This window comes from Exiguobacterium sp. UBA1053 (assembly GCF_002316465.1).
Lineage (GTDB): Bacteria > Bacillota > Bacilli > Exiguobacteriales > Exiguobacteriaceae > Exiguobacterium_A > Exiguobacterium_A abrahamii.
The window spans coordinates 54,966-241,673 of the sequence record NZ_DCDO01000018.1 but is presented as its reverse complement, the minus strand read 5'-3'; the positions used below and the strand labels follow the sequence as shown (position 1 = coordinate 241,673).

The following is a 186,708-nucleotide window of genomic DNA, read 5'->3' as shown; positions in this document are numbered from 1 at the left end:
AGTCCGGTACTGACGATCAGAACACCGACAAGTAGCAGGATGAAACGCTCTTTGTTGCGCCACCAGGAATTCCAGATGAACTTAAGCATCGGCAAACCCCTCCTGGAGTAAGATGTACTGTCTTATGATGGACCTTGCATTAACCATTAATTGAGGTGACGTGTAGCTATGGATGTGTACCGATTCAGTCATGGATGAATCCTCCTTTGAAAGAACGTTTTTTATTCCATATGTAAGTTAAAAAATCCAATCATTACCTAATTATAATTGAAGATTAAGAAAGTGAGCTAAAAAAACAGAAAAATCAGAAAAATTGGTTGGTCATTCAACTAAATATTATGAAACTTGAAGGAATGTAAAAGCGTTAATGAATTGACACACGTCATACATTAAAACGAGAGAAAGGAGAGGATGGTCGTGAGCGAATCTATTGTTTATTTTGTAATTCTTATCCCTCTACTAGTGTTTGCTATCGTTCTATCGAAAGGAAAAGGTGCATCATTGCTTGCAGGATATAATACGTTGTCTGAAAGTAAGAAACAAGACTATGACGAAGTCGCCCTATGTCAATTTATGGGTAAAATCATGTACGGCGTTTGTTTTAGCATCCTGTTGATTGCTGGGAGCGAGCTGTTTGGATATCACTCTTTGTTTAGTTTAGGCGTCATGCTACTATTCTTTCTTATTGTATTCGCAGTCGTCTATTCGAACACGAATGACCGATTCAAGAAAAAGAGATTATTCTGTTCACGTCAGCAAGATCTCCATCATTTAAACCATAATGAGAAATCCTTTAAGACGATTAACATCAAATGACTTTCGTCGTTCATATGAAGATATCAATCCTCATCAATCGTGTATGAAAAAATGTGTATGGGTAATTCCGTCGTCTCGATCGTCTCGACCAATGTCCATCCTAATTTTTTATAATATGCTGAAGCGTTTTCTGTTTTTAAATAGATTGTTGTGATCTGTCGTGATTTGGCGTAGACGATTAATTGATTGATGAGTTGCTGCGCGATCCCTTGATTCCGATAGACTTTTTCAACGAATAAAGAAGCGAGCCAAGGCGTATAGGCTGGTCGTTCGTTCAAGTCATTTTCAAAGAGGGAAACGGTTCCGATACACGTGGCATCATCTAAGGCAACGAACGTTACAGGATACGGTACACTTGGCTTTTTGTCTAAAAAGGCTTTTATTTGTTCATAGGGTACCGACCCTTTTTTCTTTTGAACGAATTCGGTATGAATCATTGTGGCAACCACTTCTAATTGTTCAGGATGATTCGATAATGTATCAATGATCATCTTCTCATCCTCCTTTCTACAATTGTTGTATCGATCATTAAATTAATGCGTCCTGTAATAGTTATTCAAAACAATACATCTGTCCTCATCAGAATAAAGGAGCTTTGGAATGAACTTCGAACAATACTTGCAACAACATTTTGGGAAGGTGAACTTATTTGATCGTTCCTTTGTTGAGAAGGATTTAGTATTCCACGTAGACTTAGTGAAGGACCTGTATCAGTTAAAGAAAAATTCAGATGAAATCAACGAGGAATACTTCAAACAGGCATACCAAAAATCAAACGACTTGTTTGAGGATCTATTCCGAGAAGAGGAGCCTCTTTATTTCGTCGTACATGTGAGAAGGGAGCGCGGTAAGTATCAAAAGTCAGCGACGAAAGTATTCCGTCACTTAAAAAGAAGAGAAGATCAATACAACATAAAGTTCGTAGAGAAAATGATGGATGAAGAAGAGCAGGTATCCGAATATGCCGTGTTATTACCGAACAAAAACACATTAGATTATAAGCGTTTAATCAAAGCGATCTGCCATCAGGATTTCCCGGCGCTGCAACCAAGATTTCGTCAAACATATACAGACTATCCGGAAGTCTTTTTCGTGAACGTGGATCGAAAGATCGTCATGAATATCTATGATGATCGCGGTTGTTTTCTCCTGTTCGGTGATTCAGCAACGTATAACGTGTTCAAGAAGAAATATCGTCATGATCTCAGTTAATCTTTAACCGTGTTTTCATCGGTTAGCGAAACGTTCAAGCTAGTGCCAAGAAGCCGATTACTGAAAAAATAAAAAGAACCAATAGAGAAGTGAGTAATGTTAACGCAAGGATTTTCCCCGTATTTCTTAGACTAATGATGGCGCACACTAGCGCAAGCAATAGTCCAGCTAACATATAGTTCGTACCCCAAAAACCATTGAACGGCAAGAGCTTAACAGTAAGGAAAGTGAAAACCACAATACCGATTGAGATCCATCCTAGGTGCTTTCGCATAAACTGCCTCCTCTTAAAATGAATACATATAGTCATAATTTGGTTCTTTTTTAGCATATCATTACAAATGTTTACAGCGAAAGAGTTTTGTAATCGTCGCTTAAAGATATCCTGAATGAACGCGTGTCATACACCAGCTCGTCACGAAACATACCAACAAGCAGAAAACAATTGAACAGTCATCGACCAACAAACAATCCCTCACTCTAATTAGAATGAGGGATTGTTTCGTTTCGTCATTAAAACGTCAACTCAATCATATTACCTTCCGGGTCCGCGATCGTACTTTCATAATACCCGTCACCCGTCGTCCGGGGACCGTCAAGATGTTGTACACCGGCATCCTGTAACCGAGCTGTCCAGTCATCGACTGCTTGTTTACTGCCGAGCGAAAAGGCGAAGTGGGCATACCCGAGCGCATTCATTGTCCGTTCCGTGATATCCGTCCGTTGCATCAACTCAAGACGCGCACCACTCGAGAACGTCAGGAAATACGACGTGAACCCTTTCGTCGGATTATGATACCGCTCGCCTGCCGTAGCATCAAAATGTGTTTCGTAGAATTGACGCATCCCGTCAAGGTCTGCCACCCAGAGGGCGATATGTTCAATCTTCATCTCCATTCCTCCTTTTTTCAAGACGCTTTTGCCAATCGCTGTCTGAATAACATCCGGTTCAAGCCTTCCGTAGCGACCAGCATCAAGAAGATGAGACTGATCGTGAACCAATGGAACAACGATAAGGAGTAGGACGTCGCCAGCCATCCGAACAATGGCGGCATGAAGGTACTACCGGTATAAGCAAATGCCATTTGTACCCCCATCAGCCGTTGCGCCGCAGCCTCCCCGAAGCGAACCGGTGTCTCATGGAGCATTGCCGGGTAAATCGGTGCGAGACCAAGACCGACAAGTACGAAACCAAGCGGCATCCAGGCAGCGGGTGCGAGGATGAAACAGGCTGCTCCGACGAATGCCGTCCATTGACCGACACGAATCAAACGACGATTCGACCAGCGTAGCGATAGAAAACCACTGATGAATCGACCCGCGGTGATGCTTCCGTAGTAGACGGAAATCCACGTCGCTGCTGATGTTACGGAAAAGGACCGGACTTGGACAAGATAACTACTGCCCCACAGCCCGACGACCGCCTCAACCCCGCAATAAAAGCAAAACGCTGCGAGAGCGGCAATCAATCCGCGTGGTTTTCCGGACGACGTACTCACGGTCTGAACCTGTTCAGACACCTGTTTCGGAGCCCGCTTCCAAAGCGGTAAGCTGACGATTAAGACAATCATCAAGACGAGTTGCAATGCGCCGACGACGAGGTAACCAACACGCCAGCCGGAATCGAGCAATACACCAGCCATGATGAGCGGACCAGCCGTCGCACCGATGCCCCAGAAGCAATGGAGCCAGTTCATATGATGTGCTTGATAATGGGTGGCGACGAAATGATTTAACGCCGCGTCGACGACTCCAGCACCGAGTCCAAGCGGGATCGCAAGGACGAAGAGCCAAATCAAGGACGGAGCAACGAAAAAACCGATCAATGCCAGTGCCGTCAAACCGGCAGAAGCTGCCGTGATCGGACCCGTAGAATAACGTTCGATCAAGCGACCGCTAAACAGACTCGAAACGATCGTTCCGGCAGCGATCGTCATGAAGAGCCAACCTGCCATGTCGAGCGGTGCGTCGAGATCGAGCCGCATCACAGGCCACGCCGTACCGAGTAACGCATCCGGAAGACCAAGACTGATGAAAGCGAGATAAATCAAAGGTAATAGTAGACGGGTCATCGGGCGAGTCCTCCTAACGGAATTTGTTCAATGAATGACTGGATGCTCAGTTGCATCAGACCATCTAAATAATCAGTTTCCCAGTCACCTTGCCGCAACCGAGGTAATTTGTCGAGCGGAAAGCGCTTGGCACATCGTTCCGTCAACCGTGCTAATCCGTCATCCGAGACATCTGACGCTGTAAACAAGATGACATCTGGGTTCAAGGTGACGCTAAACGAGAGGATGATTCGACATAATGCCTCATACCAATCGTCAGAGTGTGGTGCAGTCGTTGCGAGGACTTGACCGACATTTCGTTTCTCGTCAAACGGGATGAACGAGATCTCTCCAGCGAAGTGATGCGCTCCGCGGACGACATGACCGGAAACGGCGATGCCAGCGCCCGGTCCGTTCGTCCCGAGATACACATAGACAGTCGTCTCGTTATCAGAAGCTTGGGCACGGACCGCCGTGTTCATATCATTTTCGACGATGACGGGTCGCTTGAACAGTTCCGTCAGTTCTTGTTGCAAAGGGCGACCGTCAAGCGTCGGATAATCTGGGGCGAACAGGATCGTTCCGGTGGTATCAACGGCACCGGCAACACCAATCGCAAGCGTTTGAATAGATGGATGATCGTTAAGTAATGTTGTCAGCGTTTTCAATAAAACAGATCCATGATCCGACGAATCGAAGTTCAGGAGATCCGTTGCGATCAGATGTCCACTGACGTCGTGGATGCGATACTGCAGATACGTGCGTTCGAGATAAAGAGCAAGTCCATGAAAGTGATCCGCGCGATAGCGATACCGTTTTGCCGGACGCCCTCCGCGAACCAATTCAAGTGGTGTCTCTTCAATTTCCCGAGCATCGATCATCAAATCGATCTGTTTGCTCGCAGTCGGAAAACTGACATCCAAGACGTGGCGAATCGCAGGAATTGTATCGAACTGCTCGACTAAAAAAGCGTGACGTGTACGTGAAATGAGTTCAGTCAAAAAAAGACCTCCAATCTAAATCACTTATTAAAATTTTTTAATAAGTATCAATTTGAGTATAGCAGATTCAGGGATGAAAACAAGTTTAAAAAAGAGGTGTAGGATATGAATATTTAGAGAAATCACGTTTCATTCTATCGTTGTCTGGATATAGTAAAAGAAGTTAAAAAATTTTAGTCATATATCTTTAGTCCATACTATTCCGATTTGAAATATCTTGGATAGCCTGTAACAGGAGGTAGATGACGAGAGGAGCTTATAATCATGACTACCCAACTATCAACCGACCTAGGATCCCAAGATATTTTAGCCTCCCTGCGAGATAATGTTGCGATGATTCGATTCGACCGGCAACGTCGTGTCGTCGACGTTAATGGTTTATTCGCAAAGACGATGAAGTATAAACGAGAAGAAATGATCGGGATGCAGCATCATCTCTTCTGCACGACGGAGTTTGCAATGAGTGATGGTTACCAAGCATTTTGGCAGAAGCTGTTTAGTGGCTTCAGTACGGCAGATAAAATTGAACGCATCGATGCGCATGGTCAATCGATTTGGCTAGAAGCAACCTATATGCCGATTTACGATGGAACGGAAGTGACCGGTGTCTTGAAGATTGCCTCCGATATTACGGATCGGCAGCAGACGATTCAACAATTCGCGACTTCGTTTGATGCGATCGCTAGTGATTTGAATACGCGGTCGACGCATGGCGAGCAGGAAAGCGAAGCGTTACGGCGAACAATCGAACAGATGGCTGAGACGACCCGTGATAACCATCAGACGATTGAACGATTGCAACGTCAGGCGCAGGACATCTCTCAAGTGACGGAGACGATCAAAACCATTGCGTCACAGACGAATCTCTTGTCACTCAATGCATCAATCGAGGCAGCGCGAGCCGGAGAACACGGCAAAGGATTCAATGTCGTCGCGACGGAAGTCCGAAATCTCTCAAAGCTCGTCGAACAAGCCGTCGTCGATGTCCGGCAAACGACGCAGCGAATGAATGATGAACTGCAGCGGATTGCCCGTGCGATGACGCAAGCAACGTCGGATGCGCAAGCAAGCGTCAAGGTCGTCGCGGAAACGGTCGATCGTTTCCATGACGTGCAGAGTGCGGCATCGTCGTTAACGGAGACAGCGCGAGACTTTACAAAAGCCATTTAAGTGAGAGACGGCATTCCGATAACCGGAGTGCCGTTTTGTATAAAAAGTACCCCTATACTTTGGAATAATATGTTAATATACTACAAAACGAAAAGGGAGCGAACTTCTGATGAATATCCGTACTGCCCGTCCTGACGATTTTCAGGCCTTGATTCCATTGTTTCAGCAAATCCACGATCAACACGTCGCCTTACGACCTGATCATTACCGTCCGCACGAGATGCCGGTTCCGGAAGACTTATTTCTGTCGCAACTCGAGAATCCGGATTATGCATTACTCGTTGCGGAACAAGATGGGCTTGCCGGTGTGATCGTCCTAAAGGAAGACATCGTCGAAGGAAGCGGCTTCGTCTTCGATACGCATTACTTACGCGTCATCAGTCTCGTCGTTGCGGATACGCATCAAAAACAAGGCGTCGGGAGACGATTGATGCAAGCCGCTTACGCGCACGCGGAAACGATTGGCTGTGACAAAATCGAACTCGGCGTCGATGACGCCAATCAGGAAGCGATCGCCTTTTACGAGGCACTCGGAATGGCTGTCCGCTCGAGACGAATGGAATGGAACGTGACGTCAAGCAGGGAAACGTCGATGTGATGTCAAACAACAGGTACTAGAAAGGAGAGAGGTCATGTTCAGATTACAAGTATCCGATCACGTATCGCTTCAATTGTTTGAACGGCACCATGCGGAAGGATTATTCGCCCTCGTCGATGCCAATCGTGCCCATCTTCGCGAATGGCTCGGTTGGGTCGATGGTGCAACAGATGCCAATACATATCAGGAGATCGTCATCCCAGCATGGCTGCAACAGTTCGCCGATGGCAACGGCTTTACATGCGGCATTTATCTTCAGGACGAGCTCATCGGAACGATCAGTTTACATGAAATTAATCGGAATCTCGGGCAAACGTCGATCGGCTATTATCTAGGAGAAAAGGGCCTTCGAAAAGGCGTCATGACGGACGTTGTCCGGTTCGTCACGAACTATTGTTTCGAGACGCTCGGCTTGAACCGTGTCGTCATCGAGTGTGCGACTGGAAACGTCCGGAGCAGACGAATTCCGGAACGACTCGGCTTCACGGAAGAAGGCGTCTTACGGGATGCTGAAAAATTGTACGGGACGTATCACGACCTGCAGGTCTATGCGATGTTACGACGGGACTGGACGAAATCGCAGGAGGTGGCCGCATGCGTATCGAGCAAATGAGTCAAGCGACGTATGACGCTTACTTACCGGTCGCAATCGAGGAGTATGCGGCAGAGAAGTGTCGTGCTGGTACGTGGTCAGAAAACGAATCGCTCGAGAAGGCGACAGAAGAATTCGCAACATTGTTGCCAGAAGGGCTGAAGACGAAGGATCACTACTTATTTACGTTTCGTGACGAGACAGGTAACGATCTTGGAATGGTCTGGGTTCATGTGACAGAAGAATCACGCGGACGTTGCGCTTTCATCTACGACGTCAAGATTACGTCCGATAAACAGAACCAGGGCTACGGCAAGGAAGCGCTTCGCTTACTGGAAGCGATGTTGAAGCGGATGAACGTCAAGAAGGTTTCCTTACACGTCTTCGCGCATAACGAACGTGCGATTCATGTCTATGAATCGCTTGGATATGAAAAAACGGATTATTATATGTCGAAACGTCTCGATGACAGCCATTAAAAAGCTTCCTCTTGCGCAAGCAGGAGGAAGCTTTTTCGTTTAACGCCACGTCTGTAAGGTATTCGCGAACTGGATGTTCGTCTCCAGTTCTCCTGTGATCTCGCTTGCTGTGAAGTCATTGCCAGCGAGCCAGTCGGCAAAGTCGAACGTGACCGGCTCCTGATCACCACCGAGCGCGAACCAGACCTTCAATTCTTCCGGGAAGTAGGCAGACGTATGAATCGTTCCCGCCCACTGTGCATATAAATCAGCGAAGACGCCTTTATCGGTATCGTTGAGTAGTCGAAAAGCGGACTCCGCATCTTGAATCATATGTTGATGCGTCTTTAACTCCATCATCCGACGTTTCGAGTCATCCAGGTGATAGCGGTTTTCATGCTGTAGCAAATCAAAGTGATTCGTGCACATGTTTGTCTCGCGCACTTGCACATCCCGCGCCGTCGCCTCGATGACGAACGAACGCGCGGATTTATCATGGACGACGTACGTGAACGATCCGCGATGTGGAATCTCCTTGACGAGTGAGATCGCATCGTCGACCGACGTACACATCTCGAGGATGATCCGCCCAATCATGAAACTGACGAACCCGTCTCCCGGGCGGCGACGGTTGATGAAGTTATAGCCCATCGCAAGCCCATGTTCATTCATCCCGTCCATCCGCCCGGTCACCCGTGAAGCGGGACCGATAATTGCTGATCCGCCATCGTTCGGTTGAAAGACGGAAAATCGACCATCGTATGTCATCGGATGATAGTCGTAATTGCGGACGAGGAAATTATCACCGGTCATGATCGAACAACCACTTTTCGGTCCTTCGACCCGGTAATGCCCGAAATGTAGTAACGTATCCGGCAGCGATAGTTCAAGTTCGTCTTGAAGTCCGAGTAGCTCGTCCCAAATATGCGGGGCGTAGCGGAGGAACATCTCCTTCGTCTCGACCGGATCGACTTGAAAGCGCGGAACACGGATCTTCCAGTTGTCCTCCCGGTTATGGAGCAACTGGTTTCGTTTGACGTAACGTCCTTGTTCGCGACCGAATTCATAATGACTGCCGCGGAATTGTGTGATCTCATTGGCTACACGTTGCATACGATTCATCCTTTCTTCAACTGCTGTATGCTGATTATATCGAACGCGAGCGAGAAAGTCGTATGGCAAGTCTTTACTGAAGCACATCTAAAGTATGGGAATATTGAAAAAATAGTCAACTTTTTCATTCTTGAACCGATAACAAAAACGGGAGGGGATGGAATGAAACACATGTCAGTCAGACGGAAGATACAAGCTTTGATCGCAACAGCCGTCGTTGCGATGCTTTTGATTGCGGGAGCAGGACTTTATTTCTTAAATCAGATGTCGAATGCTTCCCGAGCGATGTATCAGGAAAACTTATTACCGATCCAGGAAGTGGCTCAAATCCGGATTGATACACGCGCGCTCGATTCGTTTTTAGTCGAGATGATGTTAACGAAGGACGAGACGCGGGTCACGGAACTGCAAGCTGACATCGATACGCGTCAGGAACAGATTCGCGCATCAGTCACGAAAATCGAAAAAACAGGGCAATTCGATGCTAAAGAGAAGAAACAGCTCGAAGAATTAAAGGATAATGTCCTCGCCTATGATAATTCGATGACGATCGTCCAGGATGCGGCGACGCGCAACGAAACCGAAGAAGCCTATACGGCATACACGCAAGGTCTGGAACAAGTCCGGGATAACGTCGCAAATTCTGCGAAGTCGTTGATGGCTTCGATGACAAAACAAGCGAAGACGTTAGACGCTCAGAATCAAGCAGAAAAACAAACGGCCTTTTACTTAATGCTCGGCACCTTTTTACTCGCGGTTCTCTTGTTTGCAGGACTTGCAATGTACATTACACGTCTCATCACGCGTCCGATTCGTCAATTGCAGGGATGGATGGATCAATCGGGGAACGGGGACTTGACCGTCCGTGGAACATACGACTCAAAAGACGAGCTTGGACAGTTGACGACGTCTTTCAATGAAATGATTGCGTCACAGCAACAAGTCGTGCTTGAACTAACCGGTACGGCTGACCGTGTCGCTGTTGCGTCGGACGAACTCAGCGTCAACGCGGAATCGACGACGAAAGCAACAGAAATGGTCGCTGTGACGATGGAAGAGATGGCAAGCGGTGCTAGTCAACAATTGCATCAAGTATCGGATGCCTCACGGACGATCGAAGAATTGACGACATCGGTCCGTTACGTCGCCGGTAATGCCCAACAAATGACGGAACGCACTGCGGATGCGATGGAAAAAGTCGCTCTCGGTGGTCAAGTCGTCGGAACACTCAGTACCCAAATGGGACGGATTCAAGAAGATGTCTCTCGACTGAGCCACGTCATTGACGGTCTTGGTAACCGATCGCAGGAAATCGGACAAATCACGGATTCGATTAAAGGTGTCGCGGCACAGACGAACTTGCTCGCGTTAAACGCAGCAATCGAAGCAGCACGCGCTGGCGAACAAGGACGCGGATTCGCCGTCGTCGCAGCGGAAGTCAAGACGCTCGCGGAGCAGTCGGCGGTCTCGGCAAAACAAATCGAGTCGTTGATTCGGGTCATTCAACAAGAGACGGAAGCATCGGTCGCCTCGATGGAGAAAGTCTCAACCGAGATGACGAGTGGAATTGCAGTCGTCGATCAAGCCGGTGCCTCATTCTCAGAAATCGAGACAGCAATCACCGACGTGACAGGGCACGTCGAAGAAGTGTCCGGTGCCGTACAGGAAATGGCGGCAGCGAGTGAGCAGATCGCATCCGTCATGCGAACGATTCAAGCAGTGACGGAAGGGACTGCTGCCGGAACACAAAACATCTCCGCTTCGACGGAGGAGCAGATGGCGTCGATGGAAGAAATCTCATCCGCGTCGCAGTCACTCGCGACGATGGCGGATGATTTAAAACAAGTCACAGGCAGATTCACCGTGTAAGATATTGAACGACGACCATGAGGTAATTCATCATGGTCGTTTTTTTATTTGGGGTAATGAATGGAAAACAAGCAGGGGAGTAAGCGTGTGGCGTCGTATGTACAGGTTAAGCAAGAATGACACAAAGCAGCAGATAGATGTTATGAAAGTGATTGAAGAAATTGTTTGACAGCACGACGGGACGTCAGATGGATGACTTGTTTATCGGACGTCGCTGTAAGCGTTGAAAGAATACTCGGTCGCTTATCGATCGGGAAACGCCAAATCCATTTCAGAAAATCGAACGATAGTTTCTCGGGACAGCCTGCCGCCATATCCGGTCGACCGGTCTTGCGATAGCGCCATGTCCTTTTCAATGCCCGGTACAGACAGAGTGTCCGTGGTAGGTCAAGGAAGATGATCGTATCGGCGGCATCAATTCGTAAATCGAGCGTTCCAGCGTAATTACCGTCGATGATCCACGTGTCGCGCGTTATAAGTGTTTGTTGAATCTGGCGTTGTTCCTCACGCGAAACTGCTTCCCAGTTCGGACGCCATAATAAGCTGTCGAGGTGATCAACGGGATAGTTTAGTTTTTTTGCCCATCTCGCGGGCAAGCGTCGATTTACCGGATCCGCCGGAACCAATCAAGATGATTTTTCGCATACAACACCTCCTATTTTTTGTCATAGGAATTGATCATAACATGGTTTTCTAGTCGAGGATAGAACGAAAGGAGTGAATGAGATGGTACCGAATTTCATAATCGAAGGGATGACGATCGTTTTTACACTACTCGTAATCGGTTGCGGCGTGATATTCCTGCCGCAGCGATGGAAGCGGTATGGCTTGATTTTACTTGGGTTGGTGGCAATCGGGTGCAGTTCCTTTTGGTACATCCGACCGACGCTCGTCAATCAACAGATTGCTGAGGATGAGAAATTGCTTAAGATAGAACTAGCACGTCGATTCCCGGATGAAGTCTACACTACAAAAACACAAAAATTTTCGTATGAGTCTTCGGCGAATCCGGCTTCAATCGAAGTCGAATTTGCAAATGAACCTGACGTAACTTATTTTCTAGATATGGATGGGAACCGGATTAGGCTTTCAAGTTTTATCTTTAAAAACGGGGGATTTCCACAGGATTTACAGCATGAATTCAAATAAAGACCGGATGCTCAAAACATCCGGTCTTTTGATTAAGTGGATTTCAATTTTTGCGTTGCGGACATCGTCTTGACAGCGAAGAAGGCAATCAGACCGAATCCGACCTTGTTGATCAAGTCAGCGAAGTTATAGATCAATTCGCGGACGAGTTGCACTTCGATACCGGGTGCAAACAAGGTGACCGCGTAACCGACCGGATAGATCGCCCATCCGATTAAGATGAACAAGCGCATCTGCAGCAAGGCGTTACGAATCGGGGCAGGCTTATCTTCAGCGGCTTTCGTGACGTTCGTGAACAAGAGATAAATGATATAAAACCATGCGATACAACAGACGACGTATGCCCAAAGACCGAGTTGCGTGAAGCCACCCGCTAGATTGATGGACGACTCTCCGATGTAACCACCGATGATCATGATGATGTCCGCGATGACGAGTTTCGTCAGAAGCGAACGCCCTTTCCCACCTTTTAAACCGAGTAACAGCGGAAACTTGATCAGCAAGAGAGGCGTCGTCACGAGCCAATCGATGTAGCGGATTTCAGTCGGAAAACCATCGATCTCAGACAACAAACCCGATTCCCCTACAGCTTGCTTCATGAAATAGTAATGAATCGCAGCGACGAACGTGACGAGAGCAGCGACTGTTGCGGTCGAGCGGTATTCCGGGGCAAGGGAATTTCGTTCGACGAGAAAATAGAGCGTACCGGCGGCCATTCCGACGAATCCGACCCAGAACATGTACTGGGTCGCAAGGACGAGAAGGTTAACGTCTTCCATGTTGTTTCGACTCCTTTTCGTAAGTGGATACGACCTTTCATACTTTTATTTTACTGACGATACAAACTTCAGACACCACGTCGAAACGCTCTTGATGTGCGGTATATCAACGGTTTGACAACATTTTGACACACTTGAGGAGGAGTGACGGATGTCGATTAAACGAACGGATCATATCAGCCTGAACGTCTTGAATCTAGAAGAAGCGATTTACTTTTTTTCACTTTGTGGTCTCGAAGTACGCGGACGTTGGGAGATGAAAGGAGAGTTACTCGATCGTTTATTGAATCTAGAGGGAGCGGAGACGGAGTGTGCTGCACTCGGATTACCAAGTGAACCGATATGGCTCGAACTCGTTCGGTTCAAACACCCGCGCGACACGGCTTCCGTAATCCAATCCGTCCATGCGATTGGATTGCGTCATCTCTGTTTTGAAGTAACAGAACTCGCTGCGCTCGTCGAACGTTTAGCGGACAATGGATATCAGTCGATTGGCGACGTCGCGAATTACGAAAATGAGTATCGCCTATGTTACGTAAGAGGACCAGAAGGCGTGATCATTGAGTTGGCAGAAAAAATCGGACCTGTCTAAGACTGGTCCGATGTATATTTTTAAGAACAACAGGAAGTCGATGATTGTGGCAGGGAAACTTTGCACACACCCGTCTCCGGTAATGATAACTTGACCTGCTTGGCACGTGCCTCGTCTCCGACAAGAAAAGCAACGACTGATCGAACTTGTTCATAACCGGTCGCAAGCAGGAAGGTCGGAGCACGACCGTAACTTTTTGCACCGACCAGATAAAGTCCGAGATCTGGATGACGTAACTCCGCTTCTCCATGTGGACGGACAGTTCCGCAACTATGAAGGTTCGGATCAATCAGAGGAGCAAGTATTCGACTACTCTCGGTGACAGGGTCGATGTCAAGCCGTACTTCCTCGAGGAACGAAAAGTCGGGTCGACTTCCTGCGTTGACGATCAACTGATCGATGTGATGAAGGGACCGACCATCTTGAGCAGTGATGTCAAACGACTTCCCTTTCGATTCAATGGATCGGATCTTGAAGCTGGAGTGAACCCTAATCTGATCTCGTTCAACGAGCTGACGGATACGAGAACCGAGTGCTCCGCGACCTTCCAATGCATCCTTGTCTTCTCCGCCGTAGGCTTGAACTGGGTCCGATTTGCGAAGGATCCAATGAATCTCCGTTTCAGGATGTTGTGCTTTAATGGAAACGAGTTCAAGGAGCGAGTTCAAAGCCGAGTGCCCGCTACCGATGACAGCAACGGATTGATTCGCGAAAACAACAGTATCACGTTTCGCATCTACGATCGAATACCGGACAGGTAAGTTCTGCTCGATTTCGACTCGATGTCCGGAACTGATTGCAGGGTTTGGTCGCCCGAGGACGCCAGACGCATCGATGACCGCGCGAGCGAGAATATGTTTACGACCATTCGGCGTGTCTATGACTAATTCGAACGGCGTTGCTTCACGTGAGGCATTTGTCATCTTGTCTAGACCTGCCCGTGAGATCGAGAGAATCTCATGTTGGAAATATAGAGAGGGAGCAATTTCCGGTAATGCAGCAAGTGGGGCAAGGTATTGTTTGATCAATTCAGTTCCGGTCGGCACAGCATCGTTTGCTGGTGCGACCCAGTCCGTCAGCTCGAGCAAGTGACGTGCTGCGTCACTAATATTGTATTGCCACGTCGAAAACATCCGGACGTGTTCCCATTGTTTGATATGGTGGGCAATCGAAGGACCTTTCTCAAATAGTAAAAACGATTGACATTCCACTACAAGTTGAGCTGCAGCTGCAAGACCGATCGGACCGGCACCGATGATGACGATGGGGTGGGAAGAAGCGTATGACATGAATAAATCCTCCTTTTTATTTGTAGGTTGCAAGTATTAAAGACATGGTTTACAGCAGACGTCACTCTCGTCCATCTTCGAGTTCAGCAATTCGATTGCCTGGAGGACATGTGCTTTTTCGAAGGAAGTCATTGATGAGAAGATGGAATCAAGATACGTGTTCATCTCTTCGTCAATGGCTTGAGCAACACGTAATCCTTTCTCGGACAGGCGAAGTAGGTGAATTCGCCGATCGTTGATCGCGGGACGCTTTACGAGTAGATCCCGCTTAATCAATGTTTGCACTTGTCGGCTGAACGTAGTGATATCAAGAGCGAGTTGGTCCGCAATTTCTTGCATTGCGGAGTCAGGGTGTTTGGCAACCTGATACAGCAGATGGCTTTGAACGAGAGAAATTTCTTCTTCTAGGACGGCGCAACAATTCTTATTCAATAATCCGAAGCGCCGGGTGAACGTTTGAAATAGTTCACGCGTTTCATTCATGTATAGCTCTCCCTCCGTTATTTTGCTTATGAATCAGTTATACGATATAAACTTGCAAATTGCAAATAATAAATATATGATTTTCTCATATTCAATTGTAAATCAGGGAGGGGGAATTCGATGCTTGTTCGTTCGATGGAAGAGAAAGATCGTAGCACTGTGATAGCTATCTATCGTCAAGGAGTAGAAGAAGGAAACGCGACGTTCGAAACGATGATTCATGAGCAAGAGTGGTGGACAACACTGATGCAATCTGAACGATTCGTTCTAGAGCAAGCTGGAAAAGTGATTGGTTGGGCTAAACTGGGACGTGTTTCTGAACGTCATGTCTATCGTGGCGTACGAGAAATCAGTATATACCTAGAGCGTTCCGCTCGAGGACTCGGCGGTGGACGATTCTTACTAGAGGCATTAATCACCTATGCGGACGCCAACGGGATTTGGACGCTTCAATCACACATGTTTCCAGAAAACATCGCAAGCAGACGGCTGCATGAGCGACTTGGGTTCGAACTAGTCGGTCGACGACGTGCCATCGCACAGCATCATGGTGTCTGGCGAGACACGTTGTTATTGGAGCGACGAAATGACCTCCGGTAATGTAGTGATGTTTCCGCGTTTGATTGTTCATTTCAAATTTTCTAGCATGACCTGCCTTCGTTGAAGCGAGGGTTTTTTAGTTTATCCGTTGATGTAAGAAGGAAAGTACTAAAGACGAATGATGTTACTTAAAATGACGGAGGAGGATGGATGGATGTTGCACGCCTTATTTTTAAACTGCACCTTAAAAGCATCACGTGAACCATCGAATACGGAGGCGCTGATCCGTGACGTGATTGCATATTGGAAACAAGAGGACGTCACTTCAGAAATTGTCCGCATCGTCGATCACCAAGTGGCGTTCGGCGTCACGGAAGACGAAGGCAACGGGGATGAATGGCCCGTGATTTTCGAAAAGGTGAAACGAGCGGACATCGTCGTCATCGGGACACCGCTCTGGCTGGGAGAAAAAAGTAGTGTTGCGACGCAAGTCATTGAACGATTATACGGAGGGAGCGGCTTGACGAACGATCTCGGACAAGCGATCTACTACAACAAGGTCGGTGGCGTCATCGTCACGGGGAATGAAGATGGAGCTAAACATGCGTCCGCTTCCATCTTGTACGGTCTGTCGCATATCGGCTTTACGATTCCGCCGAACGTCGATGCTTACTGGGTCGGTGAAGCGGGACCAGGACCATCGTATATCGAAGCAGGACGGAACAACGATTTTACGAAGCGACACGCACAGTTTTTAGCTGCCAACCTATACCATTTTGCGAAGATGTTAAAGGAACATCCGATTCCAGCAGAAGGGAATGTGATGGAATGAAAAAACAACGTTTAACAGGGTACGGTGTCGCGACATTGTTCGCGATGAGTTTAATGCTTGCGGGTTGCGGAAACGACGAAGCGTCGACGGATAAGGTCGAAGAAGGATCAACGAATTCGAACACGACTGACGACACGATGCAGGACAAGGATACGGTAACGAAAAATGCCGACACCGATTATGGCTTCAACAGTCTGTCGATTGAAGCGGACGTTGATGGGGATAATGATTCCATTGATATTAGCTATGATCGGGATAATGACGGAACGGAAGCGGAATATCGCTATAAAGGAGAGCAAAAGCAAGGAGACGACGCGATGGCGGAACTCGACGCGAAGTTCAAGAACTTAAAGATTGATGCGGGTACATCTGAAAATGAGGTCATCAGTGAGGTCGAGCGTGTGTTTGCGATTCAAGATGCTTCCCGCTTAGAGGTTGAAATCGAATTCTCGGACGGAACTGAAAAAGAATATAAAAAATAAACAATAGGTCTGCGCCCGTAACGGGTGTAGACCTGTTGTCTTAGTGTAGCGTCACATGAGCGAGGACACCGTAATGATCGCTCGGTATAAGCTGATGCGGCAGTCGATGATTTCCGATCAGCTGGACGTTCTGTAAGGTCAACTGTGAAAGCGAACGCTGACAGAGTAACCAATCATATCGAACGGGGCTTGTGATGCCGTCGTTCTTCCTTGCGTACGGATTCGTCACAGAATCAAGCGTTGCGGCGGCAATTTGTCCTGTACGAGCGGCAAAACTACCGGCGAGATCGACCCATTCCTTAAGCGCGGCGTGATGCAGAGCGGAGTGTGGACCATCATTAAAGTCACCGCCTAAGAACTCGATCGTCGTGTCATCCGTTTGCGAGGCAATCCATTCGTTGACGAATCGAAGTTGATCGAGTCGAATGTCTGAAGCACGCCAGTTGAAATGAATGTTCGTCACGGCAAAACGCACACCGTCAATCGAAAACGGGATCCGAATCGCACAGTGGTGGTTGATGTTTGCTGTCGCAGCGGCACTCGAATCGGTTCGTTCAAACGGCAATTTCGTCAGAATGGCAAGTCCTTCGTCCGGTGAATCCATGTAAGGATCCATCATCCAATACGGATAACCGGTCGCCTCTGCGAGGTGCTCAGCGATCGAGACGAATGGTTCATCCGGATGAAACGTCGACATGACTTCTTGCAGAAGGAGAACGTCCGGTTGGTGTTGCTTGATCTCCGCGCATAACGCCTCGAACCGTTTTTGTCGTTTGTGCGGGTGATGCCAGATGTTATATGTCGCAATCGATAATGAAAGACTCATAGCTGTAAGCCCATCAACACCGTATCGTAAAAGCAACCGTCCGATAATAACCGGTCATGACGCAGTCGTCCTTCTTTTTGAAATCCATGTCGCTGATAGAGGCGAATGGCGCCGAGGTTCGTCTCGACGACTTCGAGCTGAATTTTTTGCAGGGATTGCGCTTTTGTCCAAGCAATCATTCGTTCCAGCAGTTGGGTACCGATTCCTTGCCCCCAGTCGAATTGAAGTACACCGAGTCCAAATGATGCCTTGTGCGCGAAACGTTTTAAATGAAAACCACGACACCGGGCGTAGGCGATGAGTCGTCCCTCGCGCTCGACGACGAGGATACGATCTGGAACCGAGGAATCGCGTAACTGATCTGCGAAATCCGTCGCCGTCATCACGTCCTCACCAGGCATTCGGTCGAAGTATTCCGTTTCCGCATCGAGTGTTTGGCGGAGTTCAGAGAGGGCTTCAGCGTCACTAAGTCGAGTCGGTCGAATCTGGTACCGTTGTGTATCGAACGAGTGGTGCATCGTCTGCATATGTAATCCTCCGTTCTAGATGGAATATGCTATCATTATGGCAGTAATGGTATCATTTGTAAATTTAAGGAGAGAAGAAATGAAAATTCAAACTGGAATGAAGGAAGATAGGACATTCATCCGCGAGCAATTGATTGCCTACAATCGGCAATATGTTCCTAAAGCCTTATATGAACAATCGGAAGAACTTTGTTTTACAGCATATAATGAGAAGGGCGAATGCATCGGAGGAATTACCGCGTCTTACGGTTGGCAACACATTCATGTCCAGTTCCTTTGGGTGAGCGATACAGCACGACAGGCAGGTGTCGGAACCCGCCTGCTGCAAGCAATCGAAGGATATGCGAAGGAAGCAAGGTGTACGAAAATTCTTTTGGACACGTTTGATTTTCAAGCACCAGACTTTTACCGCAAGCATGGTTATGAAGAGTATGGACGACTGACCGATCATCCATCGATTGGACAAACTCAATACTTCTTCGTCAAGCGGCTTTAACGACGGACATGGACAATCCATGCCGTCATATACGTGAGTGTTCCAACCGAGAGAATGAGAGCGATCGCATAGAACGGAAACGCTGGAAACAGTTGTAGTAACGGCTGTTCAAACAAGAAAGCAATCATCAGGACAGGAAGGCTGATCATAAAAGCGACGTACGCTGCGCGGGTCGCTTTACCGGTGATTTGTGCCTCACGTTCATCGGAGTCGGAAAATTCTGCTGTCGCAAACGAATGCGAACGGTCTTCTCGTAAGAAATAGCTGACGATCGAAAGAATAATCGCAATCACTAGCACTGGAAGGACACTCATTAGATTCAATTTCAGCGACAATCCCGTACCGGATACAGGATCATCTTGAAATAACTGCAGATTCGCATGAATGGCACTAATGAGATAAGCAGCTAAAAAGTAGAGACAACAATTAAGTAAAGATTGAGTGACGACACGTTTCATCAGGATTCCTCCTCTAATTGAAATAGTTCCTCGATCGGGCAATCAAAGACGCGGGCAATCTGCATCGCGAGTAAGAGCGACGGCGTATAGCTCCCTTTTTCAAGCGAGATGACGGTTTGTCGGGTCACACCGATTCGTTCCGCGAACTGCTCTTGTGTCCACTTGTGCTGTTGACGATAGAGGCGGACATGGTTCGTCAGTTTCATCTGACGACCTCCTTTCCAGTTGTTTACATTGTAAAGTCAGTTTTACATTTTGTAAAGTAGACTTTACGTCATGTATTTAAAAAATGGAGCTGACTCAAAAGTCAACTCCTCAGACTGAAGACAAATCGTAATTTTTCTTTTAACGAAAAGGATTGCGCTTTTTTTGTTCATCTCGAATCGTTTTACTAGGGCAAGCATCGCGTCGCTTCGCTTCGCTGCAGGTTCGCTCTTGCTTGTTTTTCCCTAGGAAGCGATATGGAGTGAACAAAACGCTTCTCTGATCCTTCTTCCGGATATAAAAAAATGACGCATTACACGCCACTCCTACAGGAAAAAGCGCGATTTTGCGCTGTCAGAGACAAACAAGACCCGTTTTCCTGCTCGAACGGAGCGGGAAAACTGGCTTGTGTCTCGCCTGAGGAAAGGGCGTGAAAAGACGCGTCATTTTTTGGGATCAGTCATCTGAAGCCCACGTGAACATTAAAATACGTAAGGTGTCAAAATGACAGCCATGAGACAGGCGAACGTCGTCCATCCCTGATGATAACGTAAGGATAAGAAAAGCGTAATCAGCCCAGAGATCGTCATACCGGATAAAATCCATCCTAGCCAAAACTCCGTGCTATTCGAAGCAATCGGGATGCTTAATAAGTAAGCTGTCGCGTGTGGAAAGAAACCGATGGTATCTAACAGGATACCGCCAAAGACACCCATTAGCAGCAAGCCGATCGACAGACGAAATAGTGCGTTGCGTTTAATCATATGCATACTCCTATTCTGTTTGGTTGACGCAAGAAATCCTACTGTTGCGCCTATTCAATATGTTTCTACAAAAAGCGATGAATTCCTTTCTGTTATCTATCCCTGAACTTTATCAAAAATCCTCGCTTCTGCACATCGATCGGAATATTCAGATAATTATCGGGTATTCTTTTGAAAACGCCATCGCCGATTCAGTGGAGAGGAGAAGAGAAGATGATGCCTGAACTGATACCGGATGACCGGGAGCTCGAACGAAGGATTCGGATCGTCCATCTGTTGCGAAAACTGGGGAAGACGGACGAAGCGATTGCCCGATCCTTGTATGTTTCAATTGAATGGGTTCAATCAATTTATGAGGAAGACGACTGGCAGCAAATGCAATCATCCTAAGGCAAGGACGTCTAGTCCTTGTTTTTTCGCGTGTTCCGGTATACTAAAACAAGTATCTCAAATCGAGAGGATGAAATGAAATGAACGTTGCCATCATAGGAGCAGGAATCAGTGGTTTGTATCTCGCGACGCGTATGCAGGAACTTGGACACGCCGTGACGATCTATGAAGCACGTGACCGAATCGGCGGTAGAATCGAGACGATTGATTTCAACCTAGCCGGGCAAGCATATGCGTTTGATCTTGGACCGACTTGGTTTTGGCCGGACAGTGAACCACTGATGGTCGATTTGATCCATCGATTCGATTTACCGACACTGGAACAATATGCGACGGGAGCGCTTCGACTCGAACGGGCTGACGGCATCGAGTCACATCTGGTTGCGAATCAACCGACGGCGCTTCGCCTTCGTGACGGAATCCGCTCCGTTGCTACGGCACTTGCTGCACGACTCACACCGGGAACGATTCGACTCAAGTCTCCGATCAGCCAGATTGATGTCATGAACCGGATTCTCGTCAGTTCAGGAAGGAAAAGTCGACCGTGCGACGAGATCGTCCTCGCACTACCACCACGTCTAGCGGCAAGACTATCGTATGTGCCAGCTTTACCTGAAGCAGTCTTGGATGAACTCGAAGCATTACCGACTTGGATGAACTCGAAGCATTACCGACTTGGATGGCACAGCAAGCTAAATGTCTGATTCTTTACGAGAAACCGTTTTGGCGTGATTCAGGCTGGTCCGGTCAGGCAATCAGCTGGACTGGGATGGTGCAAGAGATTCATGACGCTTCCCCACTAGACGGACCGGGAGCGTTGTTCGGTTTTTTACGGACACAAGCACGTGAACGACAGTTATTGACCGAGGCGGAAATCAAGGAAACCGTACTCGCGCAGCTGGTTCGTCTGTTCGGTGAACAAGCGCGTCAGTCGATTGGTTGGGCATATAAAGACTGGTCGACGGATAGTTGGACAGCAACACGAGCCGATGCAGCACCGCTCGTGGATTTCCCGGCATATCATGCCATCAATCTCGGAGTGGAGCATGCAGCGATTTCATTGATTGGGACAGAGACCAATCCGAGTCATGGTGGACACTTAGAAGGCGCATTACGATCCGTTGAACGTTATTTAAAAAAGAGAGGAGCAGAAAAATGATCGAGACGCTACATTATGATGTGTTTACATCGACGCCAGGAAGCGGTAATCCAGCTGGGGTCGTCTTAGACGCCGATCAATTAACTGAGCCGGGAATGCAACGAATCGCTCGGATGAATGGCTTTACCGAGACGACGTTCGTCCTGGCTTCCGAGCAAGCGGACTATCGCATGCGCTACTTTGCACCGGAACGAGAAATGGATTTATGCGGCCATGGTACGATCGCTGCATTAACGGCACTCAATTCAAAGATCCGTTTATCTACGATATGTCAGATTGAGACAAAGTCAGGCATCTTGCCTGTGATGCGTTTAGCGAACGGCATGTTTCGCTTGCAACAAGGACAACCACAATTACATCAGTTTGACGGTGACATAAAGCAAGTTCTAGCCGCGATTGGTCTCGAATTGAAACATCTCGATGACCAATGGCCAATCGTATACGGCAGTACTGGGAACTGGACACTGATCCTTCCCATTCGTCGAATTGAGGACTTCCACCGGATGATGCCGGATAACCAACGCTTTGCCACCGTGTTGACCGACTTCCCACAAGCCTCGATTCATCCGATTTGTCTCGATACGTATAACCGACAAGCGACGATGCACGGACGTCACTTCTCAGCAACGGGAGCAGGAAGCATCGAAGATCCGGTTACGGGAACGGCGAGTGGTGTGATGGGCGTCTACTACCGAAAATTCATCCAGCCACTTGAAACGGAAACTGCGATCATCGTCGAACAAGGACACGAGATGGGACGACCCGGTCAGGTCGGAATCCGTATTTCTGGCGAAGGTCTTGATCACAGCCAATGGAAAGTCGAGATGGACGGGCAAGCCGTCTTTGTCGGCGTCAAGAGAGCGGGAGAGGAAGAGACAGATGTTGAAACACTTCATTTGGGATTTTGATGGCACCTTGTTTGATACATATCCGGTGTTAGTCGATGTGTTCGTGGAATTGCTCGAGCGTGAGGGACGAACGGTTGAACGCGAGCAAGTAGCAGAGCTGATGGCGATCTCGGCAAAAACGACGTATGAGGCGTTTGGTGTGTCCGAAGCGTTCATTCTGAACTACAAGCAACAAAAGATGATCATCGAACAAGAACAGTCTGAACCGTTTCTCGGAATCCGTGAACTGCTAGAGGCGTTATCGACGAGAGGTGCGACGCATCATATCGTCACCCATCGTGGAACATCGATTCATGCGTTGCTTGCAAAACATGGGTTGACGCATCATTTTCAAGACGTATTGACGGCACCGGATGGATTCGCCCGAAAACCGGATCCGGAAGCTGTCACGTATTTAGTCAATCGGCACCAGATGGCACGAGACGAGACAATCATGATTGGAGACCGGGAACTCGACGTCTTAGCCGGACATCGTGCCGGTATCAAGACGTGTTTGATAAGCGAACATACGAGTCAGACCGTTGCGACCTATACTGTAACGTCGCCCGGTCGATTAAAGGAATTGTTACTGACATAAAAACAGCCCCGCTTCCAGTGATGGAAACGGTGCTGTTTTTTAAGAAGACAATCGATCTGCTTCGGTTGCTTCAGCGCGTGGTGCACGCCAGAAATACGTCAGGAAAATACCGACTGCGAGCATGGCTGTCGCAAAATAGAACGGATAGTTCAAATTGACGTCAAAGAGTATTCCACCAACGATCGGTCCGAGAATGTTGCCGATGCTCGTAAACATCGAGTTCATTCCGCCGACGAATCCCTGTTCATTTCCGGCAATCTTCGAAAGATAGGTCGTGACAGCGGGTCGCATCAAGTCGAAACCGACGAAGACGACCATCGTCACGAGAATGATCGAGAGATAGTTCGTCACGAACGTCATCAAGACGACGAGCAGTGTCGAACCGATCAAGCTGTACCGGATCAACCGAATCTCACCGAACCAGCGTGTCAAACGATCGAACAGTCCAACTTGGACGATGACGCCGACAATCGCACCGAGAGAAATCGCAAGCGCAATGTCCTTCGCCGTGAAGCCGAACTTCCGGTCGACGAACAAGGCGAATAACGACTCGAATGAGGCAAGACCGAACGATGAGATCAACAGAACAAGAAAAGCGATGAAATAGAGCGGACTGAAGACTTTCCGGAAACCCGTCTGTTGTTTGACCGTCGTTGTCTCGTAGTGACGTTCCGGTTCCTTAAGCGTAAAGACGGATAACACCATCGCTGTCAAACCGAACGCAGCAGCAAAGAAGAACGGCGTCCGCGAGCCGAGGTCAGCGAGGAACCCACCGATCCCCGGTCCGATGATGAAACCGGTCGAGATGGCAGCAGACATATATCCGAGCGCTTTCGGACGAGTCTCGTTCGTCGTGATATCAGCGATGAATGCCGTGACGGCTGGCATAATGAAAGCCGCACTGACACCACCGAGAATCCGTGACGCGAACAGGACTTCGACGCTTTGACCGAGACCGAATAAGAGCTCGGACATGCTGAAGATGAATAAACCGATGATGATCATCGGTTTACGTCCGTACTTGTCAACGGCACGTCCCGCGAGTGGTGAAAGAATCAGTTGCGCAAAGGCAAAGGCGGAAACCATGTAACCGACTGTCGCCCCGGAGATGTTCAACTCGTTCATGATCGTCGGTGTGACGGGAATGACGAGTCCGATACCTAAAAAGGCGATGAATAAGTTGAGCAGGAGTGTACTTAAAATCAATGTATTGTTTTGCATAGTTCACCTCAATAGAATTAAATCGTTTTTGACATACCGCGCCAGACGATCGGCCAGACAGCTTGCTGTCGAGCGTGAAACGCGTCGACACCGTTGTAGACGAGTTCCGTCAGCGTACCTTCCGCAACCGTCAGATAGGCGAGAGCGGCACTTTTGTAATCCGTCGAATAGAGAATCTGTTCCGTTCGGTCTCGTTCGCGTAGTAATCGCGTTAATAGATCGTGCAGTGAATCGAAAAACGGATTGAAGCGGTCCGTCATTTCTTGTTCGAGCTTCTCCGGTGGAAAATAGGCAGCCCGAAGGATGAATCGCATCAGGATATCGTCTTGCTGTTCCGAAATGAACCAATCGAAGAAGCCGTGCAGCGATTGCTCGAGCGGCTGCTGTCGCGTATTCGTGAAATACGTTGCGAAGCGGCGCTTTTGTTCTTGCAGGGCGTACGTCGTCGCTTGCAGGAACAGATCGTCCTTCCCTTTATAGTGCGCATAGATCGATGGCTTTTTTATGCCGACCTCTGTCGCAATTTCTTGCAGCGATGCCCCTTCATAGCCATGCGCGGCAAAATGATGGATGCTCGTCTGTAACAATTGTTGAGCTTTCAGATGAATCACCTTCCTAACGGTCGTTAGGTAACACTGTAACAGTAAATTTCAAATAGAGTCAATCAGATTGTCTTATCGCACAAAAAAACTGACTCCGCGATGGCGGAATCAGTTAGGAAGGAATCATTATTTATTCATGACACGACCGCGTGTTGCGACGCGTGAACCGACGATTCCTGCGAATGACGTGAAGATGAGTGTCAGAAGCAGTCCGACGAACGCCCAGATCGAAACTTTTGACGCCGTTTGTGTCGCTTGTTCCGTTTGCTCGCGGACATCTTGGACCGTTTTCTTGAGGTCAGCCGATGTCTCATCAAGCGTTTGTTTGGCGTTTTCGATTTGTTGCGTCGTTTCTTTTGTTGCCGTGTTGAGACCATCGACGATATTTTGTGTCGCTTCTTCCGCCTCAGCACCTGTCAAATCGGTGTTTTTTGCGACTGCGTCAGCGATTTTATCTTCATCGACTGATTTCTCGATTTTTTCAGCTCGTGCTGTCAACGAATCACCGAGATCCTGGACGATCGTATCGAAGTTTTCTGGTTTCGTGATTGCTTCCTTACCAGCAGCCGTGACGTCTTCTTGAACAGCGTCAAGTTCATTCTGCAAGTAACCTGGTTGCAATTCTTTGATGTCCGTATCTTTTAAGATTTCGTCGACGTTCCCTTCAAGTTCTTTCGTATCAACTTGTGACACGTTTTTCGTAATCGAATCGAATCCTTTCGTCGCAGCGTCTTGTGCTGTTGAAGCAACGGATCCGATACCGTTACCAGCCGCACCACCGACTGTCCCGAGTAGTGAGCCGACCGATTGTAACGTATTGACCGTCGTGAACGTCAAAAGAGCGAACAAGAGGATGACGCTCGTCGACCATGTCAAGAAACCGTGGACGAGACCGGCACGTGCCGACGTCACACCGGAGACGAATCCGGCAACGAACAGCGAGATGAGCAATGAAAGGATTGCCCAGATGATCAAGCCCGTTCCAACACCATCGAACGGGTTATTCGACGTGACGTCCGTGACGCCGAGTCCGATCGCTGAACCGATTAAACTAAATAAGATCAATAAAGATAGAAATGATACCACACCTGCAAAAATCGAGCTCCATGAGATGTTACGACCTGCTCCGTCCGCTTCCGCTCGGAAATGCGACGAAAAGCCTCTGTTTGTTTTTTCCATACTAAGCACTACCTCTCCCCAAATTGGTCTTTCAAGTTCGAGATGTTCATGAATGTAAAAGCTTCATCTCAAGTTTCTTACGCGCATAGCTCTTATATAACCGGTAACTAAATAAGAGAAACCTAGTATTACAGGTACATGATTAATGGTCGTCTGAACTTCAACGAAGTGATATTGGTTGCGTTTGAAGAAAAAGCATCGTACACTCTTATCAAGTGTCACGTTATACTGTACAGTTTAAAATCAAAAGGAGGTGATCCCCCGCTTCTAGGGGGATACAAGTTGGACATCGTCTTAACACTGAATTTGTTGTTGCTCGTCGTATTGATTGGTTTGACTGCGTTTTTCGTCGGTTCGGAATTTGCTGTAGTTAAAGTCCGGATGTCACGTCTCGACCAGATGGTGCAAGAAGGAAAAAAGGGAGCAGTACTTGCGAAGAAGGTCGCAGGAGATCTCGATTATTACTTGTCGGCCTGTCAGCTTGGTATTACGATCACTGCACTTGGTCTGGGTGCACTCGGAAAACCGACCGTCGAGAAATTGTTGACACCGGTCTTTGATGAACTCGGTGTCGCCGTTGCGCTCTCAACGCTTCTCTCATACAGTATCGCTTTCATCTTCGTCACGTTTCTCCACGTCGTCATCGGAGAACTCGCACCGAAGACGCTCGCGATCCAGTATGCGGAACGGATGACGTTATTACTGGCGCCGTCACTCTATGTATTCGGAAAAGTCATGTATCCATTCATCTGGATCATGAACGGTTCGGCCCGTGTCCTCTTGCGGATGTTCGGTGTGAAACCAGCCGGTCACGAACAAGCCCATTCCGAAGAAGAGTTGAAGATCATCATGGCTCAAAGTTTTCAAAGTGGTGAGATCAATCAATCGGAACTCGCCTTGATGCAAAACGTCTTTGCGTTTGATGAGCGTGTCACACGTGACATCATGGTGCCACGGATGAACATGATGGTCATTTCGGACGAGATGAGTTGGGAAAATCTATTACAGACGATGTCTGACAATCCGTATACACGTTACCCGGTCAGTGAAGGAACGGATAAGGACCGGATTAGTGGTTATATCAACGTCAAGGAAGTGCTCGCCCATCACGCGGTACAAGACGAACGAGAACTTGCATCGTTCCTTAAACCGTTGCCGGTCGTCTCGGAATTGACACCGCTGCAAGAAACGATCTTGAAGATGAAGCAGACACGGTCACACATCGCTCTCGTCATCGATGAGTATGGTGGGACATCTGGTTTGATCACGATGGAGGACATTTTGGAGGAAATCGTCGGTGATATCCGAGATGAATTCGATGAAGCGGAGCAAGCTGATATCGAACAGTTACCGGACGGATCGTACCGTTTGGCCGGAACCGTCCTATTAGTTGAGATCGAAGAACGATTTGGTCTTCGTTTCACTGAATCAGAGGCAGTCGACACGATTGGTGGGTATATCCAATCACGGACGGCCGCTTTTGAAGAGGGAACCCTCGTCACAGATGAGGCGTTTACGCTTGAGATTTTGCGTTCTGCTCAATACCAGATTCAGGATGTCAAGTTAACAGTGACGGCGCGTTAACAGAAAGATCCGTTTTGCTTAGTAGTTCAATCTACTGAGCTGGCGGGTCTTCTTTTATCAAACGAGGTCTTAGCGCGTTCATCAAAGAGAAGTATGATAATATTCCAGACCGACGAGCTCGCGAATCGATAAGATTTGGCGATAAAGCGAGAGTATATCTACTAGATGCTCAGGAAAGTGGTCTCTTTAATCAACAAACGTTCAAGGTTATACATAATTATTGTGATTTTCCATTCAATTGTTAGAAGTTCGAGACGATATAAGGAATGAAGTTCACAAATAAACGAGGGAGAGAAGCATATGAAATGGTTCGCGAAATCAGCATCACCTTCCTTTGAAGCGCTCATTGAAGTCGAACACACGCATGTCATATTGAATGTTCCAGCATCCTTACATGAACAATTACGTCTAATCGGTCTACACGCCATCGATTTACAAATTGCACGAGTCATCCGCGAAGATGTATCCAGTTGGATGCCGAGCATGGTCGATGCGTTCTACGAGGAGCTGGTCCGGGTTCCGTCTCTCCGTCAGTTGATTGAACAGCATTCGACACTCGAACGATTGAAAGGCACCCTCGCTCGGCACATCCTGCAAATGTTCGATGGTCAGGTGACAATGGACTACATCGAAGCTCGGCGCCGAATCGCTGAGCGGCATGTTCAAATCGGTTTGCATAATAAATGGTATATTGCCGCATTCCAAAAAGTCTGGAACGTTCTCAGTGAGAAGATTGACGACAGTGCTTGGCCGGAAGCAGAGCGCGTCCGAATCATGCGGGCAGCGGGCAAACTCTTCAATCTCGAACAACAAATCGTCATGACGATGTATGAGGATCAAATCGATGAAGAACGCCAAGCGATCGCGACAGCAAAACAACACGTCGGGGATGGCGTTCAAAAATCGACCGAGGAACTCGCTGCGATGAGTGAGGAGTCGTCAGCGAACTTCCAGGAGATTGAACGGCACGCCAAACACGTCTCAACGACGACAAACGCGATTTCGATCCAGTTGACGGAAGCGGTCAGTGAAGCAGAAGCGGGTGTCGTCCTCGTCGAAGAGGAGACACGTCGCTTTGAACATGTCGTTGCAGATTTATCACGGACGACCGAACAAGTCGCTGAACTGTCCCGTCTGTCGCAGGAAATCGAACGGATCGCTGGGATGGTGACGACGATTTCTGATCAGACGAACCTTCTCAGCTTGAACGCCTCGATCGAAGCGGCACGTGCCGGGGAGATGGGACGCGGGTTCACTGTCGTTGCGCAAGAAATTCGGAAGCTTGCCGAAGAGAGTAAACAGTCGGCAACAGAGACGTCGCGGATCGCCCAAGAGATTACACAAAAGATGCTCGTCGTCTCAGAGCGGATGGGAACGACGGAGACAGCGGTCGTCCGGACGACGACAGAGATGCAACAAGTCGTCCGTGCCTTCTCACGGATTTCGGAACAGACCGACAATGTCTCGCGGCAAATTCATGAACTATCGACCGATACGAAGGATGTCGCCGGCACGATCGAAGGCATGCGTAAGATTGCAGAAGCGATTGCTGAGACAGCGGATGACTTACAAGAAGTCGCAGCAACCTTATAAGTGATCCCTCCTTTCTACGGGAAAGGAGGATTTTTTTGTCGTTTTATGGAAAAAAGAAAGTGGAGGTGTGAAGGATTCATGATGAAAAGTCTTGGATTGATTTTTGTATGTATGATCGCTTTTGTAGGAAATTACGTGATAGCAGGTGATCTCGCTCCACGGGAGTTCTATGCCTTACTCGGTTTAATGGGTGTCGCTTTCTTGACCGGTGGGATTGAATGGTGGGAAATCCGGCGCGATTTACGTTATCGGGGAGTAGAAGAGGGGATATCCGTTCGCTTAGCAGACCGGGCGAGCCGAAAGACGAATACGGTCTTTCTCGCGCATGAACGATGGCTGACGTTCTCACGTCGTTACGCCACGTGGTGGCAGGCAATCCTTGCGCGCTTCGAAAAGTTCGAATCATTTTTCCTTGACGTGACGTTCGAAGGAGACGGGGAACAATTACAAATTAAAGAGACAAGGACGGAGTGGCTCCGCAATACGACACATTTTGTGATTCGTAAAGACGGACGCGATGTCGGAACAATCCGCACCGATGCGGCACTGCGTCAGCAACTGCAGCTGCAAGAAGTCTTACTCGTCTCGTATGCCGATCAGGAGTATCAGATTCGGTCCTCGACGCTTACGCGAAAAATCGGCGTCTATCAAAACGGGGATTGTATCGCGACGGGGTCACGACACGGGGCGCGACTCGTCTTTGACTGTGACACGAATGAACGTCTCCTAGCCGTCGCCAGTATGATCGTCTTTCGACTTGTTTATTCGAAGTGATTTTATTTCAAATACCTAATTGAAAAAGGAACTATTATGATTCAATTTCAAGGAAGTCCAGCATTACAGACTGAACGACTACGATTACGGAAGATCCAACTGGCTGACACGGAAGCTATGTTTCAGAACTGGTTATCGGACGATCGTGTCATGCGCCATTTGATCAAGGGACCACACGAGACGATGGCGCAAACGAAGGCACGCGTAATGGAAATCCTCGCTTCTTACGAAGAGGACACCTTTTGCTACTGGGGGATGGAAGAGAAGCGCAGTGGGACGTTGATCGGTGTCATCGATCTATTCGCTTTTGATGCGGCGACGGATCACTGTGAGGTCGGCTATTGCATCGGATTCGACTGGTGGAATAACGGATACGGTAGTGAGGCGTTAGCTGCCGTCCTTGCCTTCGGTTTTCAAGAGATGCAGATCCATAAGATTTCTGCCGCCCATAATATCGACAATCCAGCTTCCGGACGGATCATGCAGAAGGTCGGCATGATTCAAGAAGGAACGGTACGGGCGATGATCCGCAACGCGGCAGGGGAGTATAAGGATTGTGCGATCTATGGGTTGCTTCGTGAAACATATGACTTACATAACGAATGAGGTGTGATACGTTGCAAGAAGTGACATTGTATCGAAATTTTGACGAACTGGCAGATGATGTATTGGAATTAGCGAAAGAGATTCTACCTGATCAATTGTTGTATTTAACGACAATCGAAGAAGACCAACAAATGATTTTACGGCTCTCGAACAATCATCGACGAATCGAGATTCGGGCAGGACAAGTGTTCGAGATGGAACAGACACTATGTCGTCACATCAATTTTGAACAGAACGAGCCCATCTGGTATGAATCCGTCAGCGATGACGAGCGCTTAGAAGATATGCAGGACACATTAAAAGCGCTACAGATCGAGTCCTATCTCGGGATTCCAATCAGTTTAACGAATGGTCAAACCTTTGGTACGTTGTGCGCTGTCCATGATGAAGCAAGTCAATTCGAAGAGAAAAGCATTCAACTTCTCCAACGGATCGCGAAACTGTTTTCGTATTACCTTGAGCTCGAACAGTTTGCTTGGAAGGACACGCTAACACAATTGTATAACCGACGTTATTTGACGAGACAGTGGGAAACGGAACAGCAACATTCCGGTGCGCTGTTTTATCTTGATCTCGACGGATTCAAGCAAGTGAACGACGTGTATGGGCATGAGACCGGCGACAAAGTCTTGATCGACGTCGCGAAACGACTACAGGATAGTACACGTTCTTATAAAGACGCGTTTTCTGTCCGTATCGGAGGAGACGAGTTCTTGATTCGTTTCACCCATCAGAGGACGAAAAAGGAGTACGAACGAATTGCGCAGCAGCTCCTTCAGAAACTTGGAACATGGCAGACGCCATACGCTGTCTCGACCAGCATCGGGATCGTGCTATTTGATGATGAAACCATTAAGCTAAAAACGATCATTCAACATGCAGACCGTGCGTTATATGCCGCAAAAAAAGACGGTAAGAATACGTTTCGTTTTGCGGATGCTGTCTCACATCGCATCCAATAATCAACGAAAAAACGCGATGTTTCCTCACAAGTAGGAGCATCGCGTTTTCAATTAACCGGTCTTTCGAATCGATTCGAACAAGCGTCCCTTATAGACATCAGCGATCGTATTGAGGAACGTCTCGCTCAGTTTTTTCGGGAAGAACGGTTTTGCATAGACATACTGGTAGGCTTTCTTCAAATCATCCCATTGTGTACACGGTTCGGTTTGACGGAACCTTGCGACATCGATGATCCGTGTTCCATTTGCCGTTAACAAAATATTGCGTAGATGAATATCTGATGGATTAAGACCTACGGCGCGTGCCTCTGCTAGCGCTGCATCGACAGTCGTTAAGACGGATTCTGGAATATAGGTCCCGCTGACGAGGCATTCGAATAACGTTTGTCCCTCGATGTATTCGAGCACAAGGTAATCGGGTCCATATTCGAACATCCTCGCATACGTCGAAAACGTCGTCAGTTGTTCATAAATGCCGCCTTCTAACTCAGCGAGAGGACGAAATGACGGATAGAACTTCTTGATGACGCGGTCGGTGCCACGAACCCGGAATACATAGGCGCTACGACCGGTGCCGATCCAGTCGAGCTCTTTTGGGAGATGTTCGATCGTACAGACCGGTCCCGTTTCTTTCAACTGAATCAAATCGGCTAACTCAGCGTCTGTCTTCACTGTTGCCACTTCCTTTCGCTCTGCTTGATCGTATGTTCATTATACGCTCATCTGACGGGAAAAGTTTCAAAAATCATTCGTGTGTGAAAGTTTTGAACATTTTGTGATATGCTAAAAATGCTACACTGTTACATACTTCAAGGGGGTCTCTAATCATGTCAACGACACAACAATGGCGCGACCATTTTGATGGTCTTCGCGCATACGAAGAAGCCGTCGCATTACTATACTGGGATATGCGGACATACATGCCGGATCAAGGTGCAGCGAACCGTTCCGCTTCAATCGGATTCCTCTCAACAGAGAGCTTCCGTCGCCGGACAGGAAAAACGTACCAACAATTACTGGCAGCGATGGAGCAAGAGACGCTGACGGGCATCGAAGCGATCTCGTTCGCGAAAGCAAAAGAAGCATTCGATCGCGACTCGAAGATTCCAGAAGCCGAGTATCAAACGTTCATCACGTTGATCTCTGAGGCAGAGAGCGTCTGGGAAAAGGCGAAGGACGCGAATGATTGGTCGATGTTTGAACCATACCTCGAGAAAATCGTCGCGATGGAGCGCCAGTTTGTTGAGTATTGGGGTTATGACGCGCACCCGTATGACGCGCTCCTGCATGACTATGAACCTGGGATGACGGTCGCGACACTCGATCCATTGTTTGCGGAACTCCGTCAAGCGATCATCGGTTTGCTCGGTCAGCTCGAAGGAAAAGACTTCCCGACGCTTGACTGGTCAGCGGACCGCGAGACACAGATCGCCTTGAACCAAGAGTGGCTCCTCGATATCGGCTATGACTTCACGTCTGGTCGCTTGGATGAGACGGTCCATCCGTTCCAGACGACGATCAACCGGAAGGACGCACGCATCACGACGAAATACGATGAGAACGACTACCGGAACTCTGTCTTCGGCACGATGCATGAAGCCGGACACGCGACGTATGAGCAAGGCATCGAACCGGAACTCGATTCACTCGGTCTCGGTGACGGCGCTTCGATGGGGATTCACGAATCACAATCGCTGTTCTTTGAGAACTTCATCGGACGTAACCAAGGCTTCCTCGAAGCTCGCTATCACGGCTTGCAACAAGCGATCCCATCACTGGCTGACGTCCCGTTCGAACGGTTCTATGCCGCGGTCAATGAAGTCAAACCGTCACTGATTCGGATCGAAGCCGATGAATTGACGTATGCGCTTCATATCATCATCCGCTATGAGCTGGAAAAACGCTTGATGACGAAAGAGCTCGAAGTCAAGGATCTTCCGCAAGAATGGAACCGCCTCTATAAAGAGTATCTCGGTGTGGATGTGCCGAGTGACGCAAAAGGCGTCTTACAGGACGTCCATTGGTCAGGTGGCTCGTTCGGTTACTTCCCAAGTTACGCGCTCGGTCTCGTTTATGCGGCACAGCTGAACGAAGCGCTTCGTCGTGACGTCGATAACGTCGATGGTCTAATCGCGGCGGGAACACTCGCTCCAATTAAAGGCTGGCTGAAAGAGAACATCCACCGTCACGGGAAATCGAAGACACCTGCTGAACTGATCGAAGCAGCAACGGGTCAATCGATCTCTGTCGCACCACTCGTCAACTACTTGACGAAGAAATACACGCGTGTCGTCGAGGCACTCTGATGTTATGGTTTGCACACCGCGGCGTCAGTGACCGTTTTCCGGAGAACACGCTCGAAGCCATCGCTGCTGCGATTGAAGACGACGTCGATGGGGTCGAATTCGATGTCCATTTCTCAAAGGACGGTGTCGGTGTCATCATTCACGATGAGACCGTCAACCGGACGACGAACGGGAAGGGGCGCGTCATCGACATGACGGTTGCCGAACTGCAGGCGCTGGATGCTGGAGCACGATTCAAAGGGGAACCGATCAAGACGAAGATTCCGACGCTTGACGAAGTCCTCGCAATCCTTGCACCAGTGACCCTGCGGCTCAACATCGAGCTGAAGACGGATACGATCCGCTATGACGGGCTTGAAGCGTATGTCCTTGAACGCTGTGCAGCGCACGGCATCGCGACCGACCGATTGTTATTCAGTTCGTTCAACCATTATTCGGTTGCCTTGATCCGGAAGCTCGACCCAAGCGTCGAGACGGCGATTCTCTATCCGTATCCGATCTATCATCCGGAAGAACAAGCCCTCCGAATTGGTGCGACCGGGATCCATCCCGATTATCGACGGGTGACGGAAGCGGACGTCGCGTTCGCTCATGCGCAAGACGTCACGGTCCGGGTCTATACCCCGAAGACGGTCGAGGATGTCCGGCAGATGCAGCGGATCGGCGTCGACGCCGTCATCGTCAATGATCCAAAAGGGATGCGCGATACACTCGAAGGATGAGGAGGAGGAAGGGATGCGCAAGGAATACGTATTCGTCATCAGTTTGTCGCTCGTCGCTTTATTCGTCGGACTTCAGCTTGGCTTTGCCCGCTTGCCGGAACCAAAACCGAAGCAAGTGACAACGACACCGATGCGCCCTGCGGATTATCAGGCAGGACTTGCGTCAGCGAAACGGGAACTGAAGCAGATTCAGCGCTTCACCTTGAAAAGCACCCTTCCTGCAGATGGAACGACGGTGACCTGGATCTATGAGACCCCATCCGATGAACGAATTGCGGTCGATTGGTATTACGTCGAGAGTTATCCGGAAGAACAAGTCCAGATGACACGAAACGAGACATCCCGGATCATCTCGTACGAACGCTATTTAATCGTCATCCGACCGATTTACGGAACGGTCGTCGATAGTGAACTGGAACAGTTCGCTCTTCGCTTTACAGGTTACTTCACGACACAACAACAGGGGGAAAACGATGTCAGGTAAAATCATTCTCTTGATTGGTGGATCGGGCAGCGGAAAGTCCTCCCTGATCAAACGTCTGCGGACGGAATACGCGCACGTCCGGTTCATCCCGTCGGTGACGACCCGACCGAAACGACCGACGGAGATTGATGGAGCAAGCTATCATTTCGTCGACGTCAAGACGTTCCAACAATTGATCCAAGACGACGGCTTCATCGAATACGCCCACGTCCACCGGGCGTGGTACGGGACACCGCGTCAAGCGTATGTCGATGTCCTCGAACAGGATCAAATCGTCATCAAGGACATTGATCCGAAAGGGGCGGCGAACTTCAAGCGTTTGTTTGGCGACCAAGTGATCACGATTTTCGTCTCGGTCCCACCCGACTTGATGAAGGAACGACTGTTGATGCGCGGGGATACACCGGAGTTTGAAGCGCGACTCGTCGATTACGAGGAAGCGTGGAAAGACCGCGATCATTATGATTATATGATTGAAAACATCGATTTTGAGACAGCGTATGCCGATCTGCTTGAGATCATTGCTGGCTACATTCCACAGGCATGACGAAGAGGACGCAAGATGCGTCCTCTTTTTGGTTTCAGAAAGGAGTCTCCATGCTACCTACGCATCCCTTACTCACGAACGTTGAGAGCGAAAGACAGTTATCTGGACGATCGCGCCAAGCCGTCTGGTCCGTCAAGACAGCAACAGCGCACTACATCGTCAAGGTCGTGACGGACCCGTCTAGTCGTCAATTTGAACGAGAAGCCGCTTTAGCGATTCCAAAACAAGCAGAATTGTCTCATGCCTTACCGCTAGCGACCGGACGGACCGCAACGACTGCTTACGGTATCTATCCGTACCTCCCCGGACAAACCGTTCGAAGTGTGCTCGAGGAGTCACCGGAATTAGCGCCCCGACTCGGTCAGGAGACAGGGCAAGCGTTGAGACGCATTCATGACGTCACCGCACCGAGCGGAATAACGTCATGGAGCGAACGTTGTCAGGCGAAACACGATCGCTATCGCGCGGCGATTGATGGGTTGCTTGAGCCAACGTGGATCGAGCGTCTGGATCGATTCATTAGCGAGCGGATTCCGTTACTTCAGGCACGTCCGAATCGATTGCAACATGATGACGTTCATCTCGATAATCTCCTTGTCGAGGATGGGCATCTTTCCGCCTTCCTTGATTACGGGAACCATGATTATGGCGATCCGTGGCATGACTTCGTCAAATGTGGTCTGTTTCAGGTCGAGACGAGTCCGCTATTTGCCCGTCACATGATTGAAGGGTATTTCGAGAACGAAGTACCGTCCGACTTTTGGCGAATGTATAGTCTTTACATGGCAATGGTCGTCTTCTCGGCACTCGTCTGGGCGAAGCGGTTCGATGCAGACGGGTTGGAGGCGATGCAACGACGTGTCCAGCGAATCATTCAGGATCATGCTGGATTTCAGCGGGACATCCCGCTTTGGTATGAGACTTGAACAGCAAGGACAACAAAAACATGATGCGTTCGTCTCTCTTGACTGAGAAACGAACGCATCATGTTTGGTCTGAATCATATATTCGAAGCGATACTTACCACTCGAAGCCTTCTTCACTATACTTGCCGTTCGAATTGAAGAATCGTTCTTCTGTTTTACCGTTTACCGTACTCGTATAAATGACGTAGACGTCGAGATGATCATTTTGATCCGCCATCTTTTTAGCAGCTTTCTTAGCATCGGCTTCAGTCGTATAGGTCTCTGACTTGCTTGCCTTGCCGTGTTTTTCTTGTCCTTGTTCTTCGTAACCTTCTACTGTCCATACTTTTTTTGATGACATCCTTAACTTCCTTTCCTGCCAAAAGCGAGTCCGCTTGGCTGTTACATTATGCTGTGCAAAACGAGCACTCGTCAACCGTTGCCGTTCATTCTTTGACGATCTCGTCCAAATGATCGGCATAATAACGGATTGCTCGGTCAAATGTCTGGATCGAGGCGTCCGACGACGTCGTAGCAATACTCTTTAGCAACCGACCGACCGCCTGATCGGCTTGACCGAGATTGTACTCCGTCATCGCAAGGAAGGCTTGCAGGGCGTGGGCGTTCGGAAATTCAATTAACGCACGATGGAACACGTCTGACGCAACTTCGAACTGACCGATGACACGATATGTACTGCCGAGCCCGATATATGCCTGCAGGCGGTCCTCACCTGCAAGACCGAGCGCTAGTGCTTGTTCATAATAGGGAACAGCAGCATGTTCCTCACCGAGACTATCATGACACCACGCCATCTGATAGAGGACGGTCGGGTCGTTAGGTGCCGTCTCGACATACTGACGGACGACTGCCTTCGCTGCTTCATATTGCCCCGTCTGTCGTAACTGTTGCACCGATTCGAAATCAAACATCGCGTTTCCTCCTCATTTATAAACTAAAAAACAGACCCGGTCGTCCTGACCGGATCCGTTCGATTGAACAGCTTAGATTGTTTTTTCAAGCTTCGTTAAGAGCGTCCGGAACAGTTCGAGTTCCTGATCCGAGAAGTCCTCGAAGACGTCTGCGAGGTAATCCATCTTCATCGATTCGAGTTTTTCATAGAGCTCGATGCCTTTTGGAGTGGCGCGGAGTTCGACGACACGACGATCGAGTTCACTTCGCTCACGCGAGATCAACTCTTTTTTCGTCAATTCGTCTGCTAATGCCGTGATCATGCTCGCTGAGAATTGAAACTCCTGCGAGAGGGCAGAGGCGATTTGCGGACTGTTCGCACAAAGGGACTTCAAGATGAAGAACTCATTGCGTGTCAAGTACGTCGTGAACATGCTACGCACGTCCTTCTTGATCGCGCGGTAGTTCATCCGTAATCCTTTTTCTGTATCAACGATCAACTGATCGCGTTGTGCTACTTCTAGTGTAGTTGCCATGTATCGTTCACTCTTTCTATACCGTAGTTTCTTTCACTCGTGATTTAGTATAGTGAAAAATTTTAGTTTAATCAATATTTTTCTCTTGAATCATCTGTTTCGACGACGCGGGCGACTTGGGCGACGATCTCTTCGACGTTGCGCAGTTCCGGGTAGAAGCGGCGGAAGAAGTAATCGATTCGGTGTGTATCTTCGCCAGCAATCGTCAGCGCCATGCAGATATAGGCGATGCCGATTCCTTGACGAGGCAGGAACGGATTCGGCATGACCTTCGCACAGCGTAAGGCGAGTGGACTGTGCGTCGTCACGGCTTCAATCAATTCACCGTACGTCCGGATATCGACATAATGGAACATCCGGATCAGTTCGTTGATCAATTGTTGATCGGAATCGAGCATCATTTGCGATGTAACGAGTCGTTTATCGAGCTCGTTGATAACCGGGGAGTGATCGATAAAGTAGTTCAAGTTATCTGCCGTGATCCGGACTTGATGGGGGTCAGACAAGATTTGTTGAACGGTCTCGTCTTCAAATTGTTTCAACTGTTTCTTGATGTTGACGAACTCCTGATCGGCGATTTCGAGTAATCCTGCCACCCGACTGAAGCTGCGCCGGACTTCTGCTGGGACACTGTTCGGATTTTTATATCCAAGATCATGTTCGATCTCCGCCCACGCGTGTTGCAGGATCGAGCGAATCTGGATCTCAGCCGTGTAGTCCTTAAAACGTCCATACTCGCTCAGGGCAAGCCGCTGATCGCTGAGTGAAGCGACGAAGTGGACCGAGAGATAACCGAATTCCGTCGTATCGAGCAACGTCGACTTATCGACCGATTGATCGCGATCAATCGCGAACTCATTCTCGATGATGCGTGCCGCTTCCCGGACGTCGTCATGGAAATAAGTGACGATCCGAATCCCGGTCAAGTCATGGACGTCCTTGAGTGAACGGTATTTGTTCGGTTGCCGTAAGACTTTTTGATACAGACTCTCGGAGTCCTTCGTCCGGGCGACGATTGAGTGGTATTTGATGCCTGCCGCGTCCAGCAACTCGGACAAGAGCATCTTCAACTTGTCGGCGTAGGCATCGTATTCTTCCTTATCGTTGACATATTCGAGCATCATCGTATTTAAATCTTGTGATTGCACCGTTTCGCACCTTCCTCATCCTGTAGTCATCTAGCCATATTGTAGCACTCTGCTTCGTTAAACGCACAGCAAGACCCTGTTTGAAGCAGTACGATTCGTGGGAAAAAGACAAGTAGTACGTGTCCGGGAGGAGATTAATCATGGAAATAGTGGATGCCCGTGCTTTACCCGCCGATCATATGGATGTTTTGCATGTCACACCATCGTCGATCTATTTTCGACGTCGTCTCGATGACGCTCGTTACCACATCAGCAGGTATGATCTTGAAGATCAAGAACAGGTCGATCTAACGCCAGAAGCCTTGACGGATCACGGACCAACCCGACCGTTCGTGCGGCACGGAAGAGTCTATTGTTTAAATGAACATACGCAAGAACAGGGCGGGGAGACGGAAGTGCTCGTCATCGATCTCTTGTCCGGCAAACGGGAGCAGATTGCGTCGTTTTATGTCGAAGGGGATTTGACGCTCTACTGGGTGCTCAATGAGAACTATCTCGTATTCTTACAGACGACGGATACGACGTCCGCGTTTCTGTATGACGTCAAGGATGAATCGCGGCAGACGATTCGCGATCCACGGCTCTACGGGATGACGGAGAATTACCGGGAACTCTATTTCTTTCTCGTCACGCTCGAAGAGAAGGAGTACATCGTCTGTAACGCTCGGCTCGATGAGTTCTCGTTCTATGACGCCCTTGAAAGTGGTGTCATCTCACCAGAAGATCCGATCGACCACTCGGAAAGTCTGTTGATTGCCCCACTGCCGACCTTGATTGAGGAAATCGAACGCGGTGTTGAACACTTATCGTTTGCAACCTTGTTGAAGTTAGAAGGGGAAGGGGATACCGTCCAGTATCTCGGGGAACAGGAAGGGCATCTGATCTTTAGTGCCTATACCGATCGTCTAAACGAAGAAATCTTTTACCGGATCGACACGGAAGCGAGTGTCGAAGAAGTCGCCCGGATTCAGTGGAGTGACTATGAACCGCTCGACTTCACGTACGATGACGTTGAGTCGACGATCTTCATCGTCAATGACCGGTCTGAACACCATCATGAAGTGATCAACTTACGTAACGGTGCCCGATTCCTCGATAAGGAGCCGTTCGAACGCGTCCTACGCGGACGCTTCTATTTACACGAAGCGATCGGAGACGACGCGGAACCGATGGTCACGGTTTACGACGCAGAACATAATGAACGCTACCGGTTCGAGGATGCCTATTATGTCACCGTGTCCGGGGAACTCGTCATCTTATCGGTCCATCAACTATGAAAAAAGAGCGGTTGTTCTTTTCGTGAGAGCAACTGTTCATCATCAAAAATATAATTATTTCAACTACCGAAATTAGTATAAAAAACAAAAAACCAGCCGAGAGTAAACCTCTGGCTGGCTAGAAATGCTACACTTATTCTGCGTCAGTCGTACGTGTGTAGACGTCGACTTGGATGTTTCCAGCAGTTGCACGTGAGTAAGGGCAGACCGTATGCGCGACTTTCGCAAGTTCAGCCGCCGCTTCTTCCGAGATCCCGCGGACGAGAACATCGAGTTCGACGGAAAGCATGAATCCGTCAGCTGCTTCGTTTAATGTTACGTGTGCTGTAACTTCACTTCCGTCGTGTTTGATGCCTTGTTTACGAGCAACGAGATTCAATGCAGAGTCGAAGCAAGCAGAATATCCTGCAGCAAAGAGTTGTTCTGGGTTTGTGGCTTGTTTTTTCGATCCTGGTACCGGCATTGCGAGAGCGACGTCAAGGATTCCGTCCTCCGATACGACGCGTCCATCGCGACCTCCGACAGCTGTTGCAGATGATGTGAACATTGGTTTCATGTGTGTAACTCCCTTTCGTTGTTGGATTCAAATAAGTAGCTTACAATTAAATTGTATACAATTTAAATCGAAATGCAACTCGTTTGCTCACGATAGGAGGAATTTTTTATGAACCCATTAGCTTTAGATGAACAACTCTGTTTTCCGTTTTATGCGATATCGCGTGAGATCACGCGTCGTTATCGTCCGTTACTTGAACCACTTGGTCTGACGTATCCGCAATATCTCGTCATGCTCGTCGTCTGGGAGGAGGAGGGACAATCGCTGAAAGCCATCGGTGAACGGCTCCATCTTGATTCGGGAACGTTGACGCCGTTACTGAAGAAACTCGAAGCGGCAGATCTGTTGCGACGCGTCCGTAAGCCGGAAGACGAACGGCACATCCAGATTTTTTTGACAGATGCCGGTCGTGCGTTACGGAAACAAGCAGAGACCGTTCCGCTTGATCTCGTCCGGACACTCGACGTCGACGAAGAAGACTTACGCGTCGTTAAAGCGGCACTGAATCGTCTCGTCATGAAAATGAGCGACCCGGATTAACCGGATCGCTCATTGTCTTATTTACGGCGGAAGCCTTCTTCTTCAAGATAGTTTGCTGCTTCCTTATACGAGTTGAATGCACCGTCTAAAAGATCACCGGCATAAACGAGCCACGTGTCGATGTCTTCATTGAGCAACGTTAATTCGAACTGGTTATCATTGACCCATGTTTCTTCGAGTGTTTCGACCGATTGGACCGTCGAGAGTGCTTTGATTGCATCTTCTAATAAGAGAATTAAAGCAGGCTCTGAGAATTCACGGATGTTGACGAATCCTTTTTCGTCCGTTTCATAACCTGGTAGACCAGCCGCATAGACGAAGCCGTTCCCGTTCGGATGCAAATGATAGACGAGATTCTTCTTCTCATACTGACTGTCCGGGAATTGGAAATTGACGCGCTTTAGCGAGACATCTTTGCGGACAAGCTGTGGGAAGGTCTCGATAATTCGTAGTTTTTCTTCAAAAGTTAACATGGTTCCTCCTTGGTGTTACAGTTCTTCACTTTTATATATGCGATGAAATCAAACAAAATGTCAACCGCTGTCTGAAACCAAGCGACGTTTTTAACCGTAAATGGAAACGAAAGGAAGTGTTTTTGATGTCTACTGTACAATGGCATACGTTGCCAGAACGATCGATTCGAGCAGAACGGCTCGGATTGTTGCCGTTACATGGCTTGATCGCCGTCATTTTAATAGGAACGACGATTACCCAAGTCATGTGGCTCGACCTGACACCCTGGTGGATGGGCATCGTCGGTCTGCTTTGGCTGATCTATTTCATTCCCCGTATCGTCTACATACCCGTTCTTCGCGTGAAGTATATGCGTTATCGCATCGATGAGGAATTTCTCGTCGTCCGCAACGGGATCTTTTTCCGCCGCGAAGTCACCGTGCCGCTCGTCAAGGTGCAATTGATCGATAGCCAAACGGGACCGATCCTGCGTCGCTATGATTTGATCACACTGGATATTCGAACGGCATCCGGCTTTGTCACGTTGTCACGACTCGATCGTGCGCAAGGAGACGCGCTACGCACACAAGTCGAACGCTTCGCGAAACTCGAGGAGCGGGAGGAGGAATCGTTATGACCCGGCGTGTTCACCCGCTGTTCATCGTGATGTCGAGTATCTCGATCATCCGCTCGCTCCTGATTCCATTCGCCGCCTTGATTTTTAATGCAATCCGCAAAGGCGAGATCAACACCTATACGTGGATCGGGATCAGTGTCGGAATTGTGTTCGTTCTCTTATACGGGATCGCCTCCTGGTATTTCTATACGTTCACGATTGATGCCGAGACGATTCGGGTCCGCAAAGGAATTTTCCAAAAAAGTGAACGGACGACGCAACGTAAACGGATCGAGTCGATCGGCATTCAGCAAAACGTCATCGAACGACTGTTGCGTCTTGCGACGTTGACCGTCGAGACATCGTCTGAGAGCGGAACACCGGAAGTCGAACTAAAAGGGATCCGACTTGATTTTGCGAAAGAACTGAAATCGTCGATCAAAAACGAGGGACAGCCCGTCGTCGAAGAACAGCAGGCGGAAGTCGCCTATACGATCCCTGTCCGCGATTTGGCATTAGCCGGTGCCTTGTCAGGACGCGTCGGACTAGCGCTCGTCGGGATCGGGACCGCCTATCAATTCATCGATCAGTTCATTGAACGTTATGTCGATCGACTGTTCTCAGAACTCGCTCATTTATCGTTGTTCGTTTTGACGGGACTTGGCATACTCGTCTTACTCGTCATCTACATCGGCTCGATCATCGTCTATATCTTGAAGTACGGTTCGTACCGTGCCGTCTTGCAACACAACCGATTGTTGATTGGGTACGGGATGTTGAACCGGACCGAGGTCGCGTTTCATGCCGATAAGATTCAAGCCCTCGTCATTCAGGAAAGCTGGATTCAGCGGTTGATCGGTCGAGCGAGTCTGTCCTTACACATCATCTCGGCGACCGGAGAGAAGGAGCGACTATTGCTCCATCCATTCATCCGGACGAACGAGATTGATCCGTTTCTGGCGACGTATCTGCCGCGCTTTCGTCAGTTCAGTCCGCAGCATGAAGTCGCACCGATTGGCTTTCGCTACCGGGTTCGTTGGCCGTTACTCGGTTATGCGCTGTTGTTTACTGCACTAAGCAGTGTCGTCATCATCGTCCTTGATTCCTCATGGCGCTTCCTGATCTTGCTTCTGTTCATCTGGTTACCGTTCTATTACTTCGCTGTGCGCAGCGGTTACCGAAAGACCCGTTTCGGAACCGGCCACGATCTCTTGATGTTACGCAAACAATGGGTCCAAAAAGAGACCGTCTATACGCCACGACTGAAAATCGAGGAATTGACCTGGTCCGTTTCTCGCTGGCTCGAAGCAAAGGAGATTGCCCGGATTGAGATTCAACTGCGGGGCAATACTGCTTTTAACGCGCTTTATTTCGAACGAACGGATATCGATACCTTACAGCGCTGGTATAAACAATCGTTCCTTTCGACCCCGTTGGCAGGGGAAGTGAAAACCGACGACGAATAAGGAAAGACTCACTGTCGGAAAGGAAGCGAAGCACATGCGCAAATGGGGAATCGGCATCGTGTTGCTCGTCACGTGTCTGCTACTGTTCATCGTCTATGATGGATACCGGATGCAAGAAACATTGATCGGTCAGTCGGACGCTTCTCCGATTCTGAAGACGACGAGAACGGACGGACAGGTGACGAAAGACGAGACATGGTTCAAACAAACGAGCGAGACACAGCAATGGTCGAAGGACGGGCTCGTCCGCTTCGGTCGTTATCTACCGGTTGACGGTAGCAAACAGACAGTCCTCCTCGTCCCGGATGAGATGATGTTTTCACAGACCGGTGTTTATGCGCTTGCCCGCTATTACCATGAGGCGGATTTTAATGTCTTACTCATCGAACGGCGTGGGCAGGATCGAAGCGGTGGCGTCCGGAATTACGGTTGGCTCGATCGACTGGATGTCTTGGAATGGACGAAACGCTTGCTTGCTGAAAACGGAGACGATACACGGATCGTCTATCACGGACTCGGTGTCGGCGCAGCGACCGTCTTACTCGCTTCTGGCGAGACCGTACCGACACAAGTCCGGGCGATCGTTGCTGAAGGAGCTTACGCCCGACTCGACGACTGGTTCAGTCTACTCGCAGATGAACAAATCCTTTACCCGGCACTGCCGTCTCTGACGGTCGCGAGCATGTGGAACAAAGGTGAGCAAGATTTCTTTTATGGCGATGTCTCGGTGACGCGCCAAGCAACGAAGAGTCGGGTTCCGACGATGTTCATCCACGGACTGAAGGACGAACTCGTCCCAATCCGGATGATGTACGAACTGTATCAAGCAAAAACGGGATTAAAACAATTGTATCCGGTTCGCGATGCCGGTCATGACGAGACGTATACGATGGACCCGGACAACTACGAAAAACGATTACGCTTATTCCTGCAACCGTACTTGCGGGAGATGTAAAGAAGGGAAGACTGATGCATGCAGACGACACAATCATCCTACTACTGGGTCGGATCCGACGAACCAGTAGTCGACACGAAGCAGATTGACCAGATTGGTCGGGTGACGCTCGGTCGATTCGGAGGCTGCTCAAGAAGCGGTCAATATAAAAACGAAGACGGGGCTGCCATCTTGATCGGCGACGATTGGGAGATGACCGTCGTCTTAGACGCTCATAAGACAGCGGATAGTGCAGCACTTGTCTTAGAGCAGTTGGCACAACACGAGTCGCGTATTCGGACTGATCTTGATGCACCACTTACGGAAGCATTCCGACGAATCGAGACGACCGTGCTGGATCTATTTCAAGACCCGGACTTTTTAGCGGCGTGTGCGAAGTTGCAAGGAGAAACCGCTTGTTTGATCGCCGTCCGCAAAGGACGTTTCATCTGGTGGTTCTCCGTCGGTGACGTCGTCTTGTATCTGTTTCACCCGGATTTGATGAAGATGGGACAAGCCGCCTTGAATGAGCGACAGTTCTATGAATGGATTGGACGCGCGAACACCTTTGCGTTACCGGTCCCGAGTTACACACGAGGCGTCCGCGAGTTGCGGCAAGGGGACAACCGATTGTTCGTGACGACGGATGGTTTGCTCGAGTGCCCGGGAACCCCATATGCTGACGCGAGACAGTTAGAGAAATCTTTACGATCAGGTGGTGTCAAAGAACTTCTCTCGACAATCGAGGCACAGGGTGTTCGTGACAGCACGACGGTCGTCACGTGGACCGTCACGATTGACGAACGCGTCACCCAACCAAGTGATACATGAAATAACCCGCGCTCCTGCATGAGCGCGGGTTACTGTTATTCTGTTTCAGGCGTTTGTTCCTGTTGCTGATCGAGTTCGACCGGTTCTTGGTCAACGGGTGGCTTCGCTTCAGCCAACGGGAAGGCGATGCCCGCACTTGTCAGCAAGGTGATCAAGGCGGCGCTCGTCAATGTTTGACGCATGGTCCGACACGTCCTTTCTATCTAATTCCGACACTATATTTTAATAATTCTGAACATTCTTCATCGTTTCGTCAAGCAATCTTTTACTTCCACTACGTATTTTTCCCAAAAACCCAGTATACTTAAACATGAAAAAGGGGGAAATCGATTGAAATTAACGAAAGCCAACACACGTCTATTAGAAACCTTTTTACCACGCTTGAATCTGAATGTCGCAGAACCGGACCGGACGGAAATTGAAGACCGTCTGCGGGCAGATATCTACGAAGCCCAGCGGAAGCAGCGTCCATTCGAAGAGATTCACGGTCGATCGGTCGAAGCACGCCTCGATCAGATGATCGCTGAATTACCACAACGACATCGGATGGAGACGCAAAAACGCTGGACACGAAACTATGTCTCCTCAATTCTGATGTTCATCTTCATCGAAGGGATCGACGGATTGTTCCAATTCGCCCTGATCGATTACTTATTCTTCTCAATCATCGCTCTTTTCTTGATCGATGCGATGTCACAAGTCATCACGGCACCTAAGATCAAACAAGTCAAACCGCGGGTGTGGATTCAATTCGTCATCAGTTTCATTTTATTCTCAACCTATAAGGCACTGCTCGTGACGGTCTTCCCGGCACCGGACGTCTTGATTCAAGTCAGCGGAATGCCGTCTTATCTCATCGGCATCGCGGGACTCGTTGGTCTCTACATCTACTGGTCAAAGAATCCGTTACGAAAACGCGGCGCATAATTCGCGAGAGGGGATGGTTGCGTGGAGTTCACACATTGGAAACGACGGTTGCAAGATCATTTCGAACGAATGGGCTTTTCCTTACTGACGGAACGCCTAGCGATGCAAGACATGGTCAAACTCGAAGCGACACATGGTGCCTTTCTATTCTTCCCGGTGACGATTCATCTCTATGAACGGTCCGGCTGGAAGATGGTCGCGTTTGAGGCAGAGACGGGGGAGGATCCACAACTCGTCGAGCAACAGATTGCCTCGTTGTTCCAGCTCTTGATGGTGACGTTCCAAGAAGAAGAGCGCGAGTTCTTACTCGGATTTCATGCGAATACCGGTCGTTACCTGACGGACCGTAACGCTCCGGTCGGACAACTCGTCCGTCTGATTGAAGAGTGTTGGTATGACGGTGACGTTCTCCGGGTCGAAACGTTCGATTCGTTCCCGGGACTGTTCGTCGCACCACCTTTCGCCCATCAAAGTTATGCCTTCATGCCAGAAGAACGGACGTGGCGCCTATCCGTCGGGCGTACTGGACGTCCAGCGAACGATTATCGTTTCGATGGAACGATTTTGTCCCCACACCGCTTACCGGAATCGGAATTATTTACTGTGACACCAAAGTCGGTACCGTTAGAGGATGAAGAGGCGATCCGAAACTTACTGGAAACGGAACGACAGACGATCGCTAAGTTCCATGATCGTGCCATGGCGACGATTCGGGCGTACGACCCATCATTTGGTTTTGCTTGGCGCGGCACACAGACATTTTTCCATGGTGTCCCGGTCAATCCATTCTCACAGCGCTTGTGGCTCGAGAACGGCGTGACGCGATACCGGATTCTACAACAAGGATCGACGCGATTGCTTGCTTCCGGTGAGACCTGTGACGCTGTCATCGAGATGCTCGACGATGCCGTCAGTAGTGAAGAACCGGATGGTCAATCCGTCAGTCCGATTGGTCAACTGATCCTCGGGATTTGGCAACAGATCGAGTCGGACGAAACGACGTATATCACGAACGTCGACTGCCTTGGCATCTCGCGTACACAAGCCGATAACCGCATTCGTCACGCGCTAGCGCGGCAAGAGACGATTGATTGGGTGCACCGGGCACCGAACGAAAATGATATTTGTCGCTTTGCTGGTCTGACGTTGACCTTCCCGCATCGTCCGCCGGGTGTCGTCACGATTGAACGAACCGAAGCAGAATAATAAATGACCAGGCATGTCCGCGAGTAAGCAGACGTACCTGGTCATTTTTAGTATGTGGATCGTGCCACCCGATGGAATAGGACGGACAAACTGTAATAGATCATTGCTGTCAGAGCAGCGATTGTAAAAGAAAGTGGCAGATCAAATGTGTCCTTCGTCGTCAATACGATGAGAAGACTCGCGATCACGATACCGTACACTCCGTAACCGAGGACTGTCGGCATATACGCTAATGTCGTCGATGACCGGTTGATGATCATGCCGATAAGGAAGTCGAGTAAGAAGCCGGACAGCAAGATGATCGGCAAAGCAAAGATGACGTATGACACAAACGTCGAACCAAGCGAGTCGTACATCGTATTCGCTTCTCTCTCAGTAATCGGTGTATAGGATATGTATGCTAGAACAGTGCAAACGAGCGTGGTGGTCATAATGACGGCAAGTAATCGTCTCAACATCAAGGTTCCTCCTTTATTTTCCTTTTTGAGTATACCAATCCACACCAAAAAACACACCCTACTGGAGGATGTGTCAAATAATCTATATTCCGAGTGACGCGATCAACCGTCGCACGTCCTGATCCGCTTGTTTAGGTGTTAAAATCAACAGTTGATCGTCTACGAGGACACGTGTCTGACCACGCGGCGTCAGAATTTCATCTTCACGAATGATTGCAACGACGAGCACATCCTGGGGCATCTCGATATCCTGTAGTGTCTTTCCCGCAATATGACTATTTTGCGAAACGCGGACCTCGATGATCTCCGCTTGTGGATGGGTGACGGTCATGAATTTCAGGAACGGTTCGACCGTCGTGTCGTGCTGTGTCTCAAGCCCCATTCGCCGGACGATCCACGGCAAAGCCGTTCCTTGCAAAAGGGCAGACGTCATGACGGTGAAGAAGACGATATTGAAAAGAAGCGGCGCTTCCGCGAGACCACTCGAAAGCGGATAGGTCGCGAGAATGATCGGAACGGCGCCCCGTAATCCGGCTGCCGTGATGACACTCTGTTCTTTGATCGTATACCGAAACGGCAGCAACGACAAGACGACGGCAAGTGGACGAGCGAGCAGGATCAACGTCAAGACGATGACAGCCGAAACGAACAATGTCTGGGGATCGAGCAATTGTTTTGGGAAGACGAGCAATCCGAGCATAATGAACATGCCGATCTCTGCTAAATGCGACAAGCTACCACTGAATCGTTTGAGCGTCTCGCGGTAGATCATGTCATGATTATTGATCCAGATCCCGGTCAAATAGACGGCGAGAAAACCACTGGCGTGCAAAATCGTTGCAAGACCATAGGAGAAGAGAGCACCGCTAAACAGTAAGGTCGGATACAAGGCGGACGACGGTAACTGAATCCGGTTCAACAGTAGCGTGACGAGATATCCGATCGCAAGACCAACGAGTGTCCCGAGTCCCATCTCGTAGATGAAGGACAGAATACCCGCACCGATCGAGAACGATTCCGGCGCGATCGCAAACGATGTGAACAAAATCGTCAGGAAAACGGCCATTGGATCATTCGTTCCGGACTCCGCCTCAAGCGTATGTTTGACTTTGGCATCGACCGGTCGTCCACTGAGCAGGGAAAAGACAGCGGCCGCATCGGTCGAGCCGACGAGCGCGCCGATCAATAATGCGACCGGCCAAGAAAAATCAAGCAATAGATACGCGACGATGGCAATGATCCCGGTCGTTGCAAGGACACCGACGGTCGCAAGCGACAGGGCAGCGGGGAGAATTTTCCGGAAGTGTACCCATTTCGTATGCAAGCCACCGTCAAACAGAATCAGAACGAGCGCCATCGTCCCAAAAAGACGAGCTTGCTCGAAATCACCAAAGTTGATGATTCCTGTGACATCTGACCCTGCCACGATCCCGACGACGACGAACAGGATCAATGTCGGTACATTTAACCGGACGGCAAACTTCGTCGTGATGATCGCAATCAATAGTAACGTTCCTGCGACGAATAAGATCGTCCCTTCTTCCATCCGACCACCTCTTTCGTGATAACATGTTCTCCTTTTAGTATACGTTACTTTTTGAAAATTTCGAAAAATAACGTCAAAACGAGGTGTACAAACGAAAAGAAAAAGGAAAACTAGAAGCAGAACTATATGCGTTCAATACGGAACACAAGGAGGAAAAGGGATGAACATCTGTATCGTCACGGGTGCCAACTCCGGCATGGGGATGGTCACGATTCAAGAATTATTGGAGCGAGGAGATCGGGTCATCGCTACCGTCCGTTCGCAGAAAAAAGCGACGGCACTCGTGCAACTACTGCGGGAACATGGTGTATCGCATACGCACCTGGAAATCGAGATCGTTCAACTCGATCAACTGGACTCCGTCCGTCGCTTCGCGGATCGTCTGTTTGATTTAGTCGGTCGGATCGACCGCTTAATTTTAAACGCCGGTGTCATGGTACCGCCGTATCATGTCACGAAGGACGGCTTCGAATCACAATTCCAGGTCAACTACTTGAGTCATTTCTATTTGATCGAGCGCTTATTACCGTTACTTGAGAAAGGGAACGATCCGCGCGTCATCTCGATTTCGTCGCTCGCAGGTGAAGGCGGCTTGATTCGGACCGACGTCGAACTCGAAGCGATCGCTCACGTCAAAAAAGAACACTATAGCCCGATGCGTTCCTACCGCGAATCAAAGCTCCTGCAAATGATTCATATGCGTGAACTGGCTGAAAAGCACGGCGACCGGATCACGTTCGTCAGCGTCCACCCGGGGATCGTCAATACGGATCTGTTCTATCGCGGCAAGTACGGCAAAGTGATGAAGACGTTACTCAAACCGGTCGCGCAAGTCGGGTACTGGACCGGAAAACTCTATACGCCGGAATACGGCGCGAAGACGGCACTCTATCTCGCAACAACCGACGATCCGCTTGACAACGGCGGCTACTATGCGGATTCCGCTCCACGACTCAGCAATCCGATTGTCGAAGACGACGAGTACCGGGCACAAGCACGGAATCTGTCGCGCCGCTGGGTCGAACTCGCCTGAATGACAAAAAAAACGACCGGCTCGTGGGAAGCCGGTCGTTTACCGTTGTGACGACTGGGGGTCAGATCACTCCTAAAGGATACGTTACATTGAAATAAAATTGTGGAATATGAAAAAAATCACAAAATAATGGGGAACGATGAAATCTTGAAGCAAAAAGGTTTTCTTCTCGCTGTACATTCGTTAGGATAGAGAAGAATTTTTTTGTAACAGGAGGAATAACATGATACGACAAGCTACATCAAAAGACGTTCGAAACATCGCAACCCTACTTGAGCAAAAAGCGCTCTCCCTCAAAGCCAGTGGCAGTAGCCAGTGGTCTGCTTATCTGGAGCAAGACATCGAACAACTCGTCGCGCGAGATTTAGAAGCCGGCCGCCTGTATGTCTTTGAGGATCAGAACGAGCTGCTTGGTTCCGTTGCCCTGCTTCCTTCGCTCGAATGGGATCAATCCTTGTGGGATGATGTAGAAGGTCTGTATATCCATCGAATCGTCGTCAGCGACCGCGCAAAAGGACGTGGTGTCGGTCGAAAACTATTGGAACACGCGATTGCAGTGACAGAGGATGAAGGAGAAATCCTACGACTCGACTGTGTCGCTTCAAACGAGTTTCTCAACGCGTATTACACGTCTTTCGGATTCGTCCATCAAGGAACACGGGACGGCTTCTCGATTTATGAGTATGAACGCATTGAAGCGACGGCTTGAAGCGGTTCAATCAAGACAACGGTCGTTTCGTTTGGTATGGTAATAGAAAAAGAACGGTTCAAGGAGTGATCGGATGCGATTGAATATCGGCTTCATCGGCTTTGGCAAAAGTACGACCCGTTACCATTTACCGTACGTGATGATCGAGGACAACTATCACGTCACCTGGATTTACAATCGGAAGGAAAAACCGGAGCTGTTCGCATCCTATCAGGATCGACTGCCGGATGCCCGTTTTACGACGAATCTGTCCGAAATGCTCGCTGACCCGGCACTTGATGTCGTCGTCATCAATACACCACCGGCGACACATTTCGAATACGCGTTGCTCGCTCTGCAACATCAAAAGCACGTTCTCGTCGAAAAGCCATTTACGGTGACGGAAGAGGAGACGAAGCGTCTATTTGCAGAAGCACATGCGCAAGGCGTCAAGATTCTCGCCTATCAAAACCGACGTTACGACAGCGACTTCCAAGTCGTCGCGCAAATCATCCGGTCCGGGAAACTTGGTCGTCTCGTCGAGGTCGTCTCGCAATTTGATCTATTCCGCCCAGAAGCGGCGTCAGCTGATGCGCGTCACGAAAACGGTGCGCTTTACGGACTCGGCGTCCATACGCTCGATCAAATCATCGCTTTGTTCGGAAAACCGGACAAGGTCGCCTTTGACGTGCGCAGTGTTCGACTGCCGCATAATCCAGACGACGCGTTTGCGATTGATCTCTATTATCCGGAGCTCAAGGTCAGCGTCCGGACGAGTCATGTCGCACTTGCCCCGGCACCCCGGTGGATGTTACACGGCACGAACGGCACGTTCATCAAACAACACGTCGACCGGCAAGAGCTCGACCTGAAAGCGAACTACTTCCCGGGAGAAGAGGGGTTCGGTGAGGATTCAGAAGACGATTATGGGCGTTTGATCTATCACGACGAACACGGTCATCTGCAAGACGTCCGGATCCCGAGTCCTGTTGGTGATTACGGTAAAATGTATCGCGCCTTTTACCGCAGTATCGTCGAGGATGCACCGCTTCCGGTGAAAGAAGAGGATACCTTGTTTGTTGCCCACCTGCTCGAACAAGCTTTTGCGCAACCGTCCCCTTATATCTTGACGATCCAAAATTAAATTTTAATTTGATTTCAGGTTGATGACAACTCGACTGTGCCCATAGGCATAGTCGGGTTTTTTTGATATAAAGAACAGGTGCATTCCTTATTTTTCAGATTTTTCTAAAGAAATGTTGATTATTTTTTCAAAAAGTTGGGAATAAGGGAATGTCTCACCAAATCAAAACATAGGGGGTCTATCATGAAACGATTCTTATCCGCATTGCTCGTAGCGGTTGTCATCGTTGGCGTACTCAGCCCTTCGTTGATCGCTGAGGCCGCGACGAAGTTGACCGTGACGACGGATGTCTTACGCGTCCGCGAGAAACCGTCGACATCGAGTAAGATTCTCGGTAACGTCTACAAAGGGAACGTCTACACATCAAAGGGAACGTCCGGCAGCTGGTATAAAATCAGCTACAAATCCCGCACAGGCTACATACACAAGAACTACGTCAAATCGTCTTCGTCGAAATATACGTCGACAGGAACGAAGTATACGACGGTCGGCACACTCAACGTCCGGACGGGTGCTGGAACGAAGTATAAAGTCGTAGGACAGCTGAATAAAGGGGTTGCCGTTGCGACATACGGCACGTCAGGGAGCTGGACTCGGATTCTCTACAAGGGAAGCTACCGCTATATCTCGACGCAATACGTTTCGAAGTCAAAACCATCGACGACGACGAAAAAGTTAAATGTTCCGTACTACAACCAATATTCACTCGGGTATCCATCTGGCTGTGAGTTCGTCTCGTTGAAGATGGCACTCGAATATAAGAAAAAAGCGGTCTCTGCTGCGTCACTCTACAATCAAATGCCGAAAAGCATGAAGAACGCGACGTATAAGAACGGAAAGTATTACTGGGCAGATCCGGAAAAAATGTTCACGGGGAATCCAGCCGGAACGCTCGACTACTACAAGAACTGGGGCATCTATCCGAAAGGGATCCTACCACTCGCGAAAAAATACCGCAGTGGTGCCGTTGATATCTCGAAACAAGGCGTCTCGAAAATTGAGAGTGAGATTCGTAGCGGTAACCCGGTCATCGTCTGGGCAACGGTCGATTTCAAGAATCCATATGGCTACTTCTCTTGGATCAAACCGGACGGTAAAACATTCACAGGTTACCGGAACTATCACGTCATGCTCGTGACAGGTGTCTCAAGCGGTTCGTTCTACGTCTCGGACCCATACCGCGGCAAGTACAGTGTCAGTCGCTCGCAGTTCACATCCGTTTTCAATCAAACGGGACAATATGCGTTATCTGTTCGTTAAATCCTCATCCGGTCGCTCCCACGCGACCGGATTTTTGTCATTTTCAGGCATATCGATACGAAATCTACTGTAAAATGAAGGAGTTCACCTGCTAGGTGTGTAAAAGAATGACAATGTATCCATGAAAGGAAGTGAAGAGATGGAAGATCCACGGATCACGCGTCTCGAGCAGGAGGTCGCGGCGTTACGACAACGAGTAGCTGCCCTTGAAGGACAGCACACTTCGCCTGTCGCACCTGAACCGAGCGAACCAGAAGTGAGTACGGTCGCTCGCCCAGCCCCGCGCCCTGCTTATACGAAACGAAAACCGGTTGTTCCTCAACCAACATTTAAGGAAAAACGCTCCCGCGAAGAATGGGAACAGGTCATCGCGACCGTCTGGTTACCCCGGATTGGAGCGATATTCGCTGCACTCGGGGCCTTGTTCCTGTTCTCCTACGCCTCGGTTGCCGGTCTGATCAGTCCGCCTGTCCGCATCGGAAGTGGGGTATTTATCGGTCTACTCGTCATCGCCCTTGGAGAATACCAGTATGAGAAGAAACGACGCGAGCTCGGGGTCGGACTCGTCGCGACCGGTACGATCGTCGCGTTGGCGGCACTGTTCGCCGGGATGGCCTTATATCAATTCTATCCACCGTCTTTAGCCTTCTTACTTGAGCTCGTCGTCGTCTTCATCGCGTACGGTCTGATGCTCTGGATGCGATCGCAAGCCTTACTGGTCCTCGTATCCATCACCGGTTTTTTATTACCGTATCTACAATTATCGGACGACCCGAACTTACCGCTCTTCTTATTGTACGAAGTCGTCTTGTTCGCAGCGATCTTCTTTGCTGTTGACCGACTGAAGGCCAAAAAAGCGTTCGTCTTCGCTTGGGTGATCTTTACGATCGCACTCGCGTTCGGCCTACTCTCGTTAGAGCTCTACTGGCTTGATGAACAGGTACCACGACTTGATGAATGGTCTCTCTTACTTGCGACATTCTTCGGTTACGGTGCGACATCGTTCGTCGGACGACGGATCCAGTTTCAGCCAAACGTTCCAAGCTGGCTTGCCGGAATCGTCGTTTTACTGACGTTACTGATCCTCGACTGGTCGTTCGGAACGCTAGTAGTGATTCTGTTCGCTGGCGTTGCCTACGTGCTTGCAGATCGATTAAAGGATTCGGCTCAAAACGGCGTCGGTCACGTCGCCTTACTCGTCGCCGTCCTCTTGATTCCGGCAGATGCCCTCAGCTGGACGTATCAACTGCGCTACTTCTTGATTGCCGGGTTGATTGCTGCATTTTGGTTCGTTCCATGGGCGCGGATGCCGCATCAACGGTTGTTTAACGTCGGGTTGTATGTCGTCTTCATCTTTTCTGCTGTCGTCGACTACGAAACCTATCAACGGCTTGGTCTTTCGTATGCGTTGACGGTGCTCGCGATGGTCATTGCTTCGACATCATTCGTCTTGCTCCTCGTTCAGACACATCGTGATCCGGTTTGGAAGGGGTCGTGGCAACTCGTCCTCGCCCTTGCTGCGATCGGTGTCTTTACGACCTATACGTTGATCATCATGGAGTTACCGTTCTACCGCGGCCTTGAAGAAACGGCGCGTAGTACGACGTTGTCCGCTGCTTATATCGTCCTCGCACTCGTCCTTGTCGCGATCGGTCGGATGCGGACGTCGTCGACGTGGCGGTTGTCCGGGTTGTTGTTGCTGACCATCAGTGCCGTTAAGCTCTTACTGTTCGATTTGTCGTTCCTGAGCTTATTCCAAAAAGCGTTCGTCTTCATTGGTTTTGGGATCGTCACGTTCATCATTTCACGGACTTACTTCAAAAAACGCAAGGAACAAGCCTGACGAAGCGCTTGAATCGGTTGAAATGAACCGGTTCAAGCTTTTTTTTATTGCGTAAAACTTTTTATTGATAACGATTATCATTGTCGTCTATACTATTTAAGGAACTGACTTAATTAGTAACAGGGGGAACCATACATGAAACAAGCATTATTGATGACAGGGGCGCTTGCCGTCGTTTTAGCAGGCTGCAGTGAAGCGAAACAAGCGGAGACACCGGCACCAAAAAAGACGAATTTTGACCAGGTCGTCACGGATTACCGGACGTATGCGATCAACGAAATTGATACATTCGTTCGTGAGACGGAAAAGTTCACGGATGCCGTACAAGCGGGAAAGCTTGAAGAAGCGAAAGCGTTGTACGCGCCGACACGGATGTATTACGAACGCGCAGAACCAATCGCGGAAGTGTTCGGTGACCTCGATCCGAAGATCGATGCCCGAGCAGGCGACGTCAAAGCGTCGGAGTGGGGCGGTTACCACCGGATTGAGCAAGGGTTATTCGAAAAGGGAACGACAAAAGGTTATGAAGCGTACGCGAAACAATTGATGAAGGACGTTCATTTACTGCGGGCGAAGGTCGAGACGGTCGAGGTGACACCAGAATTACTCGTCACGGGGGCGACGGATTTGCTAAACGAAGTCTCGACCTCAAAAGTGACAGGCGAAGAAGACCGCTATTCACATACGGACTTATATGACTTCGCAGCAAACGTCGAAGGGGCTGAAAAGATCTACGAACTGTTGAACCCGGCGCTGAAAAAACAAGATGCGGCGTTATCAAAAGAGATCGCGGATCGCTTCAAGGATGTCCACGCTTTACTCGATGCGAAGAAACAGGGTGACGGCTATGTCCTCTATACGAGTCTCTCGAAACAAGACGTCAAACAGATGAGTGTCGCCATCAATGAACTCGCGGAACCTCTCTCGAAGATGGGCATCGTACTGGAGGGATAAGCATGAAACCAATACAAGAAGGTGTCACGCGGCGTGACGTCCTGAAGGTCGCAGGCTTGACGAGTCTCGGGGCCGCCCTGTATGCCAGTGGTCTTGAGAAGTTCCTCCCGCGGACATTGACTGTTGAAGCAAGTGATCAAGAGCCGTTCTACGGGACGTATCAAGCGGGAATTCTGACACCACCACAAAATCACGTCCAAGTCGTAGCGTTTGATATCAAGACGGAGCGACGCGATGAGTTGGTCGATTTATTAAAACGCTGGACGCGGTTATGTGCAAGACTTGCTGCCGGTTTACCATACGGCGATTCCGACTCCCGTTACGTCCCACCGGAAGATACGGGGGAAGCGGACGGATTATCTGCCGGTCACTTGACGTTTACGTTCGGGTGCGGTCCAAGTCTGTTTGATGGTCGCTTCGGCATCCGTCATAAACGACCGGATGCCCTTCAACCGTTGCCGGCGTTCGACCTCGATCGTCTGGACGAAAAATGGAGTGGAGGCGACCTCGTCGTCCAAGTCTGTGGTGATGATGCCCAAGTCGTCTTCCATGCGATCCGTAACCTCGTCCGTGTCGGGCGCGGGACGGTCGCGATGCGTTGGTCCCAAGCTGGTTTCCAGCGCAGTAAAGCAGCAGATGCCTCTGGTGGGACGCCGCGCAATCTTTTCGGCTTCAAGGACGGCACGGGGAATCCTGACGTCTCGAAGAAGCAAGTCCGGAAAGAATCGCTCTTTTGTCAGTGGCAAGACGGTACGCCGTGGTTGACGAACGGCTCGTTCCTTGTCGTCCGTCGCATCCAGATGCATCTCGAAGTCTGGGACCGGACGATCCTAAAAGAGCAAGAACGGACCTTCGGGCGCGAACGTGCTTCCGGAGCTCCGCTCGGCTCAACAGACGAATTCGCTTCCGTCACACCGGCGAAACGACAAGCTCGTGGCGAAGCTGCTTTACCGGTTGACTCGCATACCGCTGTCGCGCACGGGGATGGGAAGACAGCGATCTTACGCCGTTCCTACTCGTATCAGGACGGCATCGATGAGAAGACAGGTGCCCTCGATGCGGGTCTACTCTTTTTATCGTATCAACGTTCACCAAAACAATTCATCGAGATTCAGCGTCGCCTTGCCGCACAGGATCGATTGAATGAATACATCACGCACCGTGGAAGTGCCATCTTCGCCTGCTTCGGTGGAATCTCGAAAGGAGGCTACATCGGTGATGCGTTATTTGCGTAATCTCGTCCTTGTACTTGTACTCCTTATAGCCGGTCAACACGCGGTGCCTGTCCATGCTGCTTCGACGGATGATCTTTATGTCGCGATCGGACAAGCCCTGTCTGCCGTCGCAAGTGAAGATCGCGCGGCACTGAATCAAGCAATCGATGAACTAGTACAAGCTGCTCAAGACTTACCTGATCAACAAGCGGCAATCACGAAAGCCGTCAAACAGGTTGATACGAAACGGGAGGCAACGTTTCCGGAAGTCCGCGAGCAACTGACGGCACTCTCTGCTGCTGTCCGGAAGCAGGAAGAAGCAACGAAACCGAAGACGGACCCGATTGCGAAAGCAAAAGTGAAGCAATTGCTTTCGTTGACGAAAGAGATGCGGCAGGTCAAGGCAAGCGATCGTCCGGCAGCGGAGCAACGGTTGTTGACCGCATGGGCGACGCACGAGAGTCTTGTTCGCAACGACAGTGTCGGTCATTATGGCAACATCGAGATGGCACTTGCGTCGATCCGGATCGCGGCGGCGCGTGATTCCGTGGATACGAAGGAATGGAAAGCCGCACTTGATCAGTTCGATACGGCCGTTCAGTCTTTCCTCGACGGAGAGAAAGTCCAGGCGAAGAAAACGGGACTGCAGTCGCTGCTGACGCCACTCGAGGAGGCGCAAACCGCACTAGCTGCAAATGATTTACCGAAAGCGAAACAAGCACTCGAATCGTTTCTGAAGACCTGGCCACGTGCGGAAGGCGAGGTCCGGACACGTAATGAAGGTCTCTATTCCCAGCTTGAATCAGATGTACCACTGTTACTTGCCCGCCTGACGCCGGAAACGCGGGAAAAGACGGCACAAGAACTCCAGTCGTTTGAGAATGCTATCGCACAATTACAAACGAAGACGCATTATACGTTCGTCGATGCAATGCTCGTCATGCTGCGGGAAGGTCTCGAAGCGTTACTGATCGTCAGTGCGCTCGTTGCTTTCGCTCGCAAAAGTCGTTCAAAACAAGAAGGGAAGGTCTGGGCAGGTGCTGGTCTTGGTCTGATCGCAAGCGGTCTGTTAGCGCTCATCCTCCAGACAGTCTTTCAGGCCTCGTTCGCGGCGACGGGTCGGGAACAAATCGAAGGCTATACAGGAATCGTCGCGGTCGTTGTCATGTTGTTCGTCGGCTACTGGTTGCACTCGAAAAGCGCCGTCGCCAAACGAAAACACTTTTTATCGGCGCTTTCGACGACGTCCTTGTTCTTCGTCAGCTTCTTAACGATCTTCCGGGAAGGCGCCGAGACGTTGTTGTTCTACATCGGAATGGCACCAGCGATGACGAAAACTGCCTTGTTATCCGGAATCGGACTCGCGATCGTCATCATCGGTCTCGTCTCGTATGCGGTCATCCAGATTGGTGTTCGTTTACCAATCCATCGTCTGTTCCAAGTCGCGTCCTGGTTGATTTATGTGATGGCGTTCAAGATTCTTGGTACGAGTCTGCACGCGTTGCAACTGACGAACGTCTTACCGATTCGTCCGATCAATGGACTCGGAACCGCCGGCTGGATTGGTTTCTACCCAACGCTCGAGACTCTTATCCCGCAAGTCGTCCTGATGATTCTGATTGCCTTGTTTACGATCTGGCAAAAGCGGCGCACAGCAGCAATCCAGACTGCTGCTTGATCCATTTTTCAATTTCAGGTTTCAACTATTATGTTTCGGGTATAACTTCTTATCAGCAGCTTGCTGCATGAAAGAGAGGGATTTTTATGCTTGAAACACGCATCGTACGAAACATGACCGCTGTCGACGCAGAAGTGACGAGCCTCAAATCAAGTGGCTATTCGAATAAACAGATCTACATCTTTGCGAAAGACGAAGAACTCGCGGAACGGATCGCGAATGACACACAGACGTTACCGTACCGCGTAACGAAGAAGTCATTCTTCGAGACGTTATTATCAGCCGTCCGCAGTAACCGTAATGATCGGATTGCTCAATTGTCCGAGCTTGGCATGACGAAGGATGTCGCTGAGGATCTAGAAGATGAAGTCCGACACGGGCGGATCGTCATCGTCGGTTCGAAGTCCGATTTACTGAATCCAGCGTTCGCGGCGTCTTACGTGACGGATGAAGCAACCGATTATGGTGCTGGCGTACCAAAACTTGAAGACGAGGAAACGACGACGACGTTACCAGCCGATCAAAACGTCAAGTTAAAAGATGAATGATACATAAGCCTCCTGTTTCTCAGCGTAGAGACAGGAGGCTTTTGTTTAGCCTTCTCATGGAAGGGAATGGGAAAATTGAGAGGAGGAAAGACAATGCAATTCTTATATGTCGGTTATTACGATGCTGAGCGGATGGATGCTTTATCGAAGGAAGAGATCGATGCTTTGATGTCGCGTTGTGATGCGTTGATGAACACCTTCAATGAACAAGTCGATGTCCTATCAGACTGGCACCCGGGTCTTACGACACAAGCATTTTACTGGCAGGATGGGGTCGTACAGAAGAAAGTAGAGCCGGATCGAACGCATGGAGAGCAGATCGGCAGTTTGATTGTCTTTGAAGCACGTGATTTGGATCATGCGATGGAACTGGCTTCCCTTCATCCGACGACTCAAGTCGCAGAAGGGGAATCTTACGGTTGGCGCGCAGAAGTCCGACCGTTATCAGGTACTTCTTAATGTATGGGTTATGGACGACGTTTACGACTCAAGCCGGACAACGCGACCACGTCATCGCCCTGTTACTTGAAGCTGCGGCTTCTTTAGAGACTCATCCGAGTTGTCTACACTACATCATCAGTAGTTCTGACGAACCGGATGTGCTACATGTCCGTGAAATCTGGACGGATGCCGCTGCACACCTCGCGTCTTTAGAGTTACCGGTGACGCGGCGTTTGATTACGCAAGCGCGTCCGTTGCTCGAGCATGTTGAACGCGTGCTCGAAGACCACCCGCTCGGTGGCAAAGGACTCATGTAAACCAAAAACCCCTCCTCTAGTCGAGAAGGGGTTACATGCTGTTAGGTTGTCGTCCACTGGATATCGATGACGTCCGACGCTCGCACCATCCGGCGCATACCTGTCGATGTGACGAGTTCAATCGTTCCGCGGTCATGAAAAATCGCTTGGATCGAACCGGATACCGTATCGAGTTGTTTTAATCGGACGTGGACCGTCTGTCCGGTCCGGACTGCACGTTCCATGATGTGTTGTAAGGAGAGGCGATCACGAACGATCGTCTCTTCGCGTGATTGATACAGATGTTCAAGATGAAGGATATGCTGGCGTGAAGTCAGTTGTTTCCACTTGCGATTCGATCGTTTTTTAGATGCGAACATGGCTGACCACCTCCTGAATTGAGTCGTACGCTAGATAGTCGTGCGCTCTGATTCAGTTATTTCCCTTCACGAACAGTGCTTAAACACGTGCTCCTGACATTTTTTCACGAAACGCCCCGATTGCGGCAATCGCTTCTTGATCGTACTCGACCTCACCTGGTGCATTTCCTTCGGCAAGAATCGCTGTCTCAAGCGTCGCGCCAAGGAACGATGCGATATGCTCGAACTGCGTGACGAGCGCTTGTCCTTTGACGCGTGGATTGTCTCCTCCGACCGCGATCAAGTGGAATCGTTTCCCCGCCATCCGGCTTTTGAAGTCGAGCTCTTCGTCGCGCAGTGACTCGCTGAATCGATCGATGAATAATTTCATCTTCGTCGACATCGAGTACCAATAAATCGGAGTGATGAACAGGATGTCATCGTGTTCAAGCATTTCTTCGACAATCCGGCGATAGTCATCGCCAATCGGCAAAAAGCCTCCATGATGACGGCGGTCTTCAATCGGCTGAATCGAGACGTTCGCCAAATCGACAGCAACATGAGGGATTCCTTTCAATGCTTGTTCCCCGAGCCATTCACTGTTTCCTTTACGTGAGCTACCAAAAATCGTATACATATCGTGCATCTCCTTTTGAATTCGATTGTTCTATTCTATTCCAAACTGCACTGTCAATACACCGATATGCTCACAATTGGTTTTGAATAAGGGTTTTGCGGAAAAAGACAAGAAGACGAAAAACAAATAGGGGAGGAACGGTCGAATGGAGAGAAGCACGCTCATTGCGCTAGAAAAACACTTATATGCCATCCACCTCGAGATGGATGGACTGGCGCGACTCATTACGAAACAATTGATTCATTTGAGCCAAGTGGCTGCATCCGTCGAACATTTTCGACGGATAAGCTTTGATATCTATAAACATCGGACGTCACTCGAGCAGATCCCGTCACAAGTCTTGTATGAGACGGCACTAGACTACGAAGACTGGCTCGAGGAAGAGTTTGATGAGATTCCTGCTAGCTGGCAACTGGCGACGAAAGAAGAGGAGGCACTCGAGCAGCTCTGGTGGTTCGAATTCTCACGAATTCAAGCGGAGCTCGAAGAATGGCTTAGTCTCTATCTGATTCGCCGGATTCGAGAAGACGTTCGTTACATGCCGCCGGTGATCGAGAAAAATGCCTATGCTTTATCAGAGGATGCCCGCCATGTCTTTTGGCGCCTCTTACAACGCTCCGTCGCGAAGCCTTCATCAAAGATCAAGGCGAACCAACTGTCATGTCGGATGGGCATCGCTGAGATTGCCCGCTGTGCCCGACTTAATCAAGACCGGACGCGTCGTGCGATTGGTGAACTGACGCGTCGTGGTCTGATTGCGATCGAGGAGGATGATGAGAAGCTAAAAATGCGGCTCCGCCTTCAAGTCATCTGATTGAAGGCGATGAACCGTTCGATCATACGTTCATCTCGACGTGCGGATGGACCGATCCAAATCAGGTGACCAGGACTTTTCGATTCAATGAACTGCGCGTGAGGAATGCTCCGTCGTGCGTGTTCCGCATGCTCGAACGGAACAGCACGGTCTGACTTCGAATGGACGATCAAGACAGGACACGTGACGGCTTCAAGCCGTTCTCGTTCTATGTCTTGTGTGATATCAAACAAGACACCTCGCCCAGGACCATTTTGAAGACCAACCTCATATAATAACGACGCATCCGTCTCACTAATGTGGGTACGGATCGTTTCGCGTGGTAAAAGACTCGTCATCTCGACCATCCGAACCGCTGCTTCTTCAGGAAACTTACGAATCTTATCCTTCACATACGTCCAAAGCCCCCACTGGATGAACTGCAAAGGACGTTGTAAGACCGGTTGGATCAAAAGACGGTGATACGGCAGCGAGATCCGGTGCGTCATCGCACACGCTAAGACGAGGGCATGAACGCCTGGATCCATTCCAGCAAGTGCAATTGCCGTCGGTCCGCCGGCAGAGATGCCGTAAACGGTGTACTGTTCAATCTGGCGGGAAGCAAGCCACCCAGCGTAGAACGTTGCAAGCGCCTCTGGACTATCTGCGAGCTGAAGTGGCGTTCTTCCGTATCCCGGACGTGACGGTACGATAACACGATATCCTGCCGTAATTAACTTTTCGACATGGTAGACCTCCCGGTAATCCGACTGCGTACCATGAATCAAAAGAATGACGGGACCGCTCCCGCTATCTCGGTAATCAAAGCGCTGACCATTCCATTCTGCGATATAATGCATCCAAATTCTCCTATCTCTTAATTTTTACCATTTTATTGTTAATTTAATATTCATTTTCATGTATACTGTAAAGTATAACCAAACCATTGTGACTTAGGAAATGAGGATGCGTAGTGTCTAACGAAAAATTAACGAACCGTGACCGCTTACTTGCTGTACGAGAAATCTTCGAACGTCAGTCGGATGAAGACCATACGTTGACGCTTGAGGAATTGAGCATGGAACTCTCGAAACGAGGACTGATCGAGAAGCTATCCCGAAAATCGTTGAAGGATGATATTGCGGCACTTGCCAAATCAGGTTTTGACGTCGTGGCGGAAGAGACGAAGAATGGACTTGCCATTCCGTATCATCTCGTCAGTCGTCCCTTTGAGCATCATCAGCTCCGATTGCTCGTCGATGCCATCGCCAGTGCGAAGTTCATCTCGGAAAGTGAGACGACGTCGCTCGTTAAGACGATTCAGTCGTTGACGAGTGACAAGATGGCGGAGTCACTCCAACCGGTGCTACATACTGTCAAAAAACCAAAAGGAATGACGTCGCGCTCGATCGATACGATTCAGAAAGCAATTAGCGATGGGTTCGTCATCAGTTTCCAGTACCAAGGAAAGTTTAATGAACGGACGCGGAAGTTCGAGTTACGGAAGGATGGCGAGCATTACCTCGTTTCTCCGGCTCATCTGTTGATGGATAACGGAAATTACTATTTGATTGGACGCGATGAGCGGATCAAAGAGATCCGAACGTACCGGGTCGACCGAATCGTCGATTGTAAAGCGTTCGAACCGATGGAAGAACCGGTCCATGTCGAGCCGAGTTACTTAAGTAACATGTTCAACATGTACGGGGGAGAGAACGAGCAATTGACGCTTAAATTCCAGGAGAGTCTGATGCCAACCGTCGTCGACCGGTTCGGAACGGATATCCGCTGCCGTCGTCTCGATGACCTCTGGTTCGAGGTCAAAGTCGATGCGCTCTTTTCCGACGGTTTCATGATGTGGCTGATTCAGTTCGGCAACCAGGCGGAAATCATCGCGCCTGTCGAACGGCGGGAGACATTCAAGAACAAGGTGGCAGGTCTTGCGACGATGTACCAAGTCGAAACACCTGCTCTCTAAGGGCTAAAGCAAGGTTCACTTGACCGTGGATCTTGCTTTTTTTAATTGTCGAGAAAAAAACTTTTTGTCGTTTTTTGTCGGATATTCATATTTGAATATTTTAAGCGAATAGTTCCAGTTACTATTAAGGGTATCTGATACTTATGTAGGAGGAACGACATGCAACAGATGGAAAAAAGCCAATCAAACGGGATGCGGAAACTAGCTGCTTTCCTCTTCTTCGTTTGTCTATCCTATACATCGTGGTACTTATTCTCACTTTTTGTCTTTCATCTCGTGTTTCCAGAAGATGTCGTGACATCCTTAGATATCGTCGTATTCGGATTCAGTCCGGTCGTCGCTCTTGTCGTCACCATCGGTTCGCTACGCTTGATCGAACGACGCATGAAACCTAAATTCACACCCCTTTTATTCATCGGATATACGCTCTCGACAAGTATCTTGATTTATTACGCGATCGTGAACGAACTTCTGCCCCGACTGTGACTTGCAACTCCCCAGCAATTGGCATATGCTACGCTTATAGCTTGCTAGGTAAGGGGGGATACGATGAACGCACAGTATATCCTCGACTGGATGCCGCTCGTGATTCCTGTCGGTGCCATCGTCTTTATTGTCGTCATTGCGCGTAAGGCTTCAAAAATCGATGCTGAAAAGTAAGGAGACTCCAATCAGGGAGTCTTTTTTTATTGGCTTCTGTTGGTACTTTATTCACGCGATTTCCCTATTGTGCAAAAACATAACGTCACCCATTTCTATGGTATAAAGGAACTAGGCGAAAGACCTAATATTAGGAAATCATGGAGGGACAGATGAGACAAAGAACCGTCATGACTTTACTTGCACTCAGTCTACTGCTTACCGTATGTATGATGAAAAAACCAACGTTGACGCCAAAAGCCAGTACCATCGATCTCACCATCGCCGTCGTCGGAACAGCTCCAGTTCTTACGCAATCACCGGATTTCCACTCGATTGATCTGCAGGAGATCAAAGGAGATTTACGACGATACGACGCAGTCATGATTATGCCGGAGTACTTACATCAAGCAGCGGGACGTGACTATGCTACCGTCTACCCGAAGGCGCAGATTCCCTTTTTCTTTATCGGCTCTCAAAAATCCGTCGAACCGTTTCTTGATCCGAGTCTCTCCTATGAGGAAAGCATCTCGGTGCCGAATCCGACGTTTGCGGCTGGTATGCTCTATGACGATACACAAGAGACGACCTGGTTATTTGGTGAGGGGATCGAACGACCGAATCGGTCAGAGCAACTGCAGATCTATCAATCAATCTTTCAAACGATTGAACAGAGTCACTTAATAAAGTAACGCTTGAATGAAATAGACCGAAGCGCTCGGAAGTACATCCATTTCCGAGCGCTTCGGTCTATTATTCGTCAATCGAGTTGTTTCGTCGGAGCTAAGACGATTTCTTGAATATTGACATGTTGCGGTTGCTCGAAGGCGAATAAGACAGTGTCCGCGACGACTTGCGGATCGAGTCCACCGTCAATCGACTGTTTCCATTCGTTGTAGCCGTCCTTAATCGCGTCATTTGTCGTATGACCGAGCAATTCCGTCTCGACGACACCTGGTGCGATCGTCATGACGCGGACACCGTGAGACGCGACTTCACCTCGGACGTTCTCACTCATCGCGTGGACGGCGAATTTCGTACCGACGTACGCGGCATGGTCTGCGAACGTCTTTTTACCGGCAATCGAACTGATGTTGATGATCGTGCCGGTCTTGCGCTCCATCATCGAGGGAAGGACGGCTTGCATCCCGTGTAAGACACCGAGCGCGTTGACGTCAAACATCTCTTCCCATTCTTCCGCGTCTTGTGTCTCGATTTGACCGAGTAACATCCGTCCTGCATTATTGATGATGGCTTCGACCGGTCCGAACGCTTCCGTCGCGTCTGCTAAAGCAGCATCGAGGGCAGCTCGGTCGGTGGCTGCGACTTGGCGAATCAAGACATCGTCTGAAGCAAGGCTCGCCAGACGATCAATCCGTCGTCCGAGCAATAAGACGCGGTACCCTTTCTGAATGAACGTTCGCGCAATCGCATGCCCGATTCCTGACGTAGCACCTGTGATGGCAATGAATCCTGTTTTCATAATATCGTCTCCTTATTTGATATGATAAATTGAAGATAACAGAGGGAAACCAATCCGAGAAGTACGCACTTTTAGGTCAGTCGGTTACCTTTTGGTAAGGGAGGGAACGGTATGCCGTATCTAAATGAGTTCGATGCGACGATGCGTCAGATTCAAGGCAAGTGGAAAGTGATGATCTTGTACGAGCTGCATGAGGAAGGTGCGGTACGTTTTAATACACTGGAGCGTTATATCCAGGACGTCTCACCGAAGACGCTGACACAGCAGCTGAAGCAACTCGAACAAGATGGCTTGATTACGCGGACCGTCTACCCGGAAATCCCACCTCGTGTTGAGTATGCGTTAAGTGCAAAAGGTGCGTCCTTGATTCCCTTACTCGATGCGATCTGCGACTGGGGTCTTGCGACGACACCACGCAACCAATTGATGCGCACATTATGCGACGAGGAAGCCCCCGCTCCATGAGCAGGGGCTTTTCGTTAGCGTTCGATTTGTTCGCGTACTTGACGGCGGAACGTCTGGATGTCGTAGGCCGGTTCACTTGGACTGAACTCAATCCCGTCAATCAGTCGAGCGTTTGGTGACGCATCCGGGAACTCGATCCGTGTCAGCCATTCAAGCGTCGTCTCTTCATGGCGTCTTGGGAAAGCTTGCTCGAGCTGAGAAGCAATCTTCAGAAGCGGATGATGACTATGCCGTTTTGGCGCATGCGCCCGTACTTGTTTGGAGTGCTTGACGGTTTGTTCTTTTTCGATTGCTATGACGTTTCGCTTCCGGATGACATAAAGCGTAACCGCAACTAAGATCACCGTCAGAAGCGTCGTTGCGATCCAAATCCAATCCGGTGTTCCTGCCTGGACGGCAGCTTGCTCCACGTCTTGAACACCTTTGATATTCTCTAGCCCCATTGCCCGGTTCGTCATCGTGTCCGCTTCCCGACCAAGTGGTTCCGTCCAAAGGAATAATGAACCGAATGCTTCAAATAGCGGACGAATCGCACTCGTGACGGATCCGACGAGCGCTTCTTTCGTGAGCCGGAAGACGACAGCGATGATCAGCCCCGCGCTGAGGACTAACGCGATCGTCGGGAAGATACGCCGCCATTCTGTCATGTACGTGACGACGAATGGATACGCAATGACGAAGACCAAAATTAAAAAGGCGCCAATTGGTGGTGTCACTCCCGGGAACAATACCATCACGACGCCGATGACCATCGCACTCGTAGCGTAACGCCACGCCGAATCGACCGTATCAAGAAACGCGGTCCAGGCGACGAAGACAAGGGCTAAGACGCTAGCTACGGGAGAGAGGAAAAACAAGGACCCCGCTACGAGTAACTGTAATCCGATTCGAAGCGAACGATGTGGTACGAAGGCGAGTGCCGGAAGAGCGAGCGCGAGATAGAACGGAACCGGTAACAGACTCGCAAGGAATATCCACCAGAGAATCATGCGCTCACTCCTTTCTGCCGGTGACCGAGGTGAATCTCCGCCGTCGTCGACGGCACACTACGTTGCAATCGCTTCGTGAAGTACCGTCGCTCGAGCGGTAGATCGTATTCGGAAATCCGGGCAAGGCATTCCATCGTCCGTAGGAATTGATGTTTTCCCATACCAGACGGAACATGGTACCACTGCCCGGATCGGTTGACCATCGAAATCCAGAGGCTGTAGGAAGCCCCTTGTTTCTCGAGTTCACGGATGATCGTCGCGGCACGCGATAATAGTTTCTCGAAGTCCGAGCGGAGGGCGAGTCCGTCTGCGGACAAGCCATCGACGATGACGGCATAATCATGGTTACGTTTCCGGTCATATTGATACGAGTACAGTTCATTCGTCTTCGCATAAGCGGACCAGTAGATCGACTTCGCATCTCCGGAGTAGGGGACGACGGAGTGGAAACTCGAGCGATCGGTGAACGGACTCGAGCGATCAATCGTCTCACCGGGAATCATCCGTTCATTCCACTCGACTGACGCTGGTGCAAAGTCAGGGAAGACGTGACCCAGCTCTTGAATATCAAGCGTTACATAGATTGTGATCAAATGAAACGGATCCGAGATCATGACGTCAAACGACTGAATTCGAATCGTTCCCCGGTGAGCGGCAATGACATCGATTGAAAACGGCACAATCGTCTGTTTGTTGACATATAAGTGTTGACGCCAAAATTGACTACTCGCATCTGGAAGCTTGATCTGATCCCCGAGCAACCCAGAAATCGTGATGCGACCGAGTGGTAACTTCGTTGGGTTAGATAACTCGAACGGTATCTGGATCGTTTCCTCTCGAAAAGCGCGAACGGTCTCAAGGAGGCGGACGCGAATCCGCTTCGCAACGTATTCGAGATAATACGGCATCACCCAGCCATATAATGTATAGGCAAGTAATAAAGCCGCAATCCAGACAGGACCATAGAGTCCGACGATGACGCCACTTGCACCTGTCATCGTAAGAATGATGAGGTTAAAGCCTTTTGGTATGATCAATTGCATGATTACACCTCAGTCGGAACAGTGAGTGAATCGAGGATCTGCTCGACGAGACGTTCGTTCGATAGCTTCAGCGTCGCTTCGAGCGTCAAGACGAGACGGTGGGCAAGCAATGGCGTCGCCAAGTGCTTGACGTCCTCTGGTGTGACGTACGTCCGCTCCTCCATCCAGGCCCGTGCTTTCGCGGCTTTTAAGAGTGCGAGCGTCGCTCGTGGACTCGGTCCGATCTCAACGTCACGATGGGCGCGGAGTGCGTCACAGACATCGAGTAAGTAGTTTTCGACGCTATCTTCGATTGAGACGGCGACGACTTCCTCTTTCCAGTCATTGAGTTGTTCGAGCGGAATCTGTAGTTCGGCCGCGGTTAAGTGTGCTCCACGTAATAATGCCTTCTCCGCCTGACGTGTCAGCGGAGCGAACGACAACTTGAACAAGAAACGGTCGAGTTGGGCATGCGGCAGTGGGAATGTGCCGTGTCCATCGAACGGATTTTGTGTCGCGATGACAAGAAAGTGTTGCGGTAACGTATAAGATGTATCCCCGATCGTCACTTGTCCTTCGGCCATTGCCTCGAGCAATGCTGACTGTGTCCGTGGAGTCGTCCGGTTGATCTCATCGACGAGGACGATGTTCGCGAACAGCGGACCAAACCGTTGTTCAAACGATCCTGTCAGTGGGTTGAACAGCTCCATCCCAAGTAAATCGGTCGGTAACGTATCCGCTGTACATTGAACACGTGAGAACTTTGCTTCGAGTGTCTGCGCCAGTGCTTTTGCTAGTGTCGTCTTACCGGTCCCCGGACGGTCTTCGAGCAACACATGACCTTCTGCGAGCAAGCCCATCAATAAATGATCAATCACATCGTCCTGACCAAGGACAGATTGTTTGAGTGATGTACGTAACGTTTGAAACATGGATGATTCCCCCTTTAAGATGCATCGTATTTCTAAAGTGTACGAAAATTCAGAAAAAACCGCTAGTGATTTTCCAGGAATCACGCATAAAGAAATACGTCTATCTTTTATACTACCAGTTTCATCCAAAAGTTTCGTGAAATATCAAAAAAATTGAAACAGGATTATGAAGTTACTTAGCGAATAGAAGGATATAGTCATCGGAATAGGGAGGATGGACAGATGAAACCACACACTACCGAATCGAACTCTACTCTAAACCAGCATCAGGATGTTGCTCACAGTCCTATTGACGAGTATCAACGTATTGTTGCCGGAGGACCTCCGAATCGTCGAGCCTTTGCCGCGATTCGTCGGCTCCCATTCGGATTACGTTTGCTGACGTATACGCTCGGTTCCTTATTCACAGCAGGCATCCTCGCTGGTCTCGTCATCAGTCTACTCGGTTAAAAAAGACTCCCTCAGCATTCCGAGGGAGTCTCATCATTCTTCAAAGAGATCATCCATCAACTCGGAGATCTCTTTTTTACGTGCGTTCGTCTCATCGCGTAAGATCCGAATCGAACGTCCGGTCCAGTCGAGTCGGTCGCCGATCGTCGCCTGGCGCGGCAAACGACTTTTCGGTAATGTGATCGTCTCGCGGTCGTCCGTCTCGCAAATCGCTAGATCGTCTTCAAAATCAGCTAGGGTCAATCGCATCTGATGCACCTCCACGTCTTGTTATTCCGGTCGTAAATCGGTCCGGTTCGATTCCTTGATGCCGTCACCAGTCGAGATATACTGGATCGTACCGCTTTGATCGGTTCGGTCAATCGTAATCCGTTCTGTTTTCAGTTCCTGTAAGACGGAGGGGCGTGGGTGACGATAGGCATTGTCCTTCCCGGCTGAGATCAACGCTCGCTTCGGATCAACGGCTTGTAGGAAGGGCAGGGAGGACGATGTGTCTGCTCCGTGATGCCCAAGCTTCAAGACATCGGCGCTAAGATCGACATCTGACTCAAGCAATTGTCGTTCCGTCCGGATCGGGGCGTCGCCCATGAAGAGGAACCGGTCCTGTCCATGTTCGACCCGCAGAACGGCACTCCAACTGTTGAGATCCTGCGTTCCGTCCGTTAGGGGCGCAAGGAACGTAAAGCGTGCGGCTTCACTCGGTATCTCAAGACCCGCCTTAACCGACTTGATCGTCACCCCTTCGCGTTTGACAGCTAGAAGGAAATCGCGATATGTCTCCGTCGTATGCGTGACACGCGGGGCATAGACGCTATCGACTGGAAAGGCATCGAGGACGGTATCGAGTCCACCGATATGATCGGCGTCCGGATGTGTCGCGATGACTGCTGTTAAGCGTTTGACACCCAATTCTTGCAGGTAGCGGACGACATCCTCGCCTTTGCCGTTATTCCCGCCGTCAATCAAGATCGCGTCTTCCTTCGTCCGGATGAACGTGCTATCTCCTTGACCGACGTCAAAACCGTAGACCTCCATCTGTCCCGTGGTCGGGGCAGGGGGCTCTTCGTCTCGTGTCGTATAGAAGATGACGATTAAACAGAGTGCTAACAGAATCGTTGATCCCCATTTCAACATGTCGGTTCCTCTTTCTCGAACAGATACAGCATGCCGTTACGCGGATGACCGAACCGCGGCCCCCGGTAACCGCGCCGTTTCAAGGCAGCACGCATCAAAATCATCATACCGCCATGCCCGACGAGTAAGACCCGTTCATCATCCTCGAACATCAGTTGATTCAACAGGACCTCAATCCGTTCATTCGCTTCCTTGATCTCCGCTTGAATCCGTTTGCTGAACGGGGCTGCGAGTCGACCGAGGACCGCCCAGCCAAGAAACGGTAACCTTAGATTCGACTGAATCGTCGGAAACGGTACTTCCCGTAGTAGATCCGTCACGATGATCTCTTTATCGTAGACACTCTTCGCCGTCTGGACGGCGCGTGGCATGCTACTGGCATAACAGACTGTCCAGTCGATCTGACCGAGCTCGACCGGTTGAATATCGATGTCTGACGTATCATACCGTTCAATCCATTTTTCAATATCGCTGGCGCTGATCCAGCCTTTCGTCGGGTATCCTTCCGTCACCCGGTGATGTCTCACTAATCCAATTTGTTTCATACTTCGTGCGACGGTCAAGACCGTCTCCCTCACTTTCATTCATCGTTTAGAGTGCGACGCGAATCGCGAGTCCACATAAAATCGCACCTAAGATACTGAGCAAGCTCCCGATGATGTAATATTCCGCAAAGCGGCGATCTTCAAACTGTTTAAAACGTGCCAGTGCCTTCAAAGCAATGATGAACCCGATGGCTCCCGTTGCGTTCGTGACGACGAGCAGGGTAATGATTGCCCGTTCGACGAGACCGATATAACGCCCGATTCCGTTTAATTCCGTCGTATAACTGCGCACAGAATCTTCGACTTCATGTGTGACGGTCCGCGAAACGCCGTCTAATTGCTCCTTACGTGTCACTTTTCGCTCGAAATGCGCTTCGATCAAGCGCGGAGCAAATGGTGCGAGCATTAAAGCAATCCCGTGACCGAGTAACTCCGTCGTCACTAAACTAAAGCACAGAATCCATAGAATTTGCTCCGGACGTGAGAACGACAACGACCAATCAATCGGTACGAACACCCATGTCAAGGCGATGATGGCAGCGATATGTAACGCTTGATCGATCCAGTACGCCGCCGCTTGCTTGACGCGACGTTTGAGCGGGGAGGCATCGAGTAGGGCGTGAAACACGAGAATACTTCCGCCAAGCCATCCGGCGATGTCGATGGTTAATACCCCTCGGATGACGAAGAACGCGAGGAAAAGTAGCATCAGAGCCGCATGGACGGCAAGATGTTGGACCAAGATGCGTCGATTTCGATGTTTCAGTTGCGCCATCCGTCTCGTCTGTAATGGAAAATCAGCAAGTAAGTGGACAAGGATAAGGCTAAGTAAGACAGTCACCGAATCGCCTCCCAGACTTGGAATTGCTCCAGTGCCTGTGTCAAGGCAGCTTCAAGACGCTTCCGTTGCTTACGCTGCGAGCGGGAAACGAGTTTTGCGACATTCGCGCGGGCATCTTGTTCCTTAAAGCCCATCTTCAGACCGATTTCTTCATACGTATCATCCGGATATTGATCCATCAACCGGTGCAACTCAATTTGACGGTCCGTCTTCCCGAAATACGCCGGATAGAGCATCTCAAGATAACCATTCAGCAGGGCGGTCGGTAAGTAGGGCGGTCCAGCAAAGGCGATCCGTGACGGAAGTGTCTTCGCCAATTCCTGCGCTTCAAAAGCGTGAATGATCGCACTACCATTGGCTTCTTCAGCCCGCGTCGTCGAAATCGTCTCATACTGACCAAATCCGATCCCGATGTAACCCGGTAATTCTTGATTCAATAAGTGCAGCATGACCGGATAACTAACCGGATAATCCGCAAATACCGCCAGTAAGCTATCACCGGATTTGATTTGGAACGGAACGATACTCGTTGGAAATGCCGTATTCAGATTGTTCGCGAGTTCTCGGAGCGCTTGAAGTAATGCTTCTTTGCTCGGATAGTCGCGGGAGCCTTTGACATCAAACGACAAGGCAACAGCTTGCATGACGATTCCTCCTGTTCATTTGTTGCCACAATCATGGAAACATTTGATTTGTTACCGTTAAAAAGGTAACATTCGCGGTGTTACTGTTATTAGAGTAACAAAGAATGAGGAGGAAGACCAACAGGACGATAGACCGATTTTTACACGACAGGGGGAATGGATGAATCTGACTAAAAGATCATTTTTTTATTCAAGTTAACATAACATATATTATCAATAGTTATAAAATTTTGTCTCATAATCAGGGTAAACTTAAGATAGTGAGACAAAACAAAAAAACACGGAATTAACCGTGTTTTCGACAATCATACGGACGTGTCCGTTCCAATCGATGAATCAAACGATCCAGGAATATATGATGGCGGCGTTCAAGTTGCGTGATCCGATCAAGTGGCAACCACGCGAAATCAAAGAAATCACCGCAATCCTGACCGTCACCAGCCACACAATGCGTCCAGCGGTTCTCTTGGCATTCGATGTGCGCATGGTAGAAATACGTGTAATGCACCCGCATTCGCTCTGGGTACCGCATCTCTTCTTCGCCGATGTACTGGACGGATGCTAACGAGAGACCACTTTCCTCAAGCGTCTCACGGACAGCCGCTTCTTTTGCGATTTCAGCATCTTCGATCGTACCTGCGGGGATCTGCCAATCACTCTCAGGAGCCGATTGTGGATGAAAAACAAGTAGTTCCCATCCGTTAGGTTTTTCCCGAGTGATATAGATTGCTACTTTTTCGCGACGTCTGAATTTCATCTTCATCACCTCTCCAAGGTCGGCAGATTGCACAACAAGCAGCTAAAGGGACGGTCCCGTAGCTGCTTGATCAATTGACGCTATAAGCAAAGCTGCGGAGACGCGTGACCCGACGCTTGTTCGTGACGAATCGTGACCTGACTATTTCTTCTATTGTAGCCGTTATTGGTCAGTGTTTCAATTTGTAAACGATATTTCTCGCGATAAATCTCAAAATTCCGAGCATTCGTCTCAAAATTCCCCCTCTCCTGCCCCGCTAGATCTAAAAAAGCTCCCCCGTTATCCGGAGGAGCTGCATCTTATCGTGTATACCAGTCGAGTAAGGGACCAAATTTCTCTTCATCATAGGCAAATGAACCGTTCGATAAGCGGTCAAGGAACGATAACGAACCGATTTGGATCGTTTTCTCTTGCTCTTTCCCGCTAAGGACCAATTCTTTCGCTTGTGTGACGTCAATCAATGCTGCGACTTGGTGTGGTTTCGATTTCAAATCACGCAGCAACTGTAAGCCACGGAGCGCACGGCTCGAGACTTGGAACTGATCCGCGAGGCGCATCTTCTTCAAGGCACCCCGTTGCGTCAAGAGAACGATCTGTGGTGCTTCCTTGAAGCCAATTGCACCCGCGACAACATCTTGATCCTTCAGGTTGATCGCTTTAACACCGGCAGCCCGGACACCGACGACAGGAACGTCGTCTTCCGTGAACCAGAGACCGAAACCGTTCTGTGTCGCAAGGAACAGCTCCGTTTGACCTGTTGAGACCTGAGCATACAAAACTTCGTCGTCTGCCTTCAAACGGACACCTTGAAGTGGTTTTGACTTCCGCTGGGCGTTGTAGTCACTCAGTTTCGAGCGTTTGACCATCCCTTGACGAGTCACGAACAAGCAATGCTGTGCTTCGTCGAACGAGCGGACGAGATCCGCTGAGAGAACCCGGTCACCCGGTTCGAGTGGAACGAGGTTCGCGACGTGTTGACCGCCATCTTTCCACTTCGTATCCGGCAATTGATGGACCGGAATCAGCAAGTAATTCCCGCGAACGGTCCAGACAATCAAGTGATCCGTCGTCATCGCTTGGCCTTGGAGCAACGGACGATCCTGTTCCTTCAAGTCCGGTAAGTCGTTCGAAGCACCGAATGAACGGAGCGACGAGCGTTTGACGTACCCGTTTTTCGACAGGAAGACCATCGTTTCTTCGACAGCGATCATGACTTCCGTCTTCAGCTTCAGTTCTTCAACTTCCGCTTCGATCGTCGAGCGACGTTTGTCCGCGACTTGTTCCTTCAAGACTGTCAATTCCTTGATGATGAGACGATTCCGTGTCTTTTCATCGTTAAGGATCTTCTCAAGACGAGCGATTTCCTTCTCGAGTTTCGCTGCTTCTTCCTGCAACTCGACGATATCGGTATTCGTTAACCGGTAAAGTTGAAGCATGACGACAGCTTCCGCTTGGCGATCCGTGAAGTTGAAGCGCGCGATCAGCTTCTCCTTTGCGTCCGCTTTGTTCGACGCGGAACGGATCAAGGCAAGTGTCTCATCGAGGACAGAGATTGCTGTCATCAAGGCAGAAACGACTTCCTGACGGCGTTTCGCTTGTTCGAGGTCAAATGCTGTCCGGCGGATGACGACTTCCTTGACGTGTGCAAGATACGCATCAAGTAGTGTCAAGACGCCCATTTGCCGCGGTGTCCGCTCATGGATCGCGACCATGTTGTAGTTATAAGCAATTTGTAAGTCAGTCTGTTTGAGGTAGAAGTGTAAGACACCTTCTGCGTCCGCTTCCTTCTTCAACTCGATGACGACGCGTAAGCCGTCGCGGTCGGTCTCATCACGAACTTCAGCGACACCTTCGACCTTTTTATCAAGACGGAGTTCTTCCATCCGTTTAACGAGATTCGCTTTATTGACCTCATACGGGAGCTCCGTGATGACGATTTGCTGACGACCACCCCGCAGTGTCTCAATCGTTGAGCGCGAGCGGATGATGACTTTCCCGCGTCCTGTCTCGAACGCCTTCTTGATGCCGTCAAGCCCTTGGACAACACCACCAGTCGGGAAATCAGGACCTTGCATGTGCGTCAACAAGTCATCGACGTTCTGGACCGTCCCTGAGATCCGACCAATCGCAGCATCGAGGACTTCTCCCGCGTGGTGCGGTGGAATCTCGGTTGCATAACCAGCGGAAATCCCCGTCGAACCGTTCATCAGCAAGTTCGGTAGGAGTGACGGTAAGACGAGCGGTTCTTCCGTCGTATCATCGAAGTTGAGCGTGTAATCGACGGTCTGTTTGTTGATCCCGTCGAGAATCAGACTCGAAACTTTTGATAAACGGGCTTCCGTATACCGCATCGCTGCCGCGCTATCGCCGTCGATTGATCCATTATTCCCTTGCATATCGATCAACGGGTAACGCAGTTTCCACTCTTGGCTCAAGCGGACCATTGCTTCATAGACCGATGAATCACCGTGCGGGTGGTAGTTACCGATGACGACACCGACCGTCTTCGCCGATTTCCGGTAAGCACGGTCGAACAAGTTCCCTTCCGTATGCATCGCATACAAGATCCGGCGTTGAACCGGTTTCAGACCATCCCGGGCATCCGGTAAGGCACGATCTTGGATGATATATTTCGAATAACGACCAAACCGGTCGCCGACGACTTGCTCGAGCGACAGGTTCAGGATGTTTTGTAGATTAGACATGTTCGTTCACACTCTCTTTCGTCACGTGCTCATTCTCGATGATCGAGAGGTCTTCCGCGAGACCGAAGGCGACATTGTCCTCGATCCACGTCCGGCGGTGACCAACGTTATCGCCCATTAAGACCGAGACACGTTTTTCCGCAACAGCAGCATCGTCGATCGTGACCCGAATCAATGTCCGTGTCTCGGGATCCATCGTTGTTTCCCAGAGCTGTGGTGCATTCATCTCCCCAAGTCCTTTGTAACGCTGGATCATATAACCTTTACCGAATTTCTTCGTCGTTTTCTTGAGTGTCTCTTCGTCCCAGACGTATTCAAATTTCTCCGATTTGCCTTTTCCTTTTGAGACACGATAGAGCGGTGGTAAGGCAACGAAGACCTTCCCAGCGTCGATCAACGGACGCATGTAGCGGAAGAAGAACGTCAATAGCAAGACTTGGATATGCGCGCCATCGGTATCGGCATCCGTCATGATGATGACTTTGTCGAAATTACAATCCGACAAGTCAAAATCGGCTCCGACACCGCCACCAATCGCATGAATGATCGTATTGATCTCTTCATTTTTCATGATGTCAGCGAGTTTCGCTTTTTCCGTGTTCAAGACCTTCCCACGGAGTGGAAGAATCGCTTGGAACGTCCGGTTTCGTCCTTGTTTCGCAGAACCACCGGCAGAATCACCCTCGACGAGGAACAATTCATTCTTGTCCGCGTTTTTCGAAGCAGCAGGTGTCAGTTTTCCGTTCAAGATGCTCGAACGTTTCTTCTTTTTCCCATTTCGTGCTTCTTCGCGGGCTTTCCGTGCTGCTTCCCGGGCTTGCGCTGCGCGGATCGCTTTTTTGATCAACAGCGTCGCCGTTTGCGGGTTCTCTTCCAAGTACGTCGAGAGACGACGGCTGATGACAGCGTCACAGCTCGTCCGCGCTTCCGGTGAACCGAGTTTCGACTTCGTTTGTCCTTCGAACTGAAGGAATTCTTCCGGAATTCGGATCGAGACGATCATCGTCAACCCTTCGCGGATATCATTTCCGTCAAGATTCTTATCCTTTTCCTTCAAGAGCGTGTTCTTTCGGGCATATTCATTCATGACCCGTGTCATCGCCGTCTTCGCACCAACTTCGTGTGTTCCACCGTCGCGTGTCCGGACGTTGTTGACGAACGACAGGACGTTTTCCGAGTACGCATCCGTGAACTGGAAGGCGATATCGACTTCGATTTCGTTTTCCGTGCCTTCGAACGCGACCGTCGGATGAAGCGTATCTTTATCATCATTCAAGTACTGGACGAATTCGCTGACACCGTCTTGGTACTGGAAGATATCTTGTTTATCGGACCGTTCGTCCGTCAGCGTAATCTTCAGACCTTTCAGCAAGAAAGCGGATTCGCGTAAGCGTTCTGCGAGCGTATCGTAGTTGTATGTCAACGTACTGAAGATCGAGCCATCTGGTTTAAAGTAAACGCTCGTTCCTTTTTGACGCGTCGTACCCGTTTCAAGCAACGTCGTCTTCGGCATCCCACCGTTTTCAAACGTTTGCTCATATTGTTTCCCGTCACGGAAGATCGTTACTTTCAAATCCGTTGATAAGGCGTTAACGACCGACGCCCCGACGCCGTGTAAGCCACCGGACGTCTTATATCCACCTTGACCGAACTTACCGCCAGCGTGAAGGACTGTGAAGATGACTTCAGCAGTCGGCTTTCCCGATGCATGCATCCCCGTTGGCATTCCACGTCCATGGTCACGGACAGTGATTGCATTATCTTTATGAATCGTGACGTCAATTTGTTCCCCGAATCCTGCAAGTGCCTCATCGATTGCGTTATCGACGATCTCGTAGACGAGATGGTGAAGTCCACGGTGATCGGTTGAACCGATATACATACCTGGGCGCTTCCGGACTGCTTCGAGTCCTTCGAGCACCTGTATGGCATCATCATTGTAGTTATTTAAGTCTGTCGCCATTCATTTCACCTCAAAATTCGAAATTACGACGTCGTTTTTACAAACGTTCGTTCGTTATTTCAAGTAGTCTGTCTCTAATTGTAGGCATCTTCTTGCTTCCTGACAAGCATAACCTGTAAAGCGCATGAAAAAAGACACCTTCACGAACGGGTGAAGATGCCTGAAATCGTGCGATGACTCACAGATATTGATGCTCGATTTTAATGCAACGATTCTCAATATATGGAATACCAGCACCGAGTGCAAGACTTTCTGCTTCGACACTCGAGAGACCAAGCTGATTCCAAATCATCCCGACGTCACCGTGAGCAACAGCATCTTTGGCGACATCCGCTAAAAACTCAGACCGACGGAAGACGTCGACGATATCGATGTGTCCTGGAATGCTTGCGACGCTCGGATAGACTTTTTGACCGTTCCACTCGTTTAACGTCGGATTGACCGGAATGACTTCGTATCCATGTTGGACTAAGTAGTCCGCAATCCAGTTTGCGGTCTTTCCGGAATCACTCGAGACACCGACGACGGCAATGCGTTTAGCATCCTTCAAATACTGACGTGCTTGTTGATCAGTAATCATTTAGAACTCCCCCTTATGAAAATAACTCTTACCTAACACTCTATACCCGAACCAAGATGAAGTATGCGAAATCGAGCACGTTTTCGACGTTTTTCAGAAATCGTCTTGAAATCAAATGAGTCGACCAATGACCCGTCGAACCACTTCTCGATGCAACTGAGAGCGAAATTGAATATTCATTCTTTTTTGATGATTTAGGTGACATAATACTATTATTGTTATTAAAAAGAATGTCGTAGCTCAAAAACGATAAAAATAGGTTGAATTCTCACGTGCATCGAGTTGATCAACGACCCGTCTGGTGCGTTGTCGATGCAACTGAGCGCTCCCTGTCTGACAATTTAACGTTGCGTGAAATAACTATTTCACGCAAACAAGTGTCTGATGTACCAACGTTTGGTATACTACTGCTAGAGGGGTGATTGTCGGATGAGTTTATTTAAAAACCTAGGAAAAACGATACATAAAACGACCGTTTCGGCTACAGCACCAGCGATCCCCGGTTATGAGCGGATGCCACGCTTCATTCAGTCCTATTTGGATCAGTTGGCAGCAAAACATTTCTCATTAGCAACGATGCGTCGGTATGTCTATGACTACGAAGCGTTCTTTCAATTCGTTGCTGCGGCGTCGGGTGAAGAAGTAACGGCGCGGGATATTCCGCTTGAAGCGTTCATCGAGATTGATGCAGCAGGAATCGAAGCTTACGCCGAATACCTTGCCTTAACGAAACAAAATGCATCAAGTGTCATCAACCGAAAGTTATCAGCATTACAGTCGTTGTTCCGTTATTTGGTCGATACGGGTCAGTTGTCGGAAAACCCGGTCGCCAAAGTCAATCGACCAAAACAAGCGAAGCGAGAACCCGTTTACCTGACGAAACGCGAGTGGGATGAATTGATTCAGTTGTTACCGTCGAACGTTGAGATGAATGCCCGGGAAGCGTCGCATTATGAACGCGACCGTGTCCGTGACGTGACGTTATTCCAACTACTCGGCTATAGCGGGATGCGCCTCAGTGAGATGACTCAACTCGTCTGGAACGATGTCGATTTCCACGAAAACACGCTCCGCGTCATCGGAAAAGGTAACAAAGAGCGGCTGATTCCGCTCGCGAAACCAGCTCGGATTGCCTTACGAAAATATGCGATTCATTATCAGATGCCAACGAGCGGCGCCGTGCCTGTCTTCCAAAAACACGGGAAACCACTCAGCCCACGGGCAGTCCAGCATATTTTGCAGCGGCACACGGAACGATTGAAACCGGTCCTGCCCTTTTTAGAGCGCAAAAAAATTACACCGCATAAATTGCGGCATACGTTTGCGACACGCCTTGCGACCGGTGGGGTCGACGTTCTGACGATCCAGCAGCTACTCGGTCACGAATCCGTCGCGACGACGCAAGTCTATGCCCATATCGGTGATTCCGAGAAAAAACGCGCCGTCGATTTATTTGATGGTGAACGATAATCATATTATGTTAACTAAAGGAGGGATAGTATGAATTACGGGCTCAGTGAACGCAAAATCAAACAGATGTCTGATGCTTATGCCTTTCGACGGGGAAAGAAGTATGTCGCCGCCCGTAAGGTCACGTTGCACAATTACCGGATGGGTGACGAACTGATCGAAGCGAGCGTCGACGGTGAGGAACGATTCACGGTCACCGTTCGCGTTAAAGCGCACGGTGTCGACGCTGGATGCAACTGTCCGTCGCTTGCGATGGATACATCGTTTTGTGGACATATCGTCGCTGTTTTACTGGCGATGCATCATGTACAGGCGCACGGTACACCGACGCCGCTATCGCCGCAGATCCGTCCGTTCACGGCGATTCAAGTCGATGACGCTGGCGCGCGCCATTATTTACGCAGTCTCACACCGGATCGTCGGGTAGCGATTCATTTCGAACTGACCGGACCCGTCGTGACGCTCAAACGACTGACGGACAATCAACAGCATCAACTGTCCCTGCCCTACTTCGATCGTCTGCTTGGACAGACGGAGTATTTGCAGCGAGTCGCCGATGTTTCGTTCAGTCCTGATTTGCAAGAACGAATCGTTTCCGGGACACCAATCGTCAAGTTGCATCTTGACCGAACGGCTCAGGAAGTCGAGGTCCGCGTGTCGTTTGATTATCAAGGGATTCAGCTGAATCCGCTCGACGAGACGATTTACGCTGGTCGCGATCAAGTAACGGAACAAAGTGTCTTACGCTTCTTACGTGAATTCCAAGCAACGCCACGTGACACGCGCTACATCATCACGCGTGACGCCGCGCAATATGCCTTTCTGCGGAGCCTGCTTGACGAACGGGTTGCGCTCGGTCAACTGGAGTTATTCGCAACACAAGCGATCCGGACGACGTTACCAAAAGGGCCGTTCCATCCGCGGATCGAAGTCGACGTGACGGACCGCCTCGACTGGCTCGTGTTCAACTTTTCAATGGACGGGATTCCAGAAGATGAGCTGAAACGTGTCCTGAAGTCGCTCGTCTTACAAAAACGGTACCACCGCTTGAAATCTGGACAGTTCGTTTCTTTAGAAACAAGGGCTTTTCAGCAGTTACAACGGGTCCTCGCTCAGATGGAAGCAAGTGAACGCGACTTACGCGACGGACGGATCGTCTTACCTGCCGTCCGGAACATGAAGCATCTGATCGGCGCTTCCGTCCTCCATCTTCACGCCGATTTGCTCGAGAAATGGCTTGAATTGAAATCGGGACAAGGATTCCGGCTCGACTTGCCGAATTCGTTAGAGTCACGACTCTATCCGTATCAACGGACGGGCATCCAGTTTCTGAAGAATCTGGACGCGCAAGGATGTCACGGGATCCTAGCCGATGAGATGGGGCTCGGAAAGACGATTCAAGCGATTGGTTATATCGCGACAATTCCTGACCGTCGTGCGCTCATCGTCACGCCGGCGTCACTGCTCCGCAACTGGGAAGCGGAACTGAAGCGCTTTTTACCCGGTCGACCGGTTCATGTCGTCGCCGGTTCTCAAGCCAGCCGACTCCGCGAACTGGAGCACTTACCTGACGATACGGTGACGATCGTCTCCTATACGACGCTTCGGACCGACGTCCGTCGCCACCCTGTATATGACGTCGTCTTCTTTGATGAAGCCCAGCACTTGAAGAATCCGCAGTCGCAAACAGTCAGTCAACTGCGGCACCTGCAAGCAAAACGCCGTTTCGCCTTAACGGGCACACCACTTGAGAATCGTCCGCGTGATATCTGGTCGATTTTCCATGTCTTGTTTCCAGAATTACTGCCGGATTTAGCGACGTTTGAGAAATGGTCATTTGATGACATGCAACAGTTCATCCAACCGTTCTTATTACGGCGTGAGAAACAAGATGTCTTACAGGATTTACCGAAGAAACAGATCGAGCATCATTATGTCGAGCTCGGTCCTAACCAAAAACGGTTATATGCGTCGTATCTTGCCAAATTGCAACTCGAGACGCTGCAGCACTTAGACGAGACGAAACGCGAAGATCGTTTGAAGTTACTGGCTGGGTTAACGCGGTTGCGGCAAATTTGCAACGATCCGGAGTTATTCGTTGAGGGATACACGGGGGAAGCGACAAAACGAACGCGTCTGCTCTCATTGATTGCCGAAAAACGGGCCGCCGGAAAGCGGATCTTGATTTTCTCGCAGTATACACAAATGCTCGAGCGCATTCGCTCGGATCTCGCGCAACGTCACCTCCCCCACTTCCTGTTGACGGGTGAGACACCACTCGAAGACCGGGTGGCGTTATGCGATCGGTTCAATGACGGTGAAGTCGATCTCTTCTTGATTTCCCTAAAAGCGGGTGGGACGGGATTGAATCTCGCAACTGCTGATACCGTCATCCTCTTTGACAGCTGGTGGAATCCGGCCGTCGAACAGCAAGCTGCCGATCGTGCCCACCGGCTTGGACAACAATCCGACGTGACGGTCATCAAATTGCTGACACGCGGGACGATCGAAGAAAAGATGACGGAATTACAAGATCGAAAAGCCCAGATGGTCGATGCCGTCCTGACGGCTCCAGACAGTGATGCCTTGACCGTCAAAGAACTCGTTCATCTCGTAGAAACAAAGGAGGAACATCGGTGACCCTTGATCTCCTGCTTGGTTACCTTATCGGCAGTATTCTTGGCGGTACGCTCTGGAAGTACGTCAGTCGTACCGATTTGGCTCAGGTCGGTTCCGGAAACATCGGTGCCCGCAACGCCCATCGTGCCGGTGGGCTCCCGGCCTTTTTATTCGTGTATCTGTTTGATGCCGCGAAGACCGTTCTTGCACTACAGATCACAGATGCATTTTATCCCGTTGCTCTTGCCGTGCTCATCGGCCACTTGTTTCCATTGTTTCATCCGCGACGTGGCGGTAAAGGATATGCCGTATTTTCCGGCATCGTCTTCGCCATCACGCCGTGGGCATATCTTGTCGGACTAGGCATACTCGGTCTGTCTTATCTCGTAACGAAAGATAGCGTCAAAGCGGGGCTGATTCCGGTTGTTCTACTCCCGTTACTCCCTGTCTACTTTGACGCGGGACCCATCAATATCTTGTGTGCCGTTGCCGTAAGTCTACTTGTCCTGTGGGCTCATGATGCACTTCACAAGCCAGTCATTACATAAGGAGGACGTCTCATGATCGACTTTTCCATTGCCACCGCTTCGGACGCGGAAGCAATCCATGAACTGAACTACCTCACCTTCACGGAAGAGATTCCGCAACATCAACCGAACACCGAACGGAAACGGATTGACCGGTTTCATGATCAAAATACCTATCTGATCGGCAAGGAAGACGATCGACTCGTCGCGATGATTGCTATTCGAAAGCATCGTCCTTTTTCGCTTGAGGAAAAGGGCGTGACGTTAGATGAGACACTGACGGACCCAGCGGAAATCCGCTTACTCAGCGTTCGTCCCGAATACCGCAATAGTCGTACGTTCATGCAATTGATGCGCTTTTTGATGGTCTACTTGGAGCGGGAAACGATTGATCATGTCTATATCAGTGGTACGACGCGGGAAGCTAAACTATATGCGCGGTTCGGCTTCACACCAATCGCAGCAACGCTCGGTAGTGGCGATGCCCAGTTCGTACCGATGTTGTTGTCACGCGCAACATACGAACGATCCGTCATCGCGGACGTTTTACGTCCTCTGCATTTTCTAGCCGGTCCGGTCGAGGTTGCACCAACAGTCCGCCAAGCGGCGCAACAAGCACCGCGCCCGCATCGGACGGCTTCGATGCGCCAGCTCGATCAAGATTTACGTGGTCGGATGTGTCAGTTGCTGGATTTGCCACATGTCTCGATGGCTGTTGGCAGTGGCACCCTTGCCAATGATATTGTCGCACAACAACTGAGTGGACACGGATTGATCCTAAACGGTGGTGAGTTCGGTCAACGCTTGATCGATCACGCGGCACGAGCAGGAAAGTCATTTGATATCCACCTGCTTCCGTCCGGTCACCCAATCGACTTAGAACAACTCGCGAGTCAACTGCATCAAACGGAATACGACTGGATCTGGTTGACACATTGTGAGACGTCTACGGGCGTCCTCTACGATCTTGATGCGGTAAAAGCGCTGCTGGATCAACAAACCGCACTCATCGTCGATGCGATCAGCGCCGTCGGAACCGGACGTTTCTCATACGCTGGTTGCAAATTCGTCACGACCGTCTCCGGAAAAGCAATTGGTGGTTTACCGGGTCTTGCGTTCATCGGTCATACAGACAGCATCCTACCTTCTCCACGAATTCCACGTTATCTGGATCTCGGACTCTATGCGGAAGGCGTCGCCTTTTCCGGCTCATCGAACTTGTTGCTGGCTTGTCAGGCAGCGCTGGATGCCCTTGATCTCGATCAAGCCGCTATCAAGATGACTTATCTCGAACAGGCCGTTCGGGCGACTGGTTTTAACCTGCTTGCGACTCAAGAAGCACAAGCGCCGGGAATTCTGACGATCGTCCATCCGTCGGCAACCGCTTTAGGAGACGCTCTCCGGATCCAGGGCTATCATGTTCAATATGAAAGCGACTATCTCGTCCATAATCAATGGCTCCAAATCTCAACGATGGGACAGACGACGATGCGGCACATCGAACGTCTCATCCGTGTATTAGTCCGTGAAAACCAACGCATCACCATAAAAAATGAAAGAAATGAAAGACCTCTTAACCCTTGATTTCAAGCGGTTTGGAGGTCTTTCGACTTTAAAAAATAAAAAATAGAGGTTTAAGGATTTAAAACATAGGGGTATAAACTCACTAGCACCGCATCAAACCGGTGACTTACTCACACATGTTTCTCAATATCAGCGTAATGACCTGGGAGAGAAATGCAAAGTCACGAAAGCGTCAGATTCAAAAGAGTCTGAAACCGATTGTCTTAGCATATTTAAATTGTTCAGGACTTGTCCTGCTCCTACATTCATTACCTTTTGAGGGCTATACTAAATTCAAGGGGGAAATGAACATGTCAGTTAAATTAACAGCCGAAAAACGCGAGGTACGTCCACGCTCACTCCGTAAACAATTACGTCATGAAGGAAAAGCTCTTGGTGTCGTGTATGGTTACAAAGTGGAAAGTACACCAATCGCATTTGAAGAAAAAGAATTGCTTAAAATCGTTCGAGAAAACGGTGAGAACGTCTTGATTTCACTGAAACTCGACGGTAAAAATATTAACGTCTTGATCAACCGTCGTGATATGGATGTCTTCACACCAACTGTCGATCACGTTGAATTCATCGCCGTTAAAATGGATGAAGAGACAGAAGTCGAAGCAGACGTCGTACTCGTCGGTGAAGCAGCTGGCGCTAAAGTCGGCGGATTCCTGTCACAGACACTCTTTAAAGTAACAGTCGCAGCAACACCAGATAAATTACCAGAGAACGTCGAAGTCGACGTCACGAACCTCGAAATCGGGGATTCGATTTCTGTAGCTGATCTTCCGGAACAAAAAGATTTCCGTATCGTCACAGAAGGCGACATTCAAGTCGCAGCTGTCGTCGAATCTACACTCGAGCAGGATCTTGAGGAAATCGAAGAAGCAGAAGCTGAAGCGCAAGCGGAAGCTGGTGAAGACAACGAAGCGGAAGCTACGGAAGAGTCTTCAGAAGAAGCAAAAGAAGAGAACGAAGATAACAAATAAGTCGTTTATCGATACGCCCTTCGTGGCGTATCGTTTTTTTGTGTCTTGACAATAGACAGAAGATTGCCTAAAGTGAACAGCGTATCATCTATTACCATATCCACTAGGGGAGCCCATTTGGCTGAGACGATTCACTTCGGACCCTTCGAACCTGATCTAGTTCATACTAGCGTAGGAAAGTGGAGCGATCACATCCAATGACTCCTGCTGCGCGCAGTTTTTCTGAGGACCGCTCTCTTTTTACGGAGGGCGGTCTTTTTTGGTGTCTCCCCCACTTAAAGGAGGACGAACACGATGCAACACTGGAAAATGAAAGAAATCATGGTCATGATGATGCTCGCCGTCGCTTGCGGCGTCATCTATCTCGGTTGGTCAACACTCTGGTTACCGATGTCGGCAATCTTCGGACCAGTCGGGGCCAACTGGATGTTTGGGATCTGGATCATCGCGAGCCCGCTCGTCGCGGCAATCATTCAAAAACCAGGTGCCGCCCTCATCGCGGAAATCGTCGCGGCAGCCGTCGAACTGTTCACGGGTAGTCACTTTGGTTTATCGGCTCTTCTAATCGGGGTCTGCCAAGGGCTTGGTGCGGAACTCATCTTTGCGATGACGCGTTATCGCCGTTATGACACCTGGACATTGATGTTATCGGGTGTTGGAGCCGCAATTGGTAGCATCGTCTATAGTCTGATCGCGAACGGATTCGGTTACTACACGACGACGACGTTGCTTGCGACAACAGGTTTACAATTGATTAGTGGTGCATTACTCGGCGGCTTGCTTGCAGCGATTCTCGTCCGTCGCCTTGTTGCGACCGGTGTCTTGAACGGGTTTGCGGCCGGACGTGCGAAACGGGAAGTCGCATGATTACTGTCGACGACCTCAGCATCCGCTACCCCGGTCAGATGAAGTCGGTGCTCGATCATGTATCGCTGACGATCGAACAAGGAACGACCCTTCTGCTCGGACGAAGCGGGAGTGGCAAGACGACACTGCTTCATGCCCTAGCCGGACTGACACCTGAGACGATTGAAGTCGAACAGACGGGAACCGTTACCCGGTCCGGTTCGGTCGGAGTGCTATTCCAAAACCCAGAAGAACAGTTCTGCATGGAAACGATCGGACGCGAAATCGCTTTTAGTTTAGAAAACCGGTCGATTCCACGTGCGGAGATGGAGGAACGAATTGAACGCTTACTCGCACTCGTCGGTCTCCCTCTCCCCTTCTCGACACCGATCGCGAGTCTATCCGGGGGGATGAAACAGCGCCTCGCGCTCGCCGCGGTCCTAGCGCTCGAGCCGGCGATCTTATTACTCGATGAACCAACAGCCCAGATTGATCCAATCGGACAACACGAGCTGATGGCGTTGATCTTTCGGATTCAGAAAGAACACGATTTAACGATCGTCTTGATCGAGCACCAACTCGATGTCTGTTTGCCATATATCGATCAGATCGTCTTACTTGAGAACGGATCGATTACTGCGACGGCGCATCCGCAGGATTTGTTCCCGCAGGCTTATACAGAGCTTCAATCGAAAGGCATCTCTGTTCCTTCTTTGTATCCGTACACGTTAGAGACACTACCCATAGATGGACCACAAGCAGTGCGACTTCACGTGCTTCCTCCAGTCGCTACAGCAGGCACTGCCTTGTTACACGTCGCTGCATTATCGACGAAAGCCCCTTACCCGCTGACCGATGCGACATTTTCCCTGCAGACAGGAGAATGGGTGATGCTGCTTGGGGCAAACGGATCCGGGAAAAGTACATTACTTGCAACACTCGGTCGGTTGCTCTCGCATCAAGGAACATATCGCTTCCAGGAACGTCCGGCTCAGCGTTACTCCCGGCGACGCTTTTATGAGCACGTCGGCTATGTCTTTCAACAACCGGATCTGCAGTTTCTCAAACTGACGGTCGAAGCGGAAATCGACTGGAGTCACCGGGCAGCGACGAGTGACGAGCGCACAGCGTTGCTCGAACGGCTGGAACTCGCATCTGTCAAACAGCAGTCACCGCTTGCGCTTAGTACGGGGCAACAACGACGGCTCAGCGTCGCGACGATGCTCGGGCAGTCAAAGGATGTGTTGTTGCTCGATGAACCGACGTTCGGACAGGATGGATTGACGACGCGGCGGCTCATGGAACAGTTGTTGACGGAACAACAAAACGGAACGACGCTCGTCATGGCAACACACGATATGGAACTCGTCGCCCGATACGCGGATCGTGTTCTCGTCATGGAGCAAGGGCGGATTGCTTTTGACGGGCGTCCGAGCGAGTTATTCGCTGACGTTCCGTTACTCGAACGCTGTCAGCTACAACGTCCACTTTCGTACCAATTCCAGGAGGTGAAGCGCAATGCAGACAAACGCGTCACCGTTCGCTAAACTCAATCCTGTCATCAAAGGGAGCGGATTGTTTTTGATCATGTTTGCCTTAATTGCAACGAATGACTGGATCAAGACGTTGGTGTTCCTGAGTTTTGCTATCGCTTTGCTACTCCTCTCCGGATGGGGTCCCGTCGATTTCTTGAAACGGCTCGCACCTTACAGTCTATTATTCTTATTGACGTTCTGGATGATGGCGGCGTTTGGCAAAGGTACGAATCCTCTATGGTCGTTTGGTTGGTTTCATGTCACATCGGAAAGTGTCATGCACGGCTGGTTACTTGCCTTACGGATGGCAACGTTCGTCTGCTTAAGTTTCGCTTTCGTCACGACGACCGATTCGACCCGGTTCGTGATGAGCTTGATTCACCAAGCAAAGGTATCGCCTCGCTTCGCGTACGGATTTCTTGCCGGGATCCGCTTTTTGCCACAACTGGTCGAAGAAGTCCGCGTCTTGCGGCAAGTCCGAATGATTCGAAACGTGCACAGTCGCTTTCCTGGTGATGCGTTCCTATCAATCGGCTTACCGCTCTTCTCGCGATCGATCCAGCGGGCAGAACGGATGGCAATCGCTTTCGAAGCCCGTCATTTTTCAGCAGAGCGGACATATTATGAAGTGCCAGTCGTTCAGCGCCAGGATATTATCTACCTCGTGGTCATTCTCCTGTTTATCAGTCTTGTCTTTTGGTTATGATTACCGCCACCCGTATCCGGGTACACTCTAGCAAGACAAATTGAAGGAGAACGACATGAAACGAATCCTCTTGATTGGTGCAGGGCACGCTCACCTGCATTGCATTACACACGGACCAACAGAAGACGTCGAGTGGCTGATTTTAAACGCCTCGACGTACCAATATTACTCGGGCATGTACTCCGGACTTGCTGACGGAACGTACGATATTGATGAGATCCGTGTCGACGTCGCCGCCTTGTGTCGCGCTTATGATAAACAATTCATCGAAGAGACCGTCATTAAAATCGACCCCGTTGAAAAGGTCGTCTTCGGTGCATCCGGCAGACACTATACTTATGAGGTCGTCTCGACAAATATCGGCTCGTTCGATTGGTCGGAAGATACGACACGATTATCGATCAAACCGAACTACCGGTTACCGGATACATTAAAGCGTCTGCAACAAGCAAAGCGTCCGGTCGTGATCGGAAGCGGCGCAGCGGCTGTCGAGATGGCGGCGTCCTTAAAAGCAGCGGGTGTGCCGATTACACTGATCACGGATCCAGAGTTGCTTTCAGGACACCCCGCAGCGGAAGCGATTGCGAGACGGTTAAAAGAACTAGATGTATATTGGATCCGGGAACGTCCAATAGATGATGAAGCACCACTCCGCTTCAAGCATCATCCACCAATCGAGTCAGATGCGATCATCCGCTTGACGGGTGCGAAAGCTCCGGCATTGTTTGCGGACAGTAAGCTCTATACGGAAGACGGATTTCTACTTGTCAATGAACAGTTACAAGCGCTCGATCATCCAAGTCTGTTTGCTGCGGGTGACGCGGCGACCCTCGTCGCTTATCCCGATATTCCAAAGAATGGCGTCACAGCTGTCCGGCAAGCACCGATCTTACTGGCAAACCTCTTACGGTACGTCCAGGAAGAGGCACTGCAAACCTATCGTCCGCAAACGAACTATTTGACGATTTTATCGATGGGACCACGTCATGCAGTTTCAATGTATGGCAATCAGTATTCGACTCACCCGTTCGGTTGGTACCTGAAGCGCTGGATCGATCAACGGTTCATGCGGAAGTATCGCCCTTAAAAGTGTGCGCCGGCGCACGCTTTTTTCTGTACACAAAAACAAGCCATGGACGGGTGTCCATGGCTTGTTGGATTAGACGGTTTGAATTCCTTTAACGTACGAGAGTAACGTTTCGTTGAACTTCTCCTGTTCATCAAGCAACATACCGTGCCCACTCTCTTCGAAGACTTCAAGTCGAGCATGTGGGATTCCCTTTTGCATTTCTTCCGCGAACTCGAACGGACAGACTTGGTCTTTTTTACCGTGGATGATCAACGTATCGACTTTGATGTTCTCGAGTTTTCCACGTAAGTCTTCATCACGTAATGCGATTGCTGACTGAATCGTACCGTGGGACGAAGCAGCGATGCTAAGACCGTGGAACCATTGTTGGAGTGGTTCTGGATGCTCCTTCGCAAAGAAGATTTCCCCGAATCCTTTGAGCATCGACGGACGATCTTGTTTCGTGTCGGCAATCAACGCATCGACTTCTTCTTTTGTCATCCCGTATGGATAGCCGTCGCGTTGTGTAAAGACAGGGGCTGCGGCTCCAGCGAGGACAAGTTTACTGACTTTTGAATCCCCGTATTGCAAGAGATAGGACAAGGCGATTCCTCCTCCCATCGAGAAGCCAAGCAACGTGACGTTCGTTAATTTCAGCTGTTCAATGACTTCATTGATGTCGGACGCCATCGTCTTATAATCGTATCCCGTTGCCGGCGCATCAGATTTACCATAACCGCGATAATCGATCCCGACGTAACGGTATCCTTCTTCGACGAGCAGATTCTTTTGATACTCGAACATATTGTTGTTTGCCGGCCAGCCGTGTAAAAAGACGACCGGTTGACCCGATCCGACATCCTCGACATAAATTTTCGTGCCATCAACTGCTTGAATGAATGTACCCATCATAAAACCCCCATAGTAATAGATTGACCGTGCATGCATCTATTATTCCCGAGTCAAGAGATGTCAAACATCTTGATGTCAAAGTGTAATAGAAAATTCTGTCTATTCTAGAAATTATGGTAAAATATAGTCATTAAGATGAAGGAGGGTTTTCATGAGACGCTATATACATACCGGTATTCTCGCAGGCGCAGTCCTACTTGCCGGATGCGGTAAAGAAGAATACCTAGACCTTACATATGACGCCAATTACTGGGGTGGTATTTCGACTACCTTTGATGGGCAAGAGATACCGGATCTCCCGAAAAAACAAACCACTGCTTTGTTGAAGGTTTGTCAGCAAAAACCTGACATGAAGTACTTACCTGACCGATACGTTCAACACGAAGGGTTTGATTTATACTTCCTGCCTCCGAGTGTCCAAGGGCGCGAGTTCCAACACGTCCGTTTCCTGTCAGACGAAAAAAAGGACTATCTGGCCTGTCAGCCGATTCGCCACGCGTATTATGCGGTCCATCAGATCAAGCGAAGTGATTATCCATTCGTCGACTGGTCAAAACAACCGGTTAAAGCTAAATCGACAGTCGTTCGCTTTAAACCTGTTCCAAAAGAAATCACGGATCAACAAAAACAGGAAAACGAAGATCAGAAAGAATTAAAAGCGCTCGGACGTTACCTTTTCCCGTCCTATCAACTATCTTTGCCACCGGAAGGACAACTCGTCGTCTACATGAAAGAGAAAGGCAAAGATAAAGAACAAACACTCTTTGAGACGACCGAGTCACTATCAGGTTCCGAATTGAATGTAGCTTTTCGTGATAGTCCGACTGGTGGTTTCCAACAATCGTCGATCGAGCTGATGTTCAGTGGTGACCGTGTCGGATTCCCTTCGACGATTCAAGAATATATGAATGGACAAACCTATCAGATTGAGCGCAAGCAACTGCCGGATACGATTGCGACAGGTCAGACCATCCAGTTCGCGACCGTTCGGAAACAAGAGGACGGAAAAGTCGTCCAGCAAACATCGATATATTTGCGCTTTAATAAAACCTATACAAAACCTGTGAATTACGATTATGGATTCCTTCAAGCATCCTCAAGCGATTATGTCGGTTTCATCCATCAATCACCAAAACAGCTTATCGATAGCGATTATAAGTTCGTCTCGGCAATACCGGATAAACTAGCCAAAAAAATCGCTCAGGAATTAAAAGAAACCGAAGTGATGGAGCCACAAGGCACAAAACTAAAGCAGAAAAAATTGACGTTGATGCGCGAAGGGAAAAGCCAAATGTTCGAGTTATATGAACGCAAACGCGCTAAAAAACTTGAAATCTATGTCGTCAAACCAGGATCAAAGAACGGTGCAAAGCTGTCAGGTACGACCAGTGAAGCACTTAGTGAGGTGCTTAATCAATGAACAAACGTTACTGGATCGGACTAACACTTGGAGCGACACTAGCATTAAGCGGTTGTCAAAGTGATGCGCCGAATTTCAAATGGGGTTACTTATCGCAAATGTATGACGGAGGGCAATTCAACGAAAAAGAATCTCGCACCTTGTCAGCTAAAGAACGAACTGTCATACAAAAAACGTGCGCGTCTAAAGTGAGCGATGCACCTACCGATTACGCTGTCGGCGATATCTATTCCGTCATGATGACAAATCCGTTCGAGGATTATGAAGGTCAAACCGTTCGTTACGTCAAAGCTGGAAAAAAGACGTATTTATATTGTCAGACATCGTTTAAAGGCGGGTACTATCCGTTACCAAAGAAAGACGATGTCTTCAAAAAGACTGATCTGACTCCACAACGGAAGAACTTTAATGTGAAGCCTACTGTATTAAAAAAAGACGACTGGTTTAATCCTGATGAGAAGATTGCAGATCATTCTGCTCGAACATTAGAACTTCCAGGATCAGGTTACCTCGTCATCGAGGCGACGGATGTCACAAAAAAAGATACACGTACGACGTCTTTCGTATATACGAATTCTTTGACACCGTTCACCCGTGATGTCGAACTCTATCTCGTCTACAATCAACAATTCGGTTCGACATACGACGTTTCGGTTCGAATACCACAATTGTATGGTGGACGGCGTGCGGAACACCCGATCCATTCAATGAAACAACCGGGAAAGGTCCGGTTCATTCCGGGTGACGGAACACCCGAGCATTATGGAACGGTCATCGCAACGGAGAAAAACGGACGCGAATTCCGCTACGAATTATCGATTCGACACACGACTGAACAACCAACTGAACTCCAAGAACCGAATCAAACAACAGATGATCTTGTTTTGGATAATGAAGAAATGACGTTGATCCATCAAAGACAGTTCTCACATGTCCGTTTTGAAGAAGATGATCAAGGAAATCGTATTTCGGAGAAAGGTCTCGATTGGGACAATATGATCATGATGACGAGTGATGAATCCGGGAAATTAAAAAAAGCAATCAAAACAAGTGAACAGGCTGACGTACGAGGAAAACGGGCGAAGTGGAAATACTTGACGTTCCGAGATGGAGTGAAAGGACAACAATACGAAGTTTATCTCGATAAGCGTGTCAAAAAGACCGACGTCTACTTGAAGGATTCGAAGCGTGACGTGTCGATTCACCTATCGGCTACAGGTCGTGACATCCTTCTTCCTTTGTTTGAACAATATGAAAAATGATTCACGCCATGAAGACGAGATGTTGCAGCAAATAAATCAAGGAACACCAGAAGATGAAAGCAATCCCCTCTCTTAACCACTCTTTACGCGTCAACGGTTCACGTAAGAAGGACACGCAAGCGAATAGTAAGACGAAGAAGTAGAGATAAATGAAGCCACCGCTCGTCAAGAAACCAAAGAGCAGGATCATACCACCGAGGACGGACAGGCTAGAGACGACAGGTTTACGATATACCATACAGTGCCACCTCGTTTCATCTAGTTTGTTAGAATATACCCAGATTACGGAAAAACACTCTAATCTATAGTTACAAACAACACCCCTTGAGAGACTTCCTCCCAAGGGGTGTTGTTTGTTATTCCGTTGCGGCACTGTGATCAGCGACGATCGCATATTCCGTGACGGTATTCGACGTCACGAGCGGTTTGACTTCGGACGTTCCGTTATCCCGCTTATGGTGCACGCCTTTGTACGCTTGACTCTCTTGCCATGCATGAAATGCTGCTTGATTCGACCACGTCGTCATGATCGTGACGATGTCTTCTTCTTCCTGATTGATATCGACGAGGACTTGCATCCGGTGGAACCCTTCCATCCGTTCGATTCCTTTCGTCGTCTTAAAACGCGCTGCGACTTGATCTGCTGCACCTTTGACGACGTGTAACTGGTTCATGACGATCCACATGTTCTTCTCCCCCTTTTTTCGTCTTCAGTATACTAGAAGTCACGGGTCGTAGAAAACACGGATGCGTTATCGCTTGGTAACGTCAAGCGTTGGATTGTCTCTTTTCCGTCTACGCTCGTCGCGATCATCTCGAAGTAGAGCGAATGCGGGAACGCATCCGGTAACGGTTGAACGGTATGGAAACGTTCCTGATCTGCTACAGACAATGAGCGCTGCATTGGACGTAGTGGTGCCTCCCCATCAGCCGTCGTCTTATACGGCTCGAACCGGATCGATTTCATTTGCTTCGAACCATTCATGCCGTAGACGACAAGGTATCGCCCTTCGTCCGTCGTCAACAAGCGACCTTCGAACCAATCCGTCTCCATCGTCTGTTTCGAGCGAATGATTCGGTCGATTCGTTGTGCATCATCGGTTTGTTGCAGGAGCAAAAACAAGCGGTCGTGCTTCGCTTCAAGATACGCGACGGCATAATGGTCAGATAGTCGTTCGACGAAGTAGACGTCGCGCGCTTCGATTGTCGTGTTCGTCATCTGTGTATATAACCGAGCGACTTGCTTCGCCGTAAAAGAAGCGGTCTCTTGACGTGGTTGCATCCCCGTCAGCGTTCCGAGCACGAGACCGAACAATAAGATGAGGAAAAGACGCCGTTTCATCAGTCGACCTGTTTGACGAGCAGATGATAGCTCATCCCTGGTGGATAATCATCGATTCGTCCGACTTCGACTAATCCCTGTCGCTCATAAAACGGAAGCGCTTGAAACGAGAACGTCTCGACGCGAATTCGCTGAACACCCGCTGCTCGTGCCCATTCCTCCAGTTGACGGAATAATTGGGTACCGAGCCCACTTCCTCGTTCCTCTTCGGCAACGAAGAACCATTCAATATGTAACCAGCCCCAGTACATTTCCCCTGAGATGCCACCGATCGGTTGATCATCATGCGTCGCAAGTAATGTGACGGCTTGTGTTCCCTCGGAGCGTTTCGTCGCATGAAGCGGTGAACGCTCGACATTATATTGACGCACTTGTTTTCGGAGCCAGTCCTGTCCGTCCTCATTTTCATTGAGTTGAAATTGCAGCATGTCCAGACTCCTTTCTTGTTATAGTAGTAGTGGAGGTGAATCCGATGGAACCTACATTCCAGATTGATTGTACGAAGTGTTTTGGTTTATGTTGTACCGCACTCGCTTTTTCGAAATCCAGTGATTTTGGTCATGACAAACCGGAAGCAACACCGTGTCGTAATCTTGACGCGGATTACAGCTGTCGCATCCATGACCGGTTACGCGATAGCGGCTACAAAGGCTGTACCGTCTATGATTGTTTCGGTGCCGGACAGCATCTGTCACAGCGGACATTCGAAGGCGATGATGCACCTAAGCGACGCCAAGCGATCTATGCTGCCTTCCCGAAGATGGTTCATTTGTTTGAAATGATGTGGTACATAACCGACGGGAAACGTGATGTCACGCGTGACATCCACGATCAACTCGATGAGACGCTTGCCGCACTGACTCGGTACGCGGCATTACCAGCCGATCAATTTGAACGACTTGACTTGATAACGGTTCGTCAAACCGTTCGACCACTCCTTGAAATGATTGCATCGCGTGTTCAAGCTCAGTATAGCGGAAGACGCGACCAGACACCACGCGACTGGGTCGGAAAACAGCTACAAGGACGTAATTTCTCAGGTGCCAGTGTTCAGAATCAGTGGTTGCTCGCGACGAACTTGTCGCACAGTAACCTGCGCGGAGTCAACTTTCTTGGGGCTGATTTGCGAGACTGTAACGTCAAGGACGCCGATCTGACGGACGCGCTCTTTTTGACACAGGCACAAATCAATGCGGCAGTCGGTAATGCCGCGACACAGTTACCGCGTCGCTTACTCCGTCCGTCCCATTGGCGTTAAACAAAAGCGAACGATAAGGAGGCACGTTTTCGGTCGATTGATCCGAAAGCGTACCTCCTTTTGCTTGTTATCGTTTCCCGAGCGTAAAGCCGTCAAAATAACGCCCACCGAATGGGGCAAGATAATCATCGACTAACGCGACGACTTCTCGTCGGTCATCTGATTGATAATACAACTCGAATGCCAGCGTATGTCGACTGGCATAGTCTTCGTCAAACTCCGCAAGAGCACGAATCGCCCACTTTCCTTGTCCGATGAAGCGACGATTGGCACGAAGGACGAATTCGATGCTCTGTTCATATAAACGTGATGCAATCGCTAAACCTTCCGCGCGGTTCGTCACACTCTCGAAGTCGTCGAGCATATCACTTAAAAAATAACGTGCGCGCTCTTGTTCCGAAGTCGTCCACGCAACAGGTCCGTCCGCCAATTGTTGAACGGCTTCCTGACGGATAGTTGCAAGTCGCGGATGATCCTCGATCGTCCAGCTGTCAGCAATCATTCGTTGCAGGGACGGGCGACCACGTTCCCGGTCACTCTCGAAAAACGGCTGGATCGTCTCAAAGGAATGGACGAATGCTTCGACCGGGACACCGTCATGGATGAACGATTCCCGGTATGCCTGACCTCGACTCACTTCAAAGATGATCACATCGACATCTGATTGAGCGGTCGCTTGCCCTCGCGTATGACTGCCGGCAAGTAAAATAGCGCAATGATCCGGATAACGTGACGCAACGAGCGGCATGATCCAGTCGCACCACTCCATGCGTGTCTTAGTCTTCAACTTGTTCACCGATTCCGGAGAAGACGGCAAGTTCGTCACCCGGTACGGCAACGATCGTCGCGTCGGCTCGGTGTGGTGCGAGACCGATATCGATCGCCCACGATTCATAATATGTATCCGATCCGTTTAAGACGAGCGTTTGTCCGTTGCTAAACGTTAGGAATAAGTGGGGTGCCGTCTTTCCGATCCGGACACCGGTGATGCGTTCCGCGTGAAGCGAGACGATCAAGTGTAACATCTCTTCCTTCGTCGCATGGCGGACGACCCAGTCCTGTGTCGTCTCGACATCGCCGTAAAACAAGCGGTCCGTCTCGATCCGAAGTCGTAGTTCAGGCGCAGTCGTATCGAACAAATTGATGAATTCGAGCGTGACGTAGCCTGCGACATGGACCGTCGCTAACTGTGTGCCGATGAAATAGGTCGTCAAGAGCTGACGGGCGAGTTGATGATCTTCTTTGTTCATGATGAGCACCTCATTTAAAAAGAATGAATGGTATCGGGATGAGTCCGAGAAACTTACTTCCACTCAATTTACCACAAATTAGTCGATACGAACATGAGAAGAAAGGCATGTTTTCGGTTTTCTGCGGCACGGAGGTGAGAATACGGTATACTGATGAGGAACTGACGTCGATCGTGATCGACAGAGAGGAGCTCCATTCATGCAATATTTCTACATGAGACCCTATCCGGATGATCCAGACTGTTCTACGCAACAAGCGGAAGCCGACAAGATTGATGTGACGACACGTGTCATCGAGACGCATGATTCGGCCAAACGACGGACGGAATTAGAACAGATGCTCGAAACCCTTCAGACGGGAGACGAAGTCATCGTCACGCATCTCTACATCTTAGCAGACTCGACGCGGCACTTGATCGAGATGCTCGAGCACATGGAGACACGCGGTGCGACGCTGTGGTCACTCCGCGAACAGATTCGGACGAGCGAGCGTGCCTCCTTGTCGTTTCTTGAAACGGCACGCCACCTGGTCCAGCTGCAAAGTGACGTCATCAGCATGTCGACGCGTGCCGGACTCTCAAAAGCAAAAGAACAAGGAAAGCAGACCGGTCGCCCCCGGAAGCCGGATGAAAATGTCCGCCGCGCGATCGCAATGTATCAAAGTAAAAACTATTCGCTCGCTGATATCCGCGAACAGACCGGTATTAGTAAAAGTACGTTGTACCGGTATCTCGAAAGCGAGACAATCGATGCAACGGATAAAGGCTGACTCCATCATGGAATCAGCCTTTTTTTCAGCTATTTTGCTTTAAGGTGTTGCCGAGCCATTTTTGGAGGGCTTTTCCGCCTTCATAGAACGAGCTGTCTCTTAATTCATACGTATGACCACCTTGTTCAATCAAGTCGAGGAACGTATTCCCGACATCCCGGTTTTCCCATTTCCGCTGATCCGTCAAATACTTGAAACCGAAGTTACATTCGACGTTGAAGATGATGTGGAAGGGTTCCTTGAATGATTGGACGGCACGAATCATCTCGATCAAGATCATCCGTTTCGGTGATGATGCTTCGAACGTATCGAACAGTGTCGTCCGGCGTCCGTGAAACTCGATGACGCGGATCGCGCGACCGGTATCAGCTTTAAAATCATAACTCGTCCGAATCGAGACGATGATCTCGCGTTGGTCTGGTTGTACTGGCATGGTGTATCGCTTCCTTTCTCTCGGTCGATTATAGCATGGAGCTGCTTGAATTTAATAGATGTCAACGACTCGGTCTTAAGAAGGATTGTCGTAACCCAAAATTTGTCTTATACTAAAATTACCAAATACATAAAGGAGCGTTTTCGTGAAACATCTATTTTCGATACTCCTCTCGGCGAGTCTTTTGTTCACGGGTTGCTACTGCACTCTCGATGAACGGACGGACGAGCCGCACTTCAAATCACGTGCCCGCTCCATCTCCTCGTATCATACCTTCGACATCGAATACGCGAAAGGACTACGGAAGGAGCAAGTTTCGAACCGAACAGTCACCGTGACGGATTCGAACGGTGAACGGATGCAAACGGAGATTGAAGTCCTTGACGGCAAAGAAATCCGAATCAAACCACCGCGCTCTGGATACAAAAAAGGACGCCGCTACATCATACACATTCGGGATTCGATTGACGCCCGGAAACAAGTCCATACGAATACGATTCGGGAACGAACCTTCACTGTCGACCGCTGACAGACAAGGTTCGTTTTTTATTTGGATCGAGCCGGAAAGACGGTGTAACTCATCGAGATGATCCCATCGATCACGAGGACGAGCCCCCACAGTTGTAACGTCCGTAAGAGACTCTCCGTCTGCTCAGCATCTCCCAGCCACAAAATCATCGCTCCGAGTAACGCCCCACCAATCAAAAAGGCCAGCACGTGCCGATAGAACCCGTTGCGCTCTTTACGCGCCTTTGAAATTCGCTCCCGTGATACTTGTTCTCTCAGGATGAACCGGCGATACATCCCGTCCGCCCAGGCAATCATCTGCTTCCCGAAAGCGAGTGAGACACCGATATAGATCGCAGCAAGTCCGTGCGCGAGCGTTGCAGTACTGCCGCGACTTAAATCAAACACTGTTAAGAGCAGTAAGACGATATCGCCATCAATCGAAAACCGAGTCTTTCGCGCCTGAATCCATAACGCACGATCAGTCCGGCGACGATGAATACCCAAAATAAAATCTCACAACCGACGATTGCCCACGCGACGAGTTGCATATCAATCCTCTCCTTTTTTAATACGACTGTATCATAAAGATAACACCTCTTTCATAGTTTGACTAGTCTTTTTAATACATTCGTGCTAAAAAGATGATATACTCACTGTATGCCAAAACAAGTCAATCACGAAGAACGCAAACGCCTCATCGCGGAAGCGACGTGGCGCACGATTTCTCAAGTCGGTATTGAACAAGCCAGTGTCCGGACGATCGCCAAGGAAGCGGGACTCTCGCTGGGTGCCTTGCGGTATTACTTCACGACCCAGGACGAGTTGCTTCGCTTCTCGATGGACCTCGTCCAAGAGCGGGTCCAGGGACGCATCACAACCATTTTCGAGAAAGGAGGAACTCCGGAAGAAACGTTATGTGACGTCTTACTTGAGGTCTTGCCTTATGCACCCGAGCATCAGCTCGAGATGCAGGTCTGGTTTCAATTCATGATGTCCGCGTATACGTCGCAAGCGACGGAAAATCCGGACGATATCTACCATATGGTTCAAGTACTGTTGACACAGATTCCGGACGGTACACTCCGCGCGGGCTTAGACATTGAGCTTGAGAGTGAACGGCTCGCAGCACTCGTTGACGGGTTAGCCTTTCATGCTCTGTTTCGACCAGAACGATTACCAAAAGAACGCCTGCGTCATGTGCTCGTCCATCACTTGAACGCCCTCTTCGTCCGTCCTTTAGCGATCGACGACAAATAACCCGCTGTTCCCTTTGCGCGCGAGGGAAACAGCGGGTTTTTCATCGTCTTGCTTCTACGAGAATCAACGATAAGGAGCGAATCAAGAAGAACGTCAAAAACGCTGCCCAGACGCCCTGATTTCCAAAAGTCGGTGTCAGCAGGAGGACGACCGCAAAACCAATGCCTGCTTGAATCATCGAATTTCGGACGGGTGTTGCTTCAACCCGTCCGGCAAAGATGCCTTCATAAATCATCGCCCAACCGGCGAGAAGCGGTAGGATGATGATCCAGAAGTAATAATCGCGCGCTGCGTCTAAGATCGCCTCTTCTGAAGTGAACAATTGAAGGAGCGGTGTCTCAAGGAAGAGGAGCACTAGTGACCAGAAGACGACCGAGTAGAATCCGAACGTCCGTGCCAAACGGACACTCGTCCGGTATCCTGCCTGATCCTGATTCCCTCTCGCCCGACCGACGAGAACGGTTGACGCATGACCGAGTCCACCGAACCAGTACGAAATCAAATACTGGATTTGTAACAGAATCGCGTTGGCTGCGAGGACATTCGGTCCGAATTGTCCTCCAGCACGTGTGAACCAGCCAGTGACGAGTAGAAGGAAAATTGTACGAATGAACAAGTCACGATTGACTTGAAAGAATTGACGGTACGCGTGCCACGCCGTCAAGGCACGCCATTCATCACGTGTCATCGCCAAATGACCACGAATCAGGTACAGACTACAGACGACGATGCTGATCTCCGCGATGACGGTCGCAACCGCGATTCCAGCAACACCGGCATTCAATCCGTAGACGAATCCGATATCGAGAACGACATTGACTCCTGTACTGAACAATTGGACGAACAAGGCGTGCTTGACCTGACCGGTACCAATCAACCAGCCGAGTAACGCATACCCCATCAACACGAACGGTGCGCCGATCATCCGGTATGAGATATACGTTTTGACCGCATCAAGCAAGTCAACGGGTGGTGCCAGTAAGTACAGTCCGATTTGCTCGAGCGGCTGTCGGAACAACAGGATAAGCAGACCAATGCAGGCTGCTAGAAACAACGGTCGGTAGAGGGACGTCCGTAAGGCGTGCACGTCATTCGCCCCGCTTGCTTGAGCGCTGAATCCTGTCGTACTCACTTTTAAAAAACCGAACAACCAATAAATCGTATTGAAGAAGACGGCTCCAACGGCGATGCCGCCGATCGCCCGTGGATCACCGGATTGACCGATGACGACGGTATCGGTCACACCAAGCAAGGGTGTCGCAATACTTGAGAGAATCAGCGGATACGCGAGTAACCAGTACGTTTTGTGCGTCGGTTGTGCGTTTACCATGTTCCGGCCTCGACGAATCGTTGGGTATACGCACCACCTGATTCCAATCGATCAATCAAATCAACAGCACGACCATCACGTAAGACGAGTGTTTCAGAACAGAGACGCCGGATGAAGTCGATATCGTGCGAGATCAATACGAGACTGACACCGAGTGTGTGCTGCAGGCGTTCTAGGAGCTCGATGATCTGTGCGCGAGAGACGACATCAAGCCCCGTCGTCGGCTCATCCATCACGATGATGTCGGGTTCAATCGAAATCGCGCGGGCGATCGCAGCACGCTGAATTTGTCCCCCACTCAATTGATGAGGTAATCGATCGAATAACCGTTCCTCCACCCCGACAGCAAGCGCGAGGGCTGTAATGAGATTTTCTTCTGACGTCGCTGGGAAATGCCGTAAGATCGGACGATGCCGACGAAACGGTTCAAGAATCGATTCCCGCACCGTCCATTCTGGATTAAAGGAAGCGAGAGGATGTTGAAAGACGGCTTGAATAGCTCGCCGTTCGTTTCGTTGCCCACTCGGAAATACCTTTCCATGTAAGGAAATCAAACCATGTGTGGGTTTGAGCAGACCGAGAATCAATCGTCCGAGTGTCGTCTTGCCACTCCCACTCTCCCCAATGATGCCAATTGACGATTTTTTCGTCACGTGAAACGAGATATTCGACAAGATAGACTGATCCTTTATCTGATAAGTAAGATCTGTTACGGATAAGACGGATGACATGAACTCTTCCTTTCTTCCAGTGACGTACGATGTGCTTGCATCAAGGCAAGCGTAAACGGATGACAACTTTGCTCGATCATCTGTGGTGTTCCCGTCTCGACGATTCGTCCATCCTGCATTAAGACGAGTTGCTCCCCGTAATGTAAAGCAGGTCCTAGTTCGTGGGTGACGAATACAATCGTTGCCCCGTACTGGTGTTGGTACTCGATCAACCAGTCGAGTAAACGACGTGTCAAGACGGGATCGAGTGCCGTCGTTAATTCATCCGCTAAAATCAACCGTGGTTTTAAGGCGACGGCAAACAGGATCGCGAACCGTTGCAATTGCCCACCGCTCAACTCTCCTGGATATCGGCTCAACCAGGTCGGGTCCAACTCAAGCGTTCGCAAGACGTCATCGATATAAGGATGATTGATCTTGCGTCCATGCGCGCGATATGTATCCCGTAACATCTGACGCATCGTTAAAAACGGAAGAAACGCATCGGTATACTGCTGCGGTATGTAACCGATATCGAGACCACGTCGCAGGGGTTCGTCCGAGATGACCTCTCCCCTCGACGACATCCCGTCCGGCAATCGATCCAGTAATCGTTTCAACAAGAGCGTCTTACCGCTCCCACTCGCTCCGACGAGACAAATGAATTGGTGAGCTGGTAGCGATAGATTCACATCATGCAGAAGGACGTGTTTCGCCCGAACGTGTAAGCTCCGAATCTGAATCATTTACGTGTCCTCCTTTTTTCTTCATCCACCGTGTCCATCCCATCGTCGCGACGACGGTCAAGACGATGCACGCACCTGGCAAAAGCATGAGCCGGGGTGCCGAACTGAAATAAGGACGTCCTTCGTTCAACATCGCTCCCCACTCTGGCAGTGGTGCTTGGACACCAAGTCCGATATAAGAGAACGCTGATAAGAATAAGATGACTTTGCCGACATCCAAACTCATTAACACGACGACTTGCCGGATGATGGGTGGTAAGATGTGGCGTCGTAAGATCATCCTGTCTGTTAACCCGTTGATGCGTGCCATGCTGATGTATGGCTTTTGCATCGTCTCGGTCACAAGTGTCTCACTTAATCGCGCGTAGGAAATCCATTTGATGAGTAAAATCGCAAAGATCAAACTTTGAGGACTGGCACCAAATAATCCGGCGATGACGAGTGCTAGAACCGTGTCCGGGAAAATCACGAGACCATCTTCTAATCGATGAATCAAGCGCTTGAGACGTCCATCATAAAAACCGGCTAGACAACCAAGACAGGTACCGATGCAGGCTGTGAGCAACACCGTAAGTAGACTGAAACCTAAGGATATCAAACCAGCTAAAAAAAGACGAGCTGCGAAATCTCGTCCTAAACCGTCTGTTCCGAGCCAATGTTCGAATGAAGCAGGCTCAAGTCTTTTCGTTACGTCTGTATCAAATGGATTAACATATACGGTATATGAAATAAATATCAGTATACATCCTCCGAAAATGAGCCATGTTTTTTTCATGTGTGTATTCCCTTCTGCCAATCTGGTCGTAACGCCCGGTTTAACGACCGGATACCTTGATGCAAGACAAGAATGATGCCTGTCGTCAGCAAGATGTAGCCTTGGATCAATGGGTAATCGCGTTGTAGAATCGCATCGACCATTAATTTTCCGACACCTGGATACGCGAATAGGACTTCGAGGACGACGACACCCCCGGCAAGACTGCCGAGCGTCAGACCGAACACGGACAGGACCGGTGGCACACTGCCGCGTAACGCATAACGCCAAAGGATCGTCCGCTCGGATATGCCACGCATCCGTGCCAAGTCGATGTAAGGTTGGTTCAGTTCACGGCGTAGATTCAGTCGAATCAATGGAATATAGACGCTCGCAAGTGGAAAGCCGAGCGATAGAGCCGGGAGGACGAGTGACGTCATCCCTTCCCGTCCCATCACAGGTAACCACCCGAGACGGACGGCAAACAGATCGACGAGCAACAGACCGATCCAAAAACCAGGCACGGCCGCTCCGCTCATGCTGACAAGGTGCGCGAGACGGACGACGCTTCGGCGCGTCGTCAAGGCGCTACCGATTCCTAGGGGTAAGGCGATTAATAAAGCGATCGTAAGACCACCAAGTGCCAGCTCCGCTGTCACGAGATAACTCTCTAACAACATCTCAATGACCGGTCGACCCGTCTGTAACGAGTTTCCGAGACGTAAGGTGAGTATGTCTTGCAGCCAACGGACGTACTGGACGTACAACGGCTGATCGTATCCTAATTCACGGCGCGCGTCCTCGATTTGTTCGGGCGTTGCTGATAATTCATCGATATTCAATAACGTCAAGACCGGATCACCCGGCAGTAACCGTAACAAGACAAAACAACTGAACGTGATGAGTAGAGTGAATAGACTCAGCGATAGCAGTCGTTTGACGATCGAACGCATCAATCGGTCACCTGCAACGTGTTCGTGATCATGTAGTATTCACTCTTTTCCGTTTTCCATCCTTTGACGCGTTTGCTGTCATAGGCGACGAGTGTTGAAGGATGGAGCAAGAAGCTATTGTAGCGTTTCTCGTCGACATATCGCGCGATTTGCTCCGCAAGCCGTGAACGCTCTTCGATCTGAATCGTTTCATTCAACGTCTCGATCTGTTTCGTCAACTTCGGATCCGCGACACGACTGAAGTTCAGTCCCCCGTTCGGATGATAGGTCGCGTTCAAATAATATCCAGCATCCCCACGCGGAGCTGTCAGATTGCTGTACGTCGCGATATCCCAGTCCCGGTTACTTGCCATGTATTCTTCTGGGACATCGATTTGTTTAATCGTGATCGCCACACCAATCTTTTTCGCGTCATCTTGAATGACTTGAGCGATCAACGGCAGGTCTGGTCGAGCCGCATACGTCAATAACGTCAGCTTTAAAGGACGACCGTCCTTTTGCATCCGTCCGTTTTGTTTTGTATAACCGGCTTGCTTGAGCCATTCTTCCAGCGTCTTCTGCTCTTGTTGCGGATAATTCGGAGCAAATGGGAATGACGATAGGAATGGACCACGCGCTGGAACCGCATATCCTTGGAGGACGTGATCGACGAGCTGTGTTCGATTGATCAAAGCATCCATTGCCCGTCGGACTTCAAGCGATTGCATCGGACCGTTCGCGACATTCATTGTCAACTGATGGACACGGAACGTATCCGTCGCTTGAACTGTTAATCCTTCAGACTTCAACTGCTTGACACTCTCGATTTCCGGTCGATAGACGATGTCCGCCTGTCCGGCACGCAAAGCGTTCGTCCGTGCGCCAGCATCTTCGTTGAAGACAAAATCAACGGAATCAAGTTTCGCTTGTTCTTGCCAATAGGACTTGAAACGTTTTAACTCGACTTTTGTTCCCGGAGCGAACCGCTCGACTTGGAACGGACCTGTTCCCATCGGTTCCTTCGTCACCCCGCTTGCTTTCGTGTCGATGATTGCTGTGTTCGGATTGACGAGTTCCGAGATGAACTCTGGATATGTCGTCTTCGTTTGAATGAGCAGATCGGGTCCGTCCGTTTTGATCGTCTCGATATTCAAGGCATTCTTGACACCTGGATTTTCGTCGATTGAGCGTTCGAGAGACGATTTGACGGCTGCCGCATCAAGTTGTTTCCCATTATGGAACGTCACGTCTTCCTGTAAGACGATCCGCCATGTTCGCTTTCCTTCGTAGGACCATTTTTTCGCAAGCCACGGCTCGACCGTCAATCGTTCGTCATCAAGACGGACGAGCGTCTCCGTCACCCCTGCGCGAAGCGGAACATAACTGCTGTCGCGATGCGGATCGAGCGATTGTGTCGCGAAGTTATAGACGAACGTCAAATGGTTTTGCTCTTGTGGCGTATCAGAAGCAGCACAACCGGCAAGTGTCAAACCGAGGAAGACACTGCCGATGAGGCTCGCAGTTTTATATGTAGACATTGTTCTCCACCTTTAATTCGGAATAATTACGTTTTACATCATATCGTAACGATTCCGATTTAACAAGCGTCTTTTCTATTTCTCTATATTGAATTCGCCATCAAAAAAATACCGAATCAACTACAAGCGAGCAGCTCGTGTGATCCGGTATCGATGTGTGTCATAAGACATGGACGAATTGTTTTGCCTGACGCTCGAGTTGTTTCGCTGAATCAGCCAATTGATCGAACTCACTGACCGTATGTTCGAGTTGCCCCGTACTGTCCTTGACCTTAGACGAAATCCGCTCGATGCTGTGCGAAACGTCTTCAATCCGTTCAACGATCCCTTCAATGTTGTTCTTGATTTCTCCGATTGAGTGCGACACTTTGTTCGACAGGTTTCGGACTTCGGTCGCGACGACATCAAATCCGCGCCCATGTTCACCAGCACGTGCCGCCTCGATCGCCGCATTCAAGGCGAGTAGATTCGTCTGCGCCGCAATATCACGGATCGTCTTCACGATGTCAGTGATCGAATTCGCATCCTTCCGCAAGGCAACAAGGCTCGACAGATTCTCGACGGACTCCGCCTCGACTTGTTGGACCGTCGCCAGCACGTTCAGACCGTCCTGACGACCACTCTCCGATTTGACCGTCAAGAACGCGGATGTCTCGTTGAGTTCAGCTGCCATCCGTAAGACGTCCTGTTGGCGAATCGTAATGTCCGATGCAATTTTTGAGACACCGACGACCCGGCGCCCGTCATCCGAATAGATCGGCATATACGTCGCTTCGAGCCATTTTTGTTGCCCATCGGCAGCCCGCCGTTCAATCTTGTCCTGATACGTAATTCCTTGCATCAATTTGCGCCAAAACAACTCATAATCCGGACTGTTGACGTACGCTGGAAAGCAAAGATCACGGTGGTATTTACCGATTAGCTCTTCCACTTCATACCCCATCGTCCGGGCAAACAACTCGTTGACATATGCGACTTTCCGTCGATCGTCAAAGCGGATGATTGCCAGATTTTGTTCGATTGCTCGAATGACTTGTGTGTCGGTGACGTGTGCTGCTTGTTCCTGCATCGACATGCCGATTCCTCCCTGGATTCAAACTCAAGGTCATAATGCTCCTATTGTCATATTATCCCTTATATCGACAGGTTCCTGCCATTTTAAACTGTAATCTAGTAAATAAGATACGTTTTTTAATACGCACTCCATCCACCATCGGCGACGACGATCGCCCCGTTAATAAAACTCGCCTCGTCAGACACGAGGAACAATGCCAATTTTGCGATCTCATCCGGCTGACCGGCACGTGGATTGAGTCCCATACCGAGCATCGCCCGTCCCATTCCGAATTCATTCAGGTTCGTCATCGATTGCCCGATGTTCGTCTCGACGGCTCCAGGAGCGATGCCGTTACACCGGATCCCCTCTCCGGCGTAAAAGAAGGCGGTATTCTTCGTCAAACCAATGACGGCATGTTTGGAAGCGGTATAGGCTGCTCCTGCTCGGGCACCGTTCAGACCGCCAATCGAGATGTTATTCAGAATGACACCACCTTTTACTTCCTTGAAATGCTTGACCGCTTCGCGCATCAGACGCATCGTTCCTGTCGTATTGACGGCGAAAACATGATCCCAGCGTTCATCGGAGATGTCTTCCACTCCCTCCATTCCGTCCATGATCCCAGCATTGTTGACGAGAACTTCCAGTTTGCCGTAAGCCTCAAGCGCTTGTTGGACGAGTTCTGTTGCTGCGTTAGGTTTGGCGATATCACTCGCAACAGCCATCGCTTCTCCGCCCGCTTCCTTGATGTCAGAGACGACCCGCTCGACGGTTTCCAACCGAATGTCCGCTGCGACGATCCGTGCGCCTTCTTGTGCAAATAATTTGGCCATGGCTTCACCCATTCCTGAGCCAGCTCCCGTGACGATGATCGTTTTTCCTGTTAGTCGCATCATGAATCATCCTTTCGTTTATCGTGATACTAATCTATTCCCGAAAAAGGCTCTAGTTTAGTCAAACGTCGTGTCGATTCCATGAAAAAAAGACCCGACGAGTTCGTCGGATCTTTTGACTTCCTTATTGCAGTTCGCGGCTCTTTTCTTCTTGTTCGTTGTTCGATTTATTTTTTGCTTCAAATTCAGCGCGTGTCATGACGTCCTCGACGTGCATATTGACTTCGACGACTTCAAGTCCTGTCATGTCGCTGATTGATTTTTTAATTTTTGCAACCGTCTCTTGGAAGATCGACGGAATGTTTTTACCGTATTCGACGATGACTTTCAAATCGAGAGCGACTTGGCGTTCGCCGACTTCCGCACCGATTCCTTTCGTGATGTCTTCCGAACTCCGGAGACGATCCGTCAGTCCACTCATGAATCCACCACTCATTGACAAGATGCCTGTCACTTCATTCGACGCGATCCCTGCGATTTTTTTGATGACTTGATCTTCGAACGTCAATTTATTCTCGCGTACCACTTCGTTTTCAGTTGTTGTGTTTACTTCGTTTGCCATTTGAAATCTCTCCTTTTGAATGTGTAGTTAGATATATATGAATCAGTCCCGTTGAAAGAACTGAATCCACCCTTCGATATCGAGCGCACCATCGCGCCACTTCCCAATCAAAAATCCGATCGCTGCGAAGGCAACGATGAGAATTGTCGGACCAAAGCCAATCGTCAAGAATAAGATGGCGAGGATTAGACCGACAAGTCCACCGATCAGTCGGAACCGATACGGATAAAGTGCTTCCCTTGTCTTCATGTTCCCTCTCCTCTCTTAGACAACACGTTCCGATGTTTTTGTTTTCGTGTCACTGATCGTGACCTTCGTACTCGTAACTGGTAACTCGAGTAAGGATTCGACGGCTTGTTTAGCGCGTTCTTGAATATCCTTTGCGATCGTCGGCAGTCCCTCTTGTCCGAAGACCGAGCAGTCGACTTTTAAAGCAACCGTCTCTTTTTTCGAATGGATATCGGCATGGACACGCGGTGTCCGTACGCCACCAACTCCACGAATCGACTCCAGTGCCGTCCGTTCGATCGTTTCCTTCGAAATCGTGATCGTTCCGTCACCCGTTTGAATCAACAGACGTTGACCTTTTGAGCGGCTGAATAATCCTGTGAATAATAGAATGACGAATACGAATGCTAAAAATCCTCCGATGGATAGAACGGTATAGCTATACCATTGCTGATCCTGCCACTGCTCAATCAATGAACTGAGCCGTGGAACATCATACACACCGAGCACAAGCAGCCCGACACTGACGAGTCCGAGTATGCCTATGATGACGAGTAAGAATCGATTGAACCCATTCATCTGCACCTCTCCTTTACGATTGTTAACTTCTTTCACCTAGGTGATTCAACACATGAACTATTATGTGTATGATGTGTTTATTCCCGTTCATTCGAACCCGAAACATTTACATACACTTTTGTTAAAATGTCCATATATTCTGATTATTCAGACTATAATTAACGAAACAAGTGGATTATTTACTATATTTAACGAAAAAATACCTCTTCTAATCAAAGAAGAGGTCAACTATTCATTTGTTTATCACTAAACACACATCCTGTCAATATGTTTTTATCTTGCCTTTCATTTCACTTCAATCGGAAAGGCGAAATCGCCATCACCTTCTTTCCAGTCGGCTGTAATCTGGTAGACGTATCGTCCGGGAGTCGTCGGGACGGAAATCTTCCCGGTCTTCTTATACGTTTTAATTTCTTTTTTATCCTCGACCGACCATAGAACAATCGTGACAGACTTCGGAGTTGGCTCCTCTTCAAAGCGAATCATCAAGCGATCTTCAGGATTTGCTTGCGTACTCGGATCGCCTTTTACTAAATCGACGGCTTCCGACTTCGTATCAGCTACTTCTCCACGAAACATCCCTGACCAACTATAAGTGCCGGTATACACCTTCACGTCGCGACCTTCGATGGTTACAGTAGGTTCTGGTGGTTGATGCCGAAATGGATCAAGCGATAAAAACCATCCGATTGCCATTGCAATCACAATCAATCCAATAAAGAGATACCGTTTCATGAATAAGCCTCCTACACAATGTTTTCAAATCAATAAAAGCGGCAATACCTCTCAAGGAGTACGTTATTCAGAAGGAGGAGTTCAGATGATTCAGGATAAAGTCGTCATCATTACAGGAGCATCAAGCGGGATTGGGGAAGCAACCGCTAAAGAACTTGCAAAACAAGGCGCAAAACTCGTTCTTGCTGCACGCCGGGAAGATCGTTTGCAAGAACTCGTCAAAGCCGTTGAAGCAGAAGGTGGTCAAGCCGTCTATCAAGTGACGGACGTCACGGATCGCGAGCAAGTCGATGCACTCGCTAAGCTTGCGAAAGACAAGTTCGGCTCAGTTGATGTCATCGTCAATAACGCTGGATTGATGCCACTATCACACCTCCACAAGAATCAACAGGATGAATGGAATACGATGGTCGACGTCAACATCAAAGGTGTTCTCCACGGAATCGGAGCCGTCTTGCCGTACATGCGCGAACAAAAAAGCGGACACGTCATCAACATCTCGTCCGTCGCAGGTCACGAAGTCATGCCGTCGAGCGCCGTCTATAGCGGTACGAAATTCGCCGTTCGCGCCATCACGGAAGGTCTTCGTAAGGAAGAATCCGTTGAAAATCATATCCGCGCAACGATCATCTCACCGGGAGCAGTCGATACGGAATTGAAGGACCATATCTCGGATGAAGAGATCAAACAAGGAATTGGTGACTTAAAAGCCATCGATGCGAGCGCGATTGCGCGTGCCATCGCCTATGCCGTTAACGAACCAGAGGATGTTGCGATCAACGAGATCTTGATTCGTCCAACGGCTCAACGTTAATTATTTGTAGATTTGTAGATTTGTAGACAGGACCCCTCATTAGCCAAACACCTAATGAGGGGTCCTGTTATGTTTAGAGTAGTCGCTCCGCGATGAGCTGGTACGACTGCAATCGTTTTTCTTGATCAAAGGCATTGTTAATCAGTAAAAATTGATCCGTTTGATAACGGGTTGCTAATACCTCTAGCTCACGCTCAACGACATCCGGTGTCCCAACAATTGTTCGTCGGCGATCTTTGCGGATCCGTTCTACTTGAACGTCATTCCAGACCTTTGCTTCTGTCGTCGTAAACGACGGAACGATCGAATTCCCGAGTCGGACGCCTTGAATCCAGGCATCCTGTGTTCGAGCGAGACGTTCTGCTTCTTCTTGTGTCGGAGCACAAATAACGAAAACACAGACGATGACGTTCTTCCCGCCTGCCTCGCGATATGTCGAGAGCGTCTCTTCCCAACGATCCGGATTGATGAAGTGACCAAACACGAGACCACGATCTTGTTCGGCTGCAATCCGCGCGCTACGTGGCGACAGACCCAAGATCGAGATCGGCGACGGTTTCCGGTCACGTGGTGTCGTCTTGACGATCCGGTATGGGTGTCGATTCGATAAACCGTCTGTTAAGAAACCTGCCGTTTCATTGACGAGTCGACTAAACTCAGCTGCCCGATTTTTCTCTCCATCCGTCAACGCAAGTCGTGTCCGTTCGCTCCCGCCCGGAGAATTACCGATCCCGAGTTCGATCCGCCCCGGATAAAACGCATCAAGCGTCGCAAAGCTCTCGGCGACTTTCAGTGGATGATACTGCGGCAACAACACTCCACCTGAACCAAGCTTGATTTTTGACGTCTTCGCACCCATTCGGGCGATGAACAGTTCCGGTGCCGCACTGAGCAACCCATTCGTATTATGATGTTCGGCGAACCAGTACCGTTCATAACCGAGTCGCTCGGCTTCTAAGACGAGTCGTTCCGTCGCTTCCATCGTCGCTTCGACCGTATCGCCCTCATGTAACGGCACTTGATCCAGTATTCCTAGTCGCATCACGCATTCCTCCTCTACCCTTTCAGTGTAAAGCGTGGAGGAACGGAGTTCAAAAACGAGGCTCAGACACGGACGAGACGATCTTCGATGATGACGCCATCTCGCATCTCGATCGTTCGGTTCGCCCGTTCGGCGAGTGCCGGATCGTGGGTGACGAACAAGACGCCGCATCCCTTCTCTTCGTTTAATGACTGTAAGAGATTAAAGATGATTTCTCCCGTATCCGTATCGAGGTTCCCTGTCGGCTCATCGGCAAGCAACCATTTCGGTTCATGAACAAGTGCTCGGGCAACGGCGACCCGTTGCTGTTGTCCACCGGAAAGTTGCGACGGCAAACTGCCTGCTTTATCGGCGAGACCGACTTGCGCGAGTAACTGCTCAGCGCGTTCTTTTTTATCGTATGGTACTTTTCGACCGAACAAAGGCGCCATGACATTCTCAAGCGCTGTCAGCGTTGGAATCAAATGAAACTGCTGGAAGATGAAGCCGATGTTCTCGAACCGGAAGTCGGATAGTTCTTTGCTATTTAGTTTGTTGATTGGTTTTCCGTCGTAATGCAACTCTCCGCTCGTCGGACGATCGAGCGTTCCGATTAGACTGAGTAACGTCGACTTTCCAGAACCTGATGGTCCGATGATTGAGATGAAGTCACCTGCTTCAAGCGTCACTTCGATGTCTTGTAACGCATGTGTCTCGACACCGTCTCCCGAAAATGATTTTCCCATCTGTTTGCATTGAAATGTTCCTTCCATATGTAACCCTCCAAAATTCGTGATAACGTATAATTCAAGAATTTATTGGGAATTCCTTCTAAATGAAAGGAAATAAAAAACAGCACTCTTGAGGAACAAGAATACTGTCAAGAAACACGTGGTTGAATGGAAACGAAATTTTTACGATAGACGATCTCATACGGTAAAACGAATAATAGACAAGCAAGAGCCGTGAACTGAATCATGCTTCCGGTTGGTGGTAGCGGAGACAGCGATGCATCATGACACGCTTCATATAAACCAATGAAAAGAAACAGAACGACACTACTCGTCGTCACGTAAATGAGTAAACGAAGGGTCAATGGATAATGGCGGACGATCCATAACATCGGTAAACCAAAGATAAAATATGATAACGTCATCGCAAACGTTCCGAACTGATAGACGATCTCAAAGTCGATCGTCGTCAAGAACGAATATGCTGTGAACGCTAAGAACGAAAGAATCGTCACAACAGCCGCATAACTGATCCAGCGCATACGGTTGGGCTCCTCTCCTAAATGTCGTTCCTGTATGCGCGATCGCAACAGAAACCGTATATGTACAATTAGTGTAGGCAGTCCGATTTCATTTGTCAATTGTCTTCAGATTGACTTATTCAGTCACTAAACGATTGCACTGGAAGCGGATTCATAGAATAATGGAAAAAATGGACTAGGAAAGTGAGGTTTTACCGATGGAGGACCAATTCACGAATTTTCGTGATCGTTTTGAAGCTACTCCTGATCGCCACGAGGGTCTTTCGTATGACGAGGTCGAGTCACGACTGACGTCTTCGAAACAAGCAGCCCTCGCTTGGATGGAACAGACAGGCGGAGAGCCGAATGTCGTAACCCTTGATGGACGATTCGTCATCGTCGACACTGTCAAAGAGAGTCCGTCTGGTCGTCGAAGTGTCTGTTTGGATGAGTCCGCTCGACTTGGTCGAAAGAAAAATGCCCCCGCAGCGAGTGTCGAGTCGATGATTGAGACGCTAGAGGTGCACCTCTTAACACCAGAACAGTATCAATCACTGCAAATACAGTTTTCGTTTGACGAAAAAACCTCCAGTTGGCTTGCGACACCGGACGTGATCCGTCAAAAAGGTGGCGCCTTATTCGGAGATCGTCGTTATGAGACGACATTCATCTATCACAACGGAGCGGATTCCTATTATGCGAGCCGAGGATTTCGTGTCTGCATTGAGCTAGACTAATCCAAAAACACTCTACGATTGAAGTAGAGTGTTTTTTGTAAATTATAGGTAATAAAACCCAATTATGATATGATGGTCGATGAATAGAGGAGGTGGACGTCATATTTGTATTGGGATTGATTGTAGGTGGTCTTCTCATGTTGATCAGTTTCCGGTTATTCCGCCAGCAACAGCCGGATACAATCGCATTGTGTAAAGATATCTTCTACGTGTTCGAAGTGCAGCCGGAATATCGGTTTCGTTATATCAGTCCTTCCCTCGATGACCATATGGGGAAAGGCGTGGCAGCAGCTAGCTACATGGATCCAGACGAGTGTTTCGCGCGGATTCATCCGGAAGACATCGAAGTCTTGATGTCGAAGATTTCGGGCGACTGTGACTACGATCAGCCGTTTCGGCAACGCTGGCAGACGAATGACGGGACGTATGTCTGGTTCGAAGAATATGCGACGCCGATTTACGAAAATGGACAGATCGTTGCCATCCAAGGAGTGATCCGTAACATTGACGAGCAGTTGAAATCACAACAGGCATTGCTCGATCAATACCGGATCGATGCCTTGACTGGTCTAGGGAATCGTCATGCCTTCAACGAGGCTGTCCGCACGCTCAATCAAGAGAAGACGGCGTATGGGGTGATTCTGCTTGACTTGAATGAACTAAAAGAGCTCAACGACCGGTTCGGTCACGCGGTCGGTGATGCCTTGCTTGAACAAACAGGACTTTGCATCCGCCGCTTGACAGACCATGGCTACCGGATCGGTGGTGATGAATTCGTCTTGATCGACGATAGTCCGTCGATTGAGCTGTTCGAGGGATTCGTCGAACACGTCCGCTCGACGTTCGCGACACACGAAATCGGGCTCGCAATCGGCGCCGTACATACGACAACAGGACGCCGTGTCGACGACGTCCTGCATGAGGCAGATGAGCAGATGTATCAAGAGAAGATAAACGAACGCTTAAGTCGTCAGCATGGATTGATGCGCTTGAAGCAATAAGGTGTTAAAGCGTTCCGGTTGATCGAGATTCGCCGTATGCCCGGCTCCCTCGACTGGTAAGACGATGATGTTCGGCACATGTTCCGCAACGAACGCGGTTGCGTCGACTTCGTATGTTTCATTCGTTCCATTTAGGATGATGACCGGCAAGGTGATCGACTGCAGCATCGTTTCCGTCAGTGCCGGGAAACGGAACGTCATCAAATCGAGAACTTCCCGCGCCGTCGTTTTCCAGGCAGGACCATGCAACTGCTCGAATTGGTCGGCAATCTCCGGTGCCTGCTGTTCGAGGTTAAGGAAAAACTCCCGTTGTTCGCGCATCAGCGGTTCCATCGCTTTAGGAATGAATGGTGAAAAACCCGTGATACATACACCTTCGAGTTCGTCCGGTGGGTCGAGCGCCAGTTGCATCGCAAGCGTCGCACCGAGCGACAACCCGAGAATCCATCCTGGACCTTCCTGTGCCATCCGTTCGCGGATGGCACGTGTTGCTTGTGATAAGTAATCTTCCGTTGCCGGTTCCGTCGTCATTCCGTGACCAGGCAGATCAATCGGAATGAACGTAAAATCATCCGCTAAAGCGGATAGCTGTGGTGCAAAGTGTGTTGCTGCTGTTCCCATTAAACCATGTAGTACATACATACGTGTCATACGGTATACTCCTTAAATTGATGTAGTGTCAATATCGCGTCTACGATGACGTCCGGACGATCGCGATGCATCAGGTGTGATGTTCCCGGAACGAACGTCACGTTCGCCTGATCGGATAGATTCGCCTGTCGCCGAATCAATTCCTGCCATTTTTCTTCCATCCGCTCCAGTTCGTCTTTTGGAAAACCAGCAGCCATCATCGTTTCGATCGACTGCGCTTTGTCCCGTCCAAGAACGGTCAACGGAACACCGAGATCGCGCATGCGTGGTTGAAGATCTTTCGCATCACTTTTCCACTGCGAGATGATCGCATGCATCGACCGGTAATACGCCGGGTTCCAATCCGTGCGGTCATCCCCGTCCGGGAAACGGTCACGTAAATCAGTTGCTTTTGATAGTTCTTCGAACCGATCGATCCAGACGGCGTCATCCCCTTCCCGGTCGAGCATCGGTGTATCTAGCTGATCGAGTTCTGCTAAATCAACGGACGTCGCATCCACGAGAACGAGACCGGCGACGCGTTCTGGATGATGTAGAGCAAAAGCTTGCGCAACGAGTCCACCGTAGGAATGGCCGACGAGTGTGACCGGAGTCGCAATGTTCGTCGCGTTAAGAAACTGATCGATTTGCCGTAAGATGCCGGTCGTCCCGTCGATGTAATCGTCCGACCATTCGTGTGGATGAAAGCTGAAGACGCGGTAGTCCGGTGTCAGTTTCGTCAGAATGTCCGCCCAGTCTTGATACGTCCCACCGAGCGAGGGTAGGAGTAACAACGGTCGACCTGTCGAACCGTCGTCATAATACGTCACTTGTTTTCCCTGATGTTGCATAATTCGTTCCATTATAATCACTCCTCTATACTTTGAAAGATGGTGTTTACCTTGATTCGTGCTTTATTGTTTGATTTAGACGGGACGTTACATGACCGGTCCGGTTCTCTTCCCTATTTCCTTCGGGATCAGCATCAACGTTTTCGTGAAGTTGCGCATGTTTCGATCGACGACTATATCACGACGTTCTTGGCGCTTGATCAAGAAGGACGCGTCTGGAAGGACGTCGTCTATACGGAAATGATTCGTCGCTTCCAATTGTCGCGTTCTGTTGAAGTACTGCTACAGGACTACGTGACGCGTTATCCGATCTTCGCACGGAGCTTTCCGGGAGTCGATACCTTTTTTGCGCAATTACCGCCTGAGCTACCCATCGGCTTACTATCGAACGGTCGGACGACGTTCCAACGTGCCGTCTGTGACGCAATCGGACTGTCTCCCTTCTTTACGCAGATCGGGATCTCGGAACAAGAAGGCGTCCGTAAACCGGATCCGGCATTTTTCTTGCGCTTAACGGATCGTTTAGGTGTTCGCCCGGACGAAGTCCTTTATGTTGGCGACAATTACGACCACGACATCTTACCGGCACGCGCCCTCGGCATGCAGGCGATTTGGAAGCACACAGGCGATGTTCCATTGACTGACACGCAATTTTCGGACTGGTGCCAGTTACCTTCCCCGCTCCAAGACTTGATACGAAAGGAGAACCAGCCATGACGGAACAGATTCGCCGTTTCCAACCTGACGATTTTGAGCAGATTCATCGATTGAACGGATTAGAAGGATGGCAGGATCTCGTCGCTGATCAAGAGCGGACTCGCAACGCGTGGATGAATGCAAATGCCGCTTTCGTCCTTGAGTCTGACGGAGAAATCCTTGCCTATGTCCGCGCTTTAACGGACGGTTCAGTGACGACGTTCGTCTGTGAGCTCCTCGTTAGCCGAAACGCACACAAGCGTGGGTACGGACAACAGTTACTCGATCACTTGCAACTTACCTATCCGACGCGGATCGATCTTCTGGCAACTCGTCAATCTGCTTCTTTTTATGAACAACAAGGATTTCGTGCTTTCCATGGTTTCCGTAAATCACGATGAAGCCAATGATTTCGAATAACTCGTGCTCGTTACGCTGTAGCCCATCGATTGATAAAAGTGATGGGCTGCTTCGCGTTCTGGTCGATTACCACTGTTCAGTAAAACGGCAGTTGCTCCTCTTGCATGCGCCCAGTCTTCCGCTGCTCGGATCAAACGGCGTCCAATTCCCTGCCGACGATGTTTCGCGTTGACGACAAACGCGACGATTCGGACATAGGTCGTATCATGCTCGAACGCTTGCGCCTGAAACAGACCGACGCAGCCGAGAAGCATATCGTCGTCTTCTAACACAAGCAATTCATAATCCGGATGACGGGTGACCCGCGAAAATCGTTCGCGTAAGACGTCCTCGCTTGCCGGATAACCAAGCTGCGTCATCAATCCGACCAATTGTGGTAGATCGTCTGTTGTCCAAGACCGGATGGTCATATTTCTCTCCCCCCTTATCGTGTGGGCGACAGAATCATCACCCGTTCTCGACCCTCTTCCTCACCGACGACCAGCACGTGCTCAGATACCGGATCGTCCTTGACTTGATAGACGGTAAACGCATCGAGGTTCGACGCAAAATCAGATGTGTCCTGTTCTAGTTGCGTATCAGTCAAGACATCGTCCGTGACACCGAGTCGCTTCCCTTTCAGCTGTTGCCAATCTGTATCCGTAATTTTTTTGGCTACCGTGTATAACTGTTCATCATAATACATGCCGACGACCATCGATTGCGACGATTGCTCGGGAACGGTCTCATGCAAGGAACTAAAGCCGATGATCGTCAGACCGGCAGCGAGACAAGCAGCTTGTAACGAACGCCGGCGCCGTTTCGCTTTGCGGATACCTTGGATTGTCCGTTGCCTGACAGATGACGGTACGTCGATCAAGATTTTTAGCTCGTGATTCATAGACTCACCCCCTTCTGTCGTCGTACTTTCTCGAGTGCGCGGTACAACGTGCTTTTGATCGTACTCAGTGGCACATTGAAGGTTTGCGCAATCTCTTGCAATGACAAATCTTCTTCATACCGGAAGTAGACGATCGAACGCTCGGTCGGCTCGAGGACTTCCAGTAAATCGTCCAAGTACAAGCGATCGACGAGACGCTCTTCAAACGACGTCGTTTGACTCGGTTCGATCGCGAGCGACTGAAATGACGCTCGATGTTGCTGGAAAGCGCAATTCATCGTGATACGCGTCAACCATGTCTTAAAATACGAAGCATCCCGTAGACTCTTTCGCCCACGCCATGCCCGGTACGCGACCTCTTGGATGTTCTCAAGCGCTGCCGCCTCCTCTTTCAGATAAATGAAGGAAATACGGTACACATAGTCTTCTTCTGCGAATAAAGCTGCTTCAAAAGCAGCGTCGGATAATGCTGCACCTGACTTTCGAAACACATCGGCATCCTCCTTTTTTGCAATCACTCCCCTATTAGATACGCGACACGTTTAAAAAGTTTCATTTTTTTCAATTTTTTCTTATAATTCCCTTTTCTTGCATGAATGAATTCGATAGGATGGGAAACAGAGAGGATGATGAACGTGAACAAGAAACTCATTGCTTTACCGGAGCTTACGCATCTCGAAGGGGCGGTCTCCATCCACCAGCAAGGTGAACAAATCTTTAGTCATGCTAACGGATTCGCACATCGGGGCTACCGCGTATCGAACACAGAAACGACGCGATTCGGAATTGCCTCTGGTGCAAAACTTTTCACGGCGGTCGCTATCTTACGATTAGTCGAGGCAGGAAAGGTTGCACTCGACGAACGCGTCGCGACGATTCTACCGGACATAGGAATCGATCTAGACGGTGTGACCATACATCATCTGTTAACTCATACGTCAGGCATCGGTGATTATTTTGACGAAGCGACGATGACCGACTTCGAGGAGGTCTTTCAAGATCTCCCAATGTACCGTTTGCGTAGTCCCATCGATTTTTTACCGTTGTTTCAGGGCCAAAAAAGACAGTTCACTGCGGGCGAACGTTTTCAATACAACAATGCGGGATACATCCTGCTCGGTCTCGTGATCGAACAATTGACGAAACAAGCCTTCGCGGATTACGTGACGAACGAATTATTCACTCGTGCGCAAATGACACAGTCTGGCTACTTCCGACTCGACTCCCTGCCGGCGGATACAGCCACCGGTCACATCGAGAATGAAGACGGTACGTGGCGAACGAACCACTATGCGTTACCGATCATTGGCGGACCAGATGGCGGTGCCTTCCTCACAGCATCAGACATGGAACGTTTTTGGCGAAGTCTTCTGACGCATCAGTTGCTGTCCGAATCGATGACCGCGCAACTGTTTCATCCTCACGTCAAAGTCAACGATGTTGCGTCTTATGGTTACGGCGTCTGGCTGAAACGACTCGATGCCTCGCACGAGAAGTGGCACATCATGGGCTATGATCCGGGTGTCAGCTTTCATTCCGCCTATTATCCACAATCGGAAACGATCGTCACCGTCTTATCGAATACGTCTGACGGAGCCTACGCGCTCGTTCAGGCCATCGAACAACTTTTACTTGAGAAAGGAATCCATACATGAACCTTTATATTGCTTCTCGCTTTGATCACACATTGACCGTCCGCTGGCTCCGCGATGAACTCCGCTTGCGTGGACACGATGTAACATACGACTGGACGATGAATGATCGGGCGGAGGATCCTGAAGCATTACGAAAGATTGGTCTTGCTGAATTCGAAGCCGTACAACAAGCGGACGCCTTCGTCCTCGTGTTACCAGCAGGAAAAAGTAGTCACGTCGAACTCGGGATTGCGCTCGCGACGAATCGCCCGATTTACTTATGTATGCCGGATGCGACCTACTTCACCGGACCATTGGCCAGTACGTTTTATCATATCGGACAGACGACCTCTTGCTTCGGAACGAAAGAAGATTGGCTCGCGCAGATTCTCGCTGATCGCTTACCGGAAGAACAACTGACGTCATGAGGACCGTCCTGTTGACGATTGGACCGACCCATGCCGGGAAAACGACGTTCGCACGACAGCTTGCTCAACGTCTACCAGCAAGCCTTGTCATCGATCAGGATCTTCAAGCACGTTTTTTGCTCGAACATTATCCAGACCTCGTTCCAACAGAAGGACCGAATCAGATCAAACATGACTTGACGGGATGGTTGATCGAACAGGCAATCACGTCTTCCGTCGAGACGATCATCTTATGTAATGCCAACACCTCGCGGATTGGTCGGAAACAATTAGTAGATCCATTCTCCCGTTCGACGTTCCGCTCGATCCTCGTCTGGTTCGATTTACCCGAAGTGACAATTGCAGACCGACTGACTCACTCCAAACGCGATGGACGAGAGATTCGTGGCGACTCGTCGTACTACGACATCTATCAGCGTCAACGAATCGAGCCGCCAGTTACAGGTGAAGCGGACCAAATCGTTCGTCTTCGTTCGACGGAAGACGTTGACACATTCCTCGACCATGTCACGAATCCGTCGCTTGATGCTCTCTGCGATGCGGTATTGACTGATTGAACAACATGACAATCGTGCGTAAAGCACCCGCTTCTTCATCAACGCATGCAAAAAGACTAGCCGATATGTAACCGATTACAAAAGAAAGAAGGAATATTCATGTCTGAAGAACAACGACTGACTGGTGGAAATGTCTCCGCTGTCTATCAAAAAGGTGAGCATGTCTATCGCTCACAAAAAGAGAACAGCAACAACGTCCAACGGTTATTACGCCACTTAGAAGCTAAACGCCTATCCGGTGTTCCGCGTTTCGTCGGCATCGACGAACAAAATCGAGAGATCCTGACCTTTCTCCCTGGCGAAACGGCCGATTATCCCCTAAAAGCATACATGTGGCATGACGACGTATTAGACGATGTCGCACGTCTGATGCGCCAGTATCATGACGCGACAGTCGACTTCAACGTCTCACCGGACTGGGCACCGTTGCTCAATACCCCGACTCCACACGAAGTCATCTGCCACAACGATTTTGCCGTCTACAATACGATTTTTCAGGATCAAAAACTGAGTGGCGTGATTGACTTTGACCTCGCAGCACCCGGTCCACGTGCTTGGGATATCGTCTATGCGCTCTATACGTTCGTTCCGCTCAGCAGCAGACGACAAGCACCTGACGGATCCGTTCTTGCTTATTCACCAGAGCAAGATGACACACGTTTCGCCAAGCGAGTGAGTCGGTTCCTTGATGCGTATGGCTATGAAGGAACGCGTTCCGAACTGCTATCCATGTTATTGTTGCGCATCGAAGCCCTCTATCTGTTGATTGATCAAAGAGCTGCGGACGGTGATGCTGCCTTCATCAAGATGAAAGAAGAGGGTCACGACACACATTACCGCGCGGAATACCGTTTCATCGCGGAACATGGGGATAAGTGGTTTACCAATACAAATAACTTAAGCTAACACATCCTAAAGGAGCGCGGACTTACACGATGTTATCGTGAAGTGTTGAGCTCCTTTTTATCTGTCATCATTCACGCGTCTCGTGCGCCGTTAATGTAACGGTCACGATTGCGCCTTGCTCCGACTGATTCCTAATCGTTAACTCACCATCATGTAAATCAATGATTCGTTTAACGATCGATAATCCAAGACCATGTCCTTCATTCGCTCGTGATTGTTCGCCCTGATAAAAGCGATCGAACACGTACGGTAAATCCTGTTCTGCGATTCCCGGTCCTTCATCGCGGATCGTGACGCGAATGTTCTTTCCTTCACTTAAGGTCACTTCTAACACTCCCGATTCCGGCGAATAACGAATCGCGTTCTCCAGCAGATTGAGCCAGACGTGCTGCATCAGTTCCTCTTCCCACTCGACGGACACTTCCGGTAAATCGAGCTCCAGTCGAAGTGATTTCTCCGTCCACTGCCGTTCCAGTAGTAAAAGACATGTCCGAAGTTGTTCATCAAGGCGATACCGTCTCCGCTCGATGATCGTCTGATGATCAAGCCGCGATAAGCGGACGAGATTCGACGTCAAGCGTGATAGACGGGTGCTCTCTTGCTCCATGATCGTCAAGTACTGCTGCCGTTTATTCGGGTTTTCTTCTGTCTGTAACAATTTAGAAAATCCTTGAATCGAAGCAATCGGTGTCTTCAGCTCATGCGAGATCGAGGCGACGAGATCTTTTGCGAGATGGTCGTTTCGTCGCAGTGCTTCGGTCATGTGGTTGAAGTTTTCAACGAGGAGCGCGACCTCATCATTTCCACCTTCCTTGATCGAGACATCATAGTTCCCGTTCGTCACTTCAATCGCCGCTTCACTGATGCGACGAATCCGTCGTGTCACGAGCGTGACGGCGAGCCAGGTCAGGATGAAGGCGACGCCGATCGTGATGACGATACCGATTCCAGCTGACGTTCGCAAACCCTCAAGGATGCGTTGTCCGGCAATCGGTGTCGAGACGAGATATCCTGTCTCCGCCTGACGGATGTATTGCGACGGTTCGAGCCACACCCCATCGATCGTGATTTCACCTTTTCGTTGTAACTGGTCACGTTCTGACGACGATAATGATTGTACTTGATTGAGCGACGTGTATTGTGTCGTCTCAATCAAAGACTGATCCATATACTGACTCGCCTCAGCGAACGACAGGTTTTGGTCTTGCATCAATCGTTCAATCTGATCCGTTCGTTGTTGCAATTGATTATTTAGGTCTTGATCGACTTCTTGGAACTGGAACCAGACCGTCATGATGAACGGTAACAGCAGTGGTAGTAACAATAAACCGAAGAGGATGACGAAAAAGCGACCAGAGATCGAGCGGACGAAGCGTCTCACTGGATCACTCCCTTATAACCGAGTCCCCAGACCGTCTCGATCGTAAAATCATCATAGGCGCTGAACTTGTCGCGCAACCGCTTGATGTGGACATCGACCGTCCGACTGTCGCTCTCGACATCATATCCCCAAATTTCGTCCATCAACTGCTGACGTGTAAAAATCTGCTTCGGATGTGCGAGCAAGCGATAGAGCAGTTGAAACTCCTTCTGTGGCAACGGTATCTCACCACGAGGCGTTACGACCGTCGCATCCGTCATCCGTAGTTGCAGGGAATTAACGATTAATTCTTGTGCTGCTACGATCTTTGAACGGCGTAACAGCGCTCTGATCCGCAGTAATAGCTCGTCCAAATCAACTGGCTTGACCATATAATCATCGGCACCGGTCGTGAATCCGGCTTCCTTATCCTGAAAGGAATCCAGCACTGTCAACATCAAGACAGGTTGTTCGTACCCGGATTCACGTAGCAGCTCAACCAGTTCGATTCCTGAGACGTGCGGCATCATCACATCCGTCACGACGAGATCGACGTGTTGTTGATCGAGTTGGTCGAGTGCGTCTTTCCCGTCTCTCGCTTCAATCACCGTAAAGCCGGCGGACCGGAGTGTCTCACCTAATAGTAGACGGACATTCCGGTCATCTTCGGCAATCAAAATCGTTACCATCGTCCTCCTCCTTCACTTAAACATTTCGTAAGGCTTCGATTGGATTCAAACGAGACGCCTTTCGCGCCGGCATATAACCGAACAAGACGCCGACACCGATCGAGAATCCGGCGGCAAGCAGAATCGTGCTCACGGAGAGTGTGAACGGTGTACTGATCATTAGACTGACGCCAAATGCGAGCATCGCTCCGACAAGAATCCCGATCAGCCCACCCATCAAGGACAGCAAGATCGATTCCAAGAGGAACTGTAGGCGGATCGTACGTGGTTTCGCACCGAGTGCTTTTCGCAAGCCAATCTCCGTCGTCCGTTCCGTGACCGAGACGAGCATCATGTTCATGATACCGATTCCGCCGACGATCAAGGAAATCGACGCAATACCCGTCAACAGGAGTGAGAGCATCGTATTGATTTGGTCAATCGAATCGAGGGCTTCATCCAAGCTGACGACGTCATACGTATCGTCCCGTCCGTTATAGAACTGGTACAGCTTTGCCGTGACATCCCGTTTGACGGTCGCGACGTCAGCTGCGTCCGTCTTGAAGATATCCACTTGCTTAACGGCTGTCACCACAAGCGTCCGCAGGGCCGTCGTATAAGGAATGACGATTTGATCGCCATCCGCGTCACTGACACCGACGATCCGGTAATTGAGTCCATCGAGCTTGATCGTCTTACCGATCGCGACCTGACCCGGATAGAGTGTTCGGGCGACGGTTGGACTGACGACGGCGACATGCGTCTGTTGTTTCACATCACTGATGACGATGCCACGTCCTTGCGGGACATCTTCAGATTCCCGGTAATAGATGTGATTTCGCCCTTCGATCGTCACCTGGTCGAGTATATGATTTTCGACACGGACGTCCCGGACCGTCGAAACGGTCGGTGAGACACCGCGTGTTCCCTTAATCGTGTTTAACTCTTCCAGTTGTGCAGGTGATAATCCTTCTTTCAATGGCGTCTCTGTCGTTTGGACCGTTAATTTATTGGCACAGAACGACGCGACCTCTTCATTGATTGAGGCCGTCGCGCCGTTGACGATCGAAATCAAGGCGATGATCGATGCGACACCGATGATGACACCAAGCGTCGTCAAGAACGATCGCATCTTATGATGCCAGATATTCGACCATGCCATCCGTAACGTTTCGCGAATCATGTCGTCACCTCCGTCACCTGACCATCTTCGATTCGGATGATCCGGCGGGCTTGCTTAGCAATATTGACATCGTGTGTGATCATGATGATCGTCTTCCCTTCCTCTGAGAGGCTCTCGAACAACTTCATGATTTGTTTCCCTGTCTTTTGATCGAGCGCTCCGGTCGGCTCATCAGCGAGTAAGATCGTCGGTCGCGTCACGAGCGCCCGCGCAATCGCAACCCGTTGTTGTTGACCACCGGACAATTGACTCGGTAAGGCATCGGCTTTATCTGTCAATCCGACACGTTCCAAGAGTTCAAGTGATCGCGCGCGGCGCTCTTTGCGCGAGACGCCGGCATAGATGAGCGGTAATTCGACGTTTTGTAAGACACTTATGCGCGGTAGCAACTGGAACTGTTGAAAAATGAAGCCAATCTCTTCATTGCGAATCGTCGCTAGCTGGTCTTCGGATAGATCGTGGACGAGCTGCTCCTGCAAGCGATAGACGCCGCTTGAAGCGACATCGAGGCAACCGATGATGTTCATCAGCGTTGATTTTCCTGAACCCGAAGGTCCGAGGATCGTCACATACTCACCAGCCTCGATCGTCAGCGATACTCGATCGAGGACGATGTGACGATTGGTTCCTTCGCCGTAAGTTTTTTGGATTTCTTGCAATTCAACGACCGGCATCAGGACGCACCTCCTGGTGGAGTCGGAAGAAGACCGGAAGCACCGTCTTCACTCGGCAGGAAGACTTCGTCTCCGGCGGACAATCCGTCCTTGATTTCAATATCCTGTCCGTCCGTCACGCCCGTCTCGATGTATTGACGAGTCGTTTCCCCGTCTTTTTTCACATATACATACGGACGATCCGACTTCGAATACGAAATGACATCGAGCGATAAGACAGGTACATCTTGTGCGAGTTGATATGGTAAACGTCCCTCGACCGTCATGCCGGGTAACCAGTTTGACGAGCTCGGTACCGATACCTTTGCATTGAAATACGTACTTCCATTTTCCGTCACAGCTTCCGGACTAATCGATTCGACCTTCCCTTTGATGGTTTTATCAGATGCATCCGTCTGTAGTTCAATCGTATCCTCAACTTCAATCCGTTCGATATCTTGTTCATCAATTTTCAGACGAGCAATCAACGCTTTGTTGTCTGCAACAACGAAGAGGACAGTATTCGGGGCATAAACTTCGCCTTCCGTGACGTCAAGACGAACGAGTTGTCCGGAGCGAGGTGCCTTGAAATCTTCTCCTCCTTCGACGCTGATGATCGTTTGACCTGATATGACGGTATCCCCTTCTTCAAATCGAACGTCGGTGACACGGACATCACGATCACTGATGACCGTCTGTCGATCTTTCGCTTCAAGCGTGCCTGAGAAGTAGAAGAATGTTTTTAATGTCTTCGACTCGACGACCTCCTTCGTTCCTTGTGCCTCTCCTCGTCCTAAAAAGAGCGTGGAACCGATTAACAGGAGTACCAGGATGACCCCTCCACTGATCCATAACCATTTCTTGCGTGTTCGTTTCATGTTAAATGCCTCCCTTGATTGGTGTTAATCCGATCATAAGGAGAAGTTATAAACCAACTATGAACAAATGTAAAAAAAGTGGTTGGGTCAGAAATAAAAACGCAATAGACAAAATTTTCTAAAAATAATACACTGAACATAACCAAATTATGTAAAAGGAGTGGTCATATGGATATTACCTTTCAAGATATTTCGCATACATTCGAACGAAGCGGTGTCCGGACCGACGTCTTGCATCAACTAAACGGTCAGTTTTCGCAAAGTGAGGTGACGGCACTCGTCGGTCCATCCGGGTCTGGAAAATCAACGTTCCTGAGTCTCCTCGGTTCACTCGATCGTCCGACGTCCGGACAGATCCTCTATGACGGGCAGGACATCACGTCTTGGAAGAACAAACGGTTATCGCAATTCCGCTCGCAAGAGATCGGCTTCATCTTCCAGCAGTTTCACTTATTACCGGCACTGACGGTGTCCGAGAACTTAAAGGTCGCCTTGTTAAAGCAAAAGACCTCTTTCAATCAAGATGAGCGGATTCTCGAGCTGCTCGAACGAGTTGGACTCGACGATAAACGGAATGCTCTACCTGCTCAATTATCCGGTGGACAACAACAACGGGTCGCGATCGCCCGTGCCCTGCTTCACCATCCGCAATGGATTCTCGCGGACGAGCCGACCGGTAATCTCGATTCCGTGACCGGTGACGCAATCTTCGAGTTGTTACTAGAGCTGCATCGTGAAGCCAAATGTGGCGTTTTATTTGTCACACACGACCTAGAACTCGCCGAACGTGCTGACCGGATTCTCTTCATGCAGGACGGACGAATCGTTGAAGACCGCCGGAAGCGCACGGTGCAAAGTGTCTAAGTACTGTTTATAGGGAGGTGTTCCGCGTTGCAATCGTTTCGTGCCAAATTAATCACGAGCTTCATCGGCTCGATTGTCGTTTTTCTGTTGCTATCGGTATCGACGCAATCCGCATATAAAGCGTTTCGGAATGCGGACTTCTCGGAACAGGAGACGACGATCGTGCGGGGATGTAATCATAACGACTTATCCAATTTATTCTTCACAAAAAACAGTTGTAATTTCGATGACAAAATTGATGAAAAAGAAGACGGCGTCTATCTGGGAACGTCCGATGAAAAAAGTAAAAATACGGGAGGCACACCACGCGGTCGAAAAGTAAAGGATCTTCCTCCATTTTCTATTTTGAATGTTGTAGAAGGCACATCCTCCAACAACATTCTATTCTTCACCGCTGTACTTGTACTCGTTGCTTTCGTAGCATACCGGATTCTTCGTCGGCGGCGACGATCATCACGGTCACGAGAAGTTGAAAGTGAAGCAAACCATTGGGTCCAACCATCGTCTGAAAGTTATGTCCAACAAACAAACCTTCAATCGATGCTTACTCCGCCTGAAGAATCATTACGCCTGATGCTATTTGATTTTAACCAACGATTACCGCGTGCCCTCAGACGGCGAAGCCACGAATCGTTGACAGACTGGACGGAGCGCATTCATCTGGTGACGCCACTCTCTCCTTACTTCGTCACCCGCTACGCAGCGCAAGCAGAAGTAGAAGCACTCGATGCACAAGCGATTCACCATTTCGAACAAGATCTTGCACATTATTTAAAGACGCAGCTCTCCCAATAACAAGCAAAGGAGACTACATATGCTTCGTTTCGTCATCAATCAATGGCGCCGGCAGCGCGGAAAATTCATCCTGACGCTCGTCGGTGCGCTCATCATCAGTGCCGGACTCAGTTTGATGTTCAATCTTACCGACTCCAGTCAAGGAACGGTCGAACAGACGTTACAAAAAAAATGGTCGTCTGCGTATGACATCGTCGTACGACCGAAGGGAAGTCAGCTTGCAAGTGAGTCGAATGATTTACTGGAACCGAACTATTTGAATGGAATCGACGGAGGAATTTCCTTCAAACAATACGAAACCATCAAAAAAATGAACGACATTGAAATTGCGGCACCCGTCGCTGTGATGGGTTATGCAAGTATCAATGCTAACGTTCCAAAAGTGTTGAACTTTCCAAAAGAAGATGGAATATACCGGGTAACAATGCAAGAATACGATAACTCAGGTATCAAAAAAGAGCGTCTCTATGATCAGTCCTTTCATATCGCCCAAGGATTAAAAATTCCTGTTCCAGAGAACAAAACATTTTTCACTAGATCGACAAAAGAGTTCTCTGATCTTACGATGAATCATCTGACACTACTCGTTGCAATTGATCCAGTCGCAGAAGCTAAGCTCGTCGGACTGGATAAAAGCATTCTTAAAGATAAAAATTCACGCTATTTTGAAGAGACGGATCAATATCGTAAAGGAGGCAGTGACGGTTCATTCCATAGCATCCCAGTCATCATCGATCCCGATGCCGTGAGTCGCGGTAATTTTTCATTCAAAGTCGAAAAATTAAAGGTACCCTTCTCGACTGACAAAGAACAGCAATCGTTTGTCAATCGCCTTGCAAAAGAAGACCTGCACAAAACATCGTTTGATTCATCATTAAATGACTACCCAGCAAAAGTTCTACAGACGGAAACAGTCTCCGTCATGGATATGCAACGTATTTTTCTAAATTCATTGAATGGAAAAACGACACGATTCATGAATCGTGACGCTGCTAGCTCCACTGTGACGGGTCTATTCTTTAAAACGAGCCCACTAAAATACAAGACTACTAAAAGTCCCTTTCCTACACGTTGGTCCAATGCGTATGCCGTTGAAACAGCTCCAACAAAATTAAAAAATTGGAGTTTTTCTGAAACTAATATCCCTGCATTCGGTTATCGCTCGATTCAATCGACGGGCAAAAAAACTAACTCGAAAGAGTCTGATAGTCTCCCTTATTTCGTTCCTTATTTTTCGATGGACATCATCGGACAATATGATGCTGACAACATTCAGGTTTCAAAAGATCCGTTAAATCAGTTACCGATGGAGACTTACAGACCATCAACGGCTGATTTAGTTCTTGACGAAAAACAACAACCGATTAATCCTGCTCGAAAAATTCAATCGTCTGGAAACCCGGTCGGACTACTAACAAACTCACCACATATTCTAACAACACTTGATGTTGCAAAAGAGACATATGGTGAAAAATCGATCTCGTCGATTCGTCTAAAAATCAAAGGGACTTCGACCGTCAGTGAAAAGTCAGAACAATTACTCCAAGACGTGAAGCAGCAAATCGAGCGAGAAACCGGACTCATCGCTACGATCACTAAGGGTTCTTCCCCACAACCGGTCGTCACGAAAGTCGTCGAACAAGGCAAAACACTCGGTTGGATCGAACAACCATGGGTTCATATCGGTGCTGCGATGACGATTTTCCGCGAGACGAGCGTCGGGTTCTCCGGTGTTATCTTCGCGATGCTTGCCGTCGCGATCGTCTATGTCCTCGCGACGAGTTATGTCTCAATGCTCGCGCGCAGAAAAGAGTTCGCTGTTTTACTCGCACTCGGCTGGCGGACGAAGGATCTCTATAAAATCGTCTTGATCGAGGCGGCAATCCTCGCTGGATTCGTCTCGACGGTTGCTTTAATTGTCGAAGGCATCTTCTCGTATGTTCGTAATGAAGCGATGAACGGCTGGAGTCTTCTTTGGATTGCGCTGTTCAGTCTCGTCATTTACCTGGCTGGCGCGACCTGGTCGGCGTGGACGATCCGTCGCATCTCACCTTATGAAGCGATTAAGACCGGTGAATACGCGAAAGCAGCTCGCGTCGGACTGAAACTTCGTTCGACCGTGACACTCGCACTAAAGGAACTGATCGGGAAATGGAAGCGCAATAGCCTATCCGTCCTCTCGATTGCTTTACCGACAGCTCTCTTGACCTTCTTCCTGTTCGTGACGTTCCATTTACAGGGTGTCCTTTACACGTCGTGGCTCGGACAATTCGTCGCCCTGCAAGTCGGTCCGATGCATTACGTGACGATGGGGGTTGCGATCACGATCGCCATTTTAACGACGGGAGAGATTATGTGGCAAAACGTCACCGATCGCCGTGCTTCACTTGCCGTCTTAAAAGCACTCGGCTGGACGAACGGAGCGATCCGACAGTTGATTGTCCTCGAAGGTTTCCTTGTTGGTCTGATTTCTGGAGTCATTGGGCTGATTGTCGCCTACACGACAATTTATGTCTTATACGACCTCGTTCCATGGAATGAACCGTTGTTGATTGGCGTATCGCTCGCCTTACCGATTCTGTTCGGTGTTATCGCGGCGTTCATCCCAGCACAACTGGCCGCTCGTGTTCAACCGTATCAAGAACTCAAAGATGCATCTTAATATTTGGCGGAGGGGCAACAGACGTTGTCCCTCTCTTCACAGGAGGAAGTCTATGTTACCGACATCGATTTATTCGTTATCAGCAGGAGCAGTCGTCTTGAATGACCAAAACGAGATTCTTTTGATCCAAGGACCGGATCGCGGCTGGGAGTTTCCGGGTGGCATCGTCGAGCCTGGGGAAAGTGCAGCTGACGGTATCATTCGCGAAGTCAAAGAAGAGTCTGGAATTGAGATTGAAATCGTGAAATTTTGCGGCATCTATCAAAACCTCGAGGCGAATGTCTGTGCGACTTGTTGGCTTGCAAAAGCGATTGGTGGTCAACCGCAGACGAGCAGTGAAAGTTTAGCAGTCGGTTTTTTCCCGCTCGAGGAGGTGTTACGACGCGTAACGTGGTCGAACTTCAGCGAACGAATCTTACATATCTTAGATGAACAGTCTCATCCATTTTTCGTAGCCTTTACCCCATAAAAGGAGGAATGACGATGTTCCGTTTTGTCTTAAATCAATGGCGCCGGCAGCGCGGGAAATTCATCCTGACGCTTGTCGGCGCCCTGATCATCAGTGCCGGGCTCAGTTTGATGTTCAACTTGACCGATTCCAGTCAAGGAACGGTCGAACAGACGTTACAAAAGAAATGGTCGTCTGCGTATGATATCGTCGTGCGACCGAAAGGCAGTCAGATGACGACCGAGTCGAGTAAGTTACTCGAACCGAATTATCTGAATGGGATTAACGGAGGGATTTCGTATAAACAATATCAACAAATCAAACAAATGGATGCGATTGATATCGCAGCCCCTGTGGCTGTCATGGGATACGCTAATATCGGCATCTCGATTCCAAATCAAATCCACTTTCCGGACGATCCTGGTATTTATCGACTGAGTAATTCACATTATGGTGCTGGTGGATTTTCGAAAGAACTCATTGCACAGGATGGTGCCTACTTTTCAACTATGGAAGAGCCGCTCGTTCCTCCGAATACACGATTGATCCATCTTCAAGATCCGAAAGGTTTTTCATCCATACAACCCTTTACCTATAGTCTTATCGTCGGAATCGATCCGGAGGCGGAAGCGCAACTCGTCGGTTTGGATAAGAGCATCCTGAATCAAAAGAAGTTTCGTTACTTCAACCAGGAGGATGTCCCCTCAGCCAGTAAGAAGAGCTCCAATGAATTCAATATCCCGGTATTGATTAATCCAAAATCCTTCAATACGGGATATAGTCAATTTAAGTTAGAACAAGTTAACGTCGATCTGAAAACGAAACAAGCACGCGACACATTTTATCAACGACTAGCTCAATCGAACGCTCCTCAACCTCTCGATCAAGAAAAACGAAAGATCATCCAAGACATTAAAGTCGATGCCTCTAAAGTCGAGAGCGCTTTTTTTGATTCCCTACTCGGTCAAAAAACTAAGGTACTTCCGCATTCGGAAGCAAATACTAACGCTCAACTCGTCGCCCAGACAGGCTCATTGACTTATCAAACGGTGAAGAGTCCGTTCCCTACACGATGGGAGAATGCTTATGAAGTACACACAGCACCTACTGCATTCAAAAATGCTATATTACCATCCTCTTATCTTCCGAAGCGTGGCTTCCGGACGGTAGATTCTTATGAAATAAAAATGAAAAAATCGGATGGATCTGCTTTTAAGTCAATGAATCCTTATCTGACGTTTAATGTCGTCGGTTTGTATGATCCGAACAAGATCAATGTCTCCAAAGATCCATTAAACGAATTACCGATGGAGACCTATCGACCATCGGCTGCGAGTATCGTACTTGACTCAAAAAATGAACCGGTCAATCCTGCCCAACCGATCAACACGACCGGGAATCCAATTGGTCTGTTGACGAACTCTCCAAACGTTCTTACGACAGTCGATAGTGTCCAAAAGGTGATGGGCGATCAATCGATTTCATCGATCCGGTTAAAAGTAAAGGGTGCTTCTTCTGTCGGTGAACAATCAGATAAAACCTTACAACGTATCAAGTCGGAAATCGAACGAGAGACTGGTCTTATCGCTACGATCACCAAAGGTTCCTCTCCTCAACCCGTCGTTACGAAGGTTGTCGATGACGGGAAGACGCTCGGTTGGATCGAACAACCATGGATCCACATCGGTGCTGCGATGACAATCTTCCGTGAGACGAGCGTCGGGTTCTCAGGCGTCATCTTCGCGATGCTTGCCTTCGCCATCGTCTATGTCCTCGCGACGAGCTATGTCTCGATGCTCGCCCGCCGGAAAGAATTTGCCGTTTTACTGGCACTCGGCTGGCGGACGAAGGATCTCTACAAAATCGTTTTGATCGAGGCGGCGATCCTCGCTGGATTCGTTTCAACAATCGCCTTGATCGTCGAAGGCATCTTCTCATATGTCCGTAATGAAGCGATGAACGGCTGGAGCCTCCTCTGGATCGCGCTATTCAGTCTTGTCATCTACCTCGCTGGTGCCGCTTGGTCGGCGTGGACGATTCGCCGCATCTCACCGTACGAAGCGATCAAAACAGGCGAGTATGCAAAGGCGGCTCGTGTCGGACTAAAGCTTCGTTCGACCGTGACATTGGCGCTAAAAGAACTGATCGGGAAATGGAAGCGTAATAGCCTATCCGTCCTCTCAATCGCTCTCCCAACGGCACTACTGACGTTCTTCTTATTCGTGACGTTCCATTTACAAGGAGTGCTTTATACATCGTGGCTCGGTCAATTCGTTGCCCTGCAAGTCGGTCCGATGCATTACGTGACGATGGGTGTTGCGATCACGATCGCTATTTTGACGACGGGAGAGATCATGTGGCAAAACGTCACAGATCGCCGCGCCTCACTCGCCGTCTTAAAAGCACTCGGCTGGACGAACGGCGCAATCCGACAGTTGATTGTCCTCGAAGGCTTCCTCGTCGGTCTCATCTCCGGAGTCATTGGACTGATCGTTGCTTATACGACAATTTATGTCTTGTATGACCTCGTTCCATGGAATGAACCGTTGTTGATTGGCGTATCGCTCGCCTTACCGATTTTGTTCGGTGTCATCGCCGCCTTCATCCCAGCACAACTGGCAGCACGTGTTCAACCGTATCAAGAACTAAAAGATGCTTCGTAAACTAAGGAGTTGTACACATGAATTCTATTCAGGCAATATTTCTTGACCGAGACGGAACGATTGGTGGAGATGACACCGTCCACTACCCTGGAACGTTTGCGCTATTTCCATACGTTTCTTCGCTAATCGAACGCTTACGTAATCAAGGGATTTTACTGATTGCGTTTACGAATCAACCTGGTATCTCAAAAGGCTTGGCCCGCGAAGAGGATTTTCGAACAGAATTACAGCGATTCGGCTTTGATGATACGCTGATTTGTCCGCATGCAGCGGAAGATTGTTGCACTTGTCGCAAACCATCACCACATTTATTACAGCAAGCACAAGTAAAACACGATCTCCGACTCGAGCAATGTGTCGTCATTGGGGACCGATGGAGTGATATGGTGGCAGCTGCGCACGCCGGGTGTATTAAAATCTTAGTCCGAACCGGTGCCGGAAAGAGCTCCATTCGTGATTACGCTGATCACGTGGAACAAGCAAACGTCGACTATATTGCCGACGACTTAACAAACGCGATCGCTTGGCTCGATACGCAAAACTGAACAAACAAAAAGGCGCGTCTTCCACAATGGAAGTCGCGCCTGTGTTATTTCTTCGAACGTTTTGGTTGAGAAGATGCGTAGACACTAACCGCTAACACAAATAAGATTGCAAACCATGTCCAAAATGACATGTTATCGCCTCCTTTAAATAATGCGTAGGTACTTTAACTACCTTCTTTTTATTACCAATAAATCCCTGCAATCATTTATTAGCGATTTTTCGTAATAGATAAAGCGCGTAGATGATCGATGGAACAGCCATCGCCATGAGGATGATATGGACACTTCCGAATAACACGTTCACAGCTAGATTAAAATCTGACACTTTTGTTTCCTCCTAAATTTCAATGGTTCTCTGTTTTTATTCTACTATAATAATACATTTCTCTATATTTTTAACCCTTACAATTATGTAATAATTTTCAATTATCCTTCATTACGAAGAGATTCACGTTACACTGAACGTACGAAATAGAGGTGAATATGTTGCAATTAACATTTGAGTACATGCCTTATTATTACGATGATGATCTTCAATTGATTCCAAATGATTTTTCAGACCCTGATAATTTGCGCTTCGTCATCGAACAAGACTACACGTCAGCTTTTAGCATCTTTACGAATCCAGACGATGAATCCTCCTCGTTTGAAAGTTCATTTCTTGAGCAGTGGTTACATCGATTACAAGCTTTCCCACTATTCGTCTGTGTAGAGGTGAATCGTTATGACGAAGAAGAGTTTGAAGCGTTATGTCGCTTTTGTTCAATTACATATAATGATTTAACACCACTTGCGGACAAACGTTTCATCGTCGCTGAACTGAAGCATGTTACCGATTTTCAACACCTGTATTCTTACTTACATTCCCACGCGAGTTGGAATGATCTTGTTATCTGGTCGACCAAACCAAATGTCTTCCGGATTGAATACCGAACGCACTACTACTCCGAAAGACCAGAAAAAACGGTCATCGTCTCCATGCAGGAAAACATGTCTATCTTTGCGTTCAGCTACGATGCAGATGTCGTGAATGTTGTCTCGAATCAACCGTTTTTTGAGACGGCCGATCGCCTGTTTAATACCTTACCCGACTTCGTCGTTCCGACCTTAGTTGACGATACAGAAGACGTACAAGAAAAGGAGTGAATCCTTTGGATCCTTTAACAAAACAGCTAATTGAATACATTCTCAAGAAGTATCAGTTAAATGATTACATTCTCTATGAGTCATCTTTCGCTCGACACAAAATAAACGACCAAACCGTCTACTCTTTTGAAACGTTTTGGATTCCGCGAGGTGCATATGTTATCGAGGAAGAGGATGGCACGATGCTTCCCGAAGGAACCGTGCAGATTACGATTGACCCTGTTACGAAACGAACGACGACGTTATCCTTACACGGTCCGACCTCGATTCATTCCGTGCCTAACGATTTACGTGATCCAACCACTCGGATGGCTTGGATCGAATCAGAGACCGACATGATCCATGGTACGCATTTTATGGTAGAAGAAGAAAACGAAACTTTTTTCAGTTATGTAAGTTGTCACGAAGGGATTCGGATGTCTCCCGGTTGTTTCATTCACCTGACGTTAACGGACAACGGTCAACTCGATGAGTTGTTCCTATACGGTCCTCATCCGCTTAATCATCATGTGGCTCAGGAACCTTTCGCTTTAACGCTCGAGGACATCAACTCGCTAGCTAAACAACAAATAAAGTGGTTCTCCTACTCAAAACCAGGACATCAATACGCGCATACCGTCGTCGAGACGATCGTGACGCAAGAAGGGTCTATCCTTGTGCCTAGTAAACTGGTCTTCACGTCATCACTCGATCGAAATGACATTTTAACGTGGACAAATCCGTCAACTTCAATTCTCAAACGCCATCCTTTCCAATCAGCAGCAAGTGTGACAGCAGAGGATGTGATCATGCAGACCGAACATCCTGATTTTCGTCCAATCCAGCAAGAGACGGTGAACGCCTGTCGAATTGCGATTCAAGAAATCGTCCAAAACGTCTACCCCAGTGAATCCGGACAATGGGCGATTCGTCACATCTACCGGCAATATCCTTACCTTGCTGTCAAATTATCTCGCGCGAATCCGACGTCCTATGTTGATCAGCAAAGACGCGTCACGATTCTCCTTGACGAAAAGACGCTTGACTGGATTAGCTTGACCGACGATCAGGAACTCCATACCGTGTTCGCATCCGTTACTGCACCAGAGCTCGAGGATGATCAGCAAGATGTCATGTTCAATGCATTACGTCCGTACCTTTTGCTCACGCCGCGTTATGTGTTCGATATCTCAAAAGGTCAATACGTTCTTTGTGGTTTACTTGACTCGAACCATGCCTACTTACCAGCAACAAATGAGGTCGTTTTAATACGTGATCTATAAAGTGAAGTTAGATATAAAGGAGTGAACGAGTTGCATCCATTAACGAAAGATTTAATCTCCCATATTCAAGATAAATATCAACTGAGCGATTATGTCTTACATGAAACCTTCTATCGCCGTGAAAAAATTCGTGGTGAAACGCAATATTCGCTTGAGACGTGTTGGTTCCCCATCAATCACGGCCCTTGGTCTGAAGACGAGAGTTATCCAGACGGTACGATAGAGATCCAAGTCGATACAGCTACACGACGAACGACATCAATCAACAAACATGGTGATGTCACAATTTATTCTCTTCCAGAGGACTTGCGTGATTCAGACACACAAACTTCCTGGCTAGAGCAAGAATTAGGAATGACGTTCGACCAGGAGTTCATGTTACTGAAGCACCAAGATTCGCTGTATCAGTATGTCAGCTGCCAAAACGAAATTCGCCTCTTCCCTGGTTTTTTCATTTCGCTTGAATTGACGGACGACGGAGCGCTTGATTTTTTCAGTGTGTATGGAACCCCCGCCCTGAGCAACAATTATCCGACTGAATCGTTTTCACTGTCACCTGTTCAAATCACACCGATCATTACAGAACAGATACGGTTCTTTTCAGCTCCTGGTGATCAACAACGAATACAGGCGCATGCAATCGAGGAAATCTTTGTTTCTCAAAACGACTCGCTCACGTATCCCTTTAGTGATCCAGACACTTCGTCCGTTGCCATGAACGAGATCGTGACATGGGACAAACCATCTACGTTCTCCTACACGCGCAAATTGATTAAACGGAGAGACGCCGTCACGGCACGCGATGCCGAAGCTCAAACGCCACACCCGGATTACCGACCGTTGACCGATGGGACATTGATGACTTGTAAGTCAATTGCTGTAGACCTCATCGCTGCGGAGTATCCGGAGGAGTCAGGAGCGTGGACGATTCAGGAAATCTATCGGGATTTTCCATTCATTAACGTGAAAGTACGCCGGACTCGTGACGACATAAATCTCGCTTACAAACGTCGTTTGACGATTCTCCTGATTGAAGATACTTATGAAATTAGCCTAATCGTTGATAACGAGTCGATTATCGCGCTCTACCATGACTCGTCACAACCGTTGCCTAATAGCGTGCCCAAAGAAGCCATACGTGACGCACTCATGCCTTATCTGACATTAAAGCCATATTATGTCTTCGACCATGCGCTCGATCAGTACGTCCTCTGCGGACTGCTCGACTCCGATCATGCTTACTTACCGGCAACGAACGAAGTCGTTTTATTGCGCGACTTATGAGTTAGTTCAGCCATTGATCTATCCGATTCCTTACTGCTTTTGGAAGAACGAGTCGTCTCAGCTGTTCCAGTCGCTCTCGGTCCACTTTCTGTTTCGTAAATACGTCTTCGATCATCGTGACCTTTTGTTCCCGTCCCGGAATCAGTTGATAGATGACGTACCAATCGACGAGTGCCATGAACGATAGTCCAGCTGAATCGATCGATTGTTCATCAAACGGATAGACGAACACACCCTCGCCATGGCGAATCTGCAGTCCGCTCATCAGATCAAGATCGATTCCTTCGATCATAAATTCTTGGAATACTTCCGTTGCATAGAGTGACGTCTCGTCTTGTTCAACGACAGTTCCCATCTCAGATAACAATAGGACTGCCCGTTCGGCGTCCGCTAACGCGACGACGAGATCGATGTCGCGCGGAGTGACAGGCAGTCCATGATGGTGTAACAATAATGAACCCCCGATACCAAAGTGAATCTGTTCATGCTGCAAACACGCGACGACTTTTTCTAACACTTGCTCAAGACTCATCGCCGGAACCCCGCTGCTCGAAACGGTCCTTCCATCGAAATCGTAAAGATGATTCGCGCAATTTCATCCGGCGATGTCTCGTTTGGATGGCTTAACCAGGATTCGATGACACCGAGATGGGCGGCTGAGAGATAGGCAATGAGATAATTTTCTGGAACGAGCCGTTCTCCTTGTTCCGGTAGTCCCGAGAACAGAATTTGTTGCATGTAATCACGGACCCGCTTCCGAAACATCCCATCACTCGTTGGACTGAGTAAGATCCGCATCAGCGTCCGGTGTTCATAAAGAAACGTTAGAAACGGGATGATTCGTCGGTACGGTGAGTCCTCCGTTTTGTTGATCAGGACAAAGGGAATCTCGCGTTCGAACGTCGCTTCGATCTTTTCAAAAACCTCATTCGTCATCCGCTCGAGCAGTTCGTATTTATCCGCGTAATGATGGTAGAACGTCCCGCGATTGACTTCCGCCCGTTCCGTCAACAACTTAATCGTCACGGCGTCAAAACCGACTTCGTCGATCAGCTGAAGGAACGTCTCGCGTATCCTCCGGTCGGTCCGGATAACGCGTAAATCCTGTTTTTTCATCGAAATCGCCTCTTTCTTCAACAGTTTTTCAGGAAGTGTCGCTTAAGCGACAGATGGACGTCAACTGGTCATTGCTCCCAGTTTCTCTCCCTTTTATAATGAAATTAATCAACACGTTGTTCAATAATTATTTCATAAAAGGAGGGAGAATACGATGGATTTACGATTACAAGGTGTATCAAAATCGTTTCATCAACAGAACGTCCTCCAACAGATTGATCTTTTGATTCCGTCCGGTGAGATTTGTGGGTTACTTGGTCCGTCAGGTTCCGGAAAGACGACATTGATTCGTTTGATGATTGGTGCGATCCAGGCAGACGCAGGTTCGATTCAGATTGGTGACACTTCGATGCCAAGCTTCAAGATGTTATCGCAGATCGGTTTCATGCCACAAAACGATGCTTTGTATGAGGATTTATCGGGGCTTTCGAACCTACAGTTTTTCGGTTCCCTATACAACATGTCCCGTCAGGATTTAGCAAAACGAATCGAAGAGGTCTTGACACTCGTCGATTTAACGAATGATCAAAAAAAGCTCGTTCGCCATTATTCCGGCGGGATGAAGAAACGATTGTCTCTCGCCATCTCAATCCTGCATCGTCCGAGCGTCCTATTCCTTGATGAGCCGACCGTCGGGATTGATCCCGTGTTACGCCGCCAGATTTGGAATCAATTCCAAGCGATTCGTGCGCAAGGCACGACGATCGTCGTCTCGACCCATGTCATGGATGAAATCAATGAATGTGACCGTGCCGCACTGATCTATAACGGTCGAATCATTGCCTATGATCCGCTCGACCGTTTGCTCGCACAGACTGAAAACGGTCAGGTCGAGGAACTATTCCTGCTCGCTGGAAAGGACGTGACGTGATGTGGCAACTCGCACGACGGGTCATCCGTCAAACGTTGAACGATAAACGAAGCGTCGGACTGATTTTGCTTGCTCCATTACTAATCTTCACCTTGATCTATTTCCTACTTGGAAACGATGATTACACGCCTGTCGTCGCTATCAGTCAAGATGTACCGGCTCCAGTCTCTCAAGCGATCGAAAAACAGGATTTGTCGATCAAAACGTATAATGGCAGCGATGCTGACGCCTATCTCAAGAATCATGAAACGGTCGACGTCGTCTTAGAGATGAGCGACAATCAGCTGTCCTTAAGTCTCCGCGAACCATCGACGAAAAGTTCGAAAGCACTACGCGAAATCCAAACTGGATTGGCATCGCTGCAACCGACGGTGCAACTCGAGACGAACTATCTGTACGGAGATGTTGATCAATCGACCTTTGATGCGCTTGGCTTCGTCTTTTTATCCTTGTTTTCCTTCTTTTTCGTCTTTATCTTATCGGCAATGGCACTCGTCAAGGAACGCAGTGGCGGCACGCTCGAGCGGTTGATGATGACACCGATTCGCCAAACCGACGTCATCTTCGGCTATACGCTCGGTTATAGCGTCTTCGCCTCCATCCAGGCAATTCTTGTCGTCCTGTACGCGACAACCGTTCTTGACTTACCGTCTGAAGGTTCGATCATCTGGGTCTTCCTGACGATGCTTGGACTTGCCGTCGTCGCGGTCTTGTTCGGGGCAACGATTTCGATTTTTGCCCAGTCTGAGCTCCAGGTCGTCCAGTTGATTCCCTTTACGATCATTCCGCAGATTTTCTTCTCGGGTTTGATTCCGCTCGATCTAATCCCGTACGGACTCGGTAACATCGGATATATCACCCCGATCTTCTATGGAGCGAGCGCGATCAAGGAAGTACTCGTCTACGGCAACGGTTGGTCGAGCATCTGGCCGTACTGGCTCGGACTATTCCTTTATGGAGCCGCCTTGTTCCTGTTGAACATGCTCGCCCTTAACAAGTATCGCGGACACCAAAAAAGACACGGCTGATTACACAAGCCGTGTCTGATTTTGCTTAAGCTGTTCAAGGAAAATAGTCCGTCGAGAGGGATCGAGTGTCTGCTCTGCCACGTCGGCATAGCGAACGAGTTGATAGATCTCATGCGGGACCGTGACCTCTAAGCGTGTAAACCACTCCGTCAGCGTCTCATGTGTCCGTCGCTGTTGCGCTGGAGCAAGTGACCGATTGAACGAGCGTACTGCTTCACGAATTTTTGAATCAAGAATACTGTCTTCTGATGAGGACTGGACTTCAGGCGTTAGTGTTAGCGATAGAGCAGTTCGTTTTGGTTGATGCCTTGATGGGAATGACCACTGCATGCGGTTGAATCGTTGTCGACGATAGAGATAGATGATCATCACTAGAGCGACCATCCATGGAGTCATGCGAACGATTTGATTGATCGCATCCGTCCATGATCCCTTTCCAACTTCAACAACAGGTTTCTTATCCGGCTCTTTCCGATATCCTTTGTGCCCATTTTTTGAAGAGTCCAGTGCCTTTGTGATCAAATCTTTTTTCGCATAGATGACTTTTTTAGTCGGTAAGATCGTGCTCGGGACATGTACCCAGTTTCCCGTCGACTGATCGATCGGAGGATCGACTAAGGCTTGATACGACAGTTTTACACCTACAACGCCTAAAAATAGTAGTAGGCACGTCATGAAAGTCATTCCAATGATTCGACGTCTCATTTCATCCTGCACCTCCAAAACGAAATTGAAATCCTTAACACAAGATCTTTTCCCATATGTTACCATGAAAGGAGGCGATTCAGATGAGTTACGAAAAAGTATTTCAAATGCCAATGTTGCAGCTGTATCAGGTATACCGTCAAAAAGTCGAGCGTAAGCAACGGACACAAGAGGAACTCGATGACGTGCTGTTCTGGTTGACCGGACACACGCAATCCACTCTTGAACAAGCCATACAAACCCAAAACGTCGCAGCCTTTTTCGAAAACGCACCCGCCCTGAACGAACGTCGCTTTTTAGTTACTGGTGTCATCTGCGGGATTCGTGTGGAAAACCTAACGGATCCGCACATTCGTAACATTCGCATTCTCGACAAACTCGTCGATGAACTGGCAAAAGGAAAAGCATTAACTAAAATCTTACGATAAGGAGGAATGCTGATGTCTACTTTACTCAGTACACTGGCGATCCTCGTCATGGTGACCAGTGTGACCTATTTCATCGTCTATCAAGTCAAACGAAGCAAAGGAACCCATCGTTCACCCGTCTATCGACTTGTCTTTGGTGGTCTGTTGGTCGGCTTGATGGTCAGTTATTTTTTGCTGACGTGAGTCCTGATTTTTAGTTTTTGATTTTAACAATAAAATCATTAATACAGTATTTGAAATAATAGAGGAGGTATACGCTTGCAACTTCGAAAATGGATCCTTCCGCTTTTGCTACTCATCTGTCTCGCCTCACCGAATGCCGCAACGACATATGTGAAATGGACGGTCGCTCCAACAGGTCACTATCTCGAACGGCTTCAAGCGGCTGACATTCCTTACAAAGTCCGCCAACACACGCTTTACGTTCAAGAAAAGGATCTGCGCCGCGTCACGTCGTGTTGTACATGACAACGATAGAAAACCCCCTCATTTCGCTGAAATGAGGGGGTTTTCTGATCAATCACGATTTAGCGAATTGTTTTTAATGCTGTTGCCCACGGGATGACTTGATCGAGCATTTGGTTGACCGATGTTTCTTGAACGGCTGCCGCTTTTAAGACCGATCCGTTCTCGAAATCAGTGAACAAGGATAACGCCGGATGCACCCGGACGTCGGCGATCAATAACTCACCTAAGATGCCGCGCAAATGTTCTGCCGCCCGTGCTCCACCGACAGAACCATAAGAGACGATCCCTGCCGCTTTATTGTTCCATTCGACTCGTAAATAATCGAGCGCGTTCTTGAGTGACGCTGCAATCGAATGGTTGTATTCCTGGACGATGAAGACGAAGCCGTCTTGTGCTGCGACATCCTTCGACCAAGCAGCAGCACCCGACGCATCCCCATTCTTTTCACCTAGAAGCGGTAATTTGTAGTCGGCGATATCAAGAATCGTGTAGTTTGTATCCCCCCGTTGATCGGCGAGTTGTTTGACCCAGTTCCCGACTTGTGGGCTGAGGCGTCCTTCACGTGTGGATCCTAAGATGATACCAATGTTTAATTTCTCCATTTTCATTTCCTCCTCGTATTTAGATGCTGTCAGTTCACTTTCCTATTAAAGATATTCTTTTTCGATCTTGCGCGTACTCCGGACCGTATCGATTGGACGGACCATTTGTTCGATTTGTGCTCGTTGTGGCTCGAGGAATGGTGGTAATGACAATTTCTCCCCGACCGTTTCGTATGGCTCATCACCCATGAAACCAGGACCATCCGTTGCCCACTCAAACAAGACACCGCGCGCGACACGGGCATAAAGGGACTCGAAGAAGAAGCGATCGACGTAACCGGATGTGTTGAAGCGAAGCTGTTGCATCCGCTCGATCCATTCCTGTAAGGCAGCCGTATCTTCAACTCGGAAAGCGACGTGGTGGACCGTTCCGAATCCTTGACGTCCGCTTGGTAGAACGACGTTGTGCTCAACGATAACTTGGGCACCGTTTCCGCCTTCGCCCATCTCGAACAAGTGCAGGGAACCAGCTTGATCGACTTCGCGCATCAACATCGCTTGTTCAAGTACCGCTTTTAAATTGTCGAATTCCGCGATCCGGATGTGAATTGGACCGAGTCCCGTGATCGCGAACTCGAGTGGTACCGGACCATTTTGCCACGGTGTGCCGGAAGCGACACCTTGATTATGCTCGTCAGAAATCAACATGTATTGTTGCTCATCGAAATCGACGAACGAGAGCGTCTTCTTGCCGAATTGTTCTTTGATATCACGGTGCTTGACGTCATATTTGTCAAAGCGTTTGATCCAGTATTCGAGTGCCGCATCCGTTGGGACACGGAACGCTGTCTTGAAGATTTCATTCGTTCCGTGTGATCCCTTTTGGATACCAGGGAAATCAAAGAATGTCATATCCGTGCCTGCAGATCCTTTATCATCGGCGAAGAATAAGTGATACGTCTGGATGTCATCCTGATTGACGGTCTTCTTGACCAATCGCATCCCTAGGACGTTCGTAAAGAAGTCATAGTTTTTCTCGGCACTGCTCGTAATCGCCGTCACGTGGTGTATTCCTTTTAGTTCATTCATGAAAAATCGCTCCTTTAATGGTTATTATCTCGAATTCGAGATATCAGTCTAAAAAATTTTATTGTTTTTTTGCTTGATAGCCGATCGTTTTGGCTGTCTCGATGAATGCTTCGAGGTCTGACGGGGCTATTCCTTGAAATACTTGATTAATCGCTTGCTCGTGCTTTGGAAAAATAGCTTCCATCAGTTGGTGTCCTTCAGAGGTCAGTTCCGCAAATGTCACACGCCGATCCTCTGGACATGCTTTTCGGACAACGTAATTTTTCTTTTCGAGCTTATCGATGACATAGGTGATGCTACTGCTGGTGATCAAGACTTTTTTCCCAATCAATTGAATCGGTTGCCTGCCCCTGTGAAACAGCAACTCAAGAACCGAAAAATCCGTCGGGTTCAATCCCCATTGCGCAACATCCTTCTTGATGACTTCATGTAACGCATCAACTGCGCGTACCATGACCGTCAATGCTTTCAAGTTCGGATTCGGTCGTGTCATTTCGTTCACCTCTTTTGTATCTTCAATTCATATATCTTTAATTCGAGATAAATATACCATCTTGTTTTTTTCCTGTCAATAATTTTTGTTTTTCTATTACTAAGTAAAATTAAATTAATATTATATTGTAGAAGGATAAAAAATTAAACTGTAGAATTATTTCGTAACACAATATTTAACATCATACTCAGTTAAATGAATTATATTGTAAATTTAAAATGTTTAATAAAGAAAGGGTGTTATGAATTGAAAGATAAAAAAATTTATAAAAATGCCGAAGCTTTAACTCCAATTATCAGAGTAATTAACGAAGCTGGTGACGCTATTCAAAACAAGTCTAAAACTTTCAAAACATCAGATATACAAGATATTATTGGACCTTTTGCAGGTCTTGGAGTAGGTGCAGGGGTTGGTGGTGGAATAGGATTTGCATTATTAACAACATTAGGTGTTCCAGGTGTTGCAGCGGCTGGAATAACCTCTGGTTTGGCTACTGCTGGAGGAATTGTTGGAGGAGGAATGGTAGCTGGAATAGGTGTGCTAGCCGCTCCAGCTGTTTTATTGGGTGTTGGAGGATATGCATTAGTAACAAGTTACCAACAAAAAAAATTAGAGCAAACTAAGGAAGCCCTTCTTCAAGAAGCAATACTAAAACAAAATGCTCTAATTGAAGAATTAAAGAAAGATCTTAAAAGTACTAAAGATAGAACAGAATATTTAAAAACATTAAATGTTATTTTACAGTCGATAATTAATGATTTAAAAGCAGATTTATCTGTATGAAAAAAGAAGAAGATACTCGGTATAAAGAAAAGTTGAAAGTTTTAGTTAATCATTCTAAGAATTTATCATCTATATCAAATTCATTGAATGTAGTTAATCAAGATTTAGACAACTCAGTTGCCGATAGCGAAAAGTTAATAGAGTCATTTAACATTGACTTGAGCACATATAAAAATAATCAGTATAAGTTGAATGACAATGAATTAAAAATCAAAGTTCAAAAAAAATGGGAAGAATTAATTACTGAAGTGGATGAAAATGGTCATGATAAACTTGATATTTCTTTAATTTTATCCGCTGAAGAAATTTCTGGAGTAAAAAATTCTTTAAATCAATTACGAGGAGAATTTAAAGCTATACATCGACTTGATAAGATTGATTGGGCAATTGCAGGATTAACAGGAGTAACATCTGCATTAGTAGATATTCTCCTTATACAAATGCCGAAACGTCCTGGTTTTTTAGGGGAAAAAGCAGTTAAAGGTGGACCACTATCAAACTACATCAAAGAAACTATATCAAACTCTTTAACAAATAAAGAAATTAGAACGCTTGAACAAAACAATTGGGTTCCATATGATTCATCTCATTCAAAATCTTTGGCAGAAAAAGTAGATGGTTTAGGTCCAAGAACTCATAGATTTCAAACTTTGGGACATGATCCGATTCTAGGTTTCATATTCGGAGTTAGAGATATTTTGCACAGTGAAATGACTTCTATAGATAAAAACGGAAAGTTAATTATTCAATCAATAAACTCCGAAGAAAAAAATATCTTAGGAATGAATATTTTTGAAGCTATTGTAAGAGTTTTTGGTCACCTTAAATCTGATATATGTACAAAATCGGGTATTCCTGCACCATTAATGCCATTAATACAACTTTTACAGATAGGCGAATTTGGTAAGCAGAAATATACTATAGGACAAATTAGCAGATCAATGTATGCAAGTGGTTATGATTTTTCTCATTTTTTATCAATGTCAATCCCTGTATTAATCATTGAAGTTTTAGTTCGAATTCTATATTTAATAAAAAATCTAAATAATGGTAAGTCACTTACAGAATCTATTCCTATTGATACTCTCACTAATAAAAAACCTAAACTCCAAACAATGCTGTTTGCTGCCCATTTATTTGCAACTACTGCAAATGCCGGAAAAGTATATCTAACACAAAGTCCATTAGCAATTAATTATCCTCAATGGATAATTTTTGCGAAATATAGCTTCAAGCAAATCAAATGGAATGGTTATGATAAATCATATAAAATGAATGCTTATGTTCAAAAACATATTGATGACAAGTGGAATTTAATTCACTTACAACTAAACCAGTTATTAGAATCAACAGAAGAAATTATTTATCTTTAACTTAAGTTTTCATTTTATATCATTAATGGAATAATAAAGTGTCTTATCTTCTATCATATCGTATACCCCGTAAATGGCACTGGCGTCGACAGTCGAATCCAGGTCGACGGTTTGCCGTAGACCGATGCATCATCGAGAAAACGTTCCAGTGTTGCAACGGACGCGGTTTGCAACTTGACCATGAAGTTATAGCTACCGGTCAACCGGTGACACTCGACGACTTCTGGATGTCCTTTACAAAATTCAATTAAGCCTGCGCAGCGTGTCTCTTCGAACATGACGACCGCGAGTAACTCTTGCGCGAGTGCTTCTGGATTAATGACAGCACGGAACCCTTCGATGATTCCCGCGTCCTCCATTTTTCGGACCCGTTCGATGACGGCAGGTGCCGATAATCCGATCTGACGTCCGAGTTCCGACCATGGAATCCGGGCATCGTCTTGCAGAATCCGGACAATCTGTTGATCAATTTGGTCCATTTTTCATCTTCCCTTCGAATTAAAACCACTTTCTTCAAATTAACATGGAATCAAAGGGAAATATAGCCTTTTTCTATGTTCTCCTACTGTGCTCATCAAAATGCTTTTCTTATACTAGTAACAGGAGGTGATACTTATGGAACCAACCTGTGTCCGGTGCCAAGAAACGATTGAAACGACGGTCTATCAGTGCTCGCACGCTTGTACGTTTTGCAAACCGTGTACGAAAACGCTCGATCATATTTGCCAAAACTGCGGGGAGATACTCGAACCCGTCACACCAGTCGCGACTTAAAAAGACGGATGCCTCGGCACCCGTCTTTTGTCTATTTAGATCGTCTCTTGTGATTGCCGCTCGGCTAAGCGCCCTTTTGCTTGTTCTTGATGCGGCTTGATCGCCGACTCCCCGAGTGCTTTCGCTAGACCTCGGGTTGGAAGATTGACATACATCGACTCATAATTGCTGACTTCGAACGTCTCATGGAAGATCCCGACCGCTTCTGATGTCCGTGCCTTCTGATTGAATCGTTTCCACGCCGTCAAATGACGGGAACCATGGGCATATGCCATCAATTCTTCCGTCGAACGCCAATACTGAATCAACGTCACGGAACGCCAACCGACAAGTGACTCATGCGAAATCAGACCGACATCGTTTGCATAACACTCTTGTAGCATCGGTCCCATCGCTTGGACCGTCGGTAACCACTGCCGGACAGAACGTAGGCGATTGATCCGTAAACCGATGATGAACACGACGACGTCTTTGTTCGGAGTCGCAATGATCCGTTTCATGTCAATTTCCTCCTTCAAGGGTCTCAAGGGAAGCGTCGCACCAGTCGAGTAACGCCCGTGTCTTCCGAATGCCATAATCAAGCGTCAATAACCAATAGACGGCATCATTCGAGTCAGGATAAGAACGAATCATCGCATCGATCGCTTGATATCTCTCAAGCCGTTCTTCGAGCAATCGCGCGTGCTCCTGAATTTTCTGCAACGTGACCTCTTTTGAAGCATGTCGAGCGAAGTACAGCTTCAACAACAGGTCGTTCCGTTGCACGGGCAATTCGACGGACGGTTCAGCGACCCACCTCTCGAGCTCTGCATGCCCGTTTTCCGTCAGGGCGAATTGTTTCCGTTCCCCATCCGTGACCTCTTCAACGATCAAACCTTCCGCCTCTAACCGTTTCAGCGTCGGATAGACTTGTCCGAAGCTGATTTTCCAAAAGTGATTCAAGCTCGTATCGATCGTGTGTTTCATCTCATAACCAGACGTACATCCGCTTGCAAGAAGTCCGAGAATCGCATAACGGGTCATGTTTTCTTTTGGCATCGGTCCCTCCTATATCTAAAAGATACTATCTTTTAGATATAGTTCCCGTTCATTCAAATACCAAACAGGAAATTTACTGGATGAAGCAGGAGTTATCGTTTTAAATCCGAATTCTTGTCTACATACTTAATTATAAGGAGTTCACATATGACATTCGCTAAAGCTTCTATCTTCTTTAGTTTGCTCGGTCTGCTCATCGCCTATATGATTTTCCCACCGCTCAACTGGGCGTTCGGACCGAACTCGATGCTTACGATCCCAATCGGACTTGTCATTTATCTGTTTGGAATCGGACTCGGGATCGTCGCGATCAAACGACGCGAACCGGGAATTCTCAAATACGTTAGTCTCGCCTGTACCGTTCCACTTGGTGTGTTACTACTGCTCTTTCTCGGTTTTATCTTCAGCGGGCAGATTTAATCATTTTACAATAGTTGTTCATGAGACGTTTTCCCGCCTGCATCGAACGTCAGCTGATGGATTGCTGGACTCGCCATCGCGCCCAGCCACTCATTTGCCGGTCGTCCAGTGTAGTGTTCGAGCACTAACGCCAACACGAGACCATGCGTCGCGACGACCAATCGGTGGTGCGGGTGGGTTTTACGTAGCTGATCGATGGCTACTAGAGCACGATTGCGTGCTATTTGATTCGACTCTCCACCTTTTTGCGCGTAATCGTCATTTTGGAATGATCGCTTCAACAGTTCTTCTAGCCGTTTAGGTGATAAACGTTCGTCTGTTTCCTGAAAACGCCGTTCCTGAAACGCTGCCTCGTAGATTCGCAAACCTCGTTGCTCAGCAAGTGGCCGAACGGAGTCTACCGCCCGTCGCGTCGGACTCGAATAGATGGCGTCAATCGGCAGCGCTTCAAAGAACGCTACGAGTTCCTGCGCTTGTTCTTGACCTGCATCCGTTAATCCCCGCCCTTGATCACTGCCTGTTTTGATCGATTCGCAATGGCGAATGAAATAGATCGTCCTCATCGCAACTGGACCCACTTTCCTTCAGAAATCACGTCTACGTTCGAACCGATGACACGAATCGCTGTCGCATCGTCGATCGCGTACGCCGGATTCGTCAATGTCTCAGCCCAAGACTTGGCAGCTTGTAAGTGATTGTCTGGTAACTGCGGATGATCGAGATGCGGGAAGATTGAAAAATCAACGAGACCTAATGTTGCGTCCGATTGCTCCGGCGTCTTTTTCCATTCAACAAAATCCGTTCCGATTCGTGGCGTCAGAATCATACTGCCGGCACTCATCCCGACATAGACCCCTGTCAAATTCGGTAACATGCGATCAAAACCCGATTCGACGAACCAGTGATGTAGAAAAAGTGGATCACCACCATTAACGAGAATGACATCCGCTTGTTCGACCGCTGGTTGCCAAATTACTGGATCAATTACCGAGACCGCTGATAATTCCAACAGACCAACTGACTTCCATCCTAAATCTACCATCGGTGCCTCATCTTTTCCTTGAATGAAGTTGACAGCAAGGTCCGTTCCTCTGCCTAATGCGTAGGAAGCTGTTGTGATCGCGATGGCACGGCATTCTTCAATCGGTTTTCCGAGCATCTCGCGTAACGCGTTGTGAATCGATGGATTTTGTACCCCACCTGAAGTTAATAGATAGTCCATCGTGACACCTCCTGTTCTTTGCTTTAGTTTACAATATTTGTGCGTTTCTGGTATCCTTACTTTTATTCCCACTAGAATAGGAGGAATCATATGTCTTTCGATTCAATGACGTTACCTGAAACGACGTTACACTATCGTCTGATTCTCGGAACTTCCGATCAACCGACGTTTATCTTTGAAAATGGATATGGACAAGATCTTTCAACCTGGCAACCAATCATGGATCAAGTTGAAGGACTTGGAACGATCTTGATGTATGACCGTACGAACATCGGTGGTAGTATGCAGCATGATTCCGAGACTAGTCGCCAGAGCGTGAATCGCCTTCGCCGTTTGATCGACACCTTATCTCTCAAACCACCCTTTATTCTTGTGGGGCATTCCTATGGCGGCACGTTAGTTCGACAATTTGCATCGCAATATCCAAGTGAAATAAAAGGTCTATTGCTCATCGATGCAACACCAGAATCCTATATTCAACGCTTCTTACCAGTGATGCCAAACACGTTCCAATCCATATACAAAAAACAATTCACGCTCGAATGTACATACGAAGATTTTAAAGAGAGTATTGAAGCGACGAACGTCGATGTCCTCTATCCATTTCCAGTCGTTGTTCTGTCTGCTGGTAAAAAGGATCATTATTCTCGTGAGGCGCAACTATTGTGGCACGAATTGCAACGACAAACTGCTGTACAGTCGATCCAAGGGTTGTTGATTGAAGTTCCAAACAGCCGGCACTTCATTCAACAGGATGCTCCCGATATTGTGATCGATGCGTTACATCGTTTGATTTCAGGTGATTCTTAAACTCTTTTCAAAGGAACTATTTCCCATTTACATACGTATAACTAATGTAAGCTTGATTCGACACACTGAATGGAGGCACATATGTATTCGATTCCTAGCTACTTCACACTCTACTTAAAAATCATGCTGACGGATAAGATTCCGGTCTTTTGGTCGTTAATCTTCCCATTGATTCTCGCCTTTGTCTTCGGGTCACGACTCGACTTCACCGAGAGCAGTTTCCTCTCGTTCCTCGCGCTTTTTTGGGGCTATATCTTACTTTCGATTTACGTGAATGGCATCGGTCTCCAGCTTGCCCGGATGCGGGAGCATGGTTTGATGAAAACGTATATCATGATTTCCGGTAGTAAGATCGGTTGTATTCTCGCACTCGTACTCGTTCAGCTCGTCTTCGCAACCGTTAGTTTAACGGTCTTTACGACGATCCTGATGCTCGTGTTCGGCTTCTTCTCACCTTTGACGTTGTTACTTGCATATCTCGTCTTGTTGCTCAGCATCCCGCTTGCTTTTGCAAGCATCGCCTTGACGATGCTTCCGGCAAAGATTTCGAGTATGTCGACATTGATCAACATCGTCATGTATCCCCTGTTCTTGTTCGCAAGTAACCAACCGGATCGCTGGTACAGTTACTTGAATCCTTTTTATGTCATGAAAACACTTGGTCTCGCCGTCTCTGAGCACGTTACGGGAGCATCGTTACTTATCTTGACCGTCGTACTCGTCGTTTATTTATTACTTGGTCTATTCTCTGTCAAACGCTTTAATCTCATGTCATTACTGACCCGATAGGAGGATTCAGATGCACGTTCAACACGTAAGCTTCAACTATCCGAAATCACCTGACCTGTTACACGATGTCTCCTTTTCACTCATTCCCGGAAAATTGAACGTCTTGATCGGGATGAACGGTGCCGGGAAAACGACACTGTTTGATTGCATGACTGGTGCTTTACCGATCACGTCCGGAGAACTGGACTTACCCGATATTTCGGACATTCTCTATTTGACGCAATTCATCTATTACTCGGATGAATTAAAGGGCAAGGATGTCGCCGTCTTCGTCGGTCGGCTCGCCCGTTTGAAAGCATATCGCAAGCAAGAGACGTATACGCGTCATCTGAAACAGCCACGAGAGCTCGATCTATTCGCTCATCTGTGGGAGATGAAAATCGGTAAGATGTCCGCTGGCGAAAAGAAATGGTTGTTCGTCACCCTGTTGACGACAGTACCACGTTCGCTCTACATCTTTGATGAGCCAACGAGCGGGGTCGACCCGGCAACACGACTTCATATCATGCGACGCTTCGATCAGATGACGGCAAATGGACAAACCTGTCTTTTTTCGACGCATCAATTGCATGATTTGTTGCATACCGATGCCCATGTCATCTTCCTTCATCAAGGTCGTATTTTGTACGAAGGCGACTTCAAGGATTGGTTGAACCGCTTCGAGACGACAGATCCGGACGTTGCGTTCGTTCAAATGCTTGAACTGGCAGGATAACGTTAACCACCTCTTTTTTTGAGGTGGTTTTTTGTAATATTTGAAATATAGGTTTTCGAAAAACATGTACAGGATATACACATTATAAGAAAGGAGGTCGTCCGATGAACTTCATTTCCGGTCAAGCTTTTATCACGATGATGGATTCACTTTTCAACGAAGAGGAATGGAATCGACACGTCTTATACATCACTGCAAATTCAGCAGCGATCCACTTACAAAAACGATCTACCACCATTCTCTCGCAGCCTATGGAATGTCAGATTTCGTTTCTCGTGCATTTACCAACGCTAGAAAAACGACTGATCGTCAAAACGAATCAACAGGAGACGCGTCAATTTTTCTTTGATTCAATGGCTTCCATCGATTGTATGTGCACTAGTATAATGCCGTGGGCGAATCCAGGGCGATTCAATGAGGAGGAAAACGTTCATGTCCACCAAAACTCTTGAACAACGCATGAATGCCGTCCTCGATTGTTTGGCGGCCGCAAAGGACTACCAACGCATCGCCGGACGGCATGATGTGTCGTATCAACAATTGTATAACTGGGTCCGGCGCTATGAAAGCGGCGGTATTCCTGCCCTAACGGATCGCCGTGGTCGGAAGTTACGAAGCGAACGACTTACTTCGACTCAGCATACGCCTTGAACCGATCAAGGATCGCCTGCCAGCCCGCTTGTTGCATCTCAGGCGGGTTGCTTGTTTCGGCATCAAACGATTCGACGACTTCGGTCTGTTCTCCGTTCCGGGAGAAGTCGATCGTCACCTGACGGCCATCTTCGAGGACATACGCAATGCGTTCGTAAGGAACGATTGTCTCGTATGTACCCGTGAAATCAAACCCCATGCTACCATCTTTTGCTTCCATTCGATTCGTGAATTGACCACCGACCGTCAAATCATTCGTTGACGCCGTCGTATGCCAATCGTCAGACGCTGCGTTCCAGCGTTTGATGTCTTCTGGTGCGTTCCAGATCTCCCACACAGTCTCGACCGGACGGTCAATCACGGCTTGAATCGTTAGTTTCGTCATCTTTCTTCCTCCTTGCTAATTGAAGTTCCCTCCCTATTTCGAGAACGAATAAATGAATTCCTTGTTATTATCGATTAATTCAGGTATTATTTTGAACGCTTTGTTTTCCATAACATGAACAATAGAATTGCTGGAACGAGACAGATGATTGCATCGGTAACAGTCGGCAGTCGTAACGCCGGACTTGTTAAAAACCGAACGCCTTCCACTGTCCAAACCGTTAACATACAGGCGATCAACGCTGCAAGCCGCCAGCGTCTCGGAATCCGGATCCAGTAAGCGAGGAGTCGCTCCGATAACTTCATCTTACTTCCATCTTTCGGACCGCTTTCAGAAAGCTTCGTTCTGTTTTATAGGAGGCGTCGCGCCACATGAAACGTTTTGTATGCTGGAACGAATTTTTTTCAAACCGATTTCCCGAACTCGTCTTGAAGTAATGGGCGACACTTAACGAACCATCGAATGTGTTTTTGATGATCGTGTTGTCATGGACATCATGCTGGACGAGCAATTGACCACCCTCGAGTCCTTTCGTATCATTCCCGATTAGCTGATTTTGCTCGATCCGGACACGTTTTGTACCGCCTCGCTTCGTGTCATACCCACCGATCGCAATTCCGGTGTAGACGTTTTGCCGTACATCATTCTGGCGCACGATGACATCTTCTGCGTATCGTCCGGCATGTTCACTCGTCACTTCAATCCCGATGTCACTCGCTTCGACGAGATTCTTCTCAATTGTTAGGTTTTTCCCACCATCGACATAGATACCGGCTGCATTGTATTCCTTCCCGTAAGCAGGATTGCCGTAGCTCGACGTCCGGTAAACACGATTTTCAGACACGACGCCCTCACGGACGTAGTCGTCTTTCTTCGACTGAGCGATTCCTTCGTGTCCGATCAAATCAATGCCGATGTTGTCGTTATCCCGTAAAACGTTCTTCGTCACACGGAAATGTTTGACGTTTCCGTTTAAGACGAGGGCTTCACTGAAACCGAGACGATTCTGCTCGACTCGGTTACCGGTGATCGTCAGGTGACGAATCGCTCCCGTTCCGTAGACGGCGATGCCGTGTGCATTCCCATCTTTCGCGAGCGTCTTAATCTGGCGAACCGTATTGTTCTTCAACGTGATGTTAGATCCTGATCCCGTGACCAAAATGCCGATCGGTGTCGCATCCGACCGTTTCGACTGAACGGCTTCGATCGTCAGTCCTTGGATTGTCACATATTTTCGATTTTTCACCTGAACGATCGGTAAGGTTGCGTCCCGATCTTTGATGTTTTTCCCGCTTAACGTGACCTGCTCGTCTTGATAGTTTCGGAAGGTGATCGGGCGTTCTTTCGTTCCGTTCTGTCTAACGTTCAGCTTCTCGTGATACGTTCCTTTTCGCAAGTAGACCGTCGTACCCGCAGTCGCTTTTTGTGTCGCCTGTCGGATCGTTTTAAACGGATGCTTCAACGTGCCAGTATTTTTATCACTGCCGTTCGGTGCGACGTATAACGATTTTGCCGTCGATTCGGCCTCTTCACTTGTCGAGGCACAACCGACGAGCAGGACGGTTGCTAATAACCATTTGCCTTTCATGATTTCCTCCTTTATTTAGCAAGAACATTGTTGGTATAATCTAGGTATCATTTCTAATTTTTTGAATATTTTATTTTTTCTCGATTCACTATGACTTTGGAAAAGAGGAACACGTCATGAAATACGCGCTCTTATTCACTCTACCCTTCTTGCTTGCTGGTTGCACAACGGAAGCAACCGTCCTTCCTAAAGAGACCGTCAAGATCAAGAAGTCGTACTTTTCGATCACACCTTCTAGCGCGAAAGACGAGTCGCAGCAACAACGGACATTTTTCTTAACTGGTACACTCGATCGCCCGCTCGAGCTCAAAGCGGTCCAATTTGACGATACAGAACCACCAGAGGTGCTGATCGACAAATCGATTCCTGCCGGTACATATGATCGCACACCGTTCCAGTTGACGTATGATTTGAACCTGCTCAAGGATTCGCATGCCTTCACCTATTCGCTTGATGCGAAGAATGGTATTCCTGAGACGAAAACGGTCTATACCTTACCTCAAAATGTCCAGACTGACAGCGGTCAATTCAATGATCAGAAACAGACGAATGCTTCGTTCTACCCCTTACTCCTCAAACGCTATACGATTGGAGAATCGATCATCGGTCGCTCGATTGACACGTTATCCTCTCCTCACCTAAAGGTCAGAAAACAAGAAGGCGCAATTTTGATTTATTTGACGAAATCACGATAAGGAGAACGGCGGACCGAGAAAAAGTCCGCCGTTTTTTTAGTCCGCTATGACATGCGACATGTCAGCTTCTAATCGAATCACGGCTTCCCCATCCCTGTATTCGACGATCGTCAAACTCGTTCCATGAATGAACGGCGGATCCCATAATGTCGCGAACGGCTTACGTTGAAGATATGTCAGCAAGATGTTAAGGAAGATACCGTGGGTGACGATTAAGATGTTTTCGTCTTCTTCATGATCTGCCAGTCGTTCCAAAAACGATAGGATGCGCTCGCGGACCGCGTCAAAGGATTCTCCACTCTCCGGTATGTAGGTATGCGGCGTTTGCCAAAATGCAGCATGAGCAAGCGGATGCGCGACTTCAATTTCCGCCGCCGTCCGTCCTTCCCAGGTTCCCATGTGCATTTCACGCAATCGATCGTCGATGGTGACCGAAATCGCTGGATCGAGATCCATCATTCGAACTGTTTCACGGACGCGACCAATCGGACTGATGTAGAGATGATCCAGCTGAACTTCACGTAAGCGGTGACCAAGGTCCCGCGCATTTTGCCTGCCCTTTGCTGTCAAAGGAGAGTCTTCCCAGCCTTGCATTCGTTTTTCTAAGTTCCATTCCGTCTCGCCATGACGCGTAATGTAAAGTGTTGGCATCTGTTCCATCCTTTCGATTTCTAGTTTCTTTCAAAAGTGTATCAAACTCTGGCTGCTTTTTCCTGCAACTAGAGAAAACGAATCCAGAAGAGAAATTCACCAATCCGTTCGGTATGATGAAGATAGACCTAAGGGAGGAATTCGATGAATCGCCAAGAGATGATTGACCTTGCCAAACAAATCCGCTCAGATGAGGAACGTCCTCAAGTCACACCTCCTCATCCACCGCAAGCGACCACGACTACGCTACACGTGCCGACTTCAGTCGGAGATGTCCGAGTGTTGTGCTACTCACCGATTGATGCAGCAGAACCGTTACCTGGATTCATCAGTTTCCATGGTGGCGGCTTCATCACCGGAACGCCAGAGATGGACGAACCATGGAATCTGTTTCTCGCCGAGACCGTCAACTGTCATGTTTTCAATATCGAGTACCCGTTAGCCCCGGAGCATCCGTTTCCCGTTCCGGTTCACGTCTCTTATGAAGTCGTTCAGTGGATTTTTAAACAGACCGACACGCTTCGTCTCGATGCATCGCGATCGGTGGACATAGTGCCGGTGGCAATCTCGCGACAGCGATTTGCTTATGGAATGCTGAACAGGTGAACTCTCTACCGCTCATTGCTCAAGTCCTGGATTATCCTCCGCTTGATCTCGCGACGGATCCCGCAGATAAACCGTTCTTCGAGGAAGCAATACCGACTGAACAGGCACGGCAGTTCAATGCGATGTACATCGCGCGTGCGGAAGATGCGTATCATCACCTCGCTTCGCCACTCTATGCGGCTCAACTCGATGCGTTACCGCAGACACTTGTCCTGACGGCTGAGCACGACTCGCTGGCTCAGGAAGCGCGGCAGTACGCGAAACGTCTTCAGGCGGCAGGCGTTGCTGTCGAACACCAAGAGTTCGCGGGTCAAGCTCATGCCTTTACGCATCACAGTGATGCAGATGTCGCGCTGAAGGCTTGGCAACGTATGGCGCATTACCTTGAATCGGTCTATCGTTCGTGATCAAAAAAGAGACGACTAAAAAACCTGAGCCCGGTGGAATACCGGACTCAGGTCCTCAAGGTCGCCTGACAAATTATTTATTGTCTAACTTTTTTGGTTCAGTTCAACGCGACGGCGGGCTTTCTTATTAGTTTGAACTTAGAACCTTGCATTATTCAGATCGCGTTGTTTCAGAAGCTAATTCATCTGTAAGTAGGTTTTTATCATGATAAAATACCACCTGATCGGTCTGGTACATGTGGAATGTATACTCAATCATGCGGGCGTAACGTGCGTTTGCCTTAGCAAAGTCCATACCTGAAGCTACAGCAGCACGTTCATTTCCTTCCGACATGGCGGCGACTACGCTGCTGAATGTACGGTTTACGTCGTCCCGTGCTTCGAACGATTGGACTAACATATCCTCAGGCAATTTCGTTAAGACGGTCCGGTAAACGCGGATATTCTCCCGACCATTGTGAACCGTGCCTAATTCTTGATAGGCTACGTAATCCTCATATAGCGGTAGGCTGAAAATGACTGACATATGATCAAACGCACTTAATTTCCCATCTGCCTTGAACTCATGATGGCCATATTCATGGATGGCTTGATCTAAAAAGAATCCTTCTGATTGTCCAATTTGAGACATAGTGTATTTCCTCCTAATTAGTTTAAATTAAGGTGTAGGCAGTTCAACGCGATACGCCACGATTTGTTCAATATGATTCTTGGCTATCGCCGCAGTCAGTAGATTAACCAGATTTCCACGCGACTGAACCGACTTTTTAGCGATTTCCACAATCTGATCCCCTGAAAGTACTGAACGATCCAAAGAATTCAGTTCATACATGTTTTGAGTATCTTGTGTAGAGGCGTCCCGAATCTGCTTCAGGGTAACAGGATCAAGAATAACGCCGATTACTTTCGTTGCCTTCAAAGAATGACCCGCAGTTGTATAGATTGTTCCTTCTTTCTTTATTTCTATACTGTACAGATCTTCTTTCTGTGTAAGGTCGGATGAAATAATATAATCATCTAAATTAACGTCCTTTTCATCTGCATGAAAGACCACTGGACCGTACACCTCAAATACTTCTTCTTCTGTAAGGATTTTCTTATCCAAAACCAGGTTTAACGCCGTATCTTCTTGCATTGACCAGTTCCCCCTATTTATTGACCTGTGTTTTCAATCTCAAGCAGCTGATATCGATCCCTTTGTCGAACGTTCTGCATGTAAAGACCCATCATCATTAATCGCGTGGAAGTCGCAACATTACAGGCTAAATCTAACACATCATTACCGTAACGATCAGCTGAAATCGTTCCAATATATGAAGCGGCTATAAAAGTAGTAATGCTAAAATCGAACATCGCATGCAGTGTTCGAATTTGTCTAGTCGTTTCTATGTCTAACTTTGCCAGTGTTACGCGAACGGCGGACAGGCTATGTGCCGTAGTTGTAATGATTTCAACCCGCTTTCTCAGACAAATATCCCAAACAGTTTCCTTCGGATCTAATCCGTTACCTTCTAAACTGAAACGATCAAAATCAGTACGCTGTTGATCCGGTAAAAAGATAGTTGACCAATAAAGTTGAACCAACTCTTCTTCGTTCAATTACTCTTGATTAAAAAGGCTATTCATCTTTTAATCTCCATGTACTCTATAACTTTTTTCACCCCCTTTCAATCTCTACGCATCAACAGATCGACAAGTTTCGTTCAATCCGTCTCCGATTTTTTCGTCACTAACTTTCGTGTAACGAATCGTTTGCTAAATATTAGGTGTACCATCGTGTCGAGTATGATCCATGGGCGGTATACCACCTCAAGTTGCAACCCTCCGGATAAAATGTATACCGCAAAGAATGGGCGGTTAGAGGCATTTCTACGAAGTCCATATATTTCTGAATCGTATACTGAATGATCCTCGAAATTACTAGATCAGATTTACGTGAGAAGAACACGTGCGGATGTTTTTAAGTTGCCGATTTCTGCATCTTCTTTTAAAACTTTTAATAGATTTAGAACAAGCTAAACCTTACATTGCTGACCGTTTTTTCTTCGAATTAAGACATACCTCTTCCGATCTCACAGGTTAATGTCTGACCATTTCAGGTCCGCCACTTCCCACAGACGCATGCCTGCCTGAAAGCATACTCATTATCATCGCGTAACCGCTGTAATCTCTAGCTTCAGGTGCTATGTGAGATCCAATATAATTCCATTTCACCGTTCAGACAATTACGTTCATTACTTGTCAACCACTTTGGTACGTACTCAGATACTGATGTATAGTTGATGTTGTCCGTCGGAGAAGCCAATAATATTTTCTCCATCATCCAGTTTAAAAAGATCTTCACCCGCCGAAGTATCACGTTGACAGCTCCACTCTTACCTGTTTCTAGCAAATGATTCTATATTACATTACGTCACGGATTAAACTCTCGGATAGATCCGATATGGTTACCTCTAAAAATGAAGTTACTCAAGGAATAGTTATAATTAACCACGATAATATTAGACTTTTGTTTTAGTCCAATTTACACTCAATATTCCCCCATATATTTTACTAACACACTTATTTTTCCCTCTCATATTGCTTATGTATTAAGTATAAATACTGTAAACGTCGTTTACAAATTTCACACAATTAATTTCCATAAAAATATTTCAATAAGTAAAAAAGACCGCCGAAACGATCTTTCAAATTATTAGCGACTAACCTTCCATTGTTTGTAATGAGTTAATCATAGGAAAAACCGCCTACTTCGATTTCTCTCTCATTTTGAAGTATGATAGGATCAACCGTGTCACACACTCTCGCTATTTGTTTTAAGCGTGTAAGTTCGTCTGTTTCAATCTTCAGAATCACAAAGCGCTTATATCCTAAATATTCTGCCTCATTTGATTTCAGTACATTAGTGATGACTATGTTACCGTTTTTTGTGTCAGGAAAAGGAAATCTGTTCGTATTAGTCGAATAATATGTAATATATCGGTACGTGGGAAGTAGCTGACTGGGAAGTAGTGCTTGCTAATGGTCCTAGAAGACCCTTTCCTCTGGCGATACAAAAACACTTCAACGTATAAGAGAGAGAATCTGAATTACTCGACATAGTGAAGAATTACCCCATCTGCATGATCTTCGTCATGTTTTTGTTACGGATGACACAGGCACAAAATAAGGATTTAGCCGCGAGCATAAGTATGAACTATAACTTAAAGCTTGATAGTTAAGAAAGGAGGAAGAATAATGGAACGCGTGGGTAGATGGACGATTGAAGTACGGGATCCTAATCATTCAGATCCTATTATTACGGAATCCTACTATGATGAAAAGGAAGCTGAAAAAGCAGCCCTTCATTTATCTAAGCAGTATCGACACGCATTGGTTTTCGGTTTTTTTAATCCAAAAGAAGGCGGAATGTTAACATTTAATCCTGGCCCTACTTATGGTGATAAGGCTTTACATGTCCCTGGACAGACTTGGTACTAAGATAGGATGATTAGTAATGGATAAGATAGGACGGTGGACGATTTCAGTATATTCGAAAGTTGAAACGCAACCGTTCCATTCGGAAGTTTACTTTGATGAAAGAAAAGCAGAACTTGGCGCAGTACGGATGGCAATTGAGTACCCACGGGACCTGGTATATGGTACGTATCTGAACTCAGATCTGGAAATAGTCACATTCAGCCCAGGGCGTGAATATGGTAGATATCTAGCACCCGACCCGGGCGTTCGTTGGTGAATTGGAAGGATGATTTAACGTGAAAATTTGGACAATCGAAGCCTGGCTTCCTAGTAATCCTTATGAACCGCATGATAAGATAAGCCGCTATACGGAAGAAGAAGCCACTAAAACTGCCCTCGAAATGGTCGATAAGCATCCTGAGTGCCGTGTATACGTTCGCTATAAAGATACTAGTAATAAATCTGAAGGTTGTTGTTACAATCAAGACGGTAGATATGAGTATAAAGGCAGTCCATGGAAAGCAATATAATATCGCCTCGTAAAGGACGATTTCAGACTAAAGACAAAGTGCAGTTTCCTCTTAATGAGAATGATTGCTCAGCACTTGGGACCGCAGCCATCTACGATCTCGAGTGAACTAAAACGAAAATCTTCCTATAATGCGATCGACTCCGGACGGCGTTATGAGATGCAAAAGAAGAACTGTGGAGTACGTATGCTTTTCAACGGCTTTCTTGGTTTGCACAACCTTAAGAAACTACAAGATACATGTTCTCACAAACGGATACAAACTCCCTTGGTGTCCCAATGTATTTCGCAGATCCTTATTCTTCACGGCAACGCGGCAGCAATGAGAACGCCACTGGTCTTCTCCTTGAATTTTCTCCAAAGGGAACGAACTTCGGAATGATAAACTCTAAAGACTTGGATCACGTATTTTCTAGAATCAATAATCGACCACGAAAGTGTCTGAATGGAAAACAGAATACGAGGTCTTTTCCGAAGAAGTGTTTCACTTAAATTGACAACCCGTCGTATAAAAAAGTAGGAACGAAGAAGAAAGAAGACCTCCTATGATGGGTATCATTATCGATCAGAACATGTCACCATTACTTGGAACAACTGGTTCCGAAGGACTATCTCGTCCATAAAATGAATGCAGTTATCAATATCGACTTTCATCTATTGTGCTGTCGAGAAATTGCCGTCTTCCTTTCGCTTCTTCAAACCGTCACAGTACACTACGAGCACCCATTAGCCGTCGTTGTCGATGCTGTATATAAGACGATTTCAATTACCCCCCTTCTTCGCGAACAAGATATTTTAGCAGTCTTCTCTTATTCACTCCATGCAGGAGTGAAAGGGATGGCAAAAAAGAAAGACTTCTTTTATGACGCATACTATGATTGCCATCTTTACGAGAACAATCAGATTCTCCGTTACTGAACGACGACACTGGATGGATATTGGGAGTATGTCTTTGATCCTTCTACTTGCGAGAGAAGTGATCACAGAAAAGTCATCCTCTATCATCTCTGGTAAAGCAATGGATGAAGTAGAGCATCTAAGGCATACAGATGTGAATCGAGTGTTGTATCGAAAATGTCAGGGAACAATTGAACGTCTCATCGCAGACGCGAAAGAGAAGCACGGCATGTGTTGGAATCGCTAACGCGAAGTGAAAAAACGATGCTTCGAGCGATGCTTACTCTCATTTACCTAAACCTCAAAAAAGCTTGCGAACTGATTCTGGAATTCCCACGGGAATCTGTGTCTTAATCATATACTAGTCATCATTACATATAACAAACCCTCATTTTAATTACGAAATGAGGGTTTGTCTAAAATCTGAAGGAGAGTCTGAGCACAGAGTCCCTTTTTTTATATCTAGCCTGTTTAACTGTTTACTCCGTGAGAAGCGGTTCAATTGGACTATCCGGTGATTGCTGAATCAATCGCATAATCGTCTCTTCCGGTCGATCACTGACAATCCACATCACGTCTGCTCCTTTTTGATAGGCAAGACTCAGCTGTTTTCCTTGTTTTTGAACATGGACTTGTAGCCCGTTGATGGTGCGCGTCCGCTTTCCGAATTGCGCTGGAACATCCTCAATTTTTAACCGTGTCTCAATTACCGTATAATGACGATTCGTAACAAGTTTCGTCGTCATTTTTTTCTTGTTTCCTTCCCACGCTAGACTCCCTTCGATCGACTCGCCTTTCGTGGATTGATTCCGAATGAGATCCATCGAACTGCTTAACATCCAGTTCGACTTCTTTTCATAAATCATCAGCGAATCGAATCGTCCATCGATGACGCTTGCTAGCAGTAAATTATAGTCACCGAATTTAGCGTCCACTCGGAAATCGTCTTGCTTTAACGTATAGGTGGACTTGTCACTCAAGTCATATTTAAACTGATGTTCGGCCGTCTCTACAGCAGTCGGATAGGAGCCACTGTCGAACAAACTCGTACCATTAACGTGAATCTTTTCTTTCACCTCGACATTCTTTTCCGGTGCGCACCCGCTGATACAGAGGAGTCCTACTAGTATAAGCGGTATCGTTTTTTTATAACTGATTCGTTTCATCATATAAGCTCCTTCTTGTTTCATGGATATATATGTAGACTTACGTCGTCTTGCCATCCTTTTTCGATCACTCGTCGCTGAAAAATCGAATGACGCGAGGTACCGATTTGAAAAGGTGGCGTCGGTCGAATGATCCGATGAGTAAAGTCACTTGCACCGTATGGAAGATAGAGTTCAAAATCGGGTCGTCTCGTTACGCCGATTGCCGTGACGGTCTCAGGGAATTGTGAGATTGCATCTTGCGCTGATGCATACGGTGGCAACTCATTCACGAGATGCATCCGTGCTTGATTCTTGACCGACCACGGTAAATCAAGCCATTTACACAATTGACGCTCATGTCTTTTTTCCGTCGCTTCAGAACTATCCGATGGGTCAAAATAGACGATATCGATGTCCGACTGTGCGTTTTGATCAATGCCCCAAACCTTCGAACGTAATACACCGGCACAGATCCACCAATCCGGCAAATCAATTCGTTCTACAGCGGCCAGCATGAGTTGCACTTCCGCATCCCCTCGTAATCGCTGTTCGATGTCAGCTTGATTCATTTCGCTTTCTCCCTTCAATACAGCATGATGCTGGATGCGTGTTTTCTATAGTTTACCTCATTTCATCAGATTGGGAATCGTTTCCTGACTTTCATCCCATTTTTTGTCTTATCGCTTGTTTCCATTCCTTGTAAATAGTATATTTTGTATAACTATTCTGACAATTCAACAAAAAGGAGTGTTTTTCATGCCACGTTCTCGTAAAACGATTCCTGTGCTTGTAGCGTCTCTTGTCCTAGTCGGTAGTATTGGTTGGTACTGGTCTTCACATCAGGACAAACCCGTCAACGTCTCATCGCAAACGAAATTAGCTGGTGTTAATGAAACAACCGAAGATCGTGTCCAATCGATTCAAGAATTGATGAAGCAAGGAACTGTTAAAACGTATCCCGGTGATCCGGAACTAAAAAAGAAGTCATTCCGTGCTGAAGCACTTTTAGCTTCTCCCCCAAAAGAATTGCAGTTAAAAGAAAAGACGGGTTTCCGCTACGTAACTGTACCACTTGTCCTACATGATACGACTGAGACTGTGGGAGGTTACAGCATTTATAAACCGAACTTGTTTGTTTTAAATGACGGTAAGGGCAATGAATACAAGATCGTCGACTATGTTAGCCATAATCCAAAAGCATGGCGGAACAGTCATCAGTATTACGCTCCACAGCGTGCTCAAATCGATCTTGTGTATCAAGTACCAGTCAAATCGAAAACGTTCGTCTTACTTGCTGATTCCGACGCTTTCCCTAAAACACATGCGATTAAGATTGAGTTATGAACTGCCGCGCTTGCATGAATGTGTAAGCGCTTTTTACATAGGATGTTAAGAAAGGACGTGAAGAGCTTGCTACGATTCATTTGGAATTCTTGGTGGCGCAACAAAGAACGATTCATCCTCTTACTCGTCGGCGTACTCGTCGTCAGTACTGGACTGAGTTACTTGATCGGCACGACGCAAGCGAACAACGGTACGGTCGTTGACGAGTTACAAAAACGCTGGAAATCTTCCTACGATATCGTCGTTCGTCCACCGAACAGCCGGAGCGTGACGGAAGACCTCAAACTACTCGAACCGAACTATATGAGTGGTCTTGACGGTGGGATCACGATGAAACAATACAAAACGATTCAAGCCATTACAGATGTCGACGTCGCCGCTCCAATCGCGATGATTGGAAATCATGCGACAGGAGCAACTCCCGGGACGCATCGTTTTGATGATTACGGCGTCTATAAGTTGACGATCACAGACAAACAGAACACCGGACTGAACGTCGAAAAATATTCCTCCGTCAGCTATATCGCCGCCGGTTGGACACCAGATGAGAACGCCACCATCTCCGGTGTCTCACCTGCTGCGCTCGGCGAAGAACCCCTGCTCGAATTCGGGAGCGATACGATGATTGCCGGAATTGATCCCAAGGCAGAAGCCCGTTTGATCGGACTCGATGATGCGACGGTCAACGGCAAACATAGCCGTTATTTTGATGAACAGGACGCAGCAAACATCGTCGACCCGGAACTTGGAACGGTCGAGCTTCCGATCTTGATGAACGAGCGCGAGTATGTCGACGCATCGCGAACGTATACGTATGAAAAGTTAGATCTTCCCCTCATTAATGATTCAATCCAGGAGACGATTCGAAATGTGACGAAACGGGGCGGTGAAAAATATTTAAAGACGTTAGAGACAACGGATCGTCCTAGAAAAACCTACTCCTTCACGACTCAAGACGTTCAGAAAAAATTGATTCAGCAAATCATGACCGATTCCTTTCCGTCATTACCTTCTGGTAGCTCCGAGTGGCTAATCCTCAAACCGTCACCAATCAGTTACCAGACGATTTCGAGCCCTTTCGCTTCGCGTTGGCCATTCAGTTATCAGGTCGAACCGAAAAAAGTCAATCCTGATTCCTTACTTGCGAAGCGGACGATGTATCGTGAGGCACGGATGTTCGGAAAAACGAGTGACGATTGGCCACGGATTCGCTTGAACTATATCGGCGTCTTCAATCCGAAGAAATTGAATTTATCAAAGGATCCGTTAACCGAATTACCGATGGAAACTTACTTCCCAGCAAAAGCGCAATGGGTCATGGACAAAAACGATCGACCGGTCAATCCGGTCAAGGACGTCAAGCCGACGAACGACGCCTATGATTTTTTGACGAAACCACCTTCGATGTTGACGACGCTCGATGCCGCCTTTAAGATTCGCGGTGAAAAAGCGATTTCCGTCATTCGTGTCAACGTCAAAGGCGTCGATCAGATGAATGCCGCGAGTGAGCAAAAACTCCAAGATGTCGCTCGCGAAATCGAGGATAAGACCGGTTTGATCACGGACGTCACGCTCGGTTCGTCACCGCAACTTGCATTGACTTACTTACCGGGTCTAGAAAAAAAATCGGCGCTCGGCTGGGTGCAGCAACCGTGGATTAAGCTCGGTTCTTCGATGACGATTTTCCAGGAAGCGAAAGTCGGCATGTCTGGTGTCATCGCTAGCGTCATCGCGGTCGCACTCGTCTATGTCTTTAGTTCTAACATCATCCTGCTGTATGCACGAAAAAAAGAGTTCGCGATTCTATTATCACTCGGCTGGCGCCCCCGTCAGCTCTCGAAACTGCTATTCCTTGAAGCGACGCTACTCGGTTCTCTCGTCGCACTAATCGCCTGGACGATTCTCGGTACGTTTTGGTTGACGACCGATCACCCGATTGCGCTTGGGCGCATTCTTCTAATCGGACTAGCCGGTTTACTCATCTACTGGGGCGGTACACTCGTACCAATGACATTGATCCGAAGAATTAAGCCGTATGAGAGTATTCGTTCCGGGGAAGTCTCTCGTTCACGACGCTTCGTCCGCTCCCAATCGATTGTTGGCATGAGCATGAACCAACTCTTCACGTACTGGCAACGAACGCTTCTTTCCATCATCGCGATTGCCTTACCGACGGGTCTGTTCATCTTCTTCCTGTTCGTGACATTCCGTCTGAAAGGAGTCTTATATGCCACGTGGCTCGGTGAATATGTCGCCTTAGAAGTCGGCACGATGCATTATGTCGCGATGGGCGTCGCCCTCTTGATTGCCATCTTGACGACGACGGAAATTCTTTGGCAAAACGTCAATGAACGTCGCAGTCAACTCGCCGTCTTAAAGGCGACAGGTTGGCAAGACAGATTCATTCGTCGACTTGTCTTACTAGAAGGTTTGTTGACGGGACTACTTGCTGGGATTGTCGGTCTTCTCTTTGCACTGGCGATGATTTGGCAAGTCTACCGTCAATTCCCGACGTCAGAACTCGGGTTCTTGACTACCACGATTCTGATTCCGCTCTTGACCGGAATCATCGGAGCCGTCTTACCGGCTCAGCGCGCTGTCCGAATCGTGCCGAACGCAGCGATCAGTAGTGTCAGCGCCAATTCCAAAGAAACGGAGCGTCGCTTCAAACTGGCCCTCTCAACGATTGGTGCCGTGCTATTCGTCGGTGTCTTATCGCTGTTCCTATTTGCGACAAATGAATCGCCGGCTGAACAGACACCGACTGCTCAAGTACCGAAGGTCATCACGACAGGTAGTAAGATAACAGATGGTATGACAGGATCGAAGAGAACGCTCAAGAAAACAGAAAAACAAGCTTCCGGTGTGATTGAAGAAACGATGGCAAAAGGCGTCATCAAGACGTTCCCGGGAGACCCCGTCGTCAAAGATACAATTTTTTGGGTCGGCAAGTTATTGAAGCAACCGCCTGCCTCTTTGAAATTAAAAGAAAAAGCTGGCTACCAATACATCACGGTACCGACATTCTATCAAGACCCACTTTATCAAGAAATCGGTGAAGAAAGCTTCTACCATCCGAATTGTTTCCGTCTGACGGGAGTCAGTGGAGTCTATGAACCGATTGATTATGAAAATAAGAACGAAAAAACCTGGAAACAAGGACTCAAATACGTCGCCCCGGGCAAGGCACACGTCAACCTCGTCTATCAAGTACCGACAGATGAGACAGAATTCGTGCTGTTCGTCTCAGGGGATAGCTTCGCGAAAACGATTACGGTCAAACTTGATTTAAAGAATGACTAAAAACAGACCGTCTTGCGCGTAGATTCTCCTACGTGCAAGACGGTCTGTTTGTTCATAAACGAATCAGGATGATGCCACCTAGCATGACAAGTAGACTGACGATCTGCACGCCAGTGACTGGTTGTTTCTTTGCACCAAACCAGCCGAAACGGTCAATCAATAGACTGCCGGTCAGTAAACCAATCGTGACGATGACGACAGCGAGTCCTGTACCGACGAGCGGAACAATGAAGGCATTCCCGGCAACGAACAACGCCCCGATCAATCCCCCGATCCAGATCCAGGCAGGTAAGGGTTGAGACCGATCGATGTGCCATTTCGTTCGGAGGATCAGATTCAGCAATAACAAGGTGATCGTACCGATGACGAACGAAATCAAGGCGCCTTTCACAGCTGACCCGAGAACACTTCCGAGATGACCATTTATGGCCGTCTGGGCAGCACTCATCATACCGGTCAGAATCCCGAGCAGACGCCAGACAAGCACCGATTTTTCTGATGATGCCACCTGTTGCTTGCGCCGTCGTGCGAAATAGTCACCAAGCGCGACCGTTCCAACGACACCGAGTAACACAAGCACTGCGCCGATGACTCGTGTCAGTGAGAGTGAGGTGACCGTTGATTCAAACAATCCGAAATGATCGATCAACAGTCCCATGATGACCTGACCGAAAATCGGCATGATGACCGTTTGGACGCCTCCAAGTCGCGGAAACAGCAGGATGTTCCCCGTCAAGTAGATGACGCCAAGCAGTCCCCCACCCCAAATCCAGAACGGTTCATCGGCAGTAGCCGTAAGACCTGTGAGATTCCCATCAACGAGCAACACGAGAATCAGTAAGAAGAGTGAGCCGATCGAAAAGGAAATCAGCGAAGCGAGGAACGGCGATCCCACGACGCCCCGTAGTCGTGTATTGACACTCGTTTGAACCGGTACGAGCAGACCGATGATAAATCCAATGATGATTGCAAGCATACGAGGACCTCCTTCTTCATGTGCCCCTTCATCATACGGCAGTCGAACATGCTGAAGCGACCGGAATGCTCAAAAAAGGAGCCGGTTCATCGACCGGCTCCACGGATTAGATCTTTTTCCACGACTTCGGATACATCCGCAGTTCCTTCTTCGTCGGATGCTCTGCATCAAGACGTTTTCCGTTTCGTTCAAGCAACATATCGGATACGAGCAAAACAATCGCAAGCACCACATAGACGGCAAAACTGAGGAAGAATGGCAAGTCGAAGACGATGATCAGCGGGAAGAATAATCCCATTAAGATCACGAACAAAAAATCAGTCACATACTGCCATTGAATGATTTTTTTCATCTGTGGTTCTACTGTTAATGCCATATCACGTTCAACTTCTTGCGAGTGAATCCGCGCAATCCAGACCAATGCTACAAGTAAAAAGAACAATGGCCAGTACACGTCCCGATTGGCGACGACCAATAAGATACTGACGCCGTACAGCAACGAGCTGAACAAACGTGGTTTGACGAGTTGACGCTTTTCTTCTTGAATGAACGCGATGCGTTCGGCTTTTGTTTTCACCTATATCCCCCCAAACGGATATGACGCCTTCTATTAATTCGGTCGAACCGTCCGTGATCGACCGATGTACTCGACTTTATTTTGAAGTACACGATACATCCGGTATTCTCCCGTCGGTGCCGACTTCAGCTGAACGGCAATCTGATGACGTCGTGATTTCGATGATTCCGACGCTACGAAGTACGGTTTGACCGACGCGATATCATCGCGTCCGAACTGCTTCGTCACGTGTCGAACGACTTGCACTTCAACAATCTGCTCATAGGTCGCATCCCGTTCATCTGCAATCATCCACCAGCCGATACCGCTAATTACTACGAGTAATAGAATCGCTCCGATCGTTTTTCGCATTTCGATCCCCCCGGTTCACTTGCCCTTGTTTACTGTTTCAATTCGTGAACGAGGTTTTCCTGCTTTCTTCGGGTGACGAACCAAGCAATGCTTATGACAAGCACTATTAAACCGACAATGGTTCCGGCAATCGTTGGTACGTTGAAGTAAAATGATCCCGTATCATCAATCCGTGTCACGAAGAAGGTCGCACCAAGTCCACTGATCAGTCCAAAGATGATGCCGCTCCCAATGAACAAGAGCATTTGAATGAGTGTCAGCTGACGGAGCTTGTTCCGTGTCAACGCAATCGTTCGTAGCAAGGCATATTCGCCTCGTTTGCCACTCACGAAACTGAGTAAGGCGTTCGCAAGTCCGAACCAGACGGATCCACTCATGACGACAAGCGCAATCAAGAAGACGAACCAGCGTTCCGTCGTTTGTTGCTCCGCATCGCGAAGCGCGTCAGAAAGTCGATTCTCTTGCAATGTCGGATAACTTTCTGTGATCTCTAATAATGTTGTGGTCACTTGCGCCTTCGTTAACTCGGACGGAACGTCGATAAAGACATTCAAGATCTGATCGTTTGGTTGCCGCAGTTGCTCGTTCCGCCAATCCACGAGGACGTCTGGTGCTATCTTCTTTTCAATTCCAACGATTCGGAATTGACCGACCGAAACGCTTCGTTCTTGTTCTCCGTCCCATCGCCCGAGCGGCAACGTATCGCCTTTTTGAAGACTGTGTTTTTTAGCGAAGGTCCGTGAGACGATGATTCCTTCTGTGTCACTCGTCTGCTCTCCCTCTAAGACGTCCAGACGACGATAGTCCGTTACTTCGTATTCGATCGAGACATCTTCTTGAGACGATTGATATTCGAGTGAATTTCGAGACGACAGGAAGGTCGCTTTTGCGCCAGGTAGGTCCGTTTCAATTTGTCGAATCAATTGTAGCGGGTCTCCTTGCGATCCTTCATCCAAACGACTCTTTAAGACGACTTCTGTCGGATATTGGCTGATGATGTACTTCCGTTCGTTTTGTTGCACCGTCTCAAGGAACGTCGAGCCGATGACGACGATGATCATCAAGACTTGAACAATCAGCATCAACCAAGCATTTTTCCGGAGTTGCGGTAACACGCCCCGGAAGGCAACGAAACTCGTCGGTCCCGCTAACCGACGAACAATCGGTTCCGCTCGCTGCAGCACTCCTTTCAAGAGGAGTGGCGTCGCGAGATACATCGTCAATAAAAAGGCGACGGTCGCACCGAGCCAGGCGATCGCCCGTGCCCCCTCCGTACTGGCAATCACTTCAGCGAACAACACCAAACTGACGGTCAATCCACTACTGAACAGGACGAGACGTTTTCGCCGGGTCGATCGTGACGCCGTTTTCAGATTTTCTCGCAAAACGTGGAGTGGTAACACATCCCGTTTTCGATAAGCCGTACTCGCGAGCAACAGCAGAATTAACAAGGCACTACCGAACGTAACGAGCATCAAGAACGCTCCCTGATCAACCATGAGGGAGAGGATCATTTTACCCTCTGTCGGCCATACCAGTTGACCGAGTAACGGGAAGAAAATACTGCCTAGAATCGTAAGCATCATTCCCGCTAAGACAATCAATCCAGATTGAACGAAGAACAGCTGAAACAGTTGCCGGGTCGTCGCCCCAAGCGTCCGCATGATGGCAAATTGAACAGCATGTTTGCGTAAATACAAGTCGAAATTCGCCATCAAGATGAAGCCGGACACGACAAGGATCAGTACTGACAAGATCCCGATGTAGCCGTTCAGCGCCGGTGAGAGCGTTTGCCCCTCCGCAAGTTCAACCCGGAGCTTCGGATTCGCTTTGACGAGCGTATCGGCATAGTGGACGAGATCCGCCTCTTTTTTTAGATTGAGCAAGACGGCTTTCGTTTCGATTGGATGGTTCTTTTTCAGATCAGCATACGAAAGCAAGACTTGATCGTGCGAAACTTCAGGCGTTTTTGCATTTGGTAAAATCTCACGGATCCGATACGTCGCTTCTCCGACGCGTAGCGCTTGCCCGACACTACGATCAAGCGACGTCGCGAGTCGAGCTGACACGATCGCTTCTCCCTGTTTCAAATCGTTCGCGAAATGATACCGACTTTTCGTCAGAGCATCCGAATGAACTCCCATCGTTTCCACGTCGGCCATCGTTTGACCAGCGATGCGCGCTGTCGTCTGTAAGATCGACTCTGCGTCCAAGACATCGTGATCCTTTTTAAGTTGCTCAAACACGGACTGATCCGCCTGCTCATCTTCAGGTGTATATTTGACCGTCAGATCGACTTGACCGTACCTTTGTTCACGATCCGCTTCGATAGCGGCTTGATTATGTAATAAAAAAATGACCATCGTTAAGACAAGACCAATCGAAATCATGACGCTTCCGATTGAGGTCACTAAAATCATCGGACTTTTACGGTACAGTCGGTGGGAAAGACGGAAGAGATGTTGTCGTTTCATACAGCCCCCACGAACTGCTCGTATGTCTCTAAGATCGGCGCCACGTCACCGGTCGACAGCTGATCGGCGACGATCTGTCCGTCATGGAAATACAGCACCCGCTTCGCATGAGCGGCTACGGTCGCATCATGGGTCACGAGCAGGATGCTCGTCTGTTGTTCGCGATTAAGTTCTTGTAGCAACTGCATGATTTCAGCAGATGTCTTGAAATCGAGGTTCCCCGTCGGCTCATCCGCTAAGATGATCGGTGGTCGACTGATCAAGGCACGTGCAATCGCGACACGTTGTTGTTGTCCACCCGACAGCTCTTGCGGTCGATGATTGTTCCACTTCGTCAGTCCGACTCGTTTGAGCCAAATCTCTACCTCTTGGTTGATCGTTTTGTCATCCATCCCCTTCAACATCAATGGTAAGGCAATGTTCTCCTGGACCGTCAAGTCATCGAGTAAATGAAACGATTGAAAGATGAACCCGATGTGTTGCTGACGGTATAACGTCGCAGCAGGTTCAGTGAAGATGTCGCGTTGCCGTTTTTCTTTTAAGGTCAACGTTCCACCGGTTGGCGCGTCAAGCGCTCCCAGGATATTCAACAGTGTACTTTTCCCGGAGCCACTCGTGCCCATGATGGCGATGAACCCTCCTTCCTCTAACGTAAAGCTGACTTGCTTCAATGCATGAATCGTCTCCGTACCACGTATGTAGGTTTTTGATAACCGTTCGACTTCTAATAAAGCTGACACGCAAATCCCTCCTTAATTATTCCGTCTTTATCATAACCATAATAAGGATTTTTTAGAAGTAAATGCAAAAAAATCCTCATCTAAACGATGAGGATTTACTGGTTATTGTCGGACATATTTCAATGGAATCAAATCCGCAATCCGGACTTTCGTCAATTGATCGTCGATCGTTAAGAGGACAAATGCGTCCGGTGCATAGTCGGAAATCAATTCGCGACACATACCGCACGGACTGACGACATGAATCGTTCGGTCCGTCTCATCCGAATAGGGATGTCGAACTGCGACGATCGTTTCAAAATCTGTCAATCCATCCGTGATGGCGGAACCGATCGTGATGGCTTCCGCGCACACCGTCACTCGTCCGATATAGGCTTCGACGTGAAGGCCCACTTTCGTCGCGCCATCTTTCGTCCGTAGAGCAGCTGCAACGTGATGTTTATCGTCAGCATAGCGGCTTTGAATCGTTTCGGTTGCTAGTTCGACCAGTTGCAGGTCGGCTTTTGTAATCGGATAAGTCTGCATAACGTTCTCCTTACGTGTCTTTTTTCTTATAGGTCAAACCGATGAATTGTGCTTTTTCATTGAATAGTCGACGGTAGGATAGAAAACCAACGAGGACGGATGCCATCGCGGCCGTCGTCAAGATCAGGAATAGAATCAATAGTTGATAGAGGACGGCTTCCATCGGATCGGCGCCACCGATGATCAACCCACTCATCATCCCTGGCAGCTGGACGAGCCCCATCGTTTTTTGCGCTTCAATCGTTGGAATCATACTTGTCCGGATCGCACCTTTTAAGCTCGTATCAATCGCTGTCTTCGCGTCTCCACCAAGTGAAAGAATTAGTTCGATGACCTCGTCACTCCGTTCGACCTCGTCCTTGAACTTATTGAGGAACAATAAGGACAAGATCATACAGTTCCCGATGACCATTCCACTGATCGGAATGACTTGTTGGGCTTCGAACGGAATGATCTGTAGCCCGAGCAAAATCCCCATCGTCAATGCTTCAACCGCAATCAGTGTGAACAAGATGATCCACTGAATACCGGGAATTCCGTCCCCTTTACGGATGACGTTCAGTGTCGCTGCACCGATCATCAACAGAATCATCAATAACATGAAAATTGGACTACCGCTTTCAAAGACGAACGTCAGAATGTAACCAATGATCAACAGTTGCACGATCGATCGAACGGTTGCGATGATGATGTCCTTCTCTAAACCAAGCCGTAATGTCCGCGCTAAGACGAGGGGGATCAAAATGAAGATGAGCGAAGTTGCCAGTTGGAGGTAACTCATACCGATTCCCCCTTCAAGAACGCTTGTGTCTCGGCTTGACCACTTGAAGCGAGTTCTTTAAAATCACCGGACTCGATCAATCGACCGTCTTTTAAAAACCAGACGTCGTCGCTGACCCGCTTGGCTTGCTCTAAGTCATGCGTAATCCAAATGATCGTCGTCTGTAACTCCTGTTGGAGATCAAGAATCAGTTTCTCAATCTCTTGCACCATGCGGTAATCAAGACTTGCCGTGATTTCGTCGAGCAACAGGACGTCCGGTCGATTGACGAGTGTCCGTGCGATTCCGAGTCGGCTCCGTTCACCACCGGACAAATCTTTGACCGGTCGCTCAAGTTCGACCGATAGTTCGACTTGTTGCAGCAAGCGTTCCGCTTCTTCGCGCGGCAACGATTCACCGAAGATCGATTTCGGCAAATTGATATTATCGTAGACGGTACCGGGAATCATCGGCGCACTTTGAAACGCCATCCCGATTCGTTTGCGGACATCGAGCAGATTCATCTGTTCAAGTGGTTCGCCTCGAAAACAAATTTCGCCGCGATCGGGAGAAATCAGTCCATTGATGTGTTTCAATGTCGTCGATTTCCCGGCACCACTCGGTCCGACGAGCGTTGTAATGACACCTTCGCGGAACTCACCTGTTATTTCGTGTAAGATGTGTTGATAGCTGACTTCGTGAAACGTAAGAATCGACATACCGTGTGTTCACCTGACTTTCTACAAGTTTCGGGTAATGCTCCTGTAATGTTGTACCCGAAAATTCGTCAACTTAGTACGTCAAGCGACACTTCCTTAAACGTGGATGATCTCTCCAGCAAAGTCATACGGTACCGTTCGACCAGAAAAGAGCGATTCTTTTGATGCTTCCGGTAAATTGAGGTGTTTGAACGCTTCTTCACGATCCATCCAGACGAGTCCGGAAATTTCTTCTGGAACATTCGTCTGCAATTGACCGGAGGTGATTTTTCCCGCGAAGAAGAAAAAGAGACAATGTTCCCCCGCTTGCGGGAAGAATGCTTCTGCCAGATGGACGATGTCACCTGGTATGATTGTAAATCCTGTCTCTTCCAGAACTTCACGCGTGATTGCTGTATGTAACGTTTCGTCGCGCTCGACTGTCCCACCGGGCAATGTATAGTAGTCACCATGATCTCCACGATTCTCGACCATCAATAATTGATCGCCTGTTTCATTAAATAATGTCGCATAGACGATGTTTTTACAGATATTCATGTTCGTCCTCCTATTTTCTTCTTTCCGTCTGAATGATACAAAATAACGGATCCAGTTGAATCTCACTGATGCGGTAATATTCATCATCACTATGATCAAGTAACAGACGTTTTCCGTTTTCTTCAACATATTTTAAGGATTGGATTGTTTCAATTCGTAATCGTGACAGCGTCTCCCCAGTCGGTCGGAGGACATGGAGTTCAATTTCAGTAAATGCCGGATACAGAATAAACTGAATACGCTCTTTTGAGGAGTTGTGTAACATGTATTTAGACCGCTGATAGAATGCTTCTTCCTCCGGAAACTCAAGAATCGGCTCTACTCCGAAAAAATAGAGGCTTTCTAACTCTTCTGGTATATGAATTTTCTTGTCGTCCTTCATTATATCGATGTACCGTCCTGTAAAATTATCTTCCAAGTCTCCACTTCTGATGTCAAAAAGCTCACTAATTCGCTCATCTCTCCTTCAGTCGGCAAGAAAGATACACCCGCTCTCGCGTAGACATCTTGAATCGTATGGGTGTGACTAAGAGCTAAAGCTGCGATGAAATCTTTCAGCGTTTGGTCGGGATCTTTCGTGAAACGGTAATACAACTGAAGAGCGGCAATCTGAGCAATCGCGTACTCGATGTAATAGAACGGCGTCTCAAAGAGATGGATGACACTCATCCATTCGTGGCCTTTCCAATCGGGTGTTTCCGACCAATCGATGACGTCCGTATCGTATGATTCTCGGAGATCGGCATAATAGGCATGTCGTTCTGTCGGATCATGGTCGGGGTGAGCATAGAGCCATGATTGAAAACGATCGACGATGATCGTCTCGGGTAAGAACTCGACAATGGAACGCATCTGTTCGAGTTTTGCCCGGGCAACGTCTTTTTTATCCGGAATCACCTGATGCCATTCGTTCATCGTCAACAACTCGAGCGACATGGCAGCGAACTCCCCTACTTCAAGCGGAATCGGTTGTAGTCCGTCGTACGTTTCTTTCATCGCATCATGATGGACGGCATGGCCGATCTCATGCATAAAGATGACGAGATCATCAAACGTCTGGATGCGATTCATGAATAAGAACGATTGTTGTTCGACCGGTAAATACTCACAAAATCCTCCGCCCGCTTTGTTCGACCGGGCACCGATATCGAGATGATTCATCTGTCGCATTTCTTTTAATACGTCCGCAAAATAGGGATGCACGCTCTCGAGAATTGCTTGTGCCTTGTCTAAGAATGAAGTGTCAGAACCGGTCGCGTGATGATCAATCTGTGTATAGGCCGATTGCCGGACGTCCCACGGATGGAGCACCTGTTTGCCGAGAAACGTTTGTTGTTCGCGCTGAAATCGCCGTTTGACCGGTAGAAAGTCGGATTGAATGATAGTGGCGTAATGATTGACATCTTGACTCGTATAATCGACGCGTCCGAGTTCTACAAAAGCTAGTTCCTCGTATCCGATCTTACCACTTGCAGTGGCACGCGCTTGTCGTAAATCAACGAGTCGTGAAAACAAGGGTTGAATGACGGATTCTTTCATGCGGAACGCTTCCTCAATCGATAAGAGCGCTTGTTTTCGAGTGGATTCATCCGCGTCAAATAAAGCAGCATGAAGATCGGAAACCGACTCTCCCGATTTTGTCAGCATCGTCGCCTCAATTCGGAGATAGTCTTGAATAAGACAAGCTTCCTTTTCTGTCACACTTGTTGCTCTGAGTGATTGTTCAAAACGTGCTCTCGTTCGAAGTGTGACGTCATCACGCGAGACGAGATCCATTTTTACGGAACGTCTCAACGTATCGAGCTTATCCGATAGCTGCTGACGCCCTTGTTCGTATTCAGAAGTGGTACCGGGGTCTGTGACATCCTGGAGATACGCAATTTTTTGTTTGAGCAATGTCTCTTCCATTTGGAGAATCGAAGCAATCTGGTGCGTAATATTCTCATCATGATAAATAACGTTATTTACAGGTGACTGAGATTTCATCGACGAATTTCACATCTCCTTTCAACTTATTCCAGTATACAGTTTATGCCAACGATATGATTATTTTACGAATAAATGACTATTATATTGTCTTATTTGACTAATATCATTGTCAAAAAGACCATGATAAGTTACATTATATAGGAGGTGAATCCCTATATGAAATCCCGTTTAAAAGAATTACGTGCCCGTCACGGATGGAATCAGTCTGAACTGGCACGGCGCGCGAACATTTCGCGCCAGACGATCAGCTTAATCGAACGCGAAGAATTCATGCCGTCGCTACTGATCGCCGTCAAAATTTCTCGTGTGTTTGATACACCGCTAGAAGACATCTTTTATTTCGATGAGGAGGAATTAACATGAACAAGGAAGCAGGCAAGGTCATCATCGCAGCTTTACTCGGTTTCATTAGCAGTTATTTCGTCATGTTTGTCCTCAAAAATACCAATTTGTCACAGTTTGAACGATCGCTCTATCTTGATTACATATTCACTGGTCTTTTGGTTATCTTGACGATCTTGACTCTCAGTTACATCGTACGCTATATACAAATTCGTCAATTGACTCAACACTCTGTTTCTTCCGACGAAGAGGACGCAATCGATGATCAAGTGAATCGATCCTATGCAGACGGCATGATGATGGTTCAGGTTTCTACTCTTCTCAGCATCGGGCTCGCATCGTTTAGCATCATTGAAAACCAGTTCGGACTTCATTTGATACTGAGCGGACTCTTTTTTATCATCAGTAGTCTTGCCTCTGTTTTTTATCTTAATCTCATGCATCATATATATCCGGACCGTCAGTTCCCGAAGTACTCGGAAACAAACTATATCAAAAAGCTGTTCGCTGCCTCAGATGACGGCGAGCGACACGTCATGTTAGAGGGACTCATCCGTTCACAGTCTTCTTTGCAACTCCTATTGATGGGGATTATCGTCGTATTGGTCGTGTATTCGTATGAGACCGGTCAGTCTCAGATCTTCGCGATCAGCTTATTGATTTTCGCCTTGATCTGGAGCAACGCAAAATATTTTCTTCATGTACGCAATCGCTAAAAAGGAGCATTCAGTCAATGGACTGGATGCTCCTTTACATACCTTCAAAAATCACGATGATTTTGTTGCTGATGGACATCATGTTGGTTCAGTGTATACTCCTGATCGTCGAGCGAGCGATGTTTCGACTGACTCTGCGCTGAAATGAACCAGACGACTCCACCAACGGCGAGAAAAATAGCAATGAAGATCATAGACACCCTCCTTTAGATTCCTTTTTTACTTTATTCTTCCAACACCCTGGTTTTTCCTTTACGATAAGATAGAAGATATTAATTTATAGGGGGCGTTAGGATGTTCGGTAAAGAACCGACATGTATGCATTGCGGCAAAACGATTGAAGGAAACGAAAAAGTCTACATCCAGATGCGCTATCCGAAACATCGCGGAATGACGGAAGTGAAGGCGTACCTAAAAAGCGAGGGACGTTTCATTTGTGACAAATGTTTCGCTGAAAAGACAGAGTCAAAGGGGTAAGCATCCATGAATCTGAAAGAGAGTACGATTTTAGTTACAGGAATGACCGGAACGCTTGGCTCTCGTGTTGCGCGACGTTTTCTTGAAGAAGCGCGTGAAGTGCGCGGTTTGTATCGCTCTAAGGAACAAGCGGATCAATACGCTTTCAAAGATGTCCACGCAGTCATCGGTGAGCTCGGTGATCCGGATTCGCTTCTTACAGCACTTCAAGGCGTCGATCTGTTGATTCACTGTGCTGCCTATCTCGGAGATGATCCCGATTTAGCACAGGAAGCAAATGTCACTGGTGTACAACATCTCGCGGATGCTGCGACAAAAGCTCGTGTCAAGCGCATCGTTCATATCTCGACGACTTCCGTGTACGGCGAAGTCGTGAGTGGACATTTTACGGAAACGTCACCACTCCTACCGTCCGAACACGTCTACATTCATACAAAACAGGAATCCGAACGCCTGTTACAGGAATATACACCCGATTCCGATTTAATCATCTTACGTCCAGGATCAATTTGTGCCGAGGAGCAGTCCTATTGGGGGGATCGTCAAGTCGAGCGGATGAAGGAGGCGGATGTGATTACCTGGGTGCATCCGGATGATGTCGTCCCGTGGGTCCATACGGATAATCTAGTCGAAATGATCGTCATCGCCGCAAAAAATGCGCAAAATGGTGACACCTTTAATGCGATCGATGCGAATCTACCTGAGACGGATTTTCGGATGAAGTTGATCACAGCAAGTGACAAGCCGTACCAAATACCGAAGCGTGCAGCGGAATGCGCTACTTTCTCAAACGAACGAATCAAACGACTCGGATATGTTCCGATTCGTACTCCTGAATCAACTATTGAACAGTTGGTCAAATCGTTTTAATAACGAAGAAGCATCGAATCGAGTGATTCGGTGCCTCTTTTTATGCTTATCTTACCGACATCCACTTGATCCAGAGATTCCGGTCGTGCGCTCGTAATTCTTTTATTGTTAAAACGACTTGTTCTGTTCCAAGTACTCGTTCCGCCTCAGGGATTCCACTTTTCCCAAGTGAGCGATTGAGATTAAAATTCAGCCAGTCCAGCTTTCCTTGAACACTGCTATCGATGACGTGCGTCCAGTCGACATCAGGCAAACGTTGGTTTGTCGCGTAACCGTCAAGAAATGCGTTAAATCGAACGCGGTCAAACGTATTGTTTTCCTGCTTCGACCAATAACAGGCTGTCTCGAACACGTCGACCGCTCGATGAATCAGACCCGCAGACTCCCAATCAATCAAGACTGGACCCGTTGGTGTCCAGAGGACGTTCTTTGGATCGAGATCTCGATGACTGACGATCCAGTCTACTGGCAGTTGTTTCTGTGCTTCCTGTGCTAGTCTTTCTATTCGTTGCAGCTGTTCCTGCTCTTCCATGAATAGTTGCAGCCACTTTGCTTGCTGCCGTTTTCCTTCTTCTACATGACCGTTCCAATTGATTGAAGTAGTAGAGGTATCCGGCTTTGAAAAGCCAGTTGTCACTATCGTAAGTCCATGCAACCGTCCTAATTGAACTCCGATTTGTCGTGCATGTGCCGATCGAAGCTGGTCGGCTGATAGCGTCTTGCCATCAATCCAATCAAACAAAAGGTAATCCGAGCCGTCAATCGTCTGTACCGCTTGGTCTTTGATGCGACGTGCTGGTAATGCTGCTAAGTGAAGTGACGCTTGCATGGCGACATCTTCTGACATCTTAAAATTATTTCGTGCTTCAGGACGTCGCATGATGTCCGGATTCAATCGCTTTAAGACATAAGATCCAGTCGTCGTCTGTAGTCGCCATGTCTCATGCATGAGTCCGCCAGTCAATCGTACAGGTTCGCCGATCATTTGCCCTAACAAAAAACGTTCACAAATTAAATTCATCATTTGTTGCATCAGATTCTCCATTTCAATCGTTCCAACTGATCCGTGAAATGCTACACTAGTTCTGCATGATTTCATTGAACACGAAGGAAGGTTTTAGTATGAAACAAATTCATCACATCTGCATTCAGACGACAGACTATGCTGCGTCTAAACAATTTTATGAACAACTTGGATTCTCACTCATTCAAGAGTCACCTGGTTTTCACGACCGCGCCTTTAACAGCTGGTTACGTCTCGGTGACTTTTATATCGAATTGCAAACACCCAAATCGGGTCAGCCGTTCACCGATTATACGAAACAAGCAGCGGGTCCCGTCCATTTCGCACTTTACGTTGACGACTTGCAAGAAGAAGTAGCACGCTTGGAACGACTTGGGATGCCTTTCCTACCGAAACACGGCGGAAACATCTATTTCGTCGTCGATGGTCATCTCAGCAAATTAAAAGCACCCGAAGGAACAATCATCGAATTACGGGATACATTTGCGATTCATGGTTGAATATTGAAAATACCTTCATTGATGATTTTTTATGAAAGAATCTAATAATAATTAAAAAGCTAACGATTTGTAATCTAAACATTTCTAGATCAAAATCGTTAGCTATACCTTTATTTGATTTTAATATGTTTTTGATTTTCTATAAAGGCACCATTTGATGCAATTACTTTTTTATACCAATCAAATGACGCCTTTTTTTGTCTTCGATTCGTTCCACTGCCATCATCATGACGATCTACATAAATATAGCCATACCGTTTTGCATATTCTCCGGAAGAAGCACTAACGAGGTCAATACAGCCCCAACTCGTGTAACCGATAAGTTCTACACCGTCTTGTATCGATTCGTACATTGCGCGTATGTGATCTGTTAAATAAGCAATTCGATAGTCATCTTGAATGTTTCCTTCACCATCCAATTCATCAAATGCCCCTAAGCCATTTTCGACGATGAATAACGGGAGTTGATAACGGTCAAATAACTGATTCGCCGTTAAACGGAGTCCTTTCGGATCAATCGTCCATCCCCATTCCGATTGATTCAAATATGGATTTTTAACAGTCGGGAACACATTCCCCGCTGTCATCTTATCCAATATTTCTGGATCAGTACTGATACAGCGACTCGAATAATAACTAAAACCAATAAAGTCCACTGTGTGGTTGCGTAATAGTTCAATATCACCTGGTTCCATCTGAATTTCAATTCCAGCATCTTTCAATTGTCTTAATGCATAACCAGGATAAGCACCGCGAGCTTGTACATCAATGAAGAAGAAATTTTCACGATCACGTTCCATCGCTTTTTCGACGTCATCTGGGTTACAGGTATAAGGATATGTCATAGCTGCTGCCAACATACACCCAACCTGAAGATCCGGTTTAATCGTATGAGCAATTTCCACGGCACGCGCACTCGCTACCAATTGATGATGTGCTGCTTGATACTGAATTTGTTGCCGATTCTCTTTTTCAGCAAATACTAATCCAGCTCCCATATAAGGAAGATGGAACAACATATTTATTTCATTGAAAGTCATCCAATAGCGAACTTTTGAATGATAACGGGATACGATCGTCTTCACATATTGTTCGAAGAATGTAACCATCTTTCGATTGCGCCAACTTCCGTAATGCTCTACTAAATGAACGGGGACATCAAAATGCGCCATCGTGACAACCGGTTCAATTCCATTTTTCAATAATTCATCGAACACATCATCGTAAAACTTCAATCCTTGTTCGTTTGGTTGTTCTTCATCACCATTTGGAAAGATACGCGCCCATGAAATCGATAGACGAAGTGCTTTAAATCCCATTTCAGCGAATAACGCAATATCTTCCTTGTAGCGATGATAAAAATCAATCGCATCATGGGATGGATAAGTTAGTTCTGGGAGCGGCTCATAATGAGATAAGTCTCCTTTCATGACGGCTCTTCGAGTCGACCCATTAGGAATTAAATCAACGGAAGATAATCCCTTTCCATCGGATAAATAGGCACCTTCTGCTTGATTAGCAGCAATAGCGCCACCCCATAAAAAGTTTTTTGGAAATTGCATCGTCTCATCCTTTCTTATGCAAAAGCAGGTTTATTGTATTCACTTACTGAAATTTGATCTTGGTCAATCGTAATTTGTCGTTCTTCTGATAAATTCGTGAAAATCACAGGTGTGATGATGTCATAACCTTCCGCTTGAATCGATTCCATATCAAAAGTGATTAATACATCCCCTGGTTCGATTTTCTGGTCTTGTGTGACGTGTAATTCGAAGTGAGTTCCATCTAAGCGTACCGTATCAATCCCAACATGAATGAGGATCTCCATTCCGTCCTCTGACCGAATACCAATCGCATGTTTGCTTGCAAATATAGCAGTTACTTGACCTGACACTGGGGCGATTACTTTTCCTTCAGTCGGAACGACTGCGAAACCTTTCCCCATTGCTCCACTCGCAAACACACTATCCGAAACTTTTTCGAGAGACACGATTTGACCTGACACTGGGCTTGGAATCGTCATCTCTGTTGATGGACGAATATTTTTTTCCACTTCTTTTTCAATCGGATCATCTTCAAAACCAAGGATGTACGTTAAGACCATCGATAAAAAGAATGAGACACCAACACCAATTAACAACCCGTAAAACGCTGTCATACTATCTCCAATAAAGACGGGTAACGTCAATAATCCCGGAGGACCAGAAGCAACTGCTACACTTCCAAAATGTCCTACGATTCCTCCACCTACTGCTGCACTAATGACTGCTGCAATGAAAGGACGCTTTAAGCGTAACGTGACTCCATATACGGCAGGCTCTGTAATACCGAATAATGCGGTAATTCCCGTAGAACCTGCTAATGTTTTTAACTTTTTATTTTTTGATCGAAGCATGACACCAAATGATGCTCCTGACTGCGCAAAAATTGCTGGTGCAGTTGCCGGTTTGATATAGTCATATCCTTTAGTCGCAATGTTATTGATGAAAATCGGAACAACTCCCCAGTGAATACCGAAAATGAC

Annotated in this window: 223 protein-coding genes, 3 pseudogenes and 1 riboswitch (1 of these 227 cut by a window edge); of the genes and pseudogenes, 113 read left to right on the top strand and 113 right to left on the bottom strand. The window is 48.3% G+C overall.

The window, feature by feature from the left end; all coding sequences use genetic code 11:
- The first annotated feature begins 417 nt into the window (after nucleotides 1–417).
- Nucleotides 418–816, top strand: coding sequence for a DUF3784 domain-containing protein (locus B3G15_RS15005; protein WP_069940646.1), 399 nt, complete (start codon nucleotides 418–420; stop codon nucleotides 814–816).
- A 23-nt stretch (nucleotides 817–839) separates the two neighbouring features.
- Here the strand turns inward: B3G15_RS15005 and B3G15_RS15000 are convergent, their stop codons facing one another.
- A complete protein-coding gene (locus B3G15_RS15000; protein ID WP_069940647.1) occupies nucleotides 840–1,307 on the bottom strand; it encodes a GNAT family N-acetyltransferase in 468 nt (155 codons plus the stop codon).
- 109 nt (nucleotides 1,308–1,416) lie between these two features.
- Here B3G15_RS15000 and B3G15_RS14995 point away from each other — a divergent pair, with 109 nt between their 5' ends.
- Entirely contained in the window at nucleotides 1,417–2,028 is a 612-nt protein-coding gene (locus B3G15_RS14995) for a DUF3885 domain-containing protein (RefSeq protein ID WP_069940648.1), read from the top strand.
- Between the two features lie 513 nt (nucleotides 2,029–2,541).
- Here B3G15_RS14995 and B3G15_RS14990 read toward each other — a convergent pair.
- From B3G15_RS14990 to B3G15_RS14980, 3 genes are read right to left on the bottom strand one after another with little or no spacing between them, the layout of a single operon-like run.
- Nucleotides 2,542–2,919: a VOC family protein gene (locus B3G15_RS14990; protein WP_069940650.1), complete on the bottom strand. Its 378-nt coding sequence runs from the start codon at nucleotides 2,917–2,919 to the stop codon at nucleotides 2,542–2,544.
- A gap of 17 nt (nucleotides 2,920–2,936) precedes the next feature.
- Nucleotides 2,937–4,100: an MFS transporter gene (locus B3G15_RS14985; protein WP_214808651.1), complete on the bottom strand. Its 1,164-nt coding sequence runs from the start codon at nucleotides 4,098–4,100 to the stop codon at nucleotides 2,937–2,939.
- Nucleotides 4,097–5,080 (bottom strand): ROK family protein, encoded by a 984-nt coding sequence (locus B3G15_RS14980; RefSeq protein WP_083254802.1) that lies wholly within the window; start codon nucleotides 5,078–5,080, stop codon nucleotides 4,097–4,099. Before B3G15_RS14980 ends, B3G15_RS14985 begins: the two co-directional genes overlap by 4 nt.
- Before the next feature lie 264 nt (nucleotides 5,081–5,344).
- On the opposite strand from B3G15_RS14980, the gene B3G15_RS14975 reads away from it, so the two are divergent.
- From B3G15_RS14975 to B3G15_RS14960, 4 genes are all read left to right on the top strand, one after another.
- A complete protein-coding gene (locus B3G15_RS14975) occupies nucleotides 5,345–6,250 on the top strand; it encodes a methyl-accepting chemotaxis protein (protein ID WP_069940652.1) in 906 nt (301 codons plus the stop codon).
- A 109-nt stretch (nucleotides 6,251–6,359) separates the two neighbouring features.
- Nucleotides 6,360–6,848: a GNAT family N-acetyltransferase gene (locus tag B3G15_RS14970; RefSeq protein ID WP_069940653.1), complete on the top strand. Its 489-nt coding sequence runs from the start codon at nucleotides 6,360–6,362 to the stop codon at nucleotides 6,846–6,848.
- Between the two features lie 34 nt (nucleotides 6,849–6,882).
- The gene (locus tag B3G15_RS14965) at nucleotides 6,883–7,461 is read left to right on the top strand and encodes a GNAT family N-acetyltransferase (protein WP_069940654.1); all 579 of its coding nucleotides are present in this window, start codon (nucleotides 6,883–6,885) and stop codon (nucleotides 7,459–7,461) included.
- A complete protein-coding gene (locus B3G15_RS14960) occupies nucleotides 7,443–7,919 on the top strand; it encodes a GNAT family N-acetyltransferase (protein WP_069940655.1) in 477 nt (158 codons plus the stop codon). The genes B3G15_RS14965 and B3G15_RS14960 overlap by 19 nt, the downstream gene beginning before the upstream one ends.
- 39 nt (nucleotides 7,920–7,958) lie before the next feature.
- Here B3G15_RS14960 and B3G15_RS14955 read toward each other — a convergent pair whose 3' ends face one another.
- The gene (locus tag B3G15_RS14955; protein WP_214723140.1) at nucleotides 7,959–9,011 is read right to left on the bottom strand and encodes a C45 family autoproteolytic acyltransferase/hydolase; all 1,053 of its coding nucleotides are present in this window, start codon (nucleotides 9,009–9,011) and stop codon (nucleotides 7,959–7,961) included.
- Nucleotides 9,012–9,173: 162 nt separating this feature from the next.
- Here B3G15_RS14955 and B3G15_RS14950 point away from each other — a divergent pair, with 162 nt between their 5' ends.
- Nucleotides 9,174–10,880, top strand: a complete 1,707-nt coding sequence (locus B3G15_RS14950) for a methyl-accepting chemotaxis protein (RefSeq protein WP_290722134.1) — start codon at nucleotides 9,174–9,176, stop codon at nucleotides 10,878–10,880.
- Nucleotides 10,881–11,020: 140 nt separating this feature from the next.
- On the opposite strand, the pseudogene B3G15_RS14945 reads toward B3G15_RS14950, so the two are convergent.
- Nucleotides 11,021–11,525 (bottom strand): annotated as a pseudogene (locus B3G15_RS14945) (DNA topology modulation protein).
- 81 nt (nucleotides 11,526–11,606) lie between these two features.
- On the opposite strand from B3G15_RS14945, the gene B3G15_RS14940 reads away from it, so the two are divergent.
- Complete coding sequence (locus B3G15_RS14940; protein WP_290722132.1) at nucleotides 11,607–12,029, top strand: hypothetical protein; 423 nt, start codon at nucleotides 11,607–11,609, stop codon at nucleotides 12,027–12,029.
- Between the two features lie 32 nt (nucleotides 12,030–12,061).
- Here the strand turns inward: B3G15_RS14940 and B3G15_RS14935 are convergent, their stop codons facing one another.
- Nucleotides 12,062–12,808 carry a bacteriorhodopsin gene (locus B3G15_RS14935; RefSeq protein ID WP_290722130.1) on the bottom strand — a complete coding sequence of 249 codons (747 nt, stop codon included), beginning with the start codon at nucleotides 12,806–12,808 and terminating at the stop codon, nucleotides 12,062–12,064.
- Between the two features lie 151 nt (nucleotides 12,809–12,959).
- On the opposite strand from B3G15_RS14935, the gene B3G15_RS14930 reads away from it, so the two are divergent.
- Nucleotides 12,960–13,400 carry a VOC family protein gene (locus B3G15_RS14930; protein ID WP_214857595.1) on the top strand — a complete coding sequence of 147 codons (441 nt, stop codon included), beginning with the start codon at nucleotides 12,960–12,962 and terminating at the stop codon, nucleotides 13,398–13,400.
- Nucleotides 13,401–13,420: 20 nt separating this feature from the next.
- On the opposite strand, the gene B3G15_RS14925 is transcribed toward B3G15_RS14930, so the two are convergent.
- Both B3G15_RS14925 and B3G15_RS14920 read right to left on the bottom strand, forming a co-directional pair.
- Nucleotides 13,421–14,689 carry an NAD(P)-binding domain-containing protein gene (locus B3G15_RS14925; RefSeq protein WP_290722126.1) on the bottom strand — a complete coding sequence of 423 codons (1,269 nt, stop codon included), beginning with the start codon at nucleotides 14,687–14,689 and terminating at the stop codon, nucleotides 13,421–13,423.
- A 36-nt stretch (nucleotides 14,690–14,725) separates the two neighbouring features.
- Nucleotides 14,726–15,172 carry a MarR family winged helix-turn-helix transcriptional regulator gene (locus B3G15_RS14920; RefSeq protein WP_290722124.1) on the bottom strand — a complete coding sequence of 149 codons (447 nt, stop codon included), beginning with the start codon at nucleotides 15,170–15,172 and terminating at the stop codon, nucleotides 14,726–14,728.
- A gap of 120 nt (nucleotides 15,173–15,292) precedes the next feature.
- Between B3G15_RS14920 and B3G15_RS14915 the strand changes: the two genes are divergently transcribed.
- The 3 genes from B3G15_RS14915 (at nucleotide 15,293) to B3G15_RS14905 (ending at nucleotide 17,026) form a co-directional block, all read left to right on the top strand.
- Nucleotides 15,293–15,772 carry a GNAT family N-acetyltransferase gene (locus B3G15_RS14915; RefSeq protein WP_075642314.1) on the top strand — a complete coding sequence of 160 codons (480 nt, stop codon included), beginning with the start codon at nucleotides 15,293–15,295 and terminating at the stop codon, nucleotides 15,770–15,772.
- A gap of 154 nt (nucleotides 15,773–15,926) precedes the next feature.
- Complete coding sequence (locus B3G15_RS14910; RefSeq protein WP_055968026.1) at nucleotides 15,927–16,544, top strand: flavodoxin family protein; 618 nt, start codon at nucleotides 15,927–15,929, stop codon at nucleotides 16,542–16,544.
- On the top strand, nucleotides 16,541–17,026 hold the full coding sequence (locus B3G15_RS14905) for a YusW family protein (protein ID WP_290722121.1): 486 nt from the start codon (nucleotides 16,541–16,543) through the stop codon (nucleotides 17,024–17,026). The genes B3G15_RS14910 and B3G15_RS14905 overlap by 4 nt, the downstream gene beginning before the upstream one ends.
- Before the next feature lie 40 nt (nucleotides 17,027–17,066).
- Here B3G15_RS14905 and B3G15_RS14900 read toward each other — a convergent pair whose 3' ends face one another.
- Together B3G15_RS14900 and B3G15_RS14895 are read right to left on the bottom strand one after the other, a co-directional pair.
- Nucleotides 17,067–17,852 (bottom strand): endonuclease/exonuclease/phosphatase family protein, encoded by a 786-nt coding sequence (locus tag B3G15_RS14900; protein WP_290722119.1) that lies wholly within the window; start codon nucleotides 17,850–17,852, stop codon nucleotides 17,067–17,069.
- The gene (locus B3G15_RS14895; RefSeq protein ID WP_290722118.1) at nucleotides 17,849–18,379 is read right to left on the bottom strand and encodes a GNAT family N-acetyltransferase; all 531 of its coding nucleotides are present in this window, start codon (nucleotides 18,377–18,379) and stop codon (nucleotides 17,849–17,851) included. The genes B3G15_RS14900 and B3G15_RS14895 overlap by 4 nt, the downstream gene beginning before the upstream one ends.
- Before the next feature lie 79 nt (nucleotides 18,380–18,458).
- Here B3G15_RS14895 and B3G15_RS14890 point away from each other — a divergent pair, with 79 nt between their 5' ends.
- Entirely contained in the window at nucleotides 18,459–18,875 is a 417-nt protein-coding gene (locus B3G15_RS14890; RefSeq protein WP_069940664.1) for a GNAT family N-acetyltransferase, read from the top strand.
- Here the strand turns inward: B3G15_RS14890 and B3G15_RS14885 are convergent.
- The 3 genes from B3G15_RS14885 to B3G15_RS14875 all read right to left on the bottom strand — a co-directional run bounded on the left by B3G15_RS14885 (nucleotide 18,872) and on the right by B3G15_RS14875 (nucleotide 20,301).
- The gene (locus B3G15_RS14885) at nucleotides 18,872–19,333 is read right to left on the bottom strand and encodes a hypothetical protein (protein ID WP_069940665.1); all 462 of its coding nucleotides are present in this window, start codon (nucleotides 19,331–19,333) and stop codon (nucleotides 18,872–18,874) included. The two genes, B3G15_RS14890 and B3G15_RS14885, sit on opposite strands and share 4 nt — an antisense overlap.
- Nucleotides 19,333–19,539 carry a helix-turn-helix transcriptional regulator gene (locus B3G15_RS14880; protein WP_023468270.1) on the bottom strand — a complete coding sequence of 69 codons (207 nt, stop codon included), beginning with the start codon at nucleotides 19,537–19,539 and terminating at the stop codon, nucleotides 19,333–19,335. Before B3G15_RS14880 ends, B3G15_RS14885 begins: the two co-directional genes overlap by 1 nt.
- 480 nt (nucleotides 19,540–20,019) lie before the next feature.
- Nucleotides 20,020–20,301: a hypothetical protein gene (locus tag B3G15_RS14875; protein WP_069940666.1), complete on the bottom strand. Its 282-nt coding sequence runs from the start codon at nucleotides 20,299–20,301 to the stop codon at nucleotides 20,020–20,022.
- A 213-nt stretch (nucleotides 20,302–20,514) separates the two neighbouring features.
- On the opposite strand from B3G15_RS14875, the gene B3G15_RS14870 reads away from it, so the two are divergent.
- The 5 genes from B3G15_RS14870 to B3G15_RS14850 all read left to right on the top strand — a co-directional run bounded on the left by B3G15_RS14870 (nucleotide 20,515) and on the right by B3G15_RS14850 (nucleotide 23,335).
- On the top strand, nucleotides 20,515–20,691 hold the full coding sequence (locus B3G15_RS14870) for a hypothetical protein (protein WP_169738094.1): 177 nt from the start codon (nucleotides 20,515–20,517) through the stop codon (nucleotides 20,689–20,691).
- A gap of 80 nt (nucleotides 20,692–20,771) precedes the next feature.
- Entirely contained in the window at nucleotides 20,772–21,395 is a 624-nt protein-coding gene (locus B3G15_RS14865; RefSeq protein ID WP_290722112.1) for a flavin monoamine oxidase family protein, read from the top strand.
- Complete coding sequence (locus B3G15_RS14860; protein ID WP_290722110.1) at nucleotides 21,341–21,850, top strand: FAD-dependent oxidoreductase; 510 nt, start codon at nucleotides 21,341–21,343, stop codon at nucleotides 21,848–21,850. The genes B3G15_RS14865 and B3G15_RS14860 overlap by 55 nt, the downstream gene beginning before the upstream one ends.
- A complete protein-coding gene (locus tag B3G15_RS14855; RefSeq protein ID WP_290722109.1) occupies nucleotides 21,847–22,758 on the top strand; it encodes a PhzF family phenazine biosynthesis protein in 912 nt (303 codons plus the stop codon). Before B3G15_RS14860 ends, B3G15_RS14855 begins: the two co-directional genes overlap by 4 nt.
- On the top strand, nucleotides 22,730–23,335 hold the full coding sequence (locus B3G15_RS14850; RefSeq protein WP_290722108.1) for an HAD-IA family hydrolase: 606 nt from the start codon (nucleotides 22,730–22,732) through the stop codon (nucleotides 23,333–23,335). Before B3G15_RS14855 ends, B3G15_RS14850 begins: the two co-directional genes overlap by 29 nt.
- Nucleotides 23,336–23,374: 39 nt before the next feature.
- Here the strand turns inward: B3G15_RS14850 and B3G15_RS14845 are convergent, their stop codons facing one another.
- The 3 genes from B3G15_RS14845 to B3G15_RS14835 form a co-directional block, all read right to left on the bottom strand.
- The gene (locus B3G15_RS14845) at nucleotides 23,375–24,556 is read right to left on the bottom strand and encodes an MFS transporter (protein ID WP_214860208.1); all 1,182 of its coding nucleotides are present in this window, start codon (nucleotides 24,554–24,556) and stop codon (nucleotides 23,375–23,377) included.
- A gap of 17 nt (nucleotides 24,557–24,573) precedes the next feature.
- Nucleotides 24,574–25,167 carry a TetR/AcrR family transcriptional regulator gene (locus tag B3G15_RS14840; protein WP_290722106.1) on the bottom strand — a complete coding sequence of 198 codons (594 nt, stop codon included), beginning with the start codon at nucleotides 25,165–25,167 and terminating at the stop codon, nucleotides 24,574–24,576.
- 117 nt (nucleotides 25,168–25,284) lie between these two features.
- Nucleotides 25,285–26,337, bottom strand: a complete 1,053-nt coding sequence (locus B3G15_RS14835) for a hypothetical protein (protein WP_035397417.1) — start codon at nucleotides 26,335–26,337, stop codon at nucleotides 25,285–25,287.
- Between the two features lie 282 nt (nucleotides 26,338–26,619).
- Between B3G15_RS14835 and B3G15_RS14830 the strand changes: the two genes are divergently transcribed.
- From B3G15_RS14830 to B3G15_RS14810, 5 genes are all read left to right on the top strand, one after another.
- The gene (locus tag B3G15_RS14830; protein ID WP_069940671.1) at nucleotides 26,620–27,921 is read left to right on the top strand and encodes a hemolysin family protein; all 1,302 of its coding nucleotides are present in this window, start codon (nucleotides 26,620–26,622) and stop codon (nucleotides 27,919–27,921) included.
- 300 nt (nucleotides 27,922–28,221) lie between these two features.
- Nucleotides 28,222–29,514 carry a globin-coupled sensor protein gene (locus B3G15_RS14825; RefSeq protein WP_069940672.1) on the top strand — a complete coding sequence of 431 codons (1,293 nt, stop codon included), beginning with the start codon at nucleotides 28,222–28,224 and terminating at the stop codon, nucleotides 29,512–29,514.
- Between the two features lie 135 nt (nucleotides 29,515–29,649).
- Nucleotides 29,650–30,288: a hypothetical protein gene (locus tag B3G15_RS14820; RefSeq protein WP_290722103.1), complete on the top strand. Its 639-nt coding sequence runs from the start codon at nucleotides 29,650–29,652 to the stop codon at nucleotides 30,286–30,288.
- Between the two features lie 36 nt (nucleotides 30,289–30,324).
- Entirely contained in the window at nucleotides 30,325–30,894 is a 570-nt protein-coding gene (locus B3G15_RS14815; protein ID WP_069940674.1) for a GNAT family N-acetyltransferase, read from the top strand.
- Between the two features lie 20 nt (nucleotides 30,895–30,914).
- Nucleotides 30,915–31,856, top strand: a complete 942-nt coding sequence (locus tag B3G15_RS14810) for a sensor domain-containing diguanylate cyclase (RefSeq protein WP_231925725.1) — start codon at nucleotides 30,915–30,917, stop codon at nucleotides 31,854–31,856.
- A gap of 51 nt (nucleotides 31,857–31,907) precedes the next feature.
- Here the strand turns inward: B3G15_RS14810 and B3G15_RS14805 are convergent, their stop codons facing one another.
- Nucleotides 31,908–32,528, bottom strand: a complete 621-nt coding sequence (locus B3G15_RS14805) for a hypothetical protein (RefSeq protein WP_056061341.1) — start codon at nucleotides 32,526–32,528, stop codon at nucleotides 31,908–31,910.
- 155 nt (nucleotides 32,529–32,683) lie between these two features.
- On the opposite strand from B3G15_RS14805, the gene B3G15_RS14800 reads away from it, so the two are divergent.
- Genes B3G15_RS14800 through B3G15_RS14780 form a run of 5 tightly spaced genes read left to right on the top strand, consistent with a single transcriptional unit; the run spans nucleotide 32,684 to nucleotide 36,841 of the window.
- A complete protein-coding gene (locus tag B3G15_RS14800; protein ID WP_069940676.1) occupies nucleotides 32,684–34,162 on the top strand; it encodes a carboxypeptidase M32 in 1,479 nt (492 codons plus the stop codon).
- Nucleotides 34,162–34,884, top strand: a complete 723-nt coding sequence (locus tag B3G15_RS14795) for a glycerophosphodiester phosphodiesterase (RefSeq protein ID WP_064300967.1) — start codon at nucleotides 34,162–34,164, stop codon at nucleotides 34,882–34,884. The genes B3G15_RS14800 and B3G15_RS14795 overlap by 1 nt, the downstream gene beginning before the upstream one ends.
- Nucleotides 34,885–34,897: 13 nt before the next feature.
- The gene (locus tag B3G15_RS14790; protein ID WP_023468285.1) at nucleotides 34,898–35,368 is read left to right on the top strand and encodes a hypothetical protein; all 471 of its coding nucleotides are present in this window, start codon (nucleotides 34,898–34,900) and stop codon (nucleotides 35,366–35,368) included.
- Nucleotides 35,358–35,915, top strand: coding sequence for a guanylate kinase (locus B3G15_RS14785; RefSeq protein WP_029341679.1), 558 nt, complete (start codon nucleotides 35,358–35,360; stop codon nucleotides 35,913–35,915). Before B3G15_RS14790 ends, B3G15_RS14785 begins: the two co-directional genes overlap by 11 nt.
- A 50-nt stretch (nucleotides 35,916–35,965) precedes the next feature.
- Nucleotides 35,966–36,841 (top strand): phosphotransferase family protein, encoded by an 876-nt coding sequence (locus B3G15_RS14780; RefSeq protein WP_069940677.1) that lies wholly within the window; start codon nucleotides 35,966–35,968, stop codon nucleotides 36,839–36,841.
- 94 nt (nucleotides 36,842–36,935) lie between these two features.
- On the opposite strand, the gene B3G15_RS14775 is transcribed toward B3G15_RS14780, so the two are convergent.
- The 4 genes from B3G15_RS14775 to B3G15_RS14760 form a co-directional block, all read right to left on the bottom strand.
- Complete coding sequence (locus tag B3G15_RS14775; RefSeq protein WP_029341681.1) at nucleotides 36,936–37,181, bottom strand: hypothetical protein; 246 nt, start codon at nucleotides 37,179–37,181, stop codon at nucleotides 36,936–36,938.
- A gap of 85 nt (nucleotides 37,182–37,266) precedes the next feature.
- Nucleotides 37,267–37,752, bottom strand: a complete 486-nt coding sequence (locus B3G15_RS14770) for a tetratricopeptide repeat protein (RefSeq protein WP_069940678.1) — start codon at nucleotides 37,750–37,752, stop codon at nucleotides 37,267–37,269.
- A 72-nt stretch (nucleotides 37,753–37,824) separates the two neighbouring features.
- Nucleotides 37,825–38,268, bottom strand: coding sequence for a MarR family winged helix-turn-helix transcriptional regulator (locus B3G15_RS14765; RefSeq protein WP_023468290.1), 444 nt, complete (start codon nucleotides 38,266–38,268; stop codon nucleotides 37,825–37,827).
- Nucleotides 38,269–38,339: 71 nt separating this feature from the next.
- Nucleotides 38,340–39,416, bottom strand: a complete 1,077-nt coding sequence (locus B3G15_RS14760) for a GTP pyrophosphokinase (RefSeq protein ID WP_231681756.1) — start codon at nucleotides 39,414–39,416, stop codon at nucleotides 38,340–38,342.
- A gap of 140 nt (nucleotides 39,417–39,556) precedes the next feature.
- On the opposite strand from B3G15_RS14760, the gene B3G15_RS14755 reads away from it, so the two are divergent.
- Nucleotides 39,557–40,693: a hypothetical protein gene (locus tag B3G15_RS14755; RefSeq protein ID WP_058713078.1), complete on the top strand. Its 1,137-nt coding sequence runs from the start codon at nucleotides 39,557–39,559 to the stop codon at nucleotides 40,691–40,693.
- A 133-nt stretch (nucleotides 40,694–40,826) separates the two neighbouring features.
- On the opposite strand, the gene B3G15_RS14750 is transcribed toward B3G15_RS14755, so the two are convergent.
- A complete protein-coding gene (locus B3G15_RS14750) occupies nucleotides 40,827–41,249 on the bottom strand; it encodes an organic hydroperoxide resistance protein (protein WP_029341685.1) in 423 nt (140 codons plus the stop codon).
- Nucleotides 41,250–41,357: 108 nt separating this feature from the next.
- On the opposite strand from B3G15_RS14750, the gene B3G15_RS14745 reads away from it, so the two are divergent.
- Nucleotides 41,358–41,789: a MarR family winged helix-turn-helix transcriptional regulator gene (locus B3G15_RS14745; RefSeq protein WP_029341686.1), complete on the top strand. Its 432-nt coding sequence runs from the start codon at nucleotides 41,358–41,360 to the stop codon at nucleotides 41,787–41,789.
- Between the two features lie 17 nt (nucleotides 41,790–41,806).
- Here the strand turns inward: B3G15_RS14745 and B3G15_RS14740 are convergent, their stop codons facing one another.
- The gene (locus B3G15_RS14740; RefSeq protein WP_023468294.1) at nucleotides 41,807–42,262 is read right to left on the bottom strand and encodes a hypothetical protein; all 456 of its coding nucleotides are present in this window, start codon (nucleotides 42,260–42,262) and stop codon (nucleotides 41,807–41,809) included.
- 125 nt (nucleotides 42,263–42,387) lie between these two features.
- On the opposite strand from B3G15_RS14740, the gene B3G15_RS14735 reads away from it, so the two are divergent.
- From B3G15_RS14735 to B3G15_RS14720, 4 genes are read left to right on the top strand one after another with little or no spacing between them, the layout of a single operon-like run.
- A complete protein-coding gene (locus B3G15_RS14735) occupies nucleotides 42,388–42,879 on the top strand; it encodes a PH domain-containing protein (protein WP_290722082.1) in 492 nt (163 codons plus the stop codon).
- A complete protein-coding gene (locus B3G15_RS14730) occupies nucleotides 42,876–44,324 on the top strand; it encodes a PH domain-containing protein (RefSeq protein WP_290722081.1) in 1,449 nt (482 codons plus the stop codon). The genes B3G15_RS14735 and B3G15_RS14730 overlap by 4 nt, the downstream gene beginning before the upstream one ends.
- A gap of 34 nt (nucleotides 44,325–44,358) precedes the next feature.
- Nucleotides 44,359–45,279, top strand: a complete 921-nt coding sequence (locus B3G15_RS14725) for an alpha/beta hydrolase (RefSeq protein WP_290722079.1) — start codon at nucleotides 44,359–44,361, stop codon at nucleotides 45,277–45,279.
- An 18-nt stretch (nucleotides 45,280–45,297) separates the two neighbouring features.
- Complete coding sequence (locus B3G15_RS14720; RefSeq protein WP_290722077.1) at nucleotides 45,298–46,089, top strand: protein phosphatase 2C domain-containing protein; 792 nt, start codon at nucleotides 45,298–45,300, stop codon at nucleotides 46,087–46,089.
- Between the two features lie 35 nt (nucleotides 46,090–46,124).
- Here B3G15_RS14720 and B3G15_RS14715 read toward each other — a convergent pair whose 3' ends face one another.
- Nucleotides 46,125–46,271: a hypothetical protein gene (locus B3G15_RS14715; RefSeq protein ID WP_023468299.1), complete on the bottom strand. Its 147-nt coding sequence runs from the start codon at nucleotides 46,269–46,271 to the stop codon at nucleotides 46,125–46,127.
- Nucleotides 46,272–46,419: 148 nt separating this feature from the next.
- On the opposite strand from B3G15_RS14715, the gene B3G15_RS14710 reads away from it, so the two are divergent.
- Nucleotides 46,420–47,016 carry a DUF1129 family protein gene (locus tag B3G15_RS14710; RefSeq protein WP_290722074.1) on the top strand — a complete coding sequence of 199 codons (597 nt, stop codon included), beginning with the start codon at nucleotides 46,420–46,422 and terminating at the stop codon, nucleotides 47,014–47,016.
- A 21-nt stretch (nucleotides 47,017–47,037) separates the two neighbouring features.
- On the top strand, nucleotides 47,038–48,222 hold the full coding sequence (locus B3G15_RS14705; RefSeq protein WP_290722072.1) for a hypothetical protein: 1,185 nt from the start codon (nucleotides 47,038–47,040) through the stop codon (nucleotides 48,220–48,222).
- A gap of 47 nt (nucleotides 48,223–48,269) precedes the next feature.
- Here B3G15_RS14705 and B3G15_RS14700 read toward each other — a convergent pair whose 3' ends face one another.
- Nucleotides 48,270–48,680 carry a hypothetical protein gene (locus B3G15_RS14700; RefSeq protein WP_290722070.1) on the bottom strand — a complete coding sequence of 137 codons (411 nt, stop codon included), beginning with the start codon at nucleotides 48,678–48,680 and terminating at the stop codon, nucleotides 48,270–48,272.
- Between the two features lie 82 nt (nucleotides 48,681–48,762).
- Nucleotides 48,763–50,226 carry a potassium/proton antiporter gene (locus tag B3G15_RS14695; protein WP_290722068.1) on the bottom strand — a complete coding sequence of 488 codons (1,464 nt, stop codon included), beginning with the start codon at nucleotides 50,224–50,226 and terminating at the stop codon, nucleotides 48,763–48,765.
- A 160-nt stretch (nucleotides 50,227–50,386) separates the two neighbouring features.
- Here B3G15_RS14695 and B3G15_RS14690 point away from each other — a divergent pair, with 160 nt between their 5' ends.
- The 11 genes from B3G15_RS14690 to B3G15_RS14640 all read left to right on the top strand — a co-directional run bounded on the left by B3G15_RS14690 (nucleotide 50,387) and on the right by B3G15_RS14640 (nucleotide 61,346).
- Nucleotides 50,387–51,259, top strand: coding sequence for an SDR family NAD(P)-dependent oxidoreductase (locus B3G15_RS14690; RefSeq protein ID WP_023468304.1), 873 nt, complete (start codon nucleotides 50,387–50,389; stop codon nucleotides 51,257–51,259).
- A gap of 223 nt (nucleotides 51,260–51,482) precedes the next feature.
- Nucleotides 51,483–51,968: a GNAT family N-acetyltransferase gene (locus tag B3G15_RS14685; RefSeq protein WP_023468305.1), complete on the top strand. Its 486-nt coding sequence runs from the start codon at nucleotides 51,483–51,485 to the stop codon at nucleotides 51,966–51,968.
- 73 nt (nucleotides 51,969–52,041) lie between these two features.
- Nucleotides 52,042–53,091, top strand: a complete 1,050-nt coding sequence (locus B3G15_RS14680; protein WP_290722064.1) for an oxidoreductase — start codon at nucleotides 52,042–52,044, stop codon at nucleotides 53,089–53,091.
- 183 nt (nucleotides 53,092–53,274) lie between these two features.
- Nucleotides 53,275–54,351 (top strand): C39 family peptidase, encoded by a 1,077-nt coding sequence (locus tag B3G15_RS14675; RefSeq protein ID WP_050677931.1) that lies wholly within the window; start codon nucleotides 53,275–53,277, stop codon nucleotides 54,349–54,351.
- Between the two features lie 139 nt (nucleotides 54,352–54,490).
- Complete coding sequence (locus B3G15_RS14670; protein WP_290722062.1) at nucleotides 54,491–56,194, top strand: DUF2339 domain-containing protein; 1,704 nt, start codon at nucleotides 54,491–54,493, stop codon at nucleotides 56,192–56,194.
- Nucleotides 56,195–56,329: 135 nt separating this feature from the next.
- On the top strand, nucleotides 56,330–57,148 hold the full coding sequence (gene efeO / locus B3G15_RS14665) for an iron uptake system protein EfeO (protein ID WP_290722060.1): 819 nt from the start codon (nucleotides 56,330–56,332) through the stop codon (nucleotides 57,146–57,148).
- A 2-nt stretch (nucleotides 57,149–57,150) separates the two neighbouring features.
- The gene (gene efeB / locus B3G15_RS14660; protein WP_251140222.1) at nucleotides 57,151–58,383 is read left to right on the top strand and encodes an iron uptake transporter deferrochelatase/peroxidase subunit; all 1,233 of its coding nucleotides are present in this window, start codon (nucleotides 57,151–57,153) and stop codon (nucleotides 58,381–58,383) included.
- Complete coding sequence (locus tag B3G15_RS14655) at nucleotides 58,367–60,040, top strand: FTR1 family protein (RefSeq protein ID WP_290722323.1); 1,674 nt, start codon at nucleotides 58,367–58,369, stop codon at nucleotides 60,038–60,040. The genes efeB and B3G15_RS14655 overlap by 17 nt, the downstream gene beginning before the upstream one ends.
- Before the next feature lie 86 nt (nucleotides 60,041–60,126).
- Nucleotides 60,127–60,588: a general stress protein gene (locus tag B3G15_RS14650; protein ID WP_023468312.1), complete on the top strand. Its 462-nt coding sequence runs from the start codon at nucleotides 60,127–60,129 to the stop codon at nucleotides 60,586–60,588.
- A gap of 93 nt (nucleotides 60,589–60,681) precedes the next feature.
- On the top strand, nucleotides 60,682–61,047 hold the full coding sequence (locus B3G15_RS14645) for a YciI family protein (RefSeq protein ID WP_290722058.1): 366 nt from the start codon (nucleotides 60,682–60,684) through the stop codon (nucleotides 61,045–61,047).
- The gene (locus B3G15_RS14640; protein WP_251133487.1) at nucleotides 61,047–61,346 is read left to right on the top strand and encodes a putative quinol monooxygenase; all 300 of its coding nucleotides are present in this window, start codon (nucleotides 61,047–61,049) and stop codon (nucleotides 61,344–61,346) included. The genes B3G15_RS14645 and B3G15_RS14640 overlap by 1 nt, the downstream gene beginning before the upstream one ends.
- 41 nt (nucleotides 61,347–61,387) lie before the next feature.
- Here B3G15_RS14640 and B3G15_RS14635 read toward each other — a convergent pair whose 3' ends face one another.
- Nucleotides 61,388–61,705: a hypothetical protein gene (locus B3G15_RS14635; protein ID WP_029341705.1), complete on the bottom strand. Its 318-nt coding sequence runs from the start codon at nucleotides 61,703–61,705 to the stop codon at nucleotides 61,388–61,390.
- 79 nt (nucleotides 61,706–61,784) lie between these two features.
- The gene (locus B3G15_RS14630) at nucleotides 61,785–62,321 is read right to left on the bottom strand and encodes a flavodoxin family protein (RefSeq protein WP_290722056.1); all 537 of its coding nucleotides are present in this window, start codon (nucleotides 62,319–62,321) and stop codon (nucleotides 61,785–61,787) included.
- Nucleotides 62,322–62,466: 145 nt separating this feature from the next.
- Here B3G15_RS14630 and B3G15_RS14625 point away from each other — a divergent pair, with 145 nt between their 5' ends.
- The gene (locus B3G15_RS14625; protein WP_290722054.1) at nucleotides 62,467–63,135 is read left to right on the top strand and encodes a hypothetical protein; all 669 of its coding nucleotides are present in this window, start codon (nucleotides 62,467–62,469) and stop codon (nucleotides 63,133–63,135) included.
- Here B3G15_RS14625 and B3G15_RS14620 read toward each other — a convergent pair.
- Entirely contained in the window at nucleotides 63,123–63,974 is an 852-nt protein-coding gene (locus tag B3G15_RS14620) for an alpha/beta fold hydrolase (RefSeq protein WP_290722052.1), read from the bottom strand. The genes B3G15_RS14625 and B3G15_RS14620 overlap by 13 nt on opposite strands.
- Before the next feature lie 113 nt (nucleotides 63,975–64,087).
- Between B3G15_RS14620 and B3G15_RS14615 the strand changes: the two genes are divergently transcribed.
- The 3 genes from B3G15_RS14615 (at nucleotide 64,088) to B3G15_RS14605 (ending at nucleotide 66,423) form a co-directional block, all read left to right on the top strand.
- Nucleotides 64,088–65,092 (top strand): helix-turn-helix transcriptional regulator, encoded by a 1,005-nt coding sequence (locus B3G15_RS14615; protein ID WP_050677941.1) that lies wholly within the window; start codon nucleotides 64,088–64,090, stop codon nucleotides 65,090–65,092.
- Between the two features lie 159 nt (nucleotides 65,093–65,251).
- A complete protein-coding gene (locus B3G15_RS14610; RefSeq protein ID WP_050677942.1) occupies nucleotides 65,252–65,578 on the top strand; it encodes a hypothetical protein in 327 nt (108 codons plus the stop codon).
- 326 nt (nucleotides 65,579–65,904) lie between these two features.
- Nucleotides 65,905–66,423 (top strand): hypothetical protein, encoded by a 519-nt coding sequence (locus B3G15_RS14605; protein ID WP_290722048.1) that lies wholly within the window; start codon nucleotides 65,905–65,907, stop codon nucleotides 66,421–66,423.
- A gap of 68 nt (nucleotides 66,424–66,491) precedes the next feature.
- Here B3G15_RS14605 and B3G15_RS14600 read toward each other — a convergent pair whose 3' ends face one another.
- The gene (locus B3G15_RS14600) at nucleotides 66,492–67,214 is read right to left on the bottom strand and encodes an SDR family oxidoreductase (protein ID WP_290722046.1); all 723 of its coding nucleotides are present in this window, start codon (nucleotides 67,212–67,214) and stop codon (nucleotides 66,492–66,494) included.
- A gap of 111 nt (nucleotides 67,215–67,325) precedes the next feature.
- On the opposite strand from B3G15_RS14600, the gene B3G15_RS14595 reads away from it, so the two are divergent.
- The gene (locus B3G15_RS14595; RefSeq protein ID WP_290722044.1) at nucleotides 67,326–67,679 is read left to right on the top strand and encodes a winged helix-turn-helix transcriptional regulator; all 354 of its coding nucleotides are present in this window, start codon (nucleotides 67,326–67,328) and stop codon (nucleotides 67,677–67,679) included.
- A gap of 14 nt (nucleotides 67,680–67,693) precedes the next feature.
- On the opposite strand, the gene B3G15_RS14590 is transcribed toward B3G15_RS14595, so the two are convergent.
- From B3G15_RS14590 to B3G15_RS14580, 3 genes are read right to left on the bottom strand one after another with little or no spacing between them, the layout of a single operon-like run.
- Nucleotides 67,694–68,668, bottom strand: coding sequence for a hypothetical protein (locus tag B3G15_RS14590; protein WP_290722042.1), 975 nt, complete (start codon nucleotides 68,666–68,668; stop codon nucleotides 67,694–67,696).
- Entirely contained in the window at nucleotides 68,665–69,711 is a 1,047-nt protein-coding gene (locus B3G15_RS14585) for a DUF58 domain-containing protein (protein WP_214857635.1), read from the bottom strand. Before B3G15_RS14585 ends, B3G15_RS14590 begins: the two co-directional genes overlap by 4 nt.
- A gap of 2 nt (nucleotides 69,712–69,713) precedes the next feature.
- A complete protein-coding gene (locus B3G15_RS14580; RefSeq protein WP_290722039.1) occupies nucleotides 69,714–70,622 on the bottom strand; it encodes an AAA family ATPase in 909 nt (302 codons plus the stop codon).
- A gap of 222 nt (nucleotides 70,623–70,844) precedes the next feature.
- On the opposite strand from B3G15_RS14580, the gene B3G15_RS14575 reads away from it, so the two are divergent.
- Nucleotides 70,845–71,072, top strand: coding sequence for a hypothetical protein (locus B3G15_RS14575; RefSeq protein WP_290722037.1), 228 nt, complete (start codon nucleotides 70,845–70,847; stop codon nucleotides 71,070–71,072).
- A 33-nt stretch (nucleotides 71,073–71,105) separates the two neighbouring features.
- On the opposite strand, the gene B3G15_RS14570 is transcribed toward B3G15_RS14575, so the two are convergent.
- From B3G15_RS14570 to B3G15_RS14530, 9 genes are all read right to left on the bottom strand, one after another.
- Nucleotides 71,106–71,321: a DUF3006 domain-containing protein gene (locus B3G15_RS14570; RefSeq protein ID WP_029341721.1), complete on the bottom strand. Its 216-nt coding sequence runs from the start codon at nucleotides 71,319–71,321 to the stop codon at nucleotides 71,106–71,108.
- A 21-nt stretch (nucleotides 71,322–71,342) separates the two neighbouring features.
- Nucleotides 71,343–72,203 carry a ComEC/Rec2 family competence protein gene (locus B3G15_RS14565; protein ID WP_414651126.1) on the bottom strand — a complete coding sequence of 287 codons (861 nt, stop codon included), beginning with the start codon at nucleotides 72,201–72,203 and terminating at the stop codon, nucleotides 71,343–71,345.
- Complete coding sequence (locus B3G15_RS14560; protein WP_023468330.1) at nucleotides 72,200–72,769, bottom strand: histidine phosphatase family protein; 570 nt, start codon at nucleotides 72,767–72,769, stop codon at nucleotides 72,200–72,202. Before B3G15_RS14560 ends, B3G15_RS14565 begins: the two co-directional genes overlap by 4 nt.
- Before the next feature lie 28 nt (nucleotides 72,770–72,797).
- The gene (locus B3G15_RS14555) at nucleotides 72,798–73,592 is read right to left on the bottom strand and encodes a DUF3307 domain-containing protein (protein WP_290722033.1); all 795 of its coding nucleotides are present in this window, start codon (nucleotides 73,590–73,592) and stop codon (nucleotides 72,798–72,800) included.
- Entirely contained in the window at nucleotides 73,589–74,236 is a 648-nt protein-coding gene (locus B3G15_RS14550; RefSeq protein ID WP_290722032.1) for a hypothetical protein, read from the bottom strand. Before B3G15_RS14550 ends, B3G15_RS14555 begins: the two co-directional genes overlap by 4 nt.
- A 286-nt stretch (nucleotides 74,237–74,522) precedes the next feature.
- Nucleotides 74,523–74,993, bottom strand: a complete 471-nt coding sequence (locus B3G15_RS14545; RefSeq protein WP_231681758.1) for an NUDIX domain-containing protein — start codon at nucleotides 74,991–74,993, stop codon at nucleotides 74,523–74,525.
- A 299-nt stretch (nucleotides 74,994–75,292) separates the two neighbouring features.
- On the bottom strand, nucleotides 75,293–77,698 hold the full coding sequence (gene parC, locus B3G15_RS14540; RefSeq protein ID WP_058265960.1) for a DNA topoisomerase IV subunit A: 2,406 nt from the start codon (nucleotides 77,696–77,698) through the stop codon (nucleotides 75,293–75,295).
- Nucleotides 77,691–79,661, bottom strand: coding sequence for a DNA topoisomerase IV subunit B (gene parE / locus B3G15_RS14535; RefSeq protein ID WP_023468335.1), 1,971 nt, complete (start codon nucleotides 79,659–79,661; stop codon nucleotides 77,691–77,693). The genes parC and parE overlap by 8 nt, the downstream gene beginning before the upstream one ends.
- Before the next feature lie 178 nt (nucleotides 79,662–79,839).
- Complete coding sequence (locus B3G15_RS14530; RefSeq protein WP_023468336.1) at nucleotides 79,840–80,241, bottom strand: CoA-binding protein; 402 nt, start codon at nucleotides 80,239–80,241, stop codon at nucleotides 79,840–79,842.
- A gap of 429 nt (nucleotides 80,242–80,670) precedes the next feature.
- Between B3G15_RS14530 and B3G15_RS14525 the strand changes: the two genes are divergently transcribed.
- The 9 genes from B3G15_RS14525 to B3G15_RS14485 all read left to right on the top strand — a co-directional run bounded on the left by B3G15_RS14525 (nucleotide 80,671) and on the right by B3G15_RS14485 (nucleotide 91,583).
- Nucleotides 80,671–81,711 carry a tyrosine-type recombinase/integrase gene (locus B3G15_RS14525; RefSeq protein ID WP_290722027.1) on the top strand — a complete coding sequence of 347 codons (1,041 nt, stop codon included), beginning with the start codon at nucleotides 80,671–80,673 and terminating at the stop codon, nucleotides 81,709–81,711.
- A 30-nt stretch (nucleotides 81,712–81,741) separates the two neighbouring features.
- Nucleotides 81,742–84,351, top strand: coding sequence for a DEAD/DEAH box helicase (locus B3G15_RS14520; RefSeq protein ID WP_290722026.1), 2,610 nt, complete (start codon nucleotides 81,742–81,744; stop codon nucleotides 84,349–84,351).
- Complete coding sequence (locus B3G15_RS14515) at nucleotides 84,348–84,878, top strand: glycerol-3-phosphate acyltransferase (protein ID WP_214745769.1); 531 nt, start codon at nucleotides 84,348–84,350, stop codon at nucleotides 84,876–84,878. The genes B3G15_RS14520 and B3G15_RS14515 overlap by 4 nt, the downstream gene beginning before the upstream one ends.
- A 12-nt stretch (nucleotides 84,879–84,890) precedes the next feature.
- Nucleotides 84,891–86,441 (top strand): GNAT family N-acetyltransferase, encoded by a 1,551-nt coding sequence (locus B3G15_RS14510; protein WP_290722025.1) that lies wholly within the window; start codon nucleotides 84,891–84,893, stop codon nucleotides 86,439–86,441.
- Between the two features lie 290 nt (nucleotides 86,442–86,731).
- A complete protein-coding gene (locus B3G15_RS14505) occupies nucleotides 86,732–87,409 on the top strand; it encodes a 50S ribosomal protein L25/general stress protein Ctc (protein ID WP_055968151.1) in 678 nt (225 codons plus the stop codon).
- Nucleotides 87,410–87,504: 95 nt separating this feature from the next.
- A riboswitch (TPP riboswitch) is annotated at nucleotides 87,505–87,604 on the top strand.
- Between the two features lie 99 nt (nucleotides 87,605–87,703).
- Nucleotides 87,704–88,276 carry an ECF transporter S component gene (locus tag B3G15_RS14500; RefSeq protein ID WP_290722024.1) on the top strand — a complete coding sequence of 191 codons (573 nt, stop codon included), beginning with the start codon at nucleotides 87,704–87,706 and terminating at the stop codon, nucleotides 88,274–88,276.
- Nucleotides 88,273–89,802: an ABC transporter ATP-binding protein gene (locus B3G15_RS14495; RefSeq protein ID WP_290722023.1), complete on the top strand. Its 1,530-nt coding sequence runs from the start codon at nucleotides 88,273–88,275 to the stop codon at nucleotides 89,800–89,802. Before B3G15_RS14500 ends, B3G15_RS14495 begins: the two co-directional genes overlap by 4 nt.
- Nucleotides 89,774–90,496 carry an energy-coupling factor transporter transmembrane component T family protein gene (locus B3G15_RS14490; RefSeq protein WP_290722022.1) on the top strand — a complete coding sequence of 241 codons (723 nt, stop codon included), beginning with the start codon at nucleotides 89,774–89,776 and terminating at the stop codon, nucleotides 90,494–90,496. The genes B3G15_RS14495 and B3G15_RS14490 overlap by 29 nt, the downstream gene beginning before the upstream one ends.
- A 55-nt stretch (nucleotides 90,497–90,551) precedes the next feature.
- Complete coding sequence (locus B3G15_RS14485; RefSeq protein ID WP_290722021.1) at nucleotides 90,552–91,583, top strand: NAD(P)/FAD-dependent oxidoreductase; 1,032 nt, start codon at nucleotides 90,552–90,554, stop codon at nucleotides 91,581–91,583.
- Nucleotides 91,584–91,655: 72 nt separating this feature from the next.
- On the opposite strand, the gene B3G15_RS14480 is transcribed toward B3G15_RS14485, so the two are convergent.
- Entirely contained in the window at nucleotides 91,656–92,474 is an 819-nt protein-coding gene (locus B3G15_RS14480) for an alpha/beta fold hydrolase (protein WP_290722020.1), read from the bottom strand.
- Nucleotides 92,475–92,628: 154 nt separating this feature from the next.
- Between B3G15_RS14480 and B3G15_RS14475 the strand changes: the two genes are divergently transcribed.
- A complete protein-coding gene (locus tag B3G15_RS14475) occupies nucleotides 92,629–93,897 on the top strand; it encodes a hypothetical protein (RefSeq protein WP_290722019.1) in 1,269 nt (422 codons plus the stop codon).
- Nucleotides 93,894–95,159, top strand: a complete 1,266-nt coding sequence (locus B3G15_RS14470) for a hypothetical protein (protein ID WP_290722018.1) — start codon at nucleotides 93,894–93,896, stop codon at nucleotides 95,157–95,159. The genes B3G15_RS14475 and B3G15_RS14470 overlap by 4 nt, the downstream gene beginning before the upstream one ends.
- A gap of 1 nt (nucleotide 95,160) precedes the next feature.
- Here B3G15_RS14470 and B3G15_RS14465 read toward each other — a convergent pair whose 3' ends face one another.
- The 4 genes from B3G15_RS14465 to B3G15_RS14450 form a co-directional block, all read right to left on the bottom strand.
- On the bottom strand, nucleotides 95,161–95,397 hold the full coding sequence (locus tag B3G15_RS14465; RefSeq protein WP_029341740.1) for a hypothetical protein: 237 nt from the start codon (nucleotides 95,395–95,397) through the stop codon (nucleotides 95,161–95,163).
- Nucleotides 95,398–95,515: 118 nt separating this feature from the next.
- Nucleotides 95,516–95,845 (bottom strand): antibiotic biosynthesis monooxygenase, encoded by a 330-nt coding sequence (locus tag B3G15_RS14460; protein WP_290722017.1) that lies wholly within the window; start codon nucleotides 95,843–95,845, stop codon nucleotides 95,516–95,518.
- A gap of 32 nt (nucleotides 95,846–95,877) precedes the next feature.
- Nucleotides 95,878–96,501: a hypothetical protein gene (locus B3G15_RS14455; RefSeq protein WP_064299861.1), complete on the bottom strand. Its 624-nt coding sequence runs from the start codon at nucleotides 96,499–96,501 to the stop codon at nucleotides 95,878–95,880.
- Nucleotides 96,501–96,929, bottom strand: a complete 429-nt coding sequence (locus tag B3G15_RS14450) for a GNAT family N-acetyltransferase (RefSeq protein ID WP_290722016.1) — start codon at nucleotides 96,927–96,929, stop codon at nucleotides 96,501–96,503. The genes B3G15_RS14455 and B3G15_RS14450 overlap by 1 nt, the downstream gene beginning before the upstream one ends.
- A gap of 44 nt (nucleotides 96,930–96,973) precedes the next feature.
- Between B3G15_RS14450 and B3G15_RS14445 the strand changes: the two genes are divergently transcribed.
- Nucleotides 96,974–97,759 (top strand): pentapeptide repeat-containing protein, encoded by a 786-nt coding sequence (locus B3G15_RS14445; RefSeq protein WP_214860148.1) that lies wholly within the window; start codon nucleotides 96,974–96,976, stop codon nucleotides 97,757–97,759.
- Nucleotides 97,760–97,826: 67 nt separating this feature from the next.
- On the opposite strand, the gene B3G15_RS14440 is transcribed toward B3G15_RS14445, so the two are convergent.
- Both B3G15_RS14440 and B3G15_RS14435 read right to left on the bottom strand, forming a co-directional pair.
- Nucleotides 97,827–98,654, bottom strand: a complete 828-nt coding sequence (locus tag B3G15_RS14440) for a nucleotidyltransferase domain-containing protein (RefSeq protein ID WP_251055686.1) — start codon at nucleotides 98,652–98,654, stop codon at nucleotides 97,827–97,829.
- Entirely contained in the window at nucleotides 98,536–99,009 is a 474-nt protein-coding gene (locus tag B3G15_RS14435; RefSeq protein WP_029341746.1) for a hypothetical protein, read from the bottom strand. Before B3G15_RS14435 ends, B3G15_RS14440 begins: the two co-directional genes overlap by 119 nt.
- Before the next feature lie 199 nt (nucleotides 99,010–99,208).
- Between B3G15_RS14435 and B3G15_RS14430 the strand changes: the two genes are divergently transcribed.
- Nucleotides 99,209–99,778 (top strand): recombinase family protein, encoded by a 570-nt coding sequence (locus B3G15_RS14430; protein ID WP_214728686.1) that lies wholly within the window; start codon nucleotides 99,209–99,211, stop codon nucleotides 99,776–99,778.
- Nucleotides 99,779–99,803: 25 nt separating this feature from the next.
- On the opposite strand, the gene B3G15_RS14425 is transcribed toward B3G15_RS14430, so the two are convergent.
- Nucleotides 99,804–100,211: a hypothetical protein gene (locus B3G15_RS14425; protein WP_023468357.1), complete on the bottom strand. Its 408-nt coding sequence runs from the start codon at nucleotides 100,209–100,211 to the stop codon at nucleotides 99,804–99,806.
- Between the two features lie 145 nt (nucleotides 100,212–100,356).
- Between B3G15_RS14425 and B3G15_RS14420 the strand changes: the two genes are divergently transcribed.
- Nucleotides 100,357–100,740 (top strand): hypothetical protein, encoded by a 384-nt coding sequence (locus B3G15_RS14420; RefSeq protein ID WP_029341748.1) that lies wholly within the window; start codon nucleotides 100,357–100,359, stop codon nucleotides 100,738–100,740.
- A gap of 17 nt (nucleotides 100,741–100,757) precedes the next feature.
- Here the strand turns inward: B3G15_RS14420 and B3G15_RS14415 are convergent, their stop codons facing one another.
- Nucleotides 100,758–101,225, bottom strand: a complete 468-nt coding sequence (locus B3G15_RS14415; RefSeq protein WP_290722010.1) for a hypothetical protein — start codon at nucleotides 101,223–101,225, stop codon at nucleotides 100,758–100,760.
- 153 nt (nucleotides 101,226–101,378) lie between these two features.
- Here B3G15_RS14415 and B3G15_RS14410 point away from each other — a divergent pair, with 153 nt between their 5' ends.
- The gene (locus tag B3G15_RS14410; protein ID WP_290722009.1) at nucleotides 101,379–101,978 is read left to right on the top strand and encodes a TetR/AcrR family transcriptional regulator; all 600 of its coding nucleotides are present in this window, start codon (nucleotides 101,379–101,381) and stop codon (nucleotides 101,976–101,978) included.
- 40 nt (nucleotides 101,979–102,018) lie between these two features.
- Here the strand turns inward: B3G15_RS14410 and B3G15_RS14405 are convergent, their stop codons facing one another.
- The 12 genes from B3G15_RS14405 to B3G15_RS14350 form a co-directional block, all read right to left on the bottom strand.
- Complete coding sequence (locus B3G15_RS14405) at nucleotides 102,019–103,308, bottom strand: MATE family efflux transporter (protein WP_290722008.1); 1,290 nt, start codon at nucleotides 103,306–103,308, stop codon at nucleotides 102,019–102,021.
- Nucleotides 103,302–103,982, bottom strand: a complete 681-nt coding sequence (locus B3G15_RS14400; RefSeq protein WP_290722006.1) for an ABC transporter ATP-binding protein — start codon at nucleotides 103,980–103,982, stop codon at nucleotides 103,302–103,304. Before B3G15_RS14400 ends, B3G15_RS14405 begins: the two co-directional genes overlap by 7 nt.
- Nucleotides 103,983–104,017: 35 nt before the next feature.
- Nucleotides 104,018–104,764: an ATP-binding cassette domain-containing protein gene (locus tag B3G15_RS14395; RefSeq protein ID WP_290722004.1), complete on the bottom strand. Its 747-nt coding sequence runs from the start codon at nucleotides 104,762–104,764 to the stop codon at nucleotides 104,018–104,020.
- Nucleotides 104,712–105,539 carry an ABC transporter permease gene (locus B3G15_RS14390; RefSeq protein ID WP_290722002.1) on the bottom strand — a complete coding sequence of 276 codons (828 nt, stop codon included), beginning with the start codon at nucleotides 105,537–105,539 and terminating at the stop codon, nucleotides 104,712–104,714. The genes B3G15_RS14395 and B3G15_RS14390 overlap by 53 nt, the downstream gene beginning before the upstream one ends.
- Nucleotides 105,536–106,471, bottom strand: coding sequence for an ABC transporter permease (locus B3G15_RS14385; protein ID WP_290722000.1), 936 nt, complete (start codon nucleotides 106,469–106,471; stop codon nucleotides 105,536–105,538). Before B3G15_RS14385 ends, B3G15_RS14390 begins: the two co-directional genes overlap by 4 nt.
- Complete coding sequence (gene nikA, locus B3G15_RS14380) at nucleotides 106,471–107,988, bottom strand: nickel ABC transporter substrate-binding protein (RefSeq protein WP_290721998.1); 1,518 nt, start codon at nucleotides 107,986–107,988, stop codon at nucleotides 106,471–106,473. Before nikA ends, B3G15_RS14385 begins: the two co-directional genes overlap by 1 nt.
- Before the next feature lie 160 nt (nucleotides 107,989–108,148).
- Nucleotides 108,149–109,063, bottom strand: a complete 915-nt coding sequence (locus tag B3G15_RS14375; RefSeq protein WP_251133484.1) for a methyl-accepting chemotaxis protein — start codon at nucleotides 109,061–109,063, stop codon at nucleotides 108,149–108,151.
- A 116-nt stretch (nucleotides 109,064–109,179) separates the two neighbouring features.
- Nucleotides 109,180–109,938, bottom strand: a complete 759-nt coding sequence (locus tag B3G15_RS14370) for an SDR family oxidoreductase (RefSeq protein ID WP_290722321.1) — start codon at nucleotides 109,936–109,938, stop codon at nucleotides 109,180–109,182.
- A 124-nt stretch (nucleotides 109,939–110,062) separates the two neighbouring features.
- Nucleotides 110,063–110,500, bottom strand: a complete 438-nt coding sequence (locus tag B3G15_RS14365) for an Asp23/Gls24 family envelope stress response protein (protein ID WP_023468370.1) — start codon at nucleotides 110,498–110,500, stop codon at nucleotides 110,063–110,065.
- Nucleotides 110,501–110,542: 42 nt separating this feature from the next.
- Nucleotides 110,543–110,749 (bottom strand): DUF2273 domain-containing protein, encoded by a 207-nt coding sequence (locus tag B3G15_RS14360; RefSeq protein ID WP_035397250.1) that lies wholly within the window; start codon nucleotides 110,747–110,749, stop codon nucleotides 110,543–110,545.
- Nucleotides 110,750–110,764: 15 nt separating this feature from the next.
- A complete protein-coding gene (amaP, locus tag B3G15_RS14355; protein ID WP_064299846.1) occupies nucleotides 110,765–111,307 on the bottom strand; it encodes an alkaline shock response membrane anchor protein AmaP in 543 nt (180 codons plus the stop codon).
- Nucleotides 111,308–111,592: 285 nt separating this feature from the next.
- The gene (locus B3G15_RS14350; RefSeq protein ID WP_214860138.1) at nucleotides 111,593–112,042 is read right to left on the bottom strand and encodes a hypothetical protein; all 450 of its coding nucleotides are present in this window, start codon (nucleotides 112,040–112,042) and stop codon (nucleotides 111,593–111,595) included.
- An 85-nt stretch (nucleotides 112,043–112,127) separates the two neighbouring features.
- Between B3G15_RS14350 and B3G15_RS14345 the strand changes: the two genes are divergently transcribed.
- The gene (locus B3G15_RS14345) at nucleotides 112,128–112,856 is read left to right on the top strand and encodes an SDR family oxidoreductase (RefSeq protein ID WP_290721994.1); all 729 of its coding nucleotides are present in this window, start codon (nucleotides 112,128–112,130) and stop codon (nucleotides 112,854–112,856) included.
- Nucleotides 112,857–112,929: 73 nt separating this feature from the next.
- On the opposite strand, the gene B3G15_RS14340 is transcribed toward B3G15_RS14345, so the two are convergent.
- The 3 genes from B3G15_RS14340 to B3G15_RS14330 all read right to left on the bottom strand — a co-directional run bounded on the left by B3G15_RS14340 (nucleotide 112,930) and on the right by B3G15_RS14330 (nucleotide 115,150).
- Complete coding sequence (locus B3G15_RS14340; protein ID WP_290721992.1) at nucleotides 112,930–113,898, bottom strand: LLM class flavin-dependent oxidoreductase; 969 nt, start codon at nucleotides 113,896–113,898, stop codon at nucleotides 112,930–112,932.
- Nucleotides 113,899–113,960: 62 nt separating this feature from the next.
- Nucleotides 113,961–114,650, bottom strand: coding sequence for an ABC transporter ATP-binding protein (locus B3G15_RS14335; protein WP_290721990.1), 690 nt, complete (start codon nucleotides 114,648–114,650; stop codon nucleotides 113,961–113,963).
- Between the two features lie 107 nt (nucleotides 114,651–114,757).
- The gene (locus B3G15_RS14330; RefSeq protein WP_290721989.1) at nucleotides 114,758–115,150 is read right to left on the bottom strand and encodes a hypothetical protein; all 393 of its coding nucleotides are present in this window, start codon (nucleotides 115,148–115,150) and stop codon (nucleotides 114,758–114,760) included.
- Between the two features lie 197 nt (nucleotides 115,151–115,347).
- Between B3G15_RS14330 and B3G15_RS14325 the strand changes: the two genes are divergently transcribed.
- Together B3G15_RS14325 and B3G15_RS14320 are read left to right on the top strand one after the other, a co-directional pair.
- Complete coding sequence (locus B3G15_RS14325; protein WP_290721988.1) at nucleotides 115,348–115,866, top strand: DUF4256 domain-containing protein; 519 nt, start codon at nucleotides 115,348–115,350, stop codon at nucleotides 115,864–115,866.
- A 137-nt stretch (nucleotides 115,867–116,003) separates the two neighbouring features.
- Nucleotides 116,004–116,867 (top strand): sensor domain-containing diguanylate cyclase, encoded by an 864-nt coding sequence (locus B3G15_RS14320; RefSeq protein ID WP_290721987.1) that lies wholly within the window; start codon nucleotides 116,004–116,006, stop codon nucleotides 116,865–116,867.
- Here the strand turns inward: B3G15_RS14320 and B3G15_RS14315 are convergent.
- On the bottom strand, nucleotides 116,829–117,518 hold the full coding sequence (locus B3G15_RS14315) for an alpha/beta fold hydrolase (RefSeq protein ID WP_290721986.1): 690 nt from the start codon (nucleotides 117,516–117,518) through the stop codon (nucleotides 116,829–116,831). The genes B3G15_RS14320 and B3G15_RS14315 overlap by 39 nt on opposite strands.
- Nucleotides 117,515–118,360: an alpha/beta fold hydrolase gene (locus B3G15_RS14310; RefSeq protein ID WP_290721984.1), complete on the bottom strand. Its 846-nt coding sequence runs from the start codon at nucleotides 118,358–118,360 to the stop codon at nucleotides 117,515–117,517. Before B3G15_RS14310 ends, B3G15_RS14315 begins: the two co-directional genes overlap by 4 nt.
- A gap of 39 nt (nucleotides 118,361–118,399) precedes the next feature.
- On the opposite strand from B3G15_RS14310, the gene B3G15_RS14305 reads away from it, so the two are divergent.
- Nucleotides 118,400–119,065, top strand: coding sequence for an HAD family hydrolase (locus B3G15_RS14305; RefSeq protein WP_290721982.1), 666 nt, complete (start codon nucleotides 118,400–118,402; stop codon nucleotides 119,063–119,065).
- A complete protein-coding gene (locus B3G15_RS14300) occupies nucleotides 119,062–119,445 on the top strand; it encodes a GNAT family N-acetyltransferase (RefSeq protein WP_290721980.1) in 384 nt (127 codons plus the stop codon). Before B3G15_RS14305 ends, B3G15_RS14300 begins: the two co-directional genes overlap by 4 nt.
- On the opposite strand, the gene B3G15_RS14295 is transcribed toward B3G15_RS14300, so the two are convergent.
- The 3 genes from B3G15_RS14295 to B3G15_RS14285 are packed head-to-tail and all read right to left on the bottom strand — an operon-like array spanning nucleotide 119,437 to nucleotide 120,835.
- Nucleotides 119,437–119,874 (bottom strand): GNAT family N-acetyltransferase, encoded by a 438-nt coding sequence (locus tag B3G15_RS14295; RefSeq protein ID WP_290721978.1) that lies wholly within the window; start codon nucleotides 119,872–119,874, stop codon nucleotides 119,437–119,439. The two genes, B3G15_RS14300 and B3G15_RS14295, sit on opposite strands and share 9 nt — an antisense overlap.
- 14 nt (nucleotides 119,875–119,888) lie before the next feature.
- Nucleotides 119,889–120,344 (bottom strand): hypothetical protein, encoded by a 456-nt coding sequence (locus tag B3G15_RS14290; RefSeq protein WP_290721976.1) that lies wholly within the window; start codon nucleotides 120,342–120,344, stop codon nucleotides 119,889–119,891.
- Complete coding sequence (locus tag B3G15_RS14285) at nucleotides 120,341–120,835, bottom strand: sigma-70 family RNA polymerase sigma factor (protein WP_290721974.1); 495 nt, start codon at nucleotides 120,833–120,835, stop codon at nucleotides 120,341–120,343. Before B3G15_RS14285 ends, B3G15_RS14290 begins: the two co-directional genes overlap by 4 nt.
- Before the next feature lie 144 nt (nucleotides 120,836–120,979).
- On the opposite strand from B3G15_RS14285, the gene B3G15_RS14280 reads away from it, so the two are divergent.
- The 4 genes from B3G15_RS14280 to B3G15_RS14265 all read left to right on the top strand — a co-directional run bounded on the left by B3G15_RS14280 (nucleotide 120,980) and on the right by B3G15_RS14265 (nucleotide 123,869).
- Nucleotides 120,980–121,999 (top strand): serine hydrolase domain-containing protein, encoded by a 1,020-nt coding sequence (locus B3G15_RS14280; protein ID WP_290721973.1) that lies wholly within the window; start codon nucleotides 120,980–120,982, stop codon nucleotides 121,997–121,999.
- Nucleotides 121,996–122,406 carry a hypothetical protein gene (locus tag B3G15_RS14275; protein ID WP_023468387.1) on the top strand — a complete coding sequence of 137 codons (411 nt, stop codon included), beginning with the start codon at nucleotides 121,996–121,998 and terminating at the stop codon, nucleotides 122,404–122,406. Before B3G15_RS14280 ends, B3G15_RS14275 begins: the two co-directional genes overlap by 4 nt.
- 11 nt (nucleotides 122,407–122,417) lie before the next feature.
- Nucleotides 122,418–122,963 carry an ATP-binding protein gene (locus B3G15_RS14270; RefSeq protein WP_290721971.1) on the top strand — a complete coding sequence of 182 codons (546 nt, stop codon included), beginning with the start codon at nucleotides 122,418–122,420 and terminating at the stop codon, nucleotides 122,961–122,963.
- 99 nt (nucleotides 122,964–123,062) lie between these two features.
- Nucleotides 123,063–123,869, top strand: coding sequence for a phosphotransferase (locus B3G15_RS14265; protein WP_290721970.1), 807 nt, complete (start codon nucleotides 123,063–123,065; stop codon nucleotides 123,867–123,869).
- A 67-nt stretch (nucleotides 123,870–123,936) separates the two neighbouring features.
- On the opposite strand, the gene B3G15_RS14260 is transcribed toward B3G15_RS14265, so the two are convergent.
- Genes B3G15_RS14260 through B3G15_RS14240 form a run of 5 tightly spaced genes read right to left on the bottom strand, consistent with a single transcriptional unit; the run spans nucleotide 123,937 to nucleotide 128,611 of the window.
- Nucleotides 123,937–125,250 (bottom strand): HAMP domain-containing sensor histidine kinase, encoded by a 1,314-nt coding sequence (locus B3G15_RS14260; protein ID WP_290721969.1) that lies wholly within the window; start codon nucleotides 125,248–125,250, stop codon nucleotides 123,937–123,939.
- Nucleotides 125,247–125,918 carry a response regulator transcription factor gene (locus tag B3G15_RS14255; protein WP_290721967.1) on the bottom strand — a complete coding sequence of 224 codons (672 nt, stop codon included), beginning with the start codon at nucleotides 125,916–125,918 and terminating at the stop codon, nucleotides 125,247–125,249. The genes B3G15_RS14260 and B3G15_RS14255 overlap by 4 nt, the downstream gene beginning before the upstream one ends.
- Nucleotides 125,919–125,934: 16 nt before the next feature.
- Nucleotides 125,935–127,080, bottom strand: a complete 1,146-nt coding sequence (locus B3G15_RS14250; RefSeq protein WP_290721965.1) for an ABC transporter permease — start codon at nucleotides 127,078–127,080, stop codon at nucleotides 125,935–125,937.
- The gene (locus B3G15_RS14245) at nucleotides 127,077–127,754 is read right to left on the bottom strand and encodes an ABC transporter ATP-binding protein (protein ID WP_290721964.1); all 678 of its coding nucleotides are present in this window, start codon (nucleotides 127,752–127,754) and stop codon (nucleotides 127,077–127,079) included. Before B3G15_RS14245 ends, B3G15_RS14250 begins: the two co-directional genes overlap by 4 nt.
- Complete coding sequence (locus B3G15_RS14240; protein ID WP_290721963.1) at nucleotides 127,754–128,611, bottom strand: HlyD family efflux transporter periplasmic adaptor subunit; 858 nt, start codon at nucleotides 128,609–128,611, stop codon at nucleotides 127,754–127,756. Before B3G15_RS14240 ends, B3G15_RS14245 begins: the two co-directional genes overlap by 1 nt.
- Nucleotides 128,612–128,779: 168 nt before the next feature.
- On the opposite strand from B3G15_RS14240, the gene B3G15_RS14235 reads away from it, so the two are divergent.
- From B3G15_RS14235 to B3G15_RS14210, 6 genes are read left to right on the top strand one after another with little or no spacing between them, the layout of a single operon-like run.
- The gene (locus B3G15_RS14235; protein ID WP_290721962.1) at nucleotides 128,780–129,475 is read left to right on the top strand and encodes an ABC transporter ATP-binding protein; all 696 of its coding nucleotides are present in this window, start codon (nucleotides 128,780–128,782) and stop codon (nucleotides 129,473–129,475) included.
- 27 nt (nucleotides 129,476–129,502) lie between these two features.
- Nucleotides 129,503–130,270, top strand: coding sequence for a hypothetical protein (locus B3G15_RS14230; protein WP_290721961.1), 768 nt, complete (start codon nucleotides 129,503–129,505; stop codon nucleotides 130,268–130,270).
- Nucleotides 130,271–130,289: 19 nt separating this feature from the next.
- Entirely contained in the window at nucleotides 130,290–132,932 is a 2,643-nt protein-coding gene (locus tag B3G15_RS14225) for an ABC transporter permease (RefSeq protein ID WP_290721959.1), read from the top strand.
- A gap of 52 nt (nucleotides 132,933–132,984) precedes the next feature.
- Nucleotides 132,985–133,401: an NUDIX hydrolase gene (locus B3G15_RS14220; RefSeq protein ID WP_055968256.1), complete on the top strand. Its 417-nt coding sequence runs from the start codon at nucleotides 132,985–132,987 to the stop codon at nucleotides 133,399–133,401.
- 14 nt (nucleotides 133,402–133,415) lie between these two features.
- A complete protein-coding gene (locus tag B3G15_RS14215) occupies nucleotides 133,416–136,043 on the top strand; it encodes an ABC transporter permease (RefSeq protein WP_290721957.1) in 2,628 nt (875 codons plus the stop codon).
- A gap of 17 nt (nucleotides 136,044–136,060) precedes the next feature.
- On the top strand, nucleotides 136,061–136,588 hold the full coding sequence (locus B3G15_RS14210; protein ID WP_290721956.1) for an HAD-IIIA family hydrolase: 528 nt from the start codon (nucleotides 136,061–136,063) through the stop codon (nucleotides 136,586–136,588).
- 202 nt (nucleotides 136,589–136,790) lie between these two features.
- Here the strand turns inward: B3G15_RS14210 and B3G15_RS14205 are convergent, their stop codons facing one another.
- Entirely contained in the window at nucleotides 136,791–136,913 is a 123-nt protein-coding gene (locus tag B3G15_RS14205; RefSeq protein WP_290721954.1) for a hypothetical protein, read from the bottom strand.
- A gap of 158 nt (nucleotides 136,914–137,071) precedes the next feature.
- On the opposite strand from B3G15_RS14205, the gene B3G15_RS14200 reads away from it, so the two are divergent.
- The 3 genes from B3G15_RS14200 to B3G15_RS14190 are packed head-to-tail and all read left to right on the top strand — an operon-like array spanning nucleotide 137,072 to nucleotide 140,280.
- Nucleotides 137,072–137,734: a hypothetical protein gene (locus B3G15_RS14200; protein ID WP_290721953.1), complete on the top strand. Its 663-nt coding sequence runs from the start codon at nucleotides 137,072–137,074 to the stop codon at nucleotides 137,732–137,734.
- A gap of 5 nt (nucleotides 137,735–137,739) precedes the next feature.
- On the top strand, nucleotides 137,740–138,996 hold the full coding sequence (locus B3G15_RS14195) for a hypothetical protein (protein WP_290721951.1): 1,257 nt from the start codon (nucleotides 137,740–137,742) through the stop codon (nucleotides 138,994–138,996).
- 30 nt (nucleotides 138,997–139,026) lie between these two features.
- Nucleotides 139,027–140,280: a hypothetical protein gene (locus tag B3G15_RS14190; RefSeq protein ID WP_290721949.1), complete on the top strand. Its 1,254-nt coding sequence runs from the start codon at nucleotides 139,027–139,029 to the stop codon at nucleotides 140,278–140,280.
- A gap of 1 nt (nucleotide 140,281) precedes the next feature.
- Here the strand turns inward: B3G15_RS14190 and B3G15_RS14185 are convergent, their stop codons facing one another.
- Nucleotides 140,282–140,812, bottom strand: coding sequence for a hypothetical protein (locus B3G15_RS14185; protein ID WP_290721948.1), 531 nt, complete (start codon nucleotides 140,810–140,812; stop codon nucleotides 140,282–140,284).
- Nucleotides 140,809–141,396, bottom strand: a complete 588-nt coding sequence (locus tag B3G15_RS14180) for a TetR/AcrR family transcriptional regulator (protein WP_197484507.1) — start codon at nucleotides 141,394–141,396, stop codon at nucleotides 140,809–140,811. The genes B3G15_RS14185 and B3G15_RS14180 overlap by 4 nt, the downstream gene beginning before the upstream one ends.
- A 154-nt stretch (nucleotides 141,397–141,550) precedes the next feature.
- Between B3G15_RS14180 and B3G15_RS14175 the strand changes: the two genes are divergently transcribed.
- Entirely contained in the window at nucleotides 141,551–142,267 is a 717-nt protein-coding gene (locus B3G15_RS14175; protein WP_290721946.1) for an ABC transporter ATP-binding protein, read from the top strand.
- Nucleotides 142,267–143,295 carry an ABC transporter permease gene (locus B3G15_RS14170; RefSeq protein WP_290721945.1) on the top strand — a complete coding sequence of 343 codons (1,029 nt, stop codon included), beginning with the start codon at nucleotides 142,267–142,269 and terminating at the stop codon, nucleotides 143,293–143,295. The genes B3G15_RS14175 and B3G15_RS14170 overlap by 1 nt, the downstream gene beginning before the upstream one ends.
- Here B3G15_RS14170 and B3G15_RS14165 read toward each other — a convergent pair whose 3' ends face one another.
- Complete coding sequence (locus B3G15_RS14165) at nucleotides 143,296–144,000, bottom strand: hypothetical protein (protein ID WP_290721943.1); 705 nt, start codon at nucleotides 143,998–144,000, stop codon at nucleotides 143,296–143,298.
- Between the two features lie 83 nt (nucleotides 144,001–144,083).
- On the opposite strand from B3G15_RS14165, the gene B3G15_RS14160 reads away from it, so the two are divergent.
- The 3 genes from B3G15_RS14160 (at nucleotide 144,084) to B3G15_RS14150 (ending at nucleotide 144,896) form a co-directional block, all read left to right on the top strand.
- Complete coding sequence (locus B3G15_RS14160) at nucleotides 144,084–144,428, top strand: DUF2200 family protein (protein WP_290721942.1); 345 nt, start codon at nucleotides 144,084–144,086, stop codon at nucleotides 144,426–144,428.
- Nucleotides 144,429–144,440: 12 nt separating this feature from the next.
- Nucleotides 144,441–144,611 carry a hypothetical protein gene (locus B3G15_RS14155; RefSeq protein ID WP_215147561.1) on the top strand — a complete coding sequence of 57 codons (171 nt, stop codon included), beginning with the start codon at nucleotides 144,441–144,443 and terminating at the stop codon, nucleotides 144,609–144,611.
- A gap of 75 nt (nucleotides 144,612–144,686) precedes the next feature.
- A complete protein-coding gene (locus B3G15_RS14150; protein ID WP_064299809.1) occupies nucleotides 144,687–144,896 on the top strand; it encodes a hypothetical protein in 210 nt (69 codons plus the stop codon).
- 59 nt (nucleotides 144,897–144,955) lie between these two features.
- Here B3G15_RS14150 and B3G15_RS14145 read toward each other — a convergent pair whose 3' ends face one another.
- From B3G15_RS14145 to B3G15_RS14135, 3 genes are read right to left on the bottom strand one after another with little or no spacing between them, the layout of a single operon-like run.
- Nucleotides 144,956–145,498 (bottom strand): NADPH-dependent FMN reductase, encoded by a 543-nt coding sequence (locus B3G15_RS14145; RefSeq protein WP_290721940.1) that lies wholly within the window; start codon nucleotides 145,496–145,498, stop codon nucleotides 144,956–144,958.
- A 45-nt stretch (nucleotides 145,499–145,543) separates the two neighbouring features.
- Nucleotides 145,544–146,527 carry a ring-cleaving dioxygenase gene (locus tag B3G15_RS14140; RefSeq protein ID WP_290721939.1) on the bottom strand — a complete coding sequence of 328 codons (984 nt, stop codon included), beginning with the start codon at nucleotides 146,525–146,527 and terminating at the stop codon, nucleotides 145,544–145,546.
- 58 nt (nucleotides 146,528–146,585) lie between these two features.
- Nucleotides 146,586–147,020 (bottom strand): MarR family winged helix-turn-helix transcriptional regulator, encoded by a 435-nt coding sequence (locus B3G15_RS14135; protein WP_214723322.1) that lies wholly within the window; start codon nucleotides 147,018–147,020, stop codon nucleotides 146,586–146,588.
- A gap of 246 nt (nucleotides 147,021–147,266) precedes the next feature.
- Between B3G15_RS14135 and B3G15_RS14130 the strand changes: the two genes are divergently transcribed.
- Together B3G15_RS14130 and B3G15_RS14125 are read left to right on the top strand one after the other, a co-directional pair.
- Nucleotides 147,267–147,803, top strand: coding sequence for a hypothetical protein (locus B3G15_RS14130; protein WP_047394639.1), 537 nt, complete (start codon nucleotides 147,267–147,269; stop codon nucleotides 147,801–147,803).
- Nucleotides 147,800–149,176, top strand: a complete 1,377-nt coding sequence (locus B3G15_RS14125) for a hypothetical protein (RefSeq protein WP_290721938.1) — start codon at nucleotides 147,800–147,802, stop codon at nucleotides 149,174–149,176. Before B3G15_RS14130 ends, B3G15_RS14125 begins: the two co-directional genes overlap by 4 nt.
- A gap of 53 nt (nucleotides 149,177–149,229) precedes the next feature.
- Here B3G15_RS14125 and B3G15_RS14120 read toward each other — a convergent pair whose 3' ends face one another.
- Entirely contained in the window at nucleotides 149,230–149,655 is a 426-nt protein-coding gene (locus B3G15_RS14120) for an Lrp/AsnC family transcriptional regulator (protein WP_290721936.1), read from the bottom strand.
- Nucleotides 149,656–149,791: 136 nt separating this feature from the next.
- Here B3G15_RS14120 and B3G15_RS14115 point away from each other — a divergent pair, with 136 nt between their 5' ends.
- The gene (locus B3G15_RS14115; RefSeq protein ID WP_290721935.1) at nucleotides 149,792–149,950 is read left to right on the top strand and encodes a DUF1272 domain-containing protein; all 159 of its coding nucleotides are present in this window, start codon (nucleotides 149,792–149,794) and stop codon (nucleotides 149,948–149,950) included.
- 35 nt (nucleotides 149,951–149,985) lie between these two features.
- On the opposite strand, the gene B3G15_RS14110 is transcribed toward B3G15_RS14115, so the two are convergent.
- Together B3G15_RS14110 and B3G15_RS14105 are read right to left on the bottom strand one after the other, a co-directional pair.
- Nucleotides 149,986–150,450, bottom strand: coding sequence for a DUF4188 domain-containing protein (locus B3G15_RS14110; RefSeq protein WP_047394648.1), 465 nt, complete (start codon nucleotides 150,448–150,450; stop codon nucleotides 149,986–149,988).
- A gap of 1 nt (nucleotide 150,451) precedes the next feature.
- Nucleotides 150,452–150,988 carry a PadR family transcriptional regulator gene (locus B3G15_RS14105; protein ID WP_290721933.1) on the bottom strand — a complete coding sequence of 179 codons (537 nt, stop codon included), beginning with the start codon at nucleotides 150,986–150,988 and terminating at the stop codon, nucleotides 150,452–150,454.
- A gap of 147 nt (nucleotides 150,989–151,135) precedes the next feature.
- On the opposite strand from B3G15_RS14105, the gene B3G15_RS14100 reads away from it, so the two are divergent.
- Nucleotides 151,136–151,408: a hypothetical protein gene (locus B3G15_RS14100; protein WP_290721932.1), complete on the top strand. Its 273-nt coding sequence runs from the start codon at nucleotides 151,136–151,138 to the stop codon at nucleotides 151,406–151,408.
- A 5-nt stretch (nucleotides 151,409–151,413) separates the two neighbouring features.
- Here the strand turns inward: B3G15_RS14100 and B3G15_RS14095 are convergent, their stop codons facing one another.
- Together B3G15_RS14095 and B3G15_RS14090 are read right to left on the bottom strand one after the other, a co-directional pair.
- Nucleotides 151,414–151,971: a histidine phosphatase family protein gene (locus B3G15_RS14095; RefSeq protein ID WP_290721930.1), complete on the bottom strand. Its 558-nt coding sequence runs from the start codon at nucleotides 151,969–151,971 to the stop codon at nucleotides 151,414–151,416.
- The gene (locus B3G15_RS14090; protein ID WP_290721928.1) at nucleotides 151,968–152,630 is read right to left on the bottom strand and encodes a Type 1 glutamine amidotransferase-like domain-containing protein; all 663 of its coding nucleotides are present in this window, start codon (nucleotides 152,628–152,630) and stop codon (nucleotides 151,968–151,970) included. The genes B3G15_RS14095 and B3G15_RS14090 overlap by 4 nt, the downstream gene beginning before the upstream one ends.
- Nucleotides 152,631–152,720: 90 nt before the next feature.
- Here B3G15_RS14090 and B3G15_RS14085 point away from each other — a divergent pair, with 90 nt between their 5' ends.
- The 5 genes from B3G15_RS14085 (at nucleotide 152,721) to B3G15_RS14065 (ending at nucleotide 155,595) form a co-directional block, all read left to right on the top strand.
- A complete protein-coding gene (locus B3G15_RS14085) occupies nucleotides 152,721–153,440 on the top strand; it encodes an alpha/beta fold hydrolase (protein ID WP_290721926.1) in 720 nt (239 codons plus the stop codon).
- 81 nt (nucleotides 153,441–153,521) lie between these two features.
- Nucleotides 153,522–154,229: a hypothetical protein gene (locus tag B3G15_RS14080; RefSeq protein ID WP_290721924.1), complete on the top strand. Its 708-nt coding sequence runs from the start codon at nucleotides 153,522–153,524 to the stop codon at nucleotides 154,227–154,229.
- A gap of 10 nt (nucleotides 154,230–154,239) precedes the next feature.
- Nucleotides 154,240–154,944, top strand: coding sequence for an ABC transporter ATP-binding protein (locus B3G15_RS14075; RefSeq protein ID WP_290721923.1), 705 nt, complete (start codon nucleotides 154,240–154,242; stop codon nucleotides 154,942–154,944).
- A 104-nt stretch (nucleotides 154,945–155,048) separates the two neighbouring features.
- A complete protein-coding gene (locus tag B3G15_RS14070; RefSeq protein ID WP_290721921.1) occupies nucleotides 155,049–155,396 on the top strand; it encodes a hypothetical protein in 348 nt (115 codons plus the stop codon).
- Nucleotides 155,377–155,595, top strand: coding sequence for a helix-turn-helix domain-containing protein (locus tag B3G15_RS14065; RefSeq protein ID WP_290721920.1), 219 nt, complete (start codon nucleotides 155,377–155,379; stop codon nucleotides 155,593–155,595). The genes B3G15_RS14070 and B3G15_RS14065 overlap by 20 nt, the downstream gene beginning before the upstream one ends.
- Here the strand turns inward: B3G15_RS14065 and B3G15_RS14060 are convergent.
- From B3G15_RS14060 to B3G15_RS14050, 3 genes are all read right to left on the bottom strand, one after another.
- Nucleotides 155,570–155,980, bottom strand: a complete 411-nt coding sequence (locus B3G15_RS14060) for an SRPBCC family protein (protein ID WP_290721918.1) — start codon at nucleotides 155,978–155,980, stop codon at nucleotides 155,570–155,572. The two genes, B3G15_RS14065 and B3G15_RS14060, sit on opposite strands and share 26 nt — an antisense overlap.
- An 86-nt stretch (nucleotides 155,981–156,066) precedes the next feature.
- Nucleotides 156,067–156,285, bottom strand: coding sequence for a hypothetical protein (locus tag B3G15_RS14055; protein WP_290721917.1), 219 nt, complete (start codon nucleotides 156,283–156,285; stop codon nucleotides 156,067–156,069).
- Nucleotides 156,282–157,568, bottom strand: a complete 1,287-nt coding sequence (locus B3G15_RS14050) for a right-handed parallel beta-helix repeat-containing protein (protein ID WP_290721915.1) — start codon at nucleotides 157,566–157,568, stop codon at nucleotides 156,282–156,284. The genes B3G15_RS14055 and B3G15_RS14050 overlap by 4 nt, the downstream gene beginning before the upstream one ends.
- A 116-nt stretch (nucleotides 157,569–157,684) precedes the next feature.
- Here B3G15_RS14050 and B3G15_RS14045 point away from each other — a divergent pair, with 116 nt between their 5' ends.
- Complete coding sequence (locus B3G15_RS14045) at nucleotides 157,685–158,263, top strand: hypothetical protein (protein ID WP_290721913.1); 579 nt, start codon at nucleotides 157,685–157,687, stop codon at nucleotides 158,261–158,263.
- Nucleotides 158,264–158,299: 36 nt separating this feature from the next.
- Here the strand turns inward: B3G15_RS14045 and B3G15_RS14040 are convergent, their stop codons facing one another.
- On the bottom strand, nucleotides 158,300–158,914 hold the full coding sequence (locus tag B3G15_RS14040) for a histidine phosphatase family protein (RefSeq protein WP_290721911.1): 615 nt from the start codon (nucleotides 158,912–158,914) through the stop codon (nucleotides 158,300–158,302).
- Between the two features lie 300 nt (nucleotides 158,915–159,214).
- Between B3G15_RS14040 and B3G15_RS14030 the strand changes: the two are divergent.
- Nucleotides 159,215–159,927: pseudogene (locus B3G15_RS14030) on the top strand (alpha/beta hydrolase); the annotation flags it as partial.
- 151 nt (nucleotides 159,928–160,078) lie between these two features.
- Here B3G15_RS14030 and B3G15_RS14025 read toward each other — a convergent pair.
- Genes B3G15_RS14025 through B3G15_RS14015 form a run of 3 tightly spaced genes read right to left on the bottom strand, consistent with a single transcriptional unit; the run spans nucleotide 160,079 to nucleotide 161,526 of the window.
- Nucleotides 160,079–160,558 carry a hypothetical protein gene (locus tag B3G15_RS14025; protein ID WP_290721907.1) on the bottom strand — a complete coding sequence of 160 codons (480 nt, stop codon included), beginning with the start codon at nucleotides 160,556–160,558 and terminating at the stop codon, nucleotides 160,079–160,081.
- A gap of 27 nt (nucleotides 160,559–160,585) precedes the next feature.
- Nucleotides 160,586–161,062: a hypothetical protein gene (locus B3G15_RS14020; RefSeq protein ID WP_290721906.1), complete on the bottom strand. Its 477-nt coding sequence runs from the start codon at nucleotides 161,060–161,062 to the stop codon at nucleotides 160,586–160,588.
- A 17-nt stretch (nucleotides 161,063–161,079) separates the two neighbouring features.
- Nucleotides 161,080–161,526: a hypothetical protein gene (locus B3G15_RS14015; protein WP_290721904.1), complete on the bottom strand. Its 447-nt coding sequence runs from the start codon at nucleotides 161,524–161,526 to the stop codon at nucleotides 161,080–161,082.
- Between the two features lie 1,638 nt (nucleotides 161,527–163,164).
- On the opposite strand from B3G15_RS14015, the gene B3G15_RS14010 reads away from it, so the two are divergent.
- The 4 genes and pseudogenes from B3G15_RS14010 (at nucleotide 163,165) to B3G15_RS14000 (ending at nucleotide 164,833) form a co-directional block, all read left to right on the top strand.
- Entirely contained in the window at nucleotides 163,165–163,407 is a 243-nt protein-coding gene (locus tag B3G15_RS14010) for a hypothetical protein (RefSeq protein ID WP_290721902.1), read from the top strand.
- Nucleotides 163,408–163,682: 275 nt separating this feature from the next.
- The gene (locus B3G15_RS14005) at nucleotides 163,683–163,916 is read left to right on the top strand and encodes a hypothetical protein (RefSeq protein WP_290721901.1); all 234 of its coding nucleotides are present in this window, start codon (nucleotides 163,683–163,685) and stop codon (nucleotides 163,914–163,916) included.
- 266 nt (nucleotides 163,917–164,182) lie between these two features.
- A pseudogene (locus tag B3G15_RS16025) lies at nucleotides 164,183–164,412 on the top strand (transposase); the annotation flags it as partial.
- A gap of 88 nt (nucleotides 164,413–164,500) precedes the next feature.
- Nucleotides 164,501–164,833: a hypothetical protein gene (locus B3G15_RS14000; RefSeq protein WP_290721899.1), complete on the top strand. Its 333-nt coding sequence runs from the start codon at nucleotides 164,501–164,503 to the stop codon at nucleotides 164,831–164,833.
- A 458-nt stretch (nucleotides 164,834–165,291) separates the two neighbouring features.
- On the opposite strand, the gene B3G15_RS13995 is transcribed toward B3G15_RS14000, so the two are convergent.
- Together B3G15_RS13995 and B3G15_RS13990 are read right to left on the bottom strand one after the other, a co-directional pair.
- Nucleotides 165,292–165,978, bottom strand: coding sequence for a hypothetical protein (locus B3G15_RS13995; RefSeq protein ID WP_290721897.1), 687 nt, complete (start codon nucleotides 165,976–165,978; stop codon nucleotides 165,292–165,294).
- Between the two features lie 20 nt (nucleotides 165,979–165,998).
- Complete coding sequence (locus tag B3G15_RS13990) at nucleotides 165,999–166,529, bottom strand: nucleotidyltransferase family protein (RefSeq protein WP_290721896.1); 531 nt, start codon at nucleotides 166,527–166,529, stop codon at nucleotides 165,999–166,001.
- Nucleotides 166,530–166,716: 187 nt separating this feature from the next.
- Between B3G15_RS13990 and B3G15_RS13985 the strand changes: the two genes are divergently transcribed.
- Together B3G15_RS13985 and B3G15_RS13980 are read left to right on the top strand one after the other, a co-directional pair.
- The gene (locus tag B3G15_RS13985; protein ID WP_290721895.1) at nucleotides 166,717–167,304 is read left to right on the top strand and encodes a hypothetical protein; all 588 of its coding nucleotides are present in this window, start codon (nucleotides 166,717–166,719) and stop codon (nucleotides 167,302–167,304) included.
- Between the two features lie 66 nt (nucleotides 167,305–167,370).
- Complete coding sequence (locus B3G15_RS13980; RefSeq protein WP_290721893.1) at nucleotides 167,371–170,607, top strand: FtsX-like permease family protein; 3,237 nt, start codon at nucleotides 167,371–167,373, stop codon at nucleotides 170,605–170,607.
- Nucleotides 170,608–170,659: 52 nt separating this feature from the next.
- Here B3G15_RS13980 and B3G15_RS13975 read toward each other — a convergent pair whose 3' ends face one another.
- The 11 genes from B3G15_RS13975 to B3G15_RS13925 form a co-directional block, all read right to left on the bottom strand.
- Complete coding sequence (locus B3G15_RS13975) at nucleotides 170,660–171,583, bottom strand: DMT family transporter (protein WP_058704687.1); 924 nt, start codon at nucleotides 171,581–171,583, stop codon at nucleotides 170,660–170,662.
- 106 nt (nucleotides 171,584–171,689) lie between these two features.
- Nucleotides 171,690–172,160: a hypothetical protein gene (locus B3G15_RS13970; protein WP_290721890.1), complete on the bottom strand. Its 471-nt coding sequence runs from the start codon at nucleotides 172,158–172,160 to the stop codon at nucleotides 171,690–171,692.
- A gap of 33 nt (nucleotides 172,161–172,193) precedes the next feature.
- A complete protein-coding gene (locus tag B3G15_RS13965; RefSeq protein ID WP_058704689.1) occupies nucleotides 172,194–172,511 on the bottom strand; it encodes a hypothetical protein in 318 nt (105 codons plus the stop codon).
- A 29-nt stretch (nucleotides 172,512–172,540) separates the two neighbouring features.
- Nucleotides 172,541–174,985: an ABC transporter permease gene (locus tag B3G15_RS13960; RefSeq protein WP_290721887.1), complete on the bottom strand. Its 2,445-nt coding sequence runs from the start codon at nucleotides 174,983–174,985 to the stop codon at nucleotides 172,541–172,543.
- Nucleotides 174,982–175,731, bottom strand: a complete 750-nt coding sequence (locus B3G15_RS13955) for an ABC transporter ATP-binding protein (RefSeq protein WP_082665911.1) — start codon at nucleotides 175,729–175,731, stop codon at nucleotides 174,982–174,984. Before B3G15_RS13955 ends, B3G15_RS13960 begins: the two co-directional genes overlap by 4 nt.
- A 96-nt stretch (nucleotides 175,732–175,827) precedes the next feature.
- Nucleotides 175,828–176,250, bottom strand: a complete 423-nt coding sequence (locus B3G15_RS13950) for a cytidine deaminase (RefSeq protein ID WP_290721884.1) — start codon at nucleotides 176,248–176,250, stop codon at nucleotides 175,828–175,830.
- Nucleotides 176,251–176,260: 10 nt separating this feature from the next.
- Entirely contained in the window at nucleotides 176,261–177,031 is a 771-nt protein-coding gene (locus B3G15_RS13945) for an ABC transporter permease (RefSeq protein WP_050677271.1), read from the bottom strand.
- Complete coding sequence (locus tag B3G15_RS13940; protein ID WP_029341830.1) at nucleotides 177,028–177,729, bottom strand: ABC transporter ATP-binding protein; 702 nt, start codon at nucleotides 177,727–177,729, stop codon at nucleotides 177,028–177,030. The genes B3G15_RS13945 and B3G15_RS13940 overlap by 4 nt, the downstream gene beginning before the upstream one ends.
- Before the next feature lie 96 nt (nucleotides 177,730–177,825).
- The gene (locus tag B3G15_RS13935; RefSeq protein ID WP_290721880.1) at nucleotides 177,826–178,266 is read right to left on the bottom strand and encodes an NUDIX domain-containing protein; all 441 of its coding nucleotides are present in this window, start codon (nucleotides 178,264–178,266) and stop codon (nucleotides 177,826–177,828) included.
- Between the two features lie 10 nt (nucleotides 178,267–178,276).
- The gene (locus B3G15_RS13930) at nucleotides 178,277–178,648 is read right to left on the bottom strand and encodes a hypothetical protein (protein ID WP_050677269.1); all 372 of its coding nucleotides are present in this window, start codon (nucleotides 178,646–178,648) and stop codon (nucleotides 178,277–178,279) included.
- Nucleotides 178,648–180,252: a M3 family metallopeptidase gene (locus tag B3G15_RS13925; RefSeq protein ID WP_290721877.1), complete on the bottom strand. Its 1,605-nt coding sequence runs from the start codon at nucleotides 180,250–180,252 to the stop codon at nucleotides 178,648–178,650. The genes B3G15_RS13930 and B3G15_RS13925 overlap by 1 nt, the downstream gene beginning before the upstream one ends.
- A gap of 159 nt (nucleotides 180,253–180,411) precedes the next feature.
- Between B3G15_RS13925 and B3G15_RS13920 the strand changes: the two genes are divergently transcribed.
- A complete protein-coding gene (locus tag B3G15_RS13920) occupies nucleotides 180,412–180,618 on the top strand; it encodes a helix-turn-helix transcriptional regulator (protein ID WP_023468455.1) in 207 nt (68 codons plus the stop codon).
- On the top strand, nucleotides 180,615–181,313 hold the full coding sequence (locus tag B3G15_RS13915) for a DUF3169 family protein (protein ID WP_195864939.1): 699 nt from the start codon (nucleotides 180,615–180,617) through the stop codon (nucleotides 181,311–181,313). The genes B3G15_RS13920 and B3G15_RS13915 overlap by 4 nt, the downstream gene beginning before the upstream one ends.
- Before the next feature lie 44 nt (nucleotides 181,314–181,357).
- Here B3G15_RS13915 and B3G15_RS13910 read toward each other — a convergent pair whose 3' ends face one another.
- Nucleotides 181,358–181,507 (bottom strand): hypothetical protein, encoded by a 150-nt coding sequence (locus B3G15_RS13910; RefSeq protein WP_195864938.1) that lies wholly within the window; start codon nucleotides 181,505–181,507, stop codon nucleotides 181,358–181,360.
- A 100-nt stretch (nucleotides 181,508–181,607) separates the two neighbouring features.
- Between B3G15_RS13910 and B3G15_RS13905 the strand changes: the two genes are divergently transcribed.
- Together B3G15_RS13905 and B3G15_RS13900 are read left to right on the top strand one after the other, a co-directional pair.
- Nucleotides 181,608–181,790: a Fe3+ hydroxamate ABC transporter substrate-binding protein gene (locus B3G15_RS13905; RefSeq protein WP_195864937.1), complete on the top strand. Its 183-nt coding sequence runs from the start codon at nucleotides 181,608–181,610 to the stop codon at nucleotides 181,788–181,790.
- Between the two features lie 6 nt (nucleotides 181,791–181,796).
- Nucleotides 181,797–182,660, top strand: coding sequence for an NAD-dependent epimerase/dehydratase family protein (locus B3G15_RS13900; RefSeq protein WP_290721872.1), 864 nt, complete (start codon nucleotides 181,797–181,799; stop codon nucleotides 182,658–182,660).
- A 46-nt stretch (nucleotides 182,661–182,706) separates the two neighbouring features.
- Here the strand turns inward: B3G15_RS13900 and B3G15_RS13895 are convergent, their stop codons facing one another.
- Complete coding sequence (locus tag B3G15_RS13895; protein ID WP_290721870.1) at nucleotides 182,707–183,693, bottom strand: phosphotransferase; 987 nt, start codon at nucleotides 183,691–183,693, stop codon at nucleotides 182,707–182,709.
- Between the two features lie 89 nt (nucleotides 183,694–183,782).
- On the opposite strand from B3G15_RS13895, the gene B3G15_RS13890 reads away from it, so the two are divergent.
- The gene (locus B3G15_RS13890) at nucleotides 183,783–184,184 is read left to right on the top strand and encodes a VOC family protein (RefSeq protein ID WP_290721869.1); all 402 of its coding nucleotides are present in this window, start codon (nucleotides 183,783–183,785) and stop codon (nucleotides 184,182–184,184) included.
- Nucleotides 184,185–184,294: 110 nt separating this feature from the next.
- Here the strand turns inward: B3G15_RS13890 and B3G15_RS13885 are convergent, their stop codons facing one another.
- Both B3G15_RS13885 and B3G15_RS13880 read right to left on the bottom strand, forming a co-directional pair.
- Nucleotides 184,295–185,746: a 6-phospho-beta-glucosidase gene (locus B3G15_RS13885; RefSeq protein ID WP_290721867.1), complete on the bottom strand. Its 1,452-nt coding sequence runs from the start codon at nucleotides 185,744–185,746 to the stop codon at nucleotides 184,295–184,297.
- Between the two features lie 14 nt (nucleotides 185,747–185,760).
- A protein-coding gene (locus tag B3G15_RS13880) for a beta-glucoside-specific PTS transporter subunit IIABC (protein WP_290721865.1) crosses the window boundary here: on the bottom strand, nucleotides 185,761–186,708 show its 3' portion. It continues 891 nt past the right edge of the window; only the last 948 of its 1,839 coding nucleotides appear in the window; its start codon lies off the right edge, out of view — the gene reads right to left on this strand; its stop codon occupies nucleotides 185,761–185,763.

What these genes read in the sequence shown, in the direction of transcription:
- B3G15_RS14055 (WP_290721917.1), bottom strand. Translation starts at nt 156,285, where the DNA reads ATGAAGTTATCGGAGCGACTCCTCGCTTACTGGATCCGGATTCCGAGA.
- B3G15_RS14585 (WP_214857635.1), bottom strand. Translation starts at nt 69,711, where the DNA reads ATGCAATTGATCATACCAAAAGGCTTTAACCTCATCATTCTTACGATG.
- B3G15_RS14795 (WP_064300967.1), top strand. Translation starts at nt 34,162, where the DNA reads ATGTTATGGTTTGCACACCGCGGCGTCAGTGACCGTTTTCCGGAGAAC.
- B3G15_RS14825 (WP_069940672.1), top strand. Translation starts at nt 28,222, where the DNA reads ATGAAATGGTTCGCGAAATCAGCATCACCTTCCTTTGAAGCGCTCATT.
- B3G15_RS14570 (WP_029341721.1), bottom strand. Translation starts at nt 71,321, where the DNA reads ATGCGATTGACCCTAGCTGATTTTGAAGACGATCTAGCGATTTGCGAG.
- B3G15_RS14360 (WP_035397250.1), bottom strand. Translation starts at nt 110,749, where the DNA reads ATGAAGACAAGGGAAGCACTTTATCCGTATCGGTTCCGACTGATCGGT.
- B3G15_RS14775 (WP_029341681.1), bottom strand. Translation starts at nt 37,181, where the DNA reads ATGTCATCAAAAAAAGTATGGACAGTAGAAGGTTACGAAGAACAAGGA.
- B3G15_RS14050 (WP_290721915.1), bottom strand. Translation starts at nt 157,568, where the DNA reads ATGAAAGGCAAATGGTTATTAGCAACCGTCCTGCTCGTCGGTTGTGCC.
- B3G15_RS14310 (WP_290721984.1), bottom strand. Translation starts at nt 118,360, where the DNA reads ATGGAACGAATTATGCAACATCAGGGAAAACAAGTGACGTATTATGAC.
- B3G15_RS14095 (WP_290721930.1), bottom strand. Translation starts at nt 151,971, where the DNA reads ATGAGGACGATCTATTTCATTCGCCATTGCGAATCGATCAAAACAGGC.
- B3G15_RS14245 (WP_290721964.1), bottom strand. Translation starts at nt 127,754, where the DNA reads ATGCCGGTCGTTGAATTGCAAGAAATCCAAAAAACTTACGGCGAAGGA.
- B3G15_RS14220 (WP_055968256.1), top strand. Translation starts at nt 132,985, where the DNA reads ATGTTACCGACATCGATTTATTCGTTATCAGCAGGAGCAGTCGTCTTG.
- B3G15_RS13885 (WP_290721867.1), bottom strand. Translation starts at nt 185,746, where the DNA reads ATGCAATTTCCAAAAAACTTTTTATGGGGTGGCGCTATTGCTGCTAAT.
- B3G15_RS14475 (WP_290722019.1), top strand. Translation starts at nt 92,629, where the DNA reads ATGAGACGCTATATACATACCGGTATTCTCGCAGGCGCAGTCCTACTT.
- efeB (WP_251140222.1), top strand. Translation starts at nt 57,151, where the DNA reads ATGAAACCAATACAAGAAGGTGTCACGCGGCGTGACGTCCTGAAGGTC.
- B3G15_RS14685 (WP_023468305.1), top strand. Translation starts at nt 51,483, where the DNA reads ATGATACGACAAGCTACATCAAAAGACGTTCGAAACATCGCAACCCTA.
- B3G15_RS13905 (WP_195864937.1), top strand. Translation starts at nt 181,608, where the DNA reads ATGTTCGGTAAAGAACCGACATGTATGCATTGCGGCAAAACGATTGAA.
- B3G15_RS14250 (WP_290721965.1), bottom strand. Translation starts at nt 127,080, where the DNA reads ATGATTCGCGAAACGTTACGGATGGCATGGTCGAATATCTGGCATCAT.
- nikA (WP_290721998.1), bottom strand. Translation starts at nt 107,988, where the DNA reads ATGTCTACATATAAAACTGCGAGCCTCATCGGCAGTGTCTTCCTCGGT.
- B3G15_RS14040 (WP_290721911.1), bottom strand. Translation starts at nt 158,914, where the DNA reads ATGCCAACACTTTACATTACGCGTCATGGCGAGACGGAATGGAACTTA.
- B3G15_RS14255 (WP_290721967.1), bottom strand. Translation starts at nt 125,918, where the DNA reads ATGGTAACGATTTTGATTGCCGAAGATGACCGGAATGTCCGTCTACTA.
- B3G15_RS14460 (WP_290722017.1), bottom strand. Translation starts at nt 95,845, where the DNA reads ATGTGGATCGTCATGAACCAGTTACACGTCGTCAAAGGTGCAGCAGAT.
- B3G15_RS14905 (WP_290722121.1), top strand. Translation starts at nt 16,541, where the DNA reads ATGAAAAAACAACGTTTAACAGGGTACGGTGTCGCGACATTGTTCGCG.
- B3G15_RS14045 (WP_290721913.1), top strand. Translation starts at nt 157,685, where the DNA reads ATGAAATACGCGCTCTTATTCACTCTACCCTTCTTGCTTGCTGGTTGC.
- B3G15_RS14835 (WP_035397417.1), bottom strand. Translation starts at nt 26,337, where the DNA reads ATGGAAAAAACAAACAGAGGCTTTTCGTCGCATTTCCGAGCGGAAGCG.
- B3G15_RS14950 (WP_290722134.1), top strand. Translation starts at nt 9,174, where the DNA reads ATGAAACACATGTCAGTCAGACGGAAGATACAAGCTTTGATCGCAACA.
- B3G15_RS14675 (WP_050677931.1), top strand. Translation starts at nt 53,275, where the DNA reads ATGAAACGATTCTTATCCGCATTGCTCGTAGCGGTTGTCATCGTTGGC.
- B3G15_RS14690 (WP_023468304.1), top strand. Translation starts at nt 50,387, where the DNA reads ATGAACATCTGTATCGTCACGGGTGCCAACTCCGGCATGGGGATGGTC.
- B3G15_RS14500 (WP_290722024.1), top strand. Translation starts at nt 87,704, where the DNA reads ATGCAACACTGGAAAATGAAAGAAATCATGGTCATGATGATGCTCGCC.
- B3G15_RS14975 (WP_069940652.1), top strand. Translation starts at nt 5,345, where the DNA reads ATGACTACCCAACTATCAACCGACCTAGGATCCCAAGATATTTTAGCC.
- B3G15_RS14300 (WP_290721980.1), top strand. Translation starts at nt 119,062, where the DNA reads ATGACGGAACAGATTCGCCGTTTCCAACCTGACGATTTTGAGCAGATT.
- B3G15_RS14995 (WP_069940648.1), top strand. Translation starts at nt 1,417, where the DNA reads ATGAACTTCGAACAATACTTGCAACAACATTTTGGGAAGGTGAACTTA.
- B3G15_RS13960 (WP_290721887.1), bottom strand. Translation starts at nt 174,985, where the DNA reads ATGAAACGACAACATCTCTTCCGTCTTTCCCACCGACTGTACCGTAAA.
- B3G15_RS14915 (WP_075642314.1), top strand. Translation starts at nt 15,293, where the DNA reads ATGCTTGTTCGTTCGATGGAAGAGAAAGATCGTAGCACTGTGATAGCT.
- B3G15_RS14580 (WP_290722039.1), bottom strand. Translation starts at nt 70,622, where the DNA reads ATGTTTCAAACGTTACGTACATCACTCAAACAATCTGTCCTTGGTCAG.
- B3G15_RS14785 (WP_029341679.1), top strand. Translation starts at nt 35,358, where the DNA reads ATGTCAGGTAAAATCATTCTCTTGATTGGTGGATCGGGCAGCGGAAAG.
- B3G15_RS14185 (WP_290721948.1), bottom strand. Translation starts at nt 140,812, where the DNA reads ATGAGTCTTGAGCAAGTGTTAGAAAAAGTCGTCGCGTGTTTGCAGCAT.
- B3G15_RS14450 (WP_290722016.1), bottom strand. Translation starts at nt 96,929, where the DNA reads ATGCTGCAATTTCAACTCAATGAAAATGAGGACGGACAGGACTGGCTC.
- B3G15_RS14595 (WP_290722044.1), top strand. Translation starts at nt 67,326, where the DNA reads ATGCCGTATCTAAATGAGTTCGATGCGACGATGCGTCAGATTCAAGGC.
- B3G15_RS14170 (WP_290721945.1), top strand. Translation starts at nt 142,267, where the DNA reads ATGTGGCAACTCGCACGACGGGTCATCCGTCAAACGTTGAACGATAAA.
- B3G15_RS14315 (WP_290721986.1), bottom strand. Translation starts at nt 117,518, where the DNA reads ATGACACGTATGTATGTACTACATGGTTTAATGGGAACAGCAGCAACA.
- B3G15_RS14165 (WP_290721943.1), bottom strand. Translation starts at nt 144,000, where the DNA reads ATGAGACGTCGAATCATTGGAATGACTTTCATGACGTGCCTACTACTA.
- B3G15_RS14330 (WP_290721989.1), bottom strand. Translation starts at nt 115,150, where the DNA reads ATGCGCTGGATCAGTTATGCGGCTGTTGTGACGATTCTTTCGTTCTTA.
- B3G15_RS14880 (WP_023468270.1), bottom strand. Translation starts at nt 19,539, where the DNA reads ATGAAACTGACGAACCATGTCCGCCTCTATCGTCAACAGCACAAGTGG.
- B3G15_RS14925 (WP_290722126.1), bottom strand. Translation starts at nt 14,689, where the DNA reads ATGTCATACGCTTCTTCCCACCCCATCGTCATCATCGGTGCCGGTCCG.
- B3G15_RS14575 (WP_290722037.1), top strand. Translation starts at nt 70,845, where the DNA reads ATGAAACCACACACTACCGAATCGAACTCTACTCTAAACCAGCATCAG.
- B3G15_RS14885 (WP_069940665.1), bottom strand. Translation starts at nt 19,333, where the DNA reads ATGAAACGTGTCGTCACTCAATCTTTACTTAATTGTTGTCTCTACTTT.
- B3G15_RS14125 (WP_290721938.1), top strand. Translation starts at nt 147,800, where the DNA reads ATGAAAAAAGAAGAAGATACTCGGTATAAAGAAAAGTTGAAAGTTTTA.
- B3G15_RS14730 (WP_290722081.1), top strand. Translation starts at nt 42,876, where the DNA reads ATGACCCGGCGTGTTCACCCGCTGTTCATCGTGATGTCGAGTATCTCG.
- B3G15_RS14140 (WP_290721939.1), bottom strand. Translation starts at nt 146,527, where the DNA reads ATGAATGAACTAAAAGGAATACACCACGTGACGGCGATTACGAGCAGT.
- B3G15_RS14455 (WP_064299861.1), bottom strand. Translation starts at nt 96,501, where the DNA reads ATGAAACGGCGTCTTTTCCTCATCTTATTGTTCGGTCTCGTGCTCGGA.
- B3G15_RS14465 (WP_029341740.1), bottom strand. Translation starts at nt 95,397, where the DNA reads ATGGTATATCGTAAACCTGTCGTCTCTAGCCTGTCCGTCCTCGGTGGT.
- B3G15_RS14075 (WP_290721923.1), top strand. Translation starts at nt 154,240, where the DNA reads ATGCACGTTCAACACGTAAGCTTCAACTATCCGAAATCACCTGACCTG.
- parC (WP_058265960.1), bottom strand. Translation starts at nt 77,698, where the DNA reads ATGTCTAATCTACAAAACATCCTGAACCTGTCGCTCGAGCAAGTCGTC.
- B3G15_RS14020 (WP_290721906.1), bottom strand. Translation starts at nt 161,062, where the DNA reads ATGCAAGAAGATACGGCGTTAAACCTGGTTTTGGATAAGAAAATCCTT.
- B3G15_RS14715 (WP_023468299.1), bottom strand. Translation starts at nt 46,271, where the DNA reads ATGCGTCAAACATTGACGAGCGCCGCCTTGATCACCTTGCTGACAAGT.
- B3G15_RS13965 (WP_058704689.1), bottom strand. Translation starts at nt 172,511, where the DNA reads ATGCGAAAAACGATCGGAGCGATTCTATTACTCGTAGTAATTAGCGGT.
- B3G15_RS14890 (WP_069940664.1), top strand. Translation starts at nt 18,459, where the DNA reads ATGAAAATTCAAACTGGAATGAAGGAAGATAGGACATTCATCCGCGAG.
- B3G15_RS14295 (WP_290721978.1), bottom strand. Translation starts at nt 119,874, where the DNA reads ATGACCATCCGGTCTTGGACAACAGACGATCTACCACAATTGGTCGGA.
- B3G15_RS14680 (WP_290722064.1), top strand. Translation starts at nt 52,042, where the DNA reads ATGCGATTGAATATCGGCTTCATCGGCTTTGGCAAAAGTACGACCCGT.
- B3G15_RS14235 (WP_290721962.1), top strand. Translation starts at nt 128,780, where the DNA reads ATGGATATTACCTTTCAAGATATTTCGCATACATTCGAACGAAGCGGT.
- B3G15_RS14850 (WP_290722108.1), top strand. Translation starts at nt 22,730, where the DNA reads ATGTTGAAACACTTCATTTGGGATTTTGATGGCACCTTGTTTGATACA.
- B3G15_RS14965 (WP_069940654.1), top strand. Translation starts at nt 6,883, where the DNA reads ATGTTCAGATTACAAGTATCCGATCACGTATCGCTTCAATTGTTTGAA.
- B3G15_RS14895 (WP_290722118.1), bottom strand. Translation starts at nt 18,379, where the DNA reads ATGCAGACGATGCACCACTCGTTCGATACACAACGGTACCAGATTCGA.
- B3G15_RS14630 (WP_290722056.1), bottom strand. Translation starts at nt 62,321, where the DNA reads ATGTATACGATTTTTGGTAGCTCACGTAAAGGAAACAGTGAATGGCTC.
- B3G15_RS14090 (WP_290721928.1), bottom strand. Translation starts at nt 152,630, where the DNA reads ATGGACTATCTATTAACTTCAGGTGGGGTACAAAATCCATCGATTCAC.
- B3G15_RS14640 (WP_251133487.1), top strand. Translation starts at nt 61,047, where the DNA reads ATGTATGGGTTATGGACGACGTTTACGACTCAAGCCGGACAACGCGAC.
- B3G15_RS14495 (WP_290722023.1), top strand. Translation starts at nt 88,273, where the DNA reads ATGATTACTGTCGACGACCTCAGCATCCGCTACCCCGGTCAGATGAAG.
- B3G15_RS14175 (WP_290721946.1), top strand. Translation starts at nt 141,551, where the DNA reads ATGGATTTACGATTACAAGGTGTATCAAAATCGTTTCATCAACAGAAC.
- B3G15_RS14650 (WP_023468312.1), top strand. Translation starts at nt 60,127, where the DNA reads ATGCTTGAAACACGCATCGTACGAAACATGACCGCTGTCGACGCAGAA.
- B3G15_RS14610 (WP_050677942.1), top strand. Translation starts at nt 65,252, where the DNA reads ATGCAACAGATGGAAAAAAGCCAATCAAACGGGATGCGGAAACTAGCT.
- B3G15_RS13890 (WP_290721869.1), top strand. Translation starts at nt 183,783, where the DNA reads ATGAAACAAATTCATCACATCTGCATTCAGACGACAGACTATGCTGCG.
- B3G15_RS14135 (WP_214723322.1), bottom strand. Translation starts at nt 147,020, where the DNA reads ATGACACGACCGAATCCGAACTTGAAAGCATTGACGGTCATGGTACGC.
- B3G15_RS14080 (WP_290721924.1), top strand. Translation starts at nt 153,522, where the DNA reads ATGTATTCGATTCCTAGCTACTTCACACTCTACTTAAAAATCATGCTG.
- B3G15_RS14695 (WP_290722068.1), bottom strand. Translation starts at nt 50,226, where the DNA reads ATGGAAGAAGGGACGATCTTATTCGTCGCAGGAACGTTACTATTGATT.
- B3G15_RS14370 (WP_290722321.1), bottom strand. Translation starts at nt 109,938, where the DNA reads ATGCGACTAACAGGAAAAACGATCATCGTCACGGGAGCTGGCTCAGGA.
- B3G15_RS14935 (WP_290722130.1), bottom strand. Translation starts at nt 12,808, where the DNA reads ATGGAAGACGTTAACCTTCTCGTCCTTGCGACCCAGTACATGTTCTGG.
- B3G15_RS14635 (WP_029341705.1), bottom strand. Translation starts at nt 61,705, where the DNA reads ATGTTCGCATCTAAAAAACGATCGAATCGCAAGTGGAAACAACTGACT.
- B3G15_RS14060 (WP_290721918.1), bottom strand. Translation starts at nt 155,980, where the DNA reads ATGACGAAACTAACGATTCAAGCCGTGATTGACCGTCCGGTCGAGACT.
- B3G15_RS13940 (WP_029341830.1), bottom strand. Translation starts at nt 177,729, where the DNA reads ATGTCGATTCTTACGTTTCACGAAGTCAGCTATCAACACATCTTACAC.
- B3G15_RS14770 (WP_069940678.1), bottom strand. Translation starts at nt 37,752, where the DNA reads ATGTTTGATTTCGAATCGGTGCAACAGTTACGACAGACGGGGCAATAT.
- B3G15_RS14100 (WP_290721932.1), top strand. Translation starts at nt 151,136, where the DNA reads ATGACATTCGCTAAAGCTTCTATCTTCTTTAGTTTGCTCGGTCTGCTC.
- B3G15_RS14550 (WP_290722032.1), bottom strand. Translation starts at nt 74,236, where the DNA reads ATGCAAGCTGTTGCCTTGTCGTTTGATGTCAAAGGCTCCCGCGACTAT.
- efeO (WP_290722060.1), top strand. Translation starts at nt 56,330, where the DNA reads ATGAAACAAGCATTATTGATGACAGGGGCGCTTGCCGTCGTTTTAGCA.
- B3G15_RS14010 (WP_290721902.1), top strand. Translation starts at nt 163,165, where the DNA reads ATGGAACGCGTGGGTAGATGGACGATTGAAGTACGGGATCCTAATCAT.
- B3G15_RS13995 (WP_290721897.1), bottom strand. Translation starts at nt 165,978, where the DNA reads ATGAAACGAATCAGTTATAAAAAAACGATACCGCTTATACTAGTAGGA.
- B3G15_RS13900 (WP_290721872.1), top strand. Translation starts at nt 181,797, where the DNA reads ATGAATCTGAAAGAGAGTACGATTTTAGTTACAGGAATGACCGGAACG.
- B3G15_RS14755 (WP_058713078.1), top strand. Translation starts at nt 39,557, where the DNA reads ATGGAAATAGTGGATGCCCGTGCTTTACCCGCCGATCATATGGATGTT.
- B3G15_RS14745 (WP_029341686.1), top strand. Translation starts at nt 41,358, where the DNA reads ATGAACCCATTAGCTTTAGATGAACAACTCTGTTTTCCGTTTTATGCG.
- B3G15_RS14645 (WP_290722058.1), top strand. Translation starts at nt 60,682, where the DNA reads ATGCAATTCTTATATGTCGGTTATTACGATGCTGAGCGGATGGATGCT.
- B3G15_RS14085 (WP_290721926.1), top strand. Translation starts at nt 152,721, where the DNA reads ATGTCTTTCGATTCAATGACGTTACCTGAAACGACGTTACACTATCGT.
- B3G15_RS14920 (WP_290722124.1), bottom strand. Translation starts at nt 15,172, where the DNA reads ATGAATGAAACGCGTGAACTATTTCAAACGTTCACCCGGCGCTTCGGA.
- B3G15_RS15000 (WP_069940647.1), bottom strand. Translation starts at nt 1,307, where the DNA reads ATGATCATTGATACATTATCGAATCATCCTGAACAATTAGAAGTGGTT.
- B3G15_RS14430 (WP_214728686.1), top strand. Translation starts at nt 99,209, where the DNA reads ATGCAATATTTCTACATGAGACCCTATCCGGATGATCCAGACTGTTCT.
- B3G15_RS14435 (WP_029341746.1), bottom strand. Translation starts at nt 99,009, where the DNA reads ATGAACAAAGAAGATCATCAACTCGCCCGTCAGCTCTTGACGACCTAT.
- B3G15_RS14375 (WP_251133484.1), bottom strand. Translation starts at nt 109,063, where the DNA reads ATGTCGATGCAGGAACAAGCAGCACACGTCACCGACACACAAGTCATT.
- B3G15_RS14545 (WP_231681758.1), bottom strand. Translation starts at nt 74,993, where the DNA reads ATGAAATTCAGACGTCGCGAAAAAGTAGCAATCTATATCACTCGGGAA.
- B3G15_RS14390 (WP_290722002.1), bottom strand. Translation starts at nt 105,539, where the DNA reads ATGAAAAAAACATGGCTCATTTTCGGAGGATGTATACTGATATTTATT.
- B3G15_RS14725 (WP_290722079.1), top strand. Translation starts at nt 44,359, where the DNA reads ATGCGCAAATGGGGAATCGGCATCGTGTTGCTCGTCACGTGTCTGCTA.
- B3G15_RS14855 (WP_290722109.1), top strand. Translation starts at nt 21,847, where the DNA reads ATGATCGAGACGCTACATTATGATGTGTTTACATCGACGCCAGGAAGC.
- B3G15_RS14900 (WP_290722119.1), bottom strand. Translation starts at nt 17,852, where the DNA reads ATGAGTCTTTCATTATCGATTGCGACATATAACATCTGGCATCACCCG.
- B3G15_RS14960 (WP_069940655.1), top strand. Translation starts at nt 7,443, where the DNA reads ATGCGTATCGAGCAAATGAGTCAAGCGACGTATGACGCTTACTTACCG.
- B3G15_RS14600 (WP_290722046.1), bottom strand. Translation starts at nt 67,214, where the DNA reads ATGAAAACAGGATTCATTGCCATCACAGGTGCTACGTCAGGAATCGGG.
- B3G15_RS14105 (WP_290721933.1), bottom strand. Translation starts at nt 150,988, where the DNA reads ATGCCAAAAGAAAACATGACCCGTTATGCGATTCTCGGACTTCTTGCA.
- B3G15_RS14735 (WP_290722082.1), top strand. Translation starts at nt 42,388, where the DNA reads ATGTCTACTGTACAATGGCATACGTTGCCAGAACGATCGATTCGAGCA.
- B3G15_RS14240 (WP_290721963.1), bottom strand. Translation starts at nt 128,611, where the DNA reads ATGAAACGAACACGCAAGAAATGGTTATGGATCAGTGGAGGGGTCATC.
- B3G15_RS14845 (WP_214860208.1), bottom strand. Translation starts at nt 24,556, where the DNA reads ATGCAAAACAATACATTGATTTTAAGTACACTCCTGCTCAACTTATTC.
- amaP (WP_064299846.1), bottom strand. Translation starts at nt 111,307, where the DNA reads ATGAATGGGTTCAATCGATTCTTACTCGTCATCATAGGCATACTCGGA.
- B3G15_RS13925 (WP_290721877.1), bottom strand. Translation starts at nt 180,252, where the DNA reads ATGAAATCTCAGTCACCTGTAAATAACGTTATTTATCATGATGAGAAT.
- B3G15_RS14385 (WP_290722000.1), bottom strand. Translation starts at nt 106,471, where the DNA reads ATGCGTTCGATCGTCAAACGACTGCTATCGCTGAGTCTATTCACTCTA.
- B3G15_RS14145 (WP_290721940.1), bottom strand. Translation starts at nt 145,498, where the DNA reads ATGGAGAAATTAAACATTGGTATCATCTTAGGATCCACACGTGAAGGA.
- B3G15_RS14990 (WP_069940650.1), bottom strand. Translation starts at nt 2,919, where the DNA reads ATGAAGATTGAACATATCGCCCTCTGGGTGGCAGACCTTGACGGGATG.
- B3G15_RS14320 (WP_290721987.1), top strand. Translation starts at nt 116,004, where the DNA reads ATGTTGATCAGTTTCCGGTTATTCCGCCAGCAACAGCCGGATACAATC.
- B3G15_RS14440 (WP_251055686.1), bottom strand. Translation starts at nt 98,654, where the DNA reads ATGAATCGTGGGCGATCGATATCGGTCTCGCACCACACCGAGCCGACG.
- B3G15_RS14395 (WP_290722004.1), bottom strand. Translation starts at nt 104,764, where the DNA reads ATGATTCAGATTCGGAGCTTACACGTTCGGGCGAAACACGTCCTTCTG.
- B3G15_RS14445 (WP_214860148.1), top strand. Translation starts at nt 96,974, where the DNA reads ATGGAACCTACATTCCAGATTGATTGTACGAAGTGTTTTGGTTTATGT.
- B3G15_RS14110 (WP_047394648.1), bottom strand. Translation starts at nt 150,450, where the DNA reads ATGAAACGGATCATTGCGACTCCGAACAAAGACGTCGTCGTGTTCATC.
- B3G15_RS14180 (WP_197484507.1), bottom strand. Translation starts at nt 141,396, where the DNA reads ATGAAAAAACAGGATTTACGCGTTATCCGGACCGACCGGAGGATACGC.
- B3G15_RS14425 (WP_023468357.1), bottom strand. Translation starts at nt 100,211, where the DNA reads ATGCCAGTACAACCAGACCAACGCGAGATCATCGTCTCGATTCGGACG.
- B3G15_RS14955 (WP_214723140.1), bottom strand. Translation starts at nt 9,011, where the DNA reads ATGCAACGTGTAGCCAATGAGATCACACAATTCCGCGGCAGTCATTAT.
- B3G15_RS13950 (WP_290721884.1), bottom strand. Translation starts at nt 176,250, where the DNA reads ATGCAGACTTATCCGATTACAAAAGCCGACCTGCAACTGGTCGAACTA.
- B3G15_RS13935 (WP_290721880.1), bottom strand. Translation starts at nt 178,266, where the DNA reads ATGAATATCTGTAAAAACATCGTCTATGCGACATTATTTAATGAAACA.
- B3G15_RS14875 (WP_069940666.1), bottom strand. Translation starts at nt 20,301, where the DNA reads ATGATTAAACGCAACGCACTATTTCGTCTGTCGATCGGCTTGCTGCTA.
- B3G15_RS14790 (WP_023468285.1), top strand. Translation starts at nt 34,898, where the DNA reads ATGCGCAAGGAATACGTATTCGTCATCAGTTTGTCGCTCGTCGCTTTA.
- B3G15_RS14605 (WP_290722048.1), top strand. Translation starts at nt 65,905, where the DNA reads ATGAGACAAAGAACCGTCATGACTTTACTTGCACTCAGTCTACTGCTT.
- B3G15_RS14510 (WP_290722025.1), top strand. Translation starts at nt 84,891, where the DNA reads ATGATCGACTTTTCCATTGCCACCGCTTCGGACGCGGAAGCAATCCAT.
- B3G15_RS14530 (WP_023468336.1), bottom strand. Translation starts at nt 80,241, where the DNA reads ATGATTACTGATCAACAAGCACGTCAGTATTTGAAGGATGCTAAACGC.
- B3G15_RS14480 (WP_290722020.1), bottom strand. Translation starts at nt 92,474, where the DNA reads ATGGGTACATTCATTCAAGCAGTTGATGGCACGAAAATTTATGTCGAG.
- B3G15_RS14720 (WP_290722077.1), top strand. Translation starts at nt 45,298, where the DNA reads ATGCAGACGACACAATCATCCTACTACTGGGTCGGATCCGACGAACCA.
- B3G15_RS13930 (WP_050677269.1), bottom strand. Translation starts at nt 178,648, where the DNA reads ATGAAGGACGACAAGAAAATTCATATACCAGAAGAGTTAGAAAGCCTC.
- B3G15_RS14065 (WP_290721920.1), top strand. Translation starts at nt 155,377, where the DNA reads ATGTCCACCAAAACTCTTGAACAACGCATGAATGCCGTCCTCGATTGT.
- B3G15_RS13920 (WP_023468455.1), top strand. Translation starts at nt 180,412, where the DNA reads ATGAAATCCCGTTTAAAAGAATTACGTGCCCGTCACGGATGGAATCAG.
- B3G15_RS14800 (WP_069940676.1), top strand. Translation starts at nt 32,684, where the DNA reads ATGTCAACGACACAACAATGGCGCGACCATTTTGATGGTCTTCGCGCA.
- B3G15_RS13945 (WP_050677271.1), bottom strand. Translation starts at nt 177,031, where the DNA reads ATGAGTTACCTCCAACTGGCAACTTCGCTCATCTTCATTTTGATCCCC.
- B3G15_RS14215 (WP_290721957.1), top strand. Translation starts at nt 133,416, where the DNA reads ATGTTCCGTTTTGTCTTAAATCAATGGCGCCGGCAGCGCGGGAAATTC.
- B3G15_RS14750 (WP_029341685.1), bottom strand. Translation starts at nt 41,249, where the DNA reads ATGAAACCAATGTTCACATCATCTGCAACAGCTGTCGGAGGTCGCGAT.
- B3G15_RS14625 (WP_290722054.1), top strand. Translation starts at nt 62,467, where the DNA reads ATGGAGAGAAGCACGCTCATTGCGCTAGAAAAACACTTATATGCCATC.
- B3G15_RS14985 (WP_214808651.1), bottom strand. Translation starts at nt 4,100, where the DNA reads ATGACCCGTCTACTATTACCTTTGATTTATCTCGCTTTCATCAGTCTT.
- B3G15_RS14910 (WP_055968026.1), top strand. Translation starts at nt 15,927, where the DNA reads ATGTTGCACGCCTTATTTTTAAACTGCACCTTAAAAGCATCACGTGAA.
- B3G15_RS14590 (WP_290722042.1), bottom strand. Translation starts at nt 68,668, where the DNA reads ATGATTCTCTGGTGGATATTCCTTGCGAGTCTGTTACCGGTTCCGTTC.
- B3G15_RS14490 (WP_290722022.1), top strand. Translation starts at nt 89,774, where the DNA reads ATGCAGACAAACGCGTCACCGTTCGCTAAACTCAATCCTGTCATCAAA.
- B3G15_RS13975 (WP_058704687.1), bottom strand. Translation starts at nt 171,583, where the DNA reads ATGCTTGCAATCATCATTGGATTTATCATCGGTCTGCTCGTACCGGTT.
- B3G15_RS14210 (WP_290721956.1), top strand. Translation starts at nt 136,061, where the DNA reads ATGAATTCTATTCAGGCAATATTTCTTGACCGAGACGGAACGATTGGT.
- B3G15_RS13915 (WP_195864939.1), top strand. Translation starts at nt 180,615, where the DNA reads ATGAACAAGGAAGCAGGCAAGGTCATCATCGCAGCTTTACTCGGTTTC.
- B3G15_RS14940 (WP_290722132.1), top strand. Translation starts at nt 11,607, where the DNA reads ATGGTACCGAATTTCATAATCGAAGGGATGACGATCGTTTTTACACTA.
- B3G15_RS14345 (WP_290721994.1), top strand. Translation starts at nt 112,128, where the DNA reads ATGATTCAGGATAAAGTCGTCATCATTACAGGAGCATCAAGCGGGATT.
- B3G15_RS14290 (WP_290721976.1), bottom strand. Translation starts at nt 120,344, where the DNA reads ATGAATCACGAGCTAAAAATCTTGATCGACGTACCGTCATCTGTCAGG.
- B3G15_RS14620 (WP_290722052.1), bottom strand. Translation starts at nt 63,974, where the DNA reads ATGCATTATATCGCAGAATGGAATGGTCAGCGCTTTGATTACCGAGAT.
- B3G15_RS14670 (WP_290722062.1), top strand. Translation starts at nt 54,491, where the DNA reads ATGGAAGATCCACGGATCACGCGTCTCGAGCAGGAGGTCGCGGCGTTA.
- B3G15_RS14160 (WP_290721942.1), top strand. Translation starts at nt 144,084, where the DNA reads ATGAGTTACGAAAAAGTATTTCAAATGCCAATGTTGCAGCTGTATCAG.
- B3G15_RS14335 (WP_290721990.1), bottom strand. Translation starts at nt 114,650, where the DNA reads ATGGAAGGAACATTTCAATGCAAACAGATGGGAAAATCATTTTCGGGA.
- B3G15_RS14815 (WP_069940674.1), top strand. Translation starts at nt 30,325, where the DNA reads ATGATTCAATTTCAAGGAAGTCCAGCATTACAGACTGAACGACTACGA.
- B3G15_RS14930 (WP_214857595.1), top strand. Translation starts at nt 12,960, where the DNA reads ATGTCGATTAAACGAACGGATCATATCAGCCTGAACGTCTTGAATCTA.
- B3G15_RS14740 (WP_023468294.1), bottom strand. Translation starts at nt 42,262, where the DNA reads ATGTTAACTTTTGAAGAAAAACTACGAATTATCGAGACCTTCCCACAG.
- B3G15_RS14505 (WP_055968151.1), top strand. Translation starts at nt 86,732, where the DNA reads ATGTCAGTTAAATTAACAGCCGAAAAACGCGAGGTACGTCCACGCTCA.
- B3G15_RS14470 (WP_290722018.1), top strand. Translation starts at nt 93,894, where the DNA reads ATGAACAAACGTTACTGGATCGGACTAACACTTGGAGCGACACTAGCA.
- B3G15_RS14115 (WP_290721935.1), top strand. Translation starts at nt 149,792, where the DNA reads ATGGAACCAACCTGTGTCCGGTGCCAAGAAACGATTGAAACGACGGTC.
- parE (WP_023468335.1), bottom strand. Translation starts at nt 79,661, where the DNA reads ATGGCGACAGACTTAAATAACTACAATGATGATGCCATACAGGTGCTC.
- B3G15_RS14200 (WP_290721953.1), top strand. Translation starts at nt 137,072, where the DNA reads ATGTTGCAATTAACATTTGAGTACATGCCTTATTATTACGATGATGAT.
- B3G15_RS14525 (WP_290722027.1), top strand. Translation starts at nt 80,671, where the DNA reads ATGAGTTTATTTAAAAACCTAGGAAAAACGATACATAAAACGACCGTT.
- B3G15_RS14405 (WP_290722008.1), bottom strand. Translation starts at nt 103,308, where the DNA reads ATGGTAAACGCACAACCGACGCACAAAACGTACTGGTTACTCGCGTAT.
- B3G15_RS14025 (WP_290721907.1), bottom strand. Translation starts at nt 160,558, where the DNA reads ATGTCTCAAATTGGACAATCAGAAGGATTCTTTTTAGATCAAGCCATC.
- B3G15_RS14365 (WP_023468370.1), bottom strand. Translation starts at nt 110,500, where the DNA reads ATGGCAAACGAAGTAAACACAACAACTGAAAACGAAGTGGTACGCGAG.
- B3G15_RS14340 (WP_290721992.1), bottom strand. Translation starts at nt 113,898, where the DNA reads ATGCGACTAGGAATACTGGATCAAGTGCCGTTACATGAGGGCGATACG.
- B3G15_RS13910 (WP_195864938.1), bottom strand. Translation starts at nt 181,507, where the DNA reads ATGATCTTCATTGCTATTTTTCTCGCCGTTGGTGGAGTCGTCTGGTTC.
- B3G15_RS14520 (WP_290722026.1), top strand. Translation starts at nt 81,742, where the DNA reads ATGAATTACGGGCTCAGTGAACGCAAAATCAAACAGATGTCTGATGCT.
- B3G15_RS14765 (WP_023468290.1), bottom strand. Translation starts at nt 38,268, where the DNA reads ATGGCAACTACACTAGAAGTAGCACAACGCGATCAGTTGATCGTTGAT.
- B3G15_RS14655 (WP_290722323.1), top strand. Translation starts at nt 58,367, where the DNA reads ATGCGTTATTTGCGTAATCTCGTCCTTGTACTTGTACTCCTTATAGCC.
- B3G15_RS14070 (WP_290721921.1), top strand. Translation starts at nt 155,049, where the DNA reads ATGAACTTCATTTCCGGTCAAGCTTTTATCACGATGATGGATTCACTT.
- B3G15_RS14325 (WP_290721988.1), top strand. Translation starts at nt 115,348, where the DNA reads ATGGAGGACCAATTCACGAATTTTCGTGATCGTTTTGAAGCTACTCCT.
- B3G15_RS14350 (WP_214860138.1), bottom strand. Translation starts at nt 112,042, where the DNA reads ATGAAACGGTATCTCTTTATTGGATTGATTGTGATTGCAATGGCAATC.
- B3G15_RS14265 (WP_290721970.1), top strand. Translation starts at nt 123,063, where the DNA reads ATGTCTGAAGAACAACGACTGACTGGTGGAAATGTCTCCGCTGTCTAT.
- B3G15_RS13895 (WP_290721870.1), bottom strand. Translation starts at nt 183,693, where the DNA reads ATGCAACAAATGATGAATTTAATTTGTGAACGTTTTTTGTTAGGGCAA.
- B3G15_RS14700 (WP_290722070.1), bottom strand. Translation starts at nt 48,680, where the DNA reads ATGTTGAGACGATTACTTGCCGTCATTATGACCACCACGCTCGTTTGC.
- B3G15_RS14225 (WP_290721959.1), top strand. Translation starts at nt 130,290, where the DNA reads ATGCTTCGTTTCGTCATCAATCAATGGCGCCGGCAGCGCGGAAAATTC.
- B3G15_RS14275 (WP_023468387.1), top strand. Translation starts at nt 121,996, where the DNA reads ATGAACCTTTATATTGCTTCTCGCTTTGATCACACATTGACCGTCCGC.
- B3G15_RS13990 (WP_290721896.1), bottom strand. Translation starts at nt 166,529, where the DNA reads ATGAATCAAGCTGACATCGAACAGCGATTACGAGGGGATGCGGAAGTG.
- B3G15_RS14780 (WP_069940677.1), top strand. Translation starts at nt 35,966, where the DNA reads ATGCTACCTACGCATCCCTTACTCACGAACGTTGAGAGCGAAAGACAG.
- B3G15_RS14155 (WP_215147561.1), top strand. Translation starts at nt 144,441, where the DNA reads ATGTCTACTTTACTCAGTACACTGGCGATCCTCGTCATGGTGACCAGT.
- B3G15_RS14120 (WP_290721936.1), bottom strand. Translation starts at nt 149,655, where the DNA reads ATGGACCAAATTGATCAACAGATTGTCCGGATTCTGCAAGACGATGCC.
- B3G15_RS14970 (WP_069940653.1), top strand. Translation starts at nt 6,360, where the DNA reads ATGAATATCCGTACTGCCCGTCCTGACGATTTTCAGGCCTTGATTCCA.
- B3G15_RS14410 (WP_290722009.1), top strand. Translation starts at nt 101,379, where the DNA reads ATGCCAAAACAAGTCAATCACGAAGAACGCAAACGCCTCATCGCGGAA.
- B3G15_RS13985 (WP_290721895.1), top strand. Translation starts at nt 166,717, where the DNA reads ATGCCACGTTCTCGTAAAACGATTCCTGTGCTTGTAGCGTCTCTTGTC.
- B3G15_RS14870 (WP_169738094.1), top strand. Translation starts at nt 20,515, where the DNA reads ATGATGCCTGAACTGATACCGGATGACCGGGAGCTCGAACGAAGGATT.
- B3G15_RS14485 (WP_290722021.1), top strand. Translation starts at nt 90,552, where the DNA reads ATGAAACGAATCCTCTTGATTGGTGCAGGGCACGCTCACCTGCATTGC.
- B3G15_RS14865 (WP_290722112.1), top strand. Translation starts at nt 20,772, where the DNA reads ATGAACGTTGCCATCATAGGAGCAGGAATCAGTGGTTTGTATCTCGCG.